This is a genomic window from Polaromonas sp. P4_F9 (assembly GCF_056401235.1).
This window is the reverse complement of sequence record NZ_JBFUJT010000005.1, coordinates 57,672-221,847: the sequence shown is the minus strand read 5'-3', so window position 1 is coordinate 221,847 and position 164,176 is coordinate 57,672. Positions and strand designations below refer to the sequence as shown.

Annotated in this window: 151 protein-coding genes and 1 riboswitch (1 of these 152 running past the window's edge); of the genes, 100 read left to right on the top strand and 51 right to left on the bottom strand. The window is 63.3% G+C overall.

Translation table 11 applies throughout. The features are described from left to right. Positions 1-115: 115 nt before the first annotated feature. The 3 genes from AC1DUB_RS06920 to AC1DUB_RS06910 are packed head-to-tail and all read right to left on the bottom strand — an operon-like array spanning position 116 to position 3,551. Positions 116-1,036, bottom strand: coding sequence for an MBL fold metallo-hydrolase (locus AC1DUB_RS06920; protein WP_477728891.1), 921 nt, complete (start codon positions 1,034-1,036; stop codon positions 116-118). Positions 1,037-1,060: 24 nt separating this feature from the next. Beyond that, a complete protein-coding gene (locus AC1DUB_RS06915; protein ID WP_477728890.1) occupies positions 1,061-2,746 on the bottom strand; it encodes an AMP-binding protein in 1,686 nt (561 codons plus the stop codon). Positions 2,747-2,804: 58 nt separating this feature from the next. Beyond that, complete coding sequence (locus AC1DUB_RS06910) at positions 2,805-3,551, bottom strand: DUF8198 family protein (RefSeq protein WP_477728889.1); 747 nt, start codon at positions 3,549-3,551, stop codon at positions 2,805-2,807. Positions 3,552-3,618: 67 nt separating this feature from the next. On the opposite strand from AC1DUB_RS06910, the gene AC1DUB_RS06905 reads away from it, so the two are divergent. The 5 genes from AC1DUB_RS06905 to AC1DUB_RS06885 all read left to right on the top strand — a co-directional run bounded on the left by AC1DUB_RS06905 (position 3,619) and on the right by AC1DUB_RS06885 (position 8,489). Beyond that, on the top strand, positions 3,619-4,125 hold the full coding sequence (locus tag AC1DUB_RS06905) for a hypothetical protein (RefSeq protein WP_477728888.1): 507 nt from the start codon (positions 3,619-3,621) through the stop codon (positions 4,123-4,125). A 14-nt stretch (positions 4,126-4,139) separates the two neighbouring features. Then, positions 4,140-5,765, top strand: a complete 1,626-nt coding sequence (locus AC1DUB_RS06900) for a GMC family oxidoreductase N-terminal domain-containing protein (protein WP_477728887.1) — start codon at positions 4,140-4,142, stop codon at positions 5,763-5,765. Positions 5,766-5,822: 57 nt separating this feature from the next. Further along, positions 5,823-6,737 carry an esterase/lipase family protein gene (locus AC1DUB_RS06895; protein WP_477728886.1) on the top strand — a complete coding sequence of 305 codons (915 nt, stop codon included), beginning with the start codon at positions 5,823-5,825 and terminating at the stop codon, positions 6,735-6,737. A 204-nt stretch (positions 6,738-6,941) separates the two neighbouring features. Continuing rightward, complete coding sequence (locus AC1DUB_RS06890; protein WP_477728885.1) at positions 6,942-7,610, top strand: helix-turn-helix transcriptional regulator; 669 nt, start codon at positions 6,942-6,944, stop codon at positions 7,608-7,610. Between the two features lie 219 nt (positions 7,611-7,829). Continuing rightward, positions 7,830-8,489 carry a Crp/Fnr family transcriptional regulator gene (locus AC1DUB_RS06885; RefSeq protein WP_477728884.1) on the top strand — a complete coding sequence of 220 codons (660 nt, stop codon included), beginning with the start codon at positions 7,830-7,832 and terminating at the stop codon, positions 8,487-8,489. A 13-nt stretch (positions 8,490-8,502) separates the two neighbouring features. Here the strand turns inward: AC1DUB_RS06885 and AC1DUB_RS06880 are convergent, their stop codons facing one another. The 3 genes from AC1DUB_RS06880 to AC1DUB_RS06870 are packed head-to-tail and all read right to left on the bottom strand — an operon-like array spanning position 8,503 to position 13,360. Continuing rightward, complete coding sequence (locus tag AC1DUB_RS06880) at positions 8,503-10,404, bottom strand: S8/S53 family peptidase (protein ID WP_477728883.1); 1,902 nt, start codon at positions 10,402-10,404, stop codon at positions 8,503-8,505. Positions 10,405-10,435: 31 nt separating this feature from the next. Continuing rightward, the gene (locus AC1DUB_RS06875) at positions 10,436-11,554 is read right to left on the bottom strand and encodes a phosphatase PAP2 family protein (protein WP_477728882.1); all 1,119 of its coding nucleotides are present in this window, start codon (positions 11,552-11,554) and stop codon (positions 10,436-10,438) included. Positions 11,555-11,581: 27 nt separating this feature from the next. Further along, complete coding sequence (locus AC1DUB_RS06870) at positions 11,582-13,360, bottom strand: adenylate/guanylate cyclase domain-containing protein (protein ID WP_477728881.1); 1,779 nt, start codon at positions 13,358-13,360, stop codon at positions 11,582-11,584. Positions 13,361-13,538: 178 nt separating this feature from the next. Between AC1DUB_RS06870 and AC1DUB_RS06865 the strand changes: the two genes are divergently transcribed. Genes AC1DUB_RS06865 through AC1DUB_RS06855 form a run of 3 tightly spaced genes read left to right on the top strand, consistent with a single transcriptional unit; the run spans position 13,539 to position 15,742 of the window. Further along, positions 13,539-13,841, top strand: a complete 303-nt coding sequence (locus tag AC1DUB_RS06865; protein WP_477728880.1) for a hypothetical protein — start codon at positions 13,539-13,541, stop codon at positions 13,839-13,841. A 9-nt stretch (positions 13,842-13,850) separates the two neighbouring features. Next, a complete protein-coding gene (locus AC1DUB_RS06860) occupies positions 13,851-14,636 on the top strand; it encodes a DUF6065 family protein (protein WP_477728900.1) in 786 nt (261 codons plus the stop codon). 2 nt (positions 14,637-14,638) lie between these two features. Then, entirely contained in the window at positions 14,639-15,742 is a 1,104-nt protein-coding gene (locus AC1DUB_RS06855) for a hypothetical protein (protein WP_477728879.1), read from the top strand. Positions 15,743-15,817: 75 nt separating this feature from the next. Here the strand turns inward: AC1DUB_RS06855 and phhA are convergent, their stop codons facing one another. From phhA to hppD, 3 genes are read right to left on the bottom strand one after another with little or no spacing between them, the layout of a single operon-like run. Next, positions 15,818-16,696: a phenylalanine 4-monooxygenase gene (gene phhA / locus AC1DUB_RS06850; RefSeq protein ID WP_477728878.1), complete on the bottom strand. Its 879-nt coding sequence runs from the start codon at positions 16,694-16,696 to the stop codon at positions 15,818-15,820. Further along, on the bottom strand, positions 16,684-17,508 hold the full coding sequence (locus AC1DUB_RS06845) for a transporter substrate-binding domain-containing protein (RefSeq protein WP_477728877.1): 825 nt from the start codon (positions 17,506-17,508) through the stop codon (positions 16,684-16,686). Before AC1DUB_RS06845 ends, phhA begins: the two co-directional genes overlap by 13 nt. Before the next feature lie 32 nt (positions 17,509-17,540). Further along, a complete protein-coding gene (gene hppD, locus AC1DUB_RS06840; RefSeq protein ID WP_477728876.1) occupies positions 17,541-18,695 on the bottom strand; it encodes a 4-hydroxyphenylpyruvate dioxygenase in 1,155 nt (384 codons plus the stop codon). A 189-nt stretch (positions 18,696-18,884) separates the two neighbouring features. On the opposite strand from hppD, the gene AC1DUB_RS06835 reads away from it, so the two are divergent. Both AC1DUB_RS06835 and AC1DUB_RS06830 read left to right on the top strand, forming a co-directional pair. Then, a complete protein-coding gene (locus AC1DUB_RS06835; RefSeq protein WP_477728875.1) occupies positions 18,885-19,358 on the top strand; it encodes an Lrp/AsnC family transcriptional regulator in 474 nt (157 codons plus the stop codon). A 266-nt stretch (positions 19,359-19,624) separates the two neighbouring features. Next, on the top strand, positions 19,625-20,362 hold the full coding sequence (locus tag AC1DUB_RS06830; protein WP_477719096.1) for an N-acetyltransferase family protein: 738 nt from the start codon (positions 19,625-19,627) through the stop codon (positions 20,360-20,362). A 108-nt stretch (positions 20,363-20,470) separates the two neighbouring features. On the opposite strand, the gene AC1DUB_RS06825 is transcribed toward AC1DUB_RS06830, so the two are convergent. Continuing rightward, positions 20,471-20,755 (bottom strand): hypothetical protein, encoded by a 285-nt coding sequence (locus AC1DUB_RS06825; protein ID WP_477728874.1) that lies wholly within the window; start codon positions 20,753-20,755, stop codon positions 20,471-20,473. A gap of 340 nt (positions 20,756-21,095) precedes the next feature. Here AC1DUB_RS06825 and AC1DUB_RS06820 point away from each other — a divergent pair, with 340 nt between their 5' ends. Next, positions 21,096-21,950 carry an HlyC/CorC family transporter gene (locus AC1DUB_RS06820; RefSeq protein ID WP_477728873.1) on the top strand — a complete coding sequence of 285 codons (855 nt, stop codon included), beginning with the start codon at positions 21,096-21,098 and terminating at the stop codon, positions 21,948-21,950. Positions 21,951-21,971: 21 nt separating this feature from the next. Further along, a complete protein-coding gene (locus tag AC1DUB_RS06815) occupies positions 21,972-23,702 on the top strand; it encodes an apolipoprotein N-acyltransferase (RefSeq protein WP_477728872.1) in 1,731 nt (576 codons plus the stop codon). A gap of 41 nt (positions 23,703-23,743) precedes the next feature. Here AC1DUB_RS06815 and AC1DUB_RS06810 read toward each other — a convergent pair whose 3' ends face one another. Next, the gene (locus AC1DUB_RS06810) at positions 23,744-24,652 is read right to left on the bottom strand and encodes a LysR family transcriptional regulator (RefSeq protein WP_477728871.1); all 909 of its coding nucleotides are present in this window, start codon (positions 24,650-24,652) and stop codon (positions 23,744-23,746) included. A 248-nt stretch (positions 24,653-24,900) separates the two neighbouring features. Between AC1DUB_RS06810 and AC1DUB_RS06805 the strand changes: the two genes are divergently transcribed. Beyond that, the gene (locus tag AC1DUB_RS06805) at positions 24,901-25,932 is read left to right on the top strand and encodes an asparaginase (protein ID WP_477728899.1); all 1,032 of its coding nucleotides are present in this window, start codon (positions 24,901-24,903) and stop codon (positions 25,930-25,932) included. A 76-nt stretch (positions 25,933-26,008) separates the two neighbouring features. Here the strand turns inward: AC1DUB_RS06805 and AC1DUB_RS06800 are convergent, their stop codons facing one another. Beyond that, positions 26,009-26,758: an SDR family oxidoreductase gene (locus tag AC1DUB_RS06800; protein ID WP_477728870.1), complete on the bottom strand. Its 750-nt coding sequence runs from the start codon at positions 26,756-26,758 to the stop codon at positions 26,009-26,011. 160 nt (positions 26,759-26,918) lie between these two features. On the opposite strand from AC1DUB_RS06800, the gene AC1DUB_RS06795 reads away from it, so the two are divergent. The 10 genes from AC1DUB_RS06795 to AC1DUB_RS06750 all read left to right on the top strand — a co-directional run bounded on the left by AC1DUB_RS06795 (position 26,919) and on the right by AC1DUB_RS06750 (position 41,455). Then, the gene (locus tag AC1DUB_RS06795; protein ID WP_477728869.1) at positions 26,919-27,887 is read left to right on the top strand and encodes a LysR family transcriptional regulator; all 969 of its coding nucleotides are present in this window, start codon (positions 26,919-26,921) and stop codon (positions 27,885-27,887) included. A 79-nt stretch (positions 27,888-27,966) separates the two neighbouring features. After that, a complete protein-coding gene (glyQ, locus tag AC1DUB_RS06790; protein WP_477728868.1) occupies positions 27,967-28,887 on the top strand; it encodes a glycine--tRNA ligase subunit alpha in 921 nt (306 codons plus the stop codon). A gap of 5 nt (positions 28,888-28,892) precedes the next feature. Continuing rightward, complete coding sequence (glyS, locus tag AC1DUB_RS06785; protein ID WP_477728867.1) at positions 28,893-31,010, top strand: glycine--tRNA ligase subunit beta; 2,118 nt, start codon at positions 28,893-28,895, stop codon at positions 31,008-31,010. A gap of 36 nt (positions 31,011-31,046) precedes the next feature. After that, positions 31,047-31,619 (top strand): D-glycero-beta-D-manno-heptose 1,7-bisphosphate 7-phosphatase, encoded by a 573-nt coding sequence (gmhB, locus tag AC1DUB_RS06780; protein ID WP_477728866.1) that lies wholly within the window; start codon positions 31,047-31,049, stop codon positions 31,617-31,619. A gap of 118 nt (positions 31,620-31,737) precedes the next feature. After that, the gene (locus AC1DUB_RS06775; RefSeq protein ID WP_477728865.1) at positions 31,738-32,508 is read left to right on the top strand and encodes a lysophospholipid acyltransferase family protein; all 771 of its coding nucleotides are present in this window, start codon (positions 31,738-31,740) and stop codon (positions 32,506-32,508) included. Between the two features lie 73 nt (positions 32,509-32,581). Continuing rightward, a complete protein-coding gene (locus AC1DUB_RS06770) occupies positions 32,582-33,604 on the top strand; it encodes a M48 family metallopeptidase (protein ID WP_477728864.1) in 1,023 nt (340 codons plus the stop codon). Positions 33,605-33,759: 155 nt separating this feature from the next. Then, a complete protein-coding gene (locus tag AC1DUB_RS06765; RefSeq protein ID WP_477719085.1) occupies positions 33,760-34,200 on the top strand; it encodes a response regulator in 441 nt (146 codons plus the stop codon). A 117-nt stretch (positions 34,201-34,317) separates the two neighbouring features. Next, on the top strand, positions 34,318-39,003 hold the full coding sequence (locus AC1DUB_RS06760; RefSeq protein WP_477728863.1) for a PAS domain S-box protein: 4,686 nt from the start codon (positions 34,318-34,320) through the stop codon (positions 39,001-39,003). A gap of 195 nt (positions 39,004-39,198) precedes the next feature. Then, positions 39,199-39,840, top strand: coding sequence for a response regulator (locus AC1DUB_RS06755; protein ID WP_477728862.1), 642 nt, complete (start codon positions 39,199-39,201; stop codon positions 39,838-39,840). Between the two features lie 49 nt (positions 39,841-39,889). Then, positions 39,890-41,455 carry a sensor histidine kinase gene (locus AC1DUB_RS06750; RefSeq protein ID WP_477728861.1) on the top strand — a complete coding sequence of 522 codons (1,566 nt, stop codon included), beginning with the start codon at positions 39,890-39,892 and terminating at the stop codon, positions 41,453-41,455. A gap of 60 nt (positions 41,456-41,515) precedes the next feature. Here the strand turns inward: AC1DUB_RS06750 and AC1DUB_RS06745 are convergent, their stop codons facing one another. Further along, complete coding sequence (locus tag AC1DUB_RS06745) at positions 41,516-42,637, bottom strand: MBL fold metallo-hydrolase (protein ID WP_477728860.1); 1,122 nt, start codon at positions 42,635-42,637, stop codon at positions 41,516-41,518. 159 nt (positions 42,638-42,796) lie between these two features. Between AC1DUB_RS06745 and AC1DUB_RS06740 the strand changes: the two genes are divergently transcribed. The 11 genes from AC1DUB_RS06740 (at position 42,797) to AC1DUB_RS06690 (ending at position 53,133) form a co-directional block, all read left to right on the top strand. Continuing rightward, positions 42,797-43,222 (top strand): MerR family transcriptional regulator, encoded by a 426-nt coding sequence (locus tag AC1DUB_RS06740; RefSeq protein ID WP_477728859.1) that lies wholly within the window; start codon positions 42,797-42,799, stop codon positions 43,220-43,222. 179 nt (positions 43,223-43,401) lie between these two features. Continuing rightward, the gene (locus AC1DUB_RS06735; protein WP_477728858.1) at positions 43,402-43,845 is read left to right on the top strand and encodes a PaaI family thioesterase; all 444 of its coding nucleotides are present in this window, start codon (positions 43,402-43,404) and stop codon (positions 43,843-43,845) included. Positions 43,846-43,951: 106 nt separating this feature from the next. After that, the gene (locus AC1DUB_RS06730; protein ID WP_477728857.1) at positions 43,952-45,133 is read left to right on the top strand and encodes an isovaleryl-CoA dehydrogenase; all 1,182 of its coding nucleotides are present in this window, start codon (positions 43,952-43,954) and stop codon (positions 45,131-45,133) included. 80 nt (positions 45,134-45,213) lie between these two features. Further along, positions 45,214-45,876 (top strand): carbonate dehydratase, encoded by a 663-nt coding sequence (gene can / locus AC1DUB_RS06725; RefSeq protein ID WP_477728856.1) that lies wholly within the window; start codon positions 45,214-45,216, stop codon positions 45,874-45,876. Positions 45,877-45,916: 40 nt separating this feature from the next. Further along, positions 45,917-47,794, top strand: coding sequence for a bifunctional isocitrate dehydrogenase kinase/phosphatase (aceK, locus tag AC1DUB_RS06720; RefSeq protein WP_477728855.1), 1,878 nt, complete (start codon positions 45,917-45,919; stop codon positions 47,792-47,794). Positions 47,795-47,877: 83 nt separating this feature from the next. Beyond that, positions 47,878-49,059, top strand: a complete 1,182-nt coding sequence (locus AC1DUB_RS06715; protein ID WP_477728854.1) for an acetyl-CoA C-acyltransferase — start codon at positions 47,878-47,880, stop codon at positions 49,057-49,059. Positions 49,060-49,132: 73 nt separating this feature from the next. Continuing rightward, on the top strand, positions 49,133-49,801 hold the full coding sequence (locus tag AC1DUB_RS06710; protein WP_477728853.1) for an SDR family oxidoreductase: 669 nt from the start codon (positions 49,133-49,135) through the stop codon (positions 49,799-49,801). Positions 49,802-49,805: 4 nt separating this feature from the next. Then, the gene (locus tag AC1DUB_RS06705; RefSeq protein WP_477728852.1) at positions 49,806-50,933 is read left to right on the top strand and encodes an acyl-CoA dehydrogenase family protein; all 1,128 of its coding nucleotides are present in this window, start codon (positions 49,806-49,808) and stop codon (positions 50,931-50,933) included. 309 nt (positions 50,934-51,242) lie between these two features. Next, positions 51,243-51,665: a rhodanese-like domain-containing protein gene (locus AC1DUB_RS06700; RefSeq protein ID WP_477728851.1), complete on the top strand. Its 423-nt coding sequence runs from the start codon at positions 51,243-51,245 to the stop codon at positions 51,663-51,665. An 8-nt stretch (positions 51,666-51,673) separates the two neighbouring features. Next, positions 51,674-52,096, top strand: a complete 423-nt coding sequence (locus AC1DUB_RS06695) for a YchJ family protein (RefSeq protein WP_477728850.1) — start codon at positions 51,674-51,676, stop codon at positions 52,094-52,096. Between the two features lie 374 nt (positions 52,097-52,470). Continuing rightward, entirely contained in the window at positions 52,471-53,133 is a 663-nt protein-coding gene (locus AC1DUB_RS06690; RefSeq protein ID WP_477728849.1) for an HAD family hydrolase, read from the top strand. 21 nt (positions 53,134-53,154) lie between these two features. On the opposite strand, the gene AC1DUB_RS06685 is transcribed toward AC1DUB_RS06690, so the two are convergent. Beyond that, a complete protein-coding gene (locus tag AC1DUB_RS06685; protein WP_477728848.1) occupies positions 53,155-54,039 on the bottom strand; it encodes a LysR family transcriptional regulator in 885 nt (294 codons plus the stop codon). A 78-nt stretch (positions 54,040-54,117) separates the two neighbouring features. Here AC1DUB_RS06685 and AC1DUB_RS06680 point away from each other — a divergent pair, with 78 nt between their 5' ends. The 5 genes from AC1DUB_RS06680 (at position 54,118) to AC1DUB_RS06660 (ending at position 58,365) form a co-directional block, all read left to right on the top strand. Continuing rightward, the gene (locus AC1DUB_RS06680) at positions 54,118-54,540 is read left to right on the top strand and encodes a DoxX family protein (RefSeq protein ID WP_477728847.1); all 423 of its coding nucleotides are present in this window, start codon (positions 54,118-54,120) and stop codon (positions 54,538-54,540) included. 11 nt (positions 54,541-54,551) lie between these two features. Next, on the top strand, positions 54,552-55,247 hold the full coding sequence (locus AC1DUB_RS06675) for a glutathione S-transferase family protein (RefSeq protein WP_477728846.1): 696 nt from the start codon (positions 54,552-54,554) through the stop codon (positions 55,245-55,247). Between the two features lie 118 nt (positions 55,248-55,365). Continuing rightward, the gene (locus AC1DUB_RS06670) at positions 55,366-55,746 is read left to right on the top strand and encodes a YciI family protein (protein ID WP_477728845.1); all 381 of its coding nucleotides are present in this window, start codon (positions 55,366-55,368) and stop codon (positions 55,744-55,746) included. 205 nt (positions 55,747-55,951) lie between these two features. Next, complete coding sequence (locus AC1DUB_RS06665; RefSeq protein WP_477728844.1) at positions 55,952-57,112, top strand: aminotransferase class V-fold PLP-dependent enzyme; 1,161 nt, start codon at positions 55,952-55,954, stop codon at positions 57,110-57,112. A gap of 95 nt (positions 57,113-57,207) precedes the next feature. Beyond that, entirely contained in the window at positions 57,208-58,365 is a 1,158-nt protein-coding gene (locus tag AC1DUB_RS06660) for a formyltransferase family protein (protein WP_477728843.1), read from the top strand. 365 nt (positions 58,366-58,730) lie between these two features. Here the strand turns inward: AC1DUB_RS06660 and AC1DUB_RS06655 are convergent, their stop codons facing one another. Further along, complete coding sequence (locus tag AC1DUB_RS06655; RefSeq protein WP_477728842.1) at positions 58,731-59,681, bottom strand: LysR family transcriptional regulator; 951 nt, start codon at positions 59,679-59,681, stop codon at positions 58,731-58,733. Between the two features lie 244 nt (positions 59,682-59,925). Between AC1DUB_RS06655 and AC1DUB_RS06650 the strand changes: the two genes are divergently transcribed. The 3 genes from AC1DUB_RS06650 to AC1DUB_RS06640 are packed head-to-tail and all read left to right on the top strand — an operon-like array spanning position 59,926 to position 62,569. Then, on the top strand, positions 59,926-61,263 hold the full coding sequence (locus AC1DUB_RS06650) for an acyclic terpene utilization AtuA family protein (RefSeq protein WP_477728841.1): 1,338 nt from the start codon (positions 59,926-59,928) through the stop codon (positions 61,261-61,263). Then, positions 61,264-61,566, top strand: a complete 303-nt coding sequence (locus tag AC1DUB_RS06645; protein WP_477728840.1) for an AtuA-related protein — start codon at positions 61,264-61,266, stop codon at positions 61,564-61,566. 43 nt (positions 61,567-61,609) lie between these two features. Then, positions 61,610-62,569, top strand: coding sequence for a Bug family tripartite tricarboxylate transporter substrate binding protein (locus tag AC1DUB_RS06640; RefSeq protein WP_477719059.1), 960 nt, complete (start codon positions 61,610-61,612; stop codon positions 62,567-62,569). A 152-nt stretch (positions 62,570-62,721) separates the two neighbouring features. Here AC1DUB_RS06640 and AC1DUB_RS06635 read toward each other — a convergent pair whose 3' ends face one another. Next, complete coding sequence (locus AC1DUB_RS06635; RefSeq protein WP_477728839.1) at positions 62,722-62,994, bottom strand: DUF3297 family protein; 273 nt, start codon at positions 62,992-62,994, stop codon at positions 62,722-62,724. Between the two features lie 206 nt (positions 62,995-63,200). Between AC1DUB_RS06635 and AC1DUB_RS06630 the strand changes: the two genes are divergently transcribed. After that, the gene (locus AC1DUB_RS06630; protein ID WP_477728838.1) at positions 63,201-64,781 is read left to right on the top strand and encodes an MFS transporter; all 1,581 of its coding nucleotides are present in this window, start codon (positions 63,201-63,203) and stop codon (positions 64,779-64,781) included. Positions 64,782-64,978: 197 nt separating this feature from the next. Here the strand turns inward: AC1DUB_RS06630 and AC1DUB_RS06625 are convergent, their stop codons facing one another. Then, the gene (locus AC1DUB_RS06625; protein ID WP_477728837.1) at positions 64,979-66,016 is read right to left on the bottom strand and encodes an AraC family transcriptional regulator; all 1,038 of its coding nucleotides are present in this window, start codon (positions 66,014-66,016) and stop codon (positions 64,979-64,981) included. A gap of 186 nt (positions 66,017-66,202) precedes the next feature. Here AC1DUB_RS06625 and AC1DUB_RS06620 point away from each other — a divergent pair, with 186 nt between their 5' ends. From AC1DUB_RS06620 to AC1DUB_RS06565, 12 genes are all read left to right on the top strand, one after another. After that, entirely contained in the window at positions 66,203-67,825 is a 1,623-nt protein-coding gene (locus AC1DUB_RS06620; RefSeq protein WP_477728836.1) for a carboxyl transferase domain-containing protein, read from the top strand. 44 nt (positions 67,826-67,869) lie between these two features. Beyond that, complete coding sequence (locus AC1DUB_RS06615) at positions 67,870-69,003, top strand: acyl-CoA dehydrogenase family protein (protein ID WP_477728835.1); 1,134 nt, start codon at positions 67,870-67,872, stop codon at positions 69,001-69,003. 70 nt (positions 69,004-69,073) lie between these two features. Next, positions 69,074-69,865: an enoyl-CoA hydratase/isomerase family protein gene (locus tag AC1DUB_RS06610; RefSeq protein ID WP_477728834.1), complete on the top strand. Its 792-nt coding sequence runs from the start codon at positions 69,074-69,076 to the stop codon at positions 69,863-69,865. An 11-nt stretch (positions 69,866-69,876) separates the two neighbouring features. After that, positions 69,877-70,548, top strand: coding sequence for a DUF4126 domain-containing protein (locus AC1DUB_RS06605; protein ID WP_477728833.1), 672 nt, complete (start codon positions 69,877-69,879; stop codon positions 70,546-70,548). Further along, positions 70,541-72,532, top strand: a complete 1,992-nt coding sequence (locus AC1DUB_RS06600; protein WP_477728832.1) for an acetyl/propionyl/methylcrotonyl-CoA carboxylase subunit alpha — start codon at positions 70,541-70,543, stop codon at positions 72,530-72,532. Before AC1DUB_RS06605 ends, AC1DUB_RS06600 begins: the two co-directional genes overlap by 8 nt. 18 nt (positions 72,533-72,550) lie before the next feature. Then, positions 72,551-73,480, top strand: coding sequence for a 2-hydroxyacid dehydrogenase (locus AC1DUB_RS06595; RefSeq protein ID WP_477728831.1), 930 nt, complete (start codon positions 72,551-72,553; stop codon positions 73,478-73,480). Between the two features lie 243 nt (positions 73,481-73,723). Beyond that, positions 73,724-74,644 (top strand): hydroxymethylglutaryl-CoA lyase, encoded by a 921-nt coding sequence (locus AC1DUB_RS06590; RefSeq protein WP_477728830.1) that lies wholly within the window; start codon positions 73,724-73,726, stop codon positions 74,642-74,644. Further along, positions 74,644-75,399: a YbaK/EbsC family protein gene (locus AC1DUB_RS06585; protein ID WP_477728829.1), complete on the top strand. Its 756-nt coding sequence runs from the start codon at positions 74,644-74,646 to the stop codon at positions 75,397-75,399. Before AC1DUB_RS06590 ends, AC1DUB_RS06585 begins: the two co-directional genes overlap by 1 nt. Before the next feature lie 138 nt (positions 75,400-75,537). Continuing rightward, positions 75,538-76,188: a 2-hydroxychromene-2-carboxylate isomerase gene (locus AC1DUB_RS06580; RefSeq protein ID WP_477728828.1), complete on the top strand. Its 651-nt coding sequence runs from the start codon at positions 75,538-75,540 to the stop codon at positions 76,186-76,188. Between the two features lie 182 nt (positions 76,189-76,370). Further along, positions 76,371-78,029, top strand: a complete 1,659-nt coding sequence (locus AC1DUB_RS06575) for an MFS transporter (protein WP_477728827.1) — start codon at positions 76,371-76,373, stop codon at positions 78,027-78,029. A gap of 111 nt (positions 78,030-78,140) precedes the next feature. Further along, a complete protein-coding gene (locus AC1DUB_RS06570; protein ID WP_477728826.1) occupies positions 78,141-78,302 on the top strand; it encodes a hypothetical protein in 162 nt (53 codons plus the stop codon). Between the two features lie 235 nt (positions 78,303-78,537). Then, the gene (locus AC1DUB_RS06565) at positions 78,538-79,017 is read left to right on the top strand and encodes a hypothetical protein (RefSeq protein WP_477728825.1); all 480 of its coding nucleotides are present in this window, start codon (positions 78,538-78,540) and stop codon (positions 79,015-79,017) included. Positions 79,018-79,156: 139 nt separating this feature from the next. On the opposite strand, the gene AC1DUB_RS06560 is transcribed toward AC1DUB_RS06565, so the two are convergent. Then, complete coding sequence (locus AC1DUB_RS06560) at positions 79,157-80,269, bottom strand: ABC transporter substrate-binding protein (protein WP_477720147.1); 1,113 nt, start codon at positions 80,267-80,269, stop codon at positions 79,157-79,159. Positions 80,270-80,477: 208 nt separating this feature from the next. Between AC1DUB_RS06560 and AC1DUB_RS06555 the strand changes: the two genes are divergently transcribed. Together AC1DUB_RS06555 and AC1DUB_RS06550 are read left to right on the top strand one after the other, a co-directional pair. Next, positions 80,478-86,618 carry an excinuclease ABC subunit UvrA gene (locus tag AC1DUB_RS06555; RefSeq protein WP_477728824.1) on the top strand — a complete coding sequence of 2,047 codons (6,141 nt, stop codon included), beginning with the start codon at positions 80,478-80,480 and terminating at the stop codon, positions 86,616-86,618. Positions 86,619-86,943: 325 nt separating this feature from the next. Next, positions 86,944-87,915: a tripartite tricarboxylate transporter substrate binding protein gene (locus AC1DUB_RS06550; RefSeq protein WP_477728823.1), complete on the top strand. Its 972-nt coding sequence runs from the start codon at positions 86,944-86,946 to the stop codon at positions 87,913-87,915. 183 nt (positions 87,916-88,098) lie between these two features. Here the strand turns inward: AC1DUB_RS06550 and AC1DUB_RS06545 are convergent, their stop codons facing one another. Next, a complete protein-coding gene (locus tag AC1DUB_RS06545) occupies positions 88,099-89,037 on the bottom strand; it encodes a LysR family transcriptional regulator (protein ID WP_477728822.1) in 939 nt (312 codons plus the stop codon). A 149-nt stretch (positions 89,038-89,186) separates the two neighbouring features. Here AC1DUB_RS06545 and AC1DUB_RS06540 point away from each other — a divergent pair, with 149 nt between their 5' ends. Continuing rightward, positions 89,187-90,188, top strand: a complete 1,002-nt coding sequence (locus AC1DUB_RS06540) for a tripartite tricarboxylate transporter substrate-binding protein (RefSeq protein ID WP_477728821.1) — start codon at positions 89,187-89,189, stop codon at positions 90,186-90,188. Between the two features lie 78 nt (positions 90,189-90,266). Here the strand turns inward: AC1DUB_RS06540 and AC1DUB_RS06535 are convergent, their stop codons facing one another. Then, positions 90,267-90,848: a TetR/AcrR family transcriptional regulator gene (locus AC1DUB_RS06535; RefSeq protein WP_477728820.1), complete on the bottom strand. Its 582-nt coding sequence runs from the start codon at positions 90,846-90,848 to the stop codon at positions 90,267-90,269. 103 nt (positions 90,849-90,951) lie between these two features. Between AC1DUB_RS06535 and AC1DUB_RS06530 the strand changes: the two genes are divergently transcribed. Continuing rightward, positions 90,952-92,196 carry an MFS transporter gene (locus AC1DUB_RS06530; RefSeq protein WP_477728819.1) on the top strand — a complete coding sequence of 415 codons (1,245 nt, stop codon included), beginning with the start codon at positions 90,952-90,954 and terminating at the stop codon, positions 92,194-92,196. Between the two features lie 146 nt (positions 92,197-92,342). Here AC1DUB_RS06530 and AC1DUB_RS06525 read toward each other — a convergent pair whose 3' ends face one another. Continuing rightward, the gene (locus AC1DUB_RS06525) at positions 92,343-93,158 is read right to left on the bottom strand and encodes an HAD-IIB family hydrolase (RefSeq protein WP_477728818.1); all 816 of its coding nucleotides are present in this window, start codon (positions 93,156-93,158) and stop codon (positions 92,343-92,345) included. Between the two features lie 65 nt (positions 93,159-93,223). Further along, positions 93,224-93,296, top strand: a riboswitch (S-adenosyl-L-homocysteine riboswitch). A gap of 103 nt (positions 93,297-93,399) precedes the next feature. Here AC1DUB_RS06525 and ahcY point away from each other — a divergent pair. The 14 genes from ahcY to AC1DUB_RS06455 all read left to right on the top strand — a co-directional run bounded on the left by ahcY (position 93,400) and on the right by AC1DUB_RS06455 (position 106,977). Next, a complete protein-coding gene (gene ahcY, locus AC1DUB_RS06520; protein WP_477720141.1) occupies positions 93,400-94,830 on the top strand; it encodes an adenosylhomocysteinase in 1,431 nt (476 codons plus the stop codon). Between the two features lie 207 nt (positions 94,831-95,037). Next, complete coding sequence (locus AC1DUB_RS06515) at positions 95,038-96,036, top strand: TlyA family RNA methyltransferase (RefSeq protein WP_477728817.1); 999 nt, start codon at positions 95,038-95,040, stop codon at positions 96,034-96,036. Positions 96,037-96,045: 9 nt separating this feature from the next. After that, positions 96,046-96,879 carry a methylenetetrahydrofolate reductase [NAD(P)H] gene (gene metF, locus AC1DUB_RS06510; protein WP_477728816.1) on the top strand — a complete coding sequence of 278 codons (834 nt, stop codon included), beginning with the start codon at positions 96,046-96,048 and terminating at the stop codon, positions 96,877-96,879. Positions 96,880-97,056: 177 nt separating this feature from the next. Further along, positions 97,057-97,668, top strand: coding sequence for a septal ring lytic transglycosylase RlpA family protein (locus tag AC1DUB_RS06505; RefSeq protein WP_477728815.1), 612 nt, complete (start codon positions 97,057-97,059; stop codon positions 97,666-97,668). Positions 97,669-97,728: 60 nt separating this feature from the next. Then, positions 97,729-98,454, top strand: a complete 726-nt coding sequence (locus tag AC1DUB_RS06500) for a TetR/AcrR family transcriptional regulator (protein WP_477728814.1) — start codon at positions 97,729-97,731, stop codon at positions 98,452-98,454. 85 nt (positions 98,455-98,539) lie between these two features. After that, positions 98,540-99,868, top strand: a complete 1,329-nt coding sequence (locus AC1DUB_RS06495) for an alpha/beta fold hydrolase (RefSeq protein ID WP_477728813.1) — start codon at positions 98,540-98,542, stop codon at positions 99,866-99,868. A 53-nt stretch (positions 99,869-99,921) separates the two neighbouring features. Then, complete coding sequence (locus tag AC1DUB_RS06490; RefSeq protein WP_477728812.1) at positions 99,922-100,815, top strand: VOC family protein; 894 nt, start codon at positions 99,922-99,924, stop codon at positions 100,813-100,815. Positions 100,816-100,851: 36 nt separating this feature from the next. Next, positions 100,852-102,522 (top strand): AMP-binding protein, encoded by a 1,671-nt coding sequence (locus AC1DUB_RS06485; protein WP_477728811.1) that lies wholly within the window; start codon positions 100,852-100,854, stop codon positions 102,520-102,522. Then, positions 102,519-103,004 carry an acyl-CoA thioesterase gene (locus AC1DUB_RS06480; protein ID WP_477728810.1) on the top strand — a complete coding sequence of 162 codons (486 nt, stop codon included), beginning with the start codon at positions 102,519-102,521 and terminating at the stop codon, positions 103,002-103,004. The genes AC1DUB_RS06485 and AC1DUB_RS06480 overlap by 4 nt, the downstream gene beginning before the upstream one ends. After that, positions 103,001-104,125 carry an FAD-dependent monooxygenase gene (locus AC1DUB_RS06475; RefSeq protein WP_477728809.1) on the top strand — a complete coding sequence of 375 codons (1,125 nt, stop codon included), beginning with the start codon at positions 103,001-103,003 and terminating at the stop codon, positions 104,123-104,125. Before AC1DUB_RS06480 ends, AC1DUB_RS06475 begins: the two co-directional genes overlap by 4 nt. 67 nt (positions 104,126-104,192) lie before the next feature. After that, a complete protein-coding gene (locus AC1DUB_RS06470) occupies positions 104,193-105,176 on the top strand; it encodes a Bug family tripartite tricarboxylate transporter substrate binding protein (RefSeq protein ID WP_477728808.1) in 984 nt (327 codons plus the stop codon). A gap of 37 nt (positions 105,177-105,213) precedes the next feature. Next, positions 105,214-105,603, top strand: a complete 390-nt coding sequence (locus tag AC1DUB_RS06465) for a DoxX family protein (RefSeq protein WP_477728807.1) — start codon at positions 105,214-105,216, stop codon at positions 105,601-105,603. 211 nt (positions 105,604-105,814) lie between these two features. Further along, positions 105,815-106,336 carry an SRPBCC family protein gene (locus tag AC1DUB_RS06460; protein WP_477728806.1) on the top strand — a complete coding sequence of 174 codons (522 nt, stop codon included), beginning with the start codon at positions 105,815-105,817 and terminating at the stop codon, positions 106,334-106,336. 125 nt (positions 106,337-106,461) lie between these two features. Beyond that, positions 106,462-106,977, top strand: a complete 516-nt coding sequence (locus tag AC1DUB_RS06455; protein WP_477728805.1) for a BON domain-containing protein — start codon at positions 106,462-106,464, stop codon at positions 106,975-106,977. Between the two features lie 115 nt (positions 106,978-107,092). Here AC1DUB_RS06455 and AC1DUB_RS06450 read toward each other — a convergent pair whose 3' ends face one another. Next, a complete protein-coding gene (locus tag AC1DUB_RS06450; RefSeq protein WP_477728804.1) occupies positions 107,093-107,800 on the bottom strand; it encodes a hypothetical protein in 708 nt (235 codons plus the stop codon). Here AC1DUB_RS06450 and AC1DUB_RS06445 point away from each other — a divergent pair. Genes AC1DUB_RS06445 through AC1DUB_RS06430 form a run of 4 tightly spaced genes read left to right on the top strand, consistent with a single transcriptional unit; the run spans position 107,799 to position 111,716 of the window. Then, complete coding sequence (locus AC1DUB_RS06445; protein ID WP_477728803.1) at positions 107,799-108,449, top strand: GbsR/MarR family transcriptional regulator; 651 nt, start codon at positions 107,799-107,801, stop codon at positions 108,447-108,449. The two genes, AC1DUB_RS06450 and AC1DUB_RS06445, sit on opposite strands and share 2 nt — an antisense overlap. Positions 108,450-108,451: 2 nt before the next feature. Continuing rightward, positions 108,452-109,855, top strand: a complete 1,404-nt coding sequence (locus tag AC1DUB_RS06440; RefSeq protein ID WP_477728802.1) for a cytochrome ubiquinol oxidase subunit I — start codon at positions 108,452-108,454, stop codon at positions 109,853-109,855. Then, positions 109,848-110,879, top strand: coding sequence for a cytochrome d ubiquinol oxidase subunit II (locus tag AC1DUB_RS06435; RefSeq protein ID WP_477728801.1), 1,032 nt, complete (start codon positions 109,848-109,850; stop codon positions 110,877-110,879). The genes AC1DUB_RS06440 and AC1DUB_RS06435 overlap by 8 nt, the downstream gene beginning before the upstream one ends. An 18-nt stretch (positions 110,880-110,897) precedes the next feature. Next, positions 110,898-111,716 carry a class I SAM-dependent methyltransferase gene (locus AC1DUB_RS06430; protein WP_477728800.1) on the top strand — a complete coding sequence of 273 codons (819 nt, stop codon included), beginning with the start codon at positions 110,898-110,900 and terminating at the stop codon, positions 111,714-111,716. A gap of 53 nt (positions 111,717-111,769) precedes the next feature. Here AC1DUB_RS06430 and AC1DUB_RS06425 read toward each other — a convergent pair whose 3' ends face one another. After that, the gene (locus AC1DUB_RS06425; RefSeq protein WP_477728799.1) at positions 111,770-112,789 is read right to left on the bottom strand and encodes a 23S rRNA (adenine(2030)-N(6))-methyltransferase RlmJ; all 1,020 of its coding nucleotides are present in this window, start codon (positions 112,787-112,789) and stop codon (positions 111,770-111,772) included. A gap of 238 nt (positions 112,790-113,027) precedes the next feature. Here AC1DUB_RS06425 and rplM point away from each other — a divergent pair, with 238 nt between their 5' ends. The 5 genes from rplM to erpA all read left to right on the top strand — a co-directional run bounded on the left by rplM (position 113,028) and on the right by erpA (position 115,765). After that, positions 113,028-113,456, top strand: coding sequence for a 50S ribosomal protein L13 (gene rplM / locus AC1DUB_RS06420; RefSeq protein ID WP_007867557.1), 429 nt, complete (start codon positions 113,028-113,030; stop codon positions 113,454-113,456). Positions 113,457-113,466: 10 nt separating this feature from the next. Beyond that, a complete protein-coding gene (gene rpsI, locus AC1DUB_RS06415; RefSeq protein WP_007867568.1) occupies positions 113,467-113,859 on the top strand; it encodes a 30S ribosomal protein S9 in 393 nt (130 codons plus the stop codon). Positions 113,860-114,095: 236 nt separating this feature from the next. Further along, positions 114,096-114,803: a DUF6776 family protein gene (locus AC1DUB_RS06410; protein ID WP_477728798.1), complete on the top strand. Its 708-nt coding sequence runs from the start codon at positions 114,096-114,098 to the stop codon at positions 114,801-114,803. Between the two features lie 56 nt (positions 114,804-114,859). Next, complete coding sequence (locus tag AC1DUB_RS06405; RefSeq protein ID WP_477720120.1) at positions 114,860-115,288, top strand: bactofilin family protein; 429 nt, start codon at positions 114,860-114,862, stop codon at positions 115,286-115,288. Positions 115,289-115,399: 111 nt separating this feature from the next. Continuing rightward, complete coding sequence (gene erpA, locus AC1DUB_RS06400) at positions 115,400-115,765, top strand: iron-sulfur cluster insertion protein ErpA (RefSeq protein WP_068836098.1); 366 nt, start codon at positions 115,400-115,402, stop codon at positions 115,763-115,765. Positions 115,766-115,894: 129 nt separating this feature from the next. Here erpA and AC1DUB_RS06395 read toward each other — a convergent pair whose 3' ends face one another. Next, a complete protein-coding gene (locus AC1DUB_RS06395) occupies positions 115,895-117,031 on the bottom strand; it encodes an anhydro-N-acetylmuramic acid kinase (protein WP_477728797.1) in 1,137 nt (378 codons plus the stop codon). A 262-nt stretch (positions 117,032-117,293) separates the two neighbouring features. After that, positions 117,294-118,673, bottom strand: coding sequence for a peptidoglycan DD-metalloendopeptidase family protein (locus AC1DUB_RS06390; RefSeq protein ID WP_477728796.1), 1,380 nt, complete (start codon positions 118,671-118,673; stop codon positions 117,294-117,296). A gap of 223 nt (positions 118,674-118,896) precedes the next feature. On the opposite strand from AC1DUB_RS06390, the gene tyrS reads away from it, so the two are divergent. Then, entirely contained in the window at positions 118,897-120,129 is a 1,233-nt protein-coding gene (gene tyrS, locus AC1DUB_RS06385) for a tyrosine--tRNA ligase (protein ID WP_477728795.1), read from the top strand. A gap of 52 nt (positions 120,130-120,181) precedes the next feature. On the opposite strand, the gene AC1DUB_RS06380 is transcribed toward tyrS, so the two are convergent. From AC1DUB_RS06380 to AC1DUB_RS06365, 4 genes are all read right to left on the bottom strand, one after another. Next, positions 120,182-120,898 carry an ankyrin repeat domain-containing protein gene (locus tag AC1DUB_RS06380; protein WP_477720114.1) on the bottom strand — a complete coding sequence of 239 codons (717 nt, stop codon included), beginning with the start codon at positions 120,896-120,898 and terminating at the stop codon, positions 120,182-120,184. Between the two features lie 16 nt (positions 120,899-120,914). Next, complete coding sequence (locus AC1DUB_RS06375; protein WP_477728794.1) at positions 120,915-121,406, bottom strand: GlcG/HbpS family heme-binding protein; 492 nt, start codon at positions 121,404-121,406, stop codon at positions 120,915-120,917. Positions 121,407-121,650: 244 nt separating this feature from the next. Continuing rightward, a complete protein-coding gene (locus tag AC1DUB_RS06370) occupies positions 121,651-122,379 on the bottom strand; it encodes a response regulator transcription factor (protein ID WP_477720112.1) in 729 nt (242 codons plus the stop codon). After that, positions 122,376-123,842 carry a sensor histidine kinase gene (locus AC1DUB_RS06365; protein ID WP_477728793.1) on the bottom strand — a complete coding sequence of 489 codons (1,467 nt, stop codon included), beginning with the start codon at positions 123,840-123,842 and terminating at the stop codon, positions 122,376-122,378. Before AC1DUB_RS06365 ends, AC1DUB_RS06370 begins: the two co-directional genes overlap by 4 nt. A 55-nt stretch (positions 123,843-123,897) precedes the next feature. On the opposite strand from AC1DUB_RS06365, the gene AC1DUB_RS06360 reads away from it, so the two are divergent. The 3 genes from AC1DUB_RS06360 to dtd all read left to right on the top strand — a co-directional run bounded on the left by AC1DUB_RS06360 (position 123,898) and on the right by dtd (position 126,171). Next, a complete protein-coding gene (locus AC1DUB_RS06360) occupies positions 123,898-124,812 on the top strand; it encodes a cation diffusion facilitator family transporter (RefSeq protein ID WP_477720110.1) in 915 nt (304 codons plus the stop codon). A 72-nt stretch (positions 124,813-124,884) separates the two neighbouring features. Then, the gene (locus AC1DUB_RS06355; protein WP_477720109.1) at positions 124,885-125,652 is read left to right on the top strand and encodes a substrate-binding domain-containing protein; all 768 of its coding nucleotides are present in this window, start codon (positions 124,885-124,887) and stop codon (positions 125,650-125,652) included. Positions 125,653-125,706: 54 nt separating this feature from the next. After that, a complete protein-coding gene (dtd, locus tag AC1DUB_RS06350; RefSeq protein WP_477728792.1) occupies positions 125,707-126,171 on the top strand; it encodes a D-aminoacyl-tRNA deacylase in 465 nt (154 codons plus the stop codon). A 62-nt stretch (positions 126,172-126,233) separates the two neighbouring features. Here the strand turns inward: dtd and ybeY are convergent, their stop codons facing one another. Both ybeY and AC1DUB_RS06340 read right to left on the bottom strand, forming a co-directional pair. Continuing rightward, positions 126,234-126,698, bottom strand: coding sequence for an rRNA maturation RNase YbeY (gene ybeY / locus AC1DUB_RS06345; protein WP_477728791.1), 465 nt, complete (start codon positions 126,696-126,698; stop codon positions 126,234-126,236). Further along, positions 126,688-127,701, bottom strand: a complete 1,014-nt coding sequence (locus tag AC1DUB_RS06340; RefSeq protein ID WP_477728790.1) for a PhoH family protein — start codon at positions 127,699-127,701, stop codon at positions 126,688-126,690. Before AC1DUB_RS06340 ends, ybeY begins: the two co-directional genes overlap by 11 nt. 84 nt (positions 127,702-127,785) lie before the next feature. Here AC1DUB_RS06340 and ruvA point away from each other — a divergent pair, with 84 nt between their 5' ends. Beyond that, a complete protein-coding gene (gene ruvA / locus AC1DUB_RS06335; protein WP_011484977.1) occupies positions 127,786-128,358 on the top strand; it encodes a Holliday junction branch migration protein RuvA in 573 nt (190 codons plus the stop codon). Between the two features lie 121 nt (positions 128,359-128,479). After that, positions 128,480-129,544, top strand: a complete 1,065-nt coding sequence (gene ruvB / locus AC1DUB_RS06330; protein WP_477728789.1) for a Holliday junction branch migration DNA helicase RuvB — start codon at positions 128,480-128,482, stop codon at positions 129,542-129,544. Positions 129,545-129,662: 118 nt separating this feature from the next. Here ruvB and AC1DUB_RS06325 read toward each other — a convergent pair whose 3' ends face one another. The 6 genes from AC1DUB_RS06325 to AC1DUB_RS06300 all read right to left on the bottom strand — a co-directional run bounded on the left by AC1DUB_RS06325 (position 129,663) and on the right by AC1DUB_RS06300 (position 134,574). After that, positions 129,663-130,844 carry a DSD1 family PLP-dependent enzyme gene (locus AC1DUB_RS06325; protein ID WP_477728788.1) on the bottom strand — a complete coding sequence of 394 codons (1,182 nt, stop codon included), beginning with the start codon at positions 130,842-130,844 and terminating at the stop codon, positions 129,663-129,665. A gap of 17 nt (positions 130,845-130,861) precedes the next feature. Next, positions 130,862-131,545 (bottom strand): histidine phosphatase family protein, encoded by a 684-nt coding sequence (locus AC1DUB_RS06320; RefSeq protein ID WP_477728787.1) that lies wholly within the window; start codon positions 131,543-131,545, stop codon positions 130,862-130,864. Between the two features lie 179 nt (positions 131,546-131,724). Continuing rightward, positions 131,725-132,345 (bottom strand): DUF4136 domain-containing protein, encoded by a 621-nt coding sequence (locus AC1DUB_RS06315; RefSeq protein ID WP_477728786.1) that lies wholly within the window; start codon positions 132,343-132,345, stop codon positions 131,725-131,727. A 53-nt stretch (positions 132,346-132,398) separates the two neighbouring features. After that, entirely contained in the window at positions 132,399-133,355 is a 957-nt protein-coding gene (gene ttcA / locus AC1DUB_RS06310) for a tRNA 2-thiocytidine(32) synthetase TtcA (protein WP_477728785.1), read from the bottom strand. A gap of 20 nt (positions 133,356-133,375) precedes the next feature. Continuing rightward, a complete protein-coding gene (locus AC1DUB_RS06305; RefSeq protein ID WP_477720101.1) occupies positions 133,376-133,747 on the bottom strand; it encodes a dihydroneopterin aldolase in 372 nt (123 codons plus the stop codon). A gap of 59 nt (positions 133,748-133,806) precedes the next feature. Further along, positions 133,807-134,574 carry an SDR family oxidoreductase gene (locus AC1DUB_RS06300; protein WP_477728784.1) on the bottom strand — a complete coding sequence of 256 codons (768 nt, stop codon included), beginning with the start codon at positions 134,572-134,574 and terminating at the stop codon, positions 133,807-133,809. 65 nt (positions 134,575-134,639) lie between these two features. Between AC1DUB_RS06300 and AC1DUB_RS06295 the strand changes: the two genes are divergently transcribed. The 3 genes from AC1DUB_RS06295 to AC1DUB_RS06285 all read left to right on the top strand — a co-directional run bounded on the left by AC1DUB_RS06295 (position 134,640) and on the right by AC1DUB_RS06285 (position 137,449). Then, entirely contained in the window at positions 134,640-135,770 is a 1,131-nt protein-coding gene (locus tag AC1DUB_RS06295) for a class I SAM-dependent methyltransferase (protein WP_477728783.1), read from the top strand. Positions 135,771-136,263: 493 nt separating this feature from the next. Next, positions 136,264-136,458, top strand: a complete 195-nt coding sequence (locus AC1DUB_RS06290; protein ID WP_477728782.1) for a DUF2905 domain-containing protein — start codon at positions 136,264-136,266, stop codon at positions 136,456-136,458. 19 nt (positions 136,459-136,477) lie between these two features. Then, a complete protein-coding gene (locus tag AC1DUB_RS06285) occupies positions 136,478-137,449 on the top strand; it encodes an ROK family protein (RefSeq protein ID WP_477728781.1) in 972 nt (323 codons plus the stop codon). 66 nt (positions 137,450-137,515) lie between these two features. On the opposite strand, the gene AC1DUB_RS06280 is transcribed toward AC1DUB_RS06285, so the two are convergent. After that, positions 137,516-138,433 carry a LysR substrate-binding domain-containing protein gene (locus AC1DUB_RS06280; RefSeq protein ID WP_477728780.1) on the bottom strand — a complete coding sequence of 306 codons (918 nt, stop codon included), beginning with the start codon at positions 138,431-138,433 and terminating at the stop codon, positions 137,516-137,518. A 125-nt stretch (positions 138,434-138,558) separates the two neighbouring features. On the opposite strand from AC1DUB_RS06280, the gene AC1DUB_RS06275 reads away from it, so the two are divergent. Next, positions 138,559-139,401 carry a class II aldolase/adducin family protein gene (locus AC1DUB_RS06275; RefSeq protein ID WP_477728779.1) on the top strand — a complete coding sequence of 281 codons (843 nt, stop codon included), beginning with the start codon at positions 138,559-138,561 and terminating at the stop codon, positions 139,399-139,401. A gap of 156 nt (positions 139,402-139,557) precedes the next feature. On the opposite strand, the gene AC1DUB_RS06270 is transcribed toward AC1DUB_RS06275, so the two are convergent. Further along, positions 139,558-140,196: a cysteine hydrolase family protein gene (locus AC1DUB_RS06270; RefSeq protein WP_477728778.1), complete on the bottom strand. Its 639-nt coding sequence runs from the start codon at positions 140,194-140,196 to the stop codon at positions 139,558-139,560. 109 nt (positions 140,197-140,305) lie between these two features. Here AC1DUB_RS06270 and AC1DUB_RS06265 point away from each other — a divergent pair, with 109 nt between their 5' ends. Continuing rightward, complete coding sequence (locus AC1DUB_RS06265; RefSeq protein ID WP_477728777.1) at positions 140,306-141,352, top strand: GlxA family transcriptional regulator; 1,047 nt, start codon at positions 140,306-140,308, stop codon at positions 141,350-141,352. Between the two features lie 104 nt (positions 141,353-141,456). On the opposite strand, the gene AC1DUB_RS06260 is transcribed toward AC1DUB_RS06265, so the two are convergent. The 6 genes from AC1DUB_RS06260 to AC1DUB_RS06235 form a co-directional block, all read right to left on the bottom strand. Continuing rightward, the gene (locus AC1DUB_RS06260) at positions 141,457-142,428 is read right to left on the bottom strand and encodes a branched-chain amino acid ABC transporter permease (RefSeq protein ID WP_477728776.1); all 972 of its coding nucleotides are present in this window, start codon (positions 142,426-142,428) and stop codon (positions 141,457-141,459) included. A gap of 60 nt (positions 142,429-142,488) precedes the next feature. Further along, the gene (locus AC1DUB_RS06255) at positions 142,489-143,373 is read right to left on the bottom strand and encodes a branched-chain amino acid ABC transporter permease (RefSeq protein ID WP_477720092.1); all 885 of its coding nucleotides are present in this window, start codon (positions 143,371-143,373) and stop codon (positions 142,489-142,491) included. A gap of 80 nt (positions 143,374-143,453) precedes the next feature. Beyond that, positions 143,454-144,647 (bottom strand): ABC transporter substrate-binding protein, encoded by a 1,194-nt coding sequence (locus AC1DUB_RS06250; RefSeq protein WP_477721350.1) that lies wholly within the window; start codon positions 144,645-144,647, stop codon positions 143,454-143,456. 79 nt (positions 144,648-144,726) lie between these two features. Further along, entirely contained in the window at positions 144,727-145,431 is a 705-nt protein-coding gene (locus tag AC1DUB_RS06245) for an ABC transporter ATP-binding protein (protein WP_477728775.1), read from the bottom strand. A 191-nt stretch (positions 145,432-145,622) separates the two neighbouring features. Further along, positions 145,623-146,429: an ABC transporter ATP-binding protein gene (locus AC1DUB_RS06240; protein WP_477728774.1), complete on the bottom strand. Its 807-nt coding sequence runs from the start codon at positions 146,427-146,429 to the stop codon at positions 145,623-145,625. Between the two features lie 361 nt (positions 146,430-146,790). Next, positions 146,791-149,130 (bottom strand): DUF6600 domain-containing protein, encoded by a 2,340-nt coding sequence (locus AC1DUB_RS06235; RefSeq protein ID WP_477728773.1) that lies wholly within the window; start codon positions 149,128-149,130, stop codon positions 146,791-146,793. Positions 149,131-149,417: 287 nt separating this feature from the next. Between AC1DUB_RS06235 and AC1DUB_RS06230 the strand changes: the two genes are divergently transcribed. After that, positions 149,418-150,488 carry a DUF6352 family protein gene (locus AC1DUB_RS06230; RefSeq protein WP_477728772.1) on the top strand — a complete coding sequence of 357 codons (1,071 nt, stop codon included), beginning with the start codon at positions 149,418-149,420 and terminating at the stop codon, positions 150,486-150,488. A 30-nt stretch (positions 150,489-150,518) separates the two neighbouring features. Here AC1DUB_RS06230 and AC1DUB_RS06225 read toward each other — a convergent pair whose 3' ends face one another. After that, complete coding sequence (locus tag AC1DUB_RS06225) at positions 150,519-150,830, bottom strand: cupin domain-containing protein (RefSeq protein WP_477728771.1); 312 nt, start codon at positions 150,828-150,830, stop codon at positions 150,519-150,521. Between the two features lie 210 nt (positions 150,831-151,040). On the opposite strand from AC1DUB_RS06225, the gene AC1DUB_RS06220 reads away from it, so the two are divergent. From AC1DUB_RS06220 to AC1DUB_RS06195, 6 genes are all read left to right on the top strand, one after another. Continuing rightward, the gene (locus AC1DUB_RS06220; RefSeq protein ID WP_477728898.1) at positions 151,041-151,874 is read left to right on the top strand and encodes an aldo/keto reductase; all 834 of its coding nucleotides are present in this window, start codon (positions 151,041-151,043) and stop codon (positions 151,872-151,874) included. 251 nt (positions 151,875-152,125) lie between these two features. Next, on the top strand, positions 152,126-153,064 hold the full coding sequence (locus AC1DUB_RS06215; protein ID WP_477728897.1) for a Bug family tripartite tricarboxylate transporter substrate binding protein: 939 nt from the start codon (positions 152,126-152,128) through the stop codon (positions 153,062-153,064). 190 nt (positions 153,065-153,254) lie between these two features. Further along, positions 153,255-153,995, top strand: a complete 741-nt coding sequence (locus AC1DUB_RS06210) for a GntR family transcriptional regulator (RefSeq protein WP_477728770.1) — start codon at positions 153,255-153,257, stop codon at positions 153,993-153,995. Positions 153,996-154,042: 47 nt separating this feature from the next. Then, positions 154,043-155,062, top strand: coding sequence for a tripartite tricarboxylate transporter substrate binding protein (locus AC1DUB_RS06205; RefSeq protein ID WP_477728769.1), 1,020 nt, complete (start codon positions 154,043-154,045; stop codon positions 155,060-155,062). Between the two features lie 5 nt (positions 155,063-155,067). Beyond that, positions 155,068-155,904 (top strand): amidohydrolase family protein, encoded by an 837-nt coding sequence (locus tag AC1DUB_RS06200; RefSeq protein ID WP_477728768.1) that lies wholly within the window; start codon positions 155,068-155,070, stop codon positions 155,902-155,904. Positions 155,905-155,978: 74 nt separating this feature from the next. Next, on the top strand, positions 155,979-156,143 hold the full coding sequence (locus tag AC1DUB_RS06195) for a hypothetical protein (RefSeq protein ID WP_477720081.1): 165 nt from the start codon (positions 155,979-155,981) through the stop codon (positions 156,141-156,143). 294 nt (positions 156,144-156,437) lie between these two features. Here the strand turns inward: AC1DUB_RS06195 and icmF are convergent, their stop codons facing one another. The 5 genes from icmF to AC1DUB_RS06170 all read right to left on the bottom strand — a co-directional run. After that, positions 156,438-159,863, bottom strand: a complete 3,426-nt coding sequence (gene icmF, locus AC1DUB_RS06190) for a fused isobutyryl-CoA mutase/GTPase IcmF (RefSeq protein ID WP_477728767.1) — start codon at positions 159,861-159,863, stop codon at positions 156,438-156,440. A gap of 202 nt (positions 159,864-160,065) precedes the next feature. Beyond that, positions 160,066-162,024 (bottom strand): TRAP transporter large permease, encoded by a 1,959-nt coding sequence (locus tag AC1DUB_RS06185; protein WP_477728896.1) that lies wholly within the window; start codon positions 162,022-162,024, stop codon positions 160,066-160,068. Between the two features lie 2 nt (positions 162,025-162,026). Beyond that, positions 162,027-162,653, bottom strand: a complete 627-nt coding sequence (locus tag AC1DUB_RS06180; RefSeq protein WP_477728895.1) for a TRAP transporter small permease subunit — start codon at positions 162,651-162,653, stop codon at positions 162,027-162,029. A gap of 77 nt (positions 162,654-162,730) precedes the next feature. Further along, on the bottom strand, positions 162,731-163,855 hold the full coding sequence (locus AC1DUB_RS06175) for a TRAP transporter substrate-binding protein (RefSeq protein ID WP_477728766.1): 1,125 nt from the start codon (positions 163,853-163,855) through the stop codon (positions 162,731-162,733). Between the two features lie 132 nt (positions 163,856-163,987). Continuing rightward, positions 163,988-164,176, bottom strand: partial view of a PPK2 family polyphosphate kinase gene (locus AC1DUB_RS06170; RefSeq protein ID WP_477728765.1) — the 3' end only. The gene runs 741 nt beyond the window's last position; only the last 189 of its 930 coding nucleotides appear in the window; the start codon falls outside the window, past its right edge — the gene reads right to left on this strand; it ends in the stop codon at positions 163,988-163,990.

Below are 164,176 nucleotides of genomic sequence, written 5' to 3'. Positions count from 1 at the left end.
TAAGAAGCCCGCATCCAATGATGTGGGCTTTTTTGCATTTCACTTTTTCACTTGCCTGGAATAAGACCGCAGCATCAGGCTCATGGTGCTGCTTCAGCAGCACCGCGCGCGCGGGTCACGCATTCAGCAGATAGGCACCTTCTCTTCGGGCCACGCCGGCGCTGACCAGCTCAGCACCGCGCGCGCGGATCCACGGACGAACGGGGACGTTTCCAAAAAATCGTTCATTGAGCAATATGAAATAGGGCGTCCTGGCGGCCCACTGGGCGAATCCGTCAAAAGACTGCCTTTGTGTTTCGAGCAGTTTGAATTTGAGCAGGACCTTTGCCGCATGGTGTGCGTGTTTGACAGGGTTGCTGACAAAGGCGTCGAGGCGCTGGCGTGCGCGAGCCAAGACCTCGGGGGTGTAGGCGAAAACCCGGCCATGCCCCGGGATCACGGTTTTTGGAGCCAGGCGCTCAATCATGTCCAGTGTTGCGGCCATCTCCGCAAAAGCATCGACCCCCTCCAGCTCCGGAAAGACCACCCCAAAGCCGTTCTCCCAGAGAGCGTCAGCAGATATGAGCACCTTTTCGGCAGGTTCAAAAAACACCAGTGAGTGAGGGTCGTGCCCGGTTGCCGCATGGACTTGCCAATCGCTGGCGCCAAACCGTGCTTGCGTTCCTGGCTGAAGCGTCTGGTCGAACCCGAAGCGCGGGCAAAGCTGCCCGGTTGGCTGATAGGTCAGTGCCACCGGGTCCCATTGGGCCACCTGCTGCGCATGCCCGGGCGGGATCAATGTCTTCATATCCGGATAACGGCCCTGCAAAGCCGCATTGCCGCCACAGTGATCACTGTGCAAATGAGTATTGACGAGAAAACCAAGGCTTCGGCCACCCAGTGCCGCCTCAACCAGCGACAGCGTTTGCGCTGAGTGGGTGCAGTAGCCACTGTCCACCAGCAGGCTTTCTTCGTCAGCCATAAACAAAATATTGTTGGAAGACAGCCAGCCACGCTCAAAAACGTGCACGCCGCGAGGCAAAGTTTGACTAGACATCAGAACGCAACCGTGGGCGCGGCCTCAGGCCGTTGCGCGGAGTTCGCGCCTAAGGATTTTTCCGACATTGGATTTGGGCAGATCATCGCGAAACTCGATGTACTTGGGGCGTTTGTAGCCCGTGAAATGCTCTTTGCAATAGGCGCTCACATCGTCTTCAGTCAGCGTAGGGTCGTTCTTCACGACAAACACCTTGATGGCTTCCCCCTGCTTTTCATCAGCAATGCCAATGGCCGCGCACTCCACGATGCCCGGGCACAAGGAAATCACGTCCTCCAGCTCATTCGGAAATACATTGAATCCCGAAACAATGATCATGTCTTTCTTGCGGTCCACAATTTTGGTGTATCCGCGCTCATCCATGATGCCGATGTCGCCCGTGCGCATGAAGCCGTCGCGGGTAAAGGCCTTCTCATTTTCGTCTGACTGGCGGTAATAGCCGGTCATCACCTGCGGCCCCTTGATGCAGATCTCGCCCGACTCGCCGGGCGCAAGGGTGTTGCCGTCCTCGTCCTTGATGGCCAGTTCAATGCTGGGCAGTGGCAACCCGATCGTGCCGGTGAACTCCCGGTTCGTCACGGGATTGTTCGTTCCGATGGCGCAAGTCTCACTCATGCCCCAGCCCTCGATCATGGGACAGCCGGTGACTTGCAGCCAGTGCCTGGCGGTACCCGCAGACGCCGCCATGCCACCCGCCTGGGAGACGCACAGGCTGGAAAAATCCACGGTCTTGAACTGTGGGTGCTGCAGCAAGGCATTGAACAGGGTGTTGACTCCCGGCAGCAGGTGAAAGGGCCGCTTCTTCAGCACTTCAATGAACTTGCCGAAATCGCGCGGATTGGGTATCAGTGTCAAGTGCGCACCCCAGCGCATGGTGAGCAGGCACAGGGTGAGCGCGAAGATGTGATACAGCGGCAGCGCCGCGATGTTGTTCGTCGTGCTCACATCACCGATGCGCCGCAGCGCAGGGGTGAACCAGGCTTCAGCCTGCAAGATGGCGGCGACGATATTGCGGTGCGTGAGGACTGCCCCCTTCGACAAGCCTGTGGTGCCGCCGGTGTATTGCAGAAAGGCGATCGAATCCAGATTGCTTTGCGCAGGCGTGAGCGGCAGCCGGGCTCCCTCGGCCAGAGCCCGGCTGAAGGTGGTCACGGTGCGGCCTTCACCCAGCGGCAGCTTGTACGCCGGGACCAGCTTGGCGAGATGGCGGACTGCGAAGGTGATCCAGGCGCCGTACCAAAAGCCGAGCAGATCACCCATGGAGGCGATGACGATGTTTTTGACCGGTGTCCGCTCAACGACGTCGGCCAGCGTCCCCGCAAAGTTTTCCAGGATGACAATCGTGGTGGCGCCCGAGTCCTTGAGCTGGTGCTCCAGTTCGCGCGCGGTATAGAGCGGATTCACGTTCACGCAGGTGTAGCCGGCACGCAGCACGGCGGCCATGGTTACGGCGAACTGGGGAACGTTGGGCAGCATGATGGCCACTCGTGCGCCCGGCTCCAGCCCCAGATTTTGCAGCCAGGCGCCCAGGGCCGATGACAACTCATCCAGTTGTCCGTAAGACATCCAGCGGTCCATGCAGACCGAAAAGGGTTTCGACGCATTTTTCCTGAAAGAATCTTCCAGCAGCTGGTTGAGCGAGCGGAACTGCTCCGGGTCGATCTCGTGTGGGACGCCATCGGGGTAACTTTTGAGCCAATGCCTGTTCATACAAACTCCTTGCGGCTCATTGTGTAAGCCCTGCAGACGAAGGCCCATGGGGCTTGTCCTAATGCGGTGCACCGGCAGCCAGCAAATGGCTCAATTGGGTCTCGCACGTGACAGCTTCGTCCTCAAACAGGGAACGAATCCACTCCGTCTCGCGCTGGGCAACCAATTTCAGGAAGTCGTCCGCCCCCCGCATGTCGGCGAAAGCGTCAAAGCCGGCTTCAAGAAAATGCTGCAACGAACTCAGCCCTGCAGCGGCTGCCGGCCGGCGCATCATCTTGAGCAGCGTACGCAGTCCCCGCGTGCGTGTCAGGTGGTTCAATTCGTGCCCCAGGTGAAGCACCATGTCGAGCTGCCTTTGCCGTGCACCCGCGTCCCCCACGCGGCGCCAGCACCGGATGTAGCGCGCGCACTCGCTGCCGCCCGAAGGGGCCGACTTGTCAGCCAGCCACTGCCGGGCCATCAGGTCGTCCAGCTTCTCCGTCAACGCATGCGCCTCGGCCAGCGCAGCCGCCGTGTTCACAACAGGTTGCGGAAAGATCCTGGCGATGGTGTTGGCGATGCGGGCAAACTGCTGGTCACGCTCGGTGTAGTCCTGGTCGCTGTACAGCTCCTCCAGGAAGAAGGAGGCAGCGGTTTGATAGCGCGGGCTGTGCAGAAGGTCAACGTAAGTGGCCTCAAAGCGGCGCGCCTGAAAACGCTTGATTTCAGCGCTGGTCCGCGCCAGTGAGGGATCCGCCGCGTGCAACTGCCGAATCCCGGCCACAGCCTGCAGTGCGTCGCGAATGTCGTTTGCAGTTGCGTCCATACAAACCCGGAGTTTATCTAGGTATGGTGCTCTATTGAAACCAGGGAGCCCGTGAGAAACTTCCCGCATGCAAAGGCGAACGCTTCTCAAGCTCGGCATGGCCTCGGCGGCCGTGCTCGCGTTGGCCGGCGGCACTGCGGCTTTGCTGCAGCCCGGGCTCGAGGACGGCGCATTGAGTTCCGCCGGGCGGGGCGTGTTTACGGCCGTCGCCCAAGCCGTTCTCGACAAGAGCCTGCCGGTTGATCCCGCTGCACGCCAGATGGCGCTCAAGGGCTTGCTCCATCGGATTGATGCCCTCGTGCAATCACTACCACCTCACGCGCAAAGCGAGTTGTCGCAACTGCTGTCATTGCTGGCCAGCGCGGCGGGTCGCCGCACATTTGCCGGCCTTGCCCAGCCGTGGGCCGAGGCGACTGTCGCCGACATCCAGCAGGTGCTGCAGAACATGCGCTTGTCCAGCCTCGCCTTGCGGCAGCAGGCCTATGCGGCGCTCCACGACATCACGGCGGGTGCCTACTTCTCGGATCAGGCCAACTGGTCCATGCTGGGGTATCCCGGCCCCCTGAAAATCTGAGGATCAATACCGGCATGAGTCAAATGAGGGATCCGATCCGCGAGGGCATTCAGCGCGGCTGGAAAGTCTCGGGTGGTGCGCTGGGCCCTGTCCCGGCAAAAATTGTTTGCGATGTGGCCATCATTGGCAGCGGCGCGGGCGCCGGCATCACGGCTGAGTTGCTGGCCAAGGCCGGGTTGCAGGTGCTCATCATCGAGGAGGGGCCCTTGAAGRGCAGCAGCGACTTCAACCAGAAGGAGTCCGAAGCGTATCCTTCGCTCTACCAGGAAAGCGCTGCCCGCAAAACCGAAGACAAGGCCATCAACATCCTGCAGGGGCGCTGCGTCGGTGGTTCCACCACGGTCAACTGGACCAGTTCTTTTCGCACCCCGCCCGCCACGCTTCAATTCTGGCAAGACCGGTTTGGCCTGGGCGGCTACACCGCCCCAGCCCTGGCGCCGTACTTCGCGCAGGCCGAGCAGCGATTGAACATCCAGCCCTGGCGCGTCGCGCCCAACGAGAACAACGACTTGCTGCGCCGCGGTGCGGCCGCGCTCGGGATTCCTGTCGCCGTCATTTCACGCAATGTCAAAGACTGCTGGAATCTGGGTTCGTGCGGGCTGGGCTGCCCCACCAACGCCAAGCAGTCCATGCTGGTCACCACCATTCCCGCCGCGCTCGACGGGGGCGCGCAGCTGTTAACCGAAACCCGCGCCGAGAAGTTTGAGCTCGCCAATGGCAAGGTGACGGCGCTGATTTGCCGGGCCGTAGCGCCTAATGGGGCATTGGCCCCTGTCAATCCATCAGGTGAGGTTATAAAAATAAAAGCAAAACACTACGTGCTGGCCGGCGGCGCAATCAACTCACCGGCGGTGCTGCTGCGCTCGGGCGCGCCCGACCCGCACGGCCGGCTGGGTGCCAGGACCTTTTTGCATCCGGTGGTGATGTCTTCCAGCGTGTTCGAGCAAAAGGTGGAGGCCTGGAATGGCGCGCCGCAAGCCATCTACTCCGACCATTTTCTGGACACCCAGGCGCTGGACGGCCCCATCGGCTACAAGCTGGAGGCGCCGCCGTTGCACCCGGTGATTTTTGCGTCAACGGTGCCAGGCTTCGGCCAGGGGCAGCATGATCTGCTCAAGTTATTTCCACACAACCATACGCTGCTGGCCCTGTTGCGCGACGGCTTTCATGAGGAGTCGCCCGGCGGCAAGGTCAAGCTGCGCAATGACGACTCCGCCGTGCTGGACTATCCGCTGACGGACTATGTGATGGAGGGCGGCCGCCGTGCACTGCTGTCCATGATGGAGATCCAGTTCGCCGCCGGTGCCCGGCAGGTGTTGCCCCTGCATGAAATGGCGCAGCCCTACACCTCGTGGGCGCAGGCCCGTGAAGCCGTGAAGGCACTGCCGATGAAACCCCGGCTCACCAAGGTCGTGAGCGCGCACGTCATGGGTGGCTGCGGACTGGCAGGCGCCGAGCGCCTGGGCGTGACGCGCCCCGACGGCGTGCATTGGCAGCTGGACAACCTGTCGATTCATGACGGCTCCCTGTTTCCCACCAGCATCGGTGCCAATCCGCAGCTGTCGATTTACGGTGCGGTGAACCGTCTCGCGCAGGACCTGGCCAAACGGCTGTCCGGCCGGGATGTCGCACTGGCCTGAGGGCCTGCGGGCCTGAGGTAAGGGCCTGAGATACTGCAGGCCTGCGCTTGTTGCTCCATGCTGGCACATCTACAAAGACTCATCACCCTGACCCTGGTGGCCGCGGCCTGCGGCTGGCTGCTTTACTTCGGCAGCAGCAGGCCCTGGCTGGCCATGGCGGGGTTCCTGGTCATCACCTTGGGCCATGCGGCCTTTCTTGCCTTCGAATTCATGCTGCTTCGGGTGATCAACAAGGCAGACCCGGTGCCGGTGCCTCAGGCCACCTGGAAAGAACTCCTGCGTGCCTGGCTGGGCGAAACAGGCACGGCGCCGCAGGTGTTCTGCTGGCGCCAGCCCTTTCGCGCCAATGCCATCCCGGACCAGCTTGCACCGCACACCGTGGTCCACGGGCTGCGTGGCGTGGTGTTTGTGCATGGTTTTTTCTGCAACCGCGGTCTGTGGACTCCCTGGTTGCAACGCCTGCAGGGCCGGGGACACGCCTTCGTCGCCCTCAGCCTGGAGCCCCTGTTCGGATCGATTGACGACTACGCACTGCAAATCGACGACGCCGTCCAGCAGGTCACCCGTGCCACCGGCTTGCCGCCGCTGCTGGTCTGCCACAGCATGGGCGGGCTGGCCGCCAGGGCCTGGCTCAAGCACATGAAAGCCGAGGCACGGGTGTTCCAGGTGGTGACTATAGGAACGCCGCACCGCGGCACCTGGCTGGCGCGCTTTGGGCATGGCCATAACAGCCGCCAGATGCGTTTGCTGTCCGACTGGCAGGCGCAGCTGGACCATGAGATGCCAGAGGATCGCCACACGCTGTTTACCTGCTGGTATTCCAACTGCGACAACATCGTGTTTCCCGCCTCGACCGCCACCCTGCCCGGCGCCGACAACCGGCTGGTGCGCGGCGCCGCCCACGTGCAACTGGCGTTTTTGCCGCCCGTCATGAATGCCACGCTGGCCATGCTGGACGATCCGTCGCCCTGAGCTTTGGCCATGCCGGCTGTATGGCCGGTGAGATGCCAATCAAGCCGCGGGCAACGCATGCCCCGGCGCTGGCGGTGGGCCAGGGGGGTCAGGACCACTTCCATGGCAATGGTAATTTCGCACAAAAATCGGCAGGCAAATTCACTATCCAGATCAGCTGTGACTTTCTACGCTCATCTATTTAGAGGATGGAGTGCCTGGAATATGCAAACAATACTGAAAAACGGCCTTTTAAATGCCAGTCTGCCGCTGGCTCCCGGTGGCCTGGATGCGGCCACGGACAATGAACCGGACCTGATGGCCTTGCTGATGGATGAACTGGCCCATGGTGTGCTGGTCACCAACGTGCAGGGCCGGATTTTCCACGCCAACCAGGCGGCACGCCGCGAGCTTGCGCGTGGTTTTGTATTGAACGCCAGTCATGGTGAACTCAAAGTCGTTTCATCCACCGATGCCACGGCACTCCAGGTTGCCTTGGGCAAAGCCGTGGACGGCAAGCGCAGCCTGCTCAAGCTGACGGCCAGCGGCGCGGATGTCATGCTGGCCGTCATCCCCCTCAATCGCCAGATGGGTGTGCCCTGCGAACGCATCGCGCTGTTTTTGTCGCGCCCGGGCGTCTGCGACTCGGGCGTTTTCAGCTCTTTTGCCCGCAGCCATGGTCTCACGCACACCGAAGAGCAGGTGCTGGCATTTTTGTGCCGCTGCCTGAGCACCCCGGAAATCGCCCTTCAAATGAAGGTCGCCGTGTCGACCGTGCGCAGCCACGTGCGCAGCCTGTGCATCAAAACCGCTTCCAGCGGCGTGCGCGAGCTGGTCAACCGGGTGGCCATCCTGCCGCCCATTGCGCCCCTGCCCCTGGGGCAAATGCACTGAGGGCTATGGTGTGACGTGACCCAAGGTCCTCCACCTGCTCACCTGCTGCTGCCGGCAGGTTGGCGCCTTGCTCAGGGTGTTGCCGGACGGCTTGAGCCGTGTTGAGGAGCTTCCGGCGCTTCCGAATCCAGCAAAAGACCGGTTTTGCAGGCGCCAGCATGCGCTTTTAAAGGCTCCGGTCCGTCTTTTTGACGCTAACGTGCTAGATTACGACTCATCATGAGTTCATTTACCGCCTCAGGCGAGGATCTGTACGCCCATTTGACCCCCGAATTGCATGCGCTCGCCATGCGCGGCGTGGTGCGCAGCTATCCCAAAAAAGCTGTGGTGATCAATGAGGCCGAAATTGGCGACAGCCTGTTTGTGGTGCTCAAGGGCAGCGTCAAGGTATTTTCGATGGACGAAAGCGGCCGGGAGATCACTTTCGGCAGGATTTATGCGGGTGATTATTTTGGTGAAATGTCGCTTGATGGCGGGCCCCGCTCGGCGTCGGTGATCACCGTGGAGCCCTGCACCTGTGCCGTCGTCAACCGCGCCGAAGTGGGTGAGCACCTGGCCAGCGCGCCCGAGTTTGCTCTTAGCCTGGTGATGCGGGTCATCCGCCGCGCGCGCGACGCCACCGAGGCTGCGCGCAACATGGCGCTGCTGGACGTGTATGGCCGGCTCATCGCGGTGCTTGAAAAGCAGGATGGCCTGACAACCAGCACCACGGCTGCCGGCGTCACGCTCGAAGCCATCACGCACCAGGAAATCGCCAGCCGCGTCGGCGCGTCCCGCGAGATGGTCAGCCGCCTGCTCAAGGACCTGGAAAAGGGCGGCTACATCGAGATGGAAACCAAGCGCATTACGCTGCTCAAGAAGCTGCCCCAGCGCTGGTAGTCGACCTCAATGGCTACATCGCGTTGAGGGTCTGGCGCGTTTCTTGAGGTGCCGCGTCGCTGGTTCCCCGCATCCGTACTACCGCCCCACTGCGCGTGCCCGCTGCACGAACGCCGGTTAATGCCGGATTTTCGTCGCTGGCGGCCTGGGTCTCCGGTACTTTGACAACGCCTGGGCGCTGCGGCCTCGCCTGGTCCGGATCGGGTTTGCGTGGCGAATAACGGGCCCAACTGCCATCTGAGAGGCGAATGCCGCCCACCGTCAGGGTTTTTTTGCCCGTGGCAATGCTGTTGAAATTCCCGCTGCGGCGTATTGGCGTTGGATTGCCGGGATGGTCGACGAAGGAATCGGGGTTTCCGCTGGTGTCGTACCATTTGTCTTCAAAGTACGACTGCCTGGCGCCGGTGCCAAGTTGAAGTATGTCGTCGTCGCGCTCTACATAGGCATCAAAAGTTGCGGCGCCTTTTTTCCGGTTGGTGATCACGACTTTCCAGGTGCCACTCGGAGCGGTCGCTGTGCTTTCGTCAAAACTGAACGTCGGTGCGACGGCCAGCAGGGCGCAGGTTCCATGCTCTCCGGTCGCGACCTTCGCTGGGTAGATCAGGGCCAGCAGTGGTTTGCCCCCGCTGTTTGTCCATAGGCCGGACCGACCGAACTGTAGAGGCGGTAGTGCAGAGTGTCCGGGGGGCGTCACCTCGATTTCCAGTCCCTCGTGGCCTTGCTCCACCCAGAGTTCCAGAAAATTCTGGGTCGAATCACCCGGCTGTCCCCGCCAATTAAGCTCAATTTGCTCATTTTTTGATAGCGTTGCATTGGCATGCGTGCGGCTCTGGTAGCTGTTTCCTGCCGGCAGCACAATTTGCAGATGCCCGGCTTTGAGTTCAATGAGCTGATCCATGGCAGCTTCCAGCAGGCACGTGCCGTCATGCGGGCCGGCCAAGGTGCCCCAGCTCAGGTTGACGGCCAGCTTGGCTTCAGCCTCACACCGCGAGAGGACGTACATCAGGGCATCAAGAACATAAACGTTCAGCGAGCCGCCTGACGTGTCTTTAACGGTACCCCAGTCCAGCTGTACCGCCACGATGGGTGCGCGGCTCGCGTCGTCATCGGCGAGGGCCCAGCTCGGCGGGGCATCTGGCCCGGCCACTTGCGCCTGCAGGGTGCGCGGCCCACCCGCCAGATCCAGCACATGGGAGCCATGACTCACCCGCTTCTCAAGCTCCATGCCCATCCGGAAATGCCGGTACACCGCCTCTTCATCAACCAGGCCGTTGAAGGTATGGTGTTGCAATGCTTGGTCGATATTTGCCGCCGTCAGCTCGTGTCCGTAGCCCATGGCGGCTGGCGACGGGCCCTTGCCCCGCTGATCTTGCCGCCAGAAATAGGCCGTACGGGCCTTGCCCTTGTCGTTTTGTTTCGTCAGGAAGTTGGCATTGGCAAAGGCCAGCCCGCCATCAATCAGGCCGAGAACTTTGCCTTTCAACCGCGGGCCGGCTGGCGCGTAAGCCGGCGCGCCTGCGGCCTTGGGGTCGTCCATATCCTTACCAAGCGTCATGCCCAACTCAAACCGCTTGACGAGCTTATGCAGCGAGCCGCCGGGCTGGATATGCTTGAAAAAGGCCGGCTTTACCTTTGCCGTGCAAAAACGCAGGCCGACAGGGGCTGCTTGTGACGTGTACACCGGCGGCACATGCAGCCAGGCGGGTGATGCCGCCGCTTCAAACTGGGCCACGCTGGTGCCCGGTGTCAGCTCAATGGCCAAGGATAACCACTTGGGCTTGTGTTTTCCATAGCCAGAGAACTGATCCGCTTCAGCCCACACCAGATAAGGGTCGAAGCCGGTGGTAGCGCCCGGCTTGGCCCAGTCGATGTTTGTAAAACTTCCTGTCGGAAGGGCAGTCCATTTCATGGTCATGGCAGGTGCTCCGCTTGTATTTTTTATCTGCTTACTTGACCGGCTGCCATTCTTTAACGGCTTTGTCCCACATGAAGGCCAGCAGCGGCGACGCGGCCACCGTACCCGCTGACGAGAGCCACTGGTAGTAGCCGCTCTTGTTGTCAGTCATGGAAACACGCAGGTCGAAGTCCACTGCATGCCCTTTGGCATCATGAAACTTGGGGCCGTCAAAGCCGCGTTGGTGGAGTTTTGAACTGCCCATGCAGCGGGCCACCATGAACTCACCCAAAGTCGTACCGAGCAAGCGCCCCACCGCGCTGTCGACGGGGTAATGCAGGCCGGCAACCGTTCGGTTAACGGCCACGCGAGCCGCCAGTCGCTCAAGTTGTTCTTTGTACTTTTCGCCTTGAGGGATCAAAGCTTGCAGCAAGGTCGCAGCCATGAATGCTTCGGTGGCATGCCCGCTGGGCCAACTTGCATGCCCCGGCGTGGGAATCATGGGCTGAATCTGGGGCGACAATTCAACGGGGCGAGGGCATGCAAAGGCGTGCTTGAAACGCATCTCTACATGAGTAGCGAGTGACATTGCCAAAGCGAGTAGTTCGATCGTGTACTTATGACGGTGCGGCTGAAGGCCGACGATGGAGGCGTAAAAATCCAGCGCACCGCCCATCTGCGCGAGGATTTCTCCGCCGCGGTCTTCGCGAAGTTGTGCGTAGTTGGCAACAAGCTCCAACTGCTTCTTGAAAACTTTTGCGGTGGGCCGCACGAGCTTCACTAAATTTTGGCTTTTGAGAGGCTTTTTATTCAGATTTACAAATGCCAAGGCCACGGCTTCCTTGGCCTGATCAGTTGTGAAGTGCAATCCTGCCAGAAGATCAAGTTCGCAAACCTGCAAGCGGGGGCCTACAGCCCAGTCTGCTAATCGTTCCGGTGTATCCAGCGGCGTCGGCAAATTGATGGGCAAGGTGTCTCCTTGAAAAGGCCCAACCAACGCTGCCCGGCTCAGCGTCAAGGCGCTGGCAACGAGTGGAGATTCTGGCGCCTCGGCGAAGCCTCCGCCGAACCCACCCCCAAAACCTCCGCCGAACCCCCCACCAAACCCACCCCCAAAACCTCCGCCGAACCCCCCACCAAACCCACCACCCATTGAAGACAATTCAGACATTCTTAGCTCCTTGTAATGTTTGCTTCTTTATTCAGGTACGCTGAGCAGCCTTAATGCTGCGGCACACCGCTTTCTGGTAACACTGTGTCCACTGCCCATCGCCAGGTAGCCCGAAACCGTTAAGTGCGGTTCTTCTGCGAGCAGGCGACCCAACGTGACACGCGCATCGTCAATCGACCCAAGTTCGACCTGGGCGGTTAACAAAACGCGCAGTGTTGGCGAGTGCTGTCTGTTTGCACGCAGCGACTGTAGGCTGTGTGCGATAGCGCCATGATGGTCGTTGTTCGCAAGCAATGCCGCTGCGAGCAGCATGTCAAAATAGTATTTCAACGGGTCAATGGGCGACAGTTGCGAGGCGTGAGCGGCCTCGGTGACGGAGTCGGCTGCGCCACCCCACATGGAAGACCACACGCTTTTATAGAGCCATCCCAACGGCTCATTCGGATTGAGTTCAATCGCACGATCGATACAAGTCCGCGCAACCTCTGCCTCGCCCAGCAACTGGCATCTAGCGTAGCCTTCAATCGCGAGAGACAAAGCGTTGTCCGGGGAAAGATCCAGGGCTCTGCGCGTCTGCTCAAGTGCCAGCTGAGTATCCTTTCCGGGTTCGTCGCTCATCCCCCGGATCACCCGCATGGTGTACCACTTGGCCAGCCAGGCACGCGGGGTAGCGGCCCGGTTGTGGCGCTCCAGCAAGGCTTCCAGCACTTGCCGGCTGCGGTCAAAGTCGTGCAGAGAGGATCGGTGCATGAGGGCAATGCCCCCGAGCAAAAGTGCGCCGCTGTCCAGCCGCGGCAGCGGTTGCGCCAGCGATTGCTGGACTTCGGTGTCAATCAGGGCTCGGCTCGCCGCTGACGCGATGTTGTTGACCAGCTCACTTTGGGCTTGAAGCAAATCCAGGGTATCGCCCGACAGGCGATCGGCCCAGATGACCTGCTTCTTGCGGGCATCGGCCAGCTCGGCCATGATGAGGATTTTTCCGCCGCTGGCAACATAGCTGCCCGACAGAACAAAAGAGGCCGCCAGGCGGGACTCCACTTCCGGCATCGCATTCGCCCGTCCCCGAAATGCGGTAGTGGACAGGCGGGAAATGACGCGCAGGTCGGCGCTGCGCGACAACTGGGCAATGATGCCATCGGCCACGAGCTCACCAATGACAAAATGCTCCGGTTCATTGCTTCGGGCTTCAAACGGAATGACGGCCACAGTCGGTCGAAAATCTGGCGGTGCCGCGTCGCTGGCGTGCACCACCGGGTCGTGACCTGCGGGGCCCACACGGTAAGCCTGGACGGGTTCCTTGACGTGTTTCAGGTGGCATTCGCCGAGGTCTTCAATGTCGGCATCAAGCCCCGCAGTCAGGCAGTCGCGCAAATCAGCCGAAACAACCAGTTCGCCGGGACCGGCCAGCGTGGCGAAGCGCGCCGTCAGGTTCACATCGGTGCCGTAGATATCGTGTTGGTCGGTTACAAAGCTGGCTAAGTGCCCACCCATGCGCAGGTGCATGTGCTGCGCAGGGCGCAGGCCGGCGTTGGCCTGCTGGCTGAACTGCTGTAGGGCGAAGGCCGCCCGGACACCACCTTGCGCATTGGCAAACTCCAGCATCAGGCCATCACCCAGGCTTTTGACAATGCGCCCGCCATGCAGCGGCAAAATTTGCTGTTCTGCCTGCTGCACCAGTTGTTGCCACCGCTGTACAAAGTCATGTTCGTCCTGCTCCATGAGCCTGACCGACTCCACCACATCCATCACCAGCAGCACCTTGGTGCTGCGATGCATGGAATAGGGCAGTTCAATCAGGGAAGACATCGTAAGCGGCGTAACAAATATTTACCTCCTCATTTTGGAGGAGAAGATGCGAATTGGATACATGGCCTGTGGTTTTGCTCCGAGAAATCTCAATACTGTTGCGTGAGTGCCAAACTGCGTGGTAGATTGCGAGCGGTTGTTCGCTGGTGAGCAACTTCAATAACTTGAAAAAGGCTACATGATGCAAAAAGTTCAAATAGGTGGTGGAATCATTTCGCCGGCGGTGACGGCGCATGTCCAGAAAAGTTCGATGCAGCTGAAATCTTCAGCGAGCGGCTCAAAAGAGCCATCTGCTGCGCAAATCGGTGGCGGAATTATTAGCCCTAACGTCAAAAAGCATGTAGCTGAATCAACGAAGGCGAACATGGGCGGTGGAATTATTAGCCCTGATGTCAAAAAACATGTCGCCAAATCGACCAAAGTGAATATGGGTGGCGGAGTGATTCATCCCCACATCGCAAAGCACGTGCAAGAGCAATAAGTGCTGAGCATGCAGCCCGGGCGTGAAAACTCTTCCGTCGTTACTTTTCACAAAATAAGCCCGGGTGCAATTTCGCCGATGCATGCCGATAAGTCGGCTCTCGGCAGCATGCCGGCCGCTGCGCACCAGTTTTGCGAAGCGTTGCGCGCGGCTTCCAGTTTTGGGTGGTACATCTTTCCCCCGCACGACATAAGGTTGCGGTGGGATGGAGCCCAAACTTTCTTTGATGCTGGCGACGAATGGTTGCCGCTGACCAGCGTTGTTGACCCGGAACTTTCCTCCTATTGGGACAAGCATTGTCCGGAGGAGATGAAGGGGGGCGCACCGCCTTATTTGTCTGCCCTGTTTGTGCCCGGTGTTGTACAGATCTGGTCTGGGTTGCTGGTCAGCACGGCGCCTGACTGGAGTGTTCTGGTGCGTCCGTTGGCAAACCTGGCGCAGAGTCGGGCTTATTCATGCTACGAAGGCATCGTCGAGGCGGACTGGTTCAAACCGACACCCCTGTTTATCAATATCCGGTTGAGCGCAACCGATACGGTGATTGAAATTCCCCGGGGCAAGCCTTTATTCCAGCTTCAGCCGGTTCATCGCGCAAGCTACACCACGGCAATGAGCAGTTTTGTGGAGCACGAGGGCTTGCAGCCGCGGGAGGGCAGCATCGGCGGCATGTCCCCCGAGGACTGGGCGGGTCTGGGAAGTACCGTACGCAGCGTTTCGCCCTCAAGGCCGCATGACATTGGGCGGTATGGGGCAGACGTGCGAAAACGCGCTAAACGAATCGTTGGATCGGACTGATTTTGCGTGTATTGATTGGCGCCAGTGTGCTTTCGGCGGCGGGCTCCCTGCCCCTGCAAATATTGCCTTTCCTGGTCCTGACCCTCGTGTCCGAGGGACGTGTTGACATCGTTTTTGCCGGGTGGGTGGGTTCGGCATTCCTGATCGGCATGCTGTCGAGTGCGTTGCTGCTGCCGGCACTTCGGGTGTCCAGGCTGAACCGCTGGCACGCTTTGGGCGCTGTTGGTGCCATTGTTTTGTCGCTCGCCCTGTCAATTGGCAGCAATTTGCTACCTCTTTTTCTCGCTCTCTGGTTCGTGGTGGGGTTTGCTTGCGGGGGGCTTCAGTTTTTGGGGGCCACGACCGCAGCCGCAGCCGCCAATAAGCCGCAGGCCTTTGCCTTGCGTCTCGCAGTAGCCTTGATTGTGGCAAGCGGCGTGATTGTTGCGCTCGCGCAGTTTAGTGGGCAACGAAGCTACACGACGCTCGCATACTTTCTCATCGGTACTTTTGGGCTTGCCGCGTGCATTGGGCTGGCGCTTTATCGCAACCTTCCGGCTCCCCTGCCTGTGGCTGGCGGTGCGGCCGCCAGCTCAACGTCACGGAGCTGGTCGGGCCTGATGGTTGTTTTTGCTTTCTTCGTGGGGCAACCGGGGTTCTGGGCTTATGCCATGCAGTCAGCTTCTCAGCGGGGCCTCGATTTGAGAGACGCGGCGCTTGTGATCGCCTCATCCAAAATGGTGTCTGCGCTGGTTCTCCTCTACAGCAGCAAGAGCAATGCGCCGGCATCCGGCCTTCGTGGTCTGCTGGGGTTGGGGTGTGCGATTGCGGCGGGTATTCTCGTCATGACCTCTTCCGGCGTAGTGATAGCTTTTTTTGTCGGCTTCCTGTTATGGGAGCTGGCATTGAACGTGCTGTCTGCTCGCCTTCAGGGCATTGTGGTTGCCGCAAGCCCAGGTCATGCAGGGGTTTGGATCACCGGCGCAATTTTGTTGGGTGCTGCTACAGGGCCAATCGTGCATGGTGCAGCCATCGGCGGCGGGATTGGGCTGGCTTTCATTTCATACTCAGCCCTTTCCGGGTTGTTCCCTTTTCTGTGGGCCTGGTCGAAAAGCCGTCAAGCTTAAAAGTCCTGCATACGCGGTTATGCCCGGGGCGGGAATTTGCGCGTGAATCGTTTCTCGGCTGGATTTGATGGCTTCTCAGCGCTGAACTACCGCATCTTCCGGCAATAGCGCGTTGGCCGCCAGCTCGGGCAGGGTCTTGAGCTGGGCGTACAGCGGCGTGAAATCGGGCGCCGTCATGTCAAACAGCTGCTGGAAGCTGTCGATCACGAAATAGGTTTGCTGGTAGCTATCGATTTTGTAGCGCGTGCGCATGGTGCGCAGCAGATTCAGCGCGATCCGCTGGGGCTCGGGGCTTTGCACGGCGTAGGCCAGTTCGCCGGACGAGCTCAGGATGCCGGCGCCGTAGGCCCGCAGGCCGTTCGCCTGGCGGATCAGCCCGAACTCGACCGTGTACCAGTACAGGCGCGACAGCTGTTCGCAGGCGCCCAGGGCGTGGGCCTTCAGCCCGCCGGCGCCGTAGGCTTGCATGTGGTCGGCAAACACCGGGTTGAACAGCAGCGGCACATGGCCAAACAGGTCGTGAAACACGTCGGGCTCGACGATGTAGTCAAACTCCGCCGGCGTGCGCAGCCAGTCGGTCACCGGGAACTTGCGGTTGGCGAGCAGGGTAAAAAACGGCACTTCAGGGATCAGCCCCGGCACGGCAACGACTTCCCAGCGGGTGGCCTTGTACAGCCGTTCGTTGATTTCCTCAAAACGCGGAATCCGCTCTTTCGCTCCCAGCAAGGGCAGCGCCGCGATGAATTCATCGCAGGCCAGGCCCGGCACCAGCGCCGACTGCCGCTGATACAGACGGTGGTAGATGTCGTGGTCTGCGGCGGTGTAGGCGGCGTAGTTTTGCGGGCAGGTGTAGTCGGCCTGGACCAGGCCGCCGCGCGCATAGTCGCCCCGCGGTGGCCGAGCCGACTCGCCGTAGACCGCCGGGCTGGGGGTGTGGGTGTTTACTTCAGCCATTGGCCTTCCACTCGCTGGTAATCGCCGCTGGCTTTGGCCAGGTGCAGCCACTGGTCCACATAGGCCTTGAACGTGACATCGCCACGCGGCAGCAGATACGCCATTTCGCCGTATTGCAGGGGCTTGTCCGGGTTGATGGCGCACAGCCCGGGCTTGAGCCTTTGCTGGGTGATCGCCTCGGCCGATTCCGTGACGAACACATCCGCGCGGTTGGCCAGGATTTCGTCAAAAATCGTCAGGTTCTCGGGGTTCAGCCGCATCTGCGCCTGCTTGAAGTTGGCGCGGGCAAAACGCTCGTTGCTGCCGCCGGGGTTGAAGATCACGCGCGTCGCCGGCTTGTCGATGTCGGCCACCGTCTGGTATTTGGCGACATCGGCGCAGCGGGCAATCGGCGTCTTGCCGTTGACCATGTAGGCGGTGCTGAAGAACGCTTTCTTCTGCCGTTCGGTCGTCACCGAGATGCCGCCCACGGCCATGTCGCACTTGCCGGCCACCATGTCGGGCATGAGGTTGGACCAGCTGGTCTTGACCCACTCGGGCTTCACGCCCAGGCTGGCGGTCAGCGACGCCATCAGGTCCACGTCAATGCCTTCAAAGGTGCCATCAGGCTTCTGGAAGCTGAAGGGCTTGTAGTCGCCCGGTGTGCAGATGCGCAGCACCCCCGCCTTCTGCACGGCATCCAGGCTGGAAGCCGGCGGCGCCGTTTGCGCAGACGCATGGGGGGCGATCAGCGGCGCGCAGGCCACTGCGGCCAGCGCCATTTTTTGGGCGAACGTGCGAAGGCGGCTGGTTGAGGAAAAGCGAAATGGCATGGTCAGGCTCCGGTAGGTTGGAAGGCGAGGTCTTATTTTGCGCTCTGCGTGGCGGGAGCAGTGGCCGTGGCGAGAACGCCGCGGCGCATCTGGTCCAGCTCAATGCTTTCGAACAGCGCCTTGAAGTTGCCTTCRCCAAAACCCTCGTCGCCCTTGCGCTGGATGAATTCAAAGAAGATCGGGCCGAGCTGGTTTTCACTGAAGATCTGCAGCAGCAGCGCGCCTTTTTTGCCGTCCACCAGAATTTTTCGCTTGTGCAGTTCGGCCACATTTTCGCCATGGCCGGGAATGCGTTTGTCGATCAACTCGTAGTAGGTGTCCACGGTGTCCAGCAGCTTGACGCCGCTGGCGCGCAGCTTGTCCACCGTGGCCGGCAAATTGCCGCTGCCCATGGCGATGTGCTGAATGCCCTCGCCCTGGTAACGGTCCAGGTATTCCTGGATCTGGCCGGCTTTCTCGTTGCCTTCTTCGTTGATGGGGATGCGGATCTTGCCGCAGGGGCTGGTCATGGCCTTGCTTTTCACGCCGGTCACCTGGCCTTCGATGTCGAAGTAGCGGATCTCGCGGAAGTTGAACATCCGCTCGTAAAACCCGGCCCATTCGTCCATGCGGCCGCGGTGCACGTTGTGCGTCAGGTGGTCAATGTAGGTCAGGCCGTGGCCTGCGGGGTTCAGCGCCTCGGGGCCGCTCACGCCCGGCAGGGGCTCGAAGTCGACATCGTAAAAACCGATGTTGCCGATGTCGCCTTCCCGGGCGCCGTTCTTGCCGCGCCAGCGGTCAATGAAATAAATGATGGAGTCGCCAATGCCCTTGATGGCCGGGATGTTCAGCTCGCCCGGGCCGGCGGTGTGGGCGTAACCCCAGGCGCCCAGCGCAATCGCGCGCTCGTAAGCGGCCTTGGCATCCCGCACCCTGAAGGCAATGGCGCACACGCTGGGGCCGTGCTGGCGTGCGAAGCGCTGCGCAAATGAATCGGGCTCGGCGTTGAGGATGAAGTTGATGCCGCCCTGGCGGTACAGCGTCACATCTTTATGGCGGTGTTTGGCAATCGGCTTGAAGCCCATGCGCTCGAACAGCGCGCCCATGGCCTTGGGGTCGGGCGCGGCGTATTCGATGAACTCGAAACCGTCGGTGCCCATGGGGTTGTCCCAGGCCGCGCCTGTTTCGAAAGATAGGGGTGCGTTCATGCGTGTCTCSGTAAAAAATATCGACTGACTATTGGCTTGGCTATTGCTGATGGGCTATTGGCTACCGAGTGTTTGCGGGTTTCATTCACCGGCTTCAGCAACCAACTTTAGCGGCGCAGCCTGTCTTTTTTATTGCAAACTGGGGCGTGTAAATTGCCATTGACGCAATAAACCTGCAAAATTAAGTCAATGGAAACACTAGACAAGCTTGATCGGCATATTTTGCGCAGCCTGCAAGCTGATGGGCGGGCGACTTATGACCAGATCGCCGAGCAGGTCAGCCTCTCCCCCAGCGCCGTGCTGCGGCGCGTGAAACGGCTGGAGGAAGCCGGGGTCATTGACCGCTATGTGGCCCTGGTCAAACCCGAGTCGGTTGGCTTGGGGCTGACCGCCTACCTCAATGTGCGCCTGGAAAAACACACCGAAAGCCACAAGCGCAACCCCATGGACCTGTTTCGTGCCAGCGTGCAAACCTGGCCGGAGGTGGTGGAGTGCGCGGCCCTGACGGGTGAGATGGACTACCTGCTGCGCGTGGTGGTGCAGGACATGGCGCACTACAGCCGCTTTATCATGGACACCCTGCTCAAGCACCCCAGTGTGCAGGACTGCAAAACCAGTTTTGTGCTGGACCGGGTGAAAGCGACGACGGCCGTGCCGCTGTAGCGGGTCARCAGGTCGGCCAGGTGAGCCGCCTGGACGCCTGGAGCCGGCGGTTTTGGGGAAGTGGCAGACATTTAGCGGCTGTAAATGTTGCTGCGGTGCAACATTTTTAGGGTCGATGGCGGGATTTGCTATTGATTTGCTAGCTAACATCCGGCGTGTTTATTGGAAAAATGCGATTCTGATGTGGTTTTTGGTGGGCCTCCCTATTGAGGTGCTTCCAAACCCCTTCGACTGGAAAATCTAGGGAAAACCCTTATATTTGAGCCATGGTTACCCCCAGCGCACTTTTGAAGGCTTCCCTCCACGCGGGCAAGGAGTTCTTTCGCCCCCCCGTGGACGAGGGCGCAGCGCGCCCGCCGGCCGTTTCTCCCGCGGCGCAGGTCATGGTGCCCATCCGCTCCATCGGACCCAGCCATGGCGAGCGCATCGCCACGCACCTGCTGGCGCTCAGTGCGCATGACCGCTACCTGCGCTTTGGCTATGCGGCCAACGACGAGCAGATTCGCCGCTACGTGGACGGGCTCGACTTTGAGCGCGACGAGATTTTTGGCATCTACAACCGCAAACTGCAATTGATTGCCATGGCTCACCTGGCATTTTCAACCGACCCGGAGCTCAAGAGCTGCGCTGAGTTTGGCGTTTCGGTGCAGGCCCAGGCACGGGGCCGGGGCTATGGCGCGCGCCTGTTTGACCGCGCCGTGATGCATGCCCGCAATGACGGCGTCAACATGATGTTCATCCACGCGCTGAGCGAGAACACCGCCATGCTCACGATTGCCCGCAAGGCCGGCGCCACGATTGAGCGCGATGGCTCCGAGAGCGAGGCCTACCTCAAGCTACCGCCGGCCGACCTGGATTCGCGCGTGACCGAAATGGTTGAAGAGCAGATCGCCCAGACCGACTACCGCCTCAAGGTCCAGGCCAAGCAGTTCTGGGACTTCCTGGGCGTGCTTCAGGAGGTCCGGCAGGGCGTGCGGGATTCGCGCGACCGCATGCCGATGTAACAGCCAGCGCGGGGCGACTTCCGCCTGTGCCCGGCGCCATCAACCCGCCTCCTGCGCACAACCTCCTGCGCACAACCTCCGGCGCATGTGCCTCCGGGCTGCCGGCCATCATTCGTTGAATGGGACTTCTATTTTTTCCGGCGGGCAGACGGCGCAGGGCTCCGACAGCTTGTGGGCCTGCCACCATTCGATGAGTTTGTCGAAATCACCGCCAAAGACCTTGTGCTTGAGGGCCTCCGAGATGTGGGAGCAAACTACTGCATCTGCAAACCCAAGAAATTCGCGGGCGGCACGCCGGTCGCACATCAGGTAGGACGTCTTGAGCTGCTCGGCAGACAGCCCGGCGACCTCCTCCCTGCCGAGCTGACCGTGGGCGCTCAAAGAGCAGGACATGAGGAAAATTCCAAATTTGAGCAAGGGCAGGTTTTTCATCTGAAGACCTCCGAAAGGGCTGTCGCCCGTTCTTGCAAAAACCCACTTGACCAACCACTGGATCGCACCCGCGGAAAAGCCAGACCGGGCAGCTTGATATTCCTGCGAACAGGCTTTGAATTCAAGTGAAAAGGAGGCTGTTTTGAAGTGACGGGGTGGCCGCCTTTCTGTGGGAAAGTTGCCCTTGGCGGCGCCGCACGGCGCGGGTGCGGTGGCCTGAAAACGCCGGCGGGGCGGAATGGCCCGATACGCCGGGGAATTGCGCTATCCTTGGCAGCTTCACAACTACCGAACACCCTTCGTGTCCGACACCCCCCCCAGTCGATCTTCCAGGCCGGAAGACAAGCGCGGCTTTCTGCAGAAGCTCGCTGAAATGCTCCACCCCGGTCCCGACTCCAAAGACGAGTTGATCGAAACCCTGGTCGAAGCCCAGGACAACGAAGTCATCGGCGCCCAGAGCCGCGAAATGCTTGAAGGCGTGATCCGCATGGCCGACATGACGGCCGGTGACGTGATGGTGGCGGCCCCGCGCATGGATGTGATCAACATCGACGCGCCCTTCGACGAACTGCTGCATCTGGTGATCGACACCGCCCACTCGCGCTTTCCGGTCTACGAGGGCGAGAAGGAAAACATCCTGGGCATCCTGATGGCCAAGGACCTGCTCAAGCTGCAGCGCGCGCCCGAACTCAACATCAAGGCGCTGCTGCGTCCGGCTGCGTTTGTGCCGGAAAGCAAGGGCCTGAATGATTTGTTGCGCGAATTCCGCGGCAACCGCAACCACCTGGCCATCGTCATCGACGAGTTCGGCCGCGTCGCCGGCCTCATCACCATTGAAGACGTGCTGGAGCAGATCGTGGGCGAGATCGAGGACGAGTTCGACATCGCCGAGGACGAGGGCGACATCTTCGGGCTCTCGGACCACACCTACCGGGTCAGCGGCGACACCTCGATCGAGCGCGTCAATGAAGCGTTTGAGGTGACGCTGCCCGAAACCGACTTTGACACCATTGGCGGCCTGGTGGCGCACGAGATGGGCCATGTGCCCAAGCGGGGCGAACATTACGCGCTGGCCGGGCTGCAGTTCACGGTGCTGCACACCAAAGGCGGTGCCGTGCGCTGGTTCAAGGTGTCGCCTGTTGCGGCCAGGGCCTGAGCCCTCAGAAGAAAGAGACCGATGGAGCCGAGTTCAATTCAAAGCATGATGTCCGCGCTGCCCACCCTGCCGGCGCTGCTGCAGCACTTCGGCCAGACGCCCACGCGCAGTCGCCTGTCCTGGATTCAGGTCGCCATTGTGTTGATGGCGGGCAGCGTGCATGCCGCCAGCCTGGCATGGCCGTTTCCTTTCGTCTTTGCGCAGGGCGAGCCCTTGTGGGGCTTGCAGCTGCTGGCGCTGACGCTGCTGGCTGCGCAGCTGGACGGCTGCCGGTCCTGGGCGCGCGCCGCCTGGCTGGGCGGGCTGTTTGGCACCGCCATGCTGTGCGGCACCTTCTGGTGGCTGTTCATCTCCATGCATGTGTACGGCGGCCTGGCCGCGCCGCTCACGGTGCTGGCCATTGTGCTGCTCGCCGCGTTTCTGGGGCTGTACTATGCCGCCGCCGCTGCCTTGTTCGTGGTGCTGGCTCCCGCACAGCGGGCGCAGCGCGCGCTTGTTTTTGCCGCGCTCTGGCTGCTGGCCGAGCTGGCCCGGGTGAAGCTGTTCACCGGTTTCCCCTGGGGGGAAGCGGGCTACGCCCATGTGGACGGCTGGGCCAGGCCGCTGGCGGCCTGGGTGGGTGTGCATGGCCTGAGCTTTCTGGCGGCGCTGGTGGCGGCCTTGCTGGCCATGTGCCTGCGCGCGCGCAAGACCCGCTGGCTGGCGGCGCTGAGCCTTGTTTTTGCAAGCGTTGCGGTGGCGTGGCTGCCGGTCACCGATGCGGCCTACAGCAAAGACCAGTCCGCCCTCCTGCCCGTCACCCTTTTACAGGGCGACATTCCCCAGAACGAAAAATTCCAGCCAGGGACCGGTGTGGTCACGTCGCTGCGCTGGTACGGCGAGCAGTTGCGCGACGCCAAAACCGCGCTGGTGGTCGCGCCTGAAACCGCCATTCCCCTGCTGCCGCAACAGCTGCCCGACGGCTACTGGCGGGCCGTGCAGTCGCGGTTTGCCACGGGTGATCAAGCCGCGCTGATCGGCATCCCGCTGGGCAACCTCCAGACGGGTTACGCCAACTCGGTGGTGGGGCTCAAGCCGGCCGCATCAGCGGGCGCATCACCGGCTTCATCGCCGGCTGCATCAGCGGGCACATCACCGGCTTCATCGCCGGCTTCATTACCGGGCGCATCACCGGGTTCATCGCCCAATCCGGCCGAGCCCTACCGGTATGACAAGCATCACCTGGTGCCCTTTGGTGAGTTCATTCCACCGGGGTTCAGATGGTTCACCAACATGATGAACATCCCGCTGGGCGACTTCAACCGCGGCGCCGTGGTGCAGGGCTCCTTCGACTGGAAGGGCCAGCGGCTGGCGCCCAACATCTGCTACGAAGACCTGTTTGGCGAAGAGCTGGGCGCGCGCTTTACCGATCCGGCGCTGGCACCCACCGTGTTCGTCAACCTCAGCAACATTGCCTGGTTTGGCAACACCGTGGCGATTGACCAGCACTTGCAGATTTCGCGCATGCGGGCGCTGGAGTTCAGCCGGCCCATGCTTCGCGCCACCAACACCGGCGCCACGGTCATCATTGACCACCGCGGTCAGGTGACCCATGCCCTGCCGCGGCACACGCGTGGTGCGCTGGTCGGCGAGGTGCAGGGGCGCAATGGCATCACACCCTACGCCTGGTGGGTGTCGCGCTATGGCTTGTGGCCGCTGTGGGCGCTGGGCCTGGGGATTGCGGGGCTGGCGCTGGTGCTGCGCCGCCGCTGAGCCCTTCTCGCGATACTCGCGATACGCGATATCCGGTCTGCTCAATGGCTGGACGCCATCACCCCGCGCAGCAAGTCCGGCAGCATGCCCAGCATGCGCAAGGGGTCCTGGCCCGGCGGCGTGCTGGTTGCAAAGTACATCTGCAGCGGGATCGGAGCGAAGTCATGCAGGGCCACGGCACTGATGGATGACGGATCCAGGTTGCTGGCCGTCAGGAAGTCGACCACCGTCCAGCCCATGCCGCGCTTGACCAGTTCCAGCGCCAGCCGTGAGGTGTGCACCTGCAGGCCGGCCGGCGCCGTGAGCCCCAGGTGGCCGGCCAGCTCGTCAATCGACTGGCACATGGGGTCTTCGCCCACCAGCCGGATCAGCGGCATGCTGGCGAGAAACGACATCGGGTTCAGGCGCCGCGTGCGCACCGCGCGCAGCCAGACATCCCGCGTCACGGCCAGATAGAGCGGCCCCCTGACCAGCATCTGGCTGGTCAGCAGCGGGTGCGGGTGCTCGTAGTAGCCCAGGGCGAAGTCGACGCTGCGCGTGAGCAGGGCCTGCACCATCTGGTCCTGGTGCAGGGTGCGCACTTCAACCTTGACGCGCGGGTAGCGCGCCAGGTGCGTTTCCAGCACCAGCGGCAAAAACTCGTGGCAGATGGACGGGATGGCGGCCAGCCGCACCTGGCCATCGTCGGCCTGCCGCAAATTGAGCGCAATGCGCTTGAGCTCATCGAGCTTGCGGTGGATCACGGTCGACTCGTCGAACAGCACCCGGGCTTCAGGGGTGGGGGCCAGCGTGCCCTTGCTGCGTGTGAACAGCTTGTAGCCGAGCTGGAGCTCGGTGTGTGCAATGGTCTTGCTGACGGCCGAAGGCGTGATGCAGATCAGGCGCGCGGCCGCGCTCATGTTGCCGGCCTGCATGACGGCCTGGAAGACTTCAAGTTGCCGGAGGTTCATGGCGTGGAGGGGGTGTGAGTTTTGCTCACACCCTGCGCCTGATTATGCATCGCCATGCCTGGTTGCCGTGGCTACGATGAGCCACCTTTCGCCCTGAAGCGCGGCGACCGGAGACAGATCGTGGCACAGCCCGGGCCTCAAGCCCGCGCTGCCTGCCAATTGGCCGTCATTGGCCTTGGCCTTAATTCAATGATCAGGAAACAACCGAAATGCAAGTCAAGTTAAACATCCAGAAGCTGGTAGTGGGCATGGGGCTGGCTGTGCTGGCCACGTTTGCCGCAGCGCAGGCTGCCAAGCCCAATGTGGTGATTTTGGCCACGGGCGGCACCATTGCCGGCGCCGGTGCGTCTGCCCTCAACAGTGCCACCTATGCCGCCGCCAAGGTGCCCGTCGACAAGCTGCTGGCGGGCCTGCCCGAGCTGGCCAACGTGGCCAACATCAAGGGCGAGCAGGTCTCGCAGATTGCGTCTGAAAGCTTTACCAACGACAACTTGCTCAAGCTCGGCAAGCGCATTTCGGCGCTGGTGAAGCAGCCCGATGTGGACGGCATTGTTGTGACCCACGGCACGGACACACTGGAAGAAACGGCTTACTTCCTGAACCTGGTGATCCGCACCAACAAACCCATCGTGGTGGTCGGCTCCATGCGGCCCGGCACGGCGCTGTCGGCCGACGGCGCCCTGAACCTGTTTGATGCCGTCAGCGTGGCGGCCAGCAAGGACGCCGCCGGCAAGGGCGTGCTGGTCACCATGAACGATGAAATCCAGAGCGGGCGCGACGTCAGCAAGACCATCAATATCAAGACCGAGGCCTTCAAGAGCCAGTGGGGCCCGCTCGGCATGGTGGTGGAAGGCAACAACTACTGGTTCCGCGCGCCGGTCAAGCGCCATACCCTGCAGTCGGAGTTCAACATCGACGAGATCGACACGCTGGCGCCGGTGGAAGTTGTCTACGGCTACGGCAACGTCTCGCGCACCGCGCTGGACGCTGTGGGCAAGTCGGGCATCAAGGCGCTGATTCACGGCGGCACGGGCAATGGCTCGGTGGCTGACCGCATCGTGCCGGCGCTGCAGGATGTGCGCGCCAGGGGCATCCAGGTGATTCGCTCCTCGCGCGTGCCCGATGGCTTTGTGCTGCGCAACGCCGAGCAGCCCGACGACAAATACGACTGGGTGGTGGCGCACGACCTGAACCCGCAGAAGGCGCGCATCCTGGCGGCGGTGGCCATGACCAAAACCCTCGACAGCAAGGAACTGCAGCGGATTTTCTGGCAGTACTGACTCGTTACGCGGCACGCGCCGTTGTAAAAAAAGGCGGGCCTTGCGGCACCGCCTTTTTTTTTGTGGTTCGCCTTGCTCAGAGCTGGCTCATGCCGCCGTCCACGATCAGCTCGGTGCCGACAATGAAGGCTGCCGCCGGCGACGACAGGTACACGACGGCGCTGGCCACTTCATCGGGCGTGCCGAAGCGTTTGAGCGGAACTTGCGCCTGAATGCCGGCGGCCAGCGCATCGAGCTGGTCGGCAGGCACACCCAGCTTGCCATACAGCGGCGTGTGCACCGGGCCGGGGCTCACCACATTGACGCGGATGCCGCGGCTGATCAGTTCACCCGACAGCGTTTTGGCCAGCGAAATCAGCGCAGCCTTGCTGGCGGCGTACACGCTGGAGTTCGGCATGCCGATGTGGGCGTTGATGGAGCCATTCAGGATGATGGCCGCACCCGTGTTGAGCAGCGGCGACAGCGCCTGGATCGTGAAGAAGGCGCCCTTGACGTTGACGTTGAAGGTCTGGTCCCAGAGGTCTTCTTCGACGGCCTCGAGGGGCGCGAATTTCGCCACGCCGGCGTTGACGAACAGCGCGTCCAGTGTGATGCCCTGCTCCTTCAGGTTGGCCGCCAGGGCTTTGGCGGCGTGGATATCACCGGCGTCATGGCGCAGGGCCACTGCGTTGGCGCCGAGCTCGGCACGAGCCCGGTCCAGCGCGGCCTGGTCGCGGCCCGTGATGATGACGCGTGCGCCCTGTTGGGCAAATTGCAGTGCGGTGGCCAGGCCGATGCCGCTGCTGCCGCCGGTGACGAGTACGGTTTTGTTGTCAAAGTTCAGCATGATGATTCCTTGGGTTGTATGGAGGGGGTCAGGAGAATGTCTTGAGGAAGTCGGTGGGCGATGTGCCCGCCGATGGATGAACTGTAGGATTTATCTTCACTTGGAAGAAGGCCTGAAAAGTGGTTTAATCGTTCAGCTTTTATGAATGTTTGGGGGTGTGATGGACCGCTTGCGCGCTTTCGAGGTGTTCGCCTCTGTCGTGAGCCGGGGCAGCTTCACGCGTGCCGCCGACGCCCTCGACACCTCCCCGGCCAATGTCACGCGCTACATCAACGAGCTGGAAGCCCACCTCGGTACCCGCCTGCTGAACCGCAGCTCGCGCAAGCTGTCCCTGACGGAGAGTGGTGAGGCGCTGTACGAGCGCAGCAAATCCATCCTGGAAGAAGTCGCCGATGCCGAGGCGCTGGCCTCGTCGGCCACCCTGCAGCCGCGCGGGCGTTTGCGCATCAATGCGCCGGTGAGCTTTGGCATCCGGCACCTGGCGCCGCTGTGGCCGCGCTTCATGCAGAGCTATCCCGAGGTGGAACTGGACATTGCGCTGAGCGACCGGGTGGTGGATATCGTGGAGGAGGGCTATGACCTGGCCATTCGCATCTCACGCGCCGGGTCGGCCTCCCATGCGGCGCGCAAGCTGGCGACGTCCCGCAACGTCGTCTGCGCCTCACCGGCCTACCTGAAAGCGCACGGGCAGCCCGAAAAGCCCGCAGACCTGGTGGGGCACCGGTGCCTCGGCTATACCTATGCGGCCACCGCCAACGAATGGCATTTTGTGGATGACGCGGGCCGGCCGCACATGGTCAAGGTCAATTACGTCATGCATGCCAATAACGGCGACACGGCGCGCGAAGCGGCGATTGCCGGGCAGGGCGTCATCTGGCAGCCGGCCTTCCTGATCGGGGACGATTTGAAGGCCGGGCGGCTGGTTGCCCTGCTGCCTGGCTACCGCATGCCCGACATTGACGTGCTGGCCGTCTACCCCAGCCGCCGCCACCTGAGCGCCAAGGTCCGGGTCATGGTGGATTTTCTGGTGGAGGCGTTCCGGCCCGCCCCTGCGTGGGAAGTCCCGCCGGGCCGGGGAGTGCCGGAGAAGGCGGCTGCCCGGGCGGCCCGTCATCGCCGCGTAAAATGAATGGTTTAGCGATTGCCACGTCAGTTGTCGCTACCCGCGGCGCCGAAGCAGGCGCCGCGCCTTTGTCACCAACACTCCTATGCTCACTTTCCAGCAAATTATCCTGAAGCTGCAGTCCTACTGGGATGCCCAGGGCTGCGCCCTGTTGCAGCCCTATGATATGGAAGTCGGCGCCGGAACGTCACACACTGCTACTTTTTTAAGAGCGCTGGGCCCCGAGCCGTGGAAGGCCGCCTACGTGCAGCCGAGCCGCCGGCCGAAGGACGGCCGCTATGGCGAGAACCCCAACCGCCTGCAGCACTACTACCAGTACCAGGTGGTGCTCAAGCCCGCACCGGCCAACATCCTGGAGCTTTACCTCGGCTCGCTGGAAGCCCTCGGTTTTGATCTGAAGAAAAACGACATCCGCTTTGTCGAGGACGACTGGGAAAACCCCACGCTCGGCGCCTGGGGCCTGGGCTGGGAAGTCTGGCTCAACGGCATGGAAGTCACGCAGTTCACCTACTTCCAGCAGGTCGGCGGCATCGACTGCAAGCCCATCACCGGCGAGATCACCTACGGACTGGAGCGCCTGGCCATGTACCTGCAGGGCGTGGACAACGTCTACAACCTGACGTGGACCGAAGGACCTGATGGATCGAAGCTGAGCTACGGCGATGTCTACAAGCAAAACGAGGTGGAGCAGTCCACCTACAACTTCGAGCACAGCGATGCCGACTTCCTGTTCGCCGCCTTTACGGCGCATGAAAAGCAGGCCAAACACCTGATTGGCGTGCAACTGGCCCTGCCCGCGTACGAGCAGGTGCTGAAGGCCGCGCACAGCTTCAACCTGCTGGACGCCCGGGGCGCGATTTCGGTGACGGAACGCGCCGCCTACATCGGCCGCATCCGCAACCTGGCGCGTGCCGTGGCACAGAGCTACTATGAAAGCCGCGAACGGCTCGGCTTCCCGATGGCGCCCCGCGAGTGGGTGGAACAGATGACGAAGAAGGCGGCGTGAGAGCGATGACGATGACTACCCAAAACCTTCTGGTTGAACTGTTTGTGGAGGAGCTGCCGCCCAAGGCACTCAAGAAATTGGGTGATGCGTTTGCCGGCGTGCTGCTGGAGCAACTCAAGGCGCAGGGCCTGACGACTGCTGAATCAGCGCTCACGTCTTTCGCCTCGCCACGCCGCCTTGCCGCGCATGTGACGGCTGTCGCTGCGCAGGCCGCCGACAAGGCCGTCTCGCAAAAACTCATGCCCGTCACCGTCGGGCTCGACGCGTCGGGCAATGCCACACCGGCCCTGCTGAAAAAGCTGCAGGCGCTGGGCGCCGATGCCTCTGCCGTGGCGGGCCTCAAGCGCGCACCGGATGGAAAGGCGGAAGCGCTTTTCTACAACAGCACCGTGACTGGCGCCACGCTGGCGGAGGGCCTGCAGAAAGCCCTGCTGGAAGCGATTGCCAAACTGCCGATTCCCAAGGTCATGACCTATCAGCTGGCAGACGGCTGGAGCGACGTCAAGTTTGTGCGCCCCGCGCACGGACTGGTCGCGCTGCACGGCAGCGATGTCGTCGCCATTGAAGCGTTGGGCCTGAAGGCCGGCAACATCACGCACGGCCATCGGTTTGAGGCTGCGGTCGACCCGGTGGTGCTGAAGAACGCTGACAGCTACGCGGCCACGCTGCAAATGGATGGCGCGGTGATCGCCAGTTTTGCCGAACGCAAGGCCGAGATTGCCCGCCAGCTGGCGGCTGCTGCTTCCAAGGTGGGCGGTGGCGCCCGGGCGATTGAAGACGACGCCTTGCTCGATGAGGTGACCGCACTGGTCGAGCGCCCCAACGTGCTGGTCTGCGAGTTCGAAAAGGAATTCCTCGACGTGCCGCAGGAGTGCCTGATCCTCACGATGAAGGCCAACCAGAAATACTTCCCGCTGCTCGATGCGCAGGGCAAGCTGACCCACAAGTTCCTCGTAGTCAGCAATATCAGCCCCACCGACGCGAGCGCGGTGATTGGCGGCAACGAGCGCGTCGTGCGGCCGCGCCTGGCCGATGCCAAATTCTTCTTTGACCAGGACCGCAAGAAGACGCTGGAATCGCGCGTGGCCGGGCTGGACAAGGTGGTTTATCACAACAAGCTGGGTTCGCAGGGCGAGCGTATGGAGCGGGTTCGTGCCATTGCCCGGGCAATCGCCGAAAAACTGGGCGACGCGACATTGGTGCAACAAGCCGATCAAGCTGCGCAATTGGCCAAGACCGACCTGGTGACCGACATGGTCGGCGAATTCCCGGAATTGCAAGGCACCATGGGGCGCTATTACGCGCTCAATGATGGCCTGGCCGTGGACGTGGCCGATGCGATTGAAGACCACTACAAGCCGCGTTTTGCGGGCGACGACTTGCCGCGCGGCAATGTTGGCGTGATCGTGTCGTTGGCCGACAAGCTGGAAACGCTGGTGGGCATGTTCGGCATTGGCAATCTCCCTACGGGTGACAAGGATCCGTTTGCGCTGCGTCGCCATGCGTTGGGAGTCATTCGAATCCTTGTTGAGCGTGACTTGGATGTGTCATTGCACGACCTGATCAATGATGCGTTTACCGCATTCCCTTCAGGTTTAGTAGGGCAAGCTCATACTGATTTGTCTATTTTCATGCTGGAGCGTTTTGCCGGATTGCTGCGGGAGGAGGCGTTTACGCCGCAAGAAGTGGATGCTGTCATGTCGCTTAATCCTGTGCGGCTGAATCTGGTACCCAAGCAACTAGCGGCGGTGCGCGCCTTTGCCGCGCTACCCGAGGCGCCGGCCCTGGCTGCTGCCAACAAGCGCGTCGGCAATATTCTGAAGAAGGCAGACGGAGCGGTCGAAGCCGGCATCAAGCCCGAACTCTTGCAGGAAGCTGCTGAAAAATCCCTCGCAGAAGCATTACAGGCAGTTTCGCCCAAGGCCGAAGCCGCGTTTGCTTCCGGCGACTATGCAGCGTCGCTGCAGGCACTGGCCGCATTGAAAGCGCCGGTCGACGCCTTCTTCGACAACGTCATGGTCAATGCCGAAGACCCGGCTCTGCGCGCCAACCGCCTCGGCCTGCTCGCCACGCTGCACCAAGCCATGAACCGCGTGGCCGATCTGTCCAAGCTGGCAACATGAGCCCCCTCGCTGTCTGACCCTTCAATGCAAAGCACCATGAAACTCGTCATCCTCGACCGCGACGGCACCATCAACAGCGACAGCGACGACTTCGTCAAGACGCCGGAGGAGTGGATGCCGCTGCCCGGTGCGCTGGAGGCGATTGCCCGGCTCAACCATGCGGGCTGGCATGTCGTCATTGCGTCCAATCAATCGGGCCTGGGGCGGGGCTTGTTTGATGTGGCCTCGCTCAATGCGATGCACGCCAAAATGAACCAGATGCTGGCCGCCCTGGGCGGGCGTGTCGACGCCGTGTTTTACTGTCCTCACAGCCCCGAGGAGGCTTGCCAATGCCGCAAGCCCCTGCCGGGCCTGTTCGAGCAGATCGGTGCGCGTTTTGGCGTGCAGCTCTTGGGGGTGCCGACCGCCGGTGATTCCCTGCGTGATCTGCTGGCAGGTGCCGCGGCCGGTTGCGAGCCGCACCTGGTGCTCACCGGCAAGTCGGCGCAGTACCGCGGCGGCCCGCCGCCCGAAGGCTTGCCGCCGGGCACTGTGGTGCACCAGGACCTGTCGGCGTTTGCCGACTTCCTCCTGGAGCGCAACGCCCGGCCCTCGCCGGCGTCGCTATAAATATGAAGGCTTGCTGCGCTTGTTGCACCGAATGGAATGGGCGCCAGGCGGCTGCAGGCCTTCAGACGACTTGCAAATTTAATCCGAATGAATTTATCCCGAACGCCGGAACACTGACATGCCCCTGATCCGATCCATCCTGCACATGCTGTGGATGGCCTTGACGGTGATTCCGTGGGCCATTTTTGTGATCATCGCCTCGCTGTTTGTCAGCAGCACCACGATGTACTGGATGTGCGCGGGCTGGCTGCGCGTGGCGGTCAGCGGCGGCACGGTCATCCTGGGCATCAAAAACCGGGTGACCGGCATGGAAAACCTGCCCACGGGCCAGACCAGCGCCGCGGTGCTGCTGCTCAAGCACCAGAGCACCTGGGAGACCCTGTGCATGCCCACGCTGATGCCGCATCCGCTGGCCTACGTGTTCAAGAAAGAGTTGCTCTACGTGCCATTTTTTGGCTGGGCCATGGCGCGCATGGACATGATCCATATCGACCGCAGCCAGCGGGCGCAGGCCTTCAACAAAGTCGTCGCGCAGGGCAAGCGGCTGATGAGCCAGGGGACCTGGGTGATCATGTTTCCCGAGGGAACGCGGATTCCACGCGGGCAAAAAGGGGTTTACAAATCCGGAGGCACACGGCTGGCCATCGAAACCGGCGCGCCGGTGATTCCGATTGCCGTGACGTCGGCCAAGTGCTGGCCGCGCAAGGCCTTCATCAAAAAGCCGGGCGTGGTGGACATCTCGATTGGCAAGCCGATTGACAGCGCCGGCCGAAAACCCGATGAGCTGATGCGGGAAGTGGAGCGGTGGATTGAAGCCGAGATGCACCGCCTCGACCCGGAGGCTTACGCCACCGTCGGTGACGCCGTGCCAACCGCGCCCTCTGCCTGAGCCATTCAGGCGGACAAGTGGCGTACAAGCCGAGATCGGTCTGGTGCCCGGCCGCCGCGCCCGCTAAACTGCCATGATGCAAAGGCTTGTACAGCTCACTCTCGACCTCTTTGAGCGGGAGCCGGCACCTCCTGCGAACGCCGCAGGTCCTGAAGCCGCGCCGGCTTCAAACGACATACCGCCGCCAGTCCCCGAAAGCCACACGCATTCTGCTATTGAAAAAATAGCAAGCGCCAACCCGTCCACGGATGATCTTCCCCCTCAGACCCTGCAGCAGGCGCTGGGGCCGGCCACTTTTCGCCATCCACGCGCCAAGCGCGAGGCCCTGCTCGATGGCGTGTTGGTGGCTTATGAGTTCAGACGGGGCAAACGCCGCACCATCGGGTTTTCCGTGGGCACCGACGGACTCGCGGTCAGTGCGCCCAAATGGGTGCCGCTGTATGAAATTGACAAGGCCGTGCTGGAGAAGTCGGGCTGGATCCTCAAGAAGCTGCAGGAAAGCCGCGAGCGCCATCACCGGCTCGAGTCTGCGCGCATCGACTGGAAAGACGGCGTCACCCTTCCTTTCCTGGGTGAGCCGGTCATGGTGGCGATCGATTCGCGCCATGCGTTTGGCGGCGTGGGCGCCGAGCTCAAGACCCGCGCCGCCGAGGTTTTGCTGCACGCTGACGATGAGCCGCATAACGACATGCGGTCCGGCGTGGCACAGCTGAGCCTGCACGTGGGCCTGCCCAACAGCGCCACGCCCGAGCAGATCCGCGATACCGTGCAGGCCTGGCTGATGCGCCAGGCCAAGCGCATTTTCACCGAGCGGCTGAATCATTTCGCACCGCATCTGGGGGTACAGTGGCGCAAGCTGAGCCTGAGCAGTGCCGGCACGCGCTGGGGCAGCGCCAGCGCCGATGGCTCCATCCGCCTGAACTGGCGGCTGATTCATTTCAAGCAGTCGGTGATTGACTACGTGGTGGTTCACGAGTTGAGCCACTTGCGGGTGATGGATCACAGCCCGCGTTTCTGGGACACTGTGCGGGCGGTCGTGCCCGATTATGCTGAGTTGCGCGGGCAATTGAAGGATGAAGCCATTCCCCGCTGGTGACTCAGGGCCCGGAGTGTGCTTGTCCGCGGCAAAGATTTGGTGCTTCCATGAGGTAAGTCACGAAAGTAAGGAATCGTAACAATGGAGTTTAACCCCTTAATCTGACTAAAACCATAAAATCACAGGGAAGTTGATAGTCGTAATCGGGAAAACTCATGAACCACAAGCTGATACTGGTCGTTGAAGACAATCCCGACCACCTTGAGCTGACTGTACTGACGCTGGAAGAGCAGGGCGTGTCCGCCGAGATTGCGGTCGCGCGCGATGGCGCCCAGGCGCTGGATTACCTGTTTGGGCAGGGCAGCCATGCCGGCCGTGACACCCAAAAGCAGCCTTCGCTGATCCTGCTGGACATGAAGCTGCCCAAGCTGTCCGGACTGGACGTGCTGCGCAGTGTTCGCAGCAATCCCCTGACGGCCCTGGTGCCGGTGGTGATGCTGACGTCGTCCAGCGAGCAGTCTGACATCGTGGCCTGCTACCAGAGTGGGGCCAACGGTTTTGTGCGCAAACCGGTCGACTTTGGGGACTTCACCGAAAAACTCAATTGCCTGCAGGCCTACTGGCTGAATGTCAATGAGTCAACCGCGACGGGATGACGGTCCGCGCGTCATCCCACATTCAGGCTCCACCGCTTGATGCGGGCTGTGCCTGGCCGGCGTGCCAATTCCTGCACGGCAGTCGCCATTTGAAAGGCTGATGCGATGATGGGTCGGATGACGCTGCGGACGCGCCTGGTGATGCTGGTGGTTGCGGCGATTGTCCCGCTGTTTGGCCTGTCCATTTTCAAGGCCTGGGTCGACTCGGATGCGGCCATCAAACGCGCCACCGCCAACCTGCAGTTTGCCGTTTCACTGGTCGCTGCCAACCAGGCCCGGGTGGCCGAATCTGCGCACCAGATCCTGATTTCGATTGCCAGCATGCCCGGCCTGACCAGCGAGAAATCCCTGGACTGCCAACGGTATTTCAAAACCTTGCGGGAGAAGTTCTCCATCTACGCCAACCTGGGCATCATTGGCGTTGACGGCTATGCACGTTGCCACGGAATCGACAGCCGGCCGGCTTACCTGGGGGATCGCGATTATTTTCGCGCCGCAGTGGCTCGCCGCAGTTTTGTCGCCGGCGAGTACATCCTGGGGCGCCTGTCGGGAAAACCCAGCATCACATTTGCGTTGCCGGTGCTTGGCGAGGACGGGCAGGTCTTGCGCGTTGTCTATGTTGCGGTCGATTTGACCGAGATGGCGAAGTCGGTTGCCGCCATTCAGGTGCCGCCCGGTGCCGCGGTGGGCATCCACGATCGCAATGGCGTGTTGCTGGCGAGCAAACCCGAGCTCCCCATCAAGGTTGGGCAAAAGGCTGCCAGCCGGGTTTTGCAGGACGCCGTGAAAACGATGAGCACCGGCGTGCGCGAAGGCGTGGACGCCGCGGGTCAGCTGCGCCTTTGGGCCTTCATGCCCAGCAGTCCCCTGGCAGAGACAGCCTTTTTCGTCGCGATCAGCATCAACCGTGAACTTGTCGTGGGGCCCGGCCAGCGTCAGCTGTGGATTGAGTTGGCCGTCCTCGCGCTGGTGGCGTTTCTCGGGGCCTGGATTGCCTGGATGATGGGAGGGCGCACCATCGTGAAGCCCACCCGGGAAATTCTGGACGCGACCCGCTTGCTTCAGAACGGCCAGCGGGATGTACGCATCCCGATGCCCGCGGTTGAGGATGCGGGTGAGTTCACCAAAATTGCCGGCGGTTTCAACGTCATGGCCGAGGCGCTTCAGCAGCGCGAGCAGGACCTTGAAGCCGAACTGGCGCGAAGCCAGCAGGCACGGGCCACGCTGGACCTGACGATCAACAGCATGCAGGAGGGCCTGGTCGCCGTGGACGCCTCTGGCCGTCCGCTGCTGGTCAACGAAGCGGCCTCCTCCCGGCTGTTTGCCCCGGATGTCCTGGCGCAGGCCCCGACGGTGTTGTCCGCCGAATGGCCGCAGCACCTCGGGCTGTATGTGCCCGGCACCGACACCCTGTACGCCTTTGACCAATTGCCGCTGTACAAGGCTCTTCAGGGGCAAAGCGGTGGGCCGCAGCACATCCTGATGCGCAACGCCGCCGTGCCTGCGGGACGCCTGATCAGCTGCACTTACCGGCCCCTGCACGGCAGCGCCGGGCTGGTGGGCGCGTTGATGGTGTTTGCCGACATCACACAGCTGGAGCAGCTGCAGCTGGCGCAGGCACACAGCTATGACAAGCTGCGCGCGGTCCAGCGCAAGCTGCTGGATTCCCAGCGTCTGGGCCGCATGGGCAGCTGGGAGCTTGATCCGGTGACCCAGCGCATCTGGTGGTCGGACGAGGTCTACGAGCTGACCGGCTTTACGCCTGAGTCGTTTGACGGGCGTTACGAAACCTTCCTGCAGCTGATTCATCCGGACGACAGGGCCGACTACGTGCTGAGCCGTGAACAGTCCCTGCAGCGGGGTTCCGATTTTGTGGCCGAGTACCGCATCGTGACCCCGGCGATGAATGTCCTGTGGTTTTACCAGCTGGGCAAGTACCACGTGGGCGAAAAAGGGCAGGCGGCCTACTTCTCCGGCATGGTGCAGGACATCACGGCGCGCAAACAGTCCGAGCTGGCGCTCGTCGCCAGTTCCGACCTGCTGCGCCGCACCGGTGAAATGGCCAAGGTGGGTGGATGGGAACTGGTGGTGGAGGGCCTGCACCTGACCTACTCTGAACAGCTGTACCGGCTGCTTGACCTGAGGCCGGGCACCGCGCTGAATGTGGAAGATGTCAAAAATGCCTACCCCCCGGGCGCGCGCGAGGTGTTCCTGGCGACGGTGCAGGCGGCGATCGACCATGGAACGCCCTGGGACCTGGAGTCACCCCTGACCACGCGGACGGGCCGGCGCATCTGGGTGCGGACGCAGGGCCAGGCGTTCATGCAGGATGGCAAGGTGGTGCGGCTTGCCGGCGCCTTTCAGGACATCACCGCGCAGCATGAGTCACGGGAGCACCTGCGCCTGCTGGAGGCCAGCATTTCACGCCTCAATGACATGGTGGTCATCACCGAAGCGGAGCCCTTTGACGAGCCCGGGCCCCGCATTGTCTTTGTCAATGACGCGTTCGTGCGCCGCACGGGCTACAGCCGTGAAGAGGTGCTGGGCAAGACCCCGCGCATCCTGCAGGGACCCCAGACCCAGCGCGCCGAGCTTGATCGCATCGGTGCGGCGCTGCGGAAGTGGCAGCCGGTCCAGGCTGAGCTGATCAATTACACCAAGAGCGGCGAGCCGTTCTGGCTCGACCTCGACATTGTTCCCGTTGCCGACGCCCAGGGCGGGTTCAGGCATTGGGTGGCGGTCGAGCGGGACATCACCCAGCGCAAGCTGGCCCGGCAGGCGCTCATCGACAGCGAGCAGCGTTATGCCGCGCTGTTCGAGGCTGCACCGGTGCCGATGTGGATCGTTGATGGACAGACCAATGCCTTTTTGGCGGTCAATGGCGCGTGCACCGAGCGTTACGGTTACACGCGCGAAGAATTGCTGGCCATGACGATTTTTGATATCCGTTCGGAGGATGAGGCCCAGCGCTTGAAGGCTGAAATCGCCAGCGGAGTCCACAAGCCCGTCAACCGCCGCGTGCACCGTTCCAGGGACGGCGCCGACTGGCATGTCGAGACGGTTTCCCGCAAGATCCAGTACGAAGGCAGACCGGCGCGGCTGGTGGTTGCGTTCGACGTGAGCTCGCAGGTGAAGGCCGAAAAGGATGCCCAGGAATACCTGTTCACCCTGCAGCGCGCCGCCGACGCCGCCGCGGCCATCACCTGGCACCAGACGCTGGATGGCACCATGCAGGAATTTGCCGAGCAGGCCCGGGGGGTGATTGGCGCCCACCAGTCCGCGGTGAGCCTGACCATGAACAGCGACTGGGCGCAGGCCATCAACGCGCTGTCCCTGTCCGAGAAATATGCGGCATACCGTGATCGGATGAAGCCACCGGACGGCACCGGCATCTACGCCGCCATCTGCGAGAACAACCGGTCCATGCGGCTGACCCAGGCCGAGCTGGAAGCGCACCCGCGCTGGCGCGGCTTTGGCAGCCATGCCGACAAGCACCCCGCGATGCGCGGCTGGCTGGCGGTACCCCTGGTGGCCCGGAGCGGACAAAACATGGGCGTGCTCCAGCTCTCGGACAAATACGAGGGCGAGTTCACCCAGCAGGACGAATATGTGGCGATGGAGCTTGCGCAGCTCGCCTCCATCGCCATAGAAAATGTTCAGTTGCTGGAAGAAGTGGGGCGGCTCAATGCGGGGCTCGAGCAAAAAGTTGCGGAGCGCACCGCCGCGCTGACCCGGCAGGAGGCCTTGTTCCGCGCCCTGGCCGAGCGGGCGCCGCAGGTGGTGTGGACCGCCGACCCGCATGGCGCCGCAACGTATTACAACCAGGCCTGGTTTGACCTGGTGGGCGGCCGGTTCAGGGACTGGGCCGGGGCGCGATGGCTCACCGCGATCCATCCGGAAGATCTGCCCGAAGTCAAGGCGAGCTGGCAACTGGCCAGCGCCAGCAAGTCGCAGTATGAGAACATCCGCCGCCTGCGCGCCACGGACGGCAGCTACCACACCATGTCCTCCCGGGCCACGCCGGTGCTTGACGAGCGGGGCGAACTGGCCTTTTGGGTGGGGATTGACGCGGACATCACCGAAATCAAGGCCATCGAGGCCGCCTTGCGCCTGTCAAACCACGAGCTCGAGGCCTTTTCATATTCTGTCTCCCACGACCTGCGCTCACCGCTCAACACCATTGACGGGTTCAGCCGCCTGCTGTCCAAGCAGCTTCCCGGCAATGCCAACGAGAAGAGCCGGCACTACCTGTCGCGCATCCAGGCGGGTGTGGCGCAGATGGGGCAATTGATTGAAGACCTGCTCTCGCTGGCACAGGTATCGCGCGCGCAGCTGCGGGTGGAACCGGTGGACCTTTCTGCGCTGTCCCACCGGATTCTGGGGGAGTGGCAGGCGCGTGATCCCGAACGCCGGGTCGCGGTCCATATTGAACGTGGCCTGCAGGCGCATGGCGACTCGCGCCTTTTGGGCGTGGTGATGGAAAACCTGCTGAGCAATGCCTGGAAGTTCACCTCGCGTAAAGCCGAGGCGAGCATCAGCGTCAACCAGCAACCTGACGCAGCGGGGCTGCCGGTCTTCATCGTCCGGGATAACGGTGCCGGTTTCGACATGGCGTATGTTGACAAACTGTTCAACCCTTTTCAGCGTTTGCATGCGGCGTCGGAGTTTGCCGGCACCGGTATCGGGCTGGCCTCGGCCAGCCGTGTGATTGGCAGGCACGGCGGCCGGCTGTGGGCGCAATCCGAGCCCGGCGGCGGGGCCACTTTTTTCTTTACCCTGCCCAGGACCGCCATTTCGGTCTGAGCAGATCAGCCCGATCCACCCCACTTTCGCCACTTTCCTCGCTTTCCTCACTCATTCCCCGCCGGACGCCACACCTCGCCCCGGTCTTTCCCGGTCTTTATTTGCGTTGCCCCGGCTTTTCCCGCCTGTTTTAAATTGCTGAACTAATTAAAATGCTGAAAATGACAAGTTCCATCTCTGTTACGACAGGCCGCCATGTCGCGTGAACCCAAATCCTTTGAAGATGCCATCACGGCGACAGACTTCTCCAGTGACGACTACTGTGGCACCAGCTATGCCGCCAAGCTGCTCGGGCTCTCGGTCGCCACGGTGCAGTCGTTGGTCGAAAAAGGAGAAATAGACGCCTGGAAGACCCTGGGAGGCCATCGCCGGATTGCCCTGCAGTCCATCAATGCCTATCTGGCCAAAAACAACCCGCAAACCACCAAGGTCGACACCGACCCGAAGAACCGTTTGCGCGTGCTGCTGGTCGAGGACGACGAGGCGACCCGGGAGCTGTACCAGCTCCAGTTTGAGGACTGGGATCTGCCGGTTGATTGCACCTGGATGCCATCCGCACTCGAGGCCTTGATGGACATTGCCAGCATGCGTCCGGATTTGCTGATCACTGACCTGTCCATGCCCGGCGTCGATGGCATTGAAATGCTCAAGGCCCTCAAGCGCAACCAGCAGCTGGCGGACATGCAGATTATTGTGATCAGCGGCTTGCCGCCCGAGGCCATTGAAGAGCGGGGCGGTCTGCCGCCGGATGCCCACCGGCTGCAGAAGCCGGTGAATTTCGACTGGCTGCACGGGTATGTCACGGCACTGGTGACCGCCAACCGCAAGTGGCATTAACAGGCTGCACCGAAACCTGAAGCAAGCGAGCCCGAATCAAACAATCCTCATGAGCCGATTCCTCAACCTGTTCGGGATGAAGCTGGCAGACAAGATGCCCGGCCCGGGTGCGCAGAACGGGGATCGGTCGGCGGCGCCGGCGGAACTGGGCTGGGGGCCTCTGGAGCAGGCCGGCGACGGTACGGTGCTGCTCGACGAACAAGGCCGGATCACCGAGGCGAATTCCCGCGCGCTGGAGCTCCTGCATTGCGTGCTACCGGCCCTGTCCGGGCTCGATTTCTGGGAGGCCGTGCCAGAAGAAATCACCGAGCAGCACCAGAGCGCCACGGGCCAGGCCCTGACCTTTGCCGCGCGGCACGCCTTTGTTGCCCACGACAAGTTTGAAGACAAGTGGGTCCGGTACGCGTTTACACGGCAGCCCCCCGGCTATGTCGTCAGCCTCAGGGATGTCTCGTCCACGCAAAGGTTGCTGGATGTGCTGGAAGACAGCGAGCGCTACAACCAGCTGATTTTTGAGGCCAATCCCAACCCGATGTGGATCTTTGACGGCAGCTCCATGCGCATCCTTGCTGTCAACCAGGCGGCGGTCGAGTTTTATGGCATTGCGCGCAAGAAGTTCCTGACGCTGGGCATGGATGCGCTGTTTCCCGAGGGAGAAGGCGCCGCATTGCTCGATTCGCTGGCGTCGGGCAAAGGCGTCAGGGAGGGCCAGCTCGAACTGCGCCTGTGCCAACAGCAAAAGGCGGATGGGCAGCAGGTGCTGGTGGAGCTGGCATGCGGCGCGCTCAGCTGGAACGGCCAGCAGGCCGTTTTCGTGAGCCTGGCGGATGTCTCGCAGCGCCACCTGGCCGATGGCGCCTTGCGGCGGGTCAATGCAGAGCTGGAGCAGGAGCTGGCCAAGTGCCAGAGCGAACTGGGAAAAGCCAGGCGCGATGTGGCCGCTTTCACCCGTGCGGTGTCCCACGACTTGCAGGGGCCGCTGCATGCCGTCAACGGGTTCGCGAAAATGCTGGCAAAAAACTATTCGACGGCGCTCGATGCATCCGGGCTGCACTATGTGAACCGCATTCAGGCCAGCACCCGCCAACTGGCCAAGCTGGTGGATGACCTGCGGACCCTGGTCCAGCTGCCGGAACTTTCCGGCAATCCTGAAAAGTTCGACCTGGTACCCATCTGCCGCGCACTGGTCGACGATTTGCGCAAACGCGAGCCGGGCCGCAACGTGGCGATCGAGATGGATGCCAGCCTGCTGCTGGTCGGCGACAAGGGGCTGCTGGCGACGGCCTTGGCCTGCCTGTTGGAAAACGCCTGGAAATTCACCTCCAAAAAAGCCGAGGGCTGGATCAAGGTGGGGCTGATGCCCGGCAGCAGGCGCGGCGAGCTGGTCCTGCTGGTGTCCGACAATGGTGCGGGCTTTGATATGGCCTACAGCGGCAAGCTTTTCACCGCTTTCCAGCGCCTGCACTCTTCAGCCGACTTCCCGGGCAACGGCCTGGGTCTGGCGATCGTCAAGGGGGTTGCGGCCCTGCACGGCGGCAAGGTCTGGGCTGAAACCGCTGACCAGGCCGGGGCCAGTTTTTTCATGGCACTACCGCACGCTGCCGACAGCGTCTGATGGCCGCCTGAAAGCCCGACGCACCACACACCGCGGTACCGCAGCCCCGCCTGCGGCATGTCAGGCTGCGCTGAAGCGGTAAACCCCGTCAGGGTCCAGCGAGCGCCTGAGCTGCCCGCCAAACCACAGCAAATGCAGGTGCGCGATCGACTCACCGATCGCGAAGGTCGTCTGGTGCAAATCCAGCTTGCGTTTGAACATGACGGGCAGGATGTCCGCAGCGCTGCAGGGGCTTGCCTTGCAGGCCTGCATCACCTCTTCAAGCCGGTCCCGGTGGTGGTCATGAAGCTGCTGGATGCGTGTGTGCAGGCCGCGGAACGGTTTGCCGTGCGAAGGCAGGGTGAGCGTGGCCTCGTCCAGCGGCGCGAATTTGTCGATGGACGCCAGAAACTGGCGGAGCGCATTGGATTCGGGCTCCATGTCGTAAACGCTCACGTTGGTGGAAATGCGCGGCAGCACCATGTCGCCGGAAATCAGCACCGGCGCTGGTCCCGTGGACGAGGTGGACGGGGAGACATCGGCGCAGTACAGCGCCATGTGCTCCGGCGCATGGCCATAACCGCTGATACACCGCCAGTCCCGCCCGCCAATGCGGATCACCTGCCCGTCAGCCAGGCGGCAAAAACTGCCCGGCACCTCGGGCACCATGCTGGCGTAGTAGCCGGTCCGGCCTCTGATTTTCTCGACAGATTCCGGATCGGTCAGGCCGTGGGAGGCGAAAAAGAGGGCGGCGCTGTCTCCGCCAAAGCCGGTGGTGCTTTGGGCGCCGAGGCGGGCGCTGTGATAGTCGGTGGCGCTCATCCACAGGCGGCAAACATGGCTTGCCGTCGTCCAGTGCCGGCACAGCCAGTACGCCAGTCCCATGTGGTCCGGGTGCATGTGGGTCACGATGACGCGCAGGATCGGCAGGCCCTCCAGCTGGGTCGCAAAAATGCTTTCCCACTGCGCCCTGGACTCCTCTCTGCTGATGCAGCAGTCCACCACGCTCCAGCCCTGGATTGTTGCGCCGGCGTTGTGCGGATCATCGAGCTCATCGCGCAGCAGCCAGAGGTTGATGTGGTCCAGCGCGAACGGCAGCGCCATGCGTATCCACTTGACGCCTGGTGCGACCTCGAGTGCCGTACCGGCCTCGGGCAGGGTGTCCGCAAACGGGTACTCGAGCTGCTGTTCAAGGTGGTTCATGTAATATTCGCGCTATATTTGACGTTTACGTAAACGTCATGTGGAATCATTGTAGTGATGACGGCTGCCGCGCGCTGGCTTTTGCCTGTGCCGCCTGTGCCCCTGTTTTTTGCCTGCCTTTGTCCTGTTGATCCCTGTTCAGCACCCACCCAATTCATCATGGCCACGACTTACACCATCAGCGATCTTGCCAAAGAGTTTGACCTGACCACCCGCGCCATGCGGTTTTACGAAGACATGGGCCTGCTGCAGCCCCAGCGCATCGGGCCGGGCGGGCGCAACCGCGTGTACACGGCGCGGGACCGCACCCGGCTCAAGCTCACCTTGCGCGCCAAGCGGCTGGGCCTGTCGCTGGTGGAGGCCAAGGAAATCATCGATTCCTACGACAGCCCGCGCGACACCGCCCCGCAACTGAAAAAATTCCTGGCCGTGCTGACCGAGCATCGCAAGAAGCTGGAAGCGCAAATGCTCGACCTGCAGGCCAATCTGGACGAGATCCGCACCCATGAAAAAGAGGCCAAGGCGCTGCTCGACAAGGCGGCCAAAGCCAAAGACAACACCAAAACCAAAAACAGCCAGGTTTGAGCCCCTGTTTCTGCGCCGGCAGACTGTTTCAACCATTTCAACCATTTCAGCGGCATCAACAATTGCCGGGAGGCTTGTTGTACCCAGGGCAAATGGGTCATAATTGACGTTTACGTAAACGTCAATTAAGGCGTGACCCCATTCACTCCCGATAGACCTCCCGACAGAAGGCCTTCCCCATGGATGCACTTTCCGCGCCGTCAGCGCTTTTTCAGCGCATTGAAGCGAGTTTTTTACGCCAGGGCATGATGCAGCACCTCGGTGCGCGGCTGCTGCGCGTGGAGGCCGGGTTGTGCGAAATTGCGCTGCCTTACTCAGAACGCGTCACCCAGCAGCAGGGCAGTTTCCATGGCGGCGCCATGGGTGCGCTGGCAGACATTGCCGGCGGCTATGCCGCCTTGACGGTGGCTCCTCCCGAGGCCGAAGTCACCACGGTCGAATACAAGATCAATTTCATGGCCGCCTTCAGGAACGGTGAGCTGCGGGCGACCGGCCGTGTCGTCAGGGCCGGCAAGCGAATCATCGTGACCACTGCCGACGTGGTGCACGTCGATGCCAACGGGAAGGAAAGCGCTTGCGCGCTGATGCAGCAGACGCTTGTTCCCGTCCCCAAGACCTACTGATCGCTCACTGATAACTCACAGAGAACCCCGCCCGGAAGCCGCCGAGCCGCCAAAAGCTGCCCCAAGGCGCCTGGCTACCACCTGCAACCTACCCAGAAAGCCCATCATGACCAACCTGCCAGGACTTGACTTCCAGCTCGGTGAAGAGACCGACGCCCTGCGTGACGCCGTGCGTGAATTTGCGCAAAGCGAAATCGCACCGCGCGCTGCCGAGCTTGACCGCAATGACCAGTTCCCGATGGACCTGTGGCAAAAAATGGGCGCGCTCGGCGTGCTCGGCATCACCGTCGGCGAAGAGTATGGCGGCGCGGGCATGGGTTACCTGGCCCACATGGTGGCCATGGAAGAAATCAGCCGGGCCAGCGCCTCCGTGGGGCTGTCCTATGGGGCGCACAGCAATCTGTGTGTCAACCAGATCAAGCGCAATGGCACCGACGCGCAGCGCCAGAAATACCTGCCCAAGCTGATTTCCGGCGAGCATGTTGGCGCGTTGGCCATGAGCGAGCCCGGCGCCGGCAGCGACGTGATTTCGATGAAGCTCAAGGCCGAAGACAAGGGCGGCTATTACCTGCTCAACGGCAGCAAGATGTGGATCACCAACGGCCCCGACGCCGACACCCTGGTGGTCTATGCGAAAACCGAGCCCGAGCTGGGCGCCCGCGGCGTGACCGCCTTCCTGATCGAAAAGGGCATGAAGGGGTTTTCGGTGGCGCAAAAACTTGACAAGCTCGGCATGCGCGGCAGCCACACCGGCGAGCTGGTGTTCAACAATGTCGAAGTTCCGGCGCAAAACATTCTGGGCGGCCTGAACAGCGGCGCCAAGGTGCTCATGAGCGGCCTTGACTACGAACGCGCCGTGCTCACCGGCGGGCCCCTGGGCATCATGCAGTCGGTGATGGACAACGTGGTGCCCTACATCCACGACCGCAAGCAGTTTGGCCAGAGCATCGGCGAATTCCAGCTGATCCAGGGCAAAGTCGCCGACATGTACACCGTGCTGCAGGCCGGCCGCTCCTTTGCCTATACCGTGGCCAAAAACCTGGATATGCGGGGCGCGGAGCATGCACGCCAGGTCCGCAAGGACTGCGCTTCCGTCATTCTCTGGTGCGCCGAAAAGGCCACCTGGATGGCCGGCGAGGGCGTGCAGATTTTTGGCGGCAACGGCTACATCAACGACTACCCGCTCGGACGCCTCTGGCGCGACGCCAAACTCTACGAGATCGGCGCCGGCACCAGCGAAATCCGCCGCATGCTGATCGGCCGTGAACTGTTTGCCGAAACCTGCTGAGGCCCGGACCCTGGCGCAACGAATGGCCAAGGGATGACCCTGTGAGGCCACCCGGCCTGCAACTGATTAAGATCGTTCCCATGACAGCATCACTTGAAAACCTTTTCAGCCATAACCGCGCCTGGGCGGCACAAATGGAAGCCGAACGGCCGGGATTTTTCACCAGCCTGGTCAAGCAGCAGACCCCCAAGTACATGTGGATTGGCTGCTCCGACAGCCGCGTGCCGGCCAACCAGATCACCGGGCTGGAGCCGGGCGAGGTGTTTGTTCATCGGAACGTGGCCAACATCGTGGTGCACTCCGACCTCAACGCCCTGTCCGCGATCCAGTTCGCGGTGGAGCGGCTCAAGGTCAAGGACATCATGGTGGTAGGGCACTACGGCTGCTCGGGCGTGCAGGCCGCGCTGGAAGGCGCGCGCATTGGCCTGGCCGACAACTGGATACGCCACATCCAGGACGTGCGCCACCGGCACCGCCAGCTGCTCGACAGCCTGCCCGATGCGGTGCGGGCCAATGCCTTGTGCGACATCAACGTGATCGAGCAGGTGGTGAACGTGTCGGTCAGCACCGTGATGGTGGACGCCTGGGCCCGCAGCCAGGACGTCACTGTGCACGGCTGGGCATTCGGTGTGCACGACGGCCTGCTGCAGGACCTGCAGATGAGCGTCTCAGACCCCGAGGAGCTGGATGCCCGCTACCGGCAGGCGGTGGACCGCGTCTGGGACCTCTGGAACAGCCGGTAACGTCAGATAACGCCAGATAGCGCCAGAACCAGGACTCGCCGTGTTTCCCCAGCGCCTTGACTCCACCATTGCCTACGACATTGCGAAAGCGATGATGGACGGCTTCAACCGCCACTACCAGTTGTTTCGCACTGAGTCGGCGCGCGCCAAGCACCGTTTCGAAACCGCCGACTGGCACGGCCAGCAACGCGCCCAGCGCGAACGCATCGAGTTCTACGACCTGCGCGTGCGTGAAGCGTCGATGCGGCTGGAGCGTGAGTTCAAGGCGGGCGAGCAGTCGATGGATGTCTGGCACCAGGTGAAGCTGCATTACATCGGCCTGCTGGTCAATCACCACCAGCCCGAACTGGCCGAGACCTTTTTCAACTCGGTCACCACCAAGATACTGCATCGCAGCTATTTCCAGAACGACTTCATCTTTGTCCGGCCGGCCGTCAGCACCGAGTACATCGAAAACGAGGAGCCGACGGCGCGGCCGACCTACCGCGCGTACTACCCGACCCGCGACAACCTGCGCGAGATCATCATCAGGCTGGTGCGCGACTTCGATCTGCGCCTGGACTTTGAAGACCTGGAGCGCGATGCCGGCTATGTGCTGGAGGCCATGAGCGAGCGGCTCAGCGACGTGAAGCTGCGTGCCAATTTCCAGATCCAGGTGCTGTCGGGCCTGTTTTTCCGCAACAAGGGCGCTTACGTCGTCGGCAAGATCATCAACGGCTTCAACGAAGTGCCGTTTGCCCTGCCGATATTGCACAGCAAGTGCGGCAAGCTGGTGATCGATGCCGCGCTGTTTGGCGAGGATGACCTGCTCATCCTGTTCAGCTTTGCGCGCGCCTACTTCATGGTGGACATGGGCATCCCGTCGGCATACGTGCAGTTTCTGCGCAGCATGATGCCGCACATGCCGCGCGCGGAAATCTACAACGCACTGGGCCTGGCCAAGCAGGGCAAGACGCTTTTTTACCGCGACTTTCTTCACCACCTGCGGCACTCCACCGACAAGTTCCGCATTGCGCCCGGTATCAAGGGCATGGTGATGCTGGTGTTCGACCTGCCCTCGTTTCCCTATGTCTTCAAGGTCATCAAGGACTACTATCCGCCGCAAAAAGACACCAGCCGGGAGCAGATCAAGGGCAAATACCTGCTCGTCAAGCAGCATGACCGCGTGGGCCGCATGGCCGATACCCAGGAGTACAGTGAAGTAGCCTTTCCGCGCGCGCGGTTTGATGACGAATTGATTGCCGAACTTCAAAAGTTTGCGCCCAGCCAGCTCGAGATCAGCGACCGCGACGGCGACGGCAACACCGAAGTGATCATCAAGCACGTTTATATCGAGCGGCGCATGATCCCCCTCAACATCTACCTGCAGGAAGCGCTGGATGCCGGCGTCGCCGAGCCCGCCGCGAAAGACCAGATCGAGCGCGCCGTGGTCGAATACGGCAACGCCATCAAGGACCTGGTGGCGGCCAACATCTTTCCGGGCGACATGCTGTGGAAGAACTTCGGCATCACGCGCCACGGCAAGGTTGTTTTCTACGACTACGACGAGATCGAATACATCACCGACTGCAATTTCCGCCGCGTGCCGGCGCCGCGCAATGAAGAAGAAGAGATGAGCGGCGAGGTCTGGTATTCCGTCGGATCCAAAGACGTGTTTCCCGAAACCTTCGCGCCCTTCCTGCTGGGCAATGACGCGGTGCGCGAAGTTTTCATGAAGCACCACGGCGATTTGCTGGATGCCGATTTCTGGCAAAGCCACCAGGCACGCATACAGGCCGGCCATGTGCACGACGTCTTCCCCTATGAGCGGGAAAAGCGCTTCACCCGGCGCCATGCCCCCGGCCGCAATGACGACGAATTGTTGACCCACCTTCCGCCCGAGCCGGTGCTGACCGGCCTCAGTGGCATGACACCCTGAGCGCGGCAAGAGCCTGGCAAGAGCGCAAGAACAGCACGACAAAAACACCACAGTTTTCATTCAACCCTGAAAGGACACACATCATGTCGGATTCCATCGTTATTCTCGGCGCCGCCCGTACGCCCATGGGCGGCTTCCAGGGCGACTTCAGTGCGCTTGCCGCACACGACCTCGGCGGCGCCGCCATCAAGGCCGCCATTGAGCGCGCGGGCATCGCGCCTGAAAAAGTCGACGAAGTCCTGTTCGGCAACTGCCTGATGGCGGGCCAGGGCCAGGCGCCGGCGCGGCAAGCCGGCTTCAAGGGCGGCTTGCCTGCCAGCGCGGGCGCCGTGACGCTTTCGAAGATGTGCGGCTCCGGCATGGAAGCCACCATGCTGGCGCACGACCAGCTGATGGTGGGCAGCCGCGACGTGATGGTGGCCGGCGGCATGGAAAGCATGACCAACGCGCCGCATTTGCTGCTCAAGGGCCGCAGCGGTGTGCGCATCGGCCACGACCGCATCTTTGATCACATGATGCTCGACGGCCTGGAAGACGCCTACGAGCCCGGCCGCGCCATGGGCACCTTTGGCGAGCAGTGCGCCGAAAAATACCAGTTCACCCGTGAAGCGCAGGACGCTTTCGCGGTGGCCAGCGTGCAGCGTGCCAAGGCGGCCACGGAGTCCGGCGCCTTCAAGGCCGAGATCACCCCCGTCACGGTCAAAGGCCGCGCCGGCGACACCGTGATCTCCATCGACGAAGGCCCGGGCAAGGTCAAGCTCGACAAGATTGCGACGCTGCGGCCCGCCTTCAAGAAAGACGGCACCATCACCGCCGCGTCCAGCTCGTCGATCAACGACGGCGCGGCCGCGCTGGTGCTGACCCGCGAATCCACCGCCAAAGAGCTGGGTGCCACACCCATCGCCCGCATCGTCGGCCACGCCACCTTTGCCCAGGCGCCCGAGTGGTTCACCACCGCACCGGTGGGCGCGGTGCAAAAGCTGCTCAAGAAGATCGGCTGGAGCGTCAAGGACGTGGACCTGTGGGAAGTCAATGAAGCCTTTGCCGTGGTGCCCATGGCCGCCATGAAAGAACTCGGCATCAGCCACGACATCGTGAATGTGAATGGCGGCGCCTGCGCGCTGGGCCACCCGATTGGCGCCAGCGGCGCCCGCATCATCGTGACGCTGATCCATGCGCTGAAAGCCCGYGGCCTGAAAAAAGGCGTGGCGACGCTGTGCATCGGCGGTGGTGAGGGCACGGCACTGGCGGTTGAGCTGATGTAATGTTTTGTCATCAGGGCCGCTGGTCGCATCCGCGCCAGATGGTCCGGACTGCTTTCTACATGAGATCTTTCGCATGAGCACGGTGTTGATCATTGGCGCTTCCCGCGGGATTGGCCTGGAACTGGTCCGCCAGTACCGTGAGGCCGGCGACCGCGTGATCGCCACGGCGCGCGACGATGCCGGCCTGCAGCGGCTGCGCGCGCTCGATGTCCACACCTTGAAGGTGGACGTGGCCGACCCGGCCAGCGTCAGCGGCCTGGCCTGGCTGCTGGACGGCGAGCAGATCGACGTAGCTTTCTACGTGGCCGGCGTTTACACCACGGCAGATGCCACCATGCCGCCCGCACGCGAGGAATTTGACCGCACCCTGCACACCAACGTGCTGGGCGCGATGCAGGTCATCCCGCAGGTCGCACCGCTGGTGGAGGCGGCGGGCGGCAAGTTCGCCTTCATCACCAGCGGCATGGGGCGCATCGGCGGGGTGGGCTCCAGCTTTGGCTGGACTTACCGCGTCAGCAAAGCCGCACTCAACATGGCCGTGGTTGCGGCCCAGCACGACTACCCCAAAGCCATCCTGGTGGCGCTGTCGCCCGGCTGGGTGCGGACCGACATGGGCGGCCCGAGTGCGCCGCTGGCGGTCAGCGACAGCGTGGCCGCCCTGCGCAAAACCGTTGCCTCTCTGAAGGCCCAACACAAAGGCGCGTTCCTCGACTACGACGGGCGCCCATTCGAATCATGGTGACCACATGCTGTTGACACAAGACCAGGAAATGATCCGTGACGCCGTGCGCGCCTTTGCGCAGGAGGAGCTCTGGCCCCACGCCGCCCGCTGGGACAAGGAGCACCATTTCCCGAAGGACGCGCACAAAGGCCTGGCCGAGCTCGGCGCCTACGGCATCTGTGTGCCGGAGGAGTTTGGCGGCGCCCACCTCGACTATGTGACGCTGGCGCTGGTGCTGGAAGAAATCGCCGCGGGCGACGGCGGCACCAGCACCGCCATCAGCGTGACCAACTGCCCGGTCAATGCCATCCTGATGCGCTACGGCAATGCCGCGCAGAAAAAGCAATGGCTGACCCCGCTGGCGCAGGGCCAGATGCTGGGCGTGTTCTGCCTGACCGAGCCGCATGTCGGCAGCGATGCCTCGTCGCTCAAAACCACCGCCGTGAAAGACGGCGACAGCTACGTGATCAACGGCGTCAAGCAGTTCATCACCAGCGGCAAGAACGGCCACGCGGCCATCGTCATTGCCGTCACGGACAAGGGCGCCGGCAAAAAAGGCATGAGCGCCTTCATCGTGCCCACCGACGCGCCCGGCTATGTGGTGGCGCGGCTGGAAGACAAGCTGGGCCAGCACTCCAGCGACACGGCGCAAATCAACTTCGACAACTGCCGCATCCCGGCAGAAAACCTGATCGGCGCCGAAGGCGAGGGCTACAGGATTGCCCTGGGCGCGCTGGAGGGTGGACGCATCGGTATCGCGGCCCAGAGCGTGGGCATGGCCCGCAGTGCGTTTGAATTTGCGCTGGGCTACGCCAAGGAGCGCCAGAGCTTCGGCACCGCCATCTTCAACCACCAGGCGGTCGGCTTCCGGCTGGCGGAGTGCGCGACCAAACTGGAAGCCGCGCGCCAATTGATCTGGCACGCCGCCAGCCTGCGCGATGCCGGCCGGCCCTGCCTGAAGGAAGCGGCCATGGCCAAGCTGTTCGCCAGCGAGATGGCTGAAGAGGTCTGCAGCGCCGCCATTCAGACACTGGGCGGCTATGGCTATGTGAGCGACTTTCCGGTGGAGCGCATCTACCGTGACGTGCGGGTTTGCCAGATCTACGAAGGCACCTCCGACGTGCAGAAAATCATCATCCAGAGAGCACTTTAGGCCCCCACGGTCGTTCACTGCGTGTAACTCCCGAGGCCTTGCAGGCCGCGGCTCGCGAGACGCTTCGCCTCTGTCGCCTGTCCCAAGCTGCTCAAGCAGCTTTGGAGCCGCAGGCTCCAGCCCCTCGGGGGCCGCTGCGCCTGCGGTCCGGCAAAGCCGGTCCCGCGGGCCCGGCTTGGTTTTAGTACAGGCTCTGGCTCAGGCCCGGGATGACGCCAGCAGGGCTCAGCCGTGTGGAAGCACGCCGTAAACTTGCCTATGCGGACTTGATCCGCCATTCAGTCCGCAATCCACAGCAGGAGACAAAACATGCCCATTACCAAAGGATTCCGTGCCCTGGTCGATGAAGCCATGGCGCAGGTCAAGAGCTACTCGGTGGACGAGGTGAAAGCCAAGCTCGCTGACCCTCACGTGCAGGTCGTCGACATCCGCGATGTGCGCGAGCTGGCGGGCGGCACGGTGGTGGGCGCCTACCATGCGCCCAGGGGCATGCTCGAGTTCTGGGTGGACCCCGCCTCGCCGTACCACAAGCCCGTGTTTGCCGACGAGGGCAAGGAGTTCATCCTGTTCTGCGGCGCCGGCTGGCGCAGTGCGCTGGCCACCAAGACGCTGCAGGACATGGGCATGACCAATGTCGCGCACATGGACGGAGGGTACAGCGAATGGACGAAGCAGGGCGGACCGACTGAAACGCTGGAAGACCGGGAAAAGCGCAAGGCCGGCAAAAGCTGATACTGCTGATGCCCCAGCCCCCGTTGCTGCCGTCGCAGCCTTGCTCCTGCGGCCGCCTGGCCGCCTCCGGAAAGCCCCTGGCTTTTTCACAATGCTGTGGCCGTTACCTGGATGACTTTGCGGGTTCGCCCGCGCCCGACGCCGAGTCGCTGATGCGCTCGCGTTACACCGCTTTTGTGCGGGAACGGGCCGACTACTTACTGGCTACCTGGCACGCCAGTCACCGGCCGCCATCGATTGACTTCGACCCGGGCGTCAAATGGCTGGGCCTGGACGTGCGGCAGCATCGCCAGCTGGACGGCACCCATGCCGAAGTTGAGTTTGTCGCCCGGCAAAAAAGCCCCGGCAGTCCGGCTGTGCGCCTGCACGAGCGCAGCCGCTTCGTGCACGAGGCAGACCGTTGGTACTATGTGGACGGCGATACGCGGTGATTGAGGCAACCACACCGGTCACAGCACATGGCGCTGATCCATTCCTTCTGTGCCCTTCTTGCTCCTTCCCGCCTTTGGGGGAAGGCTGGGATGGGGGCCATGCGACCCATGAGAAGCGCTGTTTGGTTCATGGCAGCTTGCTCCGCTTTAATGGGGCTGGATAAGGTTTGCTCGATTAGTCAGGGCCGTCCGGGCAGTTTTGTCTCTAGCCACGAGAGGAGTCAAGTCCAGGGCGCGCTCGCCCACATGCGGGGAGCCCCCATCCCGGCCTTCCCCCAAAGGCGGGAAGGGGTAACGCGGGGAGGACTCAACCCGAACCATGTCTGGCGGGTGTGGTGCGCATACTGAATGCATAGTATTGAAAGGTTTTTGCTTTGAAATTCGATGCGGTGTTGTTTGACTGTGATGGCGTGCTGGTCGACAGCGAAACGATCACCAACGATGTGTTGCGCGACATGCTGGAAGAGCGGGGCTGGAAGCTCACGCGCGAGGAATGCATGCGCATCTTCGTCGGCAAGGCCGTCAAGGACGAGGTCGCCACCATCGAAGCCCACACGGGCCGGCCGCTGACCGAGGACTGGATGGTCAACTTCCGCGAGCGGCGCAACCTGGGGTTGATGGAGGGCGTCAAGCCCATTCGCGGCGCGGTGGAGGCTGTGGCGAAGATTCATGAGCTGTACCAGGGCCGCATCGCCTGCGCGTCGGGAGCCGACCGTTTCAAGGTGGAACTGCAACTGGAGAAATGCGGGCTGATGCCCTACTTCAAGGGGCGCATTTTCAGCGGGCATGAGATGCCTCGCTCCAAGCCGGCGCCGGATGTTTATCTGGCGGCGGCTGCGGCGCTGGGTATCGACCCCAAGCGGTGTGCGGTGGTGGAGGACACGGTGACCGGCGTGACTGCGGGTGTGGCGGCCGGGGCGACGGTGTTTGGCTACAGCCCGCCGGAAGCGGGGCATGACGCGCCAAGTGCGTTGACGAAGACGGGAGCCGTCCGGGTCTTTGTGGCCATGAGCGGGTTGCCGACGCTGTTGAGCTGAGCTGGCGCGGCCTCATTCAGTTCAGGTCAGCGCCATGTGTTTGGCCAGATGGCTGAACACCGTGGAGACCCGCCGCAGGTGCCGTGATTCGGTATGCGTCAGAAGCCAGAGTTCGGTCTGACACTCATCCAGCGCGCCGGTCAAGGCCACCAGGTCGGCCCGGCCTTGCGCAAGAAAGAGCGGCAATAACCCGATGCCCATGCCTTGCGCCACCATCTCCGCGACGGTGAGTATGCTGCTGACCCGATAGCGCGGCGACACCCTGGGAAAATGCTTCTTGCGCCAGACCACTGAGGGGTGCTCCGGCAAGGCGTCGTCCGGGGCGATCCAGTCGACTTTTCCGGCCATGTCGGCATCGAAGCGCTTGGGGCCGCCTTTTTTGGCGGCAAACAGCGCTACCCGGATCGGGCCGACATGCTTGCCCACCAGGTGCTGCGGCGGCCGCCGGGTGGCACGCACGGCAATGTCGGCATCACGCCGCGTGAGGCTGGCCAATTCGTTCCCCATGTGCAGCTCGTAGACCAGCAGCGGGTGGGTTGACTGTAGCAACTTGAGCGCCGGCGCGACCAGGCCATGCAGCACGGTATCGGTGGTGGTCAGGCGCACGCTGCCGGAGACCTGTTCGGGACTGGCCTGCGCGGCGGAACGGGCCGACTCCAGTTGCACCTCGAGTTGCTCCCCGTGGCTTGCCAGTACCTGCGCCAGTTCCAGCGGCTGGTAGCCAGTCCTTGAGCGTTCGAACAGACGCTGACCCAAACCCTTCTCGATGCGCTGCAGCGAACGGAAAACTGTCGACGCATCCACCGCAAGCCGCTCGCCCGCTTCGGCCAGGGTGTTGGCCCGCACCAGCGCGAGCACGACCTCGATATCCGGGGCGCTGAGTTTGTATTGCGTTGCTGCATTCATGGATTGCACTCGTGCCTATTTTCATTGCTTCATTGCAATCCTACATTACCCCATCAATCAACTCAATGGAGCAATGCAATGCGGCAACCGGAAGCCAACAACACCGCCCCTTACGGCGTGACCCTGCTTCGTATCAGCCTGGGCGTGATGTGGATGGCCCACGCCCTGTTGAAATGGCTGGTTTTCACCTTGCCGGGAACGGCGCAGTTTTTTGCGAGCGTGGGCTTCCCCGGTGTGCTGGCTTACCCCGTGTTCGCCGCGGAACTGCTGGGCGGCCTGGCCATCCTGCTCGGGCTGTATGCCCGCCAGGTGTCGCTGGCGCTGGCGCCCATCATGGCCGTGGCCGCGACGGTGCACTTTGGCAACGGCTGGGTCCACACCAGCCAGGGTGGCGGCTGGGAATACCCCGTGTTCCTGACCGTGGCCTTCGTGGCGCTTTGGCTGGCCGGCGACGGAGCCTTCGCTCTGCGCCGCAGTCCGCGTTTTGTGCCCGCCTGGTGAAGGAGCAGACCATGGCCTCCCAACGCACATTGATCAGCCACACGCTGTGCCCTTACGTCCAGCGCGCGGCGATTGTTCTGGCCGAGAAGGGCATCCGCTTTGAGCGGCAGGACATTGACCTGGCCCACAAGCCCGCCTGGTTCCTCAAGATCTCGCCGCTGGGCAAGACGCCCGTCCTGCGGGTGGATGGCGAAGCGATTTTTGAATCCACCGTCATCTGTGAATACCTCGACGAAACAGCCGCACCCCGCCTGCACCCCGAAGACGCGCTGCGACGTGCCCGGCACCGCAGCTGGATGGAGTTCGGTTCTGCGATCCTCAACACCATCGGCGCCTTCTATAACGCGCCCAGTGAGGAAGCCCTGGCGGCCCGCGCCGCCGAGCTGCGCGCAAAGTTCCAGCAGGTCGAAGCGGCCCTGGGAAGCGGCCCCTACTTCGCTGGCGAACAGTTCAGCATGGTGGATGCGGTGTTCGGCCCGGTCTTCCGGTACTTCGACGTGTTCGACGAAATCGGTGATTTGGGCGATTTCGGTGTTTTCGCCGGCTTCACCGATATGCCCAAGGTGAACGCCTGGCGGCGTGCGCTGGCACAACGCGAATCGGTCCGCAACGCGGTTCGTCCCGACTACCCTGAATTGCTGCGCGCCTTTCTGCGGCAACGCGAGTCGGCGCTGTCCAGGCGCATAACTGTCGCGCTGCCAACTTGAGAGCCGGACATTTGTAAGGGAGAGAACTCTTTTTTCAAGGTTTTCGGATCGGGTGTCGAAATGCAGGTTTGTCGTTCGTCGTAGGGGTGTAAGGTTCAAAATCTGAAAGGACTTCCCCATGAAATACCTCTGCCTCGCCTACTACAACCCCGAAAAATTCGCCGCACTGCCCCCTGGCGAGGTCCAGGCCCTGGTGAGCCAGTGCCCAGCCAAAGACGCCGAGCTGAAGAAGACCGGCCGCCTGGTGGTGAGCGCCTCGCTCGAGGGCCCGCAGGCCGCCTTTGCCTTGCGCCCGCGCGATGGCAAACCACAGGTGACCGACGGCCCCTATGCCGAGGCCAAAGAAATGGTTGGCGGCTTTTTCATCATTGAGGCGGCTGACCGGGACGAGGCGGTGCGGGTGGCTTCGCTGCATCCGGCGGCCACCTTGGGCGAAAACGTCGGCTGGGCGATCGAACTGCACCCTATTGGGTTTTTTGAGCAGGCATCTAACCAGTAGGTCGTTGCGGAAAGGCGGTGGCTAAGAAGGTACGGTCACCGGGAGTGACGGAGGGGATGGCTGCGGGTTGCGCGGTGTTTGGCTGTAGGCCGCCGGAGGCGGGGCATGATGCGCCGGCGGCGCTGCGCAAACCTGCGGGCGCAAAAAACGGCTCGGCATGCTAAGCTGCCAAGTCGTTTTTTTCAAACCACCCCGAGAAAACCCTATGCCCGGACTGCTGCCCAACGTCGACCCTGATGGCTTGCTTGAATTTTCGGTGGTGTACACCGACCGCGCGCTGAACCACATGTCGCGCAGCTTCCAGGGCGTGATGACCGACATCTCCAGCATCCTGAAGGAGGTGTACAACGCGCCCTCTGCTGTGCTGGTGCCCGGCAGCGGCACCTACGGCATGGAGGCCGTGGCGCGCCAGTTCGCCACGGGCAAACAGGTGCTGGTCATTCGCAACGGCTGGTTCAGCTACCGCTGGACGCAGATCTTTGACATGGGGAGCATTCCCGCCTCGTCCACCGTTCTCAAGGCCCGCCAAACCGGCCCGGGTGCTCAGGCACCCTGGGCGCCCGCATCCATCGCCGAAGTGCAGGCCGCCATTGCAAAAGAAAAACCTGCCGCCGTCTTCGCACCGCATGTGGAGACCGCTTCCGGCATGATCCTGCCCGACAACTACCTGCGCGCCGTGGCCGATGCGGTGCACGCCGTGGGCGGCCTGTTCGTGCTCGACTGCATCGCCTCGGGCGCCATGTGGGTAGACATGAAAGCCACGGGCGTGGACGTGCTGATTTCCGCGCCGCAAAAAGGCTGGAGTAGCTCACCCTGCTGCGCCATGGTCATGCTCAGCGAGCGCGCCCGCGCGGCCATTGAAGGCACCACCAGCACCAGCTTTGCCTGCGATTTGAAGAAGTGGCTGCAGATCATGGAAACCTATGAAAAAGGTGGCCACGCCTACCACGCCACCCTGCCGACCGACGCCCTCACGCGCCTGCGCGCCGCCATGAAGGAAACGCAAGCCTACGGTTTTGCCAAAGTGCGCGCCGAGCAGGAAGCACTGGGCGGCAAGGTGCGCGCACTGTTTGAAAGCCGTGGCCTGCCCAGCGTCGCCGCCGAAGGCTTCAAGGCGCCCGGCGTGGTGGTCAGCTACACCACCGACCCCGAGATCCAGTCCGGCAAAAAATTCATGGACCAGGGGCTGCAGACGGCCGCCGGTGTGCCGCTGCAATGCGACGAAGGCGCCGACTTCATGACCTTCCGCGTCGGGCTGTTCGGGCTCGAGAAGTGGCACCAGTCGGATCGCACGGTGGGGCAATTGGCGGCGGCGCTGGATCGCATTGGCTTGACAGCGCCGGTTGCCGAGACCGTTACCGGTTGAAGACCGGCTGAAGACCGGCCGGCTCCGGCGGTCTCCTTTTTTTCCTTCTCCCCTTTTTCTTTTCTCCCCTTTCAGATGAATGAAGAGATGTGTCTATGAAATGCGCATTGGTGGGCTCCCGTTTCTTCGCCGCCTCGGTCTTCGAGGCGCTGCGCAAGGAAGAAGGGATAGCGTTCACAAGCATCGTCGCACCCGCTGCGGATGATCGGCTGGCGCTGGCTGCACAAGCGGCCGGCATCGCGGTGCATGTGCTCGAGAACCCCAGGTTCGTTCCGGGCAACGCGATTGCCGAGGGCACCGACCTCATCATCGCCGCGCACACGCATGCACGGGTGAGCGACGAGGCGCTCGCGCGTTCGCGCCTGGGCGGCATCGGTTATCACCCGTCGCTGCTGCCCCGGCATCGTGGCATTGCGGCTGTCGAATGGACGATTCTGGAAGGCGATCCGATCGCTGGGGGCTCGATCTATCACCTGGCCGACGGGTGGGATGCAGGCGCCATCGCTGCTCAGGACTGGTGCTTTGTCGCCAAAGGCGAGACGGCGCGCGAATTATGGGAGCGCGCCCTGGCGCCGATGGGCCTGACCCTCCTGCGCAAGGTGGTTCATCACGCCCGCTTGCAGGGCTCCGTTCCCGCCTATCCGCAGGATCCGGGCTTTGCCACCAAGGCCCCCATGATCCGCAAGTCTGTTGTGTTGACCGAGGAAGTTTCGTCGACGACTACCTCGCTCGTCGTCTCGATCGTGGGTGCCGACCGTCACGGCATCGTGAGCTCGCTGGCTGAGCGGGCAGAGCGCTTCGGTGCCAACTGGGCGGCGAGCCGCATGACAAAACTTGCCAATGAATTTGCCGGCACGGTTCACTTCGAGGTGCCGCGCGGGAACGCGGATGCGCTGGTGGCCGCGCTGCGCGGACTCGAGTCCAGCGGCTTGCAGGTGGTCATCGCCAGGAGCGACGGCGCCCACACGCCCACCTCGCTTCGTGTGGTTGAGCTTGAACTGGTTGGCGAGGATCGGGTCGGGATCGTCAGCAAGCTGACGAAGATACTGGCCGAGCGCGCCATCAGCATCGAGAGCATTCATACCGAGATCGTCCGCAGCGGCGTGTCCGGCAAGCAGACCTTCAAGATCGAAGCGCACTTGCTGGTGCCTGCCGCCCTGTCCGTCGATGCGTTGCGACAGGAACTCGGCACCTTGGCCCGCGAGATGATGGTCGACATCGCTTTGGGAGAGCGGCAGAATTCCGGCCAATGAGTTGAATGTCAGCCGGTTGTCCGGAACGCTGAGCCACGCCGGACGCCAAACCAACCCACTCCCGTGCTCTCAACCCAACAGGCGCACCAAGCCGTAGAGCGCAAGTATTGCGGATGCCAGCAGGAGTGCGGTCTTTGCGGAGCGAGCGCCAACCAGTGTTCCGGTTACGCTGCAGGCCAAAATGGCGCCAAGGATGTAGGTTGTTTTCATGCCTCAATGGTAAGGCCTCGCCTGCTGTCAGGCGCCCTATGTGTAGCAACGAAACCACTCCGGCATCGGGGGCGGTGGTTCAACGGTCGCTGCAAATTAGCGGGAGCCGCTGCCTGACCGGTGACGGAGTGAGCCCACCCACCCGAACGGCGGCGCTATGTCTGCGGACCCGGCACCATTGCGGCCAGTTTTTCGTGATCGAGTTCAAGGCTGCCGGGTTGCAGAAGCAACTGCATCTGGACTCTGATGGGTTCGGCCAAGGCATCGGCTGCGGCGGATAAGGCGCGTCCCGGCGCGCTCAATAGAAAGACCTCACGAACGACGCCCGGTGGGGTGAGGGGCTTGATCGCAATCTGGCTGCTCATGAAATGAAAAAGGGTGAGGCTGGGGACCAGGCTGATTCCCACCCCGCTCTCCACCAGCCCCTTGACTGCCTCGACCCTTTCGACTTCCAGGACGGTGTTGAGTTTGTGTGGCCGCAATGCCGCGTCGATCTGGTGGCGAAGGCGGGTCGGCCGGGTGAAGTGAATAAACGGAAACCGGGCGAGTTCTTCGAGGTCTATCGTCGCCTTGCCGGCGAGCACATGGTCCTGCCTGCAGACGACGTAAAAGCGGTCAAGACAGAGTAACTCCTTGTGAACGTCAGCGTCTTTTGCATCAATGGTCGACAGCGCCAGATCGACCTTTCCGTCGCGAACCAGATCCACGCATTGCGGCGGGAGCGCATCGACTATCTCGATGTCGATAGCCGGATGCCTGCGCCGGAAGCCGGCCACGACAACGGGCAGGAAGCGGGCGCAGAGCGAGGGGATGCCCGCGACCGCGACGCGATCAACAATGCTCAGATCGCGGCAGACGCCGCCCATCACCTCGTCAAAGTGTGAAATCACCTCACGCGCGGCGCGGTCAAAGCGCCGGCCGGCGGCCGTGAGGTCGACTTTCCGGGTGTCCCTGTCAAACAGCTTCGCCGCCAGCGTGTCTTCCAGCGAACGGATCAGGGAGCTGAAGGCCGGCTGGGATAAATGCATCTGCTCTGCTGCGCGCGTGAAGCTGCGCAGGTCAGAAAGTGCCAGGAAGGCACGAAGTTGACGTGTGGACAGGTTCATCCGTGACGATGATAGCCACGGATGCCGGATACGGGAACCCGCAGGCGCCTTTGCCCTTGCCCTTGCCCTCGGGAAGGGGAGTCATTCGATTTTCCTTTGAGTCCCATCCAAAGTTTCGAATTTACAGGGGCCCTTGCTTCATCCATAGTTCGTCTGGTGCGACCGTGCCACATTGGTACGTTGGTACGTTGGTACGTTGGTACGTTGCACTTTGACACAGAGATACCCGCTGAAAGACCATTCCATGAAAACCATCCGCATTGGTGCCGGTGCCGGCTACTCGGGGGACCGCATTCCCCCCGCCATCGAGCTGGCGGAAATGGGCGAGCTGGACTATCTGGTGTTCGAGTGCCTGGCGGAGCGCACGATTGCCCTGGCCCAGCTGGAGCGGAGCAGGGATGCCCGTCTGGGGTTTGACCCCCTGCTCAGGGACCGCATGGAGGCGGTGCTGCTGTCATGCGTCGGCCGGGGGGTGAAGATCATCACCAACATGGGGGCCGCCAATCCCCAGGCGGCGGGACAGGAAATCATCAACATCGCGCGGGAGCTGGGGTTGGACCGCCTGAAGGTGGCGGTGGTTCAGGGCGACGACGTGTTGCCGCGCCTCCATGATCACGAGTTGACCCTCCTCGAGAGTGGCGCACCGCTGCGCTCTCTCGGAAGTTCCGTGCTTTCAGCAAATGCCTATATTGGCGCCGAGGCGCTGGTGAGGGCGCTGCGCCTCGGCGCCGATGTGGTCGTCACGGGACGTGTTGCCGATCCGGCCCTGTTTCTCGCCCCGCTCATCCATGAGTTCGACTGGTCCATGTCGGACTGGAAGATGATGGGTCAGGGCACGGTGGTCGGGCATCTTCTGGAGTGCGCCGGGCAAATCACTGGCGGGTATTTCGCCGATCCGGGTTATCGCGATGTGCCCGATCTGGCGAGACTGGGCTTCCCCATCGCGGAAGTGTCCGCGGATGGGGGCGCGATCATCACCAAAGTGCAGGGTTCGGGCGGTTGCGTCACGACTGCCACCTGCGCGGCGCAGCTCTTGTATGAGGTCGAAAATCCCGCCAGATACCTGCAGCCGGATGTGGTCGCGGACTTTTCGGGTGTCACGCTGACCCAGGTCGGGCCCGATCGGGTACGCATAGCAGGTGCCAACGGCCATCCGCGCCCGGCGACCTTGAAGGTGACCGTGGGACACCGCGACGGCTTCATCGGCGAAGGCCAGATTTCCTACGCTGGCTTGGGGGCCGAGGCGCGGGGCCGGCTGGCCCTGGATGTACTGCGGCAGCGCCTGGAGAGTTCGGGTATTGATGCCCTCGATAGCCGCTATGAACTCATCGGGGTAAATTCCATCCATGGTCAAACCCTGGCCGCTGGCTACCAGCCCTATGAAGTCCGGGCACGCGTGGCCATGCGCGTGGGAAGCAGGAAAGACGCCGAGCGGGTGGCCAATGAGGTGGAGGCCATGTACCTCAATGGGCCTGCCAGCGGCGGAGGTGTCACCAAGTCGGTCCGCGAGGTGATCGCCGCGGCTTCCACGCTGGTCCCGCGCGACCTTGTTCAGCCAACTGTCACAACGATGGAGCTTTAAATGCTATTGCGAGAAATTGCCCATTCCCGCACCGGAGACAAGGGAAACCGGTCGACCATTTCCGTCATTGCCTACGATCTCAGGGACTTCCCGGCGATTGAGCGTTCCGTGACGGCGGAACGTGTGCGTGCGCTGTACGCGGACATCGTCAAAGGCGAGGTCGACCGCTACGTCGTGCCGCAGCTGGGCGCCTTGAATTTCGTTCTGCACGACTCATTGGGCGGGGGTGTCACCCGATCTCTCGCGCTCGATGCGCATGGCAAATGCCTGAGCTCCGCCATTCTCGGCCTGTCCATCGAATAAGCTTGGCGTATTCAACAAACAGTTTTTAACAGGAGACATAAACATGAAGTGCAAGTCGATTCTTTTCCTGGCGGTGGCGAGTTTCTCGCTCGCCGCCTTCGGCCAGGCCTACCCGAACAAGCCCATCAAGGCCATCGTGCCGTTTGCCGCGGGGAGCGCCACGGACCAGATTGGACGCGCTTTCGCGGCCAAGATGTCGGAAACGCTGGGGCAGGTCATCGTGGTGGACAACAGGGCCGGCGTCAACGGCATGCTGGGGGCCGATGCCGTCGCCAAGGCTGCACCCGACGGCTACACCATCCTGATCGGAACCAACAGCACCAACGCCGCCCTCAAGAGCCTGATGAAAAAGCTGCCCTACGACCAGGACACGGCCTTCGCGCCTTTGGGGTACATGGGCTCGGTGCCGCTCATTGTGGCCGTCAACAACGATGTGCCTGCCAAGACCCTGCGCGAGCTGGTCAACCTGGGCAAGACCAAGCCCGGCCATGTCACCTTTGCCAGTGCCAGCACCTCGCAGCTGGTGTCCTCTGAAATGCTGGCCAACATGGCGGGCATCGAGATGACCAACGTGCCGTACAAGAGCGGTCCTGCGGCCATGACCGACCTCCTCGGGGGGCAAGTGATGATGTTCACCGCTGATTTCGCGGTGACGCTGCCGCAGGTCAAGGCGGGCAAGATCCGCGGCCTGGCGGTGACGTCGACCAAGCGCTCGCCCGCGATTCCGGAGCTGCCCACCGTCAATGAGGCGCTGGGGCTCAAGGACTATGAACTGATCGCCTACTTCGCGATGTTTGCGCCCGCCGGAACTCCACCCGAGATCATTGCCAAGCTTAACCAGGCCATCAATGCCGCGGCACAGAGCAAGGACCTGCAGGAAAAATTTGCGCCGATTGGCTTCGTGGTCGAGCCCGGGACGCCTGAAGCCTTGGCCCAGCGCAGCCGCCTGGAAACCGCCAAGTGGGCCAAGGCCATCCGCGATGCCAAGATCGAGCCGCAATAAATAGCCGAATCAAGGCAGCAGGGTCTGGGCAGCATGCGCGGTGTGCACGGCTCGCGCGCGTGAACGCGGGTAGCCCGGGTTCGGCGGATGTGCTCGAGCCTCCCTGCGCCTGATCGCCGGGGCGGTAGCGGCCCATGGCGAACTGACCTTACCTATCGATAAAACGCTTCGACCTTGCCCTTCAACTTGATCATCAGCGGATTGCCCTTGCGATCCAGCGTCTTGCCGGCGGGCACCTTGACCCAGCCCTTGCTGATGCAGTACTCACCGACGTCCAGTCGCTCCTTGTCATTCAATCGAATGCCCACGTCATGTTCGAACACGGCCGCGACGTGATGAGGGCTGCGCGGGTCAATCGACAGGCGGTCGGGCAGAGGGGGCAATGAAGTGGGCGTGGGGGTGGGGGTGGGAGTGGCTTCGTTCATGGGTGTCTTTTGTCGGTTAACGCGAATCTGCATCCGAATCTACATCCATTTTCCAGCATTTGATTCTTGACTGGTCTGGATAGGGACGCAACCGGGTTTTCAACAGAATAGACCCATTGCGGTCCGTCCGGAATTCACCACGGATCACTGCGCAGCGTCGTCTGCGGTTACCCGTTCTGGGAAATAATGATCCTATGAATGATCCCATGCCGATCACCCCCTCTATCTGGAGTCCCCTGCGCCAGCCCGCCTTTCGTGGGCTTTGGTTTTGCGGTGGCGTCTTTTTCATTGGCAATGGCATGCAGTCCATGGTGGCCGCCTGGCTCATGGTCGAGCTGACCGGTTCGTCCTTCCTCGCAGCGCTCGTGCAGACCGCGGTTTTCCTGCCGATGTTCCTGCTGGCGCTGCCTGCGGGCGTGCTGGCCGACACCAGCGATCGCCGGCGCCTGATCTCCAGCGCGCTGCTGGCGCAGGTGGCCGCATGCGCGCTGCTGGCCTTGCTGGTGCTGGGCGGCTGGGGTGGGGCGGCATCGGTACTTTTCCTGGTGTTTGTGTGCGGCTGCTGCACGGCGGTGCTGACGCCGGCCTGGAACTCGTCGGTGGTGGACCCGGTTCCCCGGGATGAATGGCCGCAGGCCATCACCGCCGTCAGCATTGCCTACAACGTGGCGCGCGCCATAGGCCCCACGCTCGCCGGTGTGCTGTTCGCACTCCTGGGTGCGGGCTGGGTGTTCGCGGTCACGGTATTCACGACGCTGGTCATGTGGGAATCGATTCGCCGCTGGCCGCCACGCGCTCACCCGCCGTCGCGCCTGCCGGCCGAGCGCCTGTGGAGCGGCACGCTGAGTGGGCTGCGCTTTGCCTGGCACTCGCGCATGATCCTGGCGCAACTGGTGCGGGCCATGGCCTTTGGCGCGGCCGGCTCGGCCCTGTGGGCACTGCTGCCTGTGATTGCACAGCGCCAGCTGGGCGCCGGCGCGCAAGGCTTCGGCCTGTTGATGGGTTGCATGGGCATGGGCGCGGTGGTCACCGGTCTGGTAATCGGTCGTATGCGTGTGCGTTTCGGACTCGACGCTGTCGTTGGCGCCAGCTGCGTGGCGTTTTCTGCGGTCATGCTGCTCACCGCATGGGTCCGCGTGCCGCTGCTGATCTATGGCGCCATGGCGGTGGGCGGCGCCGCGTGGATGTCGGCCATGTCGACCTTCAACACCGCCACGCAGTCCAGCGCGCCGCCGTGGGTGCGCTCGCGCGCGGTGGCGCTGCATATCGTGGCCGCGCTGGGCGCCTTCGCCTTCGGCTCGGCGTTCTGGGGCGCGGTGTCCGACATCGCCGGCCTGACAGCCGCGCTGGTCGCGGCCGGCCTGCTGATGGCCGCCGGCCTGCTGCTGGCGCGCCCGTTTCCGTTGCGCGTGGGCGCGGACCACGAAGTGACACAGGGCACGCCCTGGGAAGAGCTGTTCGTGGCGGCCGAACCCAGCCCCGAGGCCGGCCCGGTGGCGGTGGAGGTGGCCTACCGCATCCGCCCCGGGGAAGACCACGCCTTTCTCGACACCATTGGCCAGATGAAGGCGCCGCGCCGGCGCGATGGCGCCACCTTCTGGCGCGTCTACAAGGACCTGGGCGAACCGTCCCGTTATGTCGAGCGTTTCCTGGTGACCTCATGGGCCGACTACCTGCACCAGCGCGCTCGCGCTACCGTGGCCGATCACACGCTTGAAGTCGAGGTGCGCGCCTTCCTGGCGCACGGCGAAAGCGCGCGCATGTCGCACTACATTGCAGAGCGCTGAAGCGACGGTTTTTTCGGGCTGGTTATGGAGGGGCAGTCGCCGGCGACCGGACCTGGCCGGCTGCCGTCGTCTGCATTGCCATGGGCCGTGACCGGCTGCCTTGCAGGCGCGCAGGCGGGGCGCGGCTACCCGGCGGTCCGGCGTACATCACATCGCAAGCTTTCTTCATTCCGTCATTCCGTCATTCCGTCATTCCGTCATTCCAGCGCTCTCCGCCGAAACTCCCCAGGTGACAGCCCCGTCCATTCCCGAAACGCCCGAATAAAACTCTTCTCATTTTGAAACCCGGAGGCTGCCGCCACCTGCTTCACCGGCTTGTCGCTGCGGTTCAGCAACTCCTTCGCGCGCTCGAATCGCACCTCATCCTTCAAGGCCTGGAGCGACGCGCCTTCCTCCTTCAGCTGCCGATGCAGCGTGCGCGCTGACATGTGCAGCAGGCCGGAGATGCCTTCGGCGCTGTGAGTTTCGGTCGGGCTCGTCGTCAGCGCCTGGCGCACCTGCTGCACCAGCAAACGGTCGCGCCGGTACTGCAATACGGTGAGTGGCAAGGCGCGCTGCAGCATCTGCTGGAGAGCCTTTTCGTCGCGGCGCAGGGGCAAGGCCAGATAGCGGGCGTCGAACCGGATCTCGGCCTGCGGTGCGTCAAAGCGCAGCGGTCCGGGAAACATGTGCCGATAGGCGTCGACATGCGGCGGCATGGCGAACGGAAAGCGGGCGCCCTGCAGCGCAATACGTGAGTCGATGTACCAGCAGGCAAGGCCGTGGATGTTGCGCAGCACATGCACCAGGCAAAACTCCCGCGCCGCGCCCAGATCGGCATGCTCGTCAATGGCGATGCTGGCGCTGTCGTCGCTGGTGGTCAGCCTGAGCCGGATGTCGCCAGTCAGCAGCGCGTGGTGGCGGCACCACCGCTTGAGCGCGACGCCCAGGTCGGGCGAGCTGATGGACGCGCGCGCCAGCATGCCGTAGCTGCCCCAGGGCAGCCGGCGTGAAAAAGCGCCCAGGCCCTCGTCGTCCAGCGCCTGCATGGCGGCACCGGACAGCACCTCCATCTGCCGAGCGGTGATGTGGCCATGGGGTTGCTGCAGGCTGGCTGGCGTGATCTGTGCCAGTTTCAGCGCCTCGGCGGGGCTGCGGTCGTAGCGTTTGTAGGCCGCCACAATGCTTCTGGCAAAGGCCATGGGTGTCGCGGCGGCGGGCTGGCTGGAACGGTCGGGCGGGGTACGGACAGGCATGCCCTGATTTTCGGCATGAGTGGCGCTATTTGCAACCTCGGTGACAGCCCGCAGGGGCCGGGTTTTCCTTAAGCTAGTGGTTTGGCGCTAGATCGTAAACAGGTTCTAGGGTAGGGTCCATGTAGGCCCAGTGCGGTCCGTGTTGCCGTTTCGCGCCTGCTTGTGCCTTTTCATCAGGAATGACCTATGCCCGCTCTGGAGACAAAACTCAACGCCCGGTCCGCCGACTTCCAGGCCAATGCCGCCGCCATGCGCGCGCAGGTGGACGACCTGAATGCCACGCTGGCTAAAGTCGCCCTGGGTGGCGGAGAGGTCACGCGGGCGCGGCATGTGGCGCGGGGCAAGCTGCTGCCGCGCGACCGCGTGCAGATGCTGCTGGACCCGGGCACGCCTTTTCTTGAGCTGGGGCCGCTGGCGGCCTATGCCATGTACCCCGACAGGGACGGCAGCGACAGCGCGCCTTGCGCAGGCGTCATCACCGGCATTGGCCGCGTCAATGGCGTGGACTGCATGATTGTGTGCAACGACGCCACCGTGAAGGGCGGAACCTACTACCCGATGACGGTGAAAAAGCACCTGCGGGCGCAGGAAGTGGCGCAGCAAAACAACCTGCCCTGCATTTACCTGGTGGATTCAGGCGGCGCCAACCTGCCCAACCAGGATGAAGTGTTTCCTGACCGCGACCACTTTGGCCGCATCTTCTTCAACCAGGCCAACATGAGCGCGCAGGGCATCGCACAGATCGCCGTGGTGATGGGCAGCTGCACGGCCGGCGGTGCCTATGTGCCCGCCATGAGCGACGAAACCATCATTGTCAAGAACCAGGGCACGATCTTTCTGGGCGGCCCGCCGCTGGTGAAGGCGGCCATTGGTGAAATCGTCTCGGCCGAAGACCTGGGCGGTGGCGACGTGCACACACGCCTTTCGGGTGTGGCCGACCACCTGGCGCAAAACGACGCGCACGCCCTGGCCCTTGCCCGGCAGGCGGTGGCCAGCCTCAACAGAACCAAGCAGCCCGGGCAAATCCTGCGCACCCCGGCGCCGCCGCTCTATAGCCCGCAGGAGCTGCATGGCGTGATCCCGACCGACACGCGCAAGCCCTACGACGTGCGCGAGGTGATTGCGCGCATCGTGGATGGCAGCGAGTTTCATGAGTTCAAGGCGCGCTTTGGCGCCACGCTGGTGTGCGGCTTTGCGCACATTGAAGGCATGCCGGTGGGCATCATTGCCAACAACGGCATCCTGTTCAGCGAGTCAGCGCAGAAGGGTGCGCACTTCATCGAGCTGTGCTGCCAGCGCAAGATCCCGCTGGTGTTTTTGCAGAACATCACCGGCTTCATGGTGGGCCGCAAGTACGAAGCCGAAGGCATCGCGCGCCACGGCGCCAAGATGGTGATGGCGGTGGCCACCGCCCAGGTGCCCAAGTTCACCGTCATCATTGGCGGTAGCTACGGTGCCGGCAACTACGGCATGTGCGGCCGCGCCTATTCGCCGCGCTTTTTGTGGATGTGGCCCAACGCCCGCATCTGCGTGATGGGCGGCGAGCAGGCTGCCGGCGTGCTGGCCACCGTGAAGCGCGATGCGATTGAAGCCAAGGGCGGCAGCTGGAGCGCCGAAGAAGAGGCCGCCTTCAAGCAGCCGGTGCTCGACCAGTTTGGCCACCAGTCCCATCCGTATTACTCCAGCGCCCGCGGCTGGGACGACGGCGTGATTGACCCGGCCGACACGCGCCGCGTGCTGGCGCTGGGGCTGTCGGCCACGCTCAACCAGCCCATCCCCGAGACGAAATTCGGCGTGTTCCGGATGTAGCGGCTAGGTATCCCCATAAAACATAAACGCCGCGCGGAGACACCATGGACAACATCTACATCACCCCCGAGCATGAGTTGCTGCGCGACCAGGTCGCCCGCTTCCTTGCCCGCGAGGTCGAGCCCTACGCCGCCGCCTGGGAAGAAGCGGGTTGCGTGCCGCGCGAGGTGCTGCGCAAGATGGGGCAGGCCGGGCTGCTGGGCCTGATGTATGAGGCGGAATACGGCGGAGGCGAGGCCGACGCGCTGACCAACCTCGTGTTTGCCGAGGCGCTGTCGCAGTCCACCTTTGGCGGCTTCATCATCACGGTGCTGGTGCACACCGACATGGCCAGTCCGCATCTCTTTCACGCCGGAAACGCCGCGCAGAAAGCGCGCTATATGCCGGATGTGATTGCCGGCAAGACGATCACCGCGGTGGGCATCAGCGAGTCCGGCGCGGGCTCCGACGTGGCCGGTATGCGCACCACCGCCAGGCGCGAGGGTGACGAGTGGGTGCTCAACGGCACCAAGATGTTCATCACCAACGGCGTGCATGCCAACCTGTATTTCGTGGCGGCCAAGACCGGCACGGCGCGGCATGACATGTCGATGTTCATCGTTGAAAAAGGCACGCCCGGCTTCACGGTGGGCCGCGCGCTGAAGAAAACCGGCTGGCTGTCGTCCGACACGGCCGAGCTGGTGTTTGACAACGTGCGCATCCCGACCGAAAACCTGTTGGGCGAAGAAGGCAAAGGCTTTTATTCGGTGATGAAGAACTTTCAGACCGAGCGCATCGCCCTGGCCGCCATGGCGGTGGGCCACTGCACCCAGGCCTTGAAGATGACGCTGGACCATGTGCGCCAGCGCCAGGCCTTTGGCGCCACGCTGTGGGACAAGCAGACCATCCGCCAGCGCATCGCCATGCTGGACGCCAAGACCCGCGCTGCCCGGCAGTTCATGTACCACTGCGCCTGGTCGGTCACGCAGGGCCGTGACATCGTGCAGGAGGTGTCCATGCTCAAGGCGCTGACGGGTGAGCTGGTCAATGAAGTGCTGCAAACCTGCCAGCAGTTTCATGGCGGCATGGGCTTTATCCGCGAAACGGCCATTGAACGCCTCTGGCGCGATGCCCGCGTGCTGGGCATAGGCGGCGGCGCGACGGAGGTCATGCTGGAAGAAGTGGCCAAGCGTTATTGATATTTGATATTGATATTGATATTGATATTGAGTTTGAAAAGTCTGACTGCATGAACAAGGTTGCCGCAAAATGAACCACTTACAACTACAGGTCGCCGGGCTGGTGGCCACCGTCACCCTTAACCGTCCGGAAGTGCGCAATGCCTTCAATGACGAGGTCATTGTCGAAATGACTCAGGCCTTTGCTGAATTGGGCGCGCGCACCGATGTGCGCTGCATCGTGCTGGCGGCCAATGGTCCGGCGTTTTGCGCCGGCGCCGACCTGAACTGGATGCGCAGCATGGCCGACTACACGCGGGAGCAGAACCTGGAAGACGCCGGGCGGCTGGCCACGATGATGCGGACGGTGTATGAATGCCCCAAGCCTACTATTGCGAAAGTGCAGGGCGACGTCTATGCCGGCGGCACCGGCCTGGTCGCGGCCTGCGACATCGCCGTCTCGGTGGATACGGCGCAGTACTGCCTCAGCGAGGTCAAGCTCGGCTTGATACCGGCCACCATCAGCCCGTATGTCATTCGTGCCATGGGTGCGCGTGCGGCACACCGCTACTTTTTGACGGCGGAGCGCTTTGACGCTGCCGAGGCGCTGCGCATCGGCTTTGTGCACGAAGTCGTCCAGGCGGAAGGCCTGGACGCCAAAGTGGCAGAGCTGGCGCAGGCCCTGGTCAACGTCGGCCCCGAGGCCGTCAGGCTGTGCAAAAAGCTGGTTCAGGATGTGGCCGAACAGCTCATCACGCCGGCGCTGGTGCAGATGACGGTGGAAGGCATTGCCGATGTGCGCGTGAGCGCCGAAGGGCGTGAGGGTTTGCAATCGTTTCTGCAAAAGCGAAAGCCGAGCTGGCTGGCGGCCGGTAAACCCTGACCGAGGCACCCATGCAGACACTTGACACCGCACAACTGATCGCCCTGGCCGCCGCGCTGGGCTGGGCCAGCGGTGTGCGCCTGTACCTGGTGATGCTGCTCACCGGCCTGGCGGGCTTCATGGGCTGGGTTGAGCTGCCGCAGGGCCTGCGTCTGCTGGCGCACCCGGTGGTGCTGGGTGCCTGCGGCTTCATGGTGTTCATGGAGTTTTTTGCCGACAAGATCCCCGGGCTGGACTCGCTGTGGGATATGGTGCACACGCTGATCCGCATACCCGCCGGTGCGGCGCTGGCCGCCGGGGTGTTCGGTGCCGACAGCGGCGTGATGGCCCTGGTCGCCGCGCTGGCGGGCGGCACGCTGGCTGCCACCAGCCACGCGGCCAAGGCCACGACGCGTGCGGCCATCAACACTTCGCCCGAGCCCTTCAGCAACGTGGGGGCCTCGCTGCTGGAAGATGGCATGGTGCCGCTGGGCCTGTGGCTTGCTGTGGTGCATCCTTTTGTTTTTGCGGTGGTGCTGGTGCTGCTGCTGGCGCTCAGCATCTGGCTGATACGCACCTGCTGGCGCTTCCTGATGCAGTTGTTTGCGCGGGTCGCCCGCATTTTCAGCGGCAAGCCGGATCCGGGTCCCACGCCTGCCTTTACCTTGAAGTCTCCTTTTTCCAGAAACGACAAAAATGTTTAAAAAAATACTGATTGCCAATCGGGGTGAGATCGCCTGCCGGGTTGCGGCCACGGCGCGGCGCATGGCCATCAAGACCGTAGCGGTCTATTCCGATGCCGACGTCGACGCCATGCATGTGAGTGCTTGCGACGAGGCGATCCACATCGGCGGCAGTGCGCCCCAGGAGAGCTATTTGCGCTGGGAGCGCATCATTGAGGCCGCCCAGGCCACTGGCGCCCAGGCGATTCATCCGGGCTATGGCTTTCTCAGTGAAAACGAAGAGTTTGCCGAAGCCTGCGCCCGTGCGGGCCTGGTGTTTATCGGTCCCCCTGCATCGGCCATCAAGGCCATGGGCCTGAAGGCCGAATCCAAGCAGCTCATGGAAAAGGCCGGCGTGCCGCTGGTGCCCGGTTACCACGGCAGTGACCAGGACCCGGCGCTGCTCAAGCGCGAGGCCGACAGCATCGGCTACCCGGTGCTGATCAAGGCGAGTGCCGGCGGTGGCGGCAAAGGCATGCGTGCAGTCGAGAAATCAGAAGACTTTGAGGCCGCGCTGGCCTCGTGCAAGCGCGAAGCCATGCACAGCTTTGGCGATGATGCCGTGCTGGTTGAAAAGTACGCCCAGCGGCCCCGCCATATTGAAATTCAGGTGTTTGGCGACGCCCATGACAACTACGTTTATCTGTTCGAGCGCGATTGTTCGGTGCAGCGCCGCCACCAGAAGGTGCTGGAAGAAGCCCCGGCGCCGGGCATGACCGAGGCCATGCGCCAGCAAATGGGCGAAGCCGCCGTGGCGGCGGCACGCGCCGTGAACTATGTCGGCGCCGGGACGGTGGAATTCATTGTGGAGCAGCGCGTTGACGGCACGATGAATTTCTTTTTCATGGAAATGAACACGCGCTTGCAGGTCGAACACCCTGTGACCGAAGCCATTACCGGGCTGGACCTGGTGGAGTGGCAATTGCGCGTGGCCTCGGGCGAGAAGCTGCCGCTGAAGCAGGAGCAGCTGCGCATCCAGGGCCATGCGATCGAGGCGCGAATCTGCGCCGAAAACCCGGACAACAATTTCCTGCCGGCAACCGGCACCCTGCATGTCTACCAGAAGCCGGTCTGTACCAGCTTTGAACGGGGCACCGTACGCGTGGACGATGGGGTGCGCGAGGGCGATGCCATCTCGCCCTATTACGATTCCATGGTTGCCAAGCTGATTGTGCATGGCGACACGCGCGAGCAAGCGCTGGCGCGGCTCGACCACGCATTGGCCGAGTTTCATGTGGTCGGCCTGCAGACCAATGTGCAGTTCCTGCGGCACGTTGTTCAGAGCCACTCTTTTGCCGTGGCCGATCTCGATACGGGCTTGATTCCGCGCGAGGAAGCGGTTTTGTTCCACCAGGAAAAACTCGGCCTGCAGGCGGCGGCGGCTGCGGCGGTGGTGTCGACGCTGCGTGCCGAAAAATCGGCCGAGACGGCCGACCCCTTCAGTAAAACCGATGGCTGGCGCTCGCACGGCCCCAGCACCCGGCCCTTCGAGTTTGAATTTCATGGCGACACCATCCAGGCCGAACTGCTGCGCTTCCATGACGGCGCCATGCAACTGGAGGTCGGCGGCGTGGCGGCACTGCTCAGCTACGAGGACGTGGGCGGCGGGGTGAACATGGAGATTGGCGCGCAGTGCCTGAAGCTGCAGATCTACCGGCTGGGTGAGGTGGTCTATGTATTTGCGCCTGAAGGCGCCACGCAGATCACGGTCATTGATCTGCTCGAGCATGCCGGTATGGCCCACCACGAAACCGGGCGCCTGACCGCACCGATGCCGGGCAAGGTCGTTTCGTTCGCCGTCAAGGCGGGTGACAAGGTCAGCAAGGGCCAGGCGCTGGCGGTGATGGAAGCCATGAAAATGGAGCATACGATTGCGGCGCCGGCCGACGGCGTGGTGCAGGAGGTGCTCTATGCGCCCGGCGATCAGGTGGCTGAAGGCGCGGAACTGCTTAAGATCGGGAGTTGATCTTTCCTGGAAGCACCCATGCGCATCAGTTTTTGCTGTACCGACACCAAAACCCAGCCCTGGCTCGAAGGCCTGCGCGCCGCCCTGCCCGATGCGGAGGTTGAGCTGTGGTCCGCGGGCGCGGCGCCGGCGGACTACGCGGTCGTCTGGGCGCCGCCGCAACAATTTATGGATGAGCAGACCCGGCTCAAAGGCATCTTCAATATTGGCGCCGGCGTGGATGCGCTGATGAAGCTGCGCCTGCCCGCCGGCACGCCGGTCGTCCGGCTGGACGATGCCGGCATGTCGGTGCAGATGGCCGAGTATGTCTGCCATGCCGTGATCCGCCACTTCCGCGAGTTCGACGGCTATGAGGCCGATGCGGCGCAGGGCAAATGGTCGTACCGGAAAACCCGCCAGCGCAAGGACTTTCCGGTCGGCGTGATGGGGCTGGGGGTGTTGGGCGAGCGCGTGGGCCAGGCCCTGGCGCAGTTCGACTTTCCGGTGATGGGCTGGAGCCGCTCGGCAAAAACCGTGGCCGGCATGCAATGCTTTGCCGGCGAGGCGGGGTTTCCGGAATTCCTGGCGGCCACCCGGATTCTGGTCTGTCTGCTGCCGCTGACGCCGGACACCGAGGGCATCATGCGTCGCGACACGCTGGCCCGGCTGCAGCCCGGCGCCTATGTGATCAACGTGGCACGGGGTGGCCATCTGGTGGACGAAGACCTGATCGCCCTGATTGACAGCGGCCACATCGCGGGCGCCATGCTGGATGTGTTCCGCACGGAACCGCTGCCCGCGTCGCATCCATTCTGGGCGCACCCCCGCATCACCGTGACGCCGCACACCTCGGCCCGAACGCTGCGCGAGGAGAGCATTGCGCAGATTGCGGGGAAGATACGCGCGCTGCACAGTGGCGCGCCGATTGCCAGCCTTGCCGGTGTGGTTGACCCAAAAAAAGGATACTGATGTTGCCCCCACGGTCGTTCGCTGCGCGTAACTCCCTGCCCCCCGAGGGGGCCGCTGCGCCTGCGGCCCGGCTAAGCCGGTTCCGCGGCCCCTGCTTGCTTGAGAACCGGTCTCCAGCTTGCGGCCACAGTTGCGCCCCACGGTCGTTCGCTTCGCGTAACTCCCTGCCTCCCGAGGGGGCCGCTGCGCCTGCGGCCCGGCTAAGCCGGTTCTGCGGCCCCTGCTTGCTCTGAAGGACCACACATGAAACTTCCATCCAAAGTCAAAATCGTCGACGTCGGCCCGCGCGACGGCCTGCAGAACGAAAAGGCACCGGTGCCTGCCGCCGTGAAGATCGAGCTGGTGCACCGCCTGCAGGACGCCGGCCTCAATGAAATTGAAGTCACCAGTTTTGTGTCGCCCAAATGGGTGCCGCAGATGGCCGACAACGCGGAGGTGATGGCCGGCATACGGCGCAAGCCCGGCGTGCGCTACTCCGTGCTCACCCCGAACATGCAGGGGTTTGAGGCGGCGCTCGCGCCGGCGCGTGAGTTGTGGCCCGACGAGATCGTGGTGTTTGCCGCGGCCAGCGAAGCCTTCAGCCAGCGCAACATCAATTGCTCCATTGCCGAGAGCATCGAGCGTTTCCGCCCGGTGGTGGCAGCGGCCAAGGCCAACGGCATTTATGTTCGCGGCGCCATCTCGTGCACCGTCGGATGCCCCTACGAAGGCGAGATCGCACCGCAACGGGTCGAGCTGGTGGCGCGCCTCATGAAGGACATTGGCGTGCAGCACATCGGCGTGGCCGACACCATTGGCGTGGGCACGCCCCTGAAGGTGCAGCGCGCCCTGGAGGCCGCGCTCAAGCACTATGCCCTCGACGACGTGTCGGGCCACTTTCACGATACCTACGGGCAGGCGCTGAGCAACACGCTGGCGTCCCTGCAGATGGGCATCTGGCAATTCGACACCTCGTCGGCTGGCCTCGGCGGCTGCCCGTTTGCCAAAGGCGCCACCGGCAACGTGGCAACCGAAGATGTCGTGTACCTGCTGCACGGCATGGGCATTGAGACGGGCATTGACATGGACAAGCTGATCGACGCCGGGAAGTTCATCAGCGATTTCCTGGAGCGCAAGCCCAATTCCCGCGCGGCGACGGCCTTGCTTAACAAGAGGATGGGTTGATGTGTGGCGCTGAACTGAAAGCCTTGCCGGAAGGGGTGCAGAGAGTGGCTGCCGTCCTGCAGGAAAGCGGCCACCCGCATTTGCCGGTCATGCTCGACGATGCTGCGCGCACGGCGCAGCAGGCCGCCGATGCGCTGGGCGTGAAGCTGGGGCAGATTGCCAAGAGCATCATCTTTCGCCGCAAGTCGGATGACGCCGCCGTGCTGGTGGTCACCTCCGGTGACAGGCGGGTCGACGAAAGAAAAGTCGAAGCCCTGGTGTGCAGCGACGGCAGGCGCATTGGCCGGGCCGACGCCGAGTTTGTGAAAGCCAAAACCGGATTTTCCATCGGCGGCGTGTCGCCGCTGGCGCATGCCGCAGACGTGATCACCCTTGTCGACCTGAGCCTGTTGCGCTTTGAGGAGGTGTGGGCCGCCGCCGGGCATCCGCATGCGGTATTTAAACTCATGCCGCAGGAACTCGAGCTGCTGACGGGCGCGCCGGTGGTCGATGTCGCGGTAGACCTGGATGAAGAAACGATGGCCCGCCAGAACGCCATTGATTTGGTGACCGAGCGTGCGCGCACGGTCAGCGCTGCCGGTGATGTGGTTCCTTCGCCCTGCATCTCTGTTTGCCGCATCAATGCGGACACCGGCTGGTGCGAAGGCTGTTTTCGCACGCTCGGCGAGATTTCGGCCTGGGGCCGCTCCGGCCCCGAGGCCCAGCGCGCCCTCTGGCAGACCATAGGGCAACGCATCACGGGGCTGCAGAGCTAAACGAAGAACGCTTGTCGCCGTCATTCACCGCAGCAACCGGAACGCAGCGTTGCCTGGCGCAATGCAAACGCAAACGCAAACGCAAGAGCAAGAGCAAGAGCAAGAGCAAGAGCACGAGCAAACACAAGAGGGACGACCATGAAGCACATCACGTTTTATCTCGACTTCCTCTCGCCCTATGCATACCTGGCGTTTGAACACCTGCCTGAAGCCTTGAAGGGTGTGAGCTACAGCGTTGGCTACACGCCGGTGCTTTTTGCCGGCATGCTCAAGCACCACGGCCAGCTGGGCCCGGCGGAGATCGCCCCGAAGCGCGACTGGACATACCGGCATGTGCTGTGGATGGCGCACAACCGGGGCATTCCCATGCAGATGCCGGCCAGCCATCCGTTCAATCCCTTGCCCCTGTTGCGGCTCGCCCTGGCGTGCGCACCCGAGGCAGAGCCGGGTGCGCCCAATCGCTATGTGTGTGAAACCGTTTTTCGCCACATCTGGCGTGGTGGCGCTGACGCCTCCGATGCGCAGCGCCTTGCATCCCTCGTGCAGCAGCTGGCCCCGCTGCGCGACATGCAGGGCGAAGAGGTCAAGGCGCAACTGAAGACAAATACCGACGACGCGATTGCGCAGAGTGTTTTCGGCGTGCCCGCTTTCAGGGTCGATGACAAACTGTTCTGGGGCCTGGACTCGCTGCCGATGCTGCGGGACTACCTGCTGGATGAGCCGTGGTTTGCCGGGCCCGACTGGACCGCCGTCAGTCAGCTGCCGTCAGGGGTGACGCGCCGCCGCTAATCGTTTTCCCTAGGACGATTCGCATGCTGAAAATTTCTTCAAGGGTTTCCCCTTGACTTGTCAGCCCCGCATAAGTTTGGCGCAAGGTCCTGTTAGTTTCACGTCAGAGCTAGGTCAGGGACACCCAAAATAATGAGTACAGCTTCCACTTCGGAAGCACTACTATTTTGGAGACAACCATCATGTCAACAGCAGTCGACAACCGACCCATGACAGCTGAGCAGAAGAAAGTGATCTTCGCCTCATCGCTGGGCACCGTATTCGAGTGGTATGACTTTTACCTCTACGGTTCACTTGCCGCCATTATTGCCAAGCAGTTCTTCAGCGGACTGGACGCCGGTTCGGCGTTCATTTTCGCGCTGCTGGCTTTTGCCGCCGGTTTCATCGTGCGTCCTTTCGGCGCGCTGGTGTTCGGACGCCTGGGTGACATGATTGGCCGCAAGTACACCTTCCTGGTCACCATCGTGATCATGGGCTTGTCGACCTTCATCGTGGGCCTGCTGCCCAGTTATGCCTCCATCGGCGTTGCCGCTCCGGTGATCCTGATCGCACTGCGCATGCTGCAGGGCCTGGCACTCGGTGGCGAGTACGGCGGCGCGGCGGTGTATGTGGCCGAGCATGCGCCGGCACACAAGCGCGGTGCTTACACCTCGTGGATTCAGACCACGGCCACGCTGGGTCTCTTCCTGTCGCTGATGGTGATCCTGGGCACGCGCACCGCCATTGGCGAGGCCGCTTTTGCCGACTGGGGCTGGCGTGTTCCCTTCATCGTCTCGATCCTGTTGCTGGCCGTGTCTGTGTACATCCGCCTGTCCATGAACGAGTCGCCTGCTTTCCAAAAAATGAAGGCAGAGGGCAAGACCTCCAAAGCGCCGCTGTCCGAATCTTTCGGCCAGTGGAAAAACCTGAAGATCGTGATTCTGGCGCTGATCGGTCTGACCGCCGGCCAGGCCGTGGTGTGGTACTCCGGCCAGTTCTACGCGCTGTTCTTCCTGACCCAGGCGCTCAAGGTTGACGGTCCTACCGCCAACATTCTGGTGGCCTATTCGCTGATCCTGGGCACGCCATTTTTCGTCGTGTTCGGCGCCCTGTCCGACAAGATTGGCCGCAAGCCCATCATCATGGCAGGCTGCCTGCTCGCCGTGGTGACCTACTTCCCGGTGTTCGGTGCGCTGACGAAAGCCGCCAACCCCGACCTGGCTGCAGCGCAAGCCAAGAACAAGGTGGTGGTGACGGCTGATCCGAAAGAGTGCTCATTCCAGTTCAACCCGACCGGCACGGCCAAGTTCACCAGCTCCTGCGACATTGCCAAGCAGGTGCTGGCCGGTGCATCGGTGAGCTACGACAACGTTGAAGCGCCTGCAGGTACGGTGGCCACCATCAAGATTGGTGAGACCGCCATTTCCAGCTACGCTGCCAAGGGCCTGAGCGCCGATGATGCCAAGAAGAGGGATGCTGAATTCAAGAAAGCCGTTGCGGACGACCTGAAGGCTGCCGGCTACCCCAGCAAGGCAGACCCCGCCAAGGTGGACAAGGTCATGGTCACGGCCATCCTGTTCTATCTGGTGGTGCTGGTGACCATGGTGTACGGACCGATTGCCGCCATGCTGGTGGAGCTGTTCCCCACCCGTATTCGCTACACGTCCATGAGCCTGCCTTATCACATCGGTAATGGCTGGTTTGGCGGCCTGCTGCCGACCACCGCCTTCGCCATCGTGGCCCAGACCGGCAACATGTACAACGGCCTGTGGTACCCGATCATCATTGCCGGCGCTACCTTTGTGATCGGCACCCTGTTCATCAAGGAAACCAAGAACGTTGACATCTACGCCAACGACTGACCGGTCTCAAGGCAGCGCGGGCCCTGGCCGCCCGTGCTGACCGAAACGATCCCTTGAAACTCAAGGGCCCTCGTCATCATCTGCCGAGGGCTTTTTTTTTGGAGAAAGAGCATGTGGAAAATTGTGGTTGGATTTATCGTGTTTGCATTGCTCGCCCTGTTCCTGCTGAACAAGGGCGGCGATATTGACATCAGTGGTGAAAAGCATGGCGCTGCGCCAACTGCTGCGCCGGTCTTCATGGCGGCTGGCGAAGGCGCCCGGTTTGCCGCCTGAAGCCCGGTGCGCACTCGCGGGCAGGGTGCCAGGAGGGACGGGCATGTGGAGGGGCATGTGGAATATGGTTGGGATGCCTGCATGATGATTTGACCTGCTCATTTGAACTGCTCAATGGCCCGCAAATCGGTTAAATTCCACTCACGAATGGCGAAACAGCCAGGCACAACCAGCGCTTCCAGCAACCGGCACCGCGCGGTGTCGGGCGGGGAGCGCATCCAGTGGAGACAAGCTGATGATTTACACAAAGACCGAGTTGGGTCAGTCGGCCCTGCAGAACCGTTCGCTTGCGCTCCTCCCCCGGCAGCGTTCGGCATTCATCATGTTCGACGGCAAGCGCAGTACCGAAGAGGTTCTCAAGGCAACGGCCGGTCTGGGTGTGACGCTCGAGGATGTCAATCAGCTGGTGGCACTGGGGCTGCTGGCGGCCACTGCGGCCGCACCGTCTGCCGTGGTGGAACCACAGGGCGCGGTGTCTCCCGCCGCCTCGCAAAATCCGGACGGAACACCGACGCAGAGCGCGCAGGAGCACTATTCAAGGGCCTATCCGGTGGCCACGCGGCTCACTGCAGGCCTGGGCTTGCGGGGCTTCCGGCTCAACCTGGCAGTAGAGGCTGCTGGCGACCTGGAGAAGCTGAAGGAACTGGCACCCAGGATCCAGGAAGCCGTGGGCGCCGAGAAATTCAGAGAGCTCGAGCGTGCCCTGTATGGCTGAGGCTGTGAGGGCGGGGTGCACGGCCGGCGTTGGCGCGTGATACGGCGCCGTCTCGGCCGCAAATAAAGAGAAAAAAAGAGAGAAAGAAAAGAGAAGAGAAGAAAAAGAGAAGAAAAAGAGAAAGAGGGAGGTCTTCCCTTCAGCGCTTGAATTTCCCGTCGGTCCCGATGATGGACAGGTCGGCGAAATCAAGCCCGGTGTGGTCTTCCGTGCTGTAGTTCACTTCCAGCCCGCCAATGTCCAGTTTGCGAAGACCTTCCAGGGCCGCCTGGATTTTTTCGCGGGTGGGTTTGGCACCGGCCCGGCGCAGGCCTTCCACCAGCACCTTGGCCGCGGCAAAGCCCTCCAGCATGGCGGGCGTGACTTCGCTCTGCCCCTTGGCCTTGGCCATCTCCTGGGCTTCCCTGACCATGGGGTAGGCAATGGAGCGCTCGTAGGGAAAGACCTGCGTGACGATCACGCCCCGCGCGTTCTCGCCCAGGCTCTTCACAAAACCGCTGGAGGCATTGTTGGACAGCGTCACAATCTGTGCCGCAGAGCCCGCCGCGCGGAAGGCCTTGACGCCATCAACCACCGCCTGGCCGGAGGCCACCATCATGACGGCCTGCGCATTGGACTGAAAAACCTTGGGGGCAATCGGTGCGAAGTCGGGCTTGGCGCGGTTGAATTTTTCCAGCACGACGGGCTGCAGCTTGGCCGTCGTCAGGCCTTTTTGCGCGCCGGCCACGCCGTCGGCGCCGAAGCTGTCGTCCGCGTAAACAATGCCGATCCGCGTGATGCCCATGGAATGCAGGTGGGTGATGGCTTTTTCGGCTTCGCGCTGGTAGGTGGCGCGCACATTGAAGACGTGCTTTTTGACGGGCTGGTGCAGCACCATGGCGCCGGTGGACGGGCCGATCAGCGGCACGCCATTTTTTTCAAGGATGGGAATGATGCCTTCCGTGTGGGGTGTACCGCGCGTCAGGAACATCGCCACCACGTTCTGCTCTTCAATCAGCTGGCGTGCATTCTCGGCCGCCAGCTTGGGGTCGAACTTGTCGTCGAGCGAGACCAGCTCAATCTTCTGGCCGTTGACGCCGCCCTTGGCGTTGATGGCGTCAATGTAAAGCTTGGCGCCTTCTGTGGTTTCCTTGACACCCGCGCCCACCGCGCCGGTAAATCCGGCGGTCTGTCCGATCAGGATTTGCGCCTGGCTGGCGTGGCTCAGGGCCATCAGCACAATGGCGCCGCACCACAAGTTCAGTTTTTTCATGTTTTGCTCCTGGTGGCGTTCAGTTTACGCATCCTCGCCGAATAAGGAAGTGGGGAAATCACGAACAGGAAAAACCACGAACAGGAAATGACGAACAGAAAGTCACAAGCAGGCGCGCCGGCGCGGCAGGCGTAATGCTTTAACCCTACGTTCCGCACGCGCGGAGCCTCTGTCTAGAATGTTTGACCTCTTCAGGAAAGACCCAGCAATGTCCCAGGGAACCATCCGCATCCGCGGTGCGCGACAGCACAACCTCAAAAATCTCGATCTGGATATCCGCACCGGCGAACTGACGGTGGTCACCGGCCCCAGCGGTTCCGGAAAATCCTCGCTGGTGTTTGACACGCTGTTCGCCGAGGGCCAGCGTCGCTATGTCGAGACGTTCTCGGCCTACGCCCGTCAGTTTCTGGATCGCATGGACAAGCCGGCCGTCGACAAGGTCGAGGGCGTGCCGCCCGCCATTGCGATCGACCAGAGCAATCCGGTGCGCAGTTCGCGCTCCACCGTGGGCACGATGACGGAACTCAATGACCACCTGAAGCTCTTGTACGCCCGCTCCGCCCAGCTGTTTGACAAACAGACGGCACGGCTGGTGCGCCATGATTCGCCGGAATCGATTTACGCAGAACTGATGGCGCGCACGGCAGCCCTGGAGCAGGCCCAACTTTCGGCAGCGCCACCCCAACGAGAATTAGCCCCTCTTCATGATGAAAGGGGCAGCGCTGCGCCGGCGGTGCGCGAAGCGACAAGCGTGGGGGTCCAATTCTCCGCAGGGCCGTCCCAAGGAGAGTTAACCCCCTCGGGGGGCAGCGAAGTACGCGAAGCGACAAGCGTGGGGGTCCGCCTGGTGATGACCTTCCCGGTCGAGTTGCCCGGCAACACCAGCGCGGAAGAGGTGACGCAATGGCTGTCCGCCAGCGGCTTCACGCGGGTGCATGCCGAGCGGCAGATCAGCACACCAGCCGGCCCGCACAAGCTGCTCGACGTGGTGGCTGACCGCTTTCGCATCCAGACCACCGAAAAAGTCCGGGCGATTGAAGCCATCGAAATGGCGCTGAAACGCGGTGGCGGCCGGCTCAATGTGTATGTGATGGGCGCAGGCCCCGCGTCGTCCTCTTCCGCCGCGCCCGACGAGATGTGGCGCTTTTCCACGGGCCTGCACTGCCCCGACAGCGACACGCGCTACACCGACCCGACACCGTCGCTGTTTTCCTTCAATTCGGCCATGGGCGCCTGCGAGACTTGCCGCGGCTTTGGCCGGGTCATCGGCGTCGACTACGGCCTGGTGATACCCAACGACAAACTCACGCTGCGCGCCGGCGCCGTCAAGGTCATGCAGACACCGGCGTGGCAGGAGGCGCAGGACGATTTGATGCGCCACGCCGAAACGGCCGGCATTCCGCGCGACACGCCCTGGTACAAGCTCACACCCGAGCAGCAGGCCTGGGTGATCAATGGCTCGCCGAGCTGGAACGGCAAATGGAACCAGCACTGGTTTGGCATCAAGCGCTTCTTTGCCTACCTGGAAAGCAAGGCCTACAAAATGCACATCCGTGTGCTGCTGTCCAAGTACCGCAGCTACACCCAGTGCGACACCTGCGGCGGCGCGCGCCTCAAGCTGGAATCCCTGCTCTGGCGGCTCGGCTCCAAAGAGGCTGCCGATGCGGTGCTGCCGCCTGGCCAGCGCTTCATGCCGGTGGGCGTGCAGTGGAGCCGTCAGCAACTCGAAGCCTTGCCGGGCCTGTGCCTGCATGACCTGATGCGTCTGCCGATTGACAGGTTAAAAACGTTTTTTGAGGGCATCGGGCTGACTCCCTCCCCCGCTGGGGAAGGAGCCGGGCACGGCGAAGCCCAGGCGCTCAAATTGCTGTTCGAGGAAATCCAGACCCGGGTGAAATACCTGTGCGATGTCGGCATTGGCTACCTCACGCTGGATCGGCAAAGCCGCACGCTGTCGGGTGGCGAGGTGCAGCGCATCAACCTCACCACCGCGCTGGGCACCTCGCTGGTCAACACGCTCTTCGTGCTCGATGAGCCGTCCATCGGCCTGCATCCGCGCGACATGAACCGCATCACCCAGGCCATGCATCGGTTGCGCGATGCCGGCAACACGCTGGTGGTGGTGGAGCATGATCCCGCCGTGATGCTGGCGGCCGACCGCATGATAGACATGGGGCCCGGCCCGGGCGAGAAGGGCGGGCAGATCGTGTTTGACGGCACGCCCGAGGACCTCCGGCACGCCGACACGCTGACCGGCGCCTACCTGGGCTCGCGCAAGCGGGTGGGCTTGGGGCTCAAGCGCGCGGTGAGTGACAACACACCGCGCCTCATCCTCGAAGGCGCCCGCGACCACAACCTGAAAAACCTGACGGTGGAGTTTCCGCTGCAGCGCCTGGTGTGCGTCACCGGTGTCAGCGGCTCCGGCAAGTCCACGCTGATGCAGGACATCCTCGCGCCCGCCCTGCTGCGCCAGTTTGGCAAGGCCACGGAAACGCCGGGCCTGCATGACCGGCTCATGGGGGCCGATCACCTGACCGATGTGGTGTTTGTCGACCAGTCGCCCATCGGCAAGACGGCGCGTTCCAACCCCGCGAGCTATGTGGGCGCGTGGGATGCCGTGCGCGAACTGTTTGCCCAGTCGCCGCTGGCCAGGCAGCGCAGCTACACCGCCACCAAATTCAGTTTCAACAACGGCGACGGGCGCTGCCCGACCTGCGGCGGCTCGGGCTTTGAGCATGTGGAGATGCAGTTTTTGAGTGACGTCTACCTGCGTTGCCCTGACTGCGACGGCAAGCGCTACCGGCCGGAAATCCTGGAGGTGACGATTGAGCGCAAGGCCATCGGCCAGCTCAAGCCGGTGCTGATGAATGTGTCCGATGTGCTGGAGCTGACGGTCAGCGAAGCCGTGCAGCTGTTCGCGCAGGACCGCGAAGTGCTGCGCGCGCTGCAGCCCATCGTGGATGTGGGCCTGGAGTATGTGAAGCTGGGCCAGCCCGTGCCCACGCTGTCGGGCGGCGAGGCGCAGCGCCTCAAGCTGGCCGGCTTTCTGGCCGAAGCCTCGAGGACGGCCAGCAAGAGCAGTGCGAGCAAGCAGGCGCTGGCGCTCAAGCACCCGGGCCGCGGCACGCTGTTTCTGTTTGACGAGCCGACCACCGGCCTGCACTTTGACGACATTGCCAAACTCATGCGTGCGCTGCGCAAGCTGATGGATGCGGGCCATTCGCTGATCGTCATTGAACACAACCTGGATGTGATCCGCTCGGCCGACTGGCTGATCGACCTCGGGCCGGAGGGCGGCGAGGGGGGCGGCCTGCTGGTGGCCCAGGGTACGCCCGAAGAGGTGCGCCAGCATCCGACCTCGCACACCGCCAAGGCGCTGCGCGAGTACGAGCTGGCCATGGGCCAGGTGCATGGCGTGGAAGAGGCCCGGCCCAAGGCCTGGACCACGCGGCCGGCCTTTTCCAATCTGATCCAGATCGTCAACGCCAAGGAAAACAACCTCAAGAGCCTGTCGGTCGACATTCCGCGCGGCAAGTTCAATGTGGTCACCGGCGTGTCCGGCTCGGGCAAGTCCACGCTGGCCTTTGACATCCTGTTCAACGAAGGACAGCGGCGCTACCTGGAGTCGCTCAATGCCTATGCGCGCAGCATCGTGCAGCCGGCCGGGCGTCCTGAAGTCGATGCGGTGTACGGCATTCCGCCCACCGTGGCCATCGAGCAGCGCCTGTCGCGCGGCGGGCGCAAGTCCACCGTGGGCACCACCACCGAGGTCTGGCATTTCCTGCGCCTCTTGTATGTGAAGCTCGGGGTGCAGCACTGCACCAAGGATGGCGCGGCGGTGATGCCGCAGAGCCCGGAGAGCATCGCGGCCCAGCTGCTCAAGACCTACCGCGGCCAGCACATCGGCCTGCTGGCGCCGCTGGTGATCGCGCGCAAGGGCGTCTACACCGAACTGGCCGACTGGGCCCGGCCGCGCGGCTATACGCATTTGCGCATCGACGGCGAGTTTTTGCCGACCACCGGCTTTCCGCGCATTGACCGCTTCAAGGAGCACACCGTCGAGTTGCCGGTGGCGGACATCCACGTCACGCCCGAGAACGAAGCCGCGCTGCGGGCTGCGCTGGCCACTGCACTGGAGCATGGCAAGGGCGTGGTGCATGTGCTGGCCCCGCTGGACGGCCTGCGCGGCGCGATGATGGCGGGCGCCTCCACCAAGGGCCTGGGCCGGCTGGAGGCCTTCTCCACCAAGCGCGCCTGCCCGGTCTGTTCGACGTCTTACCCCGAGCTTGATCCGCGCCTCTTCAGCTACAACAGCAAGCACGGCTGGTGCCCCGACTGCGTGGGAACGGGCGTCAAGCTCAGCAAGGAGCAGCGCAAGGTGTTTGACGACTCGGTGCGTGATGACGACAACAAGGGCCGCGAGCAGACTTTTGGCGAGCCGGAGGTCGACGACGTGGTCGATGCCGCTTGTCCCACCTGCGAAGGCACGCGCCTGAACAAGCAGGCGCGCGCGGTGAAGTTTGCCGGTGTGGGCATTGCCGACATCGCCGGCCTGTCGGTGACGGATGTTCGCCGCTGGGTTGAAAAACTGGCGCTGGCAGGCCGCGAGGCCGGCATTGCCCGCGACCTGGTGCCCGAAATCAAAAGCCGGCTGGAGTTCCTCGAGGACGTGGGCCTAGGCTACCTCACGCTGGACCGCGGCGCGCCCACGCTGTCGGGCGGCGAAGCCCAGCGCATCCGGCTGGCGGCGCAGCTGGGGTCCAATCTGCAGGGCGTCTGCTATGTGCTCGACGAGCCCACCATCGGCCTGCATCCGCGCGACAACCAGATTCTGCTGAGCGCGCTGGGCAAGCTCAGCGACCGCGGCAACACGCTGGTGGTGGTGGAGCATGACGAGGACACGATACGCCGCGCCGACAACATCATCGACATCGGGCCCGGCGCCGGCAAGCGCGGCGGCACGCTGGTCGCGCAGGGCACGGCGGCGCAGCTGTCGGCCGTGCCGGAGTCGCTGACCGGCCGCTACCTCTCACACCCGCTGATCCATCCGCTGCATGCGCGCCGCGAAACGGAGCAGCCCCTCACCCCAGCCCTCTCCCCAGAGGGGCGAGGGAGTCAGACGGATTTACTCCCTCCCCCTCTGGGGGAGGGCGGGGGTGGGGGCCTGCCCCCGGTTCCCATGGGCCGGCAAAAGAAGGCGGCGCTCAAAGCCAAAGCCCTGCGCGATGCCGCAGCCAGCGCCAGCATCAGCCACAATGCCGCCCCTGCAGCGGCCAGCCCCTTCACCTCCTGGCTCACCGTGGTGAATGCCGATCTGCACAACCTCAAGAATGTGTCGGTCACCGTGCCGCTGTACCGGCTGGTGGCGGTCACCGGCGTCTCGGGCTCCGGCAAGTCCACGCTGGCGCGCGACGTGCTGCTGACCAATGTGCACGCGGGCGTGATGCTGCGCTCCACCAAGGCCGGGCGCGATGCCGACGACAAGGGCAAGACGCCTGACTGGACGGGCTGCGAGCGCATCGAAGGCTATGCGGCGGTGGACCGCGTGCTCGAAGTCGACCAGACACCGATCGGCAAGACGCCGCGCTCCTGCCCGGCCACCTACATCGGTTTCTGGGACACGATTCGCAAGCTGTTTGCCGATACGCTGGAAGCGCGGGCGCGCGGCTACGGGGCCGGTCGCTTCAGCTTCAACACCGGCGAAGGCCGCTGCCCGACCTGCGAGGGCGCGGGTGTGCGCACCATAGGCATGAGCTTTCTGCCCGACGTGAAGGTGCTCTGCGAAACCTGCCACGGCGCGCGCTTCAACCCCGAGACGCAGGCCGTGACCTGGCGCGGCAAAAGCATAGGCGACGTGCTGAAAATGGAAGTGGACGAGGCGGTGGCTTTTTTTGCCTCCATGCCCAGCATCGCGCACCCGCTGCAGTTGCTCAAGGACGTGGGCCTGGGCTACCTCACGCTGGGCCAACCCTCGCCAACGCTCTCGGGCGGCGAAGCCCAGCGCATCAAGCTGGTGACGGAGCTCAGCAAGGTGCGCGACGACATCACGCGACGCGGTCAGAAGGCGCCGCACACGCTTTACGTGCTGGACGAGCCCACGGTGGGCCTGCACATGGCCGACGTGGAAAAGCTGATTCATGTGCTGCATCGCCTGGTGAACGGTGGCCACAGCGTGGTGGTCATCGAGCACGACCTGGATGTGGTGGCCGAAGCTGACTGGGTGATTGACCTGGGTCCCGACGGCGGTGATGCGGGCGGGCAGGTCGTCGCCTCGGCGCCGCCGGAAGCTGTCGTGAAACTGGGCACGCACACCGGAAATGCGTTGCAAAGTGTGCTGGAAAGAGGTTGAACACCTCCGTCCAGGCTCACTGCGTGTAGCTTGTTCCCCTCTCAAGGGGGCGGCGCCTGCGGTCTGGCTAAGCCAGTCCCGCGGCCCCTGCTGGTGGAAGGCGGACGTGCGATGCTGCGTGTATGATTGCTATTAAATTTGTAGCTGCTTGCGCTCGTTGGCATTGGTGTGTAGCCCTGTTTGATGCCTGAAAAGTGCCTTTTTCAGGCGCTTTCGGGCCCTGCAACGCAGGTGACAGTCCTTCAGGTGTTGCCCTGATGCGCCGGGGGCCTGGCGCACGCATGATGGCGGCAGATAAACCACGCCATCACTTCGGGAGCCCCTTATGCAACGCCGCCAATTACTGCAAGCCGCCGCCGCGCTGGCCACGCCCACGCTGGCCGCGCTGGGTGCCGCGCAGGCCCAGGTCTCCAGCTTTCCGGTCCGGCCCATCAAGCTGATCGTCGCCTTCCCGGCGGGCGGGCCGACCGACATCACCATGCGCTCGCTGGCCGACAATGCCTCGAAAATCCTGGGTCAGGCGGTGATCGTGGAGAACAAGCCCGGTGCGGGCGGAACCCTGCCGGCCCAGCAGTTGCAAACCTCGGCGCCCGACGGCTACACGCTGGCACAGATTCCGCTGGGCGTGTTCCGCCTCGGCTACACCACCAAGATCAACTGGGACCCGGTCAAGGACCTCAGCTACATCATCAATGTGACCGGCTACGCCTTCGGCATCGTGGTGCCGGCAGACAGCCCGTTCAAGACCTGGGCCGACTTTGTCGCTTACGCCAAGGCCAACCCCGGCAAGCTGACCTACGGCTCCACCGGCACGCTGACCAGCCCGCACCTGACGACCGAACTGATCGCGCAAAAGGCCGGCATCGAACTGCAGCATGTGCCCTACAAAGGCAGCGCCGATTTGATGCTGGCCCTGGTGAGTGGTCAATTGATGGCAGGTGCCGACAGCACCGGTTTTGCGCCGCAGGTCGAGGCCGGCAAGCTGCGCGTACTCAACACCTGGGGCGAGAAGCGCCTCGACAAATTCCCCAATGCGCCCACGTTGAAGGAACTGGGCTACGACATCGTGCAGAACTCGCCCTTTGGCATAGGCGCGCCCAAGGGCACGCCGCCCGAGGTCGTCAAGCGCCTGCACGATGCCTTCAAAAAAGCCATGGAAGAACCCAGCTACGTGACGGCCCTGGGCCGCTACGACATGCTGCCCAACTACATGAGCTCGGCCGACTACACGAAGTTCGCGCACGACACCGTGGGCCGCGAAAAGGTGCTGATCGACAAGCTGGGGCTGAATAAATAGCACACCCCTATCGGGGCTCACTGCGTGTAGCCCCTTTTCCCCTTGCAGGGGACGGCGCCTGCGGCCCGGCGAAGCCGGTTCCGCGGCCCCTGCTGGATCAAACATTCAGCTGGAGATGCCACGGGTGTGCTTCGCGGGTTTTAGCAAGAATGAAGTGACGCTGTGGCGCGTCCCTTGGGGACCTCAGATCGCAAGGTCGGTCGAGAGCGTGCGTGCGCACTGGATGAACGCCTCTGCCAAGGGGCTCAGCGTGCGGTGCGCGAGCGTCACGATCATCGTGGCGGTGTCCCAGCGTGGCAGTTCGATGGGCAGCACTTTCAACGCGGTGCGCGGCTCGCAGAACTTCAGCACGGTGGATGGCACCACGGTGAGGTAGCGTCCTGTGGCCAGAAGGCTGTAGCGCAGATTGAGAGAACCTGACAGGATGAGTCTGGACGGCAAACCCGAGCCGATGGCGTTGAAGGCGTCGACCACTGGTGAACCGGGCTTCACTTCGACGTGCGAGAGCACCCAGGGCTCGTTCGCCAGATCCTCCAGCCTGAGCTTGCGGCGCCTGGCCCAAGGGCTGTGCGGGCCGGCGACGACGTAGATGCGCTCGTGAAAGAGCGATTCGCAGTGAAGATCCGGTTCTGTCAGCGCTGCCCAGGGCCGCAGCAGCACCAACTCGCAGATCCGCTCGCGCAGAAAGTGGTTCAGAAGCACCGGGGGGTCACCCGACTCCGTCTTGAAGACCAGCCTCGGGTGCTGGCGATGCAACTGATCAATGACGGCCGGCGCGAGACTGGCCATCAGGCTCTCGCCGCAGCCCACACTCAATTCGCCCACGTCCGGGTCAGCGAGAAAACCTATCTCGTTCACGCCCTGCCTCAACTCGTCGAAGATGACGGTGCTGCGCCGCAGCAGCGCGCGGCCATAGGCGGTTGGCTCCACTCCTTTGGGACTGCGGTCGAGCAGGCGCACGCCCAGCGCGTCCTCCAGTTCGGCAATGGCTTTGGATACCGCCGGCTGGGACATGTGCAACTGCTCGGCTGCCTTGCGAATGCCGCCCGTCTGCGCCACGGCCATCAGTGTGTCGAGATCGCGCAGCTTGAGTCGCCGCCGGAGTTGGTCGGAGGATGTCATCGCTTGGGGGTGATTCGATTTCGTGATCATGGTATCAATAAATCGAACTTTTCGGTGATGATCATCGCCTTTATGCTGAAGCCATCTGAACCACAGTCGCGTGAAGCCTGAGCAATGTCCCGCGACCAGCCTGCCTGGAGGACACGAGCATGAACCACTCCCGCAACCGTCGCCACTTTTTGCAGTCGGCGCTGAGTCTCGGCGCATCGGCCGCGCTGGGCATATCGTCCATCTCCCGGGCGCAGCAGCGTCTGGACACCGTCCGCGTCCTGTGTGGTTATCCACCCGGTGGCTCGGTGGACGTGGTGTCGCGCAAGCTGGCCGAGCGTCTGGGCAAGACCTACGCCAGGGTCGCGCTGGTCGACAACAAGACGGGCGCCGCTGGGCGCCTGGTGTTCGACGCCTTGAAGGCCTCCCCGCCCGACGGCTCGGTGATGCTGGTCACTCCTGGCTCAGCGGTCACGATGTACCCGCACATTTACCGGCCCCTGTCCTACGACGTGTTCAATGACCTGACACCGGTGGGGATGGTCGCTGGCACCGAGTTCTGCCTCGCCGTCGGGCCCGCTGTGCCCACGTCGGTGCGCACACTGGATGATTTCAGCGGGTGGTGCAAGGCCAACCCCGCATTGGCCAGCTGCGGCAATGCCGGCGCGGGCTCGTTCCCGCACTTCATGGCGCTGCTGGTGGCGCGCGACACCGGCCTGCCCCTCACCCATGTCCCCTACCGCGGCGGTTCGGCGGCGATGCTCGCGCTCATAGGCGGGCAAGTCACTTCAGCGATGGCCACCGAGAGTGCCGCATTGCCATTGGAGCAATCCGGCAAGCTGCGCGTGCTGGCCACCACCGCCGCCGAGCGATCGGCCTTCTTCCCGAAGGCCCCCAGCTTCAGCGAGCTCGGCTATAAAAATTTGGCTCAGCGCGAATGGTTTGCGGTCTTCATGCCACGCCACGCGCCCAGTGCATTGGCGGCGACAGTGGCCGAGGAGGTGCGGTCGATGCTCACGGAGGCCGAGGCGCGCGAGACCTGGGCGCGAATCGGACTCTCGACGATCAGCTCAACCCCGGCGGAGCTGCAGACCGCGCTGCGCAAGGAGTACGACTTCTGGGGGCCTGTCATCAAGGCCAGCGGGTTTACCCCGGAGAGCTGAGCTACGGCTCCACCGGCACGCTGACCAGTCCGCAAGGAGCTTATCGACAAGCTGGGGCTGGCGAAAGGTCAGTAAGGGTCAGCGCCCAGCGCGCGGGATGCCGGCCAGCACAAACAGTTCGTCGGCCAGCTGGTCGGCGAAGGCCGGCTTGACGCCGGAGCCAAAAATCAGCCGGTAAATGATGGGGGCCATCATGTGGTCCAGCACCTGCTGCACGCTGGGGGTGGCGTCGCCGCGTGCCTGGGCCCGGTTCACCAGCACGGTGGCTTCGGCGCGGCGGTTTTTCAGGCAGTTGGTCTCTTCCGATCCGGCCAGCGCGGCCGCCGCCTTCAGCATCGAGGTGTTGCCGGGCTTGTTGAGGTGGGTGATCAGCCCCCGGGCCCAGGCCGCGAGTTCGGCTTTCAGGTTGCCCGTCTCGGGCAGCGGGCGGTTCGGGTCCAGCCGCTCGGTCGCGGTTTCGCCCAGCAGGCCGTTCACGTCGCCCCAGCGCCGGTAAATGCTGGAGGCGCTGACGCCGGCGCGCTCGGCCACGGCCGGCACGGTGACCTTGTCACGGCCTTCCTGGGCAATCAGTTCTTCCAGCGCTTTTCGCACCACGGACTGCACCTGCGCGCTGCGGCCGCCGGGGCGTTTGATCTGGGGTGTCGTGGGGGTGTTCATGCGCTGATTCTAGCTTAAAGCAATGATATTTGCGTTAGTTTAAAACTGGGCGTAGAATTCGCAAACGCAAATAAATTCGCTTTAAGAAAGTCGAGTGTTCCCCATGACCGCACCTGTCGCCCCCTCTTTGCAACCCTCTTCATCCTCCGCCGCTCGCTGGCAACTGCCGCCGGCAGCCGCCTTCCCGCTGCTGGCGATCCTCCTGTTCGCGTTTTTTGTGGCGGGTAGCGCGCCTTCGCCGCTGTTTGTCGTGTTCCAGCAGCAGTGGGGCTTTTCGCCGGCGCTGCTGACGGTGGCGTTCGCGATTTATGCGATTGCGCTGCTGGCCTCCCTGCTGGTGGCCGGCTCGCTGTCCGACCACATCGGCCGGCGCCCCGTGGTGTTTGTCGCCCTGCTGCTGCAGGCCGGCGCGATGCTGACCTTTTTGCTGGCCGAGGGCATAGGCGGCATCATCGCGGCGCGTGTCGTCCAGGGCATCGCGACCGGCATGGTCAGCGGCGCACTGACGGCGGCGGTGGTGGAGGCGGCCCCGGCCGCGCAAAAGCGGCTGGGCGCGATGATAGGCAGCGTCTCGCCGCTGGCGGGGCTGGCCGTGGGCGCCTTGCTGACGGGCATCGCGGTCAAGCTCGCGCTGCACCCGGTGCCGCTGGTGTTCGGCGTGCTGGCCGCCATCTGCGTGACGGGTGCGGTGGCCACGCTGTTCCTGCCGGAAAGCGTCACGCCCCGCCCCGGCGCGCTGGCCTCGCTGGTGCCGCGCATTTCGGTGCCGGTGGCGGCGCGTGCTGAATTTGTGCGCGGGGTGCCGACGATGCTGGCGGTGTGGTCGCTCGCGGGCCTGTACCTGTCGCTGGTGCCTTCCGTGCTGCAGCAAATCTTCGGCATCCACAACGGCATCGTCAACGGCCTGGCGATCGCGACATTCTTCGGCCTGGGCGCCGCTTCCCCCACGCTGCTAAGGCGCCTGGCTCCCACGCGCATGAGCGCCGTCGGCATGAGCTGGCTCGCGGTGGGCGCCGGCCTGGTGGCCGTGTCGCTGGCAACCCGTTCCGTGGGCCTGTTTTTTGCGGGAACGGCGCTGGCCGGTTTCGGCGGCGGCTCGGCTTTTTCCGCGCAGGTGCAGACGCTGGCGCCGCTGGCACAGCCGCAGCAGCGGGCGGAGCTGTTTGCCGCGCTCTATGCCACCAGCTACCTCGCCTTCAGCGTGCCGGCCATGCTGGCAGGCCGGCTGATCGTGCCGCTGGGCCTGCCGGCCACCGTGGAGGGTTACGCCACGCTGGTGCTGGCGGTGGCCGGCATGGGTGCCTGGCTGCGCTGGACCTCGCTGCGTCGCACGGCCACCCTCCCTTAATCCAGCAGGGGCCGCGGATCGGGCTTTGCCCGGCCGCAGGCGCCGTCCCCTGCAAGGGGAAAAGGGATTACACGCAGTGAGTCCCGATAGGGGTGTGCCTAATCCAGCCCGGCCGCAGGCGCCGTCCCCTGCAAGGGGAGGGGACGCTACACGAAGTGAGTGTCAGCAGGGGTGAGCAAAATCTTTGCCACCTCGGCAAAGCCCGCGCCGCGCTCGCCCCGGGTCACATAGCGCGGCAGGTGCGCCAGCTGCGGCACAAAGCGCGCGATGTTGGCCACGCCCACGCTGTTGGCGAAAGTCTTGAACATCAGTTGGTCGTTGGTCGAATCGCCCACGTAGACCCAGCGCGCCATCTCGGCGTCCAGGTCGCGCTGCCAGAGTTCACGAACAATCCAGCGCGCGCCTTCAAGCTTGTTGTGGCCGCCGTACCAACCGTTGATGTGGATGCTGCTCACGGTGGCGTGCATGCCTTCGCTTTTCATCAGCGCCACCACGGCGGCGATCTGCGCATCACTGAGTTTCGTGAACTCGCTGTGGTCGATGGCGATGTCGGTTTCCCGGCCCGGCGAGTCGGTGGCGCGGTGGATGCCGGGCAGCTCCCGCTCAATGCGCGCCAGCACGGCCTGCATGCGGGTGAAGTTGGCTGCACGCATGGCCGCGTCCTGCTGGTAGATTTTTGAGAGCGGCCGCGGCGCGGCGCTTTGGGAATCCAGCAGCAGCGCCACTGCGCCGTTTTCCGCCACGATGGCATCGACAGGCCAGCTTGCCGCGAAAGGCTCGCTCCAGCCCACCGGCCGTCCGGTGATCGCCACCACCTTGAACCCGGCGGCTTTCAATTCAGCCAAGCCCTCCAGCGCATCAAGGGTAATCGCCCCTTCGGTGGTCAGGGTGTCGTCGATGTCGGTGAAAACGCCGGAGATCCGGCGCCGCTCGTCTGCGGGCCAGTTGTCGAGTTCTTGCATCGTGAAATTTTCGCATGCCGATTCCAGGCGCTGGTGCGGTGCGGCCGGCTTCGGTACAATGGCGGATTCCTGAGGAGCGTTGCAACCCACATCACGTGGACCAGGCTCAGGACTTCATTGCAACCACGCTCACCCGCAAGTGCTCTCTCAAGCCGGGTGAATGACTGAATTCCCCCACTGCTTCGAAAGCGCCTTGCCCGTGGCGATTTTGCCCAGTTGACGTTTGAATTTGGAGAACCGTATGAGCGCTGTCCTGAAACCTTCCACCGACTACACCATTGCCGATATCTCGCTTGCCGCCTGGGGCCGCAAGGAACTGAATATCGCGCAGACCGAAATGCCCGGCCTGATGGCCATCCGCGAAGAGTTCGCCAAGGCCCAGCCCCTGAAGGGCGCGCGCATCACCGGCTCACTGCACATGACCATCCAGACCGGCGTGCTGATCGAAACGCTGCAGGCTCTGGGCGCCGAAGTGCGCTGGGCTTCGTGCAACATCTTCTCGACGCAAGACCACGCCGCCGCCGCGATTGCCGCCGCCGGCACGCCGGTGTTCGCCATCAAGGGCGAAACCCTGGCCGACTACTGGGACTACACCCACAAGATTTTCGAATTCAACGGCGCCAAGGGCACGCCTGAAGAAGGCCCGAACATGATCCTGGACGACGGCGGCGATGCCACGCTGCTGATGCACCTGGGCACCAAGGCCGAAAAAGACGCCAGCTTGATTTCCAAGCCTACGAGCGAAGAAGAAATCTGCCTGTTCAACTCGATCAAGGCCAAGCTCGCGCAAGACCCGACCTGGTACAGCCGCCGCCTGAAAAACATCATCGGCGTGACCGAAGAAACCACCACCGGCGTGCTGCGCCTCAATGAAATGTCGGCCAAGGGCACGCTGGCCCTGCGCGCCATCAATGTCAACGATTCGGTCACCAAGTCCAAGTTCGACAACCTCTACGGTTGCCGCGAGTCGCTGGTCGACGCCATCAAGCGCGCCACCGACGTGATGGTGGCCGGCAAGGTGGCTTGCGTGGCCGGTTACGGCGACGTGGGCAAGGGTTCGGCCCAGGCCCTGCGTGCCCTGAGCGCCCAGGTCTGGGTGACCGAGATCGATCCGATCAACGCCCTGCAGGCCGCGATGGAAGGCTACAAGGTCGTGACCATGGAATACGCCGCCGACAAGGCCGACATTTTTGTGTCCGCCACCGGCAACAAGAACGTCATCACCTACGACCACATGGCGAAGATGAAAGACCAGGCCATCGTCTGCAACATCGGCCACTTCGACAACGAAATCGACGTCGCCTCGCTGGAGAAATGCACTTGGGAAGAGATCAAGCCGCAAGTCGACCACGTGATCTTCCCCGACGGCAAGCGCATCATCCTGCTGGCCAAGGGCCGCCTGGTGAACCTGGGCTGCGGCACCGGCCACCCCAGCTTCGTGATGTCGTCCAGCTTCGCCAACCAGACCATTGCGCAGATCGAGCTGTTCACCAAGCAGGCCGACTACGAAGTGGGCAAGGTCTATGTGCTGCCCAAGCACCTCGATGAGAAGGTCGCGCGTTTGCACCTCAAGAAAGTCGGCGCGATGCTGACCGAGTTGAGCGACGAGCAGGCGGCTTATATCGGCGTGTCGAAGGCTGGCCCGTACAAGGCCAACACCTACCGTTATTGATCAAGCGGCGGGTATTCCTCCCTCTCCCGCTGGGAGAGGGCAGGGGTGAGGGCCCGCGGCGTCCACAGGCGCTACCGGCCTCGTTGTGAGGCTGCCGGCCCTCACCCCAACCCTCTCCCAAAGGGAGAGGGGGTAAGACAGGCCCTCTGGGCAAGACAAGGCCTCCGCCTGAATGTTTTCGGGCGTGGGCTCATTCCATGGAGCTACATGCGCGCTGACTTATTCCTCGTTGAACACGGCTTTGCCACCACCCGCTCCCAGGCCCAGCGCCTGATTGCCTCGGGCGTGCAGTGGCGCGCCGAAGAAGACGGTGCGTGGAAAAAGGTTGCCAAAAACGGCGATGAAGTGCCGGACGGCGCCGAGCTGCAGGTGCTCGACAACACCGAAGCCAAATACATCTCGCGCGGCGGCCTGAAGCTTGAAGGGGCGCTGAAAAGCAGCGGTGTTGATGTCACCGGCCTGCGCTGCCTGGACATCGGCCAGTCGACCGGCGGCTTTACCGACTGCCTGCTGCAGCACGGTGCGGTGCAGGTGGTGGGCGTGGACGTGGGCCATGGCCAGTTGCATGCCAGCATGCGCGCTGACCCGCGGGTCGTCTGCATCGAAGGCGTCAATGCCCGGTCCATGACGGCGATGGACTTGATCGCTGGTCCTGCCCATGAAGCGGAGGCTGATGAGGGCGAATGGGATGGTGATGAAGCCGGGCTGGACGCCGAGACCCCCGTCGAGGCGGACTTTGACTTCCTGACGGGTGACCTGTCCTTCATTTCGCTCACGCTGGTGTTGCCCGCCGTGGTGCGCCTGCTCAAGCCCGGCGGCGATGTGCTGATGCTGGTCAAGCCGCAGTTCGAGCTGCAGCCGGGCCAGATTGGCAAGGGCGGCATTGTGCGCGAAGCGGCGCTGTTTGAGTTCGTGGAAAAGCGCCTGCGCGATGCCTGCGTTGCGCTGGGGCTGGACGTCAAGGCCTGGCTGGCATCGCCGATTGACGGCGGTGACGGCAACCGCGAGTTTTTCATCCATGCGGTCAAGGGCCACGACAACGCCGGCGAGAGCCAGCCGCTGCCCGCGGCGCCGCAACGCAAGGCGCCCAAGCGCCTTCCGCGCGCTGCCTCGCGCGAACCGCATGAAGACCCGGAAGCCGCGCATGCGGGCCAGCCGGGACCGGCGCGCGGCAAGCGGCGCGACAAGAAAACCGACAACGATTGAGATCTTGCGATGAATCTTCCCATCAGTTTTGAATTCTTTCCTCCCAAGACGCCTGAGGGCGCAGACAAGCTGCGCGTGACCCGCCAGGCCCTTTACGCGCACCAGCCGGAGTTCTGCTCCGTGACCTTTGGCGCGGGGGGCTCCACGCAAGAAGGCACCTTTGGCACCGTCAAGGAAATCCTGGACGAAGGCGTGATCGCGGCCTGTCATTTCTCCTGCATTGGCGCGACCAAGGTCACGGTGCGCCAGCAGCTGGCGACCCTGCAGGCCATGGGCGTGAAGCACCTGGTCGCCCTGCGCGGCGACATGCCCAGCGGCTACGGCATCGGCGGCGAGTTTCATTACGCCAGCGACCTGGTGACTTTCATCCGTGAAGAAACCGGAGACGCTTTTCACATTGAAGTGGCGGCTTACCCCGAGGTTCACCCGCAGGCCAAGTCGGCCGATGCCGACCTGCAGGCTTTTGCCACCAAGGTCAGGGCCGGCGCCAATTCGTCCATCACCCAGTATTTTTTCAACGCGGACGCCTACTTTCGGTTTGTGGACGATGTGCGCAAACTTGGCCTGGATGTGCCGGTGGTGCCCGGCATCATGCCCATCACCAGCTCCACGCAGCTCATGCGCTTTTCCGATGCCTGCGGCGCGGAAATCCCCCGCTGGATCCGCCTGCGGCTGCAGGGCTTCGGCGACGACACGGCGTCCATCAAGAGCTTCGGCCTCGACGTCGTCACCGAGCTGTGCGACCAGCTCTGCACGGCCGGCGTGCCCGGCATTCATTTTTATACGATGAACCAGGCCGCTGCGACGACGGAGATCCTTCGGCGTTTGCAGTACAAGGCCTGATGGCTAGTGCAGTGTTGCATGCTTGATGGGACCAATAAAAGCGATGGATTTTGGGTCAGGGCAAGGCGCAAACCACAGCGATACCCGCAGGTATCGCGCGGATTTGTAACGCTGCCATGGCGCAAAAGACGCGGTTTTATGTTCCAGATAGCGTGCAACACTGCACTAGGTAAGCCTGTGCACCAGGGCGCTATCCGGGTCTGGATTGTTGCAAGCCTGCTGGCCGTGCTGGCGGGCTGTGCGACAGCCCCGCCGACGCAGCCGCCGTCCAGTTTTCCACCCGGCCCGGCCACCAAGCCTGGGGTCACTGTCCCGCCGGCACCGGCAGATCCGATGGGTGGTCCCGCGCCGGCCAACCTGTCCGTGGCGCCCGAGCCGGAGTTGCTGGCTGGCGAAGTACCCCGCGAACTTGAGCGCGGCCAGGCATCGTGGTACGGGCCGCGCTTTCATGGCCGCCGCACGGCCAGCGGTGAACGCTACGACATGCATGCGCTGACGGCGGCGCACAAGACCCTGCCTTTCGGCACGCTGGTGCGCGTGCGCAGCCTGGTGACCGGACGCGAGGTCGAGGTGCGCATCAACGACCGCGGCCCCTTCGGCGCGGGCCGGGTCATCGATGTGAGCCGCGCCGCGGCCGAGGCCCTGGGCATGATGGGGCTGGGTGTCAAAGACGTGCTGCTGCTGGTGCCGGAATCCACGCCGATGGCCGAGGCGCCAGTGCCACCGGTGGCCAAAAAGCGCCGCGCGCGCAAGGTGCGTCAGGGCCGGTCAGCGGGCAACGCCCTGTAGCGGGCTTTTGGGCTTCTGACTGCCTCTTCCCGCAGCGCGCGAGTGCGCTACATTTTGAACATGACGAGCAAAGCAAAAGAAGCCAGGCCCCGGCCCACGCGCAACGATGCGCAGCGCCAGTCCATCCTGGACGCGGCGTCCCTGCTGTTTATCGAAAAAGGTTTCGGCGGGACCAACATCAATGACATCGCGGACGCGGTCGGTGTCAGCCGAACGGCGCTTTATTACTACTTCCCCAGCAAGGAGTCGATGCTGGAAGCGCTGACCGAAGAAGTCACCGAAAAAGCCAGCCTGCTCGCCGCGAGTGTTTCGGAGCGCGATCTCCTGCCGCCGCGGGATGCGCTGCGGCAGCTGATCCTGCAGCATGCGGGCCTCATTCTTTCGCATCCGCTGCAGTTCCGGGTGGTGGAGCGCAGCGAGAGCAACCTGCCCGAGCCGCACCGGGCGGCGGCCGAGGCGGCCCGCCGCGCGGTGCTGGAGCACTTTGTGCGGGTGATCCAGCGCGGGATCGACGAAGGCCAGTTTCGCGACACCAACGCCCATATCGCCGCGTTTTCGATCATCGGCATGTGCAACTGGTGCGCCTGGTGGTTCGACGCCAAGGGCAATGTGCCGGCCAGCGGCGTGGCCGAGTCCATTGCCGACTTCAGCCTGCGTGCGCTGTTGCCCGACCATGCGCAACGCGCACGTGCGGGGTCGGTGGAAGAGGCGGTCAGCCAGATGCGGGATGCGCTGACCGCTTTCGACAACCACCTGAAAAAGAAGCCGCTGCGGCATTCGGGTTAACACTAACGTCAAATAATTGACACTACTGTCGAATCTGCCTATCATTGATCCAAATCAATGACGGGGCCGCGCTGCGGCTTGACAGATGACAGCAACCGATCCAGGCAAAACCGCGAACACCGCGTCACAGCCCGCCTCACAGGCGACCGCGGGATTTCTGAATACCGACTGGAACCCGCGCGATGTGCCGCAAGGCACGCACACCACCAATGTGGTGTTGCGTACCGCCGATGGCGCCGCCACCAGCGGCTCGCTGTACCAGCCCGCCACGCCGAGCGACACCGTCGTGTGCGTGATGCACCCGCGGGAATTCATGGCCTGCCATTACCTCATCCCGGACATCGTCGGGGCGGGTTATGCCGCCTGGTCGCAGGCGCCGCGCTCGGTCGGCAACGACTTGCGGCTGGAACATGAATTCGCGCTGCACGACGTGGCCACCGGCCTGGCCTATCTCCGGTCGCGCGGCTTCAGGCGCATCGTGCTGCTGGGCAACTCAGGCGGCGCCGGGCTGTATGCCTTCTACGCGCAGCAGGCCGCATTGCCGGGCGAGTCGCGCATTGCCAAAACACCCGGCGGCAAGCCCACCCAGCTGGCAGCGCTGGACATGCCCGTGCCCGATGGCATGGTGTTCATCGGCCCGCACCCGGGGCAGGGCGCGCTGCTGATGAACTGCATCGACCCTTCGGTGGCTGACGAAAATGATGCGCTGTCGGTTGACGCCTCGCTCGACCCGCTCAACCCGGCGAACGGTTATGCCGGCCCGAAAGCCACGCGCTATGCGCCGGAGTTTGTGGCGCGCTACCGGGCAGCCCAGCGTGACCGCGTCGCCCGCCTGGACGCGACGGCCCGTGCACTGATCGAGCGGCGCCTGGCGGCGCGCCGGCGCGTCAAGGCCGCGGTTGATGGCGCGGGCAAGGGCGCGGATAACGGTGCGAGCAAGGGCGCCAGCGCCGAAGACCGGCGGCTGGCGGGCCACACGCCCATCATCAACGTCTGGCGCACCGATGGCGACTTGCGCTGCCTTGATTTGTCGCTGGACCCGTCGGACCGCAAGTTTGGCTCGTTGTGGGGCGCCGAGCCCTTTGCCTCCAACTATGGCGCGGTCGGCTTTGCACGGCAGTGCACGCCGGAGAGCTGGCTTTCCACCTGGTCGGGTATCTCGTCCAACGCCACGCTGGCCAAGACCGCCGCGGCCATCACGCAGTCGGTGCTGGTGGTCGAGTACACCGGCGACCAGGCCTGCTTTCCGGGCGACGTGCGGCAGATTTTCGAATCGCTCGCGAGCGCCGACAAGCGCCACCTGCGCGTGCGCGGCGACCACCACGGCCGTGCGCTGTCGCCCGGTGAAGAGCCCGGGCGGCTGGAGGCCGGCCGGCTGCTCGGTGCCTGGCTCCAGGAGCGCTTCCCGCAGTGATGGCCCAGCGCCCTTTCGCACAACCTTTTCACCCACACGTCAGAAAGACCACCATGTCAGCCCGTGACCTGCTTCCCCAACCCGCATTGCGCGGTGTTGACCACACCGCCCGGCCCACCTGGAAGCTGCGCGAAACCATCGAGTTCTACCGCGACAAGCTGGGGCTGCCCCTGGTGCATGTCATCTCGGCCCGCGGCTGGGGCCCGGCCACGCACCCGGACTTCCTGCATTTTTTCTTTGACAGCGGGAACGGCAGCACGATTGCCTTCTTCTATTACCTGGGCTCCGACCTGCCGGCCGCGATGCAAGACCGGGCGTCGAAGCCGCCACTGCCCGACGACCACGTGTTCGACGCCACCCACACCGCATGGATCGTCGAGAGCGCCGAAGAACTCCAGGCCTGGAAGCAGCGCCTGGAGGCCCAGGGGCTGAACGTCTCGGTGGAAACCGCCCATGAAGTCATCGAGTCCATCTATGTGCGCGACCCCAACGGTTACTTTGTCGAGTTCACGCGCAAGCTGCGCCCGCTGGACCGGCTCGATGCCGACGACGGCGCGCTGACCCTGCAGGCCGCGCTGGAGGCTGAGGACGCCGCCGTGCGGCGCGGCAGCCGTCTGGCCCGTATTGACGACATCTGGTCCGCCAAGGCCAGACTGCTGGATGAACGTCGCGGTGCTGGCGACCGCGCGGGCCCGGGCGTGGGCATTTACGTGCCCCGGCTCGAGGAGTTTTCGGCACTGATCCAAGACGCCACGGCGCGGCCCGAATGCTGCGTGACGGCGGTGGGCGACTACGACCTGATCGAGGCGAGCCAATCGATGGAATTCCGCCGCAAGGCGCTGGGGCTCAAACCCGCCGTCTGGTACGGGCTGTTCACCGGCGGGGTTCGCGGGCACATTGAGGTGTTTGAGCGGGACCGTGTGGTCATCGCGCCGGCCCGGCGCTGAGCACACGCTGAAACCTAAGAGACCCCGGAGACAAGCATGCGAGACATTCAAAGCCCCATTGAGGGCGTGACCTACCCCTCCGACCAACGCGCCGCCGCTTCGCTGGCGAATGGTTCCTGGGTGGCCTCCACCGTGGGCGACTGCCTGCGCGCCACGGCGGCGCGCTACCCCGACAGGCTGGCCTTTATCAGCGATGAGCGAAGCCTGACGTTTCGCGCGCTGGACGAAACAACGGATCGCCTGGCCGCAGCGCTGCTGGCGATGGGGCTGGCGACGGGCGACCGTGCCATCTTCCAGCTTGGCACGACGGTGGACACCGCCATCGTGCTGCTGGCCTGCTACAAGGCCGGCATTGTGCCGGTGTGCTCGCTGCCGCAGCACCGCGAGGTTGAAATCGGCCAGCTTGCCGCCCAGTCGGGCGCCCGCGGCTATTTTGTGCAGGCCGATTTCGGCAGCTTTGACCTGGTCGGTTTTGCCCGGACCATGGCGGCCCGGCACCCATCGCTGGAACACCTGGTCGTCGTGCGCGGCACGGTGGCCGGCCTGCCCGGCATCGACGCATTGATCGCCGACATGCCCCTTGAGCAGGCGCGGCAGCAGTTGGGCAACATTGCGCTCGGCATGGAAGACGTGCTGAGTTTCCAGCTCTCCGGCGGCACCACCGGCGTACCCAAAATCATTCCGCGCTTTCATGCCGAATACCTCGGGCACTCGGCCGCATGGATGCGGCGCTACCGCATCGACGCCGGCAGCCGCGTGATTTGGTCTTTGCCGCTGCTGCACAACGCCGGCCAGCTGTACACACTGATGCCGGCGGCCCTGATGGGCGTGACCGTGGTGCTGATGCCCAGGGTGGACATTGGCCGCATGCTGGCGCTGATTGAAGAACACCGCATCACGCATGCCCTGTCGATCGGCCCGATTGCGCCGCAGCTGCTGGCGTATACCGACATCGCCAGGCACGACCTGTCGTCGCTACAGCTCTTTGCCACCATGAGCCGCTCCGACAACCTGGAGAAGCACATCGGCGTGCCTTGCTCCAACCTGTACGGCATCACCGAAGGGCTGCTGCTCGGCTCGCCCGCCGACGCGCCGGCCTTTGCACGGCACCACACGCAGGGCGCCTCGGGCTGCGCGCACGACGAGATCCGCCTGCTGGTGCCCGAAACCGAAGAACCGAGCCCACCCGGGGAGATGGGCGAGATGTGCTTTCGCGGCCCGTCCAGCCTGACCGGCTTCTTCGGCAATCCCGAGGCGAACGCCAAAGCCTTCACCTCCGATGGCTTCTACCGCACCGGCGACATGATGACCGCGCACGTCGTTGACGGCGTCACCTGCTATGCCTTTGAAGGCCGGCTGCGCGACAACGTCAACCGCGGCGGTGAAAAAATCGGCTGCGAAGAGGTAGAAGGTTTCGTTAGCCAGCACCCGGCCGTGGCCGACGCCAAGCTGGTTGCCATGCCCGACCCGTTCTACGGCGAGAAGGCCTGCGTCTTCATTGTTCCGCGCCCCGGCATGGTTGCGCCCGACGTGAAGGCGCTCGGCGCCTTCCTCGTCGGCCTGGGCCTGGCGAAATACAAGTGCCCGGAACGGGTCGAGATCGTGGACAGCTACCCGCTGACGCGCGTGGGCAAGGTCGACAAGCCCGCATTGAAGCAGCGCATCGCCGACCAGCTGGCCGCCGAGGCGGCAGGGAGCCCGTCATGATCGCCACCGAGCAGGTGCTGAGCGAGCGGCCGCTGGTGATTCGCCGCCGCGTCAAGTGGGGTGATTGCGACCCGGCGGGCGTGGTCTACACGCCGACGTTTTCCGAATACGTGATCTCGGCGGCCGAGCTTTTTTACGGCTCGCTGTTCGGCACCACGCCGCAGCGCGCCAAACACGAGCAGGGCTTTGGCACGCCCAGCCGCGCGCTGGCGTTTGACTTCCGGCGTTCACTGCGGCCCGACGACGAATTCGACATGACGGTCACCGTGGCCGGCATCCACAGCCGCACCTATGTACTGGACGTGACCGGCCGCACGCTGGCAGGTGAGGTAATTTTTGCCGCCACGCTGACGCCGGTGTGCGTGGCGCGCGACGAGCGCCGTTCGATCGAGATCCCGCCGGCGTTCCGCGCCGCGCTGGAGCGCTACCAGGCGGCCTGCGCAACAGCGCCATCCACCATGCCAGAGAGGAGCACACCATGAAGATCGCCGTCATCGGCGCCGGGCCGGCCGGGCTGTATTTCTCGCTGCTCGCCAAAAAGCACAACCCGGCGCATGAGATTGATGTGTATGAACAGAACCCCGAAGGCGCCACCTACGGCTGGGGCGTGGTGTTTTCGGATGTGGGCCTGGCCTTCCTGAAAGAGGCCGACGCGGAGTTTTTTGCCGAGTTCACGGCCCACCATGAAAAGTGCGACTACATGGAGGTGGTGCACCGCGGATGTCATGTGCAGATCCACGGCAACCACTTTTCGCGCACCGCCCGCATCGACATGCTGCAGACGCTGCAGCGGGCCTGCGAGCGCGTGGGCGTGCGCGTTCACTACGGGCAGCGCATCGGCGACGTGAGTGCGCTGGCTTCGGAGGTGGATTTGCTGGTTGCTGCTGACGGCGGCAACAGCGCCGTGCGTACCCAGTTTGCCGGGCACTTCCGTCCCAGCTTTGAAAAACGCCGCAACAAGTTTGCCTGGTACGGCACGCGCCAGCGCTTTCATCCGGTGTCGCTGATCTTCAAGGAAACCGTGCACGGCGTTTTCATTGCCCACAGTTACCAGTACAGCGCCGAGCTCAGCACCTTTCTTGTCGAGGTCGACCCCGACACCTGGAAGCGCGCCGGGCTGGACGCGGCCAGCGAAGACGAGAGCCGCCGCTACTGCACACAGGTGTTTGGCGCCGAGCTGGGCGCCCATGCGCTGCTGACCAACCGCTCGCTCTGGTTTGAAGCCAACATCGTCAAAAACGAGCAGTGGACCCATCGCAACATCGTGCTGCTGGGCGATGCCTTGCGCACGGTTCACTTCTCGCTCGGCTCCGGCACGCGCATGGCCATGCAGGACGCGATTGCGCTGCACAAGGGCCTGGCGGCGCACCCGGACGACCTGGCCCTGGCCTTTGCCGCGTTCGAGGCCACGCGGCGGCCGGCGTCATCGAGCTTTCAGAACGCCGCGGCCAAAAGCCTGGACTGGTATGAAAACGTGGCTGGCAAGCTGCATCTGGACCCGGTCAGTTTTGCCTACGACTACATGCGGCGCACCGGCCAGGTGAGCCACGACGACCTGAAGCAGCGCGACCCGCACTTCACCGCGGCCTTTGAAGCCCTTTGAAGTCCTTTGAAGTCATTTCCCCGCCACCCGATCACGCCCCCACCACGAGACCCACGGAGACAACACCATGAAATTCCTGCAAATCAAATCATTGACAGGCGCGGCCGCCGTGCTGCTGGCTTGCGCCCTGCTGCCGGCGGCGGCACAGACCTTTCCGGTCAAGCCGGTACGCGCCATCCTGCCGTATTCCGCCGGCAGCGGCCCGGACTCGGTGATGCGCAGCGTCGGTGAAAAGCTCACGCGCGACTGGGGCCAGCAACTGGTGGTGGACAACAAGCCCGGCGCCAACGGCTGGCTGGCGATCGGCGAGACCAAGCGTGCGCAGCCGGACGGCTACACGCTCATGGCCGTGGATTCCACGCACATGACGCTGCAGCCGCACCTCTACAAGCAGCTGCCGTTTGACCCGGCCAAGGATTTTGAACCGGTGGCGCCGCTGTACAAGACAAACTTCTTCATCGTCGTCGGCGCCAACGCCCCGTGGAAAAACGTGACGGAACTGATCGCCGCAGCGAAAGCCAAAGACGGGCACCTGACCTACGGAAGCTGGGGCATAGGCAGCGTGGCCCATGTCGGCACCGCCATGTTTGAGCATTCAACCGGCGCGAAGATGACGCACGTGCCCTTCAAGGAATTCCCCCAGCTTTACACCGCCGTGGCAACCGGCGAGGTGGACTGGGCTTTTGGTACCGCCGCGACTGTCGGCCCCCTGTACAAGGCAAAGAAGGTCAGGCTGCTGGCTTATGCGGGGCACAACCGCATGGCAGGTTATACCGATGTGCCGACGGTGGCTGAATCCGGTGGCCCGGCCGGTTTCGAGTTGCCGACCTGGGTGGCGATGTATGCCCCGAAAGGAACGCCCAAGCCGGTGATTGACCGGATCCAGTCCGGGGTGGCCAAGGCACTGGCGGATGCCGACATCAAGGACAGGCTGGCGAATTTCGGTTTTGAGCCCTGGATTGCGCTACCTTCAGACGTGACGAAGGCCGCTGAAGCCGACAAGCTCCGCTTCGCTGAAATCGTCAAGCGCGCCAGAATCTCTCTCGACTGAGCCCGGGCCAGGTCCTTCCTTTCATCCGGAGACAAAAATGACCACTCAAAATCGCAACATATTGTTTGCAGCGCGCGCGTTGATGGCCCTCATCTTCCTGGTGGCCGGCATGAGAAAGCTGCTGGCGTGGGGCGCCACCGTGGGCTACTTCAACAAGCTCGGCATTCCGCTGCCCGAAATCGCCCTGGCATTGACGGTTGCGCTAGAGATCGGTGGCGGTATCGCGCTTGTGCTGGGTTGGCGGCTGCGGCTTGCAGCTGGCGTCATGGGCGCCTTCACCCTGGCGTCGGCATTGATAGCGCACGCCTTTTGGGCCGCTGAACCGCCGCAGTTCAACGCACAGCTTTTGAGTTTCCTCAAGAACACCGCGATGGCGGGCGGCTTTTTGTTGCTGGCGTATGTCGCAGGAAATCAGAAAGAAGCCTAACCTGAGAAAGGTGTTCAAGACTGGTTCGGGCTGGCCTTGTGCGGTGGGTGTTCCGGACACACGATGCAAATTGTTATCGTTAGTTGAACTCCTGGGTGTCGAGAAAGCCGTGTCTGCTTCGTCGTACAGGTAAGCGGCCTTCAAAGGGCCTGCAAAGGTATTGCCGGCCGTGTTTGGCCGTGCTAAATACCAACCAGCCCAGGAGAATCGCATGACCACCACTTCACACAGCACCGCCGCCACTACTGCCACTACTGCCGACCGCGAGCTTGTACTGACCCGCCATATCGAGGCTCCGCGTGAAAAGATCTTCAAAGCCTGGACCACGCCCGAACTCCTGACGCAATGGTTTGCGCCCAAACCCTGGAGCACGCCGCGCGCGGAGCTCGACGTGCGTCCCGGCGGCGCCAACCTGGTTGTCATGCGCGGCCCCGATGGCACGGACTTTCCCAATCGCGGCGTCTACCTTGAGGTGGTCCCCAACGAGCGGCTGGTTTTCACCGATGCCTACACCGAGGCATGGACGCCATCCGACAAGCCCTTCATGACGGTGGTGCTGACCTTTGAAGAGGAGGCTGGTCCCAACGGTCCTGGGACCCGATACACCGCCCGGGTCATGCACTGGAGCGTTGCCGACCGCGAGGCGCACGAGAAAATGGGTTTTCACGAGGGCTGGGGCCAATGCACGGACCAGCTGGCTGAATTGGTCGGTGCGCCCAAGCCCACGCCCTGAGCATTCCCGCGCTCGGGGCACCGGCGTTCGTGCGGCCGCGACTGGCACCCGCAGAATTTTGTCGCCGCCCGATTTCATCTGAAAATAAGCGCGGGAGGCTGCGTCGCCGGCCCAGGGAGATCAGGATGAGGCTGAAACTAAGGCTGAGCAACTGGCTGCTCATGGGCGGGTTGGCATTCTTGATGCCCGCCATCGCGCAAGACCGGCAAAACTACTTTGATGACCCTTTCCTGCGGGTGAGCTCAGCCATGGCGGCTTGCCCCGTGCCTGCTGGGCCGTCCTTCACGCAAGAGCAACTCCGCGCGGAGGCGCACGTGCGCGCCCAGCATGGCGGCAGCTGCTTTCGATCCGGGCGCTGCCGTTTGCCCAACTCCTATCTTTACGACAAGGAGATCATTCCAAGGGTGGCGATCTATCTCCAGCAGGACGGCCGATTCGGCGACACCAGCGTCTGGGTGCTGGGTGAACGGCGGCTGGTGACCTTGATGGGTTGCGTGCAGTCACAAGAGCAGGCCCTGGCGATGGAGCGTGCCGTGATGCTGGTGGACGATGTCATGGGCGTGGTCAACCACTTGATGGTCGGCACCAGCGGCACACCGAAGTACGGCACGGCGCCGGCGGGTGCAGCTGCGGCCAACTAGCCCCTGTACAGGCAAAAAATGGCAGGCTGCTGGCCCTTGCCGGGCTCAGGTGCATGGCCGGCGGTCCCGGTCGCCCGTTGAGGGGGCGTCCATATACGTGGTGTTAGGCGGGCGCTCATTGCAACGAATAGACCTCGAGGAGATACGGTTCGGCAATTAACAAGTACTTTTGGCACGGCGAAAATGTTGCGATGAACCAGTCGCCAGACAACGTTCTGAACTGAATGGACTCAGCCTTTTCGGGTGATTCGACAGTGATGTTCTGAAAATTGGAGCGCGAATCAAACTGATAAGACAGCTTGAAAGAACCTGATTCGAGAATTGGTTCTTTGTCCGAGACGCCAAAGTGCTCGGGGTGATTGCTCTCGAATTCATAGGGGTTGTCGCGAAGGGTCTCAACGGAAGGTGGGTCTCCGAGGGTGATACGGAAAACTTCGTCGTAATCGAAAACGAACATGACGCCGTCTTCGGGAGGCGTAAAGCCCCTGATGCGTTCAGAAATACGTGGGAGATTGAGCTTATACATGGGGGAAGCCCTTGTAGTGGCACCACGCAAAGTTAAGTCATTGTTTTCAAATGTATTTTCTGCCTTCAAGGCCGATTCCCATCTAGATAAATTGACTGAGAAGCATCGGCAGATGCCCGAGTGTAGATGGGCATCAGCCCACGGCACATCCTCCATTTGGATGACAAATGACGCCAGCGCCGTAGCTGGCAAAGCCTCCGGAGAGCAATAACTCGGTGCATAAAACACCTCAGAGCAGGAAAATCCCGGACTTACTATAATTTCAGTAATTCCTGAAAATTCAATAAGTCCACGCATGAACCTTGCCCCCCTGACCCAGCGTTTTGTCCTGCATTTCGGTGAAATGGGCAGCCGTTGGGGCATCAACCGCACCGTGGGGCAGATATATGCACTCCTTTACGTGTCGCCCCGCGCCCTGAATGCCGATGAAATTGGCGAGGCGCTGGCGTTTTCGCGCTCCAACGTGAGCATGGGGCTGAAGGAGCTGCAGTCGTGGAACCTGGTGCGGTTGCAGCACTTGCCCAATGACAGGCGCGAATATTTCAGTGCGCCTGAAGATGTCTGGGCGATCTTCCGCACCCTGGCCGAGGAACGGCGCAAGCGCGAGATTGACCCGACGCTGTCGATGCTGCGCGATGCGCTGATGGAGCAGCCGGCGAACCAGGACGACATCCATGCCCAGGCGCGCATGAAGCAGATGCACGACTTGATTGAGCTCATGACGGGCTGGCTGGCCGATGTGCAGAAGATGGATTCGGCGACGCTGATAAGCCTGATGAAGATGGGCGCCAAGGTGCAGAAGCTGCTGCAGGTGAAAGACAAGGTGGCCAGCACCGTCAAGGCCGGTTTGACAGGCCGGGCGGCATCAAGCACAGTGGCGGCGAAGTCTGACGGCCCGCCGGGAGCGGTGCAGCCTGCCAACCTTGCCGATAAAAACAGGAGTTGACGATGGATGGACTTGACGCATTTCTTTTGGCCCGGATCCAGTTTGCGGCCAACATCACCTTCCACATCCTGTTTCCCACCATCAGCATTTCGCTGGGCTGGGTATTGCTGTACTTCAAGCTGCGCTTCGTCAAGACGCAGGACCAGTACTGGATGGATGCCTACCAGTTCTGGGTGAAGATTTTTGCGCTGACGTTTGCGCTGGGCGTGGTGAGCGGCATCACCATGAGCTTTCAGTTCGGCACCAACTGGCCCGGCTACATGCAAAAAGTCGGCAACATCGCCGGGCCGCTGCTGGCCTATGAAGTGCTCACGGCTTTCTTCCTGGAGGCCACCATGCTGGGGGTGATGCTGTTTGCGCGTGAGCGCGTCAGCGAAACCATGCACACCATCGCCACGCTGCTGGTGGCCGGCGGCACCACGCTGTCGGCGTTCTGGATCCTGGCGCTCAACTCGTGGATGCAGACGCCGGCCGGCTTTGAAATGATCAACGGGCAGGCGCATGTGACAAGCTGGCTGCAGGTGATTTTCAACCCGTCCTTTCCGTACCGCCTCACACACATGCTGCTGGCCTCCGGGCTGACGGTGTCGTTTCTGGTGGCGGGTATTTCTGCCTACCGCTGGCTGCGCAACGAGCGCGGCGCCGAGGTCATGGCCAGCCTGAAGACCGGCGTGTACCTCGCCGCCATCCTGATTCCGCTGCAGATTGTGGCGGGCGACTTTCACGGCCTGAACACGCTGGAACACCAGCCTGCCAAACTCGCCGCGATGGAAGGCATCTGGAAGACGGAGCGGGGCGTGGCTGCGGTGCTGTTTGCCCTGCCTGATGCCCAAGCCCGGGAAAACCGTTATGAAATTGCCATTCCGAAGCTGGCCTCGCTGTACCTGACGCATTCACTGGACGGCGAAGTCAAGGGACTGGACCAGTTCGAGGGCAAGCATCCGCCGGTGGCGCCGGTGTTCTGGGCGTTCCGCATCATGGTGGGTGTGGGCATGCTGATGCTGGCCGTGAGCTGGGCGACTGTCTACCAGCTTGCGCCGTGGAAGAAAGACCCGGCGCGCACCCTGACCCCCTGGCATGCACGGGTGCTGGTCGCCATGACCTTTGCCGGCTGGGTGGCGTTGGTGGCCGGCTGGTATGTCACCGAGATCGGCCGGCAGCCCTGGCTGGTCACGGGTGTGCTGACGGCGGCCGATGCCGCGTCCAAGGTGCCGGCGCCCCGGATCGCCTTCACCCTGTCGCTTTACCTCACGCTCTATGCCGCGCTGATCGCGGCCTATATCTCGGTGGTGTTTTACCTGGCGCGCCACAAGACCCATGCCGACCGACCGTCTGGCGCCGGCATGGAAGACACCCTCAATCCCGTGAGCTACCCGGAAAAAAAAGAAGGAGCCGCAAATGCTTGATCTTGCCCCTGACCTGACGCAGGCCGCCGGTTGGATGCCGATTGTTTTTCTGGTGGTGATGGGCCTGGCCATGCTGGCCTATGTGGTGCTGGACGGCTACGACCTGGGCGTGGGCGTGCTTATGCGCCGTGCCAGCGACGACGACAAGGACACCATGATCGCCAGCATCGGCCCCTTCTGGGATGCCAATGAAACCTGGCTGGTGCTGGGCGTCGGCATTTTGCTCACGGTGTTCCCGCTGGCGCACGGCGTGATTCTGGGCGCCCTGTATCTGCCGGTAGCGATGATGCTGATCGGGCTCACGCTGCGCGGCGTGGCCTTCGACTTTCGCGTGAAGGCGCACGCGTCCCACAAGCCGCTGTGGAACCGCGTGTTTTACACCGGCTCGCTGCTGGCCAGCTGGTCGCAGGGCTACATGCTGGGCTCGCTGATCACCGGCTTTGCCGCCACCGGCTGGGCCATCGCCTTCAATGCGGTGATCGGGCTGGCCCTGGTGGCGGCCTATTGCCTGCTGGGCGCGGGCTGGCTCATCATCAAGTCGGAGGGTGACCTGCAGCTGCAGGCTGTGCGCTGGGCGCGCCGCAGCCTGCTGTTCACCGTGGCCGGCATTGCCGCCATCTCGATTGCAACACCGCTGGTCAGCCCGAGCATTTTTGCCAAGTGGTTTTCGTTTCCGAACATCGTGCTGCTGTTGCCCATTCCTGCGGCCACCGCCGTGCTGTTTGGGGTGATTTTTCGCAGCCTGCAGCGGCTGCCGGTGCGGCTTGCCCAGCGCAACGAATACGGCGCCTGGGTGCCGTTTGGCGCCACGGTGGGCGTGTTCCTGCTAGCGTTTTACGGGCTGGCCTACAGCCTGTTTCCGTGGCTGGTGATTGACCAGCTGCATATCTGGCAGGCGGCCGCGGCGCCCGAGGCCATGGGCGTGATCCTGCTGGGCGCCGGCGTGGTGTTGCCGTTGATCATCGGCTACACGGTGTTTGCCTACCGTGTGTTCTGGGGCAAGAGCACGGCGCTGAAGTATTGAGCGCAGGAGGGAGCCGACATGGCTGAGAACACGAAGGAAACATGGGGTGCCGGCAATGCCTATGAACAGTGGGTCGGACGCTGGAGCCGCCCGGTGGCGAGAGAGTTTCTCGGATGGCTGAATGTTGAACCCGGCCTGACGTGGGGCGACGTGGGCTGTGGGACGGGCGCTCTTTCGGAATGCATCCTCGAAGGCCATGATCCGGTCGAGGTCCTGGCCGTGGATCGCGCCGAGGGCTTTATTCGCGCCGCACGCGAGCGGGTCAAGGACCCGAGGGTGCAGTTTGACCTTGGCGATGCCCTGGCGCTCACCTGGCCGGCTCAGTCCTGCGACGCCACTGTTTCGGGGCTCGTGCTGAACTTCGTGACAGACCCGAAGGCCATGGCCGCCGAGATGGTGCGGGTGACGCGCCCCGGAGGCGCGGTAGCGGCCTATGTCTGGGACTATCGCGGTGGCATGCAGATGATGCGGCACTTTTGGGATGTGGCGATGCAGATCAATCCGCAGGACTCCAGCGTCGATCAGGCCCAGCGCTTCCCACTCTGCCAGCCTGAACCCCTGGAGATGCTGTTTCGCGAGGCCGGCCTGAATTCGGTGTCCGTGCGCGCCATTGATGTCGCCACAGTTTTTCGGGACTTCGACGACTACTGGACTCCCTTTTTGGGGAAACAGGGCGCCGCGCCCACTTACCTCGCGGGCCTGGACGCTGGCACCCGTGTTCGCATACGCGACACATTAAAGGCGCGGCTTGTTGCGGCCGCCGACGGTTCAATCACCCTGACTGCGCGGGCCTGGGCGGTGCAGGGAAAAATCCCGCCTGACAAGCCGTTGCAGTAGCTGGCAATAGCCGGCGCTTCGCTGCCTCTGCTCTATTGCGTATTGCGGTCAGCTCAGCCGCCGTGGTCCAGCGTGAAGCCGGCGTTGCGGTCCTGCCTGAGCAGCGCCACCATCTGGGGCAGGGCGGCTTGCAGTTCCGCCTTGAGCGTATGCGGCGGGTTGATCACAAACATGCCGCTGGCGGGCAAGCCCGGTCGTATGACTTCTCCCTCGGTACCGGTGGTCAATTTGCTCGATTTCACCGTCAACGTGGCGTTCAGCCAGCTTCGCCCGGCCTTGACCGCCAGCGTCTTGAGCTTTCGCGGCAAATCGTGCGCTTCGGGTCGCGGGATGATGGGGTACCAGACCACATAGGTACCCGTGGCGAAGCGCTTGACCGCATCGGCCATGCAGGCGCTCACGCGCGCGTAATCGCTTTTCATCTCATAGCTGGGGTCGCACAGCACCATGGCGCGCCGTGCCGGTGGCGGCAAAAAGGTTTTCAGGGCTTCGAAACCGTCTTCGCGGGCCACGGCCACCTGCCGGCCGACGCCCAGCTGCTCGATGTTGCCGGCCAGCGACTTGTAATCGGTGGGATGCAGCTCAAACAGCTTGAGCTTGTCGCGCCCGCTCAGGAATTGCTGTTCGATAAACGGGGAGCCGGGGTAAATTTTCAGGTGGGCCGGATCGCCGGTCTGGGCAAACTGGGGATTCAGGCCGCGCAGCAGCTCCAGGTAGTCGTGCAGGGCGGGCGCCCAGGCGCCCGTGGCGGTGGTTTTGGCTGCAGCGGCGGGTTGCGGGTGTTCGGCCGACGGCTTGGCTGGTGCTGCTTTTTTTGTGGCTGGCGAGCCAGGTTGCGCTTTGGTGGAAGGCGGGTTTTCACCCGAAAGAAGCTTGAAAATGCCTTCCTGGGCCTCCCCGCTGGTCTCGGTGTAGTCACCGTCGAGCCGGTACAGACCGGCGCCGGCATGGGTGTCAATCACGGTCAGCGCCGTGTCTTTCTGGGTCAAGTACTTCATCAACGCGATCAGCGTGGTGTGCTTGAGCACGTCGGCGTGGTTGCCTGCGTGAAAGGCGTGGCGATAGGAAAACATGGGTCTATCCTACCTTCTCGCGGGCCAAATGCGAGGGTGGATTGACGTAAGCCCTTGATTTTTCATATAATCCAAGGCTCTGCAGCGCACACGTGGTTCCGCGGCAGAGTTGCGTGATGCTTCATGGGAGGCCTGCCTCCTTCAGAATTTCGCGCAAATGACCACCTAAGAGGTTCTCATCAGAAGAACACCGACCGTGGAAAAGAACCCGCCAAACCAACTCGAAAAGAGAAAACTCATGAAAACGTTCAGCGCCAAACCCGCTGACGTGACGCACGAGTGGTTTGTGATTGACGCGACCGACAAGGTCCTCGGACGAGTAGCCAGCGAAGTTGCTCTCCGTTTGCGCGGCAAACACAAGGCCATTTATACGCCTCACGTCGATACCGGTGACTTCATCGTCATCATCAACGCAGCCCAGCTGCGCGTCACCGGCGCCAAGTCGACTGACAAGATTTACTATCGCCATTCCGGTTATCCAGGCGGCATCACTGCCACCAATTTCCGCGACATGCAAGCCAAGCACCCCGGCCGCGCTTTGGAAAAAGCCGTCAAGGGCATGCTGCCCAAGGGCCCGCTCGGCTACGCCATGATCAAGAAACTCAAGGTGTACGGTGGTGCAGAGCACCCGCATACCGCCCAACAGCCTAAAGTGCTGGACATCTAAGGAGCCATTGATGATTGGTGAATGGAACAATGGCACCGGCCGTCGCAAATCCAGCGTCGCCCGCGTGTTTATCAAAAAAGGCACCGGCAAGATCACGATCAATGACCGTGACATCCAGGTGTTCTTCGGTCGTGAAACCTCGATCATGATCTGCCGCCAGCCCCTGTTTCTGACGAACCACGTCGAGACGTTTGACATCATGGTCAACGTCCACGGCGGTGGTGAGTCCGGCCAGGCCGGCGCAGTCCGCCACGGCATTACCCGTGCGCTGATTGACTATGACGCAACACTCAAGCCGGCCCTGAGCCAGGCTGGGTTTGTCACGCGTGATGCACGTGAAGTCGAGCGTAAAAAGGTCGGTTTCCGTTCGGCTCGCCGCCGCAAGCAGTTCAGCAAGCGTTAATCCGCTTTCCCTGCCCGAAAAAAGCCGCCATGGTTCGCCTGGCGGCTTTTTTCATGGGCTTTTTCATGGGTCTTCTCATGGGTTTCCGGGGCTGTGGGGCCCCTTTGGCAAACCCCTTGCAACTCCTTGCAACCCTTTGATGCAATCCCTTACGTTGCCTTCCGCACAGAGGCCGGGCCGGGCCCTGTCTGCGTGCACAATGCAGCCTCCCGAACCCAAAACGCTGGACCTGCCCTTTGAAATTCCGCCTGTTTCGCCGTCGCCTGACCATCAGTTCGCCGCGCATGGCCATCCGCAGCTCGCTTCCATGGCCCCTGCGCTGGATCGCCGGCGCCCTGATGCTGGGATTTTCCGCCGCCATCGCCTTGTGGGCCTTTGAGTTTGGCAAGAGTATTGCGGGGCTGGACACCAACGCCAAGCAGGAGCTGAGCCTGCTGCGGCAGGAAGTCGCCAGCCTGCGCTCGGACCGCGACAAGGCGCAGTCGGTTGCCAACACTTCCGGCAGCCTGTTGACGGCCGAGAAGGCGCTGCAGGAGAAAATGATGAGCCAGATCCGCCAGCTGGAATCGGACAACCGGGCGCTGCGCGATGACCTCGGGTTTTTCGAGAAGCTGTTGCCTTCGGGCGGCGCCGAAGTGGCCTCGCTGCGCAGCCTGCAGGCCGAGGTGTTGTCGGAGACCCAGCTCAAATGGCAGGTGCTGGTCATTCAGCCGATCAAGAATGCCCCGGTTTTCAATGGCAGGCTCGACCTGACAGTGAACGGCACACAGGCCGGAAAGCCCTGGACCATGGCCTTGCCTGGTGGCCCGCAGGCTTTACAGTTCAAACAGTACCGCCGCGTGGAGGGCGTCCTCGACTTGCCCCCCCAGGCCGTGGTAAAAACAGTGACCGCCAAAGTGCTTGAAGGCACGACAGTCCGCTCGGTTCAGACCTTCAAGCTCTAACCTCCCGCTCTGTCCACACCCCGCCCACCATCCCGCCCCCGCCTCCAGGAAGCTATATGTTCGGTAAAAAGAAACAGCCCCCCATCAGAAGCCTGATTGCCCAGGGCAGCTGCATTGAAGGCAGCCTCAAGTTCACCGACGGCCTGCGGATCGATGGCGAAGTGATTGGCGACATTCGTGCCAATGAAGGCAGCCCCAGTATTCTGGTGATCAGCGAGTCGGCCGTGGTGACCGGGCTGGTCCAGGCCGACCACGTGATCATCAATGGCCGCGTGGTGGGGCCCGTTCATGCCTGCGAATTGCTGGAACTCCAGCCCAAGGCCAAAATTGAAGGAAGTGTGTCCTACAAGGCACTTGAAATGCACCAGGGCGCCGTCATTTTTGGACAATTGCGGCCCACAACGCTCCAGCAGCTGGAAGAAAAATCACCCTTGAAGCTGGCCGCCAGTAACTCCCCCTCAATCCCGGCGGTGAGCGCTAACTAATTGATGCCTGGGTGGTGCGCTGTCCCGAGGCTCCTGCTTAGACGTATGAGTCCTATGGTTGATCGATTTGCTGTACTATTTGTTTGTTGAGACCAGAATTACGGAGTTTCCATGAGCGCAGTTGCTGAAAATATCCAGACCGAGATGCCCGCCCCCTTTGTCTTTACCGACAGCGCGGCCGCCAAGGTCGCCGAGCTGATCGCCGAAGAGGGCAATCCAGACCTGAAATTGCGCGTATTTGTGCAGGGTGGGGGCTGTTCCGGTTTTCAGTACGGTTTCACCTTTGATGAGATCACCAACGAAGACGACACCACCATGACCAAAAATGGCGTGTCGCTGCTGATCGACGCCATGAGCTACCAGTACCTGGTCGGCGCCGAAATCGACTACAAGGACGACCTTGAAGGCGCGCAGTTCGTGATCAAGAACCCGAACGCGACCAGCACCTGTGGTTGCGGTTCCAGTTTTTCCGCCTGAGCCGTCCGCTCTCCTCACATATTGAGATTAAAAAAAGCCGCCTTCGGGCGGCTTTTTGCTTTTGTGCAATCTCCGGCGACGGCGACGGCGATGGCCTCGCCCTGACCCATTGCGTGTGCCGTGTGGAGTTCAGGCCGGGTAGACGGCGCCCAGCACCCGCGGGCCTGCGGCGCCTGTCGCGCTGGCGAGGTTGCCGGGCTGCCTTTCGACGGCCTGGCGGGCCAGCCAGGCAAAAGCGGCTGCCTCGACCTGCAGGGGCGGCAGGCCATGGGCCGCCGAGGAGCTCACGTTCAGGGACGGCAAGCCGGCCTGCAGGCGCTGCATGAGGTGACGGTTGAAAGCGCCGCCGCCGCACACAATCAGCTCCTTGCTGTCTTTCCCGTAGCTGGTCACACCGGCGATACAGGCGCTGGCCGTGAATTCGGTCAAGGTGTTCTGGATGTCTTCGGGGCGTTCTGCGGCGAATGGCCGCAGTTTTTCCGCCAGCCACGCCAGGCTGAAAAGGTCTCTGCCCGTGCTTTTGGGAGGAGCCTGCCCAAAATAGGGTTCGTCCAGCAGGCTGGCCAGCAGCCCGGAGAGCAGTTTGCCGCTGGCCGCCCAGGCGCCACCGTCGTCAAACGGCTGACCGGTGTGCTGCAGGCACCACGCATCGATCAGCGCATTGCCCGGCCCGCAGTCAAAGCCCAGCACAGGTGCCTCGCAGTCGCGGGGTAGCACGCTGAGGTTGGAGATGCCACCGATGTTCAGTACGGTGACGGTGCTGTCCGCCCTGCCAAAAATACGCTGGTGAAAGGCGGGAACCAGCGGCGCTCCCTGGCCACCGGCGGCCACGTCGCGGCTGCGAAAGTCCGCCACCACGTCCAGCCCGGTGAGCTCGGCCAGCAGGGCCGGGTTGTTGAGCTGGAGCGTGTAGCCCGCCCCCTCGGCATCCAGCGACGTTCTCTGCGGCTGGTGCCTGACGGTCTGTCCATGCGCACCAATGGCGCCAATGTGCACGGGCGCGATGCCTTGTGCGCCGGCCTCGATCAACAGGGTCTTGACCACCCTGGCGTAGAGCGCGGCCAGCTGGTTTGCCGCGAGCGCCGCACGGTGCAGTTCATTGTGGGTGGGTGTGTTCAGCGCCAGCAATTCCGCCCGGAAGCTGTCGGCAAAGGGCTCGGTGACCGCCGCCACGACGCGCGGTTGGTCGCCGGAGAAGTCCACCAGCACCCCGTCCGCGCCGTCAAGTGAGGTGCCCGACATCAGGCCAATGTAGTAGTCCAGCATGCGGCTATTTTGCCGCAGGGAGCGAGCGGGGTAGCGTTACTTGCAGGTCATTTGAGCCTCGGCCCCAAATTTTCGCAAACCGGCCCGAGAAAAATTAGCCATTTCGGGGATGGAGAGCTACACGAAGTGAGCAAGCATGGGGGTCTTAGAAGTGGTAGCTCTCCAGCCCAGCAGGGGCCGCGGAACCGGCTTGGCCGGGCCGCAGGCGCAGCGGCCCCCTCGGGGGGCAGCGCATTACACGCAGTGAAAAGCGTGGGGGCCTTTATTCCGCGCGAGTCTGCGAAATGGTGGCAGCAGCAAGAAGCTGGTTTCTGACGCCGTCTGCCAGCTGCCTGAACGCCGGCAGGGCCGCGGTGGAGACGGGGATGGTTTCGCTCTGCTTGGCAATCGTCATCGGGTCCTGCTGGGCGCCGTTGACGCGGAACTCGAAGTGCAGGTGCGGGCCGGTGGCCCAGCCGGTTGAGCCGACCAGGCCAATGGTCTGGCCCTGGCTGACGCTCTGGCCGCGCTGTACCGAGATCTTGCTCAGGTGCGCGTACACGGTTTCGTGGTTGTTGCGGTGCCGGATGAAAACCACGTTGCCGTAGCCGTTCTGTACGCCGGCAAACTCCACCACCCCGTCGCCCACGGTTCGTGCGGGCGTGCCCGTGGTGGCGGCAAAGTCGGTGCCCAGGTGCGCGCGCCATTTCTGCAGGATGGGGTGAAAGCGCATGGAAAAGCCGCTGCTGATGCGGGAAAATTCCACCGGGGAGCTCAGGTAGGCGCGGCGCAGGCTCTGGCCGTCCAGCGTGTAATAGCCGCCCTTGTTTGGTGCGCCCGCGGCATTTTGACCCGGGGGCTGGAACCACATGGCCTGGTAGGCCTTGCCGGCGTTGACAAACTCGGCCGACAGCACGCGGCCGGTGCGAAGCGCCTCGCCGTCGGCTTCCAGGGTTTCGTAGACCACGTTGAAGCGGTCGCCCTTGCGCAGCGCGCGGCGGAAATCGATGTCGCCCGAGAAAATCTCGGCCATCTGCACGGCCACGCCGTCGGGAATGTGGGCTTCGTCGGTGGCGGCAAACAGCGAGGTGTGGATGCTGCCGCTGGCCAGCCGTGCCGAACTGGTGTAGGGCGCGGTTTCTATGCGGGAGCTGAAGCCGGTGGGGGTGCGTTCGATCACGATCCGCTTGAACATCGTCTCGTCGTCGGTGGGCCAGCGCATGCTGAGCTTCTGCAGTTGCTGGCTGTCGCTGGCTTCGGCCGTTACATTTTTGCCGGTGCGGCCTGCCAGGATCACCTGGGCGTTGGCGTCGCTGCGCAAAAAGGCTGCCGCGGCTGGGTCATTGATGCCCAGGCGCTTGAGCAGGGTGTCGGCGGTGTCGCTGCTGCGCGTGCCTTCGGTGCGAAAAAGGTTGAAGCGGAAGTCGCCCAGCGCGTCGGTCTGGGCTTGCGTAGGCAGGGGTTGCACCGCCTCCAGCACCTGGTAAACCGGCAAATCGGCGGCATCGGGTGCCAGGGGCGCGACACCGAACGCGGTCACCCCGGTGCCGAGCAGCAACACGGCAAGGCTGCCGGTGACTCGTTTGGGGTGGCGGCGAAGGCTGTTCGCGAGGGATGTCAGGATATGGGAGGGGGCGGGCAGGCGCAAAACGAAAATTCCCAACTAAAGTGCACCCAAGGCGCCATAACCCGAGGTTGGTGCGCCTGACTGCGATATAAGGTGATCGGTGACGGGCCCGCACTGCTGATGTGAGGGTCCGGCGTCACCGGACTTAAAACGTTTCTGATCCTGATCAGCAAATTGCGGGCCAACTAAAATGGCGGCTTGATGCAGGAGAGCACGAATTATATCTGTCGGATAAAGCCCCCGCATGTGAAAACCCCTTATGAATCAAGAACTTGTTACAAATCTCCCCCTGTCTGACGGTGTCAGGACGGCCCTGGCCGTTTCCCTGCGCGGATGCGAAGAACTGATTCCACAGGACGAATGGGTCAAAAAACTGGTCCGCAGCGAGGCTACCGGCGTGCCGCTGCGCATCAAACTGGGGCTGGACCCGACCGCACCTGACATTCATGTCGGACATACGGTGGTTTTGAACAAAATGCGGCAGCTCCAGGATTTGGGCCACTCGGTGATTTTCCTGATTGGCGACTTCACCACCATGATCGGCGACCCCTCAGGCCGCAACAGCACCCGGCCGCCGCTGACCCGCGAGCAGATCGAGGTCAACGCCCAGACTTACTACCGGCAGGCCAGCCTGGTGCTGGACCCGGCCAGGACCGAAATTCGCTACAACAGCGAATGGAGCGACCCACTGGGTGCCCGCGGCATGGTCCAGCTGGCCTCGCGCTACACCGTGGCCCGCATGATGGAGCGCAACGATTTCCACGACCGCTTCAAGGGCGGCCAGTCGATCAGCGTTCACGAGTTTTTATACCCGCTGATGCAGGGCTATGACTCGGTGGCGCTCAAGTCCGACCTGGAACTCGGCGGCACCGACCAGAAGTTCAACCTGCTGATGGGCCGCCACCTGCAGGTCGAGTATGGCCAGGAGCCCCAGTGCGTCCTGACCATGCCGCTGCTCGAGGGGCTCGATGGCATCGAGAAGATGTCCAAGAGCAAGAACAACTACATCGGTATTTCTGAAGATCCCAACACCATGTTTGCCAAGGTGCTGAGCATTTCCGATGTGCTGATGTGGCGCTGGTACACCCTGCTGTCGTTCAGGAGCGAAGCCGAAATTGCGGCGCTCAGGGCCGAGGTCGAAGCCGGCCGCAACCCCAAGGACGCCAAGGTGGCACTGGCCAAGGAAATCACCGCCCGCTTCCACAGCGCGGCAGCCGCCGATGCGGCCGAGCAGGATTTCATCAACCGCAGCAAGGGCGGCATCCCCGACGAGATCCCCGAGGTGTCGCTGTCAGGCGCGCCCCTGGGCATTGGCGCCCTGCTCAAGGCCGCCGGCCTGGCGCCTTCCGGCAGCGAGGCCAACCGCCTGATTGACGGCGGCGGCGTGCGTGTGGACTCCAGCGTGGTCAGTGACAAGGCCCTGAAGCTGGGCGCCGGAACCTATGTGCTGCAGGTGGGCAAGCGCAAGTTTGCGCGGGTGACGCTGGCCTGAATGGCAAGGGCAAGGGACGCGCCGCGCAGTAGGCCTTCGCATTCCGACTCGACTACTTCGCGCCAGCCTTTTCCAGCATCTTCACCATCTCGCCGTAGTCGCGCGACCGGGCCAGCTGCAAGGGCGTGTTGCCCTGCCGGTCCGTCAGCTGCAGGTTGGCCCCGGCGTCTATCAAAGCCTTTAGCGTGGCCTGGTGGCGGGCGCCGCCATTGCCCAGCACGATGGATTCGATCACGGCCGTCCAGTGCAGGTTGTTCACATGGTCCAGCGGCGCGCCGGCGGCAATCAGCTGCCGGACCACCCCGTCATGCCCCAGATGGGCGGCGGCGATCAGTGCGGTGCCGTCATAACGGCTGGTCACCTGCTTCGCGCTGGCGCCCAGGGCCAGCAGCACGCGCAGCGTTTCCTCGTCATCGGCGACCGAGGCAATCGTCACGCCATCGTAGACGTCGTGGTCCAGCAGGTTAATGTGGGCGCCTGCCTTGACGAGCGCGCGAATCGCGCCCTGCTGCCTCGCAAAGGTGGCGACGTGCAGCGGTGTGCGGCCATTGCCATCCCGGGCATCGAGATCGGCTTTGGCCGAGGCAAGCTTGTCAATGCGGGCCACATCGCCCTGGTGGGCGGCGGCGTGCAGGCCCCTGTAGTGCGCGACTTCGGTGGCGCTCGGGGCCACCTGAGCCGCCGCAGGCGCGCTCGCCAGGGCGCCGAGCCCGCAGGCAGCGGCCAGCGCCAGGGCGTTCAGGAGCAGTCCGGCAGGGCGTCGGTTCATGCTGGCGCTCCGGTGCTTATTTCAGCAGGTCCTTGACCTTGTCCAGCGCGGCCACGGCGCACTGTTCGTCGAGGTTGCCGGCGGGCGCACCACCGATGCCGACGGCGCCTATGACTTCATTGCCGACCTTGACCGGCACGCCGCCGCCCAGCAGCAGGAAGCCGGGGATGTCACCGAGATTGGCCGCGCCGGGGTTCTTTTGCGAAACCTCCATCATGGCCTGGGTGTTGTTTTTGGCCGAGGCCGAGGTGAACGCCTTTTGCAGGCTGGCGCCCAGCGTGTGCGGGCCGGCATTGTCGGCGCGCTGGACGGCGCGCACGGTGCCCGCGCGATCCACCACCGTGGCGGCAACCGCATAACCGTTGGCAGCGCAGGCGGCCACGCTGGCGGCGGCAATCTGGGTGGCCAACTCGAGGGACATGTTTTTTTCGGTCCGTACGGCCTGGGCGCCGGCCGCGGTGGCCGCGAGGGACAGGGCCAGAGCGGAAGCCTTGATGATGTTGCGCATGGTGTTCTCCAGAAAGTAGTTGTTGGAAACGGTTCAAAAACCGTTCAAGGCGGTTCGATCAACCGTGGGAGAACTTTAAGAAATGGCCGCTGTTTTGCCCATTCGTAGGGTTACGCGCCAGGCTCCGTAGAAATACTGCCCCCACGGTCCTTCGCTTCGCGTAACTCCCTGCCCCCCGAGGGGGCCGCCCGCCTGCGGCCCGGCGAAGCCGGTTCCGCGGCTTGGACTGGCTTTCGGTGAATACCTATCGACCGTCGGCTTCGTCTGCCAGCGTCGCATACTGCCGGATCAGCTGCGCCAGTGACTCGGCTTCCAGCTTGGCAAACAGGTTGGCGCGGTGGGTTTCCACGGTGCGCGGCGACACATCCAGCGCCCGGCCGATTTCCTTGTTGGTCAGGCCGGCGACGATCAGGCCCAGCACTTCGCGTTCGCGCTCCGACAGCTGCGCAAAGCGTTCCTGCGCCTGCCGGTCGGTCTGGCGCCGCTCACGCGACTTCACATGCTGGCGTACCGCGTTTTGCAGCGCTTCCAGCAGTTGCTCGTCATTGACCGGTTTTTCCAGGAATTCAGCCGCGCCGGACTTGAAGGCGCGGCGGCACATGTCCACCGTGCCGTGCCCGGTCAGCATGATCACTGGTTGGTCCACGCCCTGTGCCATGAGCGTGTCCAGCACGGCCAGGCCGCTGATGCCGGGCATGCGCACGTCGAGCACGATGGCGCCAATGCCCTGGCGGTCAAAGCCGCTGATGAAGGCCTGCGGGTCGCTCCAGCTTTGCACCCGCAGGCCGACCGTGCTGATCAGCAGCGCGAGGCTGCTGCGTACCGCCTCGTCGTCATCGATCAGGTGAATCAGGGGCGACAGCAGGGCCCCCACCGTTTTCCCGTCGTGCGGTCCGTTGCTTCTTTCCCTTTCCCGGGGAAGGGCCGGCTTCCCGCCGGGCGGCGTTCCGGGAGGGGCTGAACGTTCTTTCATGGTGTGACCGCCAGGGGCAAAGACAGACTGAACACGGCCCCGCGCGGTGCGTTGTGCGCCGCCGCCAGGCTGCCGCCCATGCTGGTAGCCAGCGTTTCGCACAGGCTCAGCCCCAGCCCCAGCCCGAGGCCGGTGTCGCGTGTGGTGAAGAAGGGCTCGAAAATGCGCGGCAGCACGTCGCCTGCCATTCCCGGTCCGCAGTCGGTGATGGTCACCACCCCTTGCCTGTCGGCCGAGCGCAGCGTCACATTGAGCTGGCGTTCACCGGCAGGCACCTGCTCCAGCGCCTGCAGGGCATTCATCAGCAGGTTGTGGATGATCTGTTCCAGCGCCACCGGCTCGGCCAGTACCGTGACGGGGGCGGACGGCATCTCCAGTTGTGGCGTCACCTCGCGGCGCTTGAATTCGGGCTCCAGCAGGTACAGCGCATTGCGCACCGCGCCCTGCAGCACCACCCGCTGCGCCGGCGCAGCCAGACCGGGGCGTTCTACCGCGCGCCGCAGCCGGCCCACCACGTCCGCCGCACGGCGGGCCTGCTCCACGGCCTGGGCCATGGCGGCGCGGGCACTGTCCAGCTCGGGCGGGTTGTCGTTGAGCAGCCGGCCGGCGGCCTGGGTGTTGGCGAGCAGGGCGGTCAGCGGCTGGTTCAGCTCGTGGGCCATGCCGGCTGCGAGTTCTCCCAGCGTGTTCAGCCGCCCCACCTGGCCCAGCCGCAGCAGCTCCTCGGCGCGCCGGCGTGCGGTTCGCTGGCGCAGCAGGGCAAGCCAGGCCACCAGCACGGCGGCCACCAGCAGGGCCCAGGCCAGCATCCAGCCCCACGGCAGCTCGCCCCAGCCGACCTGGCGCAGGGCCACCACATCAAATGGCTGGCTCTCGGCGGCCAGGTGTTTGTGAAATTCAAAGCGCCAGCCGCCCGCCTGGTCATGGCCCGGCTGCAGCACAAAAATCTGCCCCTGATGCTCCAGCGTGACGCGCACCGGGCTGGTGTCGGGAGCCATGGGCCATTCGCTCCAGGGCACCACGGCACGCAAGTCCAGTTGCAATGCGTAGCTTGTGGGCTCGGCCGCCAGCACCAGCTGGTAGCGGCCGCGGGCAAGGTCCGCCTCCGCCAGCACCGGCCTGCGCAGGGCCCGCGACAGGGTCGCCGCATTGCGCAGGCGTTCATCCGGCCAGATGGCCTCGCGGTCCTGACGATGCACGCCGATGATCTGCGGGTAGACCGAAGGCAGGCGCTGCTCGGGCCGGGATGCGTCGGCCGCGGGCTGCAGCAGCGCCAGCGTGGCCATGACGGCGTCGTGCTGCACCACGCGCTGGCTCAGCAGGCGGTGCGCGATGCGTGCGTCGGTTTCAAAGTTGTCGCGCAGCTGGGCCAGCTCCAGGCGCGCCAGCGCCACGCAGCCCAGCGCCGTGATGGCGCACCAGAGCAGGGCCCAGACCAGCCAACGTTGTCGCACTTGGAGCATCGCCGCATTCTTGCATAGCTTGTTGGCGGGGTCCGGCATCGTTGACAATGAACGCATGAGCCGACTGGACCTGAAATTTCTGACGCCGCAACGCCTGCTCAGGGCCTCCGTGGCGGTGGCGGCGATCACCATCGTGCTGAAAACCGGCGCCTGGTACATCACCGACTCGGTGGGCCTGCTGTCGGATGCGCTGGAATCCTTTGTCAATCTGGCCAGTGCCCTGTTTGGCCTGGCCATGGTCACCATCGCGCAGCGGCCGGCCGACGAGGACCATCCCTACGGCCACCACAAGGCCGAATATTTCTCGTCCGGCTTTGAAGGCGCGCTGATCATTGGCGCTGCCGTGGCCATCATCTGGGCTGCGGGGCACCGCATTTTTGACCCGCAGCCCCTGCAGCAGCTCGGCTGGGGCCTGGCGCTGTCGGTTGTCAGCTCCGGCCTCAACGGCCTGCTGGCATGGGTGATGTTTCGCTCGGCCCGGGCCCATCGCTCAATAGCCCTGGAAGCCGATGCCCGGCACCTGGTGACGGATGTCTGGACCTCCGTCGGCGTCGTGGTTGGTATCGGCGCCGTGCTGGTCACCGGCTGGCTGTGGCTCGATGCGGTGGTGGCCTTCGGCGTGGCCCTGAACATTCTGTGGGAAGGCGCCCGGCTGATGTGGCGTTCGTCCCAGGGGTTGATGGATGAGGCGGTCGAACCCGAGGTGCTGGCCGACATCCACAAGACACTGGAAGAGTTCAAGCACCACACCATCCGCTTTGACCACCTGACTACGCGCCGCTCCGGCCAGCGCCGTTTTGTGGACCTGCACATGCACATGCCGGCCAGCTGGTCGCTGGGCCGCGCGGCCGCCGTGCGCACCAGCGTCGAGCAGGCGCTGATGAGCGCCGTGCCCGGGCTGCGCGCGACCATCCAGCTGCTGCCCAGCGACGTGGAAGCTCACTTTGATGACGAGGTTGATCTCATCTGATCGGTCTTGTGCAGATAAACTTCGGCCCATGCTGCGCTGGGCGCCTGCAGTCCCTTCCTTTCAGGAGCTCCCATGAACCGTGTCCGTGCCGTATTGACAACCCTGGCCTTCACCCTGTTCGCGGTGGCTGGCCTTGCGGGCACCGCTGGTGCCGCGGAGATTGCCGTGCTCAGCGCCGGAGCCATCGAGCCCGGCCTCAAGGCGGCCGCGGCGGCCTTCCAGAAGCAGACGGGCCATGTGGCGCGCATCACGTTCAATACCGCGCCCGAGTTGCGCAAGCGCATGGATGGCAACCCGGCCTTTGATGTGGTGATTGCACCACCGGCTGTGATCGGCGAGTTTGCCGCTGCCAGCAAGCTGGCGGAAACGCGTGCCAATGTCGGCCGGGTGGGCATGGGCGTGGCGGTGCGTGACGGGGCGCCGCTGCCGGACATTGCAAATGCCGATGCGCTCAGGCGTTCCGTGCTCGAGGCCGACTCGCTGGTCTTCAACCGCGCGTCCACCGGCCTTTACCTGGAAGGCCTGCTCAAGAAGATGGACGTTTACACGCAGGTGGAGGGCAAGACCACCCGTTACACCGACGGTGCAGCCGTCATGGAACATGTCATCAAGGGCAAGGGCCGCGAGGTTGGTTTTGGCGCGATGACTGAAATCCTGCTGTACCAGGACAAGGGCCTGCGCTTCGTCGGCCCGGTGCCGGCCGAGGGGCAGAACTACACCTCCTACACCGCCGCGCCGCTGGTTTCCGGCCAGCAGCAGGAACTGGCGCAGCAGTTCGTCACTTTTCTGTCCGGGCCGGTGGGCAAGCCGCTGTTTGTGGCTGCAGGTGTGACCGATTGATGCTCATGCGCCCTGATGCATTCGACATGAAGGCCATGGCATGAAGGTTATTGCGTGAAGGCCGTGTTGCAGCGCGTGGCCGAGGCCCGCGTCGTGATTGCCGGCGAAACCGTGGGCCGGATCGGCCAGGGGCTTCTGGTGCTGGTGTGTGCCGAACGCGGGGATGCCGAGCCGCAGGCCGACAAACTGCTCGCCAAAATCCTGAAGCTGCGGATTTTTTCAGACGAGGCCGGCAAGATGAACCGCAGCGTGCAGGACGTGAACGGACGGGGAAGTTCTGGAGGCCTGCTCATCGTGAGCCAGTTCACGCTGGCTGCCGATGTGTCGGCGGGCAACCGGCCCGGCTTCACCGGCGCCGCCGCCCCCGAGGAGGGTCGCCGGCTTTACGATTATTTTGTGGCGCAGGCGAGGGCGGCGCATCCTGACGTGCAAACCGGGCAGTTTGCCGCTGACATGCAGGTGCACCTGGTCAATGACGGGCCGGTGACCATTCCCTTGCAGATCAATCCGGCAGCCTGAGCCTGGACCTGGACCTGGACCTGGACCTGGACCTGGACCAGTTCCAGAGCCCACCCGCTACGTCAATAAGGGTTGGCAAACCCCAGCGCGGCCAGCAGCAGGATCTCCAGCGCTTCCATTTCCAGTGCGTCGCGCTCGTTGGTCTCGTGGTCATAGCCTTGCGCATGCAACGTCGCGTGGACCAGCAGGTGGGCGTAGTGCGCCTCCAGCGTTTTGCCCTGTTCGCGGGCTTCCTGCTCCACCACCGGGGCGCAGAGCACCAGGTCGGCGGTCACCACGGGTTCCCGGGTGTAGTCAAAGGTCAGCACGTTGGTGGCGTAGTCCTTGCGCCGGTAGTCGCGGTTGAGCGACTGGCCCTCTTCGGCATCGACGATGCGCACCGTGATCTCGGCATCGGTTTTCAGCGCATGGCTGATCCAGCGCTGCACCTGGCGGCGCGGCAGGGCAGCGCGGTGGCGGGCGATGCCGGGAAACTGGCCGAACTGCAGGGAAAGATCGAGCTGCCTGAGCGGAAAATCAGGAGCCATTGCGGCTCCTCGCCCTGGAGGAGCGGGTGATGGGTGCTATTGAGTCAATGGCATCCACAGAGGCCACGGTGGGGCTGCCCTGTTTGTCGTAGGCGTCCACAATGCGCGCCACCAGCGGATGCCGCACCACGTCGGCGCTGGTCAGGCGCGTGATCGCAATCCCCTTGACACGCCGCAGCACGCGTTCGGCGTCGATCAGTCCGCTGAGCTGCGTGCGCGGCAAATCGACCTGGCTGACATCGCCGGTCACCACGGCCTTGGCGCCAAAGCCGATGCGGGTCAGAAACATCTTCATCTGCTCGGGCGTGGTGTTCTGCGCCTCGTCCAGGATCACAAAGGCGTGGTTCAGCGTGCGGCCGCGCATGAAGGCCAGCGGGGCGATTTCTATCTGCTGGCGTTCAAAGGCCTTTTGCACGCGTTCAAAGCCCATCAGTTCATACAGCGCGTCATAGAGCGGGCGCAGGTAGGGGTCGACCTTCTGGCTCAGGTCGCCCGGCAAAAAGCCCAGGCGCTCGCCCGCCTCCACGGCCGGGCGCGTCAGCACGATGCGCTGCACGGTGCTGCGCTCCAGTGCATCGACCGCGCAGGCGACCGCCAGGTAGGTCTTGCCGGTGCCGGCCGGGCCAATGCCAAAGGTGATGTCGTGGGTGGCAATGTTCTCGAGGTATTGGCCCTGGTTGGTGGTGCGGGCGCGCAGGTCGGCCCGCCGTGTCGACAGCGCCATGGCCCCGTCGGGCGCCGCGCTCATCGGGGTGTCGCTGGCCAGCATGAGCTGCACGGTTTCCTCGGCAATGGGCCGCTGGGCTATCTCGTACAGCGCTTGCAGCACCTCGAGCGCCTGCTGGGCCCTGACCTTGGGGCCGTCGATCTTGAACTGCTCGAAGCGGTGCGCAATCGTCACCTGCAGCGCGGCCTCGATGGTGCGGATATGGGAGTCCATGGGCCCGCACAGATGCCCCATGCGGGTGTTGTTGGGCGGCGTGAAGGTGTAGCGAAGGATCAAGGCGCGGCTTTTTCTGAAAGGGGTGGGTTCTCGCGAGATTGTCCCCCCAAATTTCCGCGCCTGCCTGACTGATAAGATTTGGCCATGATCGGAAGAATCTCAGGCCAGCTGGCCGAAAAAAATCCACCGGAAGTCCTGGTGGACTGCAACGGCGTCGGCTATGAGGTGCTGGTGCCCATGAGCACCTTTTACAACCTGCCCGGCCTGGGCGAAAAAGTCAGCCTGCTGACCCATTTTGTGGTGCGCGAGGACGCGCAAATCCTCTACGGGTTTGGCAGCGCTACCGAGCGCGCCGCGTTCCGCCAGCTCATCAAGATTTCGGGCGTCGGCCCGCGCACCGCGCTCAGCGTGCTCAGCGGCATGAGCGTCGAGGAGCTTGCCCAGGCCGTGACCCACCAGGAGGCCGGCCGCATCATCAAGGTGCCCGGCATCGGCAAGAAAACCGCCGAACGGCTGCTGCTTGAACTCAAGGGCAAGCTGGGCGCCGACATCGGCGTGCAGGTCAGTGTCAGCAGCGACAGCCAGTCCGACATCCTGCAGGCGCTGGTGGCGCTGGGCTACAGCGACCGCGATGCCGCGCTCGCGCTCAAGGCCCTGCCCAAGGATATCGGCGTCAGCGATGGCATCAAGCTGGCGTTGAAGGCGCTGGCGAAATGATGCTTCTCCTGACGGTTCTTATTTCTCAAGAAAGCGCCGGGCCGCCCCAAGCTTTTTTGCTGGTTTGCCCACGCCAAAGTATCGTGGGAGCGCAGCGACCGAAACTTTGGTGTGAAACATCATGAGCATCCAGACCGACGATTTCTCCGCAGCCGATCTGCCGCCGACCAAACGCGTGATGTCGGCCGCGCCTGCTTCGCCCCATGAGGAAGCGATCGAGCGCGCGTTGCGACCCAAGCTGTTTGACGAGTACGTCGGCCAGGCCAAGGTGCGCGAGCAGCTCGAGATTTTCATTGGCGCGGCCAAGAAGCGCAGTGAAGCACTGGACCATGTGCTGCTGTTCGGCCCGCCGGGCCTGGGCAAGACCACGCTGTCCCACATCATTGCGCATGAGCTGGGCGTCAATCTGCGCCAGACCTCGGGCCCGGTGCTCGAAAAACCCAAGGACCTGGCGGCGCTGCTGACCAACCTGGAAAAGAACGACGTTCTCTTCATCGACGAAATCCACCGCCTGAGCCCGGTGGTCGAGGAAATCCTCTACCCGGCGCTGGAGGACTACCAGATCGACATCATGATCGGTGAAGGTCCCGCGGCGCGCAGCATCAAGCTCGACCTGCAGCCCTTCACGCTGGTGGGCGCCACCACGCGCGCCGGCATGCTGACCAATCCGCTGCGCGACCGCTTTGGCATCGTGGCGCGGCTGGAGTTTTATACCCCCGAAGAGCTGGCGCGCATTGTCAAGCGCAGCGCCAAGTTGCTCAATGCCCCCCTGGACGAGGAGGGCGGGTTCGAGATTGCACGCCGCTCACGCGGCACACCGCGCATTGCCAACCGCCTGCTGCGCCGCGTGCGCGACTATGCCGACGTCAAGGGCACGGGCCAGATCACGCTGGATATCGCCAACAAGGCCCTGGCCATGCTCGATGTCGACCCGCAGGGCTTTGACGTGATGGACCGCAAGCTGCTCGAAGCCGTGATCCACCGCTTTGATGGTGGCCCGGTGGGGCTGGACAATATTGCCGCCAGCATTGGCGAAGAGCGCGACACGATTGAAGACGTGATCGAACCCTACCTGATCCAGCAGGGCTACCTGCAGCGCACGCCGCGCGGCCGCATTGCCACCCTGGCAGCCTACCGCCACCTCGGCGTGGCGCCCCCTGTGAGCGGCAACGACATGTTTACCTGACGGCGCTGCACGGGCGGCTGGCGCGCGTTTCGGCGCGCGGGTTCCCGTTCGCTGATGGCCTGTCGCTGTTTGTTGCGGGCTGCAAATCCCGCTGCATCAAGCGCGGGACGGTCAGGTGTCAGGTCAGTGCGCCCCGCGCATCCACCCGGAATATGCGCTGCACAATGCCCCGGCGCAGGCCACCGCCCACCGCAATCATCACATCGTGCAGGTTGACGGTCGGGTCGCAGTGGCCGGGAATCAGCCACAGGATGTGGCCCAGCCCCGGCAGCCGCGAGCCGCCCGCCGCGGGCCGCAAGATGCCATGCTCATCACCGCCGTTGAAATATTCCAGCGCATCCTCGCCATCCAGGGTATGCACCAGCGGCAGGCCGGAATCGATGGCGTGACTTTTGTGGCCGGCGTCGCACACGGCGTGGCCGCTGCGGGTGCTGATGACCTGGGTCTTGACAAACAGGGCGTGCTCGAACTGCGGCTGCGCCGGGTCGCGCTCGTTTTTCGCGTAGTCGACATCCATGAACAGGAAGGAGCTCGCCTGCAATTCACCATACACGCCGCTGGCGGCCTCCAGCACAAAGCTGCCGGTACCGCCGCCGGTGACCAGTCCGACTGCGATGCCCTGGGCTTCGATCAGGTCGCGCGTGCGCTGCACGGCGGCTGCGGCTTGGGCAATCGCGTCGCGCCGCTCCTGCGCGCTGCGAATATGCTGGGCCTTGCCATGGTAGGCCTGCAGGCCGGCAAAGTGCAGGGCCGGGTGCTTGCGGATCTCCAGCGCCAGCGTCACCGCAGCGGCTCCGGGCTCCACCCCGCAGCGGCCCTGGCCGACGTCGATTTCCACGAACACGTCAATGATGGTGCTCACGCCGCTGCCGGCCCTGGTCTCGTTCATGGCCTGCGCCAGCCGGCTCACGCCCTGGGTGCTGTCCACCGCAATGGCCATCTTGCCGCCATGGGGCGCGACCTTCTGCGTCAGTGCCGCCACCCGCGCCAGCTTGGCAGGCGCAATGACCTCGTTGCTGATGTAGACGTCGTACACCCCGCCGGCCACCATGGCTTCGGCCTCGGCGGTTTTCTGCACGCACACGCCCACCGCGCCGGCCCTGATCTGCAATTTGGCGAGCGCGGCGCTCTTGTGCATCTTGGCATGGGGGCGCCAGCGGATGCTGTGCTTTCTCGCAAACTCGGCCATGCGGCCCAGGTTGCGCTTCATCGCATCCAGGTCAATGACGAGGGCGGGTGTATCAATCTCGGTGGCGGGCTTGCCTATCAGGTCGGACAAACGGGACGACGATGTACTCATGGTGTGCGGGGATTCACTCATTGGGTGTTGGCGGCGCCGGGAGCGGGGGCGGCGTCGTCGGTAAATCGGTTGTCATGGGGTGCGTCACCGTTCAGGTGCTGCGTATCGGCCCAGCCCACCAGCGTGAAGCCCTCGGGTGTCCAGAGCAGGCGGTTGATGGCCGTGTTGTCCAGCGCCCAGGTGCGGGGGGCCTGGATGTCCTGCCGGGTGGCCGCGCGGTAGAGGATGTCCATCACGCCGCCGTGACCAACCAGCGCGATCAACTCGCCCGGGTGCTCTGCGGCGAGCCGCTCCGCGGTGCCCACCACGCGGCGGCGCAGGTCCAGCAGCGATTCGCCGCCAGGCGGGGCGAATTCCGGGTCTCGCTTGCGCCAGCGCAGCGACTGCTCGGGCAGCAGCACCTCGATCTCGGCAAAGGTTTTGCCCTCGAACTCGCCAAAGCAGCGTTCGCGCAGCCCGCGCTCCCTGATCACCTCCACGCCCACGGCATGCCCCAGGTAGCCGGCGGTTTCCCGGGCCCGGCTGAGGTCGCTGGCATAGATCGCGGTGATCGGTTCGTCCACCAGCGCCTGGGCCATTCGCCTGGCTTGGCCGTGCCCGGTGTCATTGAGCGGAATGTCAAGGTGGCCCTGAATGCGCGCGTCCACATTCCAGGTGGTTTCACCATGGCGAATGGCAATGATGCGGGTAGCTTCAGTCATTGGGCGGGATTCCTTGGCGGGTGCCCTTCGACAGGCTCAGGGCGAACGGAATGCCACAAGCGTGGGGCTTCAATCCAGACCAAGCCGGGGCCGCGGGACTGGCTTTGCCAGACCGCAGGCGCAGCGGCCCCCTCGGGGGGCAGAGAGCTACACGCAGTGAGTGAACGTGGGGGCCTCATTTATTTGGGGATTTCAACATTAATGCGGCGTCTGCCCGGCGCCGGTTCGGGAAAGCCGCGCAGTGCGGCGTCCATCATGGCGGGCAGTACGCTGAGGGAGTCACTCCAGACGCCATCGTGCAGCGCCCGGGTTTCAAAGACCACCTGCCGGGTGGTCAGGTCGCGCATCAACACGACCAGTTCGCGCTTGAAATAAGGGGGCTCCGGAAAACGCATCGGAAATGACAGGCCCACCGATGCGCCACGGTTGCCGCCGGCCATAAAGACCCCCGGGGTCGCAAAGCCGAAACCGTCATAACCCACACCGTCATACAGCCCGCGGTCCACGACCTGGGTGTTGAGCACCACCTGCACACTGTAACGCGCCACGCTGGGGTTCAGCTCCATGCCCACCCGGGACAGGGCCGTGCGCGCCAGCGCCTCAACATGGTCCTGCTGTGCCCCGACGGCCTGCTGCGAAGGCAGGCGTTCAAACCGGTACGCGGTGCCGGGACGGGGTGGCGCGGCGTTCCATTTTGAAAAAGCCGTGACGTCGCTGTCGACCAGCCGCGTGGTCGAGCAGCCCACCGTGAGGAACGCGAGAAATGCTACTGAAATAATAGCTAAAAATATTCGTCTCATAGTCTCATAAGGACATCAAGAGATCAGGTGCAAACGGCTTGTGCTGAAGACTTTCATGCCTGCAGCGACGTGACGTCGATCACGGACAGGCCGGGGCGCAGGGGTTCGCTGAATTCTTCGGCATCAAAAGCCTTGTCCCCTTCGGCATCGGCAACACCGGTGGTACGGATGTTTTTGAAGTCATGGCGCTTGCTGTCCATCAGGTGGGAGGGCACGATGTTCTGCAGCGCGGAAAACATGTTCTCCAGCCGCCCCGGGTGCTTTTTCTCCCACTCGCGCAGCATGTTGCCGACCTGCTTGCGTTGCAGGTTTTCCTGGCTGCCGCAGAGCGTGCAGGGAATGATGGGGAAGTCACGCACCTGGGCCCAGCGCGTCAGGTCTTTTTCAGGCACATAGGCCATGGGCCGGATCACAATGTTCTTGCCGTCATCGCTGACCAGCTTGGGCGGCATGCCCTTGAGCTTGGCTGCAAAAAACATGTTGAGGAAAAAAGTCTGCAGCATGTCGTCGCGGTGATGGCCCAGCGCGATCTTGGTGGCGCCGAGTTCGCCCGCCACACGGTACAAAATGCCCCGCCGCAGGCGCGAGCACAGCGAGCACAGTGTTTTGCCTTCCGGAATCACGCGCTTGACGATGCTGTAGGTGTCCTGGTTTTCAATGTGAAACGGCACACCGAGCTTGCCCAGGTAGTCAGGCAGTACATGCTCCGGAAAGCCGGGCTGCTTCTGGTCCAGGTTGACGGCGATCAGCTCGAACCTGATGGGCGCGCGTTTTTGCAGTTTCAGCAGGATATCGAGCATGGCGTAGCTGTCTTTTCCGCCCGAGACGCATACCATGACCTTGTCGCCCTCTTCAATCATGTTGAAGTCGACAATCGCGCGGCCGACTTCGCGGCACAGGCGCTTTTCCAGCTTGTGGTCCTCGCGCTCGATTTTCATGCTGTTCTGCACGCGCGCGGAACTCTCTTCGCGCTCGTGCCGTTCAACGGCCTGGTCCCATAGGGCGTTCATGTCGTTGGCTCCCATGTCGTTCACCACTGTCCCGTCTCGATGCGAATCGCCACTTCGCAGTCGTCAAAAATTTCAAGTTTGGCAATCTTCACCCGCACCCCCAGTACGCCGGGCAGCAGCATCAGCCGGTGAGCCAGCTTGCCGATCAGGCTTTCCAGCAGGTTCACATGCTCGGCCGTGCACTCGTTGATGATGATCTGGCGCACCTTGCGGTAGTCCAGCACATGCATGATGTCGTCGTCGCTGGGCAGCAGCGGCTGCGTGCCCAGGCTCAGTTCGGCATCAACCTGGATCGGTTGCGGTGCGGTTTTTTCGTGATCCAGAATGCCCAGGTTGGCGTCAAAACGCAAACCGGTGAGCGTCAGGATCTGGGTGCCTAGGGTGTTGTACATGGGGGGGCAGTCTGAGTGATTGGGGCCGGGGTGTGCAGGCGGTTTTTCAGCGTGTGCGTTCACATCAATGAGAAGTCGCGCTCAAACTTCATCAGGTGCTGGCCGCCGTCTACCAGCAGGGTGGTGCCTGTCATGGAGCTGTTCTCCAGCGCGAACTTCACCGCGGCGGCCACGTCGGCCGGCGTGGAGGAGCGGCCCAGCGGCGCGAGCTTGTGCCGCGCCTCGAATTGCTCGTCGCTCAGCAGGTGGCTGGTCAGGGTGAGGCCGGGCGCCACACCGACCACGCGCACCTGTGGCGCCAGGGCCAGCGCCAGCATGGTGCCGGCCGCTTCCAGCGCCGCTTTGGACAGGGTGTAGCTGAAGAAATCGGGGTTCTGGTTCCACAGCTTCTGGTCCAGCAGGTTGACGACGGCGCCGGTGGCGTTGCGGCTGCTCACATGCGCGTGCAGCGCCTGGGCCAGCAGGATGGCCGCGCCGGTATTGCTGTGCAGGTGCTTGTCCAGTGCGGCAAAGCCAAAGCTGGCGGCGCTGTCCTGCTCAAAGGTCGAGGCGTTGTTGACCACTGCGTCAACGCGGCCGAAATGCGCGGCAACGCGGGGCAGCAGGGCGCGAACGCCGGCTTCCTGCTCCAGGTCACACTGAAAAGCGGCGGCAGCCCCCGACAAACGGGTGCAATCAGCGACCGTTTTCAGGGCATCTTCTTCAGAGCCGCGGTAATGCACCGCCACCTGCCAGCCGCCGGCCGCCAGCGCCAGCGCGATCTCGCGGCCCAGCCGCCTGGCGGCGCCGGTCACGAGAACAACGGGGAGGGAGGGGGTTGCGGTCATCAGGCTGGAGCTTGGGTTTTTGGGGCAGGGGCTGGTGCGGGGCCAGGGCGGTATCGCCGACAATCATGGGCGTGACAAACAACAGCCACCCCCCCATTTTAACGACCGGGCTGCAGGCCCACATTGCCAAGGCTATTGCAGAGGCCGGCGGCTGGATCGGCTTTGACCAGTTCATGGCGCTGGCGCTCTACACACCTGGCCTGGGCTACTACGCCAATGACTCCCGCAAATTCGGCCTGATGCCCGGCGGCGCCAGCGGCGATGGCAGCGATTTTGTGACGGCGCCCGAACTCTCGCCACGTTTTGGCCAGGCGTTGGCGCGCCAGCTGGCCCAAGCCCTGCAGGCCACCGGCACCTCGGAAATCTGGGAGTTCGGTGCGGGCTCCGGCGCTCTGGCGCAGCAGGTTTTGGACACCTTGGGCCCTCAGGTGGAGCGCTACACCATCGTGGACCTGTCGGGCAGCCTGCAGGCGCGTCAGCGTGAGCGGCTGGCGGCGCATGCCGGCAAGGTGCACTGGGCTAGCGAGCTGCCCGCGAAGATGCGCGGCGTGGTGCTGGGCAACGAGGTGCTCGATGCCATGCCGGTGAAGCTGCTTTCACGGCTGAACGGCGACTGGCATGAGCGCGGCGTGGTGGTCCATCGAGAGCGCTTCACCTGGGCCGACCAGCGCACGGAGTTGCGGCCACCGCTGGAAGTGGCCGGCAGCCATGACTACCTCACCGAGATTCACCCGCAGGCCGAAGGTTTTATCCGCACGCTGGCCGACCGGCTGGAAGCGGGCGCGATGTTCCTGCTGGACTATGGCTTTCCCGAGCACGAGTATTACCATCCGCAGCGCAGCATGGGCACCGTGATGTGCCATCGCGGCCACCTGGCGGACACCGATGCGCTGCTGGATGTGGGCAGCAAGGACATCACGGCCCATGTCAATTTCACCGGCATCGCACTGGCCGGGCAGGACGCCGGCCTGCAGGTGCTGGGCTACACCAGCCAGGGCCGCTTCCTGCTCAACTGCGGGTTGCTGGAGGGCATGGAAGGCGGCGTTGACAGCGCCAACCTCGCCGAGCGCGCCATGGTGCAGAAACTGATTGCCGAGCACGAGATGGGCGAGCTGTTCAAGGTCATCGCATTCTCACAAGGTGCGCCGTGGGAACCCATGGGTTTTTCCGCTGGCGACCGCACGCACACCCTGTAGCCCGTCCGGGAATGCCGGCGGTGATGACAGGGCCGATTACAGGGCTTTCGCCGCGTGCGCCCCGCAACGGGCTTCGACCCCTGAATTCAACGGTTCAGTGYAAGACCCGTGAAACTCCCTCCCCCGCTGGGGGAGGGGTGGGGTGGGGGCCAGCGGCGACCAAATAAGCACGGCGACCCGACGCCCTCGCCGCGAGCCCCCATCCCGGCCTTCCCCCAGCGGGGGAAGGAGAGGATCGGCACTGCACGCGATGTGCTCATTGAACCGTATGGCTCTGGCCCGACACGGTTCAATACGGTTCAGCCAAGAACCCGTGAAGCTCCCTCCCCCGCTGGGGGAGGGGTGGGGTGGGGGCCAGCGGCGACCAAATAAATACGGCGGCCCGACGCCCACGCCGCGAGCCCCCATCCCGGCCTTCCCCCAGCGGGGGAAGGAGATGATCGGCACCGCACGCGCTGTGCTCACTGCATCGTATTACCCCTAAACTAGCAACATGATTCGCTGGTTCATCGTCATCTTTCTCGCGCTGGTTTTCATCAGCTGGTTCAGCCCCTTGCTGCAGAAACTAGGCTTTGGCAAGCTGCCCGGCGACCTGCGCTTTCGCCTGTTTGGGCGGGAATGGTTTATCCCGCTGACCACCACGATCCTGCTGAGCTTGGTCGCCAGCCTGATTGCCCAGTTGATCTGAGGAATGTGAGAGGCCTGCCATGAAAGCCTGTGTGGATTTGGGAGGCACCAAGGTAGCGCTCAGCCTGACCCGCGGCGTGACCGGGGCTGCCGCCGCGCCGCCGTTGTCTGCGCTGCAGGCCCGCCGCTCCGAGCCCACCGCCAAGACCGGCACACCGGACGCGGTCGCACGGCAGATCCTGCGCATGCTGGGCGAGGCTTGTGCGGAAGCCGGCATCGGGGAGCGTGACATCACGGATGTGGGCGTGTCGTCCTGCGGCCCGTTTGTGATGAAGGCGGACATGATTGAGCTCGCCGCGCCCAATATCTGCGGCGGGCTGGCGGGGCCGGCGCGCGGCCTGCCCAATGACTGGACCAGCGCCTTGCTGGAGGCTCCGTTGCGCGAGAAGTTTCGCGGCACCTCCACCACGCTGCGCATTGAAAACGACGGTATAGGCGCGCTGGAAGCCGAGCGCCGCTGGGGTGCGCTGCAAGGCACAGGCAACTGCGCCTATGTCACCTGGAGCACCGGCATTGGCTGCGGTTTGTGTGTCGACGGCCGCATTCTGCGCGGCAAGCACGGCAATGCCGGCCATGCCGGCCACATGTTTGTCAGCGACAACGACGATGCGCTGTGCGGCTGCGGCAACATCGGCGATCTCGAAGGACTGGTGGCCGGCAATGCCATCGCCAGGCGTTTCTCCGCGGGAGGCGCCGCGGATGCGGCCAGCATTTTGGCGCAGGCGCGCTCGGGCGACGTGGCCGCCGTCGCCCTGGTGGATGAGTTGTGCCGTGTCATGGGACGTGCGCTGTACAACCTCATCATCACGCTGGACCTGGAGCGCATCAGCCTGGGCGGCAGCGTGTTCTGGCATCACCGCGACTACCTGCTGCCGCGCCTGCAGGCGCAGATTGCCGGCAAACTGCCGGCACTGACCAGCGGATGCACGCTGCTGCCTGCCGGCTTGGGTGAGCGGGTCGGCGATTTCGGGGCCCTGGCGCTGGTCAGTTAGCCCATCCCGCGCCATCGGGGCCGGTCTGGTTGGGCTTTGGCTCAAACCCGTTCCAGGTATCCGCCTTCAAGGAATCGGCGCGTTGCCCCGGCCCATATCGACGCCTGCCGCCTTGAAAAGCCATTCGCGGAAAAGCCGGACCTTTTCCGTGTGCTGCTCATTCACCCGGCAGGACACAAAGTGGGTTTCTTCCGCAATGGGGCAAAAAATGTCTTTTCCCAGTTCGACCAGTTCGCCACGGGAGATTTCGCGCTCGGCAAGACGGACGCTTTCCAGGGCGACGCCCATGGCGTCGACGGCGGCAGAAATGGAGAGCGCGGCGCGGTCGAACGACGGCCGGGGCCGCGCAGGCAGCGTGAGCCCGTTGCGCGCAAACCAGCCGGGCCAGGTGATGGCGCTGAGTTGGGAGTCGATCAGGACCAGGTCACCAATTTGCTGGCTGATGGGACGCGTGCCATCCACCAGTTGCGGTGCGCACAGGGGAACGATGCGCTCGCGCCCCAGGGCGATGGAGAGCACGCCCGCCCGTTCCTGCACGGGCCCATAGGCAATCGCGACGTCGATTTCCCGCATGCGGGTGAGGTCGACAGGCTCTGCGCCCGAGGTCAACCGGATGGTGATGTCGGCATGGGCCTGCATGAATTCGGGCAGGCGGGGCCCCAGCCATTTGGCGGCAAAGCTGGGGGCGCAATGCAGCGCCAGCACCTGTGCCCGCGGCGCCAGCGCCACCTCGTCGCAGGCCGCCTCGATGACATCAAACACCCGCGAAAGACTGTCAAGCAGCCGCCGCCCCTCGGGCACCAGTTCGACGCGGCGGTTGCGCCGGATGAACAGGGGTCTGCCGAAATAGTCCTCCAGCTCTCGCACCTGGTGGCTGATCGCCGACTGGGTCAGGTGCAATTCACGGGCGGCAAGCGTAAAGCTTTCCAGCCTGGCCGCGGACTCAAACGCCCGCAGCAGGACGAAATTCGGGACGCGTCTCATGCTGCTCCTTGATTCATGAGTGAAATTCATCTTTTCATGAACATCTATCGTTTGTCAATGTCTGAAAAGAGCGCGAACATGGCCTCACCGTAAACCAAAGACCCAAGACCCCAAAGGAGCAAGAAATGTCTGCAGTGCTTGAAGCGAGCCGCGATGTCCAGCTGGATGAAGCGCGAATTTCCGTCTACCAGCCGGAGCAGGCTGGCCTGATTTATCCGTCAACCCCCCGGTTTTCAAATGCCGCCGAGGAGCGCCAGCACCTGAAAGAACGGCTTGTCGCGGCGTGCCGTGCGTTTGCCTTGCAGGGTTTCGATTACGGTTTTGCCGGGCACTTGACCGTACGCGACCCGGAGAACCCCGGCTTGTACTGGACCAATCCCATGGCCGTGCATTTTTCCCAGGTCAAGGTGTCCAATCTGATTTTGGCCGACCACAGCGGCCAGGTCGTAGAGGGCCGCCACGCGATCAACCGCGCCGGCTTTGTCCTGCATTCAGCCGTGCATGAGGCTCATCCGGATATCGTCGCGATGTGCCACGCGCACACCGTTTACGGAACCACTTTTGCCTCACTGGGCAAAAAGCTGGAGCCGATCAGCCAGGATGCGGCAGCCTTCTTTGAAGATCATGTGGTCATTGGTGATGAGGCGGGCCAGGTGGCCGTGGAAGTCAAGGCCGGGCACAAGGTGGCCCAGGCCTTCACGGGTGTCAAGGCGGCCATCCACCAGAACCACGGGCTGCTCACGGCCAGCCGCCACAGCATCGAGGCGGCCGCCTTCTGGTTCATCGCGCTGGAACGCTGCTGCAAGCAACAACTGATGATCGATGCAGCAGGCATTGCACCGCGCCTGGTAACGCCTGAGCGCGCCCGCTACAGCCGTGAACATGTGGGCAGCGAATACATTGGCTGGCTGCATTTCCAGCCGATCTGGGATCACCTGGTCAAAACGCAGCCGGACATGTTTGACTGATGACCGGTTGAATCCGGGCCCAAGGCAAAAGCGTGAAGGTGCGCTCGCTGGAAGACCCGGGCATGTCCGGTGCCCAGTCAAGCATGATTGACGGCTGCGGCTTTTTTGGGGGCGTGAGCCGCTTAAAAAAAAACTGGTCGTCCGCTATGCCGGAAGCTACCTCCTCGCGATGGCCGCCTGATTCGACACCAGAATATTGCTTTTCTTCAGCGCCTGGCCGGCTTGCACGGCGACGGTCCAGTCATCGGTGGAGCCGACAGCGGCAAAGCGCGTGTGAAACACCACGTTGAAGATACGGTGGATTTCTTCCGCGCTGGCCTGGCCGGCTTCGTTGGCATAAGGGATGGAGCCGCTCGCGTCGTGCAAAAACTCCACGTGCAGGCCCCGGTGCGTGGCCTCGAAAATCGTGGACGCGTCGCAGTTGTGCGTCATGTAGCCGACCACCGTGAGGGTATCGATGCTGTTTTTCTCCAGCCAGCCGGCAAAGTCGGTGCCGGTATAGACGTTGGGCCAGGCTTTCTCGATGAAGTGGTCGCGCGGGCGGCTCGCAACGGTCTCATGCAACGCCCACTGGGCCGAACCCTTGGCAAACAGCGGCGCGGTAGCGGACTCGCTGTGTTGCACCACCACGACAGGGATACCTGCCGCACGGGCCGCATCCATCGCGCGACCAATATTGGGCAGCGTCTGCTCCACCGGCGGGTATTCAATCAGCAGGCCGCCGGTGAAATACTCCATCTGGACATCGATGACGACAAGGGCGCGGCGTGGAGATGTTGCCTCAGTGCTGGACATGGTGTGTTTTCCTTCAAAAGTTGAAACAGGTGGTTGATGGAGGTGATTGTTGGGCTGGCGGTGTTTTGGTGAAAGTGGCCCAAATGTCAATAGTCGATAGAATCGGGCCATGTCATCCAACGCGCCCAAAAAGACATTCGGCAAAGCCCCTGGCAAGGCCAGAGCCGGCAGCGCGGCCAGCCCGGCAGTCGGCTCCGTAGTCGGGATCCGCACCGTTGCGGTGGTTGCCTTTGACGGCATCAGTCCCTTTCACCTGTCCGTGCCGTGCATGGTGTTCGGCAACGATTTTTCGGGTGCCGACCTGCCGCGGTTCAAGCTGCTGGTGTGCGCCGACAAGCCGGGCCTGCTGCAAACCACAGCCGGCTTCACCATTGCCGTACAACACGGCCTGGACGTGCTGGCCAAAGCAGATACCGTGGTGGTGCCATCATGGCGCGACCCCATGGAGCGCCCGCCCGAGGCTTTGCTCAAGGCCCTGCAGGCGGCGCACCGGCGCGGCGCGCGCATCGTCGGCTTGTGCCTGGGCGCTTTTGTCCTGGCCGAGGCCGGCCTGCTGGACGGCCGGCCCGCCGCCACGCATTGGGCTTTGGCGTCCGCTTTCGCCGAGCGTTACCCGCAGGTGCAGCTCCAGCCGGATGTGCTGTATGTCGACGACGGTGACGTGCTCACGTCTGCGGGCACCGCTGCCGCCATTGACTGCTGCCTGCATCTGCTGCGCCGCGAGCACGGCGCGGAGGTGGCCAATCGCGTGGCGCGCCGCATGGTGGTGGCGCCACAGCGGCAGGGCGGGCAGGCCCAGTACGTCGAGCGGCCCGTGCCTGCCACCAGCACCGGCCACCGGCTTTCAGTCATTCTGGCCTGGGTACAGGAAAACCTGAACCAGCCGCACAGCCTCGATGCGCTGGCCGATCGGGCCTTCATGAGCCGGCGCACCTTCACGCGGCACTTCCGGCAGATCACCGGCACCACGGTGGGCCGGTGGCTCACCGGCCAGCGGCTGGCGCTGGCGCAGCGGCAACTGGAGGCCACCGACCGCTCGATGGACCAGATTGCCATCGATGCCGGCTTTGGCTCCGTGGTGTCCCTGCGGCAGCACTTCGCGACGACGCTGGGCACCTCGCCCTCCACCTACCGGCGTGAGTTTCGGGGCAAATAGCGGTTTTTTTGGAAATGGCTGTAGGCCTGGATATGACGAGACCTGCCGGCTATAAAAACAGTAGCAATTGCAGCTTGTGCCGCAGAAGGCACTTGCTCGCCGGTTCAGGCCGGCGGCGGGGCGGCCTCGGCAGCGGCCTGACGGCGGCGATCGAGGAAAGCCTGCAGCTCACCCACCACGCCCTTGCGGAAGGCCAGTACGCAGATCACGAAGATCCCGCCAATGATGACGGTGACCCAGGAGCCGACCTTGTCGGCCAGCAGGTTTTGCAGCGAGATCACGATGCCCGCGCCAAAGACCGGGCCAAAGAAGGTGCCCACGCCGCCCAGCAGGGTCATCAGGATCACTTCGCCCGACATGGACCAGTGCACATCCGACAGCGTGGCAAAACCCATCACCAGGGTCTTGAGCGAGCCTGCCAGCCCGGCCAGGGCGGACGACAGCACAAAGGCCAGCAACTTGTAGCGGTCTACCTGGTAGCCCAGCGAGATGGCGCGCGCTTCGTTCTCGCGGATCATTTTGAGCACCTGGCCAAATGGCGAATGCACGATGCGCGAGATCCCCAAAAAGCACAGCACGAAGACCGCGACCACAAAGTAGTACATGGTGGTGTCGGATTCGAGCGAGAGCAGGCCCAGCAGGCGGCCGCGCGGCACGCCCTGCAAGCCGTCTTCGCCGCCGGTAAACGGTGCTTGCAGGCAGACAAAAAACACCATCTGCGCAATCGCCAGCGTGATCATGGCGAAGTAAATGCCCTGGCGCCGGATGGCGACCGCGCCGACGACCAGGCCAATCAGCCCGGCGGCCACGGTGCCGGCAAGAATGCCCAGTTCAGGCGTCCAGCTTTGCGACTTGATGAACCAGCCGGTGACATAGGCGGCCGAGCCAAAAAATGCGGCATGGCCGAAGGACAGCAGGCCGGTAAAACCCAGCAGCAGGTTAAAGGCGCAGGCAAACAGGGCAAAGCACAGCAGCTTCATGACAAACACCGGGTACAAGCCGATGGCGGGTGCCAGCAGCGCCAGCGCCAGCAACGCCAGGTAGGTGATACGGGTGAATTTTGCGGCTTGAGTCATGAGAGGCTTGGTCACAGGGACAGTCACAGAAGCATTGGCAGAGGCGGTTGGGGTCATGGCTCAGGTTTCCTTGCCAAACAGGCCCGCCGGCCTGACCATCAGCACGATGACCATGACGATAAACACCACGATGTTGGACGCTTCGGGGTAAAACACCCGGGTCATGCCTTCGATCAGGCCCAGGCCCAGGCCGGTAATGACGGAGCCCAGGATGGAGCCCATGCCTCCGATCACCACCACGGCAAACACCACGATGATGAGGTTCGAACCCATCAGCGGGTTAACCTGGATGATGGGGGCGGCCAGCACGCCGGCCAGCGCCGCCAGCGCCGCGCCGGCGCCGTAGGTCAGCATCACCATCATCGGCACATTGATGCCGAAAGCCTGCACCAGCGCGGCGTTCTCAGTGCCGGCGCGCAGGTAGGCACCCAGCCGTGTTTTCTCGATGATGAACCAGGTGCCCAGGCAAACCACCAGTGACACCAGCACCACCCACGCCCGGTAATTCGGCAGCACCATGAATCCGAGATTGGTGGCGCCGGACAGCAGTTCCGGTACGTTGTAATTCTGTCCCGACACGCCATACAGCTCGCGGAAAATGCCTTCCGCGATCAGCGCCAGGCCAAAGGTCAGCAGCAGCCCGTAGAGCGGGTCGAGCTTGTACAGGTGCTTGAGAAAGAGGCGCTCAATCACCACGCCGAGCGCGCCCACGATGAGCGGCGCCAGTACCAGCGCATACCAGTAATTGATGCCGAGTTTGTCGAGCATGATCCAGGCCGCAAAGGCGCCCAGCATGTAGAGCGCCCCGTGGGCGAAGTTCACAATGCCCAGCAGGCCAAAGATGACGGCCAGCCCGAGGCTGAGCAGGGCGTAAAACGCGCCATTGACCAGGCCCAGCAGCAGCTGGCCCAGGAACGCTTGATGGGGAATACCGAAAATTTCCATGGAGGCCCGTCAGTTCACGCCTTGAGAATACAGAAAACAGAAAAGCGGCCGATCGCATGCGCGACCGGCCAGTAGTCAGCTTACTTTTTGACCAGCGCGCATTTGGATTCGGCCACCGTGGTGAAGGCCTGCTCGCCCGGCACCTTCGCGATGGTTTTGTAATAGTCCCAGGGTGTCGTGGAATCCTTGGCCGACTTGACCTCGAACAGGTACATGTCGTGAATCATCCGGCCGTCGGCGCGGATCTGGCCCTTGCTGTAGAAGTCATCAAACTTCATGCTTTTCAGCGCGCCCATCACCTTGTCGGAGTCGGTGGTGCCGGCGGTTTGCACGGCCTTGAGGTAGTTGGCGGCGGCCGAGTAATCGGCTGCCTGCAGGCTGGATGGCATGCGCTTGTACTTGTCAAAGAAGCGCTTGGCAAACTTGCGCGAGGCGTCGTCCTGGTTCCAGTACCAGCTGTCGGCCAGCTGCAGGCCTTCGGTGTTGGCCAGGCCCAGGCTGTGCACGTCGTTGATGAATACCAGCAGGCCGGCGACCTTCATGGATTTGGTGATGCCGAACTCCTTGGCCGCCTTCATCGCATTAGTGAAGTCGCCCCCCGCATTGGCCAGGCCCAGGATCTGTGCCTTGGACGTTTGCGCCTGCAGCAGGAAAGAGGAGAAATCGGATGCGTTGAGCGGATGGCGCACCGTGCCGGCCACCGTGCCGCCGTTGGCCTTGACGACAGTCGCCGCGTCGCCTTCGAGCGAGTGGCCGAACGCGTAGTCAGCGGTCAGGAAGAACCAGTTCTTGGCGCCAGCCTTGACCAGCGCCGAGCCGGCCACCTTGGCCAGGGACACCGTGTCGTAGGCATAGTGCACGGTGTATGGTGAGCAGTCTTCATTGGTCAGGCGGGCGGAGCCGGCCCCGATCACGATAAAAGGGCGCTTCTTTTCAGTGGCCACCTTGGACATGGCGAGCGCCGTGCCGGAGTTGGTGCCTCCCATCAGCATCGACAGGCCATCCTTGTCTATCCATTCACGCGCTTTGGAACTGGCCACGTCAGCCTTGTTCTGGTGGTCGGCCGTCAGCACTTCAATCGGGCGGCCCAGCACCTTGCCGCCGAAGTCCTGTGCAGCCCACTTGACCATTTCACCGCCGGCCGGGCCGTCGATGTCCGCATAGAGGCTGGACATGTCGGTGATGAAGCCGATTTTTACCGGTCCCGTGTTTTGCGCGGAAGCGGCGGCGCCCAGGCCGATGGCCATGGCGGCAATGAGAGTCTTGAGTTTCATGAAAGTCTCCTTCTTGAGGTGGTGAGATTGGAACCGGGCAAGTAAAAAACGGATCAAGCGGAATCTGGCAGCGAGCCGCCTACACCCCCAAATACTCCTGCAGCATGCCCATGTTTTGCGACAACTCGGCCTGGGCAAACTGCTTGACGATACGGCCATGCTCCATGACGTAGAAACGGTCGGCCAGTGGCGCGGCAAAGCGGAAGTTCTGCTCGACCAGCACGATGGTGTAGCCCTTGGCTTTGAGCGTCAGGATCATCTCGGCGAGCTTTTGCACGATGACGGGTGCCAGGCCTTCGGAGATTTCATCGAGCAGCAACAGCCGCGCGCCGGTGCGCAAAATGCGGGCGACGGCCAGCATTTGCTGCTCGCCGCCCGACAGGCGTGTGCCAGGGCTGCCGGCACGTTCCTTCAGATTGGGAAACATGGCATAGATGTCGGCAACGCTCATGCCCCCGGGTGCAATATTGGGTGGCAGCATCAGGTTTTCTTCGGCCGACAGGCTGGCGAAAATACCGCGCTCTTCAGGGCAGTAGCCAATGCCCAGCCGGGCCACCTTGTGGGGCGCCAGCTTGATCGCTTCTTCGCCGTTGATCCTGATCGAGCCCTTGCGGGCGCCGGTCATGCCGACAATGGCCCGCATGGTGGTGGTGCGGCCGGCACCATTGCGGCCCAGAAGCGTCACCACCTCGCCTTCATTCACGGTCAGGTTCACGCCATGCAGGATGTGCGACTCGCCGTACCAGGCGTGCAGGTCTTCGATTTTGAGGAGCTCTTTGGTCATGCAGGCCTCCGCAGGGCCGCCGCAAGGAGTGCTCGGGCTCCCTCGGGGGGCAGGGAGCTACACGCAGTGAGCGAACGTGGGGGCTCTTCACCCCAGCAGGGGCCGCGGGACTGGCTTTGCCAGACCGCAGGCGCAGCGGCCCCCTCTGGGGGCAGCGCATTACACGAAGTGAAAAGCGTGGGGGTCAACATCTAGTGAGCGCCCTGTAATTCGGTGTTGGCGGTGCCCATATAGGCTTCGATCACCAGCGGATTGGCCGAAACCTCGGCGTAGGGGCCGTCGGCAATGATGGTGCCGCGCTGCAGCACCGTGATGCGGTCGGCAATCGACGACACCACATTCATGTTGTGCTCGACCATCAAAATGGTGCGGCCGGCGGAGACTTTTTTGATCAGCTGCGTGACGCGGTCCACGTCTTCATGGCCCATGCCCTGGGTAGGTTCGTCCAGCAGCATCAGCTCGGGTTCGAGTGCCAGCGTGGTGGCCAGTTCCAGCGCACGCTTGCGGCCATAGGGCAGGTTCACGGTGAGCTCATCGGCAAAACCGCCCAGATCGACTTCGGCCAGCAACTCACGGGCACGCTCGTGCAGGTGGAACAGGGTGCTCTCGGCTTTCCAGAAATGAAATGAGGTGCCGAGGTTGCGCTGCAGCGCTGCGCGCACGTTTTCCAATACCGTCATGTGGGGAAACACGGCCGAAATCTGGAAGGAGCGCACAATGCCGCGCCGCGCAGTTTGCGCCGGCTGCTCGTGCGTGATGTCGGTGCCGTTGTAGGTGATGGTGCCCGAGGTGGGGTGCAGGAATTTGGTGAGCAGGTTGAAAAAGGTGGTCTTGCCGGCGCCGTTGGGTCCGATCAGCGCGTGAATATGCCCGCGCTGGACTTTGAGGTCCACGTGGTTGACGGCAACGAATCCCTTGAATTCCTTGGTCAACCCTCGCGTTTCAAGAATGAACTCCACTGACAAATTGCTCTCCGGCAGATGATGGGGTGAACTCATGGAGTCGGTGTGGCCAGCCAGGTGGGCACAAACCGTGGTCCGATGAAAGACAGTTGGTCATACTAGCTATCCGGTTCCGGCGGCGATACCGGGTAAGACCCTTAGGTAGTTTTGCGTGATGGGCAACCCGAGTTTCGCTGCCGGCGAAGGCGAGTGAATCTTTCCGGAAAGACGGTGCGTCACGCAAATTTCTCCAGTGACCCGCCGGCCGTCCAGAGCCAGACGCTTTCGCTGCCTTCATCTGCCATCCCCTGCCATCTCCTGCCGGGGTCGGCCGCTTCCAGATCCAGACGCGGGCAAAGGTGTCATGGGCGGCATCGTGCTCAAAACCTTGAACCGGAAGTGGCCCGGGTCCGGTGGGTCACTGTTCCCGGAACCGGCCGGGCAAGCCCTCCGGCCGGGGGGCGGGTGCGTTGGCCGCGTCCGCCTCACGCGGCTGTTTCCGTTGCTGGGCCTTGCGCTGTTCCTGCTGCTGCAGCTGTTGCTGTTGCTGCGCCTGCGCCTGCGCCTGCGCCTGTGCTGCCTGTGTTGCTTGTGCCCGCTGCGCCTGCTCGCGCAGGGCGCGTTGCCCCTGCAACTCTTCGTTTTGCCGGCGCTGCGCCTCCTGTTGCTGCGCCGCTTCGCGCTGCTTGCGCTCCTGCTCACGTTGCAGTTGCTGCTGCTCGCGCTGGAGTTGCTGTTGTGCGCGCTGCGACTGTTCGATGGCGCTGCGTTCCGCTGCTGCGGCCCGTTCACGCTGGGCGCGCTGAATCAGCGACTCTTCGTTTTGCCGACGCTGAGCCTCCTGTTGCTGCGCCGCTTCGCGCTGCTGGCGTTCCTGCTCACGTTGCAGTTGCAGTTGTTGTTGTTGCTGCTGCTGCTGCTCGCGCCGGGCGCGTTGCTCCGTGTCGATGGCATTGCGTTCTGCCGCGGTCCGTGCGTCCGGGCTGGCAGCGGGCATGCTGCCCTGCTGCCGTTCCCGCTGGGCGCGCTGAATCAATGACTCGTCGCCTGGCCGGCGCTGCGCATCCTGTGGCCGTGTGGCTTCGCGCTGCTGGCGCTCCTGTTCGCGCTGCAGTTGTTGCTGCTCGCGCCGGGTGCGTTGTTCCGTGTCGGCGGCACTGCGGTCCTGCAAGGCGGGTGGGATGATCTGCCCGGACCTTGCCGGCGGCTGTGCGCCGATCAAGCCCTGGGTTGCCGGTGCGGCCGGCAAGGCAGGCTGTGCCCTGCCGTCGCGGCGCTCCTCGCGGCGTTCTTCCCGGCCGCGTACCACGGGCTGCGTGACCACCGGCGCGGGCGGCAGCGCAGCCGCTGCGGCAAGCCGGGGCCGCTGCACGTCGGGGCGCTGGGGTATTGCGCTGCGGTCGACCACCACCGGCGCCCGGTTCAGCTCGGCCAGGTTCAGCGCAAGGTTGCCGCGCACGGGCCGGCCGCGGGAAAAGTCATCCGCGCTCACCACCGTGACGGCCGCAGGTTGGCGCTGATAGCGGTAGACGTTGGTCACGTTGACCGTGGTGTTGACCACGATGTTCTGGTTCACCTGCGTCACGTAGCGCGGGCTCACCCGGTAAATCGGCCGGAAGGCCTCGCCCGGGGCCAGCGGAAACCAGCCCAGAGCGGGCCGCGGCGCGCCGCCCGAACCGATCGAGATGTTCCAGTTCACACCGCCGCTGCTGCCGCCCACAAAGACGACCAGTGCTGGTGCGTACACCGGTCGCGCTGCCAGCCGGCCCGGCACCCAGGCCCAGCGCTGACCGATCAGCGCCCAGCGGCCATAGTGACACGGTGCAAATCCCCAGGGGGCGTCGTCAATCCAGGTCCAGCCCCAGGGCGCTATCCAGCTCCAGTAGCCCATGCGGTACGGCGCCCAGTGCACCGGCACGGCGCGGGGCAGCCAGACAGCACCGTAGGTCGGGTCCTGGCTCCAGTCGCCATACAGGTCGAGCTGCTGGTAGCCGGTGACTTCGCGGGGCACATAGCGCGCCGATACCGACTGGTCCTCAAGCCGGTCACGCTCCAGAGCCCAGAGGTCAAAGCTGTCGAGCACGGTGGAGCCCGGCGCCCCGGGCGTCAGCTGCGTGCCGGTGAAGCTGGCCTGCTGCTGGCTGGCCAGCGTGACAGGCAGGCCGCTGTCGCCGTAGACGGTGCCGCCGCCGGACTGCACCACCACGCGTGTGGTGTCGGTGGCCAGGTTGGCGTCCAGCCGGTAGTCGCCCGGCTGCGAAATCACGAATGCCAGATTGGGTGTGTTGATCTCCAGGCGCTGGCCCTCAAACAGGGTGCGCACGCGCAGCCGCAGGGTGCCTTGGGCCAGGCGTAACTGGACCACGTCGTCGTCCAGCACCAGGAAGTCCAGGCTGGTCTGCTCGCTCATGCGTACGGCCGTCGAACCGATATGCAGTTCGGCGCGCGCACGCGAGCCCGTCCACAAGCGGTCACCACGCGTCAGCGGCCGGTTCAGCATGGCCGGCGTCCAGGCGCTGGCGTCCTGGGAGCCGGCGACGTCGGCCGGTGAAAAACTCACGGCCCCCTCCATCAGGTTGAGCCGGGCCACGCGGCCGGGGGGATCGATGTATGAGCCGGGCGCCTGCGCCCAGGCTGTGGCCTGCAGCACGGCCAGCAGCCCCGCCGCGACAAGCGCCGGAAACCTCCGGCAGGCGCGGGAAAGCTGGAAGCAAAAGCCGGATAAAAAAGCCGGTTGTGGTAGCGGTAATGGTGTCACGTTGCACACTCTCTTCCTGTCGATATGGCCCCGATGGGGAAACCCGGCCGTGACATGCGATACCCGGTACTGCCGCTCAAGGGGCCTGGATAGTCCTGAATGCACGACCCTCACCCTAATAACGCGCCAGATATAAGTTCGACAGCTAAGGGCCGGTAAAGATTGCACCATTTATGTGCCGCCCTGAAACAGGATGTAATGCTGGCGACAAAAGAGCGGGAGTAGGGAGTGGGGAGTGGGACGACCACACCCACTCGGTATGCCACTCGGTATGAGACGATTGCGTCATGCAGAATTTCTGGCCCTCCAGCGGCTTTGACCATCTCCAGCGCAATGAACGTGGCTGGCTCCAGCCCACTGACGATTACCTGCGGCTTTTTCTGGCCCGGCCCGAACTGGCGCCCGTGCCTGAGTCGTGCAAGGCTGAATTGGCGCTGCACGCCGCCCTGGTGGAAGCGCCGGGAAAGCCGGTGATGCCCGCCGCACTGCAGGCCCTGCAGGACGCCGATGCCCGCGAAAGCTACGGGCTGTTTCTGCGCTTTCGCGACGGCCTGCTGGCTGCCGGCACACTGGAGGCCTACTACCTGAGCCTGTTTCCCCGCGACGGCACGGGCCAGATCAACATACCGCCGCTTTTCATCGACCTGCTGGCCCACGCCATCACGCGCAACCTGCTCGACGATTCCACCGACGCCTATGAAGTGCGCGCCGGCGAGATGCTGTTTCGCAGCCAGCGCATCAGCACGGAGGGCGGGCAGGTCCTGAGCGGCGACCGTGAAACGCTGGACATGCTCAACGAGACGGGCGGCCTCGGCGATATCGGGCGCTTTCTCGCGGAAGCGAAGGCGCCGCTGCGCGATGTCGAGGTGCGCGTGCTCAGTGATGACAATGCGCCTGACTATTGGCAGCAGGGGGATCGCTACGCCTATCTGCTGGACCTGACCCACGAAGTCAGCAACGACCTGAGCCACGGCCTGGTACTGACGATGACCCGGGCCCGCTCGGGCCTGAAGGCGCTGGCGAGCGTGCTGCAAAAATGGGTGCGGCATTTTCTGGGGGTAGACGTCACCATCGCACCCGTGCAAAAGGTGGACGACGAAGCCTGGCGCTGGCATGTGGGCCTGGATGCGGAGGCGACGGCCTTGCTCAACGACCTGTATGAAGGCCGGGACGTAGCCCCCGACCGCCTGCAGCGCCTGGTGAGCCTGTTCCGGCTGGAGTTCGCGGACCCGCGTGAGATGCGCGCCGACGTGGCGGGCAAACCGGTTTACCTGGGGCTCATGATGAGCGCCGATGGCGTGGTCAGGCTGAAGCCGCAGAACCTGCTGGTGAACCTCCCGCTGCACGCGGCCTCGTGAGCGCAAGGCGCCTCTGCTTTTGCCTCTGCCTCAGTCGCTGTTCTCGACTTCCACCACCAGAACCCGGGCGGCACCTACAGGCGCTGCCACATGCGCGGTGCCCGCGCTGGCGAAGAAGATGTCACCGGTCTCCAGCATGACCGAGCACTGGCCGCCGGTATCGCGGTAACGCATTTCGACCCGGCCATCCAGCACGGCGAAGACCTCTTCGCCTTCGTTGACATGCCACTTGTAGGGCTGGTCGGTCCAGTGCAGCCGGGTGGTGATGCCGTTCATGTTGGCGATCGTCATGGCGCCCCAGGCGCGGTCTGCAGTGAAATCCTTGCTGCGGATGATCTTCATATTCGTATGTCTCCATCGTTATCGTGATGATTGCGGCGGGTTGCGGGTTATGCATTGAAAGCCCTCGCAATACTAGGGCGGGGCGCGGATGAAACCATGATTTCTTCGGGCGCTATTGATTCCATGAACGCATTAATCAGTGCGGCGTGTGCAGGCCGGGTCTTTCGCGCCCGGAGCCGTATGGCGCAATGCGGCGCTACCATGGCTGCCATGAAAAGCGTATTGCTGCCTTGTGGCGAAACCGTGCCGGCACTGGGAATGGGCACGTGGTGCATGGGTGAGGCGCCGGCGCAGCGGGCCGATGAACTGGCCACCCTCAGGCTGGGCCTGGACCTGGGCTGCACGCTGGTGGACACCGCGGAAATGTATGGCGAGGGCAGCGCCGAGGAACTGGTCGGCGAAGCACTGCAAGGGCGGCGTGATGAGGCCTTCATCGTCACCAAGGTGTATCCGCACAATGCCTCTCGGGAGGGGGCGGTGGCCGCCTGCGAGCGCAGCCTGCGCCGGCTGCGCACCGACCGCATTGACCTTTACCTGCTGCATTGGCGCGGCACCGTGCCTTTGGCGGAAACCCTGCAGGCCTTCATGGCCCTGCAAAAGGCCGGCAAGATCCGGCACTACGGCGTCAGCAACCTCGACATGGCTGACATGAAGGCGTTGTGGTTGCTGCCGGGCGGGCCGGGCGTGCAGACCAACCAGCTGCTTTACAACCTCACACGCCGCGGCATTGAGTGGGATCTGCTGCCCTGGCTGCGCGAACGCAAGGTTCCCGTCATGGCGTATTCGCCCATGGAACAGTCGCGCCTGTTGCACCATGCCGGGCTGGCTCGTTTTGCCCGCCGCCATCACCTGCAGCCCGGCCAGGCTGCGCTGGCGTGGCTGCTGGCCCAGGACGGCGTCATGGCCATCCCCAAGACAGGCCATGCGGAGCGGCTGCGGGAGAATATTGCGGCTGCCGACATCGAACTCGGCGGTGAGCAGCTCGCCGAACTGGATGCGATCTTCCGGCCGCCGGCAGGCCCTGCGCCGCTGGAGATGATCTGACGCGGAACGCAGGCAGACTTCCTCCTGGCCTTGCCCCCATCGCCGGACGAGAGGCTGGTCCCCGCGGATCACAGCCCATGGGCGGTCAGCACAGACGGGCCGGCGAATAAAATTGCAGGCTCAACCGACATCAGGCGCCAAGCGTCAGGCGTCAAGTATTACGCATTGGGCCGACGCGCTGCTTGCATGCGCGTTCCGCGCCCGCAGACCCCCAAGGAGAGCCCACCGTGCTTCGCAAGTTTTTTTCTTTCATGGCCCTCGCGCTGGCGCTGTGCGCCGCGCAAGCCCAGCCCTATCCCGCCAAACCCGTGCGCCTGATCGTGCCTTTCCCGCCCGGCGGTGGCACCGACATCCTGTCGCGCCTGGTGGCCAACAAGCTGACCGAAGCGAGCAAATGGACGGTGGTTCCGGACAACCGCGCCGGTGCTGGCGGCACCATAGGCATCGCCGAAGCCGTGCGCGCCGCGCCCACTGGCTATGACATGGTGATGGGGCAAAAAGACAATATGGTGGTGGCGCCCTGGCTCTACAAAAACCTGAGCTACGACCCGACCAAAGACCTGGTGGCGGTGGCGCATGTGGCCTACACGCCGGTGGTGATCGTCACCAGCACCGCGTCGCGCTTCAAGTCGCTGGCAGAGGTGGTGACTGCTGCGCGGGCCGCGCCGGACTCGATCACCTATGGCTCGCCCGGCAATGGCACGACGATTCATCTGGCCGGTGAGATCTTCAAGAATGCCGCCCACATCAACATCCGGCATGTGCCTTACAAGGGCTCCAACCCCGCCTTGATGGATGTGCTCGCCGGCAACGTGGACCTGATGGTGTCTTCGCTGCCTTCGGTGATGGCGCAAATCAAGTCGGGCAAGCTGCGCCCGCTGGCCGTCACGTCGGCCCGCCGCAGCACCTCGCTGCCCGAGGTGCCGACGGTGGCTGAACTGGGCTACAAGGACTTTGACGTCAGCACCTGGTATGGGCTGTTCATGCCGGCTGGCACGCCCAAGGAGATCGTGGCCACGGTCAATGCCGAGTTCAACAAGCTGCTGGCCACGCCTGACATGAAGGCGGCCATCCATGCGCAGGGCGCCGAAGTGCAGAACATGACGCCGGAGCAATTCTCCACCCTGCTGAAGGCCGACTACCAGAAGTGGAAAAGCATCGTGCAGGCGTCCGGCGCCACCATCGAATAAGCAGCACAAGGCGCAATGCCTTGTGCGCAGGCGGCGCGCCGTGCGCCCGTCCTTGCCCTTTTGTTCTTTACCCTTCCTGCAGGCGGCCCAGGCCCGCCTGCAGAGCCCGACAAATCCCTCGATAGGTGGAAACCCTGACGGCGTTCTTGTTGTCCTGTGACATGATCTAGTCATCTATAGGACTAGATCAATGACGATTCCTTCCCTGACCGTGGTGCCCACCGAACCGGGCCAAAGCCGTTATGCGGCGCTGGCCGCTGCCATGCGAGCGCGGGTGGTGGCGGGGGAGTGGCCACCGGGCAGCGCCTTGCCGGCCGAGCAGACCCTCGCCGCCGAACACGGCGTGGCGCTGGGTACCTTGCGCCGTGCCCTGGAGTTGATGGCCGACCAGGGCCTGATTGAGCGCATTCACGGGCGCGGCACCTTCGTCCGATCAGGCCTGACGGGCGCCACCATGATGCGGTTTTTCCGCTTTGGCGAGGGGACGGGCGAGGTGCCCGCCTCACGCATCGTGTCGCGCCAGACGCTGGTCGCACCTGCCGAGGTGGCGCGCCGCCTGGGGTTGGCACGCGGTGACACCGCCTTGCGCCTGCTGCGGGTTCGTTCTTTCGCGGGCCAGCCGGCCGTCTATGAAGAAATCTGGCTGCCACTGGCGCTCTTTGCCGAGCTGGCCGATGGCGACACCGGCGCCTGGGGCGATTTGCTCTACCCCCTGTTTGCCGAGCGTTGCGGTGTCCATGTGCACCGCGCGGTGGATGAAATTGCCTTTGGTGCCCTCACGGCGGCGCAGGGCCGGCACCTTGCATTGCCTGCGGGCCACCCGTGCGCGCTGGTCACCCGCAATGCGTATGACCTCGCGGGTCATTGTGTCGAAGTGCGCTTCACGCGGGGCGACGCCCATGCCTTTCACTACACCATCGCGATCACCTGAACCAATGTCCCCTTTGATCATTTCCAGAAACATCGAAAGACCCCACCATGAAGCCGATTCGAGCCCTTGAATCCACCCACTCAGGCCACTTTTCCCGCCGACAGGTTTTGCAGGCTACGGCGGCGACAGTTGCCGCGCCCTGGACGCTGGCGCGAGCCGCCGGCCAGATTGCGGGCGGCAAAACCATCACGCTGGTGGTGTCCTATGCGGCAGGCGGCGGTGCCGACTTGATGGCGCGCCTGATTGCCCCGAAACTGGCTGAAGCCCTGGGGCAGACTGTGGTGGTCGACAACAAGCCCGGCGCCAGCGGCCAGATTGCGGCGGGACAGGTGGCGCGGGCCATGCCTGACGGTACCCAGTTGCTGTTGGATGCCTCGTCTTTTGCGGTGAATCCGGCGCTCTTTCCCAAGCTGCCTTATGACTCGGACAAGGCCTTCACGCCGCTGGCGGTGTTGGCACTGTTTCCCAATGCGCTGGTGTGCACGCCCGGTTTTGAAGCCAAAAACGTGAAGGACCTGATCCGGATGGCCAAGGCCAAACCGGGGCATATTTCGTACGCGTCATCGGGCAATGGGTCGGCCCAGCATTTGGCGGGGGCTCTGTTTGAAGACCGTGCCGGTGTCAGCCTGGTTCATGTGCCCTACCGTGGCGGCGGACCCGCCATGAACGATGTCATGGCAGGCCAGGTACCGCTGTTTTTTGCCAATGTAGCGTCTTCGCTGGGGCAGATTCAGTCGGGCCGCCTGCGTCCGCTGGCGGTGACGAGCCGCCGCCGCACGCGCGCCTTGCCCGACATTCCGACCATGGAAGAAGCCGGTGTGTCCGCATATGAGGTGCTGGAATGGAACCCGGTATTGGCACCCGCCGGGATGGACCCCAAAGTTAAAACCACTCTGGTGGCTGCCTTGCGCAAAGCGATGGCAGACCCTGAGGTGCTGGGTCGCATCCGTGCCTTGAGCGGCGAGGTGTTTCCTGACGGTCCGGATGGTTTGGTGCCCGCTTTTCTCAAGGCACAGCAGGCACAGTGGGGGCGGGTTGTGAGCGACCGCAAAATCACGGTAGGTTGACATCAATGCCCGGTGATGTTGTAGAGGTGCTTGCAGCGGGCTGGGATAGCCATGTCCATGTGTTTGACGGTGACGCCAGCGTGGCGCCTGGCCACTACAAGCCGGTGCACCGGCCGCTGGCCGACATTGAGGCGCTGGCGCAGGGTCATGGCGTTGGTCATCTGGTGCTGGTACAGCCCAGTGTTTATGGCACCGACAACACGGTGCTGCTGAATGCCCTGCGTGCCGGCAAGGGGCGGCATCGCGGTGTCGTGGTGCTGGCGCCATCGGCTGACGATGCGGCGCTTGAAGCCATGCATGCGCTGGGTGTTCGGGGCGTGCGCTTTAATCTGGTCTCTCCAGTGGGAGACAGCCTGAATGGGCTGAACGGCCAGGCCACGTCGAACAGCTTTCAGGCGTTGGCCCCCCGCTTGCATGCACTCGGCTGGCACGTGCAGTGGTACGCCCGCCCGGAGGATTTGTCCGCCATCGCGGCCCTGCATGCCACCAGCCCGGTGCCAGCCGTGCTTGATCATCTGGCGGGCCTGCATGCGGGCCTGCCCTCAGGCCATGCGGCCTGGCAGTCGTTGGCGCAACTGGCGGAGCTGGGCGCCTGGGTCAAGCTGTCGGGCTGGTACCGCCTGCATGCCGCATCGCCTTATGAGGCACTGGATGATTCGATCCGGAGAGTGGCGCAGCTGTTTGAAGGGCGCATGGTCTGGGGCTCGGACTGGCCGCACACGGCTTTCGCATCGGATGCCATGCCGGCTTACGCGAGTACGTGGGAGCCCGTGGCGCGTGCCCTGTCTGCGGCGCAAAAAAGCCATGCATGGGAGCGGGCGCCCTCGATGCTGTATGCCTGAGTGGCTCCTGGCGCGGCAACGGGCGTGGAGTGGCTTAAAATCACAGGTTAAGCCATTTTTAACCGGAGTCTTCCATGCCTAAAAAAATCAGAGTCGAAGCCGACATCTGCGCCCCCAAGCCAATCCCTCCCAAGGGCTACACCATCACCTCTGGCCGCGGCCAGAAGATCAGCCTGGAGCGCGGCACATCCACCCGCAGCAAGAAGAACCCCGGCAAGCGCCCCAAAAAAGGCGGCTAAGCCCTCCCGTTTTTCCCGAGGTCTGGTTAACAGGCTAGCAGCCGGTTGCTTCTGCCCAGTGCAGAGCCCGGCTTTATTTTTTGGGGTGCAGCCGGAGTGTGTGTTTGGCCGTGGCAGCACAGCTGGCCGATTCCGCTTTGGCGGCTACCAAGAAGGCATACATCGGCTCCAGCGGCTGGCGTACGCTGGCTGGGACTTCTCTTGAGGGTGGAGGGGGTGTGTTTGCCTGCCAAATGTTGCCTCACAGACCAACTATTCGACCGAACGAAAAAGCTTTTTGGAGCCTGCACCCGTTCACATATTGCGCCGGTACTGCCCACCCACCTCAAACAGCGCATTGGTGATCTGCCCCAGCGAGCAAACCCGCACGGCCTCCATCAGTACCTCAAACACGTTGTTGTTCTCAATCACCGCTTTCTGCAGGCGTTTGAGCATGGCGGGCGATTCGCTGGCGTGGCGCTGCTGGAACTCTTCCAGCCGTTTGAGCTGGCTCTGCTTTTCCTCGTCGGTGCTGCGGGCGAGCTCCAGCTTGTCCTGCACGGCGTCGCCGTGCGGGTTGCGGAAGGTGTTGACGCCGATGATGGGCAGCTCGCCGGTGTGCTTGAGCATCTCGTAGTGCATGGACTCGTCCTGGATACGGCCGCGTTGGTAGCCGGTTTCCATCGCGCCCAGCACGCCGCCGCGCTCGGCGATGCGCTCGAACTCCAGCAGCACGGCTTCTTCCAGCAACTCGGTCAGCTCCTCGATGATGAACGCGCCCTGTGAGGGGTTTTCGTTCTTGGCCAGGCCCCATTCGCGGTTGATGATGAGCTGGATGGCCATGGCGCGGCGCACCGACTCCTCGGTCGGCGTGGTGATGGCCTCGTCGAAGGCGTTGGTGTGCAGGCTGTTGCAGTTGTCGTAGATCGCGATCAGCGCCTGCAGCGTGGTACGGATGTCGTTGAACTGGATTTCCTGCGCATGCAGGCTGCGGCCCGAGGTCTGGATGTGGTATTTGAGCTTCTGGCTGCGCTCGTTGGCGCCGTATTTTTCCCTCATCGCCACGGCCCAGATACGGCGCGCCACGCGGCCCATCACGGTGTACTCCGGGTCCATGCCGTTGGAAAAGAAGAAGCTCAGGTTGGGCGCGAAGTCGTCAATATGCATGCCGCGCGCCAGGTAGGCTTCGACAAAGGTGAAGCCGTTGGACAGCGTGAAAGCCAGCTGCGAAATGGGGTTGGCACCGGCTTCGGCGATGTGGTAGCCGCTGATGGACACCGAGTAGAAGTTGCGCACGTTGTGGTGCACGAAGTACTGCGCAATGTCGCCCATTACCTTCAGGCTGAACTCGGTCGAGAAGATGCAGGTGTTCTGGCCCTGGTCTTCCTTCAGGATGTCGGCCTGCACGGTGCCGCGCACGTTGGCCAGCACCCATTCGCGGATCTTGGCCGCTTCGGTGTCGGTGGGCTCGCGGCCGTTGTCGGCCTTGAACTTTTCCAGGTTCTGGTCGATGGCGGTGTTCATGAACATCGCCAGGATGGTCGGCGCCGGGCCGTTGATGGTCATGCTCACGGAGGTGCTGGGGCTGCACAGGTCAAAGCCGCCGTAGAGCACCTTCATGTCGTCCAGCGTGGCGATGCTGACACCCGAATTTCCGACCTTGCCGTAGATGTCGGGGCGCACGGCGGGGTCGTTGCCATACAGCGTGACCGAGTCAAAGGCGGTGGACAGGCGCTTGGCGGCCATGCCCGAACTGAGCAGCTTGAAGCGTGTGTTCGTGCGGAAAGGGTCGCCTTCGCCGGCGAACATGCGGGTCGGGTCTTCGCCCTCGCGCTTGAAGGCGAAGGTGCCGGCCGTGTAGGGGTAGCTGCCCGGCACGTTGTCGAGCATCAGCCACTGCAGCGTTTCGCCGTGGTCTTCGTACTTGGGCAGGCAGACCTTGCGGATGGGGGTGCCCGACAGGGATTTGGTGATCAGGGCGGTGCGGATTTCCTTGTCGCGGATCTTCACCACGTATTCATCGCCGGCATAGGCTTTTTGCATGTCGGGCCACTGGGCCAGCAGGTGGCGGGCGTCGGCGTCCATGCTGGCTTTGCGCTGGCCCGCCAGGTCGAGCGCGGCCTCTGCGGCAGGCGCCCGCTCGGGTTTGTCGAGCTTGAGCATGGTGGCGGCGGCCTGCAGCTGCTGGACTTCGCGCGCCAGCCTGGCCTGTTCGCGCGCCCGTTTCTTGTAGCCGCGCACCGTGTCGCTGATTTCGGCCAGGTAGCGCGTACGGGCGGCGGGCACCACCGGCGTCTGGTTGGTGCTGTGGCGAACCTCCACCGCCGGCAGGCCGCCCGGCTCCAGCGCAAGGCCCAGCGCGGCCAGCCGCGGTTTGAGCGCCTGGTACAGCGCGGTCACGCCGTCATCGTTGAAGCGTGCGGCCATGGTGCCAAAGACCGGCATCTGGTCGGCTGGCGTGGTCCAGGCTTCCTTGTTGCGCTGCACCTGCTTGGAGACATCGCGCAGGGCATCGAGCGAGCCCTTGCGGTCGAACTTGTTGATGGCCACAAACTCGGCAAAGTCCAGCATGTCGATTTTTTCGAGCTGGCTGGCCGCGCCGAACTCGGGCGTCATCACGTACATGGGCACATCGACGTGCGGCACGATGGCGGCATCGCCCTGGCCAATGCCGGAGGTCTCGACGACGATCAGGTCAAAGCCGGCGGCCTTGCAGGCGGCAATCACCTCCGGCAGCGCCTTGCTGATCTCGCTGCCGAATTCGCGGGTGGCCAGAGACCTCATGAAAACGCGTTGACCGCTGTCGGCGTTCTTCTGGCCGGCTAGGGAATTTTTCGACGGGCCGCCCCTAGGAGAATTAGCCCCTCCTTCAAGTGAAAGGGGCAGCGCAACGCCGGAGGCACGCGAAGCGACAAGTGTGGGGGCCTGTGTCACAGTCCAGGGATTGATGGCATTCATGCGGATGCGGTCGCCCAGCAGGGCGCCGCCGCTTTTGCGGCGCGAGGGGTCAATGCTGATGACGGCCACGCGCAGCTGGTCGTTCTGGTCCAGCCGCAAACGGCGAATCAGTTCGTCAGTCAGTGATGACTTGCCGGCGCCGCCGGTGCCGGTGATGCCCAGCACCGGTATCTTTTTGGTGGCAGCCTGCGCCCGCAGGGCCTCGACCAGGGCCGGGTCGGCCTTGTCGTTTTCCAGTGCCGTGATGAGCTGCGCCAGCGCCCGCCAGTTCATCTCGCCATGGCCTTCAATGGCATGGACGTCCTTGGGGGCCAGGCCGGTCAGGTCCTTGTCGCAGCGCATCACCATCTCGCCGATCATCCCTGCCAGCCCCATCTTCTGGCCATCCTCGGGGCTGTAGATGCGCGCCACGCCATAGGCATGCAGCTCGCGGATTTCGGGCGGAACGATCACGCCGCCGCCGCCGCCAAAGACCTGGATGTGCTGCCCGCCGCGGCTTCTCAGCAAATCCACCATGTACTTGAAATACTCCACATGCCCGCCTTGGTAAGAGCTGATGGCAATGCCCTGTACGTCCTCCTGCAGGGCGGCCGTCACCACTTCGTCTACGCTGCGGTTGTGGCCGAGGTGAATCACCTCGGCGCCCATGCCTTGCAAAATGCGCCGCATGATGTTGATAGCGGCATCGTGACCGTCAAACAGCGAAGCCGCCGTGACAAAACGCACCTTGTGCGTGGGACGGTAACTGGCCAGTGCCTTGTATTCTGCTGACAGATCGGTCATGAGTGGTCTCCGGGGTTGGCGCATATCAGGCGCCAATGATCTTGATTGAGCGTGATTGACGTTTACGTAAACGTCAATCTTACCGTTTCGCGGGATGCCGTCAAGTTTTCGCCTTCATGGTGCGCCTTTGGGGGCGGGCCATGAGGAAGAAAAAAGGGCGCTTGCGCGCCCTTGATTCCCGAACGGCCACTGTGGCCGGTGCTTATCCACCATAAAGGTATTTCGGCAGCCAGAGTGTCAGCCCAGGCCAGATGTACATGAACACCATGCACAGGATCACGATGAGCATGTAAGGCATCATGCCCGCGAATATCTGGTTGATCGTCACATGCGAAGGCGACACCCCTTTCAGGTAAAAGGCCGACATCGCGACTGGTGGCGAGAGGAAGGCCGCCTGCAGGTTGACGAACACCAGCACACCCCACAGCATCGGGTCGATCTGGAAGTGTTGCAGCAGCGGCAGGAAGATCGGTACAAAAATCACGATGATCTCGGTCCACTCCAGCGGCCAGCCCAGCACGAAGATGATGGCCTGCGACAGCAGCAGGAACTGCATTGGCGACAGGTCCATGGACAGCACCCATGTCTCGACCAGGCGTTGGCCACCCAGAATCGCAAACACGGCCGAGAACAACGCCGAGCCGACAAACAGCCAGCACACCATGGAGGTGGTCTTGGCGGTCAGGAACACCGCTTCCTTGATCTTCTGGAAAGTCAGCGACTTGGCCTGCCAGGCCATCAGGAAGGCGCCAGCCGCCCCCACCGCCGCCGATTCGGTGGCAGTGGTGATGCCGAACAGGATCACACCCAGCACGACAAAGGTCAGTATTCCCAGCGGGGCGACCGAGTGGATCAGCATGGAGACAATCTCATACTGCTCGGCGTCGAACTTCCAGTAGTAGTAGCCCAGCAATGCCAGCGTCATGACGCTGGCAATCAGAAAACCGTAATAGAACTCCTGGGGCACCGGCTCGGTTTTATGGACGTCGGTCGCTTCCCCGCTGCCCATGTCTTGCAGAGGTTCGTCCTTTTCGACCTTTGCGGCGCCCGGCGCAGATCCGGGTGGCTCCGCGACCGCGCCAGAGTCGGGAGGTGTTTGCAGGGCACCCTCGGCTGGTGGCTCCTGCAAGGCACCCGCATCTGCTGGCGGCTCCTGCAGCCCGCCCCCTGCGTCAGGCACTTGGGGTGCTTGTACTTCGGTGCCTGCGACCTTGGCCTTCTGCGCCAGCTGCGCAGCCGCGACGGGCGCCGGCTCGTCGCCCTGTTGCGAGTAGATGGTCACATACCACCAGATCGAGCCCAAGGTGACCACAGCCAGAATGACCGGCCCCAAAGCGCGCACCAGGGCGGCCAGCAGGCGCCACCAGTTCAGGTTCACGCCCTCGACGCCTTTGCGTAAAGCCTTGGCGGGCGAGAGCACCGCCGCCAGCAGCGCGGGCAGCATGAAGCGCGAATAGCTGGACGAGATATGCGCGACCCAGGGCGAGATCGTGGCCTTCATCTGCTCCGGCGGCAGCTTGGGCGCAATTTTTGGGTTGATCATGCACCAGCCGATCACATAGATCAGATACAGGAAGGCCAGAAAAAAGCCTGGAAACATGGCGGCGGCATACAGCTTGACGACCGACTGACCAGCCACGGCCGCATAGACGATGATCATCACCGAAGGCGGGATCAAAATACCCAGCGTGCCCCCGGCGGTGATGACACCCGCGGCCAGCCGCGTGTCATAGCCTGCGTTGAGCATGGGGCGCATGGCGATCACCCCCATCAACACCACCACCGCACCGACCAGGCCGCTGGCGATACCCCAGAAGGTGCAGATCACCAGCGTGGTCAAGGCCAGCGAGCCGGGCAAATTGCGGAAGGCGAGTTGAACGCTGTGGAACATTTTGTCCACGAGCGCGCCACGTTCCATGACGTAGCCCATCAGCACGAACAGCGGAATCGACAGCAAGACGTCATTGTTCATGGCGCCGAAGGCGCGCTGAACCATCAGGTCAAAAATCTTGTTGTCCAGCCAGGGTGTGGCCGGGTCGTAAAAGGCAACGAAGCCAAACATCATGCCCAGGCCCATGAGCGTGAACGCTGTGGGAAAGCCCATCATGATCACGACCACGATCAGGCACAGCATCGTCAAGCCGAGTGCAGCATTGCTCATCATCAACCCTTCATCCCTTTGGATTTCTCGATGGCCAGCCGCTTGGCTTCCTCATCAACATACTCGCTGCTCGCCAGCTGCTGCGCCACCACATCAGACTCCTGGGCATCCTTGAGTCGGGGCGTCCACTCGCCGGTTTTCAGGCAGACCAGGCAGCGGATGATTTCGGAGATACCCTGCATCAGCACCAGGGCGCCCGCCAGGGGAATCATGAATTTGAAGGGGTAAACCGGCAGGGGGTCCGCGTTGAAGGTCTGTTCGTGGATGGCCAGTGAATCCTGAAAATAGGTCCAGCCGGACCAGGTCAGGGCGGCAATGCCGGGCAGGAAGAACAACACGTAAAGAGCCAGATCGATACCGGCCTGGGTACGCGGCTTGAAACTGCCATAGAGGAAGTCGCCGCGCACATGACCGTCCTGGGCCAGGGTGTAGGCGCCGCCCATCATGAACAGGGTGCCGTAAAGCATGTTGCTGGCGTCGAAGACCCAGGCGGTTGGCGCATTGAGCGCATAGCGCTTGAAGACCTCGGCAACCACCAGCAGCATCAGCGCCACGATGAGCCAGGAAAAAGCCTTGCCCACCCAGGTGCTGATCTCGTCAGCCGTATGTAAAAGTGTTTGGACTTTCATCATTTTCTTTTTTAAAAAAACAAACCAGCCACCCGGTTCCCCGATGTGGCTGGCATGGTCAGCTGACCCGTTGCTGGTCAGGCCTTTTTCTGGCCCTTTGCGAAATAGTGGTTGTAGGCCATCTTGAAATCAACCATGTAGTCGTTCTGCCACTGGCCGGCACGCTCGGCATAGGCGCGCTGCGATTCAATCACCTTCTTGAACAGCGGGTTCTCGCCGCCCTTCTTCTCGATGATCTTGTCCCACGAAACCAATTGGGCCTTGAGAATGGAGTCGGGCGTCTTGTAGAACTTGATGCCCTGCTTCTTGAGCTCAATGTAGTCCTTGGAGTTGCGCTCGATTGCCTTCCAGCTCATGTCCGCGCTGGCGGCCTGCACCGCATAGTCGATGATGGACCTCAGCTCTTGCGGCAGTGCGTTGTACTTGCCCTTGTTGAAGAGAATCTCGAACTGCTCGCCGCTCTGGTGGAAGCTTTGCAGCATGCAGTTCTTCGCCACATCGGGGAAGCCCAGGATGCGATCGGAGGTGGCGTTGTTGAACTCGGCGCCATCGATCAGGCCGCGGTCCAGCGCCGGCACGATCTCGCTACCGGGCAACGGGTTAACGGCAGCGCCCATGTCGGTGTACATGTCAACCGCCAGGCCTACGGTACGGAACTTGACGCCCTTCATCTGCGCGACGTTGGAGATCGGCTTCTTGAACCAGCCGAAGGGTTGCGTGGGCATGGGGCCGTACAGGTAGGACACCACGTCCATGTTGAGCGACTTGTAGATTTCCTCCAGCAGGGCCTTGCCGCCGCCATAATTGTGCCAGGCCAGGACCATGTTGGGGTCCATGCCGAAAGCCGGGCCGGAGCCCCACAGCGCAAGCGCTGACTGCTTGCCGTAATGGTAGGCCACCACACCGTGGCCGCCATCGAGCGTGCCCTTGTTGACGGCTTCCAGCAACTGGAATGCAGGCACGACCGCCCCTGACGGGAGTACCTCGATTTTCAGTTTTCCGCTGGCCATGTCGTTGACTTTTTTCGCAAAGTCGTTGGCGAACTCATGAAAGATGTCCTTGGCCGGCCAGGTGCTCTGGAAACGCAGCGTGGTGGTGGTTTGCGCGGTCGCCAGCATGGGGGCGGACATGGCACCAGCGCCGGCGGCCATCGCCGCGCCCTTGAGCAGGCTGCGGCGGCGAGGGGTTTTGGTATCGGTCATCAACGTGTCTCCTGTTGTAAAAACATTACCTACCTAAGCATCATTTGCCATTGATTGGCTGCGGGGAAGAGGGTTTTTACCGACAGTAAGCCCGTTGATTGCCTCTGATTAGGTTCAAAGTGCTTTCCGGTCTTATGCGGAGGCCGTCAGCTTTTTGTCAACCTTCAGATTTTTGAGCCCCGGAACGGGTGGCGGGAAGCGCAGGTTCAACTGCTGCAGCCTGTTGCGCACCAGCGTGGCGATCATGAGGTTGCGATGGGTTTTGGAGTCGGCCGGCACCACCGTCCACGGCGCCCACGGCGTGCTGGTGGCGTTCAGCAG

Bases quoted from the DNA above. Each gene is read 5' to 3' on its own strand.
- AC1DUB_RS06540 (WP_477728821.1), top strand. From the start codon at position 89,187: ATGAACCACTCCCGCAACCGTCGCCACTTTTTGCAGTCGGCGCTGAGT.
- AC1DUB_RS06585 (WP_477728829.1), top strand. From the start codon at position 74,644: ATGTGTGGCGCTGAACTGAAAGCCTTGCCGGAAGGGGTGCAGAGAGTG.
- AC1DUB_RS06470 (WP_477728808.1), top strand. From the start codon at position 104,193: ATGAAATTCCTGCAAATCAAATCATTGACAGGCGCGGCCGCCGTGCTG.
- ybeY (WP_477728791.1), bottom strand. From the start codon at position 126,698: ATGGCTCCTGATTTTCCGCTCAGGCAGCTCGATCTTTCCCTGCAGTTC.
- AC1DUB_RS06445 (WP_477728803.1), top strand. From the start codon at position 107,799: ATGAACCTTGCCCCCCTGACCCAGCGTTTTGTCCTGCATTTCGGTGAA.
- can (WP_477728856.1), top strand. From the start codon at position 45,214: ATGACAGCATCACTTGAAAACCTTTTCAGCCATAACCGCGCCTGGGCG.
- AC1DUB_RS06625 (WP_477728837.1), bottom strand. From the start codon at position 66,016: ATGCCTGTCCGTACCCCGCCCGACCGTTCCAGCCAGCCCGCCGCCGCG.
- ruvA (WP_011484977.1), top strand. From the start codon at position 127,786: ATGATCGGAAGAATCTCAGGCCAGCTGGCCGAAAAAAATCCACCGGAA.
- AC1DUB_RS06440 (WP_477728802.1), top strand. From the start codon at position 108,452: ATGGATGGACTTGACGCATTTCTTTTGGCCCGGATCCAGTTTGCGGCC.
- AC1DUB_RS06845 (WP_477728877.1), bottom strand. From the start codon at position 17,508: ATGCCATTTCGCTTTTCCTCAACCAGCCGCCTTCGCACGTTCGCCCAA.
- AC1DUB_RS06315 (WP_477728786.1), bottom strand. From the start codon at position 132,345: ATGAGACGAATATTTTTAGCTATTATTTCAGTAGCATTTCTCGCGTTC.
- AC1DUB_RS06635 (WP_477728839.1), bottom strand. From the start codon at position 62,994: ATGAACGAAGCCACTCCCACCCCCACCCCCACGCCCACTTCATTGCCC.
- AC1DUB_RS06580 (WP_477728828.1), top strand. From the start codon at position 75,538: ATGAAGCACATCACGTTTTATCTCGACTTCCTCTCGCCCTATGCATAC.
- AC1DUB_RS06305 (WP_477720101.1), bottom strand. From the start codon at position 133,747: ATGTACAACACCCTAGGCACCCAGATCCTGACGCTCACCGGTTTGCGT.
- AC1DUB_RS06760 (WP_477728863.1), top strand. From the start codon at position 34,318: ATGACGCTGCGGACGCGCCTGGTGATGCTGGTGGTTGCGGCGATTGTC.
- AC1DUB_RS06675 (WP_477728846.1), top strand. From the start codon at position 54,552: ATGGCCTCCCAACGCACATTGATCAGCCACACGCTGTGCCCTTACGTC.
- AC1DUB_RS06800 (WP_477728870.1), bottom strand. From the start codon at position 26,758: ATGCTGAACTTTGACAACAAAACCGTACTCGTCACCGGCGGCAGCAGC.
- AC1DUB_RS06595 (WP_477728831.1), top strand. From the start codon at position 72,551: ATGCGCATCAGTTTTTGCTGTACCGACACCAAAACCCAGCCCTGGCTC.
- AC1DUB_RS06670 (WP_477728845.1), top strand. From the start codon at position 55,366: ATGAAATACCTCTGCCTCGCCTACTACAACCCCGAAAAATTCGCCGCA.
- AC1DUB_RS06775 (WP_477728865.1), top strand. From the start codon at position 31,738: ATGCCCCTGATCCGATCCATCCTGCACATGCTGTGGATGGCCTTGACG.
- AC1DUB_RS06910 (WP_477728889.1), bottom strand. From the start codon at position 3,551: ATGGACGCAACTGCAAACGACATTCGCGACGCACTGCAGGCTGTGGCC.
- AC1DUB_RS06700 (WP_477728851.1), top strand. From the start codon at position 51,243: ATGCCCATTACCAAAGGATTCCGTGCCCTGGTCGATGAAGCCATGGCG.
- AC1DUB_RS06660 (WP_477728843.1), top strand. From the start codon at position 57,208: ATGAAATGCGCATTGGTGGGCTCCCGTTTCTTCGCCGCCTCGGTCTTC.
- AC1DUB_RS06250 (WP_477721350.1), bottom strand. From the start codon at position 144,647: ATGAAACTCAAGACTCTCATTGCCGCCATGGCCATCGGCCTGGGCGCC.
- AC1DUB_RS06230 (WP_477728772.1), top strand. From the start codon at position 149,418: ATGCAGAATTTCTGGCCCTCCAGCGGCTTTGACCATCTCCAGCGCAAT.
- AC1DUB_RS06280 (WP_477728780.1), bottom strand. From the start codon at position 138,433: ATGAGACGCGTCCCGAATTTCGTCCTGCTGCGGGCGTTTGAGTCCGCG.
- AC1DUB_RS06865 (WP_477728880.1), top strand. From the start codon at position 13,539: ATGATGCAAAAAGTTCAAATAGGTGGTGGAATCATTTCGCCGGCGGTG.
- AC1DUB_RS06535 (WP_477728820.1), bottom strand. From the start codon at position 90,848: ATGAACACCCCCACGACACCCCAGATCAAACGCCCCGGCGGCCGCAGC.
- AC1DUB_RS06630 (WP_477728838.1), top strand. From the start codon at position 63,201: ATGCCGATCACCCCCTCTATCTGGAGTCCCCTGCGCCAGCCCGCCTTT.
- AC1DUB_RS06300 (WP_477728784.1), bottom strand. From the start codon at position 134,574: ATGACCGCAACCCCCTCCCTCCCCGTTGTTCTCGTGACCGGCGCCGCC.
- ruvB (WP_477728789.1), top strand. From the start codon at position 128,480: ATGAGCATCCAGACCGACGATTTCTCCGCAGCCGATCTGCCGCCGACC.
- AC1DUB_RS06195 (WP_477720081.1), top strand. From the start codon at position 155,979: ATGCCTAAAAAAATCAGAGTCGAAGCCGACATCTGCGCCCCCAAGCCA.
- AC1DUB_RS06815 (WP_477728872.1), top strand. From the start codon at position 21,972: ATGGAGCCGAGTTCAATTCAAAGCATGATGTCCGCGCTGCCCACCCTG.
- AC1DUB_RS06870 (WP_477728881.1), bottom strand. From the start codon at position 13,360: ATGTCTTCCCTGATTGAACTGCCCTATTCCATGCATCGCAGCACCAAG.
- AC1DUB_RS06575 (WP_477728827.1), top strand. From the start codon at position 76,371: ATGTCAACAGCAGTCGACAACCGACCCATGACAGCTGAGCAGAAGAAA.
- AC1DUB_RS06450 (WP_477728804.1), bottom strand. From the start codon at position 107,800: ATGCGTGGACTTATTGAATTTTCAGGAATTACTGAAATTATAGTAAGT.
- icmF (WP_477728767.1), bottom strand. From the start codon at position 159,863: ATGACCGATCTGTCAGCAGAATACAAGGCACTGGCCAGTTACCGTCCC.
- AC1DUB_RS06355 (WP_477720109.1), top strand. From the start codon at position 124,885: ATGAACCGTGTCCGTGCCGTATTGACAACCCTGGCCTTCACCCTGTTC.
- AC1DUB_RS06895 (WP_477728886.1), top strand. From the start codon at position 5,823: ATGCTGGCACATCTACAAAGACTCATCACCCTGACCCTGGTGGCCGCG.
- AC1DUB_RS06325 (WP_477728788.1), bottom strand. From the start codon at position 130,844: ATGAGTACATCGTCGTCCCGTTTGTCCGACCTGATAGGCAAGCCCGCC.
- AC1DUB_RS06480 (WP_477728810.1), top strand. From the start codon at position 102,519: ATGATCGCCACCGAGCAGGTGCTGAGCGAGCGGCCGCTGGTGATTCGC.
- AC1DUB_RS06920 (WP_477728891.1), bottom strand. From the start codon at position 1,036: ATGTCTAGTCAAACTTTGCCTCGCGGCGTGCACGTTTTTGAGCGTGGC.
- AC1DUB_RS06180 (WP_477728895.1), bottom strand. From the start codon at position 162,653: ATGAAAGTCCAAACACTTTTACATACGGCTGACGAGATCAGCACCTGG.
- AC1DUB_RS06295 (WP_477728783.1), top strand. From the start codon at position 134,640: ATGGGCGTGACAAACAACAGCCACCCCCCCATTTTAACGACCGGGCTG.
- AC1DUB_RS06695 (WP_477728850.1), top strand. From the start codon at position 51,674: ATGCCCCAGCCCCCGTTGCTGCCGTCGCAGCCTTGCTCCTGCGGCCGC.
- AC1DUB_RS06175 (WP_477728766.1), bottom strand. From the start codon at position 163,855: ATGACCGATACCAAAACCCCTCGCCGCCGCAGCCTGCTCAAGGGCGCG.
- AC1DUB_RS06645 (WP_477728840.1), top strand. From the start codon at position 61,264: ATGCTATTGCGAGAAATTGCCCATTCCCGCACCGGAGACAAGGGAAAC.
- AC1DUB_RS06275 (WP_477728779.1), top strand. From the start codon at position 138,559: ATGTCTGCAGTGCTTGAAGCGAGCCGCGATGTCCAGCTGGATGAAGCG.
- AC1DUB_RS06750 (WP_477728861.1), top strand. From the start codon at position 39,890: ATGAGCCGATTCCTCAACCTGTTCGGGATGAAGCTGGCAGACAAGATG.
- AC1DUB_RS06565 (WP_477728825.1), top strand. From the start codon at position 78,538: ATGATTTACACAAAGACCGAGTTGGGTCAGTCGGCCCTGCAGAACCGT.
- AC1DUB_RS06215 (WP_477728897.1), top strand. From the start codon at position 152,126: ATGGCCCTCGCGCTGGCGCTGTGCGCCGCGCAAGCCCAGCCCTATCCC.
- AC1DUB_RS06365 (WP_477728793.1), bottom strand. From the start codon at position 123,842: ATGCTCCAAGTGCGACAACGTTGGCTGGTCTGGGCCCTGCTCTGGTGC.
- AC1DUB_RS06205 (WP_477728769.1), top strand. From the start codon at position 154,043: ATGAAGCCGATTCGAGCCCTTGAATCCACCCACTCAGGCCACTTTTCC.
- AC1DUB_RS06745 (WP_477728860.1), bottom strand. From the start codon at position 42,637: ATGAACCACCTTGAACAGCAGCTCGAGTACCCGTTTGCGGACACCCTG.
- ahcY (WP_477720141.1), top strand. From the start codon at position 93,400: ATGAGCGCTGTCCTGAAACCTTCCACCGACTACACCATTGCCGATATC.
- AC1DUB_RS06600 (WP_477728832.1), top strand. From the start codon at position 70,541: ATGTTTAAAAAAATACTGATTGCCAATCGGGGTGAGATCGCCTGCCGG.
- AC1DUB_RS06375 (WP_477728794.1), bottom strand. From the start codon at position 121,406: ATGCGCAACATCATCAAGGCTTCCGCTCTGGCCCTGTCCCTCGCGGCC.
- AC1DUB_RS06860 (WP_477728900.1), top strand. From the start codon at position 13,851: ATGCAGCCCGGGCGTGAAAACTCTTCCGTCGTTACTTTTCACAAAATA.
- AC1DUB_RS06460 (WP_477728806.1), top strand. From the start codon at position 105,815: ATGACCACCACTTCACACAGCACCGCCGCCACTACTGCCACTACTGCC.
- AC1DUB_RS06605 (WP_477728833.1), top strand. From the start codon at position 69,877: ATGCAGACACTTGACACCGCACAACTGATCGCCCTGGCCGCCGCGCTG.
- glyS (WP_477728867.1), top strand. From the start codon at position 28,893: ATGACGATGACTACCCAAAACCTTCTGGTTGAACTGTTTGTGGAGGAG.
- AC1DUB_RS06685 (WP_477728848.1), bottom strand. From the start codon at position 54,039: ATGAATGCAGCAACGCAATACAAACTCAGCGCCCCGGATATCGAGGTC.
- AC1DUB_RS06260 (WP_477728776.1), bottom strand. From the start codon at position 142,428: ATGACTCAAGCCGCAAAATTCACCCGTATCACCTACCTGGCGTTGCTG.
- AC1DUB_RS06890 (WP_477728885.1), top strand. From the start codon at position 6,942: ATGCAAACAATACTGAAAAACGGCCTTTTAAATGCCAGTCTGCCGCTG.
- AC1DUB_RS06915 (WP_477728890.1), bottom strand. From the start codon at position 2,746: ATGAACAGGCATTGGCTCAAAAGTTACCCCGATGGCGTCCCACACGAG.
- AC1DUB_RS06740 (WP_477728859.1), top strand. From the start codon at position 42,797: ATGGCCACGACTTACACCATCAGCGATCTTGCCAAAGAGTTTGACCTG.
- AC1DUB_RS06810 (WP_477728871.1), bottom strand. From the start codon at position 24,652: ATGAACCTCCGGCAACTTGAAGTCTTCCAGGCCGTCATGCAGGCCGGC.
- AC1DUB_RS06380 (WP_477720114.1), bottom strand. From the start codon at position 120,898: ATGAACCGACGCCCTGCCGGACTGCTCCTGAACGCCCTGGCGCTGGCC.
- phhA (WP_477728878.1), bottom strand. From the start codon at position 16,696: ATGGCTGAAGTAAACACCCACACCCCCAGCCCGGCGGTCTACGGCGAG.
- AC1DUB_RS06655 (WP_477728842.1), bottom strand. From the start codon at position 59,681: ATGAACCTGTCCACACGTCAACTTCGTGCCTTCCTGGCACTTTCTGAC.
- AC1DUB_RS06240 (WP_477728774.1), bottom strand. From the start codon at position 146,429: ATGAGTTCACCCCATCATCTGCCGGAGAGCAATTTGTCAGTGGAGTTC.
- AC1DUB_RS06285 (WP_477728781.1), top strand. From the start codon at position 136,478: ATGAAAGCCTGTGTGGATTTGGGAGGCACCAAGGTAGCGCTCAGCCTG.
- AC1DUB_RS06650 (WP_477728841.1), top strand. From the start codon at position 59,926: ATGAAAACCATCCGCATTGGTGCCGGTGCCGGCTACTCGGGGGACCGC.
- AC1DUB_RS06270 (WP_477728778.1), bottom strand. From the start codon at position 140,196: ATGTCCAGCACTGAGGCAACATCTCCACGCCGCGCCCTTGTCGTCATC.
- AC1DUB_RS06905 (WP_477728888.1), top strand. From the start codon at position 3,619: ATGCAAAGGCGAACGCTTCTCAAGCTCGGCATGGCCTCGGCGGCCGTG.
- AC1DUB_RS06425 (WP_477728799.1), bottom strand. From the start codon at position 112,789: ATGTTTTCCTATCGCCACGCCTTTCACGCAGGCAACCACGCCGACGTG.
- AC1DUB_RS06370 (WP_477720112.1), bottom strand. From the start codon at position 122,379: ATGAAAGAACGTTCAGCCCCTCCCGGAACGCCGCCCGGCGGGAAGCCG.
- AC1DUB_RS06680 (WP_477728847.1), top strand. From the start codon at position 54,118: ATGCGGCAACCGGAAGCCAACAACACCGCCCCTTACGGCGTGACCCTG.
- glyQ (WP_477728868.1), top strand. From the start codon at position 27,967: ATGCTCACTTTCCAGCAAATTATCCTGAAGCTGCAGTCCTACTGGGAT.
- AC1DUB_RS06290 (WP_477728782.1), top strand. From the start codon at position 136,264: ATGATTCGCTGGTTCATCGTCATCTTTCTCGCGCTGGTTTTCATCAGC.
- AC1DUB_RS06640 (WP_477719059.1), top strand. From the start codon at position 61,610: ATGAAGTGCAAGTCGATTCTTTTCCTGGCGGTGGCGAGTTTCTCGCTC.
- AC1DUB_RS06515 (WP_477728817.1), top strand. From the start codon at position 95,038: ATGCGCGCTGACTTATTCCTCGTTGAACACGGCTTTGCCACCACCCGC.
- AC1DUB_RS06225 (WP_477728771.1), bottom strand. From the start codon at position 150,830: ATGAAGATCATCCGCAGCAAGGATTTCACTGCAGACCGCGCCTGGGGC.
- AC1DUB_RS06395 (WP_477728797.1), bottom strand. From the start codon at position 117,031: ATGCTGGACTACTACATTGGCCTGATGTCGGGCACCTCACTTGACGGC.
- AC1DUB_RS06560 (WP_477720147.1), bottom strand. From the start codon at position 80,269: ATGAAAAAACTGAACTTGTGGTGCGGCGCCATTGTGCTGATGGCCCTG.
- AC1DUB_RS06875 (WP_477728882.1), bottom strand. From the start codon at position 11,554: ATGTCTGAATTGTCTTCAATGGGTGGTGGGTTTGGTGGGGGGTTCGGC.
- gmhB (WP_477728866.1), top strand. From the start codon at position 31,047: ATGAAACTCGTCATCCTCGACCGCGACGGCACCATCAACAGCGACAGC.
- AC1DUB_RS06610 (WP_477728834.1), top strand. From the start codon at position 69,074: ATGAACCACTTACAACTACAGGTCGCCGGGCTGGTGGCCACCGTCACC.
- metF (WP_477728816.1), top strand. From the start codon at position 96,046: ATGAATCTTCCCATCAGTTTTGAATTCTTTCCTCCCAAGACGCCTGAG.
- erpA (WP_068836098.1), top strand. From the start codon at position 115,400: ATGAGCGCAGTTGCTGAAAATATCCAGACCGAGATGCCCGCCCCCTTT.
- AC1DUB_RS06265 (WP_477728777.1), top strand. From the start codon at position 140,306: ATGTCATCCAACGCGCCCAAAAAGACATTCGGCAAAGCCCCTGGCAAG.
- AC1DUB_RS06620 (WP_477728836.1), top strand. From the start codon at position 66,203: ATGCCCGCTCTGGAGACAAAACTCAACGCCCGGTCCGCCGACTTCCAG.
- AC1DUB_RS06665 (WP_477728844.1), top strand. From the start codon at position 55,952: ATGCCCGGACTGCTGCCCAACGTCGACCCTGATGGCTTGCTTGAATTT.
- AC1DUB_RS06830 (WP_477719096.1), top strand. From the start codon at position 19,625: ATGGTTACCCCCAGCGCACTTTTGAAGGCTTCCCTCCACGCGGGCAAG.
- AC1DUB_RS06825 (WP_477728874.1), bottom strand. From the start codon at position 20,755: ATGTCCTGCTCTTTGAGCGCCCACGGTCAGCTCGGCAGGGAGGAGGTC.
- AC1DUB_RS06885 (WP_477728884.1), top strand. From the start codon at position 7,830: ATGAGTTCATTTACCGCCTCAGGCGAGGATCTGTACGCCCATTTGACC.
- rplM (WP_007867557.1), top strand. From the start codon at position 113,028: ATGAAAACGTTCAGCGCCAAACCCGCTGACGTGACGCACGAGTGGTTT.
- AC1DUB_RS06770 (WP_477728864.1), top strand. From the start codon at position 32,582: ATGATGCAAAGGCTTGTACAGCTCACTCTCGACCTCTTTGAGCGGGAG.
- AC1DUB_RS06545 (WP_477728822.1), bottom strand. From the start codon at position 89,037: ATGACATCCTCCGACCAACTCCGGCGGCGACTCAAGCTGCGCGATCTC.
- AC1DUB_RS06805 (WP_477728899.1), top strand. From the start codon at position 24,901: ATGGGGCTGGCTGTGCTGGCCACGTTTGCCGCAGCGCAGGCTGCCAAG.
- AC1DUB_RS06710 (WP_477728853.1), top strand. From the start codon at position 49,133: ATGAGCACGGTGTTGATCATTGGCGCTTCCCGCGGGATTGGCCTGGAA.
- AC1DUB_RS06765 (WP_477719085.1), top strand. From the start codon at position 33,760: ATGAACCACAAGCTGATACTGGTCGTTGAAGACAATCCCGACCACCTT.
- AC1DUB_RS06550 (WP_477728823.1), top strand. From the start codon at position 86,944: ATGCAACGCCGCCAATTACTGCAAGCCGCCGCCGCGCTGGCCACGCCC.
- AC1DUB_RS06360 (WP_477720110.1), top strand. From the start codon at position 123,898: ATGAGCCGACTGGACCTGAAATTTCTGACGCCGCAACGCCTGCTCAGG.
- AC1DUB_RS06530 (WP_477728819.1), top strand. From the start codon at position 90,952: ATGACCGCACCTGTCGCCCCCTCTTTGCAACCCTCTTCATCCTCCGCC.
- AC1DUB_RS06835 (WP_477728875.1), top strand. From the start codon at position 18,885: ATGGAAACACTAGACAAGCTTGATCGGCATATTTTGCGCAGCCTGCAA.
- AC1DUB_RS06475 (WP_477728809.1), top strand. From the start codon at position 103,001: ATGAAGATCGCCGTCATCGGCGCCGGGCCGGCCGGGCTGTATTTCTCG.
- AC1DUB_RS06255 (WP_477720092.1), bottom strand. From the start codon at position 143,373: ATGGAAATTTTCGGTATTCCCCATCAAGCGTTCCTGGGCCAGCTGCTG.
- AC1DUB_RS06615 (WP_477728835.1), top strand. From the start codon at position 67,870: ATGGACAACATCTACATCACCCCCGAGCATGAGTTGCTGCGCGACCAG.
- AC1DUB_RS06220 (WP_477728898.1), top strand. From the start codon at position 151,041: ATGAAAAGCGTATTGCTGCCTTGTGGCGAAACCGTGCCGGCACTGGGA.
- AC1DUB_RS06735 (WP_477728858.1), top strand. From the start codon at position 43,402: ATGGATGCACTTTCCGCGCCGTCAGCGCTTTTTCAGCGCATTGAAGCG.
- AC1DUB_RS06755 (WP_477728862.1), top strand. From the start codon at position 39,199: ATGTCGCGTGAACCCAAATCCTTTGAAGATGCCATCACGGCGACAGAC.
- AC1DUB_RS06705 (WP_477728852.1), top strand. From the start codon at position 49,806: ATGCTGTTGACACAAGACCAGGAAATGATCCGTGACGCCGTGCGCGCC.
- rpsI (WP_007867568.1), top strand. From the start codon at position 113,467: ATGATTGGTGAATGGAACAATGGCACCGGCCGTCGCAAATCCAGCGTC.
- AC1DUB_RS06185 (WP_477728896.1), bottom strand. From the start codon at position 162,024: ATGAGCAATGCTGCACTCGGCTTGACGATGCTGTGCCTGATCGTGGTC.
- AC1DUB_RS06435 (WP_477728801.1), top strand. From the start codon at position 109,848: ATGCTTGATCTTGCCCCTGACCTGACGCAGGCCGCCGGTTGGATGCCG.
- AC1DUB_RS06430 (WP_477728800.1), top strand. From the start codon at position 110,898: ATGGCTGAGAACACGAAGGAAACATGGGGTGCCGGCAATGCCTATGAA.
- AC1DUB_RS06200 (WP_477728768.1), top strand. From the start codon at position 155,068: ATGCCCGGTGATGTTGTAGAGGTGCTTGCAGCGGGCTGGGATAGCCAT.
- AC1DUB_RS06405 (WP_477720120.1), top strand. From the start codon at position 114,860: ATGTTCGGTAAAAAGAAACAGCCCCCCATCAGAAGCCTGATTGCCCAG.
- AC1DUB_RS06555 (WP_477728824.1), top strand. From the start codon at position 80,478: ATGTCCCAGGGAACCATCCGCATCCGCGGTGCGCGACAGCACAACCTC.
- AC1DUB_RS06590 (WP_477728830.1), top strand. From the start codon at position 73,724: ATGAAACTTCCATCCAAAGTCAAAATCGTCGACGTCGGCCCGCGCGAC.
- AC1DUB_RS06730 (WP_477728857.1), top strand. From the start codon at position 43,952: ATGACCAACCTGCCAGGACTTGACTTCCAGCTCGGTGAAGAGACCGAC.
- ttcA (WP_477728785.1), bottom strand. From the start codon at position 133,355: ATGAACGCCCTATGGGACCAGGCCGTTGAACGGCACGAGCGCGAAGAG.
- AC1DUB_RS06880 (WP_477728883.1), bottom strand. From the start codon at position 10,404: ATGACCATGAAATGGACTGCCCTTCCGACAGGAAGTTTTACAAACATC.
- AC1DUB_RS06245 (WP_477728775.1), bottom strand. From the start codon at position 145,431: ATGACCAAAGAGCTCCTCAAAATCGAAGACCTGCACGCCTGGTACGGC.
- AC1DUB_RS06525 (WP_477728818.1), bottom strand. From the start codon at position 93,158: ATGCAAGAACTCGACAACTGGCCCGCAGACGAGCGGCGCCGGATCTCC.
- AC1DUB_RS06465 (WP_477728807.1), top strand. From the start codon at position 105,214: ATGACCACTCAAAATCGCAACATATTGTTTGCAGCGCGCGCGTTGATG.
- AC1DUB_RS06500 (WP_477728814.1), top strand. From the start codon at position 97,729: ATGACGAGCAAAGCAAAAGAAGCCAGGCCCCGGCCCACGCGCAACGAT.
- tyrS (WP_477728795.1), top strand. From the start codon at position 118,897: ATGAATCAAGAACTTGTTACAAATCTCCCCCTGTCTGACGGTGTCAGG.
- AC1DUB_RS06795 (WP_477728869.1), top strand. From the start codon at position 26,919: ATGGACCGCTTGCGCGCTTTCGAGGTGTTCGCCTCTGTCGTGAGCCGG.
- AC1DUB_RS06570 (WP_477728826.1), top strand. From the start codon at position 78,141: ATGTGGAAAATTGTGGTTGGATTTATCGTGTTTGCATTGCTCGCCCTG.
- AC1DUB_RS06485 (WP_477728811.1), top strand. From the start codon at position 100,852: ATGCGAGACATTCAAAGCCCCATTGAGGGCGTGACCTACCCCTCCGAC.
- AC1DUB_RS06455 (WP_477728805.1), top strand. From the start codon at position 106,462: ATGAGGCTGAAACTAAGGCTGAGCAACTGGCTGCTCATGGGCGGGTTG.
- AC1DUB_RS06490 (WP_477728812.1), top strand. From the start codon at position 99,922: ATGTCAGCCCGTGACCTGCTTCCCCAACCCGCATTGCGCGGTGTTGAC.
- AC1DUB_RS06320 (WP_477728787.1), bottom strand. From the start codon at position 131,545: ATGACTGAAGCTACCCGCATCATTGCCATTCGCCATGGTGAAACCACC.
- AC1DUB_RS06210 (WP_477728770.1), top strand. From the start codon at position 153,255: ATGACGATTCCTTCCCTGACCGTGGTGCCCACCGAACCGGGCCAAAGC.
- AC1DUB_RS06495 (WP_477728813.1), top strand. From the start codon at position 98,540: ATGACAGCAACCGATCCAGGCAAAACCGCGAACACCGCGTCACAGCCC.